This is a genomic window from Pseudomonas moraviensis subsp. stanleyae (assembly GCF_036283065.1).
Lineage (GTDB): Bacteria > Pseudomonadota > Gammaproteobacteria > Pseudomonadales > Pseudomonadaceae > Aquipseudomonas > Aquipseudomonas stanleyae.
In genome coordinates this window covers 1-230,686 of record NZ_JAADJI010000009.1, presented here as the reverse complement: position 1 = coordinate 230,686, position 230,686 = coordinate 1, and the positions used below count along the sequence as shown (strand labels likewise).

Annotated in this window: 194 protein-coding genes, 4 pseudogenes and 1 riboswitch (1 of these 199 cut by a window edge); of the genes and pseudogenes, 95 read left to right on the top strand and 103 right to left on the bottom strand. The window is 60.1% G+C overall.

All coding sequences use genetic code 11. The features are described from left to right. The 5 genes from GXB78_RS18040 to GXB78_RS18020 form a co-directional block, all read right to left on the bottom strand. On the bottom strand, window positions 1-239 hold the beginning of the coding sequence (locus GXB78_RS18040; protein WP_329516397.1) for a class I SAM-dependent methyltransferase. The gene continues 808 nt to the left of window position 1, outside the view; the window shows 239 of its 1,047 coding nt (coding positions 1-239); the start codon lies at window positions 237-239; its stop codon lies beyond the left edge, outside the window. A gap of 148 nt (window positions 240-387) precedes the next feature. Beyond that, on the bottom strand, window positions 388-1,434 hold the full coding sequence (locus tag GXB78_RS18035; RefSeq protein ID WP_329516396.1) for an NAD(P)/FAD-dependent oxidoreductase: 1,047 nt from the start codon (window positions 1,432-1,434) through the stop codon (window positions 388-390). Then, a complete protein-coding gene (locus GXB78_RS18030; protein WP_329516395.1) occupies window positions 1,421-3,604 on the bottom strand; it encodes a hypothetical protein in 2,184 nt (727 codons plus the stop codon). The genes GXB78_RS18035 and GXB78_RS18030 overlap by 14 nt, the downstream gene beginning before the upstream one ends. A 219-nt stretch (window positions 3,605-3,823) precedes the next feature. Beyond that, window positions 3,824-5,134 (bottom strand): ATP-binding protein, encoded by a 1,311-nt coding sequence (locus tag GXB78_RS18025; RefSeq protein WP_329516394.1) that lies wholly within the window; start codon window positions 5,132-5,134, stop codon window positions 3,824-3,826. Next, window positions 5,131-5,871, bottom strand: coding sequence for a response regulator (locus tag GXB78_RS18020; protein ID WP_253502908.1), 741 nt, complete (start codon window positions 5,869-5,871; stop codon window positions 5,131-5,133). The genes GXB78_RS18025 and GXB78_RS18020 overlap by 4 nt, the downstream gene beginning before the upstream one ends. Before the next feature lie 298 nt (window positions 5,872-6,169). On the opposite strand from GXB78_RS18020, the gene GXB78_RS18015 reads away from it, so the two are divergent. The 3 genes from GXB78_RS18015 to GXB78_RS18005 all read left to right on the top strand — a co-directional run bounded on the left by GXB78_RS18015 (window position 6,170) and on the right by GXB78_RS18005 (window position 8,105). Continuing rightward, entirely contained in the window at window positions 6,170-6,433 is a 264-nt protein-coding gene (locus tag GXB78_RS18015) for a DUF2790 domain-containing protein (protein WP_016775158.1), read from the top strand. A gap of 33 nt (window positions 6,434-6,466) precedes the next feature. Continuing rightward, a complete protein-coding gene (locus GXB78_RS18010) occupies window positions 6,467-6,805 on the top strand; it encodes a hypothetical protein (RefSeq protein ID WP_329516393.1) in 339 nt (112 codons plus the stop codon). A gap of 88 nt (window positions 6,806-6,893) precedes the next feature. Next, entirely contained in the window at window positions 6,894-8,105 is a 1,212-nt protein-coding gene (locus tag GXB78_RS18005) for a cytochrome c biogenesis protein DipZ (protein WP_329516392.1), read from the top strand. Window positions 8,106-8,123: 18 nt separating this feature from the next. On the opposite strand, the gene GXB78_RS18000 is transcribed toward GXB78_RS18005, so the two are convergent. Then, window positions 8,124-8,585 carry a GNAT family N-acetyltransferase gene (locus GXB78_RS18000; protein WP_329516391.1) on the bottom strand — a complete coding sequence of 154 codons (462 nt, stop codon included), beginning with the start codon at window positions 8,583-8,585 and terminating at the stop codon, window positions 8,124-8,126. A 231-nt stretch (window positions 8,586-8,816) separates the two neighbouring features. On the opposite strand from GXB78_RS18000, the gene GXB78_RS17995 reads away from it, so the two are divergent. Further along, window positions 8,817-9,629 carry a class I SAM-dependent methyltransferase gene (locus GXB78_RS17995; RefSeq protein ID WP_329516389.1) on the top strand — a complete coding sequence of 271 codons (813 nt, stop codon included), beginning with the start codon at window positions 8,817-8,819 and terminating at the stop codon, window positions 9,627-9,629. A 134-nt stretch (window positions 9,630-9,763) separates the two neighbouring features. On the opposite strand, the gene pcsA is transcribed toward GXB78_RS17995, so the two are convergent. Further along, window positions 9,764-10,486 carry a phosphatidylcholine synthase gene (gene pcsA, locus GXB78_RS17990; protein WP_039762346.1) on the bottom strand — a complete coding sequence of 241 codons (723 nt, stop codon included), beginning with the start codon at window positions 10,484-10,486 and terminating at the stop codon, window positions 9,764-9,766. A gap of 259 nt (window positions 10,487-10,745) precedes the next feature. On the opposite strand from pcsA, the gene GXB78_RS17985 reads away from it, so the two are divergent. Then, on the top strand, window positions 10,746-11,480 hold the full coding sequence (locus tag GXB78_RS17985) for a tellurite resistance TerB family protein (RefSeq protein WP_329516388.1): 735 nt from the start codon (window positions 10,746-10,748) through the stop codon (window positions 11,478-11,480). A gap of 1,137 nt (window positions 11,481-12,617) precedes the next feature. Here GXB78_RS17985 and GXB78_RS17980 read toward each other — a convergent pair. Beyond that, window positions 12,618-13,076: pseudogene (locus GXB78_RS17980) on the bottom strand (REP-associated tyrosine transposase). 194 nt (window positions 13,077-13,270) lie between these two features. Between GXB78_RS17980 and ligD the strand changes: the two are divergent. After that, window positions 13,271-15,892, top strand: coding sequence for a DNA ligase D (gene ligD, locus GXB78_RS17975; protein ID WP_329516387.1), 2,622 nt, complete (start codon window positions 13,271-13,273; stop codon window positions 15,890-15,892). Here the strand turns inward: ligD and GXB78_RS17970 are convergent, their stop codons facing one another. Both GXB78_RS17970 and GXB78_RS17965 read right to left on the bottom strand, forming a co-directional pair. Then, window positions 15,893-16,294, bottom strand: a complete 402-nt coding sequence (locus GXB78_RS17970; RefSeq protein ID WP_178083677.1) for a hypothetical protein — start codon at window positions 16,292-16,294, stop codon at window positions 15,893-15,895. An 80-nt stretch (window positions 16,295-16,374) separates the two neighbouring features. After that, a complete protein-coding gene (locus GXB78_RS17965) occupies window positions 16,375-16,689 on the bottom strand; it encodes a DUF2388 domain-containing protein (protein ID WP_039762352.1) in 315 nt (104 codons plus the stop codon). Between the two features lie 161 nt (window positions 16,690-16,850). Here GXB78_RS17965 and GXB78_RS17960 point away from each other — a divergent pair, with 161 nt between their 5' ends. After that, entirely contained in the window at window positions 16,851-17,504 is a 654-nt protein-coding gene (locus GXB78_RS17960; RefSeq protein ID WP_329516386.1) for a DUF2238 domain-containing protein, read from the top strand. A 4-nt stretch (window positions 17,505-17,508) separates the two neighbouring features. Here GXB78_RS17960 and sodC read toward each other — a convergent pair whose 3' ends face one another. Next, window positions 17,509-18,030, bottom strand: coding sequence for a superoxide dismutase [Cu-Zn] SodC (gene sodC / locus GXB78_RS17955; RefSeq protein WP_329516385.1), 522 nt, complete (start codon window positions 18,028-18,030; stop codon window positions 17,509-17,511). A gap of 180 nt (window positions 18,031-18,210) precedes the next feature. Here sodC and GXB78_RS28210 point away from each other — a divergent pair. Then, window positions 18,211-19,029: pseudogene (locus GXB78_RS28210) on the top strand (MCP four helix bundle domain-containing protein); the annotation flags it as partial. Then, window positions 19,024-19,887 carry a methyl-accepting chemotaxis protein gene (locus tag GXB78_RS28205; protein ID WP_408005137.1) on the top strand — a complete coding sequence of 288 codons (864 nt, stop codon included), beginning with the start codon at window positions 19,024-19,026 and terminating at the stop codon, window positions 19,885-19,887. The pseudogene GXB78_RS28210 and the gene GXB78_RS28205, both read left to right, overlap by 6 nt. Window positions 19,888-20,040: 153 nt before the next feature. On the opposite strand, the gene GXB78_RS17945 is transcribed toward GXB78_RS28205, so the two are convergent. Next, on the bottom strand, window positions 20,041-20,472 hold the full coding sequence (locus tag GXB78_RS17945) for a nuclear transport factor 2 family protein (protein ID WP_329516383.1): 432 nt from the start codon (window positions 20,470-20,472) through the stop codon (window positions 20,041-20,043). Between the two features lie 530 nt (window positions 20,473-21,002). Between GXB78_RS17945 and mqo the strand changes: the two genes are divergently transcribed. Then, a complete protein-coding gene (gene mqo / locus GXB78_RS17940; RefSeq protein ID WP_329516382.1) occupies window positions 21,003-22,649 on the top strand; it encodes a malate dehydrogenase (quinone) in 1,647 nt (548 codons plus the stop codon). Between the two features lie 230 nt (window positions 22,650-22,879). On the opposite strand, the gene GXB78_RS17935 is transcribed toward mqo, so the two are convergent. After that, window positions 22,880-23,308, bottom strand: a complete 429-nt coding sequence (locus GXB78_RS17935; protein ID WP_329516381.1) for a nuclear transport factor 2 family protein — start codon at window positions 23,306-23,308, stop codon at window positions 22,880-22,882. A 177-nt stretch (window positions 23,309-23,485) separates the two neighbouring features. Between GXB78_RS17935 and GXB78_RS17930 the strand changes: the two genes are divergently transcribed. Both GXB78_RS17930 and GXB78_RS17925 read left to right on the top strand, forming a co-directional pair. Further along, a complete protein-coding gene (locus tag GXB78_RS17930) occupies window positions 23,486-23,653 on the top strand; it encodes a hypothetical protein (protein ID WP_329516380.1) in 168 nt (55 codons plus the stop codon). Window positions 23,654-23,749: 96 nt separating this feature from the next. After that, window positions 23,750-24,559, top strand: coding sequence for an OBAP family protein (locus GXB78_RS17925; protein WP_408005135.1), 810 nt, complete (start codon window positions 23,750-23,752; stop codon window positions 24,557-24,559). Window positions 24,560-24,691: 132 nt separating this feature from the next. On the opposite strand, the gene GXB78_RS17920 is transcribed toward GXB78_RS17925, so the two are convergent. Then, on the bottom strand, window positions 24,692-25,462 hold the full coding sequence (locus tag GXB78_RS17920; protein ID WP_329516379.1) for an alpha/beta hydrolase: 771 nt from the start codon (window positions 25,460-25,462) through the stop codon (window positions 24,692-24,694). 111 nt (window positions 25,463-25,573) lie between these two features. Between GXB78_RS17920 and GXB78_RS17915 the strand changes: the two genes are divergently transcribed. Further along, window positions 25,574-26,533 (top strand): aldo/keto reductase, encoded by a 960-nt coding sequence (locus GXB78_RS17915; RefSeq protein WP_329516378.1) that lies wholly within the window; start codon window positions 25,574-25,576, stop codon window positions 26,531-26,533. Window positions 26,534-26,539: 6 nt separating this feature from the next. Here GXB78_RS17915 and GXB78_RS17910 read toward each other — a convergent pair whose 3' ends face one another. Next, window positions 26,540-27,433, bottom strand: a complete 894-nt coding sequence (locus GXB78_RS17910) for a LysR family transcriptional regulator (RefSeq protein WP_329516377.1) — start codon at window positions 27,431-27,433, stop codon at window positions 26,540-26,542. Between the two features lie 97 nt (window positions 27,434-27,530). On the opposite strand from GXB78_RS17910, the gene GXB78_RS17905 reads away from it, so the two are divergent. Then, window positions 27,531-28,007: a (R)-mandelonitrile lyase gene (locus GXB78_RS17905; RefSeq protein ID WP_329516376.1), complete on the top strand. Its 477-nt coding sequence runs from the start codon at window positions 27,531-27,533 to the stop codon at window positions 28,005-28,007. A 338-nt stretch (window positions 28,008-28,345) separates the two neighbouring features. On the opposite strand, the gene paoC is transcribed toward GXB78_RS17905, so the two are convergent. From paoC to GXB78_RS17885, 4 genes are all read right to left on the bottom strand, one after another. Then, window positions 28,346-30,544 carry an aldehyde oxidoreductase molybdenum-binding subunit PaoC gene (gene paoC, locus GXB78_RS17900; protein WP_329516375.1) on the bottom strand — a complete coding sequence of 733 codons (2,199 nt, stop codon included), beginning with the start codon at window positions 30,542-30,544 and terminating at the stop codon, window positions 28,346-28,348. After that, window positions 30,541-31,497: an FAD binding domain-containing protein gene (locus GXB78_RS17895; protein ID WP_329516374.1), complete on the bottom strand. Its 957-nt coding sequence runs from the start codon at window positions 31,495-31,497 to the stop codon at window positions 30,541-30,543. Before GXB78_RS17895 ends, paoC begins: the two co-directional genes overlap by 4 nt. Next, window positions 31,494-32,117: an aldehyde dehydrogenase iron-sulfur subunit PaoA gene (paoA, locus tag GXB78_RS17890; RefSeq protein WP_329516373.1), complete on the bottom strand. Its 624-nt coding sequence runs from the start codon at window positions 32,115-32,117 to the stop codon at window positions 31,494-31,496. The genes GXB78_RS17895 and paoA overlap by 4 nt, the downstream gene beginning before the upstream one ends. 270 nt (window positions 32,118-32,387) lie before the next feature. Beyond that, window positions 32,388-34,142, bottom strand: a complete 1,755-nt coding sequence (locus GXB78_RS17885; RefSeq protein WP_329516372.1) for an L-lactate permease — start codon at window positions 34,140-34,142, stop codon at window positions 32,388-32,390. Between the two features lie 244 nt (window positions 34,143-34,386). On the opposite strand from GXB78_RS17885, the gene GXB78_RS17880 reads away from it, so the two are divergent. Further along, window positions 34,387-34,593 (top strand): hypothetical protein, encoded by a 207-nt coding sequence (locus GXB78_RS17880; RefSeq protein WP_329516371.1) that lies wholly within the window; start codon window positions 34,387-34,389, stop codon window positions 34,591-34,593. A gap of 52 nt (window positions 34,594-34,645) precedes the next feature. Here the strand turns inward: GXB78_RS17880 and GXB78_RS17875 are convergent, their stop codons facing one another. After that, a complete protein-coding gene (locus tag GXB78_RS17875; protein WP_041480860.1) occupies window positions 34,646-34,927 on the bottom strand; it encodes a hypothetical protein in 282 nt (93 codons plus the stop codon). Window positions 34,928-35,016: 89 nt separating this feature from the next. On the opposite strand from GXB78_RS17875, the gene GXB78_RS17870 reads away from it, so the two are divergent. From GXB78_RS17870 to GXB78_RS17850, 5 genes are all read left to right on the top strand, one after another. Next, a complete protein-coding gene (locus GXB78_RS17870) occupies window positions 35,017-35,157 on the top strand; it encodes a hypothetical protein (RefSeq protein WP_329516369.1) in 141 nt (46 codons plus the stop codon). A gap of 49 nt (window positions 35,158-35,206) precedes the next feature. Continuing rightward, entirely contained in the window at window positions 35,207-36,289 is a 1,083-nt protein-coding gene (locus GXB78_RS17865) for a hypothetical protein (RefSeq protein WP_329516368.1), read from the top strand. Window positions 36,290-36,291: 2 nt separating this feature from the next. Beyond that, window positions 36,292-36,666, top strand: a complete 375-nt coding sequence (locus tag GXB78_RS17860; RefSeq protein ID WP_329516367.1) for a DUF1428 domain-containing protein — start codon at window positions 36,292-36,294, stop codon at window positions 36,664-36,666. 246 nt (window positions 36,667-36,912) lie between these two features. After that, complete coding sequence (locus tag GXB78_RS17855; RefSeq protein WP_329516366.1) at window positions 36,913-38,409, top strand: helix-turn-helix transcriptional regulator; 1,497 nt, start codon at window positions 36,913-36,915, stop codon at window positions 38,407-38,409. Window positions 38,410-38,548: 139 nt separating this feature from the next. After that, window positions 38,549-38,806, top strand: a complete 258-nt coding sequence (locus tag GXB78_RS17850) for a DUF1652 domain-containing protein (protein ID WP_329516365.1) — start codon at window positions 38,549-38,551, stop codon at window positions 38,804-38,806. Between the two features lie 1,116 nt (window positions 38,807-39,922). Here GXB78_RS17850 and GXB78_RS17845 read toward each other — a convergent pair. The 6 genes from GXB78_RS17845 to GXB78_RS17820 form a co-directional block, all read right to left on the bottom strand. Then, on the bottom strand, window positions 39,923-40,690 hold the full coding sequence (locus GXB78_RS17845) for an SDR family oxidoreductase (protein WP_024013283.1): 768 nt from the start codon (window positions 40,688-40,690) through the stop codon (window positions 39,923-39,925). Between the two features lie 37 nt (window positions 40,691-40,727). After that, complete coding sequence (locus tag GXB78_RS17840; protein WP_329516364.1) at window positions 40,728-41,795, bottom strand: phosphotransferase family protein; 1,068 nt, start codon at window positions 41,793-41,795, stop codon at window positions 40,728-40,730. Window positions 41,796-41,959: 164 nt separating this feature from the next. Further along, window positions 41,960-42,928, bottom strand: coding sequence for a 2-hydroxyacid dehydrogenase (locus tag GXB78_RS17835; protein WP_329516363.1), 969 nt, complete (start codon window positions 42,926-42,928; stop codon window positions 41,960-41,962). A 169-nt stretch (window positions 42,929-43,097) separates the two neighbouring features. After that, window positions 43,098-43,520 carry a hypothetical protein gene (locus tag GXB78_RS17830; protein WP_329516362.1) on the bottom strand — a complete coding sequence of 141 codons (423 nt, stop codon included), beginning with the start codon at window positions 43,518-43,520 and terminating at the stop codon, window positions 43,098-43,100. 14 nt (window positions 43,521-43,534) lie between these two features. Then, on the bottom strand, window positions 43,535-44,017 hold the full coding sequence (locus tag GXB78_RS17825) for a DUF4822 domain-containing protein (RefSeq protein WP_039763154.1): 483 nt from the start codon (window positions 44,015-44,017) through the stop codon (window positions 43,535-43,537). 276 nt (window positions 44,018-44,293) lie between these two features. Further along, window positions 44,294-44,677, bottom strand: a complete 384-nt coding sequence (locus GXB78_RS17820) for a tautomerase family protein (protein WP_329516361.1) — start codon at window positions 44,675-44,677, stop codon at window positions 44,294-44,296. Between the two features lie 248 nt (window positions 44,678-44,925). Here GXB78_RS17820 and GXB78_RS17815 point away from each other — a divergent pair, with 248 nt between their 5' ends. From GXB78_RS17815 to GXB78_RS17805, 3 genes are all read left to right on the top strand, one after another. Beyond that, a complete protein-coding gene (locus tag GXB78_RS17815; RefSeq protein ID WP_329516360.1) occupies window positions 44,926-45,120 on the top strand; it encodes an FtsB/FtsL family cell division protein in 195 nt (64 codons plus the stop codon). A 50-nt stretch (window positions 45,121-45,170) separates the two neighbouring features. Next, complete coding sequence (locus GXB78_RS17810) at window positions 45,171-45,341, top strand: hypothetical protein (RefSeq protein WP_178084490.1); 171 nt, start codon at window positions 45,171-45,173, stop codon at window positions 45,339-45,341. Window positions 45,342-45,597: 256 nt separating this feature from the next. Continuing rightward, window positions 45,598-46,878 (top strand): HAAAP family serine/threonine permease, encoded by a 1,281-nt coding sequence (locus GXB78_RS17805; RefSeq protein ID WP_329516491.1) that lies wholly within the window; start codon window positions 45,598-45,600, stop codon window positions 46,876-46,878. Window positions 46,879-46,997: 119 nt separating this feature from the next. Here GXB78_RS17805 and acnB read toward each other — a convergent pair whose 3' ends face one another. Beyond that, a complete protein-coding gene (gene acnB, locus GXB78_RS17800) occupies window positions 46,998-49,607 on the bottom strand; it encodes a bifunctional aconitate hydratase 2/2-methylisocitrate dehydratase (protein ID WP_329516489.1) in 2,610 nt (869 codons plus the stop codon). Window positions 49,608-50,074: 467 nt separating this feature from the next. Between acnB and GXB78_RS17795 the strand changes: the two genes are divergently transcribed. After that, window positions 50,075-50,545, top strand: a complete 471-nt coding sequence (locus GXB78_RS17795; protein WP_101155227.1) for a DUF1289 domain-containing protein — start codon at window positions 50,075-50,077, stop codon at window positions 50,543-50,545. 87 nt (window positions 50,546-50,632) lie between these two features. Here the strand turns inward: GXB78_RS17795 and GXB78_RS17790 are convergent, their stop codons facing one another. After that, complete coding sequence (locus tag GXB78_RS17790; RefSeq protein WP_329516359.1) at window positions 50,633-51,496, bottom strand: universal stress protein; 864 nt, start codon at window positions 51,494-51,496, stop codon at window positions 50,633-50,635. 159 nt (window positions 51,497-51,655) lie between these two features. Between GXB78_RS17790 and miaE the strand changes: the two genes are divergently transcribed. The 3 genes from miaE to GXB78_RS17775 all read left to right on the top strand — a co-directional run bounded on the left by miaE (window position 51,656) and on the right by GXB78_RS17775 (window position 54,526). Beyond that, the gene (miaE, locus tag GXB78_RS17785) at window positions 51,656-52,264 is read left to right on the top strand and encodes a tRNA-(ms[2]io[6]A)-hydroxylase (RefSeq protein ID WP_150741053.1); all 609 of its coding nucleotides are present in this window, start codon (window positions 51,656-51,658) and stop codon (window positions 52,262-52,264) included. Window positions 52,265-52,531: 267 nt separating this feature from the next. Beyond that, window positions 52,532-53,239, top strand: a complete 708-nt coding sequence (locus GXB78_RS17780) for a response regulator (protein ID WP_329516358.1) — start codon at window positions 52,532-52,534, stop codon at window positions 53,237-53,239. Further along, the gene (locus GXB78_RS17775; RefSeq protein WP_329516357.1) at window positions 53,240-54,526 is read left to right on the top strand and encodes an ATP-binding protein; all 1,287 of its coding nucleotides are present in this window, start codon (window positions 53,240-53,242) and stop codon (window positions 54,524-54,526) included. 94 nt (window positions 54,527-54,620) lie between these two features. On the opposite strand, the gene GXB78_RS17770 is transcribed toward GXB78_RS17775, so the two are convergent. After that, the gene (locus tag GXB78_RS17770; RefSeq protein WP_329516356.1) at window positions 54,621-55,109 is read right to left on the bottom strand and encodes a GFA family protein; all 489 of its coding nucleotides are present in this window, start codon (window positions 55,107-55,109) and stop codon (window positions 54,621-54,623) included. 139 nt (window positions 55,110-55,248) lie between these two features. Between GXB78_RS17770 and glsB the strand changes: the two genes are divergently transcribed. Together glsB and GXB78_RS17760 are read left to right on the top strand one after the other, a co-directional pair. Then, window positions 55,249-56,157 carry a glutaminase B gene (gene glsB / locus GXB78_RS17765; RefSeq protein WP_329516355.1) on the top strand — a complete coding sequence of 303 codons (909 nt, stop codon included), beginning with the start codon at window positions 55,249-55,251 and terminating at the stop codon, window positions 56,155-56,157. A 182-nt stretch (window positions 56,158-56,339) separates the two neighbouring features. Continuing rightward, a complete protein-coding gene (locus GXB78_RS17760; RefSeq protein WP_329516354.1) occupies window positions 56,340-57,842 on the top strand; it encodes an aldehyde dehydrogenase family protein in 1,503 nt (500 codons plus the stop codon). A 170-nt stretch (window positions 57,843-58,012) separates the two neighbouring features. Here the strand turns inward: GXB78_RS17760 and GXB78_RS17755 are convergent, their stop codons facing one another. Together GXB78_RS17755 and cynS are read right to left on the bottom strand one after the other, a co-directional pair. Further along, window positions 58,013-58,672, bottom strand: a complete 660-nt coding sequence (locus GXB78_RS17755) for a carbonic anhydrase (protein ID WP_329516353.1) — start codon at window positions 58,670-58,672, stop codon at window positions 58,013-58,015. A gap of 58 nt (window positions 58,673-58,730) precedes the next feature. Then, on the bottom strand, window positions 58,731-59,198 hold the full coding sequence (gene cynS / locus GXB78_RS17750) for a cyanase (protein ID WP_194934597.1): 468 nt from the start codon (window positions 59,196-59,198) through the stop codon (window positions 58,731-58,733). A 120-nt stretch (window positions 59,199-59,318) separates the two neighbouring features. On the opposite strand from cynS, the gene cynR reads away from it, so the two are divergent. Then, window positions 59,319-60,206 carry a transcriptional regulator CynR gene (cynR, locus tag GXB78_RS17745; protein ID WP_329516352.1) on the top strand — a complete coding sequence of 296 codons (888 nt, stop codon included), beginning with the start codon at window positions 59,319-59,321 and terminating at the stop codon, window positions 60,204-60,206. 248 nt (window positions 60,207-60,454) lie between these two features. Here the strand turns inward: cynR and GXB78_RS17740 are convergent, their stop codons facing one another. Further along, a complete protein-coding gene (locus GXB78_RS17740; protein ID WP_130900437.1) occupies window positions 60,455-60,784 on the bottom strand; it encodes a hypothetical protein in 330 nt (109 codons plus the stop codon). A gap of 543 nt (window positions 60,785-61,327) precedes the next feature. Further along, window positions 61,328-63,271, bottom strand: coding sequence for a DNA topoisomerase III (locus GXB78_RS17735; RefSeq protein WP_329516351.1), 1,944 nt, complete (start codon window positions 63,269-63,271; stop codon window positions 61,328-61,330). A gap of 192 nt (window positions 63,272-63,463) precedes the next feature. On the opposite strand from GXB78_RS17735, the gene GXB78_RS17730 reads away from it, so the two are divergent. Then, window positions 63,464-63,826 carry a DUF427 domain-containing protein gene (locus tag GXB78_RS17730; protein WP_329516350.1) on the top strand — a complete coding sequence of 121 codons (363 nt, stop codon included), beginning with the start codon at window positions 63,464-63,466 and terminating at the stop codon, window positions 63,824-63,826. 57 nt (window positions 63,827-63,883) lie between these two features. Here GXB78_RS17730 and GXB78_RS17725 read toward each other — a convergent pair whose 3' ends face one another. Both GXB78_RS17725 and GXB78_RS17720 read right to left on the bottom strand, forming a co-directional pair. Further along, entirely contained in the window at window positions 63,884-65,506 is a 1,623-nt protein-coding gene (locus tag GXB78_RS17725) for an MFS transporter (protein WP_329516349.1), read from the bottom strand. A 133-nt stretch (window positions 65,507-65,639) separates the two neighbouring features. Then, window positions 65,640-67,301 carry a GMC family oxidoreductase gene (locus GXB78_RS17720; RefSeq protein ID WP_329516348.1) on the bottom strand — a complete coding sequence of 554 codons (1,662 nt, stop codon included), beginning with the start codon at window positions 67,299-67,301 and terminating at the stop codon, window positions 65,640-65,642. Window positions 67,302-67,433: 132 nt separating this feature from the next. Between GXB78_RS17720 and GXB78_RS17715 the strand changes: the two genes are divergently transcribed. The 6 genes from GXB78_RS17715 (at window position 67,434) to GXB78_RS17690 (ending at window position 72,359) form a co-directional block, all read left to right on the top strand. Further along, on the top strand, window positions 67,434-68,321 hold the full coding sequence (locus GXB78_RS17715) for a LysR family transcriptional regulator (RefSeq protein ID WP_329516347.1): 888 nt from the start codon (window positions 67,434-67,436) through the stop codon (window positions 68,319-68,321). A 139-nt stretch (window positions 68,322-68,460) separates the two neighbouring features. Continuing rightward, window positions 68,461-68,808, top strand: coding sequence for a metalloregulator ArsR/SmtB family transcription factor (locus GXB78_RS17710; protein WP_329516346.1), 348 nt, complete (start codon window positions 68,461-68,463; stop codon window positions 68,806-68,808). A 27-nt stretch (window positions 68,809-68,835) separates the two neighbouring features. Then, window positions 68,836-69,306 (top strand): arsenate reductase ArsC, encoded by a 471-nt coding sequence (locus GXB78_RS17705; protein ID WP_329516345.1) that lies wholly within the window; start codon window positions 68,836-68,838, stop codon window positions 69,304-69,306. 9 nt (window positions 69,307-69,315) lie between these two features. Further along, the gene (gene arsH, locus GXB78_RS17700) at window positions 69,316-70,014 is read left to right on the top strand and encodes an arsenical resistance protein ArsH (RefSeq protein ID WP_329516344.1); all 699 of its coding nucleotides are present in this window, start codon (window positions 69,316-69,318) and stop codon (window positions 70,012-70,014) included. 147 nt (window positions 70,015-70,161) lie between these two features. Next, window positions 70,162-71,703, top strand: coding sequence for a phospholipase effector Tle1 domain-containing protein (locus GXB78_RS17695; protein WP_329516343.1), 1,542 nt, complete (start codon window positions 70,162-70,164; stop codon window positions 71,701-71,703). Next, window positions 71,703-72,359: a DUF2931 family protein gene (locus GXB78_RS17690; protein WP_329516342.1), complete on the top strand. Its 657-nt coding sequence runs from the start codon at window positions 71,703-71,705 to the stop codon at window positions 72,357-72,359. Before GXB78_RS17695 ends, GXB78_RS17690 begins: the two co-directional genes overlap by 1 nt. A gap of 108 nt (window positions 72,360-72,467) precedes the next feature. Here the strand turns inward: GXB78_RS17690 and GXB78_RS17685 are convergent, their stop codons facing one another. The 3 genes from GXB78_RS17685 to GXB78_RS17675 form a co-directional block, all read right to left on the bottom strand. After that, window positions 72,468-73,571, bottom strand: a complete 1,104-nt coding sequence (locus GXB78_RS17685; protein WP_329516341.1) for a DNA alkylation repair protein — start codon at window positions 73,569-73,571, stop codon at window positions 72,468-72,470. Window position 73,572: 1 nt separating this feature from the next. Continuing rightward, a complete protein-coding gene (locus GXB78_RS17680) occupies window positions 73,573-74,178 on the bottom strand; it encodes a glutathione S-transferase (RefSeq protein WP_329516340.1) in 606 nt (201 codons plus the stop codon). 61 nt (window positions 74,179-74,239) lie between these two features. Then, window positions 74,240-75,148 (bottom strand): MurR/RpiR family transcriptional regulator, encoded by a 909-nt coding sequence (locus tag GXB78_RS17675; protein WP_329516339.1) that lies wholly within the window; start codon window positions 75,146-75,148, stop codon window positions 74,240-74,242. A 403-nt stretch (window positions 75,149-75,551) separates the two neighbouring features. Between GXB78_RS17675 and GXB78_RS17670 the strand changes: the two genes are divergently transcribed. The 3 genes from GXB78_RS17670 to GXB78_RS17660 all read left to right on the top strand — a co-directional run bounded on the left by GXB78_RS17670 (window position 75,552) and on the right by GXB78_RS17660 (window position 78,098). Beyond that, entirely contained in the window at window positions 75,552-75,956 is a 405-nt protein-coding gene (locus tag GXB78_RS17670; RefSeq protein ID WP_016775095.1) for a TraR/DksA family transcriptional regulator, read from the top strand. A gap of 225 nt (window positions 75,957-76,181) precedes the next feature. After that, entirely contained in the window at window positions 76,182-77,786 is a 1,605-nt protein-coding gene (locus tag GXB78_RS17665; protein ID WP_329516338.1) for a methyl-accepting chemotaxis protein, read from the top strand. A gap of 108 nt (window positions 77,787-77,894) precedes the next feature. Next, a complete protein-coding gene (locus GXB78_RS17660) occupies window positions 77,895-78,098 on the top strand; it encodes a hypothetical protein (RefSeq protein ID WP_329516337.1) in 204 nt (67 codons plus the stop codon). Window positions 78,099-78,104: 6 nt separating this feature from the next. Here GXB78_RS17660 and GXB78_RS17655 read toward each other — a convergent pair whose 3' ends face one another. Both GXB78_RS17655 and GXB78_RS17650 read right to left on the bottom strand, forming a co-directional pair. Continuing rightward, window positions 78,105-78,344 (bottom strand): DUF2789 family protein, encoded by a 240-nt coding sequence (locus tag GXB78_RS17655; protein ID WP_329516336.1) that lies wholly within the window; start codon window positions 78,342-78,344, stop codon window positions 78,105-78,107. A gap of 49 nt (window positions 78,345-78,393) precedes the next feature. After that, on the bottom strand, window positions 78,394-78,606 hold the full coding sequence (locus tag GXB78_RS17650) for a hypothetical protein (RefSeq protein ID WP_329516487.1): 213 nt from the start codon (window positions 78,604-78,606) through the stop codon (window positions 78,394-78,396). A gap of 459 nt (window positions 78,607-79,065) precedes the next feature. Here GXB78_RS17650 and GXB78_RS17645 point away from each other — a divergent pair, with 459 nt between their 5' ends. The 4 genes from GXB78_RS17645 to GXB78_RS17630 all read left to right on the top strand — a co-directional run bounded on the left by GXB78_RS17645 (window position 79,066) and on the right by GXB78_RS17630 (window position 81,405). Further along, on the top strand, window positions 79,066-79,536 hold the full coding sequence (locus GXB78_RS17645; RefSeq protein WP_329516335.1) for a hypothetical protein: 471 nt from the start codon (window positions 79,066-79,068) through the stop codon (window positions 79,534-79,536). Beyond that, on the top strand, window positions 79,533-79,730 hold the full coding sequence (locus tag GXB78_RS17640; protein WP_329516334.1) for a hypothetical protein: 198 nt from the start codon (window positions 79,533-79,535) through the stop codon (window positions 79,728-79,730). The genes GXB78_RS17645 and GXB78_RS17640 overlap by 4 nt, the downstream gene beginning before the upstream one ends. A gap of 125 nt (window positions 79,731-79,855) precedes the next feature. Next, on the top strand, window positions 79,856-80,872 hold the full coding sequence (locus tag GXB78_RS17635) for an ABC transporter substrate-binding protein (protein ID WP_329516333.1): 1,017 nt from the start codon (window positions 79,856-79,858) through the stop codon (window positions 80,870-80,872). A 92-nt stretch (window positions 80,873-80,964) separates the two neighbouring features. Next, on the top strand, window positions 80,965-81,405 hold the full coding sequence (locus GXB78_RS17630) for a DUF3995 domain-containing protein (protein WP_329516332.1): 441 nt from the start codon (window positions 80,965-80,967) through the stop codon (window positions 81,403-81,405). A gap of 96 nt (window positions 81,406-81,501) precedes the next feature. Here GXB78_RS17630 and GXB78_RS17625 read toward each other — a convergent pair whose 3' ends face one another. The 7 genes from GXB78_RS17625 to GXB78_RS17595 all read right to left on the bottom strand — a co-directional run bounded on the left by GXB78_RS17625 (window position 81,502) and on the right by GXB78_RS17595 (window position 88,730). Continuing rightward, window positions 81,502-81,864 (bottom strand): Na+/H+ antiporter subunit G, encoded by a 363-nt coding sequence (locus GXB78_RS17625; protein WP_329516331.1) that lies wholly within the window; start codon window positions 81,862-81,864, stop codon window positions 81,502-81,504. Next, the gene (locus GXB78_RS17620) at window positions 81,861-82,139 is read right to left on the bottom strand and encodes a K+/H+ antiporter subunit F (protein ID WP_016775085.1); all 279 of its coding nucleotides are present in this window, start codon (window positions 82,137-82,139) and stop codon (window positions 81,861-81,863) included. Before GXB78_RS17620 ends, GXB78_RS17625 begins: the two co-directional genes overlap by 4 nt. Further along, window positions 82,136-82,624, bottom strand: a complete 489-nt coding sequence (locus tag GXB78_RS17615) for a Na+/H+ antiporter subunit E (protein ID WP_329516330.1) — start codon at window positions 82,622-82,624, stop codon at window positions 82,136-82,138. Before GXB78_RS17615 ends, GXB78_RS17620 begins: the two co-directional genes overlap by 4 nt. Continuing rightward, a complete protein-coding gene (locus tag GXB78_RS17610; protein WP_329516329.1) occupies window positions 82,621-84,300 on the bottom strand; it encodes a monovalent cation/H+ antiporter subunit D in 1,680 nt (559 codons plus the stop codon). The genes GXB78_RS17615 and GXB78_RS17610 overlap by 4 nt, the downstream gene beginning before the upstream one ends. Next, window positions 84,297-84,641 (bottom strand): Na+/H+ antiporter subunit C, encoded by a 345-nt coding sequence (locus GXB78_RS17605; protein WP_016775082.1) that lies wholly within the window; start codon window positions 84,639-84,641, stop codon window positions 84,297-84,299. Before GXB78_RS17605 ends, GXB78_RS17610 begins: the two co-directional genes overlap by 4 nt. Beyond that, window positions 84,641-87,559 (bottom strand): monovalent cation/H+ antiporter subunit A, encoded by a 2,919-nt coding sequence (locus GXB78_RS17600; protein ID WP_329516328.1) that lies wholly within the window; start codon window positions 87,557-87,559, stop codon window positions 84,641-84,643. Before GXB78_RS17600 ends, GXB78_RS17605 begins: the two co-directional genes overlap by 1 nt. Window positions 87,560-87,794: 235 nt before the next feature. Beyond that, the gene (locus GXB78_RS17595) at window positions 87,795-88,730 is read right to left on the bottom strand and encodes a DMT family transporter (RefSeq protein WP_329516327.1); all 936 of its coding nucleotides are present in this window, start codon (window positions 88,728-88,730) and stop codon (window positions 87,795-87,797) included. Between the two features lie 85 nt (window positions 88,731-88,815). On the opposite strand from GXB78_RS17595, the gene GXB78_RS17590 reads away from it, so the two are divergent. Together GXB78_RS17590 and GXB78_RS17585 are read left to right on the top strand one after the other, a co-directional pair. Further along, on the top strand, window positions 88,816-89,379 hold the full coding sequence (locus GXB78_RS17590) for a helix-turn-helix domain-containing protein (protein ID WP_329516326.1): 564 nt from the start codon (window positions 88,816-88,818) through the stop codon (window positions 89,377-89,379). Next, window positions 89,380-90,783 (top strand): FAD/NAD(P)-binding protein, encoded by a 1,404-nt coding sequence (locus GXB78_RS17585; protein ID WP_329516325.1) that lies wholly within the window; start codon window positions 89,380-89,382, stop codon window positions 90,781-90,783. It begins immediately after the preceding gene. 201 nt (window positions 90,784-90,984) lie between these two features. On the opposite strand, the gene ppnN is transcribed toward GXB78_RS17585, so the two are convergent. Further along, entirely contained in the window at window positions 90,985-92,358 is a 1,374-nt protein-coding gene (ppnN, locus tag GXB78_RS17580) for a nucleotide 5'-monophosphate nucleosidase PpnN (protein ID WP_133336521.1), read from the bottom strand. 223 nt (window positions 92,359-92,581) lie between these two features. Here ppnN and GXB78_RS17575 point away from each other — a divergent pair, with 223 nt between their 5' ends. Continuing rightward, complete coding sequence (locus tag GXB78_RS17575) at window positions 92,582-93,109, top strand: DUF3087 domain-containing protein (RefSeq protein WP_329516324.1); 528 nt, start codon at window positions 92,582-92,584, stop codon at window positions 93,107-93,109. Here the strand turns inward: GXB78_RS17575 and GXB78_RS17570 are convergent. Beyond that, window positions 93,106-93,492: a DUF2784 domain-containing protein gene (locus GXB78_RS17570; protein WP_039763115.1), complete on the bottom strand. Its 387-nt coding sequence runs from the start codon at window positions 93,490-93,492 to the stop codon at window positions 93,106-93,108. The genes GXB78_RS17575 and GXB78_RS17570 overlap by 4 nt on opposite strands. 129 nt (window positions 93,493-93,621) lie before the next feature. On the opposite strand from GXB78_RS17570, the gene GXB78_RS17565 reads away from it, so the two are divergent. Then, window positions 93,622-93,765, top strand: coding sequence for a hypothetical protein (locus GXB78_RS17565; protein WP_329516323.1), 144 nt, complete (start codon window positions 93,622-93,624; stop codon window positions 93,763-93,765). Window positions 93,766-93,809: 44 nt separating this feature from the next. On the opposite strand, the gene GXB78_RS17560 is transcribed toward GXB78_RS17565, so the two are convergent. Together GXB78_RS17560 and GXB78_RS17555 are read right to left on the bottom strand one after the other, a co-directional pair. Next, the gene (locus tag GXB78_RS17560; RefSeq protein WP_329516321.1) at window positions 93,810-94,082 is read right to left on the bottom strand and encodes a hypothetical protein; all 273 of its coding nucleotides are present in this window, start codon (window positions 94,080-94,082) and stop codon (window positions 93,810-93,812) included. A 263-nt stretch (window positions 94,083-94,345) separates the two neighbouring features. Continuing rightward, window positions 94,346-95,026 carry an SOS response-associated peptidase gene (locus tag GXB78_RS17555; RefSeq protein WP_329516320.1) on the bottom strand — a complete coding sequence of 227 codons (681 nt, stop codon included), beginning with the start codon at window positions 95,024-95,026 and terminating at the stop codon, window positions 94,346-94,348. 155 nt (window positions 95,027-95,181) lie between these two features. Between GXB78_RS17555 and GXB78_RS17550 the strand changes: the two genes are divergently transcribed. The 3 genes from GXB78_RS17550 to GXB78_RS17540 all read left to right on the top strand — a co-directional run bounded on the left by GXB78_RS17550 (window position 95,182) and on the right by GXB78_RS17540 (window position 97,509). Further along, entirely contained in the window at window positions 95,182-96,129 is a 948-nt protein-coding gene (locus GXB78_RS17550) for an ABC transporter substrate-binding protein (RefSeq protein WP_329516319.1), read from the top strand. A gap of 132 nt (window positions 96,130-96,261) precedes the next feature. Continuing rightward, window positions 96,262-97,161: a polysaccharide deacetylase family protein gene (locus GXB78_RS17545; protein ID WP_329516318.1), complete on the top strand. Its 900-nt coding sequence runs from the start codon at window positions 96,262-96,264 to the stop codon at window positions 97,159-97,161. A 105-nt stretch (window positions 97,162-97,266) separates the two neighbouring features. Beyond that, window positions 97,267-97,509: a DUF1652 domain-containing protein gene (locus tag GXB78_RS17540; protein WP_329516317.1), complete on the top strand. Its 243-nt coding sequence runs from the start codon at window positions 97,267-97,269 to the stop codon at window positions 97,507-97,509. 3 nt (window positions 97,510-97,512) lie between these two features. Here the strand turns inward: GXB78_RS17540 and GXB78_RS17535 are convergent, their stop codons facing one another. Continuing rightward, window positions 97,513-97,875: an NUDIX hydrolase gene (locus GXB78_RS17535; RefSeq protein ID WP_329516316.1), complete on the bottom strand. Its 363-nt coding sequence runs from the start codon at window positions 97,873-97,875 to the stop codon at window positions 97,513-97,515. A gap of 220 nt (window positions 97,876-98,095) precedes the next feature. On the opposite strand from GXB78_RS17535, the gene GXB78_RS17530 reads away from it, so the two are divergent. Then, window positions 98,096-98,293, top strand: a complete 198-nt coding sequence (locus GXB78_RS17530) for a DUF2188 domain-containing protein (protein WP_329516315.1) — start codon at window positions 98,096-98,098, stop codon at window positions 98,291-98,293. Between the two features lie 56 nt (window positions 98,294-98,349). Here the strand turns inward: GXB78_RS17530 and GXB78_RS17525 are convergent, their stop codons facing one another. Continuing rightward, a complete protein-coding gene (locus tag GXB78_RS17525) occupies window positions 98,350-98,589 on the bottom strand; it encodes a hypothetical protein (protein ID WP_329516486.1) in 240 nt (79 codons plus the stop codon). 184 nt (window positions 98,590-98,773) lie between these two features. Between GXB78_RS17525 and GXB78_RS17520 the strand changes: the two genes are divergently transcribed. Both GXB78_RS17520 and GXB78_RS17515 read left to right on the top strand, forming a co-directional pair. After that, window positions 98,774-99,109 (top strand): hypothetical protein, encoded by a 336-nt coding sequence (locus tag GXB78_RS17520; RefSeq protein ID WP_329516314.1) that lies wholly within the window; start codon window positions 98,774-98,776, stop codon window positions 99,107-99,109. Window positions 99,110-99,296: 187 nt separating this feature from the next. Further along, a complete protein-coding gene (locus GXB78_RS17515; protein WP_329516313.1) occupies window positions 99,297-99,902 on the top strand; it encodes a DUF6338 family protein in 606 nt (201 codons plus the stop codon). A 140-nt stretch (window positions 99,903-100,042) separates the two neighbouring features. Here GXB78_RS17515 and GXB78_RS17510 read toward each other — a convergent pair whose 3' ends face one another. Further along, a complete protein-coding gene (locus GXB78_RS17510) occupies window positions 100,043-100,942 on the bottom strand; it encodes a LysR family transcriptional regulator (protein WP_329516311.1) in 900 nt (299 codons plus the stop codon). A gap of 119 nt (window positions 100,943-101,061) precedes the next feature. On the opposite strand from GXB78_RS17510, the gene GXB78_RS17505 reads away from it, so the two are divergent. Beyond that, window positions 101,062-102,429 (top strand): MFS transporter, encoded by a 1,368-nt coding sequence (locus tag GXB78_RS17505; protein WP_329516310.1) that lies wholly within the window; start codon window positions 101,062-101,064, stop codon window positions 102,427-102,429. A 30-nt stretch (window positions 102,430-102,459) separates the two neighbouring features. After that, window positions 102,460-103,734: a glucarate dehydratase family protein gene (locus GXB78_RS17500; protein WP_329516309.1), complete on the top strand. Its 1,275-nt coding sequence runs from the start codon at window positions 102,460-102,462 to the stop codon at window positions 103,732-103,734. A gap of 102 nt (window positions 103,735-103,836) precedes the next feature. On the opposite strand, the gene GXB78_RS17495 is transcribed toward GXB78_RS17500, so the two are convergent. Further along, window positions 103,837-104,721 carry a LysR substrate-binding domain-containing protein gene (locus tag GXB78_RS17495; RefSeq protein ID WP_329516307.1) on the bottom strand — a complete coding sequence of 295 codons (885 nt, stop codon included), beginning with the start codon at window positions 104,719-104,721 and terminating at the stop codon, window positions 103,837-103,839. Window positions 104,722-104,878: 157 nt separating this feature from the next. Between GXB78_RS17495 and ydiJ the strand changes: the two genes are divergently transcribed. Then, window positions 104,879-107,905 (top strand): D-2-hydroxyglutarate dehydrogenase YdiJ, encoded by a 3,027-nt coding sequence (ydiJ, locus tag GXB78_RS17490; protein ID WP_329516306.1) that lies wholly within the window; start codon window positions 104,879-104,881, stop codon window positions 107,903-107,905. Here ydiJ and GXB78_RS17485 read toward each other — a convergent pair. Both GXB78_RS17485 and GXB78_RS17480 read right to left on the bottom strand, forming a co-directional pair. Beyond that, window positions 107,838-108,524 (bottom strand): paraquat-inducible protein A, encoded by a 687-nt coding sequence (locus GXB78_RS17485; protein WP_329516305.1) that lies wholly within the window; start codon window positions 108,522-108,524, stop codon window positions 107,838-107,840. The genes ydiJ and GXB78_RS17485 overlap by 68 nt on opposite strands. After that, complete coding sequence (locus GXB78_RS17480; protein ID WP_329516304.1) at window positions 108,521-109,117, bottom strand: paraquat-inducible protein A; 597 nt, start codon at window positions 109,115-109,117, stop codon at window positions 108,521-108,523. The genes GXB78_RS17485 and GXB78_RS17480 overlap by 4 nt, the downstream gene beginning before the upstream one ends. A gap of 171 nt (window positions 109,118-109,288) precedes the next feature. Between GXB78_RS17480 and GXB78_RS17475 the strand changes: the two genes are divergently transcribed. After that, window positions 109,289-110,458, top strand: coding sequence for a DUF1624 domain-containing protein (locus GXB78_RS17475; RefSeq protein WP_329516303.1), 1,170 nt, complete (start codon window positions 109,289-109,291; stop codon window positions 110,456-110,458). Window positions 110,459-110,577: 119 nt separating this feature from the next. On the opposite strand, the gene GXB78_RS17470 is transcribed toward GXB78_RS17475, so the two are convergent. Continuing rightward, window positions 110,578-111,969, bottom strand: a complete 1,392-nt coding sequence (locus tag GXB78_RS17470) for an aldehyde dehydrogenase family protein (protein ID WP_329516302.1) — start codon at window positions 111,967-111,969, stop codon at window positions 110,578-110,580. Between the two features lie 103 nt (window positions 111,970-112,072). On the opposite strand from GXB78_RS17470, the gene ptrR reads away from it, so the two are divergent. Continuing rightward, complete coding sequence (gene ptrR, locus GXB78_RS17465; protein ID WP_329516485.1) at window positions 112,073-112,951, top strand: putrescine utilization regulator PtrR; 879 nt, start codon at window positions 112,073-112,075, stop codon at window positions 112,949-112,951. Window positions 112,952-112,963: 12 nt separating this feature from the next. Here the strand turns inward: ptrR and GXB78_RS17460 are convergent, their stop codons facing one another. Then, window positions 112,964-113,587: a glutathione S-transferase family protein gene (locus tag GXB78_RS17460; RefSeq protein WP_329516301.1), complete on the bottom strand. Its 624-nt coding sequence runs from the start codon at window positions 113,585-113,587 to the stop codon at window positions 112,964-112,966. Between the two features lie 116 nt (window positions 113,588-113,703). After that, the gene (locus GXB78_RS17455; RefSeq protein WP_329516300.1) at window positions 113,704-114,522 is read right to left on the bottom strand and encodes an alpha/beta fold hydrolase; all 819 of its coding nucleotides are present in this window, start codon (window positions 114,520-114,522) and stop codon (window positions 113,704-113,706) included. Window positions 114,523-114,745: 223 nt separating this feature from the next. Between GXB78_RS17455 and GXB78_RS17450 the strand changes: the two genes are divergently transcribed. The 5 genes from GXB78_RS17450 to GXB78_RS17430 all read left to right on the top strand — a co-directional run bounded on the left by GXB78_RS17450 (window position 114,746) and on the right by GXB78_RS17430 (window position 132,209). Then, a complete protein-coding gene (locus GXB78_RS17450) occupies window positions 114,746-116,452 on the top strand; it encodes a ShlB/FhaC/HecB family hemolysin secretion/activation protein (RefSeq protein WP_329516299.1) in 1,707 nt (568 codons plus the stop codon). A gap of 24 nt (window positions 116,453-116,476) precedes the next feature. Continuing rightward, window positions 116,477-129,640: a two-partner secretion domain-containing protein gene (locus GXB78_RS17445; RefSeq protein ID WP_329516298.1), complete on the top strand. Its 13,164-nt coding sequence runs from the start codon at window positions 116,477-116,479 to the stop codon at window positions 129,638-129,640. Window positions 129,641-129,648: 8 nt separating this feature from the next. Continuing rightward, the gene (locus GXB78_RS17440) at window positions 129,649-129,960 is read left to right on the top strand and encodes a hypothetical protein (RefSeq protein WP_329516297.1); all 312 of its coding nucleotides are present in this window, start codon (window positions 129,649-129,651) and stop codon (window positions 129,958-129,960) included. A gap of 32 nt (window positions 129,961-129,992) precedes the next feature. Next, window positions 129,993-130,523, top strand: coding sequence for a hypothetical protein (locus GXB78_RS17435; RefSeq protein WP_329516484.1), 531 nt, complete (start codon window positions 129,993-129,995; stop codon window positions 130,521-130,523). Between the two features lie 678 nt (window positions 130,524-131,201). Next, the gene (locus GXB78_RS17430) at window positions 131,202-132,209 is read left to right on the top strand and encodes a glycosyltransferase family 2 protein (protein ID WP_329516296.1); all 1,008 of its coding nucleotides are present in this window, start codon (window positions 131,202-131,204) and stop codon (window positions 132,207-132,209) included. Window positions 132,210-132,294: 85 nt separating this feature from the next. On the opposite strand, the gene GXB78_RS17425 is transcribed toward GXB78_RS17430, so the two are convergent. Then, entirely contained in the window at window positions 132,295-133,338 is a 1,044-nt protein-coding gene (locus GXB78_RS17425) for an LLM class flavin-dependent oxidoreductase (protein ID WP_329516295.1), read from the bottom strand. 203 nt (window positions 133,339-133,541) lie between these two features. Between GXB78_RS17425 and GXB78_RS28200 the strand changes: the two are divergent. Both GXB78_RS28200 and GXB78_RS28195 read left to right on the top strand, forming a co-directional pair. Next, window positions 133,542-134,582: pseudogene (locus GXB78_RS28200) on the top strand (cache domain-containing protein); the annotation flags it as partial. 138 nt (window positions 134,583-134,720) lie between these two features. Continuing rightward, complete coding sequence (locus GXB78_RS28195; RefSeq protein WP_370593578.1) at window positions 134,721-135,488, top strand: methyl-accepting chemotaxis protein; 768 nt, start codon at window positions 134,721-134,723, stop codon at window positions 135,486-135,488. A 140-nt stretch (window positions 135,489-135,628) separates the two neighbouring features. Here GXB78_RS28195 and GXB78_RS17415 read toward each other — a convergent pair whose 3' ends face one another. Beyond that, window positions 135,629-136,114, bottom strand: coding sequence for a flavin reductase family protein (locus GXB78_RS17415; protein WP_329516292.1), 486 nt, complete (start codon window positions 136,112-136,114; stop codon window positions 135,629-135,631). 323 nt (window positions 136,115-136,437) lie between these two features. Here GXB78_RS17415 and GXB78_RS17410 point away from each other — a divergent pair, with 323 nt between their 5' ends. Beyond that, a complete protein-coding gene (locus GXB78_RS17410; protein ID WP_329516291.1) occupies window positions 136,438-137,844 on the top strand; it encodes a purine-cytosine permease family protein in 1,407 nt (468 codons plus the stop codon). 331 nt (window positions 137,845-138,175) lie between these two features. Continuing rightward, window positions 138,176-139,276: a polyamine ABC transporter substrate-binding protein gene (locus tag GXB78_RS17405; RefSeq protein WP_329516290.1), complete on the top strand. Its 1,101-nt coding sequence runs from the start codon at window positions 138,176-138,178 to the stop codon at window positions 139,274-139,276. Window positions 139,277-139,400: 124 nt separating this feature from the next. On the opposite strand, the gene GXB78_RS17400 is transcribed toward GXB78_RS17405, so the two are convergent. From GXB78_RS17400 to GXB78_RS17390, 3 genes are all read right to left on the bottom strand, one after another. Then, window positions 139,401-140,375 (bottom strand): TerC family protein, encoded by a 975-nt coding sequence (locus GXB78_RS17400; protein WP_329516289.1) that lies wholly within the window; start codon window positions 140,373-140,375, stop codon window positions 139,401-139,403. A gap of 403 nt (window positions 140,376-140,778) precedes the next feature. Beyond that, the gene (locus GXB78_RS17395) at window positions 140,779-141,240 is read right to left on the bottom strand and encodes a hypothetical protein (RefSeq protein WP_329516287.1); all 462 of its coding nucleotides are present in this window, start codon (window positions 141,238-141,240) and stop codon (window positions 140,779-140,781) included. 221 nt (window positions 141,241-141,461) lie between these two features. Further along, complete coding sequence (locus GXB78_RS17390; protein ID WP_329516285.1) at window positions 141,462-142,250, bottom strand: AraC family transcriptional regulator; 789 nt, start codon at window positions 142,248-142,250, stop codon at window positions 141,462-141,464. Window positions 142,251-142,332: 82 nt separating this feature from the next. Between GXB78_RS17390 and GXB78_RS17385 the strand changes: the two genes are divergently transcribed. After that, entirely contained in the window at window positions 142,333-143,331 is a 999-nt protein-coding gene (locus GXB78_RS17385) for a bile acid:sodium symporter family protein (protein WP_329516284.1), read from the top strand. Between the two features lie 7 nt (window positions 143,332-143,338). Here GXB78_RS17385 and GXB78_RS17380 read toward each other — a convergent pair whose 3' ends face one another. After that, the gene (locus tag GXB78_RS17380) at window positions 143,339-143,941 is read right to left on the bottom strand and encodes a response regulator transcription factor (RefSeq protein ID WP_329516283.1); all 603 of its coding nucleotides are present in this window, start codon (window positions 143,939-143,941) and stop codon (window positions 143,339-143,341) included. Window positions 143,942-144,055: 114 nt separating this feature from the next. Between GXB78_RS17380 and GXB78_RS17375 the strand changes: the two genes are divergently transcribed. Further along, the gene (locus GXB78_RS17375) at window positions 144,056-145,684 is read left to right on the top strand and encodes an ATP-binding response regulator (RefSeq protein ID WP_329516282.1); all 1,629 of its coding nucleotides are present in this window, start codon (window positions 144,056-144,058) and stop codon (window positions 145,682-145,684) included. Window positions 145,685-145,736: 52 nt separating this feature from the next. Here the strand turns inward: GXB78_RS17375 and GXB78_RS17370 are convergent, their stop codons facing one another. Further along, a complete protein-coding gene (locus GXB78_RS17370) occupies window positions 145,737-146,909 on the bottom strand; it encodes a cystathionine gamma-synthase (protein ID WP_329516281.1) in 1,173 nt (390 codons plus the stop codon). After that, window positions 146,906-148,282, bottom strand: a complete 1,377-nt coding sequence (locus GXB78_RS17365) for a pyridoxal-phosphate dependent enzyme (protein WP_329516280.1) — start codon at window positions 148,280-148,282, stop codon at window positions 146,906-146,908. Before GXB78_RS17365 ends, GXB78_RS17370 begins: the two co-directional genes overlap by 4 nt. A gap of 363 nt (window positions 148,283-148,645) precedes the next feature. On the opposite strand from GXB78_RS17365, the pseudogene GXB78_RS17360 reads away from it, so the two are divergent. Then, window positions 148,646-149,746: pseudogene (locus GXB78_RS17360) on the top strand (5-methyltetrahydropteroyltriglutamate--homocysteine S-methyltransferase); the annotation flags it as partial. Between the two features lie 186 nt (window positions 149,747-149,932). Continuing rightward, window positions 149,933-150,484, top strand: coding sequence for a GNAT family N-acetyltransferase (locus GXB78_RS17355; RefSeq protein ID WP_329516279.1), 552 nt, complete (start codon window positions 149,933-149,935; stop codon window positions 150,482-150,484). Here the strand turns inward: GXB78_RS17355 and GXB78_RS17350 are convergent. Genes GXB78_RS17350 through GXB78_RS17340 form a run of 3 tightly spaced genes read right to left on the bottom strand, consistent with a single transcriptional unit; the run spans window position 150,423 to window position 153,210 of the window. Then, the gene (locus tag GXB78_RS17350; RefSeq protein ID WP_329516278.1) at window positions 150,423-151,187 is read right to left on the bottom strand and encodes an ABC transporter ATP-binding protein; all 765 of its coding nucleotides are present in this window, start codon (window positions 151,185-151,187) and stop codon (window positions 150,423-150,425) included. The two genes, GXB78_RS17355 and GXB78_RS17350, sit on opposite strands and share 62 nt — an antisense overlap. Then, a complete protein-coding gene (locus GXB78_RS17345) occupies window positions 151,184-152,200 on the bottom strand; it encodes a FecCD family ABC transporter permease (protein WP_329516277.1) in 1,017 nt (338 codons plus the stop codon). Before GXB78_RS17345 ends, GXB78_RS17350 begins: the two co-directional genes overlap by 4 nt. Beyond that, a complete protein-coding gene (locus GXB78_RS17340) occupies window positions 152,197-153,210 on the bottom strand; it encodes an ABC transporter substrate-binding protein (RefSeq protein WP_329516276.1) in 1,014 nt (337 codons plus the stop codon). Before GXB78_RS17340 ends, GXB78_RS17345 begins: the two co-directional genes overlap by 4 nt. Window positions 153,211-153,350: 140 nt before the next feature. Continuing rightward, window positions 153,351-153,544, bottom strand: a riboswitch (cobalamin riboswitch). A 217-nt stretch (window positions 153,545-153,761) separates the two neighbouring features. On the opposite strand from GXB78_RS17340, the gene GXB78_RS17335 reads away from it, so the two are divergent. Both GXB78_RS17335 and map read left to right on the top strand, forming a co-directional pair. Next, a complete protein-coding gene (locus GXB78_RS17335; protein ID WP_007918027.1) occupies window positions 153,762-153,989 on the top strand; it encodes a ParD-like family protein in 228 nt (75 codons plus the stop codon). After that, a complete protein-coding gene (gene map / locus GXB78_RS17330) occupies window positions 153,986-154,777 on the top strand; it encodes a type I methionyl aminopeptidase (RefSeq protein ID WP_329516275.1) in 792 nt (263 codons plus the stop codon). The genes GXB78_RS17335 and map overlap by 4 nt, the downstream gene beginning before the upstream one ends. A 428-nt stretch (window positions 154,778-155,205) precedes the next feature. On the opposite strand, the gene GXB78_RS17325 is transcribed toward map, so the two are convergent. The 5 genes from GXB78_RS17325 to ribBA form a co-directional block, all read right to left on the bottom strand. Continuing rightward, the gene (locus GXB78_RS17325) at window positions 155,206-156,360 is read right to left on the bottom strand and encodes an ABC transporter ATP-binding protein (protein ID WP_064363446.1); all 1,155 of its coding nucleotides are present in this window, start codon (window positions 156,358-156,360) and stop codon (window positions 155,206-155,208) included. A gap of 17 nt (window positions 156,361-156,377) precedes the next feature. Continuing rightward, complete coding sequence (locus GXB78_RS17320) at window positions 156,378-157,187, bottom strand: ABC transporter permease (protein WP_007918021.1); 810 nt, start codon at window positions 157,185-157,187, stop codon at window positions 156,378-156,380. A 6-nt stretch (window positions 157,188-157,193) separates the two neighbouring features. Beyond that, complete coding sequence (locus GXB78_RS17315) at window positions 157,194-158,102, bottom strand: ABC transporter permease (RefSeq protein ID WP_064363445.1); 909 nt, start codon at window positions 158,100-158,102, stop codon at window positions 157,194-157,196. Beyond that, window positions 158,099-159,124, bottom strand: coding sequence for an ABC transporter substrate-binding protein (locus GXB78_RS17310; RefSeq protein ID WP_016775018.1), 1,026 nt, complete (start codon window positions 159,122-159,124; stop codon window positions 158,099-158,101). Before GXB78_RS17310 ends, GXB78_RS17315 begins: the two co-directional genes overlap by 4 nt. A 365-nt stretch (window positions 159,125-159,489) precedes the next feature. Further along, window positions 159,490-160,599: a bifunctional 3,4-dihydroxy-2-butanone-4-phosphate synthase/GTP cyclohydrolase II gene (gene ribBA, locus GXB78_RS17305; RefSeq protein ID WP_329516273.1), complete on the bottom strand. Its 1,110-nt coding sequence runs from the start codon at window positions 160,597-160,599 to the stop codon at window positions 159,490-159,492. A 68-nt stretch (window positions 160,600-160,667) separates the two neighbouring features. On the opposite strand from ribBA, the gene GXB78_RS17300 reads away from it, so the two are divergent. Continuing rightward, window positions 160,668-160,964, top strand: a complete 297-nt coding sequence (locus GXB78_RS17300) for a DUF1330 domain-containing protein (protein WP_329516271.1) — start codon at window positions 160,668-160,670, stop codon at window positions 160,962-160,964. A 122-nt stretch (window positions 160,965-161,086) separates the two neighbouring features. Here the strand turns inward: GXB78_RS17300 and GXB78_RS17295 are convergent, their stop codons facing one another. The 7 genes from GXB78_RS17295 to GXB78_RS17265 all read right to left on the bottom strand — a co-directional run bounded on the left by GXB78_RS17295 (window position 161,087) and on the right by GXB78_RS17265 (window position 166,430). Then, window positions 161,087-161,650 carry an NUDIX hydrolase gene (locus GXB78_RS17295; protein ID WP_329516270.1) on the bottom strand — a complete coding sequence of 188 codons (564 nt, stop codon included), beginning with the start codon at window positions 161,648-161,650 and terminating at the stop codon, window positions 161,087-161,089. Between the two features lies 1 nt (window position 161,651). After that, a complete protein-coding gene (locus tag GXB78_RS17290) occupies window positions 161,652-162,416 on the bottom strand; it encodes a GntR family transcriptional regulator (protein ID WP_042606770.1) in 765 nt (254 codons plus the stop codon). 42 nt (window positions 162,417-162,458) lie between these two features. Beyond that, on the bottom strand, window positions 162,459-162,863 hold the full coding sequence (locus GXB78_RS17285; RefSeq protein ID WP_329516269.1) for a carboxymuconolactone decarboxylase family protein: 405 nt from the start codon (window positions 162,861-162,863) through the stop codon (window positions 162,459-162,461). A gap of 134 nt (window positions 162,864-162,997) precedes the next feature. After that, window positions 162,998-163,483, bottom strand: a complete 486-nt coding sequence (locus tag GXB78_RS17280) for a flavin reductase family protein (protein WP_329516268.1) — start codon at window positions 163,481-163,483, stop codon at window positions 162,998-163,000. Window positions 163,484-163,495: 12 nt separating this feature from the next. Continuing rightward, complete coding sequence (locus GXB78_RS17275; RefSeq protein ID WP_125927343.1) at window positions 163,496-164,977, bottom strand: aldehyde dehydrogenase; 1,482 nt, start codon at window positions 164,975-164,977, stop codon at window positions 163,496-163,498. Further along, the gene (locus GXB78_RS17270) at window positions 164,974-165,807 is read right to left on the bottom strand and encodes an alpha/beta fold hydrolase (protein ID WP_329516267.1); all 834 of its coding nucleotides are present in this window, start codon (window positions 165,805-165,807) and stop codon (window positions 164,974-164,976) included. Before GXB78_RS17270 ends, GXB78_RS17275 begins: the two co-directional genes overlap by 4 nt. Before the next feature lie 32 nt (window positions 165,808-165,839). Then, the gene (locus GXB78_RS17265; RefSeq protein WP_007968626.1) at window positions 165,840-166,430 is read right to left on the bottom strand and encodes an amino acid synthesis family protein; all 591 of its coding nucleotides are present in this window, start codon (window positions 166,428-166,430) and stop codon (window positions 165,840-165,842) included. A gap of 462 nt (window positions 166,431-166,892) precedes the next feature. Here GXB78_RS17265 and GXB78_RS17260 point away from each other — a divergent pair, with 462 nt between their 5' ends. Next, entirely contained in the window at window positions 166,893-167,936 is a 1,044-nt protein-coding gene (locus GXB78_RS17260) for a WD40/YVTN/BNR-like repeat-containing protein (RefSeq protein WP_329516266.1), read from the top strand. After that, window positions 167,933-170,317 carry an efflux RND transporter permease subunit gene (locus tag GXB78_RS17255; RefSeq protein WP_137214977.1) on the top strand — a complete coding sequence of 795 codons (2,385 nt, stop codon included), beginning with the start codon at window positions 167,933-167,935 and terminating at the stop codon, window positions 170,315-170,317. Before GXB78_RS17260 ends, GXB78_RS17255 begins: the two co-directional genes overlap by 4 nt. Before the next feature lie 411 nt (window positions 170,318-170,728). Here the strand turns inward: GXB78_RS17255 and GXB78_RS17250 are convergent, their stop codons facing one another. Beyond that, window positions 170,729-171,448: a FadR/GntR family transcriptional regulator gene (locus GXB78_RS17250; RefSeq protein WP_024013185.1), complete on the bottom strand. Its 720-nt coding sequence runs from the start codon at window positions 171,446-171,448 to the stop codon at window positions 170,729-170,731. 224 nt (window positions 171,449-171,672) lie between these two features. Next, the gene (locus GXB78_RS17245) at window positions 171,673-173,409 is read right to left on the bottom strand and encodes an IlvD/Edd family dehydratase (protein WP_329516265.1); all 1,737 of its coding nucleotides are present in this window, start codon (window positions 173,407-173,409) and stop codon (window positions 171,673-171,675) included. 192 nt (window positions 173,410-173,601) lie between these two features. On the opposite strand from GXB78_RS17245, the gene GXB78_RS17240 reads away from it, so the two are divergent. The 8 genes from GXB78_RS17240 to GXB78_RS17205 all read left to right on the top strand — a co-directional run bounded on the left by GXB78_RS17240 (window position 173,602) and on the right by GXB78_RS17205 (window position 180,604). Further along, window positions 173,602-174,924 (top strand): MFS transporter, encoded by a 1,323-nt coding sequence (locus tag GXB78_RS17240; RefSeq protein ID WP_329516264.1) that lies wholly within the window; start codon window positions 173,602-173,604, stop codon window positions 174,922-174,924. A 143-nt stretch (window positions 174,925-175,067) separates the two neighbouring features. Continuing rightward, window positions 175,068-176,060: an AraD1 family protein gene (gene araD1, locus GXB78_RS17235; protein WP_329516263.1), complete on the top strand. Its 993-nt coding sequence runs from the start codon at window positions 175,068-175,070 to the stop codon at window positions 176,058-176,060. A 9-nt stretch (window positions 176,061-176,069) separates the two neighbouring features. Continuing rightward, window positions 176,070-177,650, top strand: a complete 1,581-nt coding sequence (locus GXB78_RS17230; RefSeq protein ID WP_329516262.1) for an aldehyde dehydrogenase (NADP(+)) — start codon at window positions 176,070-176,072, stop codon at window positions 177,648-177,650. A gap of 278 nt (window positions 177,651-177,928) precedes the next feature. Next, window positions 177,929-178,240 (top strand): DUF5629 family protein, encoded by a 312-nt coding sequence (locus tag GXB78_RS17225; protein WP_329516261.1) that lies wholly within the window; start codon window positions 177,929-177,931, stop codon window positions 178,238-178,240. Next, on the top strand, window positions 178,227-179,402 hold the full coding sequence (locus tag GXB78_RS17220) for a lactonase family protein (protein WP_329516260.1): 1,176 nt from the start codon (window positions 178,227-178,229) through the stop codon (window positions 179,400-179,402). The genes GXB78_RS17225 and GXB78_RS17220 overlap by 14 nt, the downstream gene beginning before the upstream one ends. Window positions 179,403-179,558: 156 nt before the next feature. Further along, window positions 179,559-179,738 (top strand): hypothetical protein, encoded by a 180-nt coding sequence (locus GXB78_RS17215; RefSeq protein ID WP_329516259.1) that lies wholly within the window; start codon window positions 179,559-179,561, stop codon window positions 179,736-179,738. 399 nt (window positions 179,739-180,137) lie between these two features. Then, window positions 180,138-180,350: a hypothetical protein gene (locus tag GXB78_RS17210; protein ID WP_129999502.1), complete on the top strand. Its 213-nt coding sequence runs from the start codon at window positions 180,138-180,140 to the stop codon at window positions 180,348-180,350. Then, window positions 180,347-180,604 (top strand): hypothetical protein, encoded by a 258-nt coding sequence (locus tag GXB78_RS17205; protein WP_039763921.1) that lies wholly within the window; start codon window positions 180,347-180,349, stop codon window positions 180,602-180,604. The genes GXB78_RS17210 and GXB78_RS17205 overlap by 4 nt, the downstream gene beginning before the upstream one ends. A 167-nt stretch (window positions 180,605-180,771) precedes the next feature. On the opposite strand, the gene GXB78_RS17200 is transcribed toward GXB78_RS17205, so the two are convergent. The 5 genes from GXB78_RS17200 to GXB78_RS17180 form a co-directional block, all read right to left on the bottom strand. After that, window positions 180,772-181,368, bottom strand: coding sequence for a glutathione S-transferase (locus tag GXB78_RS17200; RefSeq protein WP_329516258.1), 597 nt, complete (start codon window positions 181,366-181,368; stop codon window positions 180,772-180,774). After that, window positions 181,365-185,006 carry an AAA family ATPase gene (locus GXB78_RS17195; protein ID WP_329516257.1) on the bottom strand — a complete coding sequence of 1,214 codons (3,642 nt, stop codon included), beginning with the start codon at window positions 185,004-185,006 and terminating at the stop codon, window positions 181,365-181,367. Before GXB78_RS17195 ends, GXB78_RS17200 begins: the two co-directional genes overlap by 4 nt. After that, window positions 185,003-186,247, bottom strand: a complete 1,245-nt coding sequence (locus GXB78_RS17190) for an exonuclease SbcCD subunit D C-terminal domain-containing protein (RefSeq protein ID WP_329516256.1) — start codon at window positions 186,245-186,247, stop codon at window positions 185,003-185,005. The genes GXB78_RS17195 and GXB78_RS17190 overlap by 4 nt, the downstream gene beginning before the upstream one ends. Before the next feature lie 77 nt (window positions 186,248-186,324). After that, complete coding sequence (locus GXB78_RS17185) at window positions 186,325-187,440, bottom strand: hypothetical protein (RefSeq protein ID WP_329516255.1); 1,116 nt, start codon at window positions 187,438-187,440, stop codon at window positions 186,325-186,327. Continuing rightward, a complete protein-coding gene (locus tag GXB78_RS17180) occupies window positions 187,433-191,014 on the bottom strand; it encodes a toxin VasX (RefSeq protein ID WP_329516254.1) in 3,582 nt (1,193 codons plus the stop codon). The genes GXB78_RS17185 and GXB78_RS17180 overlap by 8 nt, the downstream gene beginning before the upstream one ends. A gap of 448 nt (window positions 191,015-191,462) precedes the next feature. Here GXB78_RS17180 and GXB78_RS17175 point away from each other — a divergent pair, with 448 nt between their 5' ends. The 4 genes from GXB78_RS17175 (at window position 191,463) to GXB78_RS17160 (ending at window position 205,886) form a co-directional block, all read left to right on the top strand. Beyond that, window positions 191,463-204,848, top strand: a complete 13,386-nt coding sequence (locus tag GXB78_RS17175; RefSeq protein WP_329516253.1) for a hemagglutinin repeat-containing protein — start codon at window positions 191,463-191,465, stop codon at window positions 204,846-204,848. Continuing rightward, window positions 204,845-205,147 carry a hypothetical protein gene (locus GXB78_RS17170; protein ID WP_329516252.1) on the top strand — a complete coding sequence of 101 codons (303 nt, stop codon included), beginning with the start codon at window positions 204,845-204,847 and terminating at the stop codon, window positions 205,145-205,147. Before GXB78_RS17175 ends, GXB78_RS17170 begins: the two co-directional genes overlap by 4 nt. Window positions 205,148-205,172: 25 nt before the next feature. Continuing rightward, window positions 205,173-205,475: a hypothetical protein gene (locus tag GXB78_RS17165; protein WP_329516251.1), complete on the top strand. Its 303-nt coding sequence runs from the start codon at window positions 205,173-205,175 to the stop codon at window positions 205,473-205,475. A 108-nt stretch (window positions 205,476-205,583) separates the two neighbouring features. After that, entirely contained in the window at window positions 205,584-205,886 is a 303-nt protein-coding gene (locus GXB78_RS17160) for a hypothetical protein (protein WP_329516250.1), read from the top strand. A gap of 100 nt (window positions 205,887-205,986) precedes the next feature. Here the strand turns inward: GXB78_RS17160 and GXB78_RS17155 are convergent, their stop codons facing one another. The 9 genes from GXB78_RS17155 to GXB78_RS17115 all read right to left on the bottom strand — a co-directional run bounded on the left by GXB78_RS17155 (window position 205,987) and on the right by GXB78_RS17115 (window position 216,784). After that, a complete protein-coding gene (locus GXB78_RS17155; RefSeq protein WP_329516249.1) occupies window positions 205,987-207,618 on the bottom strand; it encodes a BatD family protein in 1,632 nt (543 codons plus the stop codon). Further along, window positions 207,615-209,351: a tetratricopeptide repeat protein gene (locus GXB78_RS17150; RefSeq protein ID WP_329516248.1), complete on the bottom strand. Its 1,737-nt coding sequence runs from the start codon at window positions 209,349-209,351 to the stop codon at window positions 207,615-207,617. The genes GXB78_RS17155 and GXB78_RS17150 overlap by 4 nt, the downstream gene beginning before the upstream one ends. Continuing rightward, entirely contained in the window at window positions 209,348-210,427 is a 1,080-nt protein-coding gene (locus tag GXB78_RS17145) for a vWA domain-containing protein (protein ID WP_329516247.1), read from the bottom strand. Before GXB78_RS17145 ends, GXB78_RS17150 begins: the two co-directional genes overlap by 4 nt. Then, window positions 210,420-210,917, bottom strand: coding sequence for a DUF4381 domain-containing protein (locus GXB78_RS17140; protein WP_042606790.1), 498 nt, complete (start codon window positions 210,915-210,917; stop codon window positions 210,420-210,422). The genes GXB78_RS17145 and GXB78_RS17140 overlap by 8 nt, the downstream gene beginning before the upstream one ends. Then, the gene (locus GXB78_RS17135) at window positions 210,914-211,858 is read right to left on the bottom strand and encodes a DUF58 domain-containing protein (RefSeq protein WP_329516245.1); all 945 of its coding nucleotides are present in this window, start codon (window positions 211,856-211,858) and stop codon (window positions 210,914-210,916) included. Before GXB78_RS17135 ends, GXB78_RS17140 begins: the two co-directional genes overlap by 4 nt. Before the next feature lie 5 nt (window positions 211,859-211,863). Then, window positions 211,864-212,823, bottom strand: a complete 960-nt coding sequence (locus tag GXB78_RS17130) for an AAA family ATPase (RefSeq protein ID WP_007913915.1) — start codon at window positions 212,821-212,823, stop codon at window positions 211,864-211,866. Between the two features lie 167 nt (window positions 212,824-212,990). After that, window positions 212,991-214,697, bottom strand: a complete 1,707-nt coding sequence (locus tag GXB78_RS17125) for an ATP-binding cassette domain-containing protein (protein WP_329516243.1) — start codon at window positions 214,695-214,697, stop codon at window positions 212,991-212,993. 24 nt (window positions 214,698-214,721) lie between these two features. Then, the gene (locus GXB78_RS17120) at window positions 214,722-215,909 is read right to left on the bottom strand and encodes a YcaO-like family protein (protein ID WP_329516242.1); all 1,188 of its coding nucleotides are present in this window, start codon (window positions 215,907-215,909) and stop codon (window positions 214,722-214,724) included. Window positions 215,910-216,427: 518 nt separating this feature from the next. Continuing rightward, a complete protein-coding gene (locus GXB78_RS17115; RefSeq protein ID WP_110647060.1) occupies window positions 216,428-216,784 on the bottom strand; it encodes a hypothetical protein in 357 nt (118 codons plus the stop codon). Between the two features lie 294 nt (window positions 216,785-217,078). On the opposite strand from GXB78_RS17115, the gene GXB78_RS17110 reads away from it, so the two are divergent. Continuing rightward, complete coding sequence (locus tag GXB78_RS17110) at window positions 217,079-218,473, top strand: hypothetical protein (protein WP_329516241.1); 1,395 nt, start codon at window positions 217,079-217,081, stop codon at window positions 218,471-218,473. 479 nt (window positions 218,474-218,952) lie between these two features. Further along, window positions 218,953-223,848 (top strand): NAD-glutamate dehydrogenase, encoded by a 4,896-nt coding sequence (locus GXB78_RS17105; protein WP_329516240.1) that lies wholly within the window; start codon window positions 218,953-218,955, stop codon window positions 223,846-223,848. A gap of 222 nt (window positions 223,849-224,070) precedes the next feature. Here the strand turns inward: GXB78_RS17105 and GXB78_RS17100 are convergent, their stop codons facing one another. From GXB78_RS17100 to pdxR, 3 genes are all read right to left on the bottom strand, one after another. Then, a complete protein-coding gene (locus GXB78_RS17100; RefSeq protein WP_329516239.1) occupies window positions 224,071-224,472 on the bottom strand; it encodes a cupin domain-containing protein in 402 nt (133 codons plus the stop codon). Between the two features lie 252 nt (window positions 224,473-224,724). Continuing rightward, on the bottom strand, window positions 224,725-225,018 hold the full coding sequence (locus tag GXB78_RS17095) for a putative quinol monooxygenase (RefSeq protein ID WP_329516238.1): 294 nt from the start codon (window positions 225,016-225,018) through the stop codon (window positions 224,725-224,727). Window positions 225,019-225,141: 123 nt separating this feature from the next. Further along, window positions 225,142-226,575, bottom strand: coding sequence for a MocR-like pyridoxine biosynthesis transcription factor PdxR (gene pdxR / locus GXB78_RS17090; protein WP_329516237.1), 1,434 nt, complete (start codon window positions 226,573-226,575; stop codon window positions 225,142-225,144). Window positions 226,576-226,875: 300 nt separating this feature from the next. Between pdxR and GXB78_RS17085 the strand changes: the two genes are divergently transcribed. Continuing rightward, window positions 226,876-227,316 carry a carboxymuconolactone decarboxylase family protein gene (locus tag GXB78_RS17085; protein WP_329516236.1) on the top strand — a complete coding sequence of 147 codons (441 nt, stop codon included), beginning with the start codon at window positions 226,876-226,878 and terminating at the stop codon, window positions 227,314-227,316. Window positions 227,317-227,552: 236 nt separating this feature from the next. On the opposite strand, the gene GXB78_RS17080 is transcribed toward GXB78_RS17085, so the two are convergent. Continuing rightward, a complete protein-coding gene (locus tag GXB78_RS17080) occupies window positions 227,553-227,855 on the bottom strand; it encodes a hypothetical protein (RefSeq protein WP_408005134.1) in 303 nt (100 codons plus the stop codon). A 150-nt stretch (window positions 227,856-228,005) separates the two neighbouring features. Between GXB78_RS17080 and GXB78_RS17075 the strand changes: the two genes are divergently transcribed. Genes GXB78_RS17075 through GXB78_RS17065 form a run of 3 tightly spaced genes read left to right on the top strand, consistent with a single transcriptional unit; the run spans window position 228,006 to window position 230,247 of the window. Then, window positions 228,006-228,728, top strand: a complete 723-nt coding sequence (locus GXB78_RS17075; RefSeq protein WP_329516481.1) for a secretin and TonB N-terminal domain-containing protein — start codon at window positions 228,006-228,008, stop codon at window positions 228,726-228,728. After that, the gene (locus GXB78_RS17070) at window positions 228,725-229,276 is read left to right on the top strand and encodes an RNA polymerase sigma factor (protein ID WP_039763970.1); all 552 of its coding nucleotides are present in this window, start codon (window positions 228,725-228,727) and stop codon (window positions 229,274-229,276) included. Before GXB78_RS17075 ends, GXB78_RS17070 begins: the two co-directional genes overlap by 4 nt. 32 nt (window positions 229,277-229,308) lie before the next feature. Continuing rightward, entirely contained in the window at window positions 229,309-230,247 is a 939-nt protein-coding gene (locus tag GXB78_RS17065; RefSeq protein WP_329516235.1) for a FecR family protein, read from the top strand. The last annotated feature ends 439 nt before the right edge of the window (window positions 230,248-230,686 follow it).

The window sequence follows — 230,686 nt, the reverse complement described above, 5'->3', positions numbered from 1 at the left end:
AACTGACCGTCGAGGTGCTCCATGTAGCCGGACGCGGCGTGGGCGCTGAGCCACTCGCGCACCAGGCGCGGATTGCAGGTGGTTTTTGCTGCGAGGGCTTCGGGGCTGATCGGTTGGCTGTCGGCCATCGCCCGGTACAGGCCGAGCTCTTCGCCGACGATGACATTGGCCAGCATCGCCGCGCCGCCCATGTCACTGACCAGTTTGCCCATGAACTCGTTGAGCTTCGCCTCATTCATCACGTGTGCTCCTGAAACAGGATCACCGTCCGGCGGCGTTGAATGTCGAGGCAGGCGCCACCGGGCGGTGGTCACGGATAGGGGCAGGGCACAGCAGAAGTCCTGCGGCCCCCTCGACTGGGTAATGATTGAGTCTAGCCTTCTTTTGCTAATCGGTGCCCAGCCATCGGGGCGGTAACGGGTGTCGACCATAGAAACTGCGCAGCTGTGTCAGGTCGTGCTCATACCAGCAGCGCAGCCATTGCTGATACTGCGCCTGCGCGAGGGTTCGCAGTAACGGCCGGGCCAGGCTGTCGTGAATGGCTTGGGCGGCCTGCATGCCGCTCATCAACGCCTTGAGCACTCCATGCGACGACGCCGGATCGAGCCGGCTTGCAGCATCACCCACGAGAAAGTAGCCGCCACCGGCAACGGATGCGCTGATTCGCCAGCTTACCTCGGCACCGCGCATCGGCCCCACCTGCGGTAATGCCAGGAGGTCTTCGGGCAGCATTGGGGGGGACGGCTTTACGGCCTTCAGTGCGTCGATTTCAAACGCGAGATGCGTCCAGTGGATCAACTGCGCCCCGATCCGGGCGATCCAGGTCCAGCCATCTTCAGTGGCCAGCAGGTGCGGATTGCTCCCGTAAGGTTCGAGCTGACCCTGCAGATATCCATAGCGGGCCACTAACGCAGGAGAATCGATTTGCTCCGTCAGGTGCAATTGCCGCCCAAGCCAGCCGGTTGCACCACTGGCATCGATCAAGTACGAGGCGTAAAGGCAACCGGCGTCGGCTTCTACGCCGATTACTTGTTGTGCGAAGGTGAGGACCCTGCGTGCCCGACACGGCTGGTGCACATCTACGCCCGCCAACGCGGCTTGCTGCAACAAGGCGCCGTCAAGTTGCGCGCGGGTGATCTGAAAACCGTGCCAGGGTCCGTCTACGTCGGCGCCAAAAGGATTGAAGCGGGGCAGACCGTTCCAGTGCACCCATTGACCTTCAAAACGCAGTGTCGACGGGGCACGGAGCAGGTCGGCGGCGCCGAGTCGCCGCAATAACGGTTCGATCCCCGGGTGCAGGCTTTCGCCGGGGCGGAATCGGGGAAACGCTTGCCGTTCAAGCAAAGCCACGCTCAGCCCGTGGCGAGCACAGCTGATGGCACTGGCGCAGCCCGCAGGTCCAGCGCCAATCACCACAACATCAAAGTGTTTCATCAGCGATCTGCCAGGATCCTGCATCCTGTTTCATCAGGATGGCATCGGCGCTGACGAACAACAGGACCTGTCGCTCCACTTCGACGTGACGCAACTTGAAATCATCATCGGCAATGCTGACGGCCCCGCGTTTGTACATCGAAAAACGTTGTACCCACCCCTCAAGAGCAACGCCGGCTTCCAGCTGTGCCGTATCGAGTTCATTGTCCGGTTGCTGCACCTCGAGAAACGACATCAGCGGCCAGGCATTGCGCTGGGCGTTGTCATCGTCAGCGCCAAGCACCTGATAAACCCGATGCATTGAAACGACACGCCGCTCATACGCGGTTTGCGACGTATGGCCGGTCAGGCTCAGGGAAAAATGCCCGTTCAGGGCGACCTGCGTGTAATCGGCGTGGGCGTAGGCGTGGTACCGGGCGAACAGGCGGTTGCCTTCAACGATTACTTGCGGCCCGTGCTGATCGTCCCAGGCAATGGCACCGTTCTGACCGATTTCCTGATCGGTCAGGGGAATTATGGTGTGCAGGCTCGCGCGTGGTTCGAAGACTCGCGCCGAATCCGGCGCCACCCCCGGCCAGAAGGAGCCCAGAGCCGCGCAGATTTTCGCGTCTTCGGGAAACGGGCTTGCCATCTGATAGCCAGCCAGTACGTTGATCCATTGCGCATCGGGTGTTTTCTGCCGAACCCAGCCTACCTCCCAGCCCGGACCGAAAACCCCGGCAGCGCCGTCGGGCAGTGAGGAAGGTCTTGAATTCTGAGCGAGCGGTATTTGCGCCGGCGCGCGCAGGCGGGGCTCAGCCGAAGCGACAATCGCCGTCACCCCTCGATCCGTGTCGGAAAACAATTGATCCTTGAGATTCAGGTTGGCGCAGTACCGCACGTTGGAAAGTGCTTCGAGGCGGGCGTGCCAGATGTCGGGATCGGGGAAGAGCGGCTCTTCGCGGACCCAGTGCAGCAGTTTGCGCTGACTGCACAGTGGGTAAAAGTCCGGAGGGCCGATAATCGAATAGGCAGCCACCGTCGGCAGCAGGTCGCTGAGTGCCGCACAGTGTGGTCGGACCCAGCCGTCAGCGGTCGCGTCTTGATAGTGCAGGGCCTGATAGCCCCCTTGACGAACCAGTGCTTCGACATCGGCGCGATTGTTCAGATCCTCGATGTTGCCATCCGCGTCGACCTTGTGGCGTCCATGCACCATGCCGCCTGTGTTAGCCGGCATCTGGAACGCTAGCGGTCGCCCTTCGAATAGGGCGGGTGTGACCAGCCGCGCTTTCGGCTCTGGCAAAAGCAGGCCGGCACCGAACTCCTCGGCAGCAGCCCAGTCGGCCAGGTCATCGCTCACAACGAAGGGCGGCTGACTGATCTGCGGCTCCTCCCAGCCAGTGCCACTGTGACGTAAATGGATGTGCCGCAACTTCTCGTTGACCTGATGATTTTCCAGCGTCACCGACAATTCCATGCCCGCCAGACACTGATCGCCATCGAACAGCTTGTGCAGCGGCACCCAGAAATCCAGTCCGGGGTCGACCTCGACCTGAAAGTCCATCGGCCCGAAGCGTTGTGCATCACCGCGCAGTTGCATGGCAATGTACGCGCTGTAGCGCACTGGCATGACCGCAATGCCATGCACATCGCCGTCGACGAAGGGCAGGAAGCACCGCATTCTGGCGTCATACCGGGCAGGCGCAGTGCCGACGCGGGCAATGCCGGTGCGCGAAAAGCACAGATCGGCGTGCCGGCCGTGCACGGTGTCGGCCGCGCCGCGATATTCACTGGCAAAGGCCACCACCGCCAAAGGTGCGCCTGCAGCTGTCACGCGCAATTGTTCGAAGGTGGGAGGTGCGATGCTGTAGACGTAGTTCAGAACGCTTTCGATTTCGCCCGGTGTCGGAAACAGCAACAGATCCGCTCCGTTTGCATCGACAGTGACTCGGGGTGCGGCCAGCGCGTGATAGAGCAAACTGCGGGAGGGCATCGACGCTTCGATTGCGCAGACTCCCTCAGGGTCGAAATCTTCGAATCCGCTCACGCTGCGGTCAATCGTCAACGGTCGCGCAAGTTCGGCTGCCAGTGGCTCCGCAAGCAGATCAAGGCCATGGGCCAACATCAGCGAACGCCAGCCGCCGGGGGCCAGCCGACGACACACCTGTGTGACGGATTCGAGCAGAGTCATGGCTGATCCTCGTTACGGTTCGCGAGCCGTCATCAGACAGCAGAATGCTGAAGGCCCGCTACTGTCAGGTCTGACAGTGGCAGGGCATCTGGACATGCATAACCATAGGGGTCTTCGCCTGGGCGCAACAGTCGGGCAATTCCGACGCAGTTGTAGGCAGATGCCTGCTGTTCGAATGGAAACAGCAGGCAGTCAGGAGGGAAATTTAAACAGCGACTGTCAGCTGTGCAGTGGCAACTTCAGTTCAGCGCACAGGCCGCCACCTTCACGATTGCTCAACAGCAGCGAGCCGCCCAGCGCCATCGCCAGTTGCTGGGCGATCGCCAGCCCGAGCCCGGTGCCGCCGGTGTCGCGGTTGCGCGAGTTTTCTACGCGGTAGAACGGTTCCAGCACCTGCGCCAGTTCGGCCTCGGCGATGCCCGGGCCGCGATCGAGGACTTTCACCGACAGGCTGTTGCCGTGCGCTTCGACCTGCAGTTGCGCGGCGCCGGCGAATTTCAGGGCGTTGTCGGTCAGGTTCACCAGGACCCGGCGCAGCGCTTGCGGACGGGTTTCGATTACCGCTTTGCTCTTGCCGCCGAGCTGCACGTCCTTGCCCATGTCCTGATAGTCGAAGACCAGGCTGTCGAGGAACGAGTCGAGATCGGTGCGCCGGCTTTCTTCGGTGGCGCCATGAATGCTGCGGGCATACGCCACGCCTTCGCGCACCAGATGCTCGATCTCGCCGAGATCGCTGCTCAGTTTGTCTTTTTCGACCGAGTCGTCCATGAATTCCGCGCGCAACTTCATCCGGGTGATCGGCGTTTGCAGGTCGTGGGAAATCGCCGCCAGCAGTTGCATGCGTTCTTTCAGGTAGGCAGCGATGCGTGTCTGCATGGCGTTGAACGCCCGCGCCGCGTGGACCACTTCGGTCGGGCCTTGCTCGTCGAGCTTGATCGGATGCGCGTTGGGGTCGAGGGTTTCCACCGCATTGGCGAGGCGGGTGAGGGGCCGAATGGCAATGCGCACGGCGAGCCAGGTGCAAAGGATCAGCAACGCCAATTGGCCGAGCAGCACCACCGGCAACCACGGTGACAACGGCACCATCGCCGGACGGATATCAATGGTCACCGGGCTGCCGTCGCTCAGGCGCAGGTGGCCCTGGAAATGTCGTCTCGGCCCACCGGGGACCTCGGTAAACATGATTGGATAAGTGTCGCCGATGGCCGCAGTAATCGAGGCGATGGCGACGGACTCTTCCGCCGAAGTCACCGGCATGCCCGGTTCGCCCTCATTGAGCAGGTAGCCGTAATTACGCCGGGCCAGGCGCGGCAGCCATGCCTCGCGTTCCGCCGCGGGCAGGCGATCGAGGATTGCCATCGAGGTCGAGACGTCGGTTTCGAGGTTGCCGAGCATGGTGTTTTTCGCGCTCTGGTAACGCTCGTAATACTGCGCTCCGAACGACAGGCCCTGCGCCAGAATCAGCCCGATCAGGAAGATCAGCGACAGGCGCGAGGCGAGGGTGCGCGGCCATTGCAGCTTGAGCTTCATGCTGGCGCCCCGAGCAGTTCGACCGGCAGCGAAAACACATAACCTTCGCTGCGCACGGTCTTGATGTAGGCCGGCTCGCGGGCATCGTCGAGCAGGCGCTGACGCAAGCGGCTGACCAGCAAATCAATGGAACGGTCGAACAGATCGGCCTCGCGGCCCTGGGTCAGGTTGAGCAATTGATCACGACTGAGCACCCGTTGCGGATGGTCGAGAAATACCCGCAGCAAGCGATATTCGGCACCGCTGAGGGCAACCATGGTGCCGTCGCTGTCGAGCAGATGACGGGCCGAGGTGTCCAGTTGCCAACGACCGAAGGCCAGCAGGCGCCCAGCTTCGGTGACCACCAGGTTCGGCGGCAGCATGCGCGTGCGGCGCAACACCGCGTTGATCCGCGCCAGCAACTCACGTGCAGCGAAGGGTTTGCTCAGGTAATCGTCGGCACCCATTTCCAGGCCGATGATGCGGTCGGTTTCATCGTTGCGCGCGGTGAGCATCAGCACCGGCGTTGCTTTGTGTTTGCCTACGCGCAATTCGCGGCACAGCTGCAGGCCATCGTCGCCGGGCATCATGATGTCGAGCACGATCAGGTCGACGGTATTGGCATCAAGGAAGCTGCGCATCTGCCGGCCATCGGCGACCACTGTCGTGCGCAGGCCGTTCTTCTTCAGGTAGTTGCCTACCAGTTCACGGATCTCGCGGTCGTCGTCGACGATGAGAATGTGATCGACATGTTCCATCGGTTCAAGCCTCTGTCAAAAGGGGAATGCCGTGCAGTCTATAGCGCCGTGGACCGCACGCCTGCCTGCCTTTGTATTGCAGTGTATCTGCCCCGACGGCGGATACACGCCGACGCAAAAACGCGATTTTCTGCGGGTTTTGTATCGCTGTGTATCTACCCACCGCGTGGATACACAGCGAGTGATTCTCGTCCTTTCCTGACACAGACGCGATACCTCAAGCGCCTCAAATAGGCTCCATCGAGGCACACACAGATCGCCTCGGCTCAAAACCCACTGAAGCCTTGAGGACACCACCATGAACAACAAATCCGTATTCGCCGCCTGCCTGTTCGCCGCTCTGAACATCTGCACCCTGTCGGCCCACGCCGAAGCTGACGTCAGCCGGCAAACCTACACCTACGGCACCCATCTGGATATCCAGAAAGTGCTGTCGATGACCGAGGACACTTCGGTGACCTGCGGCATCACCGAGGCGCGCATGACCTACCTCGATTCCGCCGGCAAGACCCGCGAGCTGGATTACAGCAAATTCGCTGACGGCTGCAACAACCAGAACTGAGCCATCCCTACTTTTTCTGCAAGGAGTTTTGCCATGAACAACGTCTCGCGCTTTTTGACCGCCGCAGCCTTCGCTTTCACCGGTGCCGCCGCCCACGCCGACAGTGCTGTAGAGCAGAGCAGTTGCGCCAGCAGCACCTGCTTCCAGCTGACCACCGTGGCGAAGGAGGGCAGCGATGCACTGATCGCCGCTGACGGCTCCAGCCGCACGCCGCAGGGCCAGACGCTCGCCGCAGATGGATCAAGCCGTACACCGCAGGGCCAAATGGTTGCCGCTGATGGTTCCAGTCGTACGCCGCAGGGCCAACTGGTCGCGGAGAACGGTGCCAGTCGCACGCCACAAGGGCAATTGCTCGACGGCCAGAACGCATGAGCGACAGCGTAAATAAAGCAGGTTAGCGAGGGCGCGTACCCCTCGCTGCCCGGTTGCGTGCCCAGCCCCCATTCCAAGGTGACCCCGTATGTACCTCATCGCATTTCTCGGCGGTCTGCTGACCGTCCTCAGTCCGTGCATCCTGCCGGTGGTGCCGTTTCTGTTCGCTGGCGCCAACCGTACACGCTCCTCGATCTTGCTGACGCTTGGCGGCATGGCGCTGACCTTTGCGCTGATCTCCAGCCTCGCCGTGGTCAGCAGCGAGTGGGTGATCCAGGCCAGCAACACCGGTCGTCACGTGGCCCTGTTGGTCATGGCGCTGTTCGCCCTGTCGCTGATCTCGGCCCGGGTTGGCGACTGGCTGACCAAGCCCTTCGTCGCGCTGGGCAACCGCCTCGATCAGGACACCCGCAAACGCGCAGGACCCATGGGCTCGATCATGCTCGGTGTCGCTACTGGCCTGTTGTGGGCGCCCTGTGCCGGGCCGATCCTTGGCGTGATCCTCACCGGTGCGATGCTGCAGGGCGCCAATGCCCAGACCAGCCTGTTGCTGCTGGCTTACGGCGTCGGCAGTGCGTTATCGCTGGGGACGTTGATCTTCGCCGGGCGCGGTCTGGTCAATCGGCTGAAACCGTCGATTCCGTTCAGTGGCTGGTTGCGCCGTGGCGCCGGGGTTGCGGTGCTTGCTACGGTCGCGGTGATTGCGACGGGCGCCGACAAGACTTTGCTTGCCAGCACCTCCTCGGAAGGCGTGGCCAGCGTCGAGAAAAACGTTTTGGAAAACGTACCGAAAGTGGCCGATTACTTCGTCAGCAAGGTCCGCGCCGATTCAATGAGGGACGAGGCCCAAGGTACGATGCCGTCGCTGTCCGGCGCTGTGCAATGGCTCAATTCGCCGGAGCTGAACGCCGAATCCCTGCGCGGCAAAGTGGTGCTGGTGGACTTCTGGACCTACGACTGCATCAACTGCCAGCACACCCTGCCGTATGTCAAAGACTGGGCGCAGAAATATGAGAAGGACGGGCTGGTGGTGATCGGCGTACACACCCCCGAATACGGCTACGAACGCATCATCGACAACGTCAAGGATCAGGTGAAAAAACTCGGCATCACCTACCCGGTAGCGATCGACAACGACTACGCGATCTGGCGCCACTTCGACAACCAGTACTGGCCGGCGCATTACCTGATCGACGCCAAGGGCCAGGTGCGTTACAGCCACTTCGGTGAAGGTCGCTACGCGGAGCAGGAGCAGATGATCAAGCAGTTGCTGGAGGAGGCCAAGGCACCGGCCGCCTGATCAAAACAACGCAATGGCTCAGAGGTCGCGGACCATGAGCCATTGCGTGTTGTCCCAAGCTTGAAACTGCTGCAGAACCTGCCAGCCGCGTTTGTCGTAGTAATCGCGTTTGTCCTGCGTGTGCAGATACAGGCGCGCCACTCCTCGTTTTTTCGCCTCTTCGCATATGCCTTCGATCAACCGCTCGGCCAGGCCTTGACCACGCGCCTCGGGGTCGACGAATACACAGGCCAGCCAGGGACCGAGATCGGGTCGATCAGCGAGATCATCGCGCGCCAGTGCCGCACCCCCGAGCAGACGCTCGCCGTCCAGGGCAATCAGGCATGACCAATCGCCATTGCTTTGGCCTTCGGCAAATTCTCGCTGCCATCGAGCCAAAGGTTGATCGGCGTATTCGTAATGGAATTGTTGGTGAATCCACGCCGCAAAGCGATCGCTGTGCTGCATGTGTGCGGCGAGCCAATCCAGTTGCAATGACATCAGTCAGATCCGTTCCAGAGGCGAACCGGCATCAGAAACCAATCCCGCGACGCTGGCAATGCGCAAGGTGTATCAGGTGCTTGACAGATTTCCGCCGCTCATCGGCAAAGTGCCCGGTTTATGGCGTCGCCGGACGATTGACAGGGACGCCGGGCAGCCTCGGCGCGATAGTGAGCAAGCACGGTCCGCGTCGCAGCCTGTGCATTCTTCTCTGCCACGGAGCTCGCTGTCATGAGTACCCCGATTGATCTCACTGCCCTGAAGGAACGTCAGAAAGTCGCTTGGGCCAGTGGCGACTACGCCGTGATCGGCACCACTTTGCAGATCGTTGGCGAAAGCCTCGCCGAGGCCTGCGATCTGCGCTGCGATGAGGAAGTGCTGGATGTTGCCGCCGGTAACGGCAACGCCACCCTGGCGGCAGCGCGGCGCGGTTGTGTGGTGACCTCGACCGATTACGTGGCGGCGCTGCTGGAGCGTGGTCAGGATCGCGCCCGGGCCGAGCATCTGGAGGTGATTTTTCAGGTGGCCGATGCCGAGGCGCTGCCGTTTCCCGATGAAAGCTACGACGCCGTGCTGTCCACCTTCGGGGTGATGTTCGCGCCCGATCAGGTCACCGCCGCTGCTGAACTGGGGCGGGTCTGTCGGCGGGGCGGGCGGATCGGTATGGCGAACTGGACGCCGGAGGGCTTCGTCGGGCAGATGTTCAAGATTCTCGGCCAGCATCTGCCGCCGCCAGCGGTTGCTCAGCCGCCGTCGAACTGGGGCTCGGATGCGTGGCTGCACAAGCATTTCGATGATCGCGATTTCGTCGTGCGCGTGACGCGCAATCATTTCAACTTCCGCTATCGCTCGGCGGCGCATTTCATTGACATCTTTCGGCACTGGTACGGGCCGGTGCACAAGGCATTTGCGGTGTTGTCGCCGGAGGCTGGGCAGGCGCTGGAGGATGATCTGACCGAGTTGCTCAATCGCGCGAATCGGGCGGGAGACGAGTCGCTTGTGGTGCCGAGTGAGTATCTGGAGGTGGTGATTACCAAGCGCTAGTCCACATCGGATTTCCTGGTCGATGAAGATCTCTGGGGGAGCGAGCCTGCTCGCGAAAGCGGTGTGCCAGCCAACCTTGATGTTGATGGAACCACCGCATTCGCGAGCAGGCTCACTCCTACAGGGGGAGGTGTTTATTTCAAATGGCCGCGATCAAACCACTCCAGCGCCGTGCGCCAGATGCAGATCCCGAGAAAGTAAGCCGACATCAGCAGCCACAAGCCCATCACCAGCGGGTTGATTACCGGGTGATTGAGCACCAGCGACAGGCTGCACAACAGCCAGATCGCCGTCACCGCAATGTTGATCGGCATGAAGCGGCGAACGCGGAACGGGTGCAGGAACTTCATCCGCGTCACCGTCAGCAATGCCAGACCGATCACCGTGAGAAAGGTGATCCACGGCCCCGGGCCAATGATGTACAGGCACAGCGCAACCACGTTCCAGGCCGCCGGGAAACCGACAAAGTAGTTGTCCTTGCTCTTCATGTTGACGTTGCAGAAGCAGAACAGCGATGAGACTAGAATCACCGACACCGTCAGCAACAAGGTGTAGTCGGGCAGGGGAATGTAGCGGTAGATAAACAGCGCCGGGATGAATACATACGTCAGGTAATCGATCACCAGATCAAGAATGGAGCCGTCGAAACTCGGCAGCACCGATTGCACATTGACCTTGCGCGCCAGCGCGCCATCGAGGCCGTCGACGATCAGCGCCACGCCCAGCCACATCAGGCAATGGATCGGCTGGTTTTCCAGCAGGGCGAGGGTGGCAAGGAAGGCTGTGACCACGCCAGTCGCGGTGAAACCATGGGCGCCCCATGCTTTGAGCCTGGCGATGTGTACGGTGGATATCACGGGGGCGTTCTCCAGAAAGTGAAGCAAGCCGGGTATCGCCCATCTTCAGGAAGGGCGGCGGCAAACCGGGTCGGGTTGCAGCTATCGACCGGTTTCGCCGGGATAAGGTTCACCACCCATGAATCTTAGCTGGCCGGCGGAAAATTTCTCGGGTGGCGATTCATCGGTTATCGGGCGTCAGCCCAACGGTGCTGGCGCTACGGCCGCGTCGGTCTATTGTTGCCTGACGCAATCGGTCCGGGACCCTGAGGATGACATCATGAACACCAGCGATTTGCTCGAACAACTGCTGCGAGGCCAGGCCTCGGCGGGACAACAACGTGGGGCTGCGGCCGGCGACGGGCTGGGCGGGTTGCTCGGCGGACTGTTGGGCGGAGGAGGGCAGACCCGCGCGGGTGGTGCGGCTTCCGGCGGACTCGGTGGCCTGGGCGGTCTACTCGGTGGTTTGCTCGGCGGTGGCGGGTTGGGAAGCGCCCTCGGAGGCGGCAGCCGAAGCCGTTCCGGCGGTACCCATTACGCGGCCCTCGCTTCGCTGGGCATGATGGCCTACAAGGCGTATCAAGCCTGGCAACGCAGCCAGGCCAGCAAAGCGCCGCAAGAGCTGCCACAGACCGCCGACCTGCTCGCCGGCCCGCAAATCGAAACCCACAGCCACGCGGTACTGCGCGCCTTGATCGCCGCCGCCAAGGCTGACGGGCGTATCGACGACGCAGAAAAGCACCTCATCAGCAGCGAAATCGGCAAACACACCGCCGACCCGCAGTTGCAGCAATGGCTTGACGCTGAGGTCGCCAAACCGCTGGACCCTGGTGAAGTAGCGCAATCTGCCGATGGCGATCCCGCCGTAGCTGCCGAAATGTATCTGGCCAGCGTGATGTTGGTGGACGACCAACAGGATGCCGAACGCAGCTATCTCGACGAGCTGGCCGCGGCCTTACAGATCGATCCAGACCTGCAGGTGCATCTGGAAAAGCAGGCGAAAGGACAAGCCTGACGCAAACTCAAAAGATCGCAGCCTTCGGCAGCTCCTACCTTTGAAATACGGTGCGACCGTAGGAGCTGCCGAAGGCTGCGATCTTTTGATCTTCAAAGCGAGAAAGGGTAATCCCCCAAGCGCGCCACCAGACCGGCTCGCATGGTGTCCCTGCCTGCACCGAGTGCAGCGTTTTCGCATAAAAGATCGCAGCCTTCGGCAGCTCCTACATTTGAAATACGGTGCACCTGTAGGAGCTGCCGAAGGCCGCGATCTTTTGATCTTCAGAGCCAGATAGCGTCCCGCAAAGGGTAATCCCCCAAGCGCGCCACCCGACCGGCTCGCATGGTGTTCCTGCCTCCAAAGATTGCGGCCTTTTTGAAAATAAAAGATCGCAGCCTTCGGCAGCTCCTACATTTGAAATACGGTGCACCTGTAGGAGCTGCCGAAGGCTGCGATCTTTTGATCTTCAAACCAGAAAGGGTAATCCCCCAAGCGCGCCACCCGACCGGCTCGCATGGTGTTCCTGCCTGCACCGAGTGCAACGTTTTCGCACATAAAAGATCGCAGCCCTCGGCAGCTCCTACATTTGAAATACGGTGCACCTGTAGGAGCTGCCGAAGGCTGCGATCTTTTGATCTTCAAACCAGAAAGGGTAATCGCCCAAGCGCGCCACCAGACCGGCTCGCATGGTGTTCCTGCCTGCACCGAGTGCAACGTTTTCGCACATAAAAGATCGCAGCCTTCGGCAGCTCCTACATTTGAATACGGTGCACCTGTAGGAGCTGCCGAAGGCCGCGATCTTTTGATCTTCAAAGCGAGAAAGGGTAATCGCCCAAGCGGCGCCACCAGACCGGCTCGCATGGTGTTCCTGCCTGCACCGAGTGCAACGTTTTCGCACATAAAAGATCGCAGCCTTCGGCAGCTCCTACATTTGAAATACGGTGCACCTGTAGGAGCTGCCGAAGGCTGCGATCTTTTGATCTTCAAACCAGAAAGGATAATCCCCCAAGCGCGCCACCAGACCGGCTCGCATGGTGTTCCTGCCTGCACCGAGTGCAACGTTTTCGCACGTAAAAGATCGCAGCCTTCGGCAGCTCCTACATTTGAAATACGGTGCACCTGTAGGAGCTGCCGAAGGCCGCGATCTTTTGATCTTCAGAGCCAGATAGCATCCCACAGCGGATAATCCCCGAGGCGCGCCACCAGACCGGCTCGCACAGGATTCTTGACTACATAGAGCGCAGCGGCTCTGAGATCTTCATCACGCCGCAAAGCGCGATCGTAATAACCTCGCTGCCATAATTGTCCCTGGCGACCATGCCTTTGATTTTATGCCTGGCAACTTCGGGATTTAACGCGACACATCAAATCTGCAAGCGAGCCCTTATCAAGCTCAACGAGCCAATGCAGGTGGTCTGGCATCACAACCCAAGCCAGAGAAGTAGCTAAGCCGGCTTCACTGCAACGTCTCATCTCATTGACTACCAATCTCCCATCCTGCCAATTGTTGAAAACACGCTCGCGCCGGTTAACCACAGCTGTAAGCAGATAAATTCTTCCGCTTTCAGAGTACCGACCCTTTCTAAGACGACAGGCTTTTGCAGCAGCAGGCATTCCATTGCCTCCCTTTCGAGATCCTGAAAAAACCTTAGCGCCTGCACTCTGTTTAGCCAGCCCAGGCAATTACTCAATGTGTCGTTACAAGCCCCGGCCCCTCCATCCGTCCGGGGCTTTTTTACCTCGATTGAATTTTTCCGCCGCCGTGTCGCTCTTCTGCATAACAGAACCCGTCTGCCATCGGTGTGCTCATGAACAGGAACCTCGACGATTACAACCGCATGCGTGATTTTTCCGCGACTTCGGAACCGGCTGCGGTCAAGCGCCCGGGGCGTAAGTCTGCCAAGGATCATGCTTTGCAGTTCTGCATCCAGAAGCATGACGCTTCGCACCTGCACTACGACTTTCGCCTGGAACTCGATGGCGCGCTGAAGAGCTGGGCGGTGCCGAAGGGGCCGTCGCTGGATCCCAAGGTCAAGCGCCTGGCGATTCATGTCGAGGACCATCCGCTCGATTACGCGACGTTCGAAGGCAGCATTCCCGAGGGGCATTACGGTGCCGGTGATGTGATTGTCTGGGATCGCGGTGTGTGGATTCCGCTGGAGGATCCGCACAAGGCCTATGCCAAGGGGCGGCTCAAGTTCGAGTTGCAGGGCGAGAAGCTTGGCGGCGTGTGGAATCTGGTGCGCACGCACATGCCCGGCAAGAAGGAGCAATGGTTTCTGATCAAACATCAGGACAACGCTGCGCGCCCGCAGGATGACTTCGACGTGCTGGTCGCTGAGCCCGACAGCGTGCTCAGCGAGCGCACGATCGTCGGTAAATCTGCGCCCGCCGCCGACAAGGCCAAACCGGTAAAAAAAGCCCCGGCCAAGCCGCGCAAGCAAGCGTCCGGGCAGCTCACCGGCGCGCGCAAGGCCAAGCTGCCGGCGCTGATCAAACCGGAACTGGCCACATTGGTCGATAGCGCGCCCGAAGGGCAGTGGAGTTACGAGATCAAGTTCGACGGCTACCGGATCATGGCGCGGATCGACCACGCTGAGGTCCAGCTGTTCACCCGCAACGGCCACGATTGGACGCACAAACTGCCGCAACAGGCCAAGGCGCTGGCGGCGCTGGGGCTGGAGTCGGCGTGGCTCGACGGCGAGATGGTGGTGGCCAACGAACAAGGCGTACCGGATTTTCAGGCATTGCAGAATGCCTTCGATGCCGGGCGCAGCGGCAATATCGTTTATTACTTGTTCGACGTGCCGTATCTCAACGGCGTTGACCTGCGCGACGTACCGGTCGAAGAGCGTCGCGCCGCCCTGAGCACCATCCTCGGCGCACAGAAAGAGTCCTCAACACTGCGCTTCTCCGAAGCGTTCGAAGAAACCCCGGACGCACTGCTCAACAGCGCCTGCCAGATGCAGATGGAAGGCCTGATCGGCAAGCGGCTCGGCTCGCCTTATGTGTCGCGGCGCAGCGGCGACTGGATCAAGCTCAAGTGCAAACATCGCCAGGAATTCGTCATCGTCGGCTATACCGATCCGAAAGGTGCGCGCAGTGCCTTCGGTGCCTTGCTGCTCGGCCTGCACGACGCTGACAGTGGCGAGTTGCGCTACGCCGGCAAGGTCGGCACCGGGTTCAACGAAACCACATTGAAAAGCATCCTTGCCCAGCTCAAACCGTTACAGACCAAGAGCGCGGCGGTGGTCAATCCGCCGAGTGGTTTCGAGGCCAAAGGCGTGCATTGGCTGAAGCCGAAACTGCTGGCGGAAGTAGCATTCGCCGAGATGACCAAAGACGGCTCGGTGCGCCACGCCGTGTTCCATGGTCTGCGCGATGACAAACCGGCCAAGGACATTACAGAGGAGCGAGCGAAGCCTGTGAAAGCTGCCAAGTCCGAAAAATCCGAGAAGACCGAAAAAACCAAACCCGCTGCGAAGAAACCGGCGAAGAAGACTGCTGCGAGCAAAGCCGAAACCGCACCATCGCAAGCGGGGCTGGCCGGCGGCAAGGTGCGCATCACTCACCCTGATCGGGTGATCGACGCAGTCAGCGGCACGACCAAAATGCAGCTGGCGCAGTATTACGCCAGCGTCGCCGAATACATCCTGCCGCAACTCAAGGATCGCCCGGTCGCGCTGGTGCGTGCACCGGACGGCATCGCCGGTGAACTGTTCTTTCAGAAGAACGCCGATCGCCTGGCCATCCCCGGCATCACCGCACTGGACAAGGATGTCACCGGCCAGCCAGTGATGATGATCAACAATCCCGAAGCGCTGGTCGGCGCGGTGCAGATGAGCACCGTGGAGCTACACACCTGGAACGCGACGACGGTGGATCTGGACAAGCCCGATCGCTTTGTACTCGACCTCGACCCGGATCCGGCGCTGCCATGGAAAAGCATGGTAGAAGCCACCGCGCTGACCCTCACTGTGCTTGATGAGCTGGGCCTCAAAACCTTCCTGAAAACCAGCGGCGGCAAAGGTATTCACCTGGTGGTGCCATTGACACGCAAGCACGGCTGGGACGAAGTGAAGGACTTCAGCCACGCCATCGTCAGCCACATGGCCAAGTTGTTGCCGGATCGTATTTCGGCGGTGTCCGGGCCGAAAAACCGCGTCGGGCGGATATTCATCGATTACCTGCGCAACGGCCTCGGCGCCACCACCATCTGCGCCTACGCCGCACGGGCGCGGGAAGGCATGCCGGTTTCCGTGCCGCTGTACCGAGAGGAGGTGGCTGAAATCAAGGGCGGTAATCACTGGAACATCTATAACGTTCACGAGCGCTTGACCGAAGTCGGCGATGCCCCTTGGGCAGATATGAAGAAAACCCGTCAGACCATCACTGCCGAAATGCGCAAACGCGTCGGCATGAAAAAGTGATCAGGTGTCGCGCAGCAAGTCGTGGGCGTTGAGCAGTTCGAAGGCGATTTGCGGGTGGTTTTCCAGACCCTTGCGGATCGCCGCCGGGATCGCCGCACGTGTCTTGCGGCACAGCCCCGGCAACTCGTCGATCTGAATGGCGATGCCGCGCATGGTGCGCACTTCATTGAAACCAGGTGCGACATCGACGCGGATGCCCAGCTGCTCGTACATGCGCTGTTGCAGGCGTTTGAGGTCGTCGAGATCTTTGAGTTGTTCCAAGCGCGCCAGGAGGATTTTCTCCTCGGCACGGGTCAGGCGCAGGATGCGCAAGTCCGCGCCAGGCGTTTCCAGCAACGGATCGCGCCCGCAGATGCAGGCGCCAGGTGGGCAGGGTGAGCGCAAGGGCAGGGTCGTCGTCATGGCCTCCATCATAGAGGCCGTCGGACGGATTTGCCTATGCGCACTCAGCGGCCGTCCATCGGCCGCTGCTTCCCTCGTGACTACTGATGCACGCCTTCGTATTGCACCAGAATAGCGTTGGCCAGGTCCTCATCGCTGGCGTTCAAGCCAGGGTTGGCCTGGCGCACCTGCTGCAGTACCGACTCAAGATAAACCCCACGAATGGCCCCGCCGCTGGCGACAAAGGCAGACACGTCGTCACGGGCCGGAATTACCATTTTGTCGTCCTTGAAGGTCGAGTACAGCGACGCGGAGACACCTGCCGAAGTGGCGACGTCACCCGCATCAACGCGGGCCAGCGCCGAACCGACCGGCAGGCAAAGCATTAAAGAAGAAATCAGGACTAACTTGCGCATGACGTGTTCCTCCACAGGCGCTAAGCAAAAAGGGAAGGGACTACATAACGTCAGAGGTGAACGGCGCGCGGGAGTTCCGTGAGCGCTGAAAACGAAGCGGCGAGGAACCGGGTGAAACGGCAGAGTGTCTACCGCATGCCTGCATTGCCGAGAAGCGAACCATGCTCGTCAGAGTCAGCGACAACATTGCCCGCCCCGCAGACCCGCGCATCGAAGCCGCATTGCTCAGCGGATTTGTCCTGCTGGCCTTCGTCCTCGGCATCGACCCGCGCAGCCGCGTCGACTGGTTACTGGAGAATGTTCTAGCGCTGGCGCTGGTGATGACCCTGCTGCTGGCGCATCGGCGTTTTCGCCTGTCGACGCTGTCGCTGGGGATGATCTTCGCCTTCCTGTGCATCCATGAAGTCGGCGCGCATTACACCTATTCGCGGGTGCCCTACGATCAGTGGAGCACGCTGCTGACCGGGGTCAGCGTCAACAAAGTCCTTGGTCTTGAACGCAATCACTATGACCGGCTGGTGCACCTGAGCTACGGGTTGCTGCTGGTCTGGCCGATGCGCGAAGTGCTGCTGCGTCTGACGCCATTGCGCGGCGCTTGGCTGGCGCTGTTGACCTTGAATGTGGTGCTGGCGACGTCGGCGTTGTACGAGTTGATCGAATGGGTCGGCGGCGCTTATCTGGGCGACGACACCGCCCAAGCCTTTGTCGGTGCGCAGAACGACCCGTGGGATTCGCAGAAGGACATGGCCCTGGCGCTGCTGGGCGCCGGGCTGTCCTTGCTGGTGTTGACGCGCTGGCGTCGAGCGCCGCGCTGAGGGATCAGATCACCCCGCAGGCCACGCGATCGCCGCCACCGCCCAATGGCTTGGGCATGTCGGAATGGTTATCGCCGCCGGCGTGGATCATCAGGGCGTGGCCCTTGATCTCGGAAATTTTCTTCAGGCGTGGCGCCAGCACCGGATAGTTGGCGACACCGTCAGCCGTCACATACACCGCTGGCAGATCACCCAGGTGTCCGTCAGCGTACGGACCAAGATGCTTGTCGGTTTTCGCCGGATCGAAGTGTCCGCCAGCGGCCAGTGCCGCGCCTTTGACGCCATCCTTGGTGCCCGCTTCGCAGCTGCCGTTTTCATGGACATGGAAACCGTGAATGCCGGCCGGCAACGATTTCAGCTCGGGTGTGAACAGCAGGCCATAAGGCGTCTCGCTGACAGTGACCGAACCGATCGCCAGCGGCGCACCGTCGGCGCTGACCAGATTGATCGCGACTTTTTCCGTTGCTGCCTGCGCGGTGCCGATTGCCAGGGTGCCGAGCAGACCAAACCACAGTGCACGTTTCATAAGCGTTTCCTTCAGCTGCATGAATGTTCGAAGCGATGGATTTCCAGCCTGCCAGGGTTAACCGGCGATGAAGGCGTTATCCATCGGCGCTGCAACGTGTGACTGGGCCCGCGGTTGAAAAGTTTTGCCGGATTCAAGTCGCCGCTGACATCAGCCGATACGCTCTGTGTCGGCAGTTCCATGCAAATAGGCTTAACTGATATCCGACAAGCGCAATCCAGCGTGCCCACGGGAGATTCCACGGTGTCGATCAAACTGCGTTTGGTGTTGCTGATTGCGACAAGTCTGTTGACGGCGCTGATCGTGAGTCTGGTCAGTTACGTCGGCAATCTGCGGATGGCCACGGCGGTCGGCGATAACACGGTGAGCATGAGCGCGCTGCGCAATCACATGGAAGCCGACATGATGCACGACGCCCTGCGCGCCGATGTCTATTCGGCGATGCTGGTCGGCCTGGGCAAAAGCACCGGCACCGCGACCGAGGTGCGCGATTCGCTCGCCGAGCACGCCGGGCATTTTCGTGAAGTGCTGGATGACAACCTGAAACTGCCGATCAACCCGCAGCTGCGCACGGCGCTGGAGCAGATCAAGCCGAGCCTCGACACTTACATCAAGTCCGCCGAACAGATTGTCGGCGTAGCGCTGGACAATCCCGACGCTGCCCAGCAGCAACTCGGTCGATTCAGCACCGCGTTCAGCCAGCTCGAAGAGCAGATGGCGACGCTCAGCGAGCTGATTGAAAGCAACACCCGACAGACCAGCGAAGGCACCGGAGCAGCCATTCGCAATGCCAATCTCGCCCTCGGCGTGGTGCTGATCGCCAGTCTTTTGCTGCTGCTGATTCAGGGGCGCTGGGTGATGCGCAGTATTCTCGGGCCGCTGAAGACCGCCAGCCGCATCGCCGAAAGCATTGCCCATGGCAATCTCAGCGAGCCGATTGTCGAGCCTGCCGGCAAAGACGAGGCCAGCGTGTTGATACGCACCCTGGCGACCATGCAGCGCGATCTGCGCAACATGATCGACGTGGTGCGGCGCAACGCCCACGGTGTCAGCGGCATGAGCGAGCAGCTCAGCCACGGCTGCCATCAGGTCGCCGACAGCAGCCAGCAGCAGAGCGTCGCCGCCGGGACGATGGCGGCTGCCGCCAGCCAGATGACCGCCAGTATCGAAGAAATCACCCGTCACGCCGAACGCGCCCTGAGCATGGCCAATCAGGCGGAAACCCTGGCCAAGGAGGGCGGTGGAGTGATCCACCAGGTAGTCAGCGACATGGACGACATCGCCCGCTCGGCGCAGCAGTCGGCGCAGGTGATCCGCACGCTGGATCAGGAATCCGAGGCGATCTTCAACATCATTCAAGTGATCAAGAGCATCGCCGACCAGACCAATCTGCTGGCCCTCAACGCCGCGATCGAGGCGGCCCGCGCGGGTGAGCAGGGCCGGGGCTTTGCCGTGGTCGCCGATGAAGTGCGCAGTCTGGCCGCACGCACCAGCGCTTCGACCCAGGAAATCGCCGCGATGGTCGCGCGCATCCAGAACAGCACGCGTGAGGCGGTCAGCAGCATGGAGGCCGGTGTGGCGCAGGTCGACAAGGGCATGGCGGTGACGGCGGAAGTCGAGCGGGCGATTCGCGAAATCCTCGATGCCACACTGAACACCACGCAACTGGTCAATGACATTACTCGCACGATTGGCGAACAGAGTATGGCCAGCAACGAAATCGCCCATCAGGTGGAGATGATTGCCGGAATGAGCGAGGGCAATAGCCGGGTGATCGGACAGACCGCGACGACCACGGATGAATTGTCGAACCTGGCGGGGCAGTTGGCGCGGTCGGTGGATCGGTTTCGGTTGTGATATTCAGGTGAGGGTTTTTGGTTGTCTGGACTGGCGCTATCACGAGCAGGCTCGCTCCCACAAAGGACTCGACACCGCCGAACCCTGTGGGAGCGAGCCTGCTCGCGAAGAGGTCAGCTCGGGCAATACTGAATCAGGCGAATGTGCGCTCAATCAAAACCTGAACGCCTGGCGCCCCACCAACAACCACTTCCCGCCCTGCTTCTGCCAGATCTGGAAATTCTCGATCTCGGTCGGAATCACCTCGGTCCCCTTCAACGCCTGCGCGGAAAAGTGGTGGCGCACCAGCGCGGTATCGCCGGACAGGGTGATGGTCTGCTTCTGCATCTCGAGGGTCTTGAATGCGCTGCGACCGGTTTCGATATCGGCGATGAATTCCTGTTTGTCCTGGATCTTGCCGCTGGAATGGCCGTAGGTCAGGTTTGGTGCGGTGAGGGCGTTCAGTTCGGCGACGTCTTTGTGCAGCATCGCCTGGGTCAACTGATCGACCGCTTGGGCCACTTGTTTTTCCGCTGGGGCAGGGGCGGCCATGGCGCAGACGCTGAAGGCACAGAACAAGCCGATAAGGAGGCGGGACTTGGTCATGTTGTTTCCTTGTTGTTATTGGATGGAAATGACTGAAGTTGAATTCATCAGTCATCGTACAACGTAGCAGGTTATTTTCATGATGAGCAACGCGCCGTGTGCACTGATTCAATGAGTTGCGATATGTATCGCGGAAAAAATTTGCCACTACACGCCGAAGCAGCGTCATGTTCCGTGCGCTGTGGCCGATAATCCTCTTGGATGGAAAAAGACTTTCAAGTCGGGAACAGACGCGCGGGTTCGCCCTGACGTGATATTCTCCGCGCCAATTTGCTTTGACCTAATTCGGTTGGCTTGCCTTTCAGGGCGGGCCGACGGGATCCCTGTCGCTCAAGCAGCTGAAGCCAATAACGATAAGAAGTCAGTTCAGAAGGGACATTAACTGAGGTCGATGTTACATGTCGGCCTTGTGTGCCCACCCGTCAATATTGAAGTGTGACGATTGCGCGACGCCAGCCTGAGCGTCAACCAAGCGCAACGCAGACTGATAACAACGACGGGCGGAAGGCGTTTTATCATAGGTGCAACAGATGTTTAAGAAAGTGAACACAGCCTTGCTGGGCCTGGCTTTGGCGATGGGGATGTCGTCTGCCAATGCTGCCGAAGCGAAGAAAGTTGACGTCCTGCTGATCGGCGGCGGCATCATGAGCACCACCCTGGGTGTGTGGATCAATGAGCTGGAACCGAGCTGGTCGATGGAGATGGTCGAGCGCCTTGACGGCGTCGCCCTGGAAAGCTCCAACGGCTGGAACAACGCCGGTACCGGTCACTCGGCCCTCGCCGAGCTGAACTACACCCCGGAAGACGACAAGGGCAACGTAACGATCCCGAAAGCCGTCGAGATCAACGAAGCGTTCCAGGTTTCGCGTCAGTTCTGGGCCTGGCAGGTTCAGCAGGGCGTGCTGAAGAACCCTCGCTCGTTCATCAACACCACACCGCACATGAGCTTCGTGTGGGGCGATGACAACATCAAGTTCCTGAAAAAGCGCTACGAAGCGCTGCAGGCGAGCCCGCTGTTCGCCGGCATGCAGTACTCCGAAGATCCGGCCGTGATCAAGAAGTGGGTACCGCTGATGATGGAAGGGCGTGACCCGAACCAGAAAATCGCGGCCACCTGGAGCCCGCTGGGTACGGACATGAACTTCGGCGAAATCACCCGCCAGTTCGCCGCTCACCTGCAGACCAAGCCTAACTTCGATCTGAAACTGTCGAGCGAAGTCGAAGACATCACCAAGAACGCCGATGGCACCTGGCGTGTCAGCTACAAAAATCTGAAAGACGGCAGCAAAACCGAGACCGACGCCAAGTTCGTGTTCATCGGCGCTGGCGGCGGTGCCCTGCACCTGCTGCAGAAGTCGGGCATTCCTGAAGCCAAGGAATATGCAGGCTTCCCGGTTGGTGGCTCGTTCCTGGTGACCGAGAATCCGACTATTGCCGAGCAGCACCTGGCCAAGGCCTATGGCAAGGCTTCGGTTGGCGCGCCACCGATGTCGGTTCCGCACCTGGACACCCGTGTCCTGGACGGCAAGCGCGTCATTCTGTTTGGCCCGTTCGCGACCTTCAGCACCAAGTTCCTCAAGGAAGGTTCGTACTTCGACCTGCTGACCAGCACCACCACCCACAACATCTGGCCGATGACCAAGGTCGGCATCAAGGAATACCCGCTGGTCGAGTACCTTGCCGGTCAACTGATGCTGTCGGATGAAGACCGCCTGAACGCGCTGAAGGAATACTTCCCGAATGCCAAGGCCGAAGACTGGCGCCTGTGGCAAGCCGGCCAACGCGTGCAAATCATCAAGCGTGATGAAGCCGCTGGTGGCGTGCTGAAACTGGGCACCGAGATCGTTGCTTCGCAAGACGGCTCGATCGCCGGCCTGCTGGGCGCATCGCCAGGCGCGTCGACTGCTGCACCGATCATGCTGAGCGTGCTGCAGAAAGTCTTCAAGGACAAAGTCGCGACTCCTGAGTGGCAGACCAAGCTGCACCAGATCGTGCCGAGCTACGGCACCCAGCTGAACAGCGATCCGGCCAAAGTGGCAGCAGAGTGGGCTTACACCGCGAAGATCCTCGAACTGCCGACGCCTCCGGTGATCGGTCAGGTAGCTGCTCCAGCGGCACCTGCGGCTGACAAAGCGGTAGCGCCGAAGGAAAACGCTGCACGTGACATGGCTCTGTAACCAGAACCCTGACACACAAAACCCACTGAACCGGCGACGGTCAGTGGGTTTTTTTATACGCCGAACCGGTAGGAGCTGACGAGTGCAACGAGGCTGCGATCTTTTGACTTTGACTTTGACTTTGACGTTTGAAGGTCAAGATCAAGATCAAGATCAAAAGATCGCAGCCTCGTTGCACTCGTCAGCTCCTACGTTCCTACGCTCCTACGCTCCTACGGTCCGGTGGGGATTCAGGCTTTTGCAGAAGCCAGGTAGGCGCCCAGGCGACGACCCATTTCTTCGCCCAAAGCTTGCAATCCGCTCAGCGGCCGTACCATCACTTCGAATTCGACGATCTTGCCGCTGGCGTCGAAGCGGATCATGTCGATGCCTTTCAACTCCTTCGCACCAACCCTGGCGCTGAATTCCAGAATCACATTCAAGCCATCCGCCGTCGCCAACTCGCGGTGATAGGTGAAATCTTCAAACACTTCGAACACTGTATTGAGGATCATCGACACCACGGGCGCGCCGGGGTAGGGCGTGTGGGCCATGGGCGAGCGGAACACCGCTTGCGGATCGAGCAGTTCAGGCAGGGCTTTGAGATTGCCGCTGCGGATCATTTCGTGCCAGCGCTCGAGGGACGCGGCGACGTTGGGCTGCAAGGCGAGGTCGGGCATGGTCACTCCGGTTTTTATTGTTGTCGGTCGGCAATCACTGTAGATCAACCGGGGCGAAAGTGGATCCTCAAGTCTCAGGCTGAATACCGGTCCATGCCCGAAGCGGATCAGATGTGCATCTGATCCGTATTTTTCTGTGTCATCTGCCTCTGTATTCAGTACAGCGACGGGCTCAGAATGCCCCGGCAGTGCGGCCAGTCACCCTCCGACCTCATCCCGAAGCGTCCGGTGCACCGCACACTCAGCATCAAGGAGCGCAACATGTACAAGATGGCGATTTTCCTCGGCGGCTTTCTGACCTTGACCATCCTGATTGGCGTACTGGCAACGATCTCTCCAGTCTGATCCGCACGCAGCTTTTTCGAACTCTGCGGTTCTCCTGCTTTCAGTTGCAGAACAGGGCCAGCACGGGCCCGCCACTGAATGTTTGAGGAGAGAAACATGCGTAATACAACCTCGCAGGGACGTTGGGTTCCCGTCGGTTTGATGGTCGCCGCGCTGACCGGCTGTGCGATGAGCAACACCGAGTCACCGGTGCAGACGCCGGGCCAGGCCAAAGCTTCCGACACGGAAATGCTCGAAGTCGGCGCGCAATGGTTGCAGGACAAACCGCCGATCCGCGCGTTGAACATGTACCTTGATGGATTCCATTTCTACAACGGTCATCCCGGCGCGCAGATGGAAGCACACCACTACTGCTCGGCGCTCAACGAGGAAGTGTTCCAGTGCGTGATCTACGACGGCAACACCGCTGAAGCGAAGCTGATGGGCGTGGAATACATCATCAGCCAGCGCCTGTTCACCCAGTTGCCGGCGAAGGAAAAAGCCTTGTGGCATAGCCACGCTCACGAGGTCACTTCTGGCCAATTGGTCGCGCCGGGCATCCCGCAAGTGGCGGAAACGCGCTTGATGGAAAAGCTCGCCAATACCTACGGCAAGACCTGGCACACCTGGCACACCGATCAGGACAAGCAACTGCCGCTGGGCGTGCCGCAGTTGATGATGGGCTTTACCGCTGACGGTCAGGCCGATGCGCAAATGGTCCGCCAGCGCGATCAGCGCCTGGGCATCGACAGTACCGAGAAGAAAAAGGCCCGTGCCGAGATCAGACCGGCACCTGTCGCACCGGGGGCTGATGCGTGGCAGAAGGGTAATGTCATCCAGCTCAACGACCCGACCGGACATCAACACGTCATGCCGCGCCCAGCCACCGCTGGCGACGAAAATGCCCGGAGCGGCCATCAGCCTTAGCATTGGACAGTAGCTGTAAATGCTGATGTCGGTACCGACTTCATCGCGAGCAGGCTCACACCTGCATTTGAAATGCGTTACCCCGTGGGAGCGAGCCTGCTCGCGAAGGCGTCTGCATGATCGCTACACCTGTCAGCGATTCAACACATCACCCATCCACCGCAAATATTCCCCTCGCTCGGAAATCGAGTTATGCCCCGATTCCGGCACCACCTTGAGCGTCGCCACCCCCGCAGGAAAACTCTCCAACAACCGCTGTGTGCTATTGCGTCCAATCACCTCGTCATCACTCGCCGCCAACAACAAGGTCGGCACGCGAACATGCGCGGCGTACTTGCCCGATTCAAAACGATCCTTCAGCAACCATTTCACCGGCACCCACGGGTATTGCCGTTCGGCGATTTCCTCGAGGTTGTAGAACGGCGTCACCAGGATCAGATTCCGCACCGGCCGCTGACTGGCCAGGCGCGCCGCCACCCCCGAGCCGAGGCTGCGACCGACTACCGCGACTTGCGGATGAGAGGCGTAGACCTGATCGAACAACGCCAGCGCATCTTCGGCAATAGCCGCTTCCGATGGCGAGCCAGTGCTGCCACCAAAGCCCCGGTAGTGCAGGAAATACAGCGCGTAGTCCGGGAACGCCTCGGTGAACTCCGGCAGATTGCGCGAGACGTCCTCGGCATTGCCGCCGAAATAGATCAGCGCCCTTGTTCCGCTGCGTTCTCGAGTGGTCACCCAGACTTCAGCATCCGGCATTGACAGTCTCAATCGCGAATCCGCTGAAACCACGGCGGCGGGCTGGGGAAACCAGATCAGCGAGCGCTGAAATACGAACAGTGCGGCGCACAGGACCAGGTACACGGCAACGATGAAAACGACGAGTGACATCAGGGTTCGGGACATTCGGCTACTTTTAACGGGGTGAGAGGTTGACTGTGGCAGTGTAGTTCAGCGCCTGCGCCGGGCAGCCTGCGCACACACCATGCAACAGATCCGCGCAGCAGGAGGACTCGCATGCGCCAAACTGAGGGTTACTCCCGTCGCCGCTTGCTTACGCTGGCTGCTCAGGCAGCGGCGATGTTGACGATTGATCGGGCGTTGGCCAGCGGTATACCGCCGACCTCCAGTGCGCCGCACACGGCAGGAGACCAGACCATGCAGACCCGCGCCATCCCTTCAAGCTCCGAAGCGCTGCCCATGGTCGGCTTGGGCACCTATCGCGGTTTCGACGTCGGCCCGGGTGATCCGGTTTACCGGCAGTTGCCCGCCGTGCTCGATGCGCTGTTCAGGAAGGGCGGCACGCTGATCGACAGCTCACCGATGTACGGCCGCGCCGAGCAGACCACTGGTGAACTGCTGTCGATCCACGAACCGCGCTCGCCGGCCTTTCTCGCTACCAAGGTGTGGACACGCGGGCGCAAGGAAGGCATCGCGCAGATGGAGCAGTCGTTCAGCCTGCTGCAAACCGAGCGCATCGACCTGATGCAGATTCACAACCTGCTCGATTGGCAAACCCACTTGCCGACCCTGCGCGAATGGCAGGAGCAGGGGCGGATTCGCTACATCGGCATCACCCATTACACCTCGTCGGCCTATGACGAGGTCGAGGCGGTGCTGAAGGCCGAGAAGCTGGATTTCCTTCAAATCAACTACGCCCTCGATGACCGCGCTGTCGAGAAACGCATTCTGCCGTTGTGCCGGGAGCGTGGAGTGGCGGTGATTTGTAATCGACCGTTTGGCGGCGGCGATCTGCTCAACCGGCTCAAAGGCAAACCGCTGCCGGCGTGGGTTTCGGATGTGCAGGTCAGCAGTTGGCCGCAACTGGCGCTGAAGTTTCTGCTGGCGCACCCGGCTGTGACCTGCGTGATTCCGGGGACCAGCAATCCGCGCTACATGACTGACAACGCCGGAGCCGGTTTCGGGCCGATGCTCACCGATGCGCAGCGGCATCAGTTGATTGCGTTGCTGGGTTGAACCGGGTCAAACGCGATAGCGCAACGCTTCCAGCAACAAGGCAAACGCCGGCGCTGCCTGGCGTCGACTCGGGTAGTACAGGTGATAGCCGGAAAACGCCGGGCACCAGTCTCCCAGCACCTGGATCAAGCGGCCGTCGGCCAGAAACGGCGCGACGACGTTTTCCGGGATGTAGCTCAGACCGAAACCGTCCAACGCGGCGTCGAGCAACGGGTACACGCCATTCAGGGTGACCTGGCCGGAGACGCGAACTTTCAGGCTTTCGCCATCCTTTTCGAATTCCCAGGCGTACAGTCCGCCGTTGGTTGGCAGACGCAGGTTGTTGCAGGCGTGGGCGGTCAGGTCGCGCGGAGTTTGCGGCGCGGTGCGTTGTGCGAAGTAGGCGGGCGAGCCGACCACGGCCATGCGCATGTCCGGGCCAATGCGGGTGGCGATCATGCCTTGAGCAACGTCTTCGCCCAGGCGCACGCCGGCATCGAAGCCCTGGCCGGCGATGTCGACGAAACCGTAGTCACAGCAGACTTCGACGGCGACGTCCGGGTACTGCGGCAGGAACTCCTGCAACACCGGACGCAAAATCCAGTTCAGTGAGTGGTCGGTAGCGCTGATGCGGATCCTCCCGGCCGGGGTCTCGCGCAGATTGCTCAGGGCGGCCAGTTCCACCTCGATTTCTTCGAAGCGCGGGCCGATGGTCAGCAGCAGATGTTCTCCGGCTTCGGTTGGGGAAACGCTGCGCGTGGTGCGGGTCAGCAGGCGCAGGCCGAGACGCGCTTCGAGACTGCGGATGGTGTGGCTGAGCGCCGATTGCGACACGCCGAGTTTGGCCGCGGCCTTGGTGAAACTGCGTTCACGGGCGACGGCGAGAAAGGCGAGCAGGTCGGTGGCGTTTTCCCGGAGCATTGATGATTGTCCTGCATAAGTTTTTTCGGATTCTAGTCGATTATCCAAAGAGTGCGGATCGCTACAGTGGTTGCATTATCTATCCGGAGGACCCGCCATGAACCCGATCGCTGCTTCTGCGCTGACGCTCTCGCTGTTGGCGGGTGAGGTGCAGGCCACTGAAAACCCGCGTGTCACGGTCACGCCGAATGGTTCGCAACCGTCGGCCAAAGGACCGGCTGACTGGTTCACTGGCACGGTGCGGGTGGATGCGCCGTTCAAGGGTACCGACGAGGCGCGCGTCAGCGGCGCGACCGTAACGTTCGAGCCGGGCGCGAGAACTGCGTGGCACACCCATCCGTTAGGACAGACATTGATCGTCACCGCAGGAGCAGGGTTCGTCCAGGAATGGGGCCAGCCGGTTCGTGAAATCCGTCCGGGCGATACCGTCTGGATTGCGCCGGGTGCCAAACATTGGCACGGGGCGGCGCCGACGACGGCGATGAGTCATATCGCAATTGCGGAAGTGCTGGATGGCAAGGTGGTGGACTGGATGGAGCAGGTCAGTGATGCGCAATATCCAAAGACCGAGTGAAACCGCGCCCCTCACCCCAGCCCTCTCCCGAGGGAGAGGGAGCCGATTGGGGGATGCTCGAGAGGTTCGGCATTCTGAAAGCGTGGTGGTGAATCCCGTCGACCCCTAGCACCCCATGCTAGTGCGTTACCAGCATGCGACTCACCCCAGGCGTCTCCCGGGGGAGTGGGAGCCGACCGCGGTGTCTTGCGATGTGCATCGACCTGAACGGGCCGTTGCGATTATGGATACACAGAAAGACTTTCAAGTCGCTGCACATCCTGAATATACCCGGATCGGTCCCCTCTCCCTTTGGGAGAGGGCTAGGCGGGCGGCGTTCCGATGAGGGGCTTTTGACTTCAAATCATCTCCGGCAATGAATCCAGAATCTTGTCCAGCGTGATCGGGTACTCGCGCACCCTCGCGCCGGTGGCGTTGTAGATCGCGTTCGCCACTGCCGCACTTACGCCGCAAATCCCCAGTTCACCAACGCCCTTGGCCTTCATCGGCGAAGAAATCGGGTCGGTTTCTTCGAGGAAAATTACCTCCTGATGCGGAATGTCGGCGTGCACCGGCACCTCGTATCCGGCCAGGTCATGGTTGACGAAGAAGCCCAGGCGCTTGTCCACCGCCAGCTCTTCCATCAATGCCGCGCCGACGCCCATGGTCATCGCGCCGATCACCTGACTGCGCGCCGAGGTCGGGTTGAGAATCCGTCCCGCAGCGCAAACCGCCAACATGCGCCGTACACGAACTTCGCCAGTGGCGGCATGGACGGCGACTTCGACGAAATGCGCGCCGAAGGTCGATTGTTGATACTTCTCGGCCAGATCACCGAATTCGATGCTGTCCTCGCCCACTAGTGCGCCGCCTTCAGCCGCATTGCGCAGCGGCAGACTTTTGCTGCCGACGCGCACCTGACCATCGGCAAACTCGGCCTGATCCGCCGGCAGCCCCAGCTTCTGCGCCACCGCTTCGCGCAATTTCACGCACGCCGCGTAGACCCCGGCGGTCGAGCAGTTGCCGCCGAACTGGCCGCCGGAACCAGCCGAAACCGGGAAGTCCGAATCGCCCAGACGCACCACGACATCATTGAGACCAACGCCCATCATCTCGGCGGCGGTCTGCGCGATGATCGTGTAGCTGCCGGTGCCGATATCGGTCATGTCGGTTTCAACAACGACCTTGCCGTCACGCTCCAGGCGCACGCGGGCGCCGGACTTGACCAGCAGGTTATTGCGAAACGCCGCCGCCACGCCCATGCCAATCAGCCAACGGCCTTCACGGCGAGTGCCCGGTTGCCCTTTGCGCTGATCCCAGCCGAATTTCTCCGCGCCGATCTGCAGGCATTTGACCAGTTGACGCTGAGAAAACGGCCGCTCGGTCTTCACCGGATCGACCTGTGTGTCGTTAGCGATGCGGAACAGCACCGGGTCCATCTTCAGCTGTTCGGCCATTTCGTCCATGGCGATTTCCAGCACCATCAGCCCCGGCGCTTCACCCGGCGCGCGCATCGCATTGCCTTCGGGCAGGTCGAGCGGGGCGAGGCGCATGCTGACGCGGCGGTTTTCTGCGGCGTACAACAGTTGACTCGGCTGCGCGGCCAGTTCGACCTTGCCGTCGGCGAGGTTGCCCGACCAGCCTTCATGCGCGATGGCGGTCAGCTTGCCGTCGGCCGTGGCGCCCATGCGGATGCGCTGAATCGTGGCCGGGCGATGGGTGGTGTTGTTGGCCATTTGCGGGCGGGCGAGGGCGACTTTCACCGGCCGGCCAGCCATGCGTGCGCCGAGAGCGGCAAGGATCACGTCGGCGCGGATGAACAGCTTGCCGCCGAAACCGCCACCAATATAGGGCGAGACCAAGCGGACTTTATCCTTCGGCAGGCCGAGGGTTTTGGCGATGTCGCCGACACTCCAGGCGACCATCTGATTCGATGTCCACACGGTCAGCTGATCGCCTTTCCATGCCGCCAATGTCGCGTGGGGTTCCATCATCGCGTGGGACTGGTCTGGCGTGGTGTAGGTCTGATCGAACTGCACCGGGGCAGCGGCGAAGGCCTTGTCGAAATCGCCGTGATTGACGTCCGGCAGCTCGTCTTTCGGCTCGACGCCGAGGTCTTTGACGCTGGCCAGATCGAACTTGCCCTCTGCTGTCTCGTAATCAACCTTGACCAGTTGCGCGGCGGCGCGCGCCTGTTCGAACGTCTCGGCAACCACCAATGCAACGGCTTGCTGGTAATGCTGCACTTCAGGCCCGGCGAGCAGATGCGCGGCGTTGTAATCGCCTTTGTCGAGCTTGCCGGCATTCTCGGCAGTGACGATCGCCAGCACACCCGGTGCGGCTTTGGCCGCGTCGAGATGAATGGCTTTGATCCGACCTTTGGCAATCGCCGAGTCAACCATGAAGCCATAGGCCTGATTGGCCGCCGCTTCATGTTGCTCATAGGCGTAAGTGGCCTGGCCGCTGGTTTTCAACGGGCCTTCGATGCGCTCGGTGGGCTGGCCGACGACCTTCAGGCGGTCGATGGGATTGGTAGTGGCGGGCGTGTCGAATTTCATGCGGTTTCCCTCGCTTGCGCCAACACCGAAGCCAGCGTGCGCTCGACCAGTGTCAGTTTGAATTGGTTGTCATCGGTGGGGGTCGCGCCTTCGAGCAGGCGCTCGCTGACCGCTTTGGCGCCCTTGGGCAGCAGCGCTTCAGCGGCTTCGACCCGCCATGGTTTCGGCGCAATGCCGCCAACGGCTACGCGACCGGTGCCGTCCTTTTGCAAGATCAGACCGACCGAAACCAAGGCAAACGCGTAGGACGAACGATCGCGGACCTTGTGATAAATGTGCGTGCCGCCGACCGGCGCCGGCAGGGTCACGGCGGTGATGAATTCGCCGGGCGTGAGGCTGGTTTCAATGTTCGGCGTGTTGCCCGGCAACTGATGGAATTCGGCGATTGGGATGCTGCGGGTGCTGCCGTCAGGCTTGACCGTTTCGATCTGCGCATCGAGGGCGCGCATGGCGATAGCCATGTCGCTCGGATGGGTGGCGATGCACGCGTCACTGACGCCGATGATCCCCAGTTGCCGGGTGACCCCGCCGATCGCCGCGCAGCCGCTGCCCGGAGTGCGCTTGTTGCAGGCCTGGTGGGTGTCGTAAAAGTACGGGCATCGAGTGCGTTGCAGCAGGTTGCCGGCGGTGGTTGCCATGTTGCGCAACTGCCCGGAAGCCCCGGCGAGCAAGGCTCGGGAGAGCAGGGCGTAATCCTTGCGCACGCGGGCATCGGCGGCCAGATCGGTGTTGCGCACCAGCGCGCCGATGCGCAGTCCGCCCTCAGGCGTGGCTTCGATCTGATCGAGGCCCAGGTGGTTGACGTCGATCAGGTGCACTGGCGTTTCGATGTCGAGTTTCATCAGGTCGAGCAGGTTAGTGCCGCCGGCGATGAACTTGGCGCCCTCGACTTGCGCAGCTTGGGAAGCGGCTGCGGCAGGCGAGTCGGCGCGGCTGTAATTGAAGGCTCTCATGCCGGCACCTCCGCGACTTCAGTGATGGCTTCGATGATGTTCGAGTACGCGCCGCAGCGGCAGATATTGCCGCTCATGCGCTCCTGCAGTTCGGCGGCGATCAGTTTCGGCGGCTCGGTCAGGCTCGGGCTGACGTGGCTGGGAATACCGTCGCGGATTTCCTTGAGCACCGCGACTGCGGAGCAGATCTGCCCCGGCGTGCAGTAGCCGCACTGATAGCCGTCGTGCTTGATGAACGCGGCCTGCATCGGGTGCAGCTTGTCCGGCATGCCGAGGCCTTCGATGGTAGTGACTTCGCTGCCGTCGTGCATGACTGCCAGGGTCAGGCAGGAGTTGATCCGCCGCCCGTCGGCGATCACCGTGCAGGCGCCGCACTGGCCGTGGTCGCAGCCTTTCTTGGTGCCGGTCAGGTGCAGGTGTTCGCGCAGGGCGTCGAGCAGGGTGGTGCGGGTGTCGACTTCCAGGGATTGCGGTTTTCCGTTGACTTGCAGGGTGACTTTGCTCATGGCCGGTTGCTCCAGACTGGCCGCGTAGGCCTTGAGGCTGATAAAGGGGGGCATGGCGAACGCCGTCGCGGTTACGGCGCCGAGGATCATGAAGTTGCGTCGGGAAATCGGCATGGTTCGATTCCTTTTCTCTCATCGGGCGGCAGGATTGCAAAAGGCCCAAAAGGGCGCGCCGGCATGCATGCCAGTCTCGTAAAAGGAGTGACCGCACGAGGGAGGAAAAGGTTTTGTCGGATTTGAGCTATAGAGTTATGCGTTGAGCTCATCAATTGAACTGTGGGAGCGAGCCTGCTCGCGAAAGCGTCGGGTCAGACCCAGCCGCTGCTGGATGTACCGACCTCTTCGCGAGCAGGCTCGCTCCCACTGTGGAGATATGTTTCTCAGTTATGGCCCACCCACCACCATCGACGTAAACGGCGCGACATACGCCTGCAATGTCACCAGCCCGCCGACGAGGATCGCCAGCACGATCGAATGGAAGAACACGTAACGCAGAATCTCGCCCTCATGCCCGTACCAACGGGTCGCGGTGGACGCAACGACGATCGACTGCGCATCGACCATTTTGCCCATTACCCCACCGGAACTGTTCGCCGCGGCCATCAAAACCGGACTGATGCCCAGTTGTTCCGAGGTCACCCGTTGCAAGCCGCCAAACAGTACGTTCGAAGCGGTATCCGAGCCGGTCAGCGCCACTCCCAGCCAGCCGAGCAAAGTGCCGAACATCGGATAGAAAATCCCCGTCGCCGCGAACGCCAGGCCCATGGTCGCATCCAGCCCGGAATACCGGGTGAGGAACCCCAGCGCCAGCATCGCCGCAATGGTGATCAGGGAAAAGCGCACCACCCACAGCGTGCGCAGGTATTGCTTGATCAGTTGCGGGATCGAATAGCCCATCAGCAAGCCGCCGACAATCGCCGCCAGCAGAATCCCGCTGCCGGTCGCGGTCAGCCAGGTGAACTTGTACACCGCTTCCTCGGCTTTCGGCGCCGCAACAACTGGCGGGACTTTTTCGATCTGCAAGTGCAGGCTGGTGAAAGTCACTGCCGGGGCGAAGATCGGATTGGCCTCACGCACCGGTTTGCCTTGCGGGTCGAGCTTGGCCGATTGCGTGACCGGATCGATCACCGGGCGCGTGTCGAACATGTTCTTGAAGCCCTGCGTGCCCCAGGCAAACACGAACACCGTGAGAATGATCCACGGCATCCACGCACGCATCACTGCCGGGCGCGCCTGATCGCTGAACGCGGCGCTGGCGGTGACTGTTTCTTCATCGACCCTGGAGTTGTCGACGCGACCGGACAGCGCTGCCGAAGTATGGATGGACGCCGGTTTCCACACCTTGAGAAACAGCGTCAGACAGGCCATGGAAATCAGCGCGGCGATCACGTCAACCAGCATCGGCCCGTGGTAGTTCGAGACGAGAAATTGCGGGATGGCGAAACTCACCCCGGCCACCAGAATCGCCGGCCACACCTCAAGCATCTTGCGCCATCCGGCAAACGCCCAGATCAACCAGAACGGCACCAGCACCGAGAAGAACGGCAACTGCCGACCGACCATCATCGACAGCTCCATCTCATCCAGCCCGGTGACTTTGGCCAGGGTGATGATCGGCGTGCCCAGCGCGCCGAAAGCCACTGGTGCGGTGTTGGCGATCAGTGCCAGACCGGATGCGGCCAATGGCGAAAAGCCCAGGCCAATCAGGATCGCCCCGGTCACCGCCACCGGCGTGCCGAAGCCTGCCGCCCCTTCGAAGAACGCACCGAAGCAGAAGGCGATCAGTAGCAGTTGCAAACGCCGGTCATCAGTAATTCGTGCGAGGGAATCCTGCAGCACTTTGAACGAACCGTTTTCGGTGGTCAGGCGATGCAGGAAGATGATGTTGAGGACGATCCAGCCAATCGGCAGCAAGCCATTCGCCGCGCCGAACAGTGCTGCAGAACCGGCCATGCCCGCTGGCATGTCGAAGGCGAAGATCGAGATCAGCAGGGCGGACGCCAGTGCCAGCAATGCTGCCAGATGCGCCTTGACGTGAAAGAACGCCAGCGCCGCGAGCATCACCACCACCGGCACCGCGGCCATCAGCGTGGAAAGCACCGGGTTGCCGAACGGGTCGTAGATTTGCTGCCAGACCATGGTCCACCTCTGCTTGTTGTTATTGAGGGTGCAGATCCATTGCATGGGGGTTGGTTGCAAGCAGTATAGGTGGCATTACGCCGCTGTTCGGCCGTGGCGAACGGGCCGACCAACGGTCGATAGTGGCCAGTGAATCAACGCGCTTTTGCCCGGTCGTATTTGCGGCTGCGCGCACTGCGTCCTGAAGACGCGGGCAGCGTGGCGATTTCCGTCGTCAAGACCTTGGGTTTTAGGGAAGTGTTGAATGAAGCAAGCGACAACCATGCTGCTCACTGTGACCGCCGCGGTATTGCTCAGCGGCTGCATTGCGGATTTTGATGATGACCACCGGCATGGCCGGCATTACGACCGCGACCATGGCCGCTATTACGACCATGGCCGGCGCTGGGACGACCGCGATGACGACCGCCGCGATGGCCGTCGTTATTACCGTGATCGCGATGATGACTGACTGAATGAGCAGAGGGCGTTCCCGACAAGGAGCGCCCTCTGTGCATCAGCCCTCAGTTGAAAAAACGAGCGTTCGCCTGGACGCGGGATCGCGCAGGCACCGAGGCCTCGTGATCGAGCAAGTGGGTGGCGAGTATGTCGCTCAGAAAACGGAACTGATCGTTGAGGCCGACCACTTCATTGCTGAAATGATTGCTCGCGGCGGGCATCAGCAGATCGTCGAAGTCTTCGTTGAACACCAGTGTCTGCGCCTTGCGCGGCACGACATGCTGTTGGTAATAGTTGCTGCCGAACACCGGGAAACTCACGGAGAGGGTGACTTGGGTGTGGATCATGATGTGAACGCCTCGTTGTGTGTCGGATGTGCCAATCGTGCCTTTCATCAAGGGCGGGCGGAAGGCAATCGTGGCGATGGTGGATATCGATGCTGGTGATGGTTGAGGTTTGTGGTGCTGCTGATGGCGCCTTCGCGAGCAGGCTCGCTCCCACAGGTGCAACACATTTCAAATGTGGCAGCGAGCCTGCTCGCGAAGAGGCCGGAACCTTCAGCATCGAAATCGACTGACCCACCTATACTCAAACCTGCACCTCCCCAAGCCAAAGGAACCACCACCGTGAACCCGCGCGCGCTGGTCGTTGCCGCACTGTTTCTGCTGGCCGGCTGTGCCACCTCGGCGCGGGCGCCGGTAAGTGCGCCGCAAGCCGTGCCGGTATCGGCGCAGACCTGGCGGCAGATCGACCGCGAAATCCTCAGCGCCTCGCAGCAGGCCACCGAGCAGGTCAAGCTGTTCGCCCGTGGCTCGATGGAACATTGGCGCACGCGGATCTATCAGCAAACTGAAGAAAATTTCATCCCGTGGTTCAGCAGCTACTGGACCCAGGAATGGCTGTCGATGAAGGTCAGTTGGTACACGATCAGCGCCGGCGGCGAACAGGACGCTTCGGCGAAACGGTTGGCGGCGTATCTGCTTGAGCAATATCAGGAAAAAGTTCTCGCGCCGGTGGCAGTGGAGATCGATCCGGACGCGATCCTGGCGCAGGCCACGGCGTTCTACGCGCAGTTGATGGCGCAGCAGTTGCCGCTCATCGGCCAGCGTCACGGCGTGCCGATCGCGCAGCTCAACGGGCGCTTGCAGAAGATCCCGGCCATCGCCCTCGGCCCACCGCCGGCGCGGGATGCTTCGTTGTTCAAAGTCATCAACACCGAGCCGCTGAACACCCTGCCGGCGTACGCCGCGCTGATCGACAAGATCCACAGCGACGGCGGCGCCAAGGGCATTTCCTCCACCGACGCAGCGATGGCCCCGGTGGCCAAGCGCGCCAGCCAACGCATCGAAGCCGAGATGGCCCCGCGCGGCGCCGCCAGTGCGGTGGCGGCAGCGGCGGGCAAACTGGCGGGGGCGATGATTTCCGTCGGTGTGGCCGGCATTCGCGCGATCATCCAGGCCAACGACCGCCCCGACAGCGAAGCGCTGATTCGCAGCAGCCTGGGCAACACCTTCGACAAGGCGTGGCTGAAGCTGCTGCAGAATCCGACCACGGGCGTGATGGCGGGAACACTGCACATGGCCGGGCAGGTCGAGGGCAATTTGAGCGCGAATGAAGAGCCGCCGGTCGGGCTTGGGATAAATCGTGTCGAATGGCGCCCGCCGCAATCGACCAGTCAGCAGATCGAACCCGACCTGCAAGGAGAATGAACATGGCTTACATCGATATCTTCGTGGCGCCTGTGCCTGACGCCAATCGTGACCAGTACAAAAAGCACTGTGAGATCGCCGCCCGGCTGTTCAAGGAATATGGCGCCGTTGATGTCGTCCAGTGCTGGGGGGATGACGTGCCGCAGGGCAAGCTCACCTCATTCCCGCTGGCGGTCAAACTCAAGGAGGGCGAGACCGTGTCGTCCGGCTGGCTGATCTGGCCGGACAAGGCCACCCGCGACGCCGGTATGGCGAAAATGATGGAAGACCCGCGCATGCAAGCGGACGTCAACCCGATGGGATTTGACGGCCAGCGGATGATTTTCGGCGGTTTCAAAAACCTGCTCGACGATGCGGTCGGTGCACGGCGCAAGTGATCTGGCGCAGATGGGAGCCCACACTCGTCGTTTGAGGCGCAGGTTCTGCGCAAGGATGCATTTCAAGCGTGGGAGTGAGCCTGCTCGCGAATGCGGTGGGGCAGTCAACGGATGGTTTGAATGATCCGCCGCATCGCGAGCAGGCTCGCTCCCACAGGGGTTTTTTGGCGATTTTGAAGCTGTCGCACGATCCCGAGCCGCCGCGGTCGTACTCTTCACCTAGCCGCATCACAGTGTGGAGATCCAATGAGCCAGGAAGTCCTGACTACCGAAACCAACCGTCGCCAGTTGCAGCAGATCATCGCCGGGCTGTCGGACGGGGTGATTCTGCTGGAACTCGACAAAAGCATCCTTTGGGCCAACGAAGCGGCGTTGACCATGCACGGCGTCAGCACCATCGGTGATCTGGGCAGCAATGCCGACGAGTACGCCAAGCGCTTCACGCTGCGCTATCGCAATAATCATGTGTTGCCGCCGGAGAACTATCCGATCAGCCGCGTGGCACGCAGTGAGGCGTTCAATGATGTGTTGATCGAGATCTCGCCCGTGGACGATCCGGACCGTGTCTGGGTGCACAGTGTGCGCAGCATGGTGCTGACCGATCGCGTGGGGCAGCCCGAGTCGCTGGTGCTGATCATGAGCGATGTCACCGACTGGGCCAACGCCGAGCTGCGCTTTGAAAAAACCTTCAACGCCAACCCCGCGCCGGCGGTGATCTGCCGGCTCAGCGATTTGCGTTACATCAAGGTCAATCCGGGTTTTCTCGAGATGACCGGCTATACCCGTGATCAGGTGATCGGCACCTCGGCCTATGAAATCGACATCTTCGAACAGGCCGACCAACGCGATCTGGCGGTTCAGCGCTTGCGCGATGTCGCGACCATTCCGCAGATGCAGGCCGAACTGCGCCTGCCGGATGGGGGCAGCAAACAGGTGATCGTCGCCGGGCAACCGTTGCTGCTCAACGACGAGAACTGCATGCTGTTTTCCTTTGTCGACATGGAGCCGCGCCGTCGGGTTGAAGTAGCGCTGCGGCAGAGTGAGGAGCGCTTCGCCAAGGCTTTTCGTCTTACCCCGGTGCCGATTCTGATTTGCACGGCTGACAAGCAGGAGGTCATCGACGTCAATCAGGCGTTCCTCGATACCCTGGCTTACGACAGTGACGAGGTGCTCGGCAAGACTGTCACGCAGTTGAGCTTCATTCACGATGACGGCGCGCGCACGCGATTGTTGTCGGCGCTGGCAAAGAATGGTCGGGTCGATCGCGTCGACGTGCCGGTGCGCAAGAAGGACGAGGAGTTGCTGGAATGCGCGGTGTCGGCCGACACCGTGAACATTCACGACACGTCCTGCTATCTGCTGGTGCTGATGGACATGACCGAGCGCAAGCGCACCGAGCTTGAGTTGGTCGCGGCGATTGAAGAGGTGATGAAAGATGCTTCGTGGTTCAGCCGCACGCTGATCGAGAAGCTGGCCAATGTGAAGAAGATCAACTCACCGCAGCTGCCCAGCGCCTCGTTCACTGACCTGACGGCCCGTGAGCGGGATGTGCTGGGGTTGATCTGCGAAGGTCTGGCGGACAAGGAGATCGCGGCGCGGTTGAAGCTGGCGCCCAATACCGTGCGTAATCATGTCGCCACGGTATATTCGAAGCTTGATGTGCACAGCCGCAGTGAAGCGATTGTCTGGGCTCGGGAGCGTGGTTTGTTTTCGGGAGAGTGGGGTACCAAGGGACAGCGCTGAGGGTGCAAATGCACTAGTTACAAGGGTGCAAATTCATGTATTGGTCAAGGCGTTGTGTTCTTAGGCTGGTGGAGTGCGGTGTGGGCCATTTCGGACCTGCGATCGTGCCCCTTTTGAAGCAGTCATAGGAACAACGTCAATGATGAATCTTGCGCAGTTGCGCGCTCGGCTCGAGCACAGTTTTGCGCCGCTGGCTTGTGAGTGTTCGGTGGATGGTGATCATTCGCTGACGGTCAAGTTGTATCACCCGGATTCAGGGCAGGTGGATCTGGTGATCAGTGGGCTGGATCTGGCTTCGCTGCGTACGCCGGAGGCGGTTGAGGGGTTGGTGGGTGAGTTGCGGTATGAGCTTGAGAGCAATTCCTTGCGCTCGTCGCGGGATTCTGATCTGGCTTAGCGCGCTTTGATCTTGGCGGCCTTTGGGCCGGCCATGCTCTTGGGGTTTTGGGTGTATATCCGTTTTTTTGGGTGTTGCGGATGGCGGTTCCGCTCTTACAGCGGGTCACTTTTGCAGACGCCGGAATGCCGGCCCAGCCAAAAGTAACCAAAACGCTTTGCCCTGACGTTCGGCCCGCTCGCTGGGGCTCGGGGTTCCTTCGCTGCGGGATTGATCCGGGCGCAGCGTCTCCGGTTTGCTTCGCTGCACCTCCTCCCGCTGTGTACGACTGCGTCGTACGGTCGCTGCGCTCCCACGCCCGGATCAATCACTCCGCTCAGCCTGCCGACGGGCTCCGAGATCAAAAGCAGAACTCGAGCTAACGCTCATCGTGTGTAGGAGCTGCCGAAGGCTGCGATCTTTTGATCTTTGTGCGGGAGCGAGCCTGCTCGCGAAGGCGGCCTGCTGGTCAACGAATTACTATCGCATTCACGCGATCCAACTGTAGGAGCTGCCGAAGGCTGCGATCTTTTGCTTTTGCTTTTCTGTGGGAGCGAGCCTGCTCGCGATGAGGCCCTCGCTGATTACGATAATCTCAATCCAGACTCTTCTGGATAATCCGCGCAAAACCGACAGCCAATCCCGCCCAGTCACCCCCATCCACTGGCGCTAACAATGCGCTCAGCTATAAAGAATGAGTGGTCAGGTCTTCCGCGGCTGGTTGGTGTGCGGGAGTTTGTCTTCCATTACCGCGGGTCGTCCTATGAATAATCCTGGGAAACGCGTATTGCCTTTGGCTGTTCTTGCAGTGTTGTTGGCCGGTTGTGCCAGTCCTCCACCGCCTGCGCCTGTCGCGCCGCCGCCACCGCCGGAACGGCGCTGTGAGGTGCTGGAGAATACTGAGGTTGTCGGGGATATGTATCTGGACGGGCAAGTGACACGCCAAATCACCACTACCCGTTGCATAACCCAATAACACGGCCGATTTCTCGGGCGCCGGAAGCCTGGAGCCATGCACCGAACCTGTGGGAGCGAGCCTGCTCGCGAATGCGTGGTATCAGTCAAAACATGGCTGACTGACACAACGCCTTCGCGAGCAGGCTCGCTCCCACACGGGTCAGCAATCTGCCATGGATATCAGGACAGGAATCCGCCATCCACATTCAGTGCCACGCCGGTGGTGTAGCTCGACGCATCGCTGGCCAGGTACAGTACCGCGCCAGCCATTTCGCTTGGGTCGGCGACGCGCTTGAGCGGGATCTGGGTCAGCGCCTGTTTGAGAATCGCGTCGTTTTTCACCAGTGCCGAGGCGAATTTGGTGTCGGTCAGGCCGGGGAGCAGGGCGTTGCAGCGGATGCCGAATTGCGCGCATTCCTTGGCGAAGACCTTGGTCATGTTGATGACCGCTGCTTTGGTCACCGAATAGATGCCCTGGAAAATCCCCGGTGAGATGCCGTTGATCGAGGCGACGTTGATGATGCTGCCGCCACCGTTTTCGCGCATCAGCTTGCCGGCTTCCACCGACATGAAGAAATAGCCGCGAATGTTGACGTCGACGGTCTTCTGGAACGCACCCAGATCGGTGTCGAGCACGTTGCAGAATTGCGGGTTGGTCGCGGCGTTGTTGACCAGGATGTCGAGGCGGCCGAACTGTTCCTTGATCCCGGCGAAGACCTGGCTGATCTGTTCCATCTCACCGATGTGGCAGGCTACGGCTGTTGCCTTGCCGCCGGCGGCGGTAATTGCGTCGGCGACGTGTTGGCAGCCTTCGAGCTTGCGGCTCGAGACGATCACGTGGGCGCCTTGCTGGGCGAGCAGTTTGGCAATGGCTTCGCCGATGCCGCGGCTGGCGCCGGAGACGAAAGCGATTTTGCCGTCGAGGTCGAACAACTGAGTCTTGGACATGGGATTCCCTTGTGAAAAGTCTTGTTATCGGCCCGGATCAGAGGCTGGATTTCTGGATGACCTGCAGGCTCATCTGCTCCAGCAGTTTGTTCATGTGAATGAACTGCGCGAAGCGTTTGTCCTGGGTCTGGCCATGGTAGAAGCGGTAATAGATCTGCTGCACGATGCCGGCCAGGCGGAACAGGCCGTAGGTGTAGTAGAAATCGAAATTGTCGATGCGGATGCCTGAGCGCTCGGCGTAGTAGTCGACGAATTCGCGGCGGGTCAGCATGCCCGGTGCGTGGCTTGGCTGGCGGCGCATCAGTTGCACGGGTGCCGGGTCACCGGCTTCGATCCAGTAGGCGAGGGTGTTGCCCAGGTCCATCAGGGGGTCGCCGAGGGTGGTCAGTTCCCAGTCGAGCACGCCGATGATCTGCATCGGGTTGTCCGGGTCGAGGATGACGTTGTCGAAACGATAGTCGTTGTGCACGATGCTTGACGTCGGGTGGTCGGCCGGCATCTTGTCGTTGAGCCAGGCTTTCACCGCTTCCCAGTGCGGCGCATCCGGGGTCAGGGCTTTCTCGTAACGCTCGCTCCAGCCTTTGATCTGCCGCGCGACGTAGCCTTCGGGCTTGCCCAGGTCGCCGAGGCCGCAGGCGTTGTAATCGACCCGGTGCAGTTCAACGAAACGGTCGATGAAGCTTTTGCACAGCGCTTCGGTCTTCGCCGAATCGAGGCCCAGCTCCGGCGGCAGTTCGGCGCGCAGGATGATGCCCTTGACCCGTTCCATCACGTAGAACTCGGCACCGATGACGGCTTCGTCGGTGCAATGCACGTAGGCCTTCGGGCAATACGGAAAGCCGTCGCGCAGCTGGTTGAGAATGCGGAATTCCCGGCCCATGTCGTGGGCGGATTTGGCTTTGTGGCCGAACGGCGGGCGACGCAGGACGAACTCCTGTTCCGGATATTCCAGCAGGTAGGTCAGGTTCGACGCACCGCCGGGAAACTGGCTGATCTGCGGGCTGCCGGTCAGGCCGGGGATGTGCGCCTTGAGGTACGGATCGATCAGGCTGGCATCGAGTTCTTCGCCAGAGCGGATCCGGGTGGACTGGTCAGTAAGCGCCATGCTTATCCCTTCTGCTTATTTTGGAGGCCAGACATCATTGGCTAATCTAATGGCGCGCTCGGATGCTCACAAGCGCGGCTCGGTCTTATAGGTTAGCGTGTTGCCGGATAATCAACTTTGAGAATGGGGCGAGGGAGCGGCGCAGAACGAGGGCGCCGTGCAGATTAATGCACGCGCTGGTTACTCAGTTTCGGCGGCAGGGCGACGGGAGTCAGCACCGGTTGGCCGGAGAAAAACGCCATCAGATTCTTCCCCACCAGCTCAACCGTGCCTTGTGTGGCTTCGGGGGAGAGTCCGGCGACGTGTGGAGTCAGCACGACGTTGCTGAGGCTTTTCAGGGCGTCGGGCACTTCCGGTTCGTGATCGAACACATCCAGTGCGGCACCGGCGATGCGCCGCTGTTCCAGTGCGGTGATCAGATCCGCCGTAGCGATAACGCTGGCCCGGGCGATGTTGACGATGAATCCATTCGGTCCGAGCGCATCGAGTACCGCTCGCGTCACCAGATTATGCGTGCCGATCCCGCCGGGCGTGGCGACCACCAGAAAATCCGAGGCTCGAGCCAGATCGGTCGGTGTCGAGCAGAATGCATAGGAAACGTCGCTGCGCACCTGGCGGTTGTGGTAGCTGATCTGCATGTCGAAACCCAGTTCAGCGCGTTTGGCGACAGCCATGCCCACCGCGCCCAGCCCGAGGATGCCCAAGCGCTTGCCCGCCAGTGAAGGGCGCATGATTTTCGGCCATTCACCGCGGCGTACCGCAGCATCGCAGCGCGGGATATCACGGACCAGTGCCAGCAGCAGTGCCATCGCATGATCGGCCACCGACGAGGCGTTGACCCCGGCGCCATTGGTGACGGTGATGCCACGGTCACTGGCCGCTTGCAGGTCGACCTGTTCGTACCCGGCACCGATCACCGTGATGATCTTCAAGGCGGGCAGGGCGCTGATCTCGTCGGCGGTCAGCCCCAGCGGGCCGCGAGTGAGCACGGCATCGATGCGACTGCCATGGGTAACGATGGCTTGCGCCCGTTCGGCAGGCGTTGGTGCAAGGATCAGGTGGAATCCCTGATGTTCGAGAATCGGCAGATAGTCATTGATCGTTTCAACCAGTACCAGAACGGTTGCGGGCATTGCGCGGCTCCTGTGATTGGCGGCGGGTGGGTCGCGAAAGTCGACTCAGAGTGCTGAATCCGCAGCGGCTTGGCAATCGTTGCATTCGCGCAGTGGTACTTGGATTCTGGACGGCTTCGCGCAAGAAGCAAGAACGCCCGCACACCGGTGAACCGGTGTGCGGGCGATGTCATTGTGCTGCCCGCGCTTTGCTCTGTTCGGCAAGGGCGATCGGCTTGAAATCATAGGTGGGATAGAACTCGGTGCGGTAACTGCCCCACGCGGTATTTTCCAGCGCCAGATTCACTTCCGCGAGCCTGGACGCAGGAAAACGCACGGTGACGACCTGACCGATGCCCATCACGATGTTCCAGCTCACCACTTCGACCCCGGCAGGTGGGAAGGTTTTATAGAAACCTTGTTGGGCAAGCTGGGCCTTGAGCTCGCTGAGCGGTCGGGATTGGTCATGTTTAAGGAACACGGTCAGCATCATGGTGTTGTCCGTGACGGCATTCTTTGTCTCAGCCGTTGTCGCTTGCGCACTGCTGAAACCGAGCAAGCCTGCGGACATCAGGAATGCTGACATCAGCAGTGACTTCAATGTCTTTTTCATATCGAACTCCAGCTTTATTGTGGCACGGCAGACTTGGTTTTCACGGTACCGGTATAGGGCGCATGGACCACATGTATGCGTACGGGCGGATTGCCTTCAATCATGTCGCGCGGCACTTCGCGAGAATAAGTGAATTCGTTTTTATTCAGCGTCTCCAGGCGTCTCACGACTGTTTTGATCGGCCCCTTATCCGGTACCAGAACATGTTTTTGCTGGTTCCCGGTCACGAAGAAGTAACCGCCACCGCCGTTGTTGTATTTGGACTCACCCGTGTCGGTGTAGAAGAATTCATAACGATTGGTTTCAGGATCCCATGTCGATATTCCGACGACGCCGGGATATTTGGCCTTCACGTCAGTCTGCGAAGCGCCTTCGATGTAGACCTTGGTCGTCAGCCAGCGCGGTGAGGACGCCAGTTCGCGGATGTCGGCGTTGGCAGCTGCGATTGGCGACAGCAATATCGCAGACAGTAAATATTTCCTCGCTCGATTATGCATGCTCAATCCTCATTACCAAATCAGTAAGATTGCGTAGTTGATCCGTTGAAGTAAGGCGGGGGGAATATAGGCAGATAAATGAAGTGTTCTCAAGGCTGCGTAGTTGTTCGTAACAAAGTTGATTGCCAAGGCAGTCGAGCATCATTTGGAAAAGAACTTAATGTTTTAATTTCTTGTAGGAAGATTCTGAAAGTTAAGTGTAAAGGAGGTCGCGATCATGTTGATCGGAAATCAGTAATGTACGTCGCTGCCATACGCCGGACTGGCATTGACAAATCAAGTGACGTACTGCGCGACGCCATTACCGAATGACCAGTTCTCTTTTTTCACCTCCAGAAGATTGACGAACACATCCTCCAGGCGTATGCCGAATCGAGCGTGCAGGCCTTCGGCGATGGTTTTGAACAGCAATTGTTTCTTCTCCACGCTGCGGCCTTCGCTGATGGTGATCTGGATGAACACCACGCCGTCGCTGCGCTGGATGCCAAGGTATTGCGGGTCATACACGAAGTGCTGGCCGTCGTGCTCGTTGAGAATCTGAAAATTGTCGTGCTCGGGCACATCGATGCAGGTGCGCAGGGCGGCGTAGATCTGTTCGCCGATGCGCCTGGCGAAAGTGGGGTCGGGGTTTTGCTGGATATCGACGCGAACCAGTGGCATGGCAACCTCCTTGAATTGTGGCTCCTCTCACGTTAGATCAAAGGCAAAGTTCTGGCGGGTGATTGGTCTGGAATATCGCGGATTCCTTGTGTGAGAGGACTTACGTGACTCGAGGATTTTGCCTACGGGCATGGCAGATGCGTCTGCTGGTCAGTGTGAATGGAAAAGTTTGATGATAGGGGCATGACGAGAGCCGTCGGTGTGCATACGAGTGCCGGCCCCAATCCGCCAGCAGCCAAGGAGGGCAAATGTTTCATAACGATCGCGAAAATCTGGAACTCGACAGGCTCGAAAATGAATCACGGAAACTCGTGGCCGAATGGAAAAAGCTTCAGGCCGAGGAGAAGAAGCTATCAAGGGAGACGAGGCTCTATCCAATTGCGGTGTTTGGCGGAGTGTTGACTGCGATCACTGCAGTCGCAGGCGTGTTCTTCAAGTTTTGAGTATTCATGCTTGAGATCACTCAGGCGCATTATCCAAGGGATAAATCTGTATGAGCACATATGACCGCAAGGCAAGACTGGAACGAATTGAACGGGAGTTCGCGGAATACGAGGAAACGGTGCGCAACAGAGATAAAAGAGAGAATGGCAAGCTCTGGTTGCTCTTCGGTTTCGGGCTGTACTGCATTTTGTTGGGATTCATGCTCGGCATATCACTCTGAGCGCGATAGATGAAGCATGGCCTGATCGCAAAAACGTATCCGTATGCGGCATCTGACATACCTGATTGCGACCATGTTTTTCCTATAAACGACTACCCAGCAGTCTGCTCCGCACAACCATTCCTCAGCTAAGTCTTTGCTTGCGTTGATTTATCACGGAGAATCGCCCCCCTGTTTCGGCCGGAGCATGTCTGTCGGTTTTTTCCGACGCGTCCTGACCGAGTGGCAAGTGACCGGAATGCGGAGATCCGACCGGATGAATGATCAGGCCAATAGCCTCGAAAAGCGCTTCGATGCAGCAGCACCCGCTGAACTTTCGAGCTGGAATCGCCAGGACACCACCTGGATGCTGGGACTGTTTGGGACGGCCATTGGCGCCGGCACCCTGTTTTTACCGATCAACGCAGGGCTGGGTGGCTTCTGGCCGCTGGTGATTCTCGCGCTGCTGGCGTTCCCGATGACGTTCTACGCCCACCGTGGCCTGACCCGTTTTGTGCTGTCCGGCCGCGAAGGCGCCGATATCACCGAAGTGGTCGAGCAGCATTTCGGCATCAAGGCCGGTGCGGTGATCACGCTCCTGTACTTCTTCGCCATCTTCCCGATCCTGCTGATCTACAGCGTCGGCCTGACCAACACGGTATCCAGTTTCCTCGAACACCAAATGCACATCACGCCGCCGCCGCGCGCGCTGCTGTCGTTCGTCCTGATACTCGGCCTGCTGGCCGTGGTGCGATGCGGTGAACAGGCCATCGTCAAGGCCATGAGCCTGATGGTCTATCCATTCATCGTCGCGCTGCTGTTCCTCGCCGTGTACCTGATTCCGCACTGGAACGGCGGCATCCTCGCCACGGCCTCGCAAGTGCCGGCGCCGTCGGCGCTGCTGCACACGCTGTGGCTGGCGATTACGGTGATGGTGTTCTCGTTCAACCATTCGCCGATCATCTCGGCGTTCGCGGTTGATCAGAAGCGCCGTTATGGCGTACACGCTGAAGAGCGCAGCTCGCAGATTCTCGCGCGCGCTCATGCACTGATGGTATTGATGGTGCTGTTCTTCGTATTCAGTTGCGTACTGACCCTGTCGCCGGAGCAACTGGCTGAGGCGAAAGAACAGAATCTGTCGATCCTGTCGTACCTCGCGAACCACTTCAGCAACCCGACCATCGAGTTCGCTGCGCCGTTGATCGCATTTGTGGCGATTTCCAAGTCCTTCCTCGGCCACTACATCGGTGCGAGCGAAGGTCTCAAGGGTCTGATCGTCAAGAGCGGCAAGCGTCCGGGCGCCAAGGCGCTGGATCGCATCGTCGCAGCGTTGATGCTGGTGATCTGCTGGATTGTCGCTACCCTGAACCCGAGCATCCTCGGCATGATTGAAACCGTCGGTGGCCCGGTAATTGCGGCGATTCTGTTCCTGATGCCGATGTATGCGATTCGCAAGGTGCCGGCGATGGCGCGTTATCGCGGTCAGGCGTCGAACGTGTTTGTTACTGCGGTAGGGCTGGTAGCGATTTCGGCGCTGGTTTACAAGCTGGCTGTCTGACCGACCTGTGCGATTGCGAGCCTGCCATCGCGAGCAGGCTCGCTCCCACAAGGTTTCGGCAGGCATAAAAAAACGCCGCTCATCTCACGATGGGCGGCGTTTTTTATTGCCTTGCAGCGTTAGGCTTGAACGACCGGAATGTTGGCGTTCGCAGCGGCTTCACGGAACTCGGCGATCTGGTCGAAGGACAGGTAGCGGTAGACATCGGCCGCCATGCTGTCGATCTTGCCAGCGTATTCCATGTACTCCTCGACGGTCGGCAGGCGACCCAGGATCGAAGCAACGGCAGCCAGCTCGGCCGAGGCCAGGTAGACGTTCGCGCCGTCGCCCAGACGGTTCGGGAAGTTACGGGTCGAAGTCGAGACCACGGTGCTGTTCGGCTCAACGCGTGCCTGGTTACCCATGCACAGCGAGCAGCCTGGCATTTCCATGCGTGCGCCAGCCTTGCCGTAGATGCCGTAGTAGCCTTCTTCGGTCAGTTGGTGAGCGTCCATCTTGGTCGGCGGCGACAGCCACAGACGGGTTGGCAGCTGACCCTTGACCTGATCCAGCAGTTTACCGGCAGCGCGGAAGTGACCGATGTTGGTCATGCACGAACCGATGAACACTTCGTCGATCTTCTCGCCAGCAACGCTGGACAGCAGACGGGCGTCGTCCGGATCGTTCGGCGCGCACAGTACAGGCTCGTTGATCTCGGCCAGATCGATTTCGATGACTTCGGCGTATTCGGCGTCGGCATCGGCTTCCATCAGTTCCGGGTTGGCGATCCAGGCTTCCATCGCTTGAGCACGACGTTCCAGGGTACGCGCATCGCCGTAGCCTTCGCCGATCATCCAGCGCAGCAGGGTGATGTTGGACTGTAGGTACTCGGTGATCGACTCTTTCGACAGCTTGATGGTGCAACCGGCAGCCGAACGTTCGGCCGAGGCGTCGGACAGTTCGAACGCCTGCTCCAGGGTCAGACCTTCCAGGCCTTCGATTTCCAGGATGCGGCCGGAGAAGGCGTTTTTCTTGCCTTTCTTCTCGACGGTCAGCAGACCGTTCTGGATAGCGAAGTACGGAATGGCATGAACCAGGTCACGCAGGGTGATGCCAGGTTTCATCTTGCCTTTGAAGCGCACCAGGATAGATTCCGGCATGTCCAGCGGCATGACGCCAGTGGCTGCAGCGAACGCGACCAGACCGGAACCGGCCGGGAACGAGATGCCCATCGGGAAACGGGTGTGCGAGTCACCACCGGTACCGACGGTGTCCGGCAGCAGCATGCGGTTCAGCCACGAGTGGATGATGCCGTCGCCCGGACGCAGGGAAACGCCGCCGCGGGTCATGATGAAGTCAGGCAGGGTGTGGTGGGTGGTCACGTCGATCGGCTTCGGATAAGCCGCGGTGTGGCAGAACGACTGCATCACCAGATCAGCGGAGAAGCCCAGGCACGCCAGGTCTTTCAGTTCGTCACGGGTCATCGGACCGGTGGTGTCCTGGGAACCGACGGTGGTCATCTTCGGTTCGCAGTAGGTGCCGGGACGCACGCCCTGGCCTTCTGCCAGACCGCAAGCCTTGCCGACCATTTTCTGCGCCAGGGTGAAGCCCTTGGTGCTTTCAGCTGGTGCTTCCGGCTTCTTGAACAGGTCGAACGGTGGCAGACCCAGCTCGGCGCGAGCCTTCTCGGTCAGGCCACGGCCGATGATCAGCGGAATACGACCGCCGGCACGGACTTCGTCCAGCAGCACCGGGGTTTTCATTTCGAAAGTGGTGATGACTTCGTCGGTACCGTGCTTGCAGACCTTGCCAGCGTGCGGGTACAGGTCGATTACATCGCCCATGTTCATGTTCGATACGTCGAACTCGATTGGCAGTGCGCCGGCATCTTCCATGGTGTTGTAGAAGATTGGAGCGATCTTGCTGCCGAAGCAGAAACCGCCAGCGCGCTTGTTCGGCACGTAAGGGATGTCGTCGCCGAAGAACCACAGCACCGAGTTGGTCGCCGATTTACGCGAGGAACCGGTACCGACCACGTCACCGACGTAGGCGATCGGGAAACCCTGGCCGCGCATTTCTTCGATCTGCTTCATCGGGCCGGTCTTGCCTTGCTCGTCCGGAACGATGCCGTCACGAGCCATTTTCAGCATGGCCAGGGCGTGCAGCGGGATATCAGGACGCGACCAGGCGTCTGGTGCTGGCGACAGGTCGTCGGTGTTGGTTTCGCCGGTGACCTTGAACACGCGCAGGCTGATCTTGTCGGCCAGCACCGGACGCTTCTTGAACCACTCGCCGTCAGCCCAGGATTGCAGCACGGCCTTGGCGTGAACGTTGCCGTTCTTGGCTTTTTCCGCGACGTCGTGGAAGGCATCGAACATCAGCAGGGTGTGCTTGAGTTCTTCGGCGGCGACAGGCGCCAGCTCGGCGTCGTCCAGCAGCTCAACGAGGGTGACGATGTTGTAGCCGCCCTGCATGGTGCCGAGCAGTTCGACAGCGCGTTTCTTGTCCAGCAGAGGGGAGGTGGCTTCGCCCTTGGCCAGGGCAGACAGGAAACCGGCCTTGACGTAGGCGGCTTCGTCCACTCCAGGTGGTACGCGATTGGTGATCAGGTCAACGAGGAAAGCTTCTTCGCCAGCCGGAGGGTTCTTCAGCAGCTCGATCAGGCCTGCTGTTTGTTCGGCGTTAAGCGGCTGGGGAACGATACCCAGGGCTGCACGCTCTTCGATATGTTTGCGGTAGGCTTCAAGCACAGTTATTACCCTCATCAGTGGTCCCAAATGGGTGTCCGGGACGCTCGTCGCGAAATGCTCGTACTCATGCGCTGCGCGGCGTTGTGGGCCGCTTAGCCAGAATTACCGGGCATTCCTTACAGAAGCTGCTTTCAAAGTTTTACGCCTGCAGAACGGGGAGCTGATGAGGGTTGGCGTTGGGCTTTTCCCCGCTGGAAAAACCCTTCGCCAACACCGCTCTGAAGGAACGACTGTGCTCGTGACGCTTTGAAAACAGCTTCTAACGGACATTGGCGCCTTAAAAGGCTGGCTGATTCTACGGCAAAAAAAATTTAAAGGTAAGTCGCGTGCTATTGGACTTTCGTGGCAATCAGCCGGGCCGCGGCCAACCTGCAACGCTGGCGAGACCCTGCTGTTTGAGGGGTGATCAATGCCCGACAAAGGGCTAACATGCCGGCCTGTTCCGCGTTTCAGTGTTTTGCCAATTTATGCCCAATCAGACCATCAAGACCCCCTGCGTCGGCCTCTGCTCAACCGTTTACGGTGACCTGGTATGCCGTGGCTGCAAGCGTTTCCACCACGAAGTGATCCACTGGAATGGGTACAACGAGGAGGAAAAGCGCGCGGTCTGGCTGCGGCTGGAGCAATTGCTGTCACAAGTGATGGCGAGCAAGGTCGAGATCTTCGATCCGGCGCGTCTGCGCGAACAGCTGGAGCAGCGCAAGATCCGCTTCGTACCGCATCAGTCGGAATATTGCTGGGCCTATCAACTGATCGCCCGGGGCGCGCGGGTGATCGTTAATCTGGAAGCGTACGGGATGGTGTTGCTGCCGGAGTTCCGCGACTGGAACCTGCCGGAACTGCGCGATGCCATCGATCGGGAATTCTTCCTGCTGTCGGAAGCGCATTATCAGCGCTATATCGCCCCCGGATTTCTCAAGGATGCCTTTGGCGCCTGAACAGCAAAAAGATCGTAGCCTTCGGCAGCTCCTACATGGGAATGCGTTCCCATGCAGGAGCTGCCGAAGGCTGCGATCTTTTTGCTTTTAATGTTTCACCGCCAGTTCCACCAGATGATCCTCAACCTCCTGCGGCTTGAGCACCAGCACGTCGCTTTCCAGCGCATCCAGAATCACTTCCGCGGTATTGCCGATCAACGCCCCTGACAACCCGGTGCGCGCCACCGTGCCAATGACCGTCACCGCCGCTTGCAGCTTGTGCGCCATGAACGGGATCAACACATCTGCGGGGCCTTCTTCGATGTGCAGATGTTCATCATCGACATCGAATTCCGCCTGGAACGCCCGACATTGCTCGCGGTAACGCGCCGCGATGGTTTCGCTCAGTTGCAGCGTAGGATCCGCCGCCGATAGCATCGGCGACGGATGCGCGGCAATCACATGCAGATGCGCCTTGGCCAGGCTGGCGATGTCGTAGCCGTGATCGATGATGGTGCTGTGCAAATGCCGGTGCTCGCCGTCGGCATTGCCGACATCGACGGCGGCAAGAATCACTTTGTCCTTCCACGTTCCGGCGGTTTTCACCAGCAGCACCGGGGTAGGGCAGTGGCGCAGGAGTTTCCAGTCCGCCGGGGTCAGCAGGGCTTTTTTCAGCGAGCTGTCCGGGAAGTGCTGTTTGATCACCAGCCCGCAACCCTCGGCCTGCTGCACATCAATGATGGTTTCGTGCAGGCTTTCGTTCCACGCCTGTTCGGTGGTCACGCTGTAGCCGTCGGCCACTAGCGCGGCTTTGAGCACACTCAGCATGCCGGAGTGTTCGTGCTTCTTGTCACACACCAGCAGGTGCAGATGGGCCTGGGTCACGCCAGCGATCAACTTGGCACGCTTGAGCGCCAGGCTTTCCGAATGTTCGGGTTCGATGACCACCAGAATGCTGCGAATGGCTTGCATGAGCGGAGTCTCCAGCAAAGAAAAGGCACGGCGTTGCACAACTATAGTTGCTGCTCGATCGTGCGCGACTTGATGCATATCAACGCCAGCCGCTGGTGGTCTGCGGGCAGGCCGGTATAATCGGCGCCCTTCGCTCCAACACCTTTTACCGTGAGCCCCATGATCCTTCCCGAAATCCACGAATTCCTTGGCTGCCGCACCCCCGACGCCTGGGTTCAGGCTGCCCTGGCCGATCAGGAAACCCTGCTGATCGACCACAAGAACTGCGAGTTCAAGGCCGCCAGCACTGCGCTGAGCCTTATAGCCAAGTACCACGCCCACGTCGATCTGATCAACATGATGTCGCGTCTGGCCCGGGAAGAACTGGTGCACCACGAGCAGGTCATGCGCATCATGAAACGGCGCAAGATCGAGCTGCGTCAGCTGCACGCCGGCCGTTACGCCTCGGGCCTGCGCAAAGTGGTGCGCAGTCACGAACCGGTGAAACTGGTGGATACGCTGGTAGTTGGCGCGTTTATCGAAGCTCGCAGTTGCGAGCGCTTCGAAGCGCTGGTACCGCATCTGGACGAAGAGCTGGGCAAGTTCTATTTCGGTCTGCTGAAAAGCGAGGCGCGGCATTTTCAGGGTTATCTGAAACTGGCCTATCAGTATGGTGATGCCAAGGATGTCGCGCAGGTGATCGACCGTGTCCGTGCTGCCGAACAAGAGTTGATCGAGTCGCCGGACGAGGAATTCCGCTTTCACAGCGGTGTGCCGGTCGCCGCATGACTGGGTTGGAGCTGCCGCAGGCTGCGATCTTTTGATTTTGATCTTGAATGTTAAAAACAAGATCAAAAGATCGCAGCCTTCGGCAGCTCCTACAGGGGTCCGCAATCCAATCGGACATCATCGTCTGATTGTTAAAAACTCTTAAGAGTATGAAACATCACCAAAAACCGGCCCGCGTGGCCGGTTTTTGCTGTCTGGCGTCAGCGCCTGCCCAGCGATTGCCCGCATAATATCGGCCCTTCCACGTTTGGCTTGGCAACGGTCGTTATGGATAACCTGGGTTTTGGCAAAGTCCTGCTGGTCGAAGACGACGAACGTCTGGCCACGCTGATCGCACACTTTCTTGAGCAACACGGCTACGAGGTGCGCACGGTACATCGCGGCGATCTCGCCGTGGCCGCGTTTCTTGAATTCAAGCCGAAAGTGGTGGTGCTCGACTTGATGTTGCCGGGGCAGAGCGGTTTGCAGGTCTGCAGGGAAATTCGTAGCGTGTCGGACACCCCGATTGTGATACTCACTGCCAAGGAAGACGACCTCGATCACATTCTCGGCCTGGAATCCGGCGCTGACGATTACGTGATCAAACCGATCAAGCCGCCGGTACTCCTCGCCCGGTTGCGAGCCCTGCAACGGCGGCAGATGCCGGACACCAGCGTGGTCAGTTTCCTCGAGTTCGGCCAATTGAGCATCGACCGCAGTTGCCGCGAAGTGCGCTTGACTGGTGAGCTGATCGAGCTGACCACCATGGAGTTCGAACTGCTCTGGTTGCTCGCCAGCGCGGCGGGCAAGATTCTTTCCCGCGACGACATTCTCAACCGCATGCGCGGCATTGCTTTCGACGGCCTCAACCGCAGCGTCGACGTCTACATCAGCAAACTGCGCAACAAACTCAAGGACAATCCCCGGGAGCCGGTGTGCATCAAGACCGTGTGGGGCAAGGGCTATCTGTTCAATCCGTTCGCGTGGGAGTTGTAGATGCTGCGCTTGTTCCTCGGACTGTTTCTGGTAATGACGGTGGGGCTGGTGCTGGCCTTGCAGACGGTCGAGCACACTTTCAACGCATTGCTCGACAACCAGACGCAGGATTACAACCGTGAAGCCGTGCGCGGTCAGGCGTGGTCGCTGGTCGATCATCTGCAAGGCCGCCAGGGTGCCGAGCGTGAGCAGAAACTCGATTCGTTGCGCACGCACTACGGTCTGTCGCTGAGTCTGGTCGAGGCTGATCAACTGGCGCTCACACCGCAGGAAAAAGCCGAGCTGGCGCGGAACCTGTTGGTGATCCGCGACGACTACACGCAGTTCATCAGCAACATCGATGGCGGCTCGCAGTTACTCAGCATCAAGCTGCCGCCGGAGCCGAGCCTGATGCCGTTCTACATCACTGCGGCGTACATGATGCTCGCGGTGTTGATCGGCATCGTGCTGTTTTTCTGGGTGCGCCCGCACTGGCGCGATCTGGAAAAACTGCGGCTGGCCGCCGAGCGTTTCGGCGACAACGATCTGTCGGTGCGCATCCAGTTGTCGCGGCGCTCGAACATCCGCGATCTGGCCGAGCACTTCAATCTGATGGCGGCGCGCATCGAGGGGCTGATCGCCAATCAGCGCGAGCTGACCAATGCCGTGTCCCACGAATTGCGCACACCGATCGCGCGGCTGTCGTTCGAACTCGATCAGCTCAAACAGCTACCGGACGCCAGCGAGAATCGCGAGCTGATCGCCGACATGTATGCCGACCTTGGTGAGCTGGAGGAGATGGTCTCGGAGCTGCTGACCTACGCCAGCCTCGAACACGGTGCGACGGTGATCAAACGGGAGAATATCCACGCGGCCGACTGGCTCGACAGCGTTGTCGGCAGTGTGGCGCTGGAGGCCGAAGCGGCGGGGGTGCAGTTGTCGATCGGCGATTGCCGGGTCGACACCGTAAGCGTCGAACCGCGCTTCATGGCGCGGGCGGTGATCAATCTGCTGCGCAACGCCATCCGCTACGCCGAGCAGCGCGTTGAGGTATCGCTGCTGCGCAACGGCGATGACTATGAAGTGCGGGTCAGCGACGACGGGCCGGGTGTGCCGCTGGATGGGCGGGAGAAAATCTTCGAACCGTTTTCGCGACTGGATGCCAGCCGGGATCGACGCACCGGTGGTTTTGGGTTGGGTCTGGCGCTGGTGCGCAGGGTTTCGCAGTCCCATGGCGGGCAGGTTGAGGTGGGTGACTCGGTGTGGGGTGGGGCGTTGTTCAGGATGACCTGGGCGCATCTGGATTGAATGATGTGCCTGACCCCCTTCGCGAGCAGGCTCGCTCCCACAGGTGATTGCATTCCAAATGTGGGTGCGAGCCTGCTCGCGAAGGGGCCGGTCTTCAGCGAGTCAGACCGAGCCGCTCATGCCACTGGGCGATCGATTCTTCGGGATATTCATCAAACTGCTGATCCTTCGGCTTGGCCTCGACCTCAATCCACGGCGCTTTCGAACCTAGCATCAAGTGCGTGTGTTCCGGCGGAACCGGCAGTGGCGTGTCGATCGCCGAGGCGAATGGATGAATCAGCTCTGGCCACTCCGGGCTGAACAGCCACAAACCGCTGCCGCACAGCGAGCAGAAGTGACGCTCGGCGCTGCTGCGATGGGCGCGCTTATCGCCGTCGGCTTTCATATTTGCGTGATAGATGCTGATGTTTTTGCGTCCGCGAACCTTGAGAGTGGTCGCGTCGCCGCCCAGGTTGATCGCATAACCGCCACCGCCCTGGGTCTTGCGGCAGATCGAGCAATAGCAGCGTTGATAGGGATAAGGATGGGCGCTGTCGAGGCTGAACGTGACTTCGCCGCAATGGCAGGAGCCTTCGAGATGCATGATGCTCTCCTGTGTCTGAATGGTCCGCTTCAGCCTAGAACATTTTGCGTAGCGCTTGCCGGTGTGATGCGACCGGCGGGCGCAGCGTCTAGCCCCAGTGTCCCCGCGATCCCATGGGGCGAGACTTTCGGAACCCGGCATGCAAGCGCTGTTGAACGAGATCCTTGACGCAGTCCGGCCCCTGATCGGGCAGGGCAAGGTTGCTGACTACATTCCCGCCCTCGGCACGGTGCCGGCCAACCAGTTGGGCATCGCCGTGTATGGCAACGACGGTGAAATGTACTTTGCCGGCGACGCCGAAACGCCATTCTCGGTGCAGAGTATTTCCAAGGTATTCAGTCTGGTGCAGGCCATCGATCACTCCGGCGAAGCGATCTGGGAACGGCTCGGCCATGAGCCGTCCGGCCAGCCGTTCAACTCGCTGGTGCAACTGGAATTCGAGCGCGGCCGCCCGCGCAATCCGTTCATCAATGCCGGGGCGCTGGTGATCTGCGACATCAATCAGTCGCGCTTCGCCGCGCCGACGTTATCGATGCGTGACTTCGTCCGGCGTCTGTCGGGCAACCCGCAAATCATGATCGACGGCAAGGTCGCCGACTCCGAATACCAGCATCGCGCGCGCAATGCCGCGATGGCCTATCTGATGCAGTCGTTCGGCAATTTTCACAACGATGTCGAAGCGGTGCTGCGCAGCTATTTCAGCCATTGCGCGTTGCGGATGAACTGCATCGATCTGGCCCGGGCGTTCTGCTTTCTGGCCAATGATGGTTTCTGCAAACACAGTGGCGAGCAGATCCTCACGCGCCGCCAGACACAGCAGGTCAACTCGATCATGGCCACCAGCGGTTTGTATGACGAGGCGGGTAACTTCGCTTATCGCGTCGGCCTGCCGGGCAAGAGCGGGGTCGGCGGCGGGATCGTTGCGGTGGTGCCGGGGCAGTTCAGCGTGTGCGTGTGGTCGCCGGAGCTGAATGCGGCGGGTAATTCGCTGGCCGGGATGGCGGCGCTGGAGTTGCTCAGCTCGCGGATTGGCTGGTCCGTCTTCTGAACACACACCACGATTTCCACTGTGGGAGCGAGCCTGCTCGCGAAGAGGCCGGTACATCCAGCATCGATGTCGTCTGACCGGACGCTTTCGCGAGCAGGCTCGCTCCCACAGGGTGCAGTGTTGCTTTGCAGGATCGTGTTCTATACATTTTCCGGCCGCTCTCTGCATGGTGAATCCGCTTCATGTCTCTTGCGCTCGAACGTCTGGTTGCTGGCACGCCGATCCCTTTCGCTGGTAATCGCGTCACCGTGGTCAGCCCCGAACTGGCCGCGCGGTTTCAGCCCGGTGACCATTTGCTGGTCGAGCAGGTCACTGGCGAGCTGTTACTGATCCCCGTGGCCGATCAACAGGCTGCGTCGGTGGCGATCGAGCGTGCGGCCGCCGCATTCACTGCGTTGTCGGCGGTGTCCGATGAAGCCATCAGCCAGTTCTTCGACCTGTTCGCTCAACGCCTGGAAAATCCTGAGTGCTGGACGCAGATCGAAGCGGCCAACCGCGCCGACATCGAACGAGCCAAAGCCCGCGGTCGCTCGACCACGCGATTGCTCGCCGATGAGCGCATGCGCCGCGACATGATCGCCGGCCTGCGCGCATGGCGTGATGCGCCACCGACCCGGGGCAAAGTGATCAGCAGTGTCGAGCACGACGGCTGGAAGGTTGAGCAAGTGGTCTCGCCGCTGGGCATTGTCGCGTTTGTCTTCGAAGGCCGGCCCAATGTATTTGCTGACGCTGCCGGAGTGTTGCGCACCGGCAACACCGCAGTACTGCGCATCGGCAGCGATGCGTTGGGCACCGCGCAAGCCATCGTCACTCACGCGCTGAATCCAGCACTGGCCGCCGCCGGCTTGCCGGTTGGCGCGGTGTCGTTGGTGGAAAGCGTCAATCATGCTGCCGGTTGGGCGATGTTTGCCGATCGACGTCTGTCGCTGGCGGTGGCGCGCGGCTCGGGCCGTGCGGTCAGTCAGTTGGGCAGCATCGCCCAGCAGGCCGGCACTGCCGTCAGCCTGCACGGCACCGGTGGCGCGTGGCTGATTGCCGACCGTGACGCCGACGCCACCCGTTTCGCCGCGGTGGTGCGCAACTCGCTGGATCGCAAAGTCTGCAACACCTTGAACGTCTGCCTGATCCAACGCGAACGCGCCGCCGAACTGGTGCCGCTGTTTCTCGATGCGTTAAAAGCAGCCGGTACTGCGCGCGGTCAAGGCTGCAAATTGCACATCGTCGAAGGCAGTGAAAGTTGCCTGCCAAGCGAATGGCGAAACGCGACGGTGGAGGTGTATCGCGCGGAGGGTTACCGGACCGAAGCTCTGGCCGAATCCTTGCCCGAGTCAGATCTGGGCCGCGAGTGGGAATGGGAAGAAACCCCGGAAGTCAGCCTGATGATTGTCGACGATCTGGATCAGGCCATTACGCTGTTCAACCGCTACAGCCCGCAGTTCACCGTGTCGCTGATCAGTGAGGACGCGGCGGTTCAGGAACGCTTCTACAACGCGGTGAATGCGCCGTTTGTAGGCAATGGCATCACCCGTTGGGTCGACGGCCAGTACGCGCTGAACAAGCCGGAACTGGGCCTTTCGAACTGGGAGAGCGGCCGCCTGTTTGCGCGCAGTGCGATTCTTTCCGGGGATGGCGTGTTTACCGTGCGCAGCCGGATGACTCAGATTGATCTCACGGTGAAACGCTGACTGAAATCCGGACCGCACCTTGCAGGAGCTGCCGAAGGCTGCGATCTTTTGATCTGATCGTTCCCACGCTCCGCGTGGGAATGCCTCTAGGGACGCTCCGCGTCCAGTGACGCAGAGCGTCACGGCCTGCATTCCCACGCAGAGCGTGGGAACGATCACCGGCCGGGGCGTCAGGCTGCATTGGAAGTCTTAGCGCTGATCGCGCAAGTCTCAGGCCGCTCGGCCAGCGGCACAAAGGTGCGACGATCGGAAGAGAGCGCGTCAATCGAACCGGTCTCGATGTCGTACACCCAGCCATGCAGATTCAGCCGGCCTTGCTCCTGCGCCAGGCGCACACTCGGGTGGGTCTGGATATTCGCCAGTTGCGCGATGACGTTCTCGCGCACCATCGAACTCAACTTCGCCGCAGCGCTGCCATGCGTGCGCGCTTCGTTCATCACTTTCGCCGATTCGGCATGTTGCAGCCAACCGCTGACGGCGGGAAGGTGATCCATGCATTTGCACTGGGTAATCGCGGTCATCGCGCCGCAATCGGAGTGGCCGCAAATCACGATATCGGTCACCCCCAGTACCGCCACCGCATACTCCACCGTCGCCGAGACACCGCCCGGATGCGGGCTGTAGGAGGGCACGATGTTACCGGCGTTGCGGATGACGAACAGCTCGCCGGGTTCCTGCTGGGTCAGCAGCTCAGGCACCACACGGCTGTCGGAGCAGGTGATGAACAGCGTGCCGGGTTGCTGAGTAGTGGCCAGATGTTTGAACAGTTCACTGCGTTGCGGGAAGGCTTCGTTCTGGAATTTCAGGAAGCCGTCGATCAGGGCTTTCATGGGCGTGTCCTCTTGGCAGAAATCGGTTGGCCCGCACGCAAGGTGCGGGCCGGGCGCATCAGAACGGACGCAGCGGCAGGAACTTGCCGTCGAGGGTGACCACGGCGCGGGAGCCGCCTTCCGGGTCTTCGACTTTCTTGATATCCAGTTTGAAGTTGATCGCGCTGATGATGCCGTCGCCGAACTGTTCGTGAACCAGCGCTTTGAGGGTGGTGCCGTAGATCTGGATCATCTCGTGGAAGCGGTAGATGGTCGGGTCGGTCGGCACACCGCTGAGGCTGCCGCGCAGCGGGATGATCTGCATCGCCGCGACGTCGTCAGCGCTCAGCTCCAGCTTGTCACCGACCACTTGGGCGGCGTTTTCCGGCAGCGGGTGCTGGCCAAGCAGGGCAGCGGTGACGTAGGCCAGGCTCAGGCCGGTGTCGTCGGCGAGATCCTGCCACGACAGATCTTTGCGAGCCTTGGCGTCGAGAATACGAGTGGTCAGGGCCAGGCTGGTGTCGTTGTAGGCGTGGGACTGTTGCATGGTGTCACTCCTTTCAGGGGTTGGCTTGCTGTGTGGGAGTAATCTTCTGCCGATTGATCAATAGCGTCCAAGACCGATATACAATGCTTAGCATAAGTCCTGCCTATAGATGGTGTCCCCATGCTGTTGCGACATTTGCGTTATCTGCTGGCCGTTGCCGATCACGGCGGCTTCACCCGCGCCGCCGAAGCGCTGCATGTCTCGCAGCCGACGCTGTCGCAGCAGATACGGCAACTGGAAGAGACCCTCGGGGTGAGTCTGTTCGACCGCACCTCACGCACGGTGAAACCGACGGACGCCGGCGCGGCTTACATCGAATGCGCGCGGCGTGTGCTGGTGGAGCTGGAGGCCGGGCAGCGCGCGCTGCACGACGTGAAGGATTTGTCCCGCGGTACGCTGCGCCTGGCGATGACACCGACGTTCATGGCGTATCTGGTCGGGCCGTTGGTGCGGGACTATAGGGCGCGGTTTCCGGGCATTCATTTGCAGATTTTCGAGTTGTCGATGGACGACATCGAGGCAGGGCTGGCGGATGACTCGCTGGATGTCGCGATCGCGTTTACGCCGGTGCGCAATGCCGACATCGAATGCATTCCGGCGTTTACCGAAACGCTGGGGATCGTGGTCGGACGTGAGCATCCGCTGTATGACAGCTGCTCGGTGCTGGGCCTGGAGGAGCTCGCTTCACTGGATTTCGCCTTGCTGGCGCCGGGTTTCATTACGCGGTTATCGGTCGATGAGCATTTTCGTCAGAACGGGATTACGCCCAAGGTGCGGATCGAGGTGAATTCGGTGAGTACGTTGCTGGAGGTGGTGCGCCATTCGCCACTGGCAACAATGCTGCCTGAGGCGATTGCCAGCGAAGACCGGGCGCTGCGCCGCTTGCGTGTCGAAGGGGAGGCGCCACAGCGGGGCGCGGCGTTGTTGCGGCGCAGGAATAATTATCACAATGCGGCGGCGCTGGCGTTTGTGGAATTGGTGCTCGGCATGAAAAGCCCCTCACCCTAGCCCTCTCCCAGAGGGAGAGGGGACTGACCGAGGTGTTTGGCCAGTTACGCCGACCTGAACGAGCTTCGTTGAGCTCATGATCGCCGCGGTCATTCAGGTCGAAGGATGGCCTGAGACAACTCGGTCGGCTCCCTCTCCCTTTGGGAGAGGGCTGGGGTGAGGGGCTAAGGTTTCACTCACGCCGCATAAATCGAGCGAATAAAAAGGCCTGCTCCAAATGGGGCAGGCCTTTATCAACAATCATTAACTCAATACAACCGATCAATCACCCGAACTTCATTCTGATTCTGCATCGAATCCCACGCCTGTTTCAGCGTCTGCAGTACATTGCCAATGAAGTCCTTGTCGGCCGCGGCCTTCTTGCCGACATAACCGTGGCCGCGGCGGTACATCTTCAGGCGGGCCAGCAGGTTCTGGTGGTTGCGGTCGAATTCTTCTTCGCCAGCGTGGGGCGACAGGCAGTCTATATGCACCTGGCCCGACTTGCTGATCCAGAGAATATGGCTGTCGTGGCTGTCTTTTTGCGCCGCGAACATACGAGCCAGTTCTTCGATAGTGGGTTGATTGTTCAGATTCATTGTTATGCCCCTTGACCAGTCTGGTGATCTTTCAAAGTTGATTCGCTAATACAGGTAGCCCATCGGTTAGTTGATCCCTGGCACCGAAACCAGGACGTCAGCGCTCGCCCGTGTGGAGTACGGGGTCGTGCATCTGTTGCATGTAGTCGTGTTGAATAACTGCTACGCAATAGCGTCACAACGAGGAGAAGCAGCGAAAACCGGGAGGCTCCTTGACGACATATCCAGTGTCGGCCACAAGCGTCTTGAGAATTTTCGCCAGCGCTTCTCGTCCTTGTACTGGACGTTCAGGCCAGGTCAGCTTCTTCAATCTGCCTTGTGGGCAGCGTGTATCCGGAAAAAACAACTCGGCGGTCAGACGAGCTTGCTCAAGCGTGTTACCAGCGCTCCCGATCGGGGAACGTCTTCATCATGCAAAAGCAAAACGATGCCGTCAACGGTTTTGTAGTGATTATTTTCAAGCACTACATATTGTCGGACAAAGCTGTTTTGGAATGAGAAAAGGTCCGTTTCAGCAACGCAGAGAAGGGAGCCGCAAGGGATTCAGCGAGTCGCCGGACGCGCCGTGCGTTTGCGTGTAACGGCGGTTTTGCTGGCCGTCGACTTGCGTTTTTTCTTCCACGGCGCGGCAGCTTTGCCGGCGGGAGGCGGGCCGCTGATGGTCAGACTGAGGGCAGAGCAGCGGGTGACTTGCTTGCTCATCCACGCGGCCTGTTTGGTGACGAATTCTTCCAGACTCATCTCGCCGCTTTGCACCATGTCCAGCGCCTGCTCCCAGATCGCCGTGGTTCCCGGATCGGCAATTGCCCGCGGCACGGCATCGATCAGGCTGAACGCGGCAGGCGTCGCCGCCAGTGCCTTGCTGTTCTTCACCAGATACCCGCGATCAAGCAGGCCTTGGATGATCGACGCGCGGGTGGCTTCGGTGCCGATGCCGGTGGTGTCCTTGAGTTTTTGTTTGAGCAGCGGATCCTCGACCAGTTTGGCAACGTTCTTCATCGCCTTGATCAGATCGCCTTCGGTGTAGGGTTTGGGTGGCTGCGTCCAAAGATCCTTGAGATTCACTTTCGCCACAGCGCATTCGACGCCCTGGCTCAGGGCCGGCAAGGTTTGCGGCGCGGGCGCTTCGCGGCCTTTCGCTGGCGCCAATGCCTCGGGCAGTGCGCGCTTCCAGCCCGGTTCGATGATCTGCTTGCCCACTGCGCGTAGCGCCTGCCCGTTGCAATCGAAATCGGCCTGGGTGCGATCGTATTCGTGATTGGGCAGGAACTGCGCCAGATAGCGCGCGCGGATCAGCGTGTACACCGCGCGATGCTTGCCGGTCAGGCGTTCGAGGTTCTTCGCGGCGATGGTGGGGATGATGCCGTGGTGAGCGCTGACTTTGGCATCATTCCAGGCCCGCGAGCGCCGCTGCGGTTCGAGAAAACCCTGCAAGGCTTCAAGGCTCGGATCGGCTTGACGCAACGCTGCGAGAATCGCCGGTGCCTCGCTGTGCTGGCTCAAGGGCAGGAAGCCGCAATCACTGCGCGGGTAGGTGATGACTTTGTAGGTTTCGTAAAGGGCCTGGGCGATGTCGAGGGTTTCCTGAGCGCCGAGGCCGAGCTTCTTCGAGCAGACTTCCTGCAAGGTGCCGAGGTCGAAGGGCAGGGGCGCCACTTCGCGCATGCGCTCGGTTTTCAGCTTGATCACTCGGGCGCTGGCGGCACTGTTGATCGCCGCCGCTGCCTGTTGGGCCAACGCCTGATTCAGGCAGCGATCCTGATCATCGCAAACGTCCGATGGCGCGCGCCATTGCGCGGTAAACGCTGTGTCGTCGTGCAGCAGTTCCACGTCGATTGCCCAGAACGGCACCGGCACGAAGTCGGCGATGCTGCGGTCGCGGTCGACCACCAGTCGCAGAGTCGGCGTCTGTACTCGACCTACCGGCAACACGCCCTGATAACCGGATTGACGGCCGAGCAGGGTGAACAGTCGACTCATGTTCATGCCGATCAGCCAGTCCGCCCGCGAACGTCCCAGCGCCGAGTGATACAGGCTGAACGTTTCGGCTCCCGGCTTCAACGCTGCCAAGGCTTTGCGAATCGACGCCTCGTCGAGTGCCGACAGCCACAAGCGGCGGATCGGCCCGCGATAGCGACAGTGCTCGACCAGTTCCCGGGCGATCATTTCGCCCTCACGGTCGGCGTCGGTGGCGATGATCAGTTCGCTGGCTTCGCCGAGCAGGCGCTTCACCGCTTTGTACTGGCTGGCGGTGCGCGGCTTGACGGTCATTTTCCACTTGTCCGGAATGATCGGCAGATCCGCCAGCACCCAGCGTTTGTAGCGCGCGTCGTAAGCGTCCGGCGGCGCGGTTTCGAGCAAATGGCCGATGCACCAGGTCACTGTGACGTCCGTCCCCAACCAGCAGCCGTCGCCGCGACGCCTGGCGCCGAGCACGGCCGCAATGTCTTTGGCCTGGGAAGGTTTTTCACAGAGGTACAGCCGCATATCTGCCATCGCTGGTTGGTGTGTGGAGTGCGCACAGGATGGCCGGAGTTGGCGGCGGGGGCAACTTTTATATGTATGGATATACAGATAAAACGTTGCTGAAGGTTTGTACCGTTCGGCTGCACGGCCAGCCGGGCCCGGGCCCATCAGCTATACCTCAACCGGTCTCTTCGCTGTGTTCAGGAGAACCTCATGAAAAGCCCCAGCCCCGCCATCAGCCTCAATCAACTCAGCGGCTGCCTGCTGGTGAAATTCCACGGCATCCAGGTCGCCGCGTCCTCCCATGCGCTGATCCTCAACGAGGCCAACTACCCGCCGGTCTATTACATCCCCCGCGAAGACATCGACGAAAAGTATTTCGCCCGTACCGACCACACCAGCTATTGCCCGTACAAGGGCGACGCCAACTATTTCAGTCTGCAAGTACCGGGACATGAGGGCGCCAACGCCGTGTGGACGTACGAAAATCCAAAGGTCTCTGTCGCACCGATCCGCGACTACGTGGCGTTTTATCCGGATCAGGTGAAGTTCGAAGTGATCAAAGAAGATGTCTGAATATAACTGTGGCGAGGGAGCTTGCTCCCTCGCCACAGAAACAGCGTTGTCCAGGGTTCAGTTCTTGTCAAGATCGATATTCTTCGTCTCCCGCAAGCAGATCATCCCCACCACCAGGCTCACCCCGGTGATCAGCACCGGATACCACAGCCCATAGAAAATATCCCCGGTGTACACCACCAGCGCAAACGACACGGTCGGCAGGAATCCGCCGAACCAGCCGTTGCCGATGTGATAGGGCAGCGACATGGATGTGTAGCGAATGCGTGTCGGGAACAGTTCGACCATCAGCGCCGCCAGCGGGCCGTAGCACATGGCCGAGATGATGATCAGCGCCACGATCAGGGTGACGATCATCGGTTTGTTGATCTGCTGCATATCGGCTTGTTGCGGATAGCCGGCGAGGGTGATCGCGCCGCGCAGTGCCGCCTCATCGAAGCCGTCGAGTTTCACGTCGCCGACACTCACTTGCACAGCGCTACCGGCAGGCGCAGCGACGCTGGAATAGGGCAGACCTTGCTTGACCAGGAAGGTCTTGACCTTGTCGCACGGGCTGTCGAATTTGGCCTTGCCCACCGGATCGAACTGGAAGGTGCAAGTGGCGGGATCGGCGAGCACGGTGATCGGTGCCTGACGGCTGGCCTGATCGATCGCCGGGTTGGCGTAATGGGCCAGGGATTTGAAGATCGGGAAGTACAGCGCGGTGGCCAGCAGCAGGCCGAGCATCAGCACCGGTTTGCGTCCGACCTTGTCCGACAGCCAGCCGAAAAAGATGAAGAACGGCGCGCCGATCACCACGCTGATGATCAACAGACTGTTGGCCACCGCCGGGTCCATTTTCAGGAACTGGGTGAGGAAAAACAGCACGTAGAACTGCGCGGCGTAGAAGGTCACCGCTTGCCCGGCGTTGATGCTGAACAGCGCGATCAGCACGACTTTCAGGTTTTCCCATTTACCGAAGGATTCGCGGATCGGCGCCTTCGAGGTTTTGCCTTCTTCCTTCATTTTCAGATACGCCGGCGACTCGTGCAGGCTCAGGCGAATCCAGGTGGAAATGCCCAGCAGCACGATCGACAGCAGGAACGGAATGCGCCAGCCCCACACTTCAAACTGGTCGCCGGTGAAGTAGCGGCAGCCGAGCACCACCAGCAGCGACAGCAGCAGGCCGAGGGTCGCGGTGGATTGAATCCAGCTGGTGTGGAAACCGCGTTTGCCAATCGGCGCGTGCTCGGCCACATAGGTCGCAGCGCCGCCATATTCTCCGCCGAGGGCCAGGCCCTGCAGCATGCGCAGCACCACCAGAATGATCGGTGCGGCGATGCCGATGCTCGCGTAGGTCGGCAGCAGGCCCACGCAGAACGTCGCCACGCCCATCAGGATGATCGTCGCCAGAAAGGTGTATTTGCGCCCGATCATGTCGCCCAGGCGGCCGAATACCAGCGCGCCGAACGGCCGCACAATGAAGCCGGCGGCGAACGCCATCAGGGCGAAGATGAACGCCGTAGTGTCGTTGACCCCGGCGAAAAACTGCTTGCTGATCACCGCCGCGAGGGCGCCGTAGAGGAAGAAGTCATACCACTCGAACACCGTCCCGAGTGATGAGGCGAAGATAACTTTCTGCGTTGCGTTGCTGGTCTCGGCGCTGCCCGCAGCGTCCAGCGGCTGAGCGTGGTCTGACATATCGGTATCCCTCACAGTGATTGTTTTTGTTGTTCCACTGGTGTTGCGTGTCCGGGTGATGCGCGATGCTTGAGTCTGGTGATGATGCCTGTGGGAGCGAGCCTGCTCGCGAAGGCGTGGTGTCAGTCAACGTTTATGTTGAATGTGCTACCGCATTCGCGAGCAGGCTCGCTCCCACAGGGGAAATATTTGCAGATCTGGACAAAATCAGTTGTGCCGCCTTCTCGGCAATCATCAGCGTAGGCGAACAAGTGTTGCCCGAGGTGATTCTTGGCATGATCGACGCATCGGCGACACGCAACCCCGGCACGCCGTGCACGCGCAGTTGCGCATCGACTACCGCATCGCCGTCGTTGCCCATGCGGCACGTGCCGACCGGATGGAAAATCGTCGTGCCGATTTTCGCTGCCGCTTCGTGCAGTTGTTCTTCGCTTTGCAGGTTGGCGCCGGGCAGGTATTCCACCGGTTTGAAGGCCTGCAGGGCAGGGGCGCTGACGATGCGTCGGGTCAGGCGAATCGCATCGGCGGCGACACGCAGGTCTTGCGGATGGCTGAGGTAATTGGGCTGAATCAGCGGCGCCGCTTGCGGATCGGCCGAGCGAATCTCGATGCGCCCCCGGCTCTGCGGGCGCAGGTCGCACACCGAAGCGGTGAACGCCGGGAAGCTGTGCAGCGGCTCACCAAAACGCTCCAGCGATAACGGCTGCACGTGATATTGCAGGTTCGCCGAGGTCTGTTCCGGGCCGGATCGGGCGAATGCGCCCAACTGACTCGGCGCCATCGACAGCGGGCCGCTGCGGTCGTACAGATAACGCAGGCCCATGCCCATCTTGCCCCACACGCTGCCGGCGATCTGGTTCAGGGTGCGGGCGTTTTCCAGCTTGTAGATCAGCCGCAGTTGCAGGTGATCCTGCAGGTTGCCGCCAACCCCCGGCAGCTCATGAATCACGCCGATGCCCAAGCGTTCGAGCAGCGGCCGCGGACCGATCCCGGAACGCTGCAAGATGCTCGGCGAGCCGACCGAACCGGCGCACAGAACAATTTCCTTGCGCGCCTTGAACTGCTTGATCTGGCCTTCATGGCGTGCGCTGACTTTCGTCGCGCGGCCGTCCTCCAGCAAGACACGATCAACTTCCACGCCGGTCAGCACAGTCAGGTTCGCCCGGCCTCGGAGCGGTTTCAAAAACGCTTTCGCTGCGTTCCAGCGCACCCCGGCTTTCTGGTTGACCTGGAAGTAGCCGCAGCCTTCGTTGTCGCCGTGGTTGAAGTCGTCGATGCTGGCGATGCCGCTTTGCTCGGCAGCGCTGCGAAAGGCATCCAGAATCGGCCACGACAGGCGCTGTTGCTCGACCCGCCATTCACCCTGATCGCCATGAAATTCAGCACCGCCGGCAAAGTGGTTTTCGCTCTGTTTGAACAGCGGCAGCACATCTTTCCAGGCCCAGCCCGGATTGCCCGCTGCCGCCCAACCGTCGTAGTCGCCGGCCTGGCCGCGCATGTAGATCATGCCATTGATCGACGAACAGCCGCCCAGCACCTTACCGCGCGGATAGCTCAGCGCACGGCCATTGAGCCCCGGTTGTTCTTCGGTTTTGAAGCACCAGTCGGTGCGCGGGTTACCGATGCAGAACAGGTAACCGACAGGAATGTGAATCCACGCATAGTTGTCGCGCCCGCCGGCTTCGAGCAGCAACACCCGTTGCTGAGGGTCAGCCGAGAGCCGGTTGGCCAGCAGGCAACCGGCGGGGCCGGCGCCGACCACGATGTAGTCGAATTCATCCAGGGTCGTGTGCATGCCCTGACCTCGCTTTTGTTTTTATTGTCGGACACTCTAGTTGTTAGCTTTCGTTAAAAGAATGTTAGTTTTTGCGCAGCCGCTGTGCGTTTTCAAACAGCGCTTAGCGACGATAGCTGACAAGGACCCGCCATGTTCGACTGGAACGACCTGCGCTTTTTTCTCGAACTGCAACGCAGCGGCCGCCTGCTCACCGCCGCGCGCCGACTCAACACCACCCACGCGACGGTGGCGCGGCACATCGAGTCGATCGAGAAAAGCCTCGGCACTGCGCTGTTCGTTCAACATGCGCAAGGGTATGAAATGACCCCGGCGGGGGAGGCGCTGCTCAAGCACGCCGAAGCAATGGAAAACGTCGCGTTGCTGGCGCAGGAAGAAATCACCCAGTCCACCGCACCACTGGGCAAGATCCGCGTCGGCGTCACCGAAGGCCTCGGCATCAAATTTCTTGCCAGTCGCATGATCGGCTTGTTCGAGCGCTATCCCGGGTTGGAGGTGGAACTGGTCGCCGTGCCGCGCTTCGTCAGCATCCTCAACCGCGAAGCGGAAATCAGCATCCACCTCGAACGACCGTCCGCCGACATGCTGGTCACGCGCAAACTCACTGATTATCGGTTGGCGCTTTACGCCAGCCAAAGCTACCTCGACAAAGCGCCGCCACTGCACAGCCGCGAAGACCTCGGCCGACATGCGTGGATCGGTTACGTGGATGATCTGCTGTTCAGCCAGGAACTGATGTTCCTAAACAGCTTCTGCCGCAGCCCGCGTGTGGTGTTTCACAGCACCAGCGTTATCGCCCAACAGGAAGCGGCGCGCTCAGGCTTGGGCATTGCGGTTTTGCCTTGCTACATGGCTGAGTCGGATCCGCAACTGGTGCCGTTGCTGCCGGATGAAAGCATCGAACGTAGCTACTGGATCAGCACGCGGCGGGAGTTGCACAAGTCGGTACGGTTGCGGGTGGTTTGGGATTATGTAGTGGGATTGTGCGAAGCAGAGCAGGGGTTGTTGCTTAACCTTTGAGATCAAAAGATCGCAGCCTTCGGCAGCTCCCACACCGATTCCTGTAGGAGCTGCCGAAGGCTGCGATCTTTTGATCTTGTTTGACCGTATATATGGATATCCGTATATTCGTTTTCCCGCATATGGCGAGCCGATCACCATGATCACCCCCACTGAAGTCTTCAAAAGCCTCGCCGACGAAACCCGCGTCCGCGCCATCCTGCTCATCGCCGAGCAAGGTGAACTCTGCGTCTGCGAGCTGATGTGCGCGCTCGACGACAGCCAGCCGAAAGTCAGCCGCCACCTCGCGCAACTGCGCAGTAATGGTTTGCTGCTCGACCGTCGTCAGGGCCAGTGGGTGTATTACCGGCTCAACCCGGAGCTGCCGGCATGGATCGGCGAAATCCTCCAGGTGACCGCGAAGGCCAATACCGATTGGCTCCAAGACAACGCCGCGCGCCTGCAACACATGGATGGCCGTCCCGTGCGCGAACGCAACTGCTGCTGAATCTTCAACTTTCCACGGAGCGCATCGATGCGAGTCCTGTTCATGTGCACGGCCAATAGCTGCCGCAGCATTCTTTCCGAAGGCATGTTCAATCACCTGGCTCCCCCTGGTTTCCAGGCGGTGAGCGCCGGCAGTTTCCCCAAAGGTCAGGTGCTGCCGCGCAGCCTGTCGACTTTGCAAAAGCACGGCATCGCCACCGAGGGGTTGCACAGCAAAGGCAACGACGCTTTCGAAAACGATCCGCCGGATATTGTCATCACCGTCTGCGACAAAGCCGCCGGGGAAACCTGCCCGGTGTATTTCGGCCCGGCACTGAAAGCGCATTGGGGGCTGGAAGATCCGTCCGAAGTGCACGGCGACGAAGCGGCAATCGACGCGGCATTCCAGGCCACCCTGATGCGCATCGGCGAACGCTGTCAGGCCTTCCTCGATCTGCCGTTTCACTCGCTCAGCCGCGAGCAACTGAAAGCCGAACTCGACCGCATCGGCACGCTGTAAGGAGGCCCTATGTCAGACCATCTGCCCAACCTTGACCTGAGCCTGTTTGATGAAGTGCGCACGTCAATTACGGGCGAACACAAACCGCGCATCCTCCTACTCTACGGATCGACCCGTGAACGCTCCTTCAGCCGCTTGCTGGTCGAGGAGGCCGCACGCCTGCTTGAACACTTCGGCGCCGAAACGCGCATCTTCAATCCGTCCGGTCTGCCACTGCCCGATGACGTCCCCGTCGACCATCCCAAGGTCCAGGAACTGCGCGATCTGGTGTTGTGGTCGGAAGGCCAGGTCTGGTGCTCGCCAGAACGCCACGGCGCCATGTCCGCCGTGTTCAAAGCACAGATCGACTGGATCCCCCTCGAACTCGGCGCCGTCCGCCCGACTCAAGGCAAAACCCTGGCGGTGATGCAAGTCTGCGGCGGCTCGCAATCGTTCAACGTGGTCAACCAGTTGCGCGTGTTGGGGCGCTGGATGCGCATGTTCACCATCCCCAACCAATCCTCGGTGCCGAAGGCCTACATGGAGTTCGACGAAGCCGGGCGGATGAAACCCTCGCCGTTTTATGACCGTGTGGTGGATGTGATGGAAGAGCTGGTGAAGTTCACCGTACTGCTGCGCGGCCAGCAGGCGCATCTGGTTGATCGTTATTCCGAGCGCAAGGAAAGTGCTGAACAGTTGATGGCGCGGGTGAATCAGCGGTCGATCTGACCCGCCAGTGGCGATCCAGGCTCAATTCCTGTGGGAGCGAGCCTGCTCGCGAAGGCGCCATGGCTGGCACACGGCCACGGCTTGCGTCTCCCAGTCTCGGCTGTCACCCTTCGGGCCGTTCTCAAGGATCAGAACCAGGAATCACGGATGAGTGGCTACGTACCCAACCCCCCGAAAAATTATCGTTACGAACAAGCCAAACCCGTCGATATTCATGCCGAGCGTTGGGCGGAATATGAGAAGTACGGGAAAGAACCTGCGCGCGAGCCTGAGAAAATCGGGATCGCGTTGAGGATTGGGGTTTTCTTTGATGGCACGGGCAACAACGCAAACAACTCTGCTGCGGGGTTGTTGTGCGGTGCTCAGTATCCGATTGCGCCTGAGGATATCGATGCCAGTTGCGAGCCCTATATGCGCAATCCAGACAGTAGCTATGCCAATGAAACAACCAACGTTTACAAACTGAGCGAACTGTACTTCGCACCTCAGAAAGCCGAAGGAGACGGCTCGCGCAAGCGGGCGTTTCGCAGGGTGTACATAGAGGGGATTGGCACTCAATCGGGAGAAGAGGACAGTACGTTTGGATCAGGCACGGGCCGTGGAGACACTGGTATAGCGGGTCGTGTCCAACAATCATTTAGCGAGATCAAATCGCGTATTGAAGATGTAATTAACGAAAATCCAAACAGTGAAATTACCTCGCTGACTTTCGATACGTTCGGTTTTAGTCGAGGCGCAGCTGCCGCGAGGCATTTTGCCAATGCAGTCGTCCGTGGAAAACAAGGGCCACTTGGAGATGTATTGCGCAACAATGCGAGCGACTTTAGTCGCACCTTTATCGATCAGTACCAAGGCAGCATCAATATGGGGTTCATCGGGCTGTTTGACACGGTGCCGTCGGTTGCTGGCTGGTCGAATTTTGGCAACGTTAAAAGTCCTGTGGCCACGGGTATCAAGCTCTATCTCGACCGGCGGTTTTTTACTGACGTCGTTCAGCTGTCGGCGCGGGACGAATATCGCGCTAATTTCGCGTTGAGTCGCGTTAAAGCCGACCACTTGGAAGTCACTCTTCCGGGTGTGCATTCCGATATCGGCGGCGGTTACCGCGATGACATTGAAGAGTGTGTACTCGTCAGTCCAATGCAAACGCTTGAGGTCTCGAAGTTTACCGACGTATCTACTACGTCGATCTACCGCGATGCCATGGTTATTAAAAATGAGTGGATCTCAAGGGGATGGCCCGAAGATCTGCTGGAAATTGTTACGCCGGACGCGCTTCTCCTGCCCGTGGATCAACAGGACCGGCTCAGTCCCCGTAGAAAGCGCGTCTATGCAGCTCTGCAACTCAAACGTCCCGTAAGCGGCTTGCTGTCGAGGGTATATCTTCGGGTGATGCACAGCTTGGCAAAGGAGAAGGGGGTTCGCTTCGATGATATTCCAGTCACGGCTGCTTTGGCGGTCCCGTCAGAGCTTCAGGCGTTGTGCGATCGATTTGTCGCACGTGACTACACCACAACTCAGCAAGAGGAAAACCTGCTGAGGTTGAAATACATTCACATGTCCGCAAACTGGAATCATCCTCTTGGAAGAAGAGATGGCAGTGGAGTGCGCGCCGTCTATATCAATGCGCCCACCTCAGACGCGATTCGCGTGCAGCATCCCCACGTACCTGACTGGACTCTTTGGTAATGAAATTATTTGTCGCCCTGCTACTTGGCGTGTGCATAACGGGTTGCCAGTCTTCTGATCTGCTCTCAGCCAAGAGCGATCCAAAATCGAAATGGTGGGAGCTGGCTTTCACTGAGCCCGATTACATGAAGGTATGGGTGGAGGACAGTTCGGTGCAGGACATAACCGGCAGAGTTTTCTTTAGAACCGGTGGGGGGACTGCTGCTGGCGGAGAGCCTGAAGACGGTACTGACTCTGCCCGCGGCTGGACAGGGGTGGGGGGCAGCGGTAAAAGAGTGGTGGGGGCCGATCTACCCATTCGTATCTATGTTCGCTGGCAATCAATCGTTGAACAGAAAACGTGGCAAGCGTGGGTGGATATTCCAGAGAATGCCAGACAGATAATGGTGACTTCCACCAGTCAACGGTGCCCCGACAGACCTGACAGGACAGCACGCTTCATGGCCTCTGTTTACCTGGGACTTGCGCCGGGTGGTGTTGTTCAGGTGTGGGTGAGAGACTCATGTCATCGACCGATAAAGGTTGCTCGAACGCAAGGCGAGGTTGAGCCGCTAGGGCCGGAGCTTGGGAAAAACGGTGGTCGCTACGCATACCCCGTCAGCGAAAAGTCAAAGCGGTATATCGAGAAATATGGCATCCCATACGGAAGTTGGTAACCGCTGAAACCGTGAGTCGACCATTGTGCTGCCGCGCTCAATATCGATGTACGGCCGCCAGTGCACTGATCCGCTACCGGCTCTTTTGGTGAATACACAACTCACTCCTCAAATCAAAACCTCAAACGCCGCACTACCCAACACCTCTCCATTTACCATCACCTGCACCCCGTGCCGCCCGGCAAAATGCTTGCGCGTCGTAAAATCCTTGATTACTTGATTCCGTCGCACCACCTCAGTCCCGAATCCCACTAATCCCAACGTCTTTAACTTGAAAACCTTGCTCGAAACCCCGCCATTCGCCTTCACGTACTCAATCGCATAATCAATCACCAGCCTCTGCTCACCCGCCACCGTGGACTTCACCGTAAACGACAGAGTAATAGGCTCACCCAGCCTCACCACCGCCGGCTCAACTTTCACCTCAAGCAACTCAACCTCAGCCTTCGCGCCCGCGCCAATCACCGTCAACGCGCGCAAATCGCCCTGCTTGATCAAACTTCGCAACGCATGTTTGGCAATCCAGGCGGTGTGCTTGTTCTCCAGCGACCAACCTTCAATCGTGTCCAACACCCACTCCGGATGCACCTTCGTCACGTCATTCAAATGATTCGCCACGGACTTGCGCACGTACAAACTCTCGTCCGTCTTCAACCGATCCAATATCCCGGCGGCCAATTGCGGATTGGCTTGCACCGGTTCCAACCGAAACGACCACGGCAGGCGAGGGCGGCTGCCTTCGCTGGCTAGGCGTCGCACGTGGTGGTTTTCGTCTAGGGTCCAGTCATGCATCTGTTCCAGCGAGCGTTCGAGGTCGCTGCGCAGAAAGTGGCGGATGGCGAATTCGGAGGAGCCGAAGGTGGTGAAGTACTTCAGCGCGTCCATCGAGGTGTAGAACGCATGGGCGCCGTAGCTTGCCACGTAGTGCGGCAGGCACATGCTGACGAAGCCGCTGTTCAGGCGTGGTGCGAGTTCGCGCAAGACGTCGAGGGAATCTTCGTAATTCAGCGGCAGCACGGCATGCAGGCTTTCGGCGACCCGTGCCATGCGTTGCATCACCGACAACTCCGCCAGCCCATGGTTGGCATGCTTGAGAAAAGCCTTGGCCTTGAACGCCGGATACACCGCGCTCATTTCGCCAGCAATGTGCTGCAGGCGCTCGGCGTTGAAGATTTCCTTTAACGCCGGGGCGGCGCTGTCGGTGGTGCTCATGTCAGTTCATCGGTGTGCTGATGAAGGCGTCAGTGCCTTCTGCGTAGGCGGTGTATTCGGCAATTCGCGGATAGCGTATGGCGTCGATCTGATCCGGCACGACGAGGTCGGTAAAGCTCCAGGCAACCGCCAGGCTGATGCCATCCTGGGCGAGCGAGCCGTCGACGGGCAATTGGCGATGCTCGAGTTCCTTTTCCAGCGCGGTAAACGCAGCGGCGAGTTGGCCTTCAACGCGTTCAACCCAAGGTTGATATTGAATCTCGGCCGGGCGCAGGTTGCGTTCGTAATACAGCTGCACGGCTTTTTCGCAGGCGGCGAGGCTGAGGCCGATCAGGTGCAGGGCTTCAGCGCGCTGGGACAATTCTTTCGGCAGCAGGCTTTTGCCGGACGCGTTTTCGAGGTAGTCGAGAATCAGCGTCGAGTCCATCAACACCAGACCGTCGTCGAGGATCAGCGTGGGCGCCTTGACCACCGGGTTGATCTGCTGGAATCGTTCGAAATGGCGGAACACCGAGACCGACTCGTGTTCGAGGTCGATCCCCAGGCATTTGGCGCAGATCGCTACGCGGCGCACATAGGGAGAGTCGAGCATGCCGATCAGTTTCATGACGCGTTCCTTCAAGTCGAACCGGTGGGAACGCATAACCTAGCCGAGCCTGAGGCAATTGTCAGTCGTCGAACCCGGGCTGCTCGTGAATTTCATCAACGTTCAAGCCCAGCCGATAAGCCACCGCTACGAACAACGCCTGACATAGACACAGCGTCGCACTCAACGACCGAAAGGCCAGCGCGCTGCCTTCGTTGACCAGCAACACGCTGTCGGCAAGTTTCGCCAGTGGCGAGAGCGGGCTGTCGGTGATGATCAGCGTATTGGCCTTTTGCTGCCGGGCGAAGCGCAGGCAGTGCCGGGTTTCCTCGGCGTAGGGCACGAAGCTGATGGCGATCACCAGATCGTTGGCGCGCACGCTGCGCATTTGCTCGCGATAGCTGCCGCCGATGCCGGAGACGAGATGGATGCGCTTCTGCGTGTGTTGCAGGTTGTAAACCAGATAGTCGGCGACAGCGAACGAGCGGCGGACCCCGACCACATAGATGTCGTCGGCATTGACGATGAGATCGACGGCTGTATCGAACGCTGCGTCGTCCAGTTCGCGGCCCAAGCGTTCGAGGCCCAAGAGCGTTGCATCTATGCACTCGCGGGCGAGTTCGCCGTTGTTGGCGGTCTGCGAGTTGTTGGCGATCAGGCTGCGGATGCGTTGCTGATAGTTTTGCGCCGGCGTGGCTTTGTGCGTCCAGGCCTGGCGGAACAGCGCCTGCATTTCACTGAAACCGCTGAACCCGAAGCGCTGCGAGAAGCGCACGATGGCCGACGGATGCACCTCGCATTCACGGGCGATGTCGCTGATGCGGTCGACCATGATTCGTTCGCTCTGCTGGCTGATGTAACTGGCGATACGTTTGAGCTGGCGCGGCAGGGCGTCGTATTCCTCGGTAATCGTTTGCAGCAGGCGCTCGGCAGTGATCGGAGCGCTGCCTGGTGAATGCTCGTCGGTAGCCGGCAGAGCGTGGCGGGGCATAAGGCATCCTTGAGGCAGGTTGATCACGCGGTGGGCCTGATAATAGAAGGGCTGCGCGGACTTTGCCGGGCTGAAACGATGCACCTTGCGAGAATAATTTTGGCTGTCGGCGGGGTTATGGTTAGCCGTTTGTCTTCTATATACAGCCGCTCGACTGAATTTCTTGCTATAAACGCACTCCGATGGCCGTGTGAAGCCTGTGTCAGAGCAGTTTCCAGGTCCTGTCGGACAAATTCCCTGTATTTACAGTTGCTGAGGTCTTGATCGGGCCTTAGACTGCCGCCCCTCGTAAATTGAGTGCCGGGTGGCGTTTGCAATAAAACGATGCCTTTTCGACGGCCGACACGGTTCGCCGAAACGCTCCCTTATTCGCCTTAATGCACGTTTTTTTATAGAGATATCAATGACAAAGGACAAGTTGCTGGCCATGCCGGCAGATGACTACATGAATGCAGAGCAACACGCTTTCTTCACTGAGCTGTTGCAGAACATGAAAGTCGAAACCCACGAGCGCATTGAGCAAAATCGTATCGCCATCGAAAGCCTGGACACCCCGGCTGACCCGGCGGACGCGGCTTCGGTTGAAGAAGAGCGCACCTGGCTGGTCAACGCGATCGACCGCGACCAGCGCATGCTGCCGCAACTGGAACAAGCCCTTGAGCGCATCAAGGACGACAGCTTTGGCTGGTGCGACGACAGCGGCGAGGCCATTGGCCTGAAGCGCCTGCTGATCAGCCCGACCACCAAGTACTGCATCGAAGCTCAAGAGCGTCACGAGCAGATCGATAAGCACCAGCGTCAGGCCTGATTCCATGGTCGCCCCCTGAATGGGGGGCGCCTGCAAAAGATCGCAGCCTTCGGCAGCTCCAACAGGAGTTGCGGGAGGCTGCGATCTTTGCTTTTGCTCGTCTGCACTCTTGCCAAGCGTTGCATTGACCTGCCACAGACCCCACGACTAACGGACCATGGATAATGGCGTTGTAGTGGCGTTTAATGCGGGTACAACAATGACAACAAAAGTGGGGTGATCAAGATGACGAGAGATGGATCTCTGGTTGCGGCGCTGCCTGCACCAGTGCTTTTGCCGAAAAACCGCTGGATCGCGCCGACCCTGCAAAGCATCGCCCTGATGCTGTTGCTCGCCGGCATGGCCCTGGCCGAATGGTCGCTGTACCTCGGCATGCCGCTGGCGATGCTGATTGTCTGGCTGCCGCGCCTGCGCTCGCGCAGGGTTGCAGATGCGGCGCCGGTTGATACTGCCGGCGCATTGTCTGCACTGACTCGCGATCTTTCCTACACCACCAGTCACAACGCACTATCCGCAGCCGGCGTGGCGTTCTCGGTCAAGGCGCTGGCGGGCAAACTTGAATCGCAACTCGATGCGGCGGCGCAGATCGTCAGTAATGCCGAGGTGATGATCGCCACCGAACAGGCGACTTCACAGCTCAGCCGCGACGCACTGGATGCCGCCAGCGAAGCACATCACAGCAGCGCGGCGGGCCGTAGCGAACTGCTCGACTCGATCGCGCGGATGCAACAACTCAGTCAACGCGCCAATGCCAGCCGCGAATTGATCGAAGCCTTGAGTGCGCGCAGTGATGACATTCAGCGCGTGACCCTGGTGATCCAGTCGATTGCCAGCCAGACCAATCTGCTGGCCTTGAACGCCGCGATTGAAGCGGCGCGGGCCGGTGAGCATGGTCGCGGTTTCGCTGTGGTCGCCGATGAAGTGCGCGGATTGGCCGCGCGCACGGCGGCGGCCACGGGTGAGGTCGGTGAAATGGTCGCAGACATTCAGCTACGCACCGCGCAAGTGGTGGCGCAGATTCGCGAGTTATCGAGCGATCTGCACACTGGTGTCGAACAGGTCGAACACACCGGCCAGCATCTGGAGAACATCGCGCGACTGGCAGCCGGCGTCGAAACCCAAGTCAGCGAAATCGCCCGTGGCGCGCAAACCAATCGCGAGCAGCTTGATGCGCTGTTCAGTGCGATTGAGCAAATGCGCAGCGATCTGGCGATCAGCGATCAACAGACCCGCCGTCTCGCCGAGGCCGCGGTGCAGATGGAGGGGCAGGCGGAAACCATCAGCGAGCGCCTGGCCGAGGTCGGTCTGGACGACTATCACCAGCGCATTTATGACTTGGCCCGTGAATGCGCGAGCCAGATCGCCGCGCGCTTCGAGGCGGATGTCGAGCAGGGGCGGATCAGCCTGGATGATTTGTTCGATCGCAGCTACCAGCCGATCCCGGGCACCGAACCGGCGAAATTTCAGACCCGGTTTGATCGTTACACCGATCAGGTCTTGCCAGCGATTCAAGAGCCTTTGTTATCGCGCCACGAGGGCTTGGTGTTCGCGATTGCCTGCACGCAGCAGGGTTATGTGCCGACGCATAACCAGGCATTCAGTCAGCCGTTGACCGGTGATGTGCAGGTCGACACGGTGAACAACCGCACCAAGCGCAAATTCACTGACCGCACAGGCATCCGCTGCGGCAGCCATCAGCAACCGGTGCTGTTGCAGACATACACGCGCGACACGGGTGAGCTGATGCATGACTTGTCGGTGCCGATCATGATCAAGGGCCGGCATTGGGGCGGGTTGCGGCTGGGCTACAAACCGGAGAATAAACGCTGAGATTATTACCGTTGACGCAATGAATCTGTGCACGGCGGTTGCTGTTTCCTCCCGAAGGAAAGCTTTAACCTGCGACTTAGTTAGGTAGCTAATTATTTCGGAGGGCACATGCAGTGCAAGGTAGACGTGGCAGTGATGATCGGCAGCGGCGTTCCGGCCGGATTACGCGCGATGGGGCGCAGTGTGTGCTGGGTGGTTTTGCTCAACGGTGAGCGTCGCGGCACGGCCTTCGCCAGTCGCGATGAGGCGGAAGAGTGCAAGGCTGCCTGGCTCGAACAATTGAACATCGAGCCCGGCGACAGCCTGCACTGATCGCCCTTATTTGCCGCGATGCAAACGTACGTTCAGCTCATCGACAATCGGCGCTTCTTCGCCGTCAGCGCGCAGCCACTCTTTGAGTAACTCCGCCTGCTGGGGCGTCCAGAAATCGGCATCGATCAGTTTGGTTTCCGAGTCCAGCGGGTGGGCTTCGACGAAATCATTGATCGACGCTTCATCGGACGGCAGGCCCAACTGATCGAAAAGGGTGGTCAGGTTTAGCTCGGTTGGCAGTTCCATCATCTACTCCTGGGTCGGTGCCGGTACGGCTTGTTCATTCACTCACTTATCAGAGGCAGTGGTTGGCGCGGAGTTCGATTTTTGATTCGAGCGAGCGGGCGAGGGCGCACGCTTCGTTGTGATTGCCGCGGAAACCTCTGACACGGCCGGTGGATATTTCCCTGATATGAAAGAAGGCGATGCCCGCCGGTACCACCTGAAAGTGCGGGGTTTGCTGATTGTTAGAAGATGTCGGAAGGTTATCCATAGCGGCAACCTGCATTGTCAGAGATGGGTCGATTCGCGCGTCAGCCGACGTGGCAAAATGAGTCAAAGTGCACATATGAAGTCCTTTTCATCAGTCGGCCGGGATTTAACGGCCGTTGCGGGTAGTCGTAACGAGCATCGCTGCTCTAGAATCGCCAGAACCTGTTGACGACCGGGCTTATCTAAAGCAATTTTTCGCCGGCGATATGTCGGAAGAGTGCTTTTTTTCGTGAGAAATTTCCCTGAAGTTCGTAGTCAGATTTGCTCCACTCGCACTTGAGGCTTTTTCCTTCAAGGTTTGGCGATTTCAGAGCGGGTTTCACTAATGACAATCCAGTAGTCTACGGACCTCGCGATTGAAGAGCGCTTTGCTCGCCGCGGGTTATTGAGTGATTTTGCAGTTTTCATCGGCCTTGCCGTTTTTTTGCCGTGGGCGTTTTTCGCTGCGCGGTTTTTCAAATGTGGGGATGTTTCTTTGGCAGTCAGTAACCTCGATATGCATGCTTTGTTCGTGCTGGGTGATTTGCGTGCAAAGCTGGTCAAGCAATTCCAATCACGTTTTGTTTACATCACCGAGCAAAACGCCGAAGGCATCTACATCGCCGAAATCGACACCGAAAGTGCATTGGTGGTCGATGACAAACCGGGGCTCAAACTCAAGGTTGGCGACCATTTCATTGCGTCGGTCCTGCCCAGTCGTGAAGGCGGCAAGATGGACATCCGTTTTCGCGATATCAAACTGACGGTTTACGGCCTGGGCGACTACGCGTTTGTCAGCACGGCCGACGGTCACGCGATCCTGTTCAGGGAAGGCCACAGCGTCGTCACTGTGTTCGCCGCCAATGAGCAACTGCAGGAAGGCCTGGCCAAAACCTTGAAAGCGGTTACCGCCAAAGCCGCCAAATGGCGCAAGGGCGAATTGGTCACCTTCAAGGCCAGCGAGTGAAGCGCGCAGACTTTCATTCGCAAAATCTCGACAGCGCACGCGACGAAGCGCAGCGCTTGTTCGCCCGCAAGGCTGAACTGCAAGGTGCCTGGCTGGGTTGGGTGGCGTCGCAGATCTATGCATTGCAACCGGCGGCTTACGCCAGCATGGTCAGACGTGAGCTGCAAAGCCTGCAGGAAAAGTCTGAAACGTAACCTCGCACGCAGCGGCCCCCGGAAAAAGCAGGAACCTTGGCTAAAGTCAGTTGACTGAGTCATTCAGAGGCTTGCGTTTCTGTCAGGCCAACTGCCATTGCTGTGAACAGCACGAGGTGCGATGCATGAACGGATTTCGACGGTTACTGGCCGCCAGCGTGGCCACCTTTGGTTTGCTGATGTCAGCGCAATCGCTACAGGCGGCACAGACGCCGATCCACTTTGCCGACCTGAACTGGGAAAGCGGCAGCCTGATCACCGAGGTGCTGCGGGTAATCGTCGAGAAAGGCTACGGCTTGCCGACCGATACCTTGCCGGGTACCACCATTACCCTTGAGACCGCACTGGCGAATAATGACATTCAGGTGATTGGCGAGGAGTGGGCCGGGCGCAGTCCGGTCTGGGTCAAGGCAGAAGCCGAGGGCAAGGTCGTCGGCCTGGGCGATACGGTCAAAGGCGCCACCGAAGGCTGGTGGGTGCCGGAGTATGTGATCAAGGGCGACCCGGCCAAAGGCATCAAGCCACTGGCGCCGGACTTGCGCAGTGTCACTGATCTGAAGAAATACAAGGACGTGTTCAAGGACCCGGAAAGCCCGGGCAAAGGGCGTTTTCTCAACAGTCCGATCGGCTGGACCTCGGAAGTGGTCAACAAGCAGAAGCTGACAGCGTATGGTCTGCAGGATGACTACACCAACTTCCGCAGCGGCTCGGGCGCCGCGCTGGATGCCGAGATCGGCTCTTCGATTCGTCGCGGCAAACCGGTGTTGTTCTATTACTGGTCGCCGACGCCACTGCTTGGCAAGTTCAAGCTGGTGCAACTGGAAGAGCCACCGTTCGATGCCGAGGCGTGGAAGACCCTGACCGACGCCGATAATCCCAATCCGAAACCGACCCGCTCGCTGGCATCGAAGCTGTCGATTGGCGTGTCTACGCCATTTCAGAAGCAGAATCCGCAAATTGCCGAGTTCTTCAGCAAGGTCGATTTTCCGATCGAGCCGTTGAACAAGGCGCTGGCGGATATGAGTGACAAGCACACCGCGCCTCGTGACGCGGCAGTAGCGTTCATGAAAGCGCATCCGGATGTGTGGCAAGCGTGGCTGCCCAAGGATGTGGCCGACAAGGTGACGGCTGATCTGAAATAACCCGGTCAATGCAGCGCACCGCCGACCGGTCGTGCACCGGCAAAAAATCCGACTACGATGGTTTGTTCAAATCCCTTTGAAGGATTTCAACCATGACCTTTGTGTTGGCTCAATGGCTGGTGACTGTCTTCGCCGCAATCGGCCTGATGCACGTGTATTGGGCGCTGGGTGGGCAGTGGGCGGCAGCGGTGGTGGTGCCGCAAGTGCCGGTGTCGGGCTTTGTCGCGACGGTGCGCCCTGCGTTCAAGCCTTCAGGCTGGCTGACTTTGTCAGTGGCCGCTGCGCTGCTGGTGATCGCGGTGCTGGTTTGCATGCGGGTCGGTTGGGGCATGCCGGCGGTTCAGCACAAGGCGCTGCAATGGGTGATCAGCGCAATTGCGTTGTTGATGTTTGCCCGTGCGATCGGCGATTCGAATCTGGTCGGGTTTTTCAAGGAAGTGAAGGATTCGCGATTTGCGCGGCTGGACACCTGGGTGTATTCGCCGTTGTGTGCGCTGCTGGGAGCGGGGTTGTTGGCGGTGGCTTGGGTCTAGAAAAGCAAAGTCAAAAGATCGCAGCCTTCGGCAGCTCCTACAGGGAAATCCTATTCCAAATGTAGGGGCTGCCGAAGGCTGCGATCGTTAAATTCACTAGCTACCGCTCTCAGTCCGACGACTGCTCACCTCAGCCGGCACATCATCCCCAGCCATACGCTTGCGGAACAACGCCGCCCGCGCCAGCAGCAAGGTGGTGACCGGCACAGTGATCGCCAACAGAACCGGAATCAGCCAGGCATGCACCACCGGCCCGGATTTCAGCGCTGAAAAGCAGATGATCGACGCCAAGGCTACACACCATGCCCCGATTGTCGAGGCTAATGCTGGAGGGTGCATGCGCTGGAAGTAATCCTTCATGCGCAGCAATCCGGTTGCGCCCAGCAGGGTAAACACGCCGCTGAGCACCAGCAGGACCGCCACCGGGATCTCCACCCATAAAGACAATTCGGCATTCATTCGATCACCTCGCCACGCAGGAGGAATTTCGCCAGGGCAAACGAGCCGACGAAGCCGAACAGCGCAATCAGCAGCGCCGCTTCGAAGTAGGTATCACTGGCGTAACGAATGCCCAGGGTCAGCATCATCAGCATGGCGACGATGTACAGGTAATCCAGCGCCAGTACCCGATCCTGGGCTGACGGCCCCTTGAACAGGCGCACCAGGGTCAGCGCCATTGCCACGCAGTACAGAAACAGCGTCAGCAGAATCGCATTCGACAGCAATGGGCTCATTCGAAAATCTCCATCAACGGTCGCTCGTAAGTGCTTTTGAAGTGCTCGATGAACTGCGCTTCGTCGTCCAGATCCCAGACGTGCAATAACAGAACGCTGCGGTCCAGTGCCAGTTCCGACCATACGGTGCCGGGCACCACGGTGCAGATCATTGCCAAGGCTGCCAGACCGTGCGCATCGCGCAGGTCCAGCGGTACTTTGATAAAGCATGATCGCGGTGGGCGACGTCTTGCGTTGAGAACGCCCCAGGCGACGATCAGGTTGGACATGATCACGTCACGGCCGACCAGAAAGAACAGGCGCAGGATGGCCATGGGGTTGCGGATGCGCGCACGTTTTGGCCGCAGTTTGCGCATCATCAGCGGCGCGGCGAAACCCAGGGCGGCGCCGAGCAGCAGGTTGCCCGGGCTGACCGACAGGTTCAGGGTCAGCCACAGAATCCACAGGGCCAGCGATAGCCACGGAGCCGGAAACAGTCGGTTCATGGCTGCACCTCGAGCATGTCGGCTCGAGCCTGCGGGCTCGGCACCGCACGGGTGCCAAGCACGGCGAGCACATATTGCTGCGGATTGTTCAGCGCATCGGCGGTGGCCTGGGTGTAGCGCAACAGCGGTTCAGCCTTGAAAGTCAGGGCGATGCTCAACCCCAGCAGCAGGAAAATCGGTGCGCATTCCAGTTTGCGCAGTAGCGGCGACGGGCGCTCCTCTGGGGTCCAGAAACGCTGGATGCCGAGGCGCGAAAAGGCCATCAGCGAGGCCAGACCGGTCAGGATCAACAGCGCCAGCAATCCCCACGCGCCGGGAGTCAGCGGCGCCGCGGTGCCGAGCCCCAGCGGATTGAGCAACGCGCCGATCAGGCTGAGCTTGCCGATAAATCCGGACAGCGGTGGCATGCCGATGATCAACAGCGCGCAGGCAATGAAGCTCAAACCGAGAAAGGCCATGGTCCATGGGATGACCTGGCCGACCACGGCTTTCTGCTCGTCGTCCAGATTGATGCCCTTGGGCGGCTGCAGCGATTCCTGTGGACGCGGTAGCAGTTCGCTTTCGTCCTCAAGGGGAATCTCGTTGGCCGAGCGCGAGCGCTCGATCAGTTCGGCCAGCAGGAACAATGCACTCAGCGCCAGGGTCGAGCTGACCAGATAGAACAACGCCGCGCCGATCAGGTTCGGCTGGGCGAAGCCGATCGCCGAGAGCAGGATGCCTGCCGACACCAGAATGCTCAGGCTGGCCATGCGCTCCAGGCGCTGTGCGGCGAGGATCGCCAGCCCGGCGCAGGCCATGGTCGCCATGCCGCCGTAGATCAGCCAGTCGCCGCCGAAGAATGCCGAGGCGCCGGCCTGACCGGAAAACCACAGGGTCCACAAGCGCAGCAGGGTGTAGACGCCGACCTTGGTCATGATCGCGAACATCGCTGCCACCGGCGCGCTGGCCGAGGAATAGGCCGGCACCAGCCAGAAATTCAGCGGCCACATGCCAGCCTTGGCCAGAAACGCTACCGCTAGAATCCCCGCCCCCGCATGCAGCAAACCACGGTCGGCTTCCGGTACCAGCGGGATCTTCATCGCCAGATCGGCCATGTTCAGCGTGCCGGTCACCCCGTAGATCAACGCCGCGCCGATGAGGAACAGCGACGAGGCCAGGAGGTTGATGGAAATGTAATGCAGCCCCGACGACACCCGCGCTCGACCCGAGCCATGCAGCAACAAACCGTAGGATGCGGCGAGCAGTACCTCAAAGAACACGAACAGGTTGAACAGATCCGCCGTCAGGAACGCGCCATACAGGCCCATCAGCTGAATCTGAAACAGCGCGTGGAAACTCGAGCCGGCGCCGTCCCAGCGGGCCATGGCAAACAGCAGGGCGCTGACGCCGATGATCCCGGTCAGCACCAGCATCAGTGCCGACAGGCGATCAACCACGAGGACGATGCCGAACGGTGCCTGCCAGTTGCCCGGCAGGTACACGCCGATCGAGCCGGGCACCCCAGTGGTCTGGGTCCATTGCAGCAGCATGACCGAGATGAAGAGGCCGACGAGGCTGGAGAACAGATTGATTTTCGCCTTCAGCGGCCGGTGCTTTTCGCCGAGCATCAGCATGATCGCGGCGGTGAGCAGCGGCAGCAGGATCGGTGCGGCAATAAGGTGAGTCATCGCCATCATTCTTTAGGCTCCCGGCCGTCGACGTGGTCGGTGCCGGTCAAGCCGCGGGAGGCGAGCAATACGACGAGAAACAGCGCGGTCATGGCGAAGCTGATGACGATTGCCGTCAGTACCAGCGCCTGGGGCAGCGGGTCGGTGTAGTGCAGCAGATCCTGGGTCACGCCGTCCTTGATCACCGGCTCCTTGCCAATGAACAGGCTGCCCATGCTGAAAATGAACAGGTTGACTGCGTATGACAGCAGGCACAGGCCCATGACCACCTGAAAGGTTCGCGGGCGCAGGATCAGCCAGACCCCGGATGCGGCGAGAATGCCGATGGCGATTGCGATGACTTCTTCCATCAGACGGCTCCTTTGCTGGCGACGGACTTGGGCAGCGATGCAGTCTTGTGACCACGCACCGATTGGTGGGCGAGGGCGGTGAGGATCAACAACGTCGACCCGACCACCACGGCGTAGACGCCAACGTCGAAGAACAGCGCACTGGCAATATGGATATCGCCGAGCAACGGCACGCTGATGTGCCAGGTATGAGTGGTCAGGAACGGATAACCGGCCAGCAGCGCACCAAGACCGGTGGCAGTGGCGAACAACAGCCCGGTGCCCATCCAGCGCAATGGGCGCAGGCTCATTTGCGCCTCGACCCACTGCGTGCCGGCCACCATGTATTGCAGGATGAACGCCACCGACATCACCAGCCCGGCGACAAACCCGCCACCCGGTTGATTGTGGCCACGCATGAACAGGTAGAACGACACCACCAGCGCGACAGGCAGCAGCAGGCGCACCAGTACCGCCGGAACCATCATGAAGCCGAGCGCGGTGTCGCTGGCCGAACGCGGGTTGACCAGATCGGTGACCACGTCCGGCGCGAGCAGGCGTTGCTGGGCCGGCAATTGCAGGCTTTCTTTCGGCGGGCGGAAGCGCCGCAGCAGGGCGAACACGGTCAGCGCCACAGCGACCAGCACGGTGATTTCGCCAAGAGTGTCGAAGCCACGGAAATCCACCAGCATCACGTTGACCACGTTGCTGCCGCCGCCCTCAGGCAGGGCGCGACTGAGGTAGAACGAGGAAATGTGATTCGGCGTCTGCCGGGTGAGCATGGCGTAGGACAGCAGGGCCATGCCGGCGCCGACGGCAATCGACAGCAGCAAGTCGCGCAGACGCCGAATGCGCGCCTTGCGCAGGCTGCTTGGCAGTGGCGAGACTTCTTCGATGCGGCGCGGCAACCAGCGCAGGCCGAGGAGGATCAACACCGTGGTCACCACTTCGACCGCCAGTTGCGTCAGCGCCAGATCAGGCGCCGAGAACCAGACAAAGGTCACGCAGGTCATCAGGCCACAGACGCTGACCATGGTCAGGGCGGCGAGACGGTGATACTTGGCTTGCCATGCGGCGCCAAGGGCGCAGGCAATCGCCAGCAGCCACAGGGTCACGAAGACAATGGAACCGGGGATTTTAGGCCGGTCGCCCCAGGTCAGAGTGCTGTGCAGCATCGGGATCAGACCGGCGAGCACGGCGGCCGAAACCATCAGAAACAACTGCATCTGCAAGCGCTTGGTGCCCAGGCGCCGCTCGACGCGCCGGGCGATGCGCATCATCACGACCAGACTGCGCTCGAACAGTCGCTTGCCGTTGAAGCGGCCCACTAGCGGCGGGTACTTGAAACGTCCCAGCTTGAACTGCTTGCGCAGCAACAGATACAGGAGGATGCCGCCGGACATGGCAATCAGGCTCATGATCATCGGTGCGTTCAAGCCATGCCAGATGGCCAGGCTGTATTCCGGCAAATCACCACCGACGACCGGCAGTGCCGCAGCGGCAAGCAATGGCCCGACGATCTGCGCCGGGAAAATCCCCACCAGCAGACAAGTGAAGACCAGCAGTTCCACCGGTGCGCGCATCCAGCGCGGCGGTTCGTGCGGGGTGTGTGGCAAGTCAGTAGCGGTGGGGCCGAAGAACACGTCGACGGTGAAGCGCAGGGAGTAGGCGACGCTGAACATGCCGGCGATGGTCGCAACGATCGGCAGACTGGTTTCGACCCACGCGGTGGCGTTGATGAACACGGTTTCGGCGAAGAACATTTCCTTCGACAGGAAACCGTTGAGCAACGGCACGCCGGCCATTGAGGCGCTGGCGACCATGGCCAGCGTTGCCGTGTAGGGGATCAGTTTGATCAGGCCGCTGAGCTTGCGGATGTCACGAGTGCCGCTTTCGTGGTCGATGATGCCAGCGGCCATGAACAGCGAGGCTTTGAAAGTGGCGTGATTGAGAATGTGAAAAACCGCGGCGACCGCGGCCAATGAACTGTTCAAACCCAAGAGCAAAGTGATCAGGCCGAGATGGCTGATGGTCGAGTAGGCCAGCAAGCCTTTGAGATCGTTCTGGAACATCGCGCAGTACGCGCCGAGCAACAGCGTACAGGCGCCGGCTCCGCTGACGATGTAGAACCATTCTTCACTGCCGGACAGCGACGGCCACAAACGTGCAAGCAGAAAAACCCCGGCCTTGACCATGGTCGCCGAGTGCAGATAGGCCGAGACGGGAGTCGGTGCCGCCATCGCGTGGGGCAGCCAGAAATGAAACGGGAATTGCGCGCTTTTGCTCAGCGCACCGATCAGGATGAGGGGTAAAAGAACAGGGTAGAGGGCATGTGCGCGAATCAGATCGCCGGCGGCCAGGACCTTGTCGAGGTCGTAGCTGCCGACGACATGGCCGAGAATCATGACCCCCGCCAGCAGGCATAAGCCGCCGGCACCGGTGACCATCAGCGCCATGTAGGCACCGCGCCGTGCATCGGCACGGTGGTGCCAGTAGCCGATCAGCAGGAACGAGAAGAGGCTGGTCAGCTCCCAGAAAAATACGATCTGAATCAGGTTGCCAGAGATCACCAGGCCAAGCATGGCGCCCATGAACGCCAGAAAAAATGCGAAGAAGCGCGGCACCGGATCGTCCGGCGACATGTAATAACGAGCATATAAAGAGACAAGTGTGCCGATGCCCAGCACCAGCATCGAGAACAGCCAGGCGAAGCCGTCCATGCGCAAAATGAAGTTCAGCCCGAGGCTGGGCAACCACATGAATTCTTCGCGGATCACGCCGCCGTGGGCAATTTGCGGGTACAGCATCGCCACCTGAACGGTGCCGATCAAAGCGACCAGGCCCGCCAGCAAGGACTCGGCATTACGCGCATTGTGCGGCAGCACAGCTGCCAGACAGCTGCCAATGAATGGCAGAAGCAGTAGAACTATCAGGGACATAGGCTTCTAATCTGCGGAGGTTTGTGAAGCATCATACGTGCCAGCTCCCTGATCGCCAAACGCGAGGATGTCGCAGAATCCTACAAAGTAGTCTGGAATTTTGTGTTTGGCGTTGTTTCTCCGAGGGATATGTTGCCGCAGATGACCTCATCGCGAGCAGGCTCCCTCCTACAATTTGAAACGCTTCCACCTGCAAGAGTGAGCCTGCTCGCGATAGCTGGATGGCAGACGCAACCTAGCCAAGGGTCTCCCGCTCCAGCTCATCCTGTGGTTGAACAACCTTACCCTTGGTCTTCAACTCACTGACAATCACCGCCACAACAATCAACCCGGCCCCAACCAGCGCAATCGCCGGCAAGCGCTCCCCGGCAATCCGTCCGACAATCCCGGCCCACACCGGTTCACCGGCATAGATCAACGTCGCCCGAGTCGGCGAAACGCTCTTCTGTGCCCAGTTCATCGCCACCTGAATCGCGGCACTCGCCGCGCCCAGGCCTAAAGCTGTGGCCAGCAACAGCCAGGAAAAATCCGGTAGCGCCTCACCGGTCGGGACTACTAGCAGGAACGACAACATCGCCGTGACCGCCAGTTGCACCACCGTCACCCGCCGTACATCAACCTGCCCGGCGAATGTGCTGATCAGAATGATTTCGGCAGCGATCGCAACGGCGCTGATCAATGTCGCGATTTCTCCGGGACTGAAATTCAACGCCGCCCCCGAAGGGCCCGACAACAGCATCAATCCGGTAAACGCCAGCATGATCCCGATACTTGGCATCAGTCCCGGTCGACGGCCAAGTACCAGCCATTGCAGCAGCGGCACAAACGGCACATACAGCGCGGTAATGAACGCCGACTGGCTGCTTGGAATACTTTGCAGCCCGACTGTCTGCAGGCCGTAACCGAGCATGATCGCCACGCCGATGAACGATCCTGCCTTCACTTCGAACAAGGTCAATTCACGCAGGTGACGCCAGGAAAACATCGCGACGATCGCCGCCGCTGCGGCAAAGCGCAGGCCGACGAAAAACATCGGCCCACTGACCGTCATGGCGTGTTGCACCAGCAGGAACGTGCCGCCCCAGATCATGGTGATCAGCACCAGCACGCACTCGGCTTTGCTGAGGCGGGAGAAGCGGATTCGGGAAGGAGAATTGTTTGGCGACATCATGACCTTGCGCACTGTAAAAGAGAGGCCGCACAATGCCGCCAACGTTGCGCAGTATACTGCCCAACCCCACCGAGTGAGCAATATAGTGCACAAAGATTCGACTCAGCGAGCCTCCGTCCTGCAACACGTCAGCCAGAACGTCCGACGTCTGCGCCATGCGGCTGACATGAGCCAGACCGCGCTGGCGGAAAAATCCGGGGTCAGCCGACGGATGCTGGTGGCGATCGAGGCGGGGGAAAAGAATGTCAGCCTGACCACGCTCGATCGCGTCGCCGAAGCGCTCGACGTGGCCTTCAGCGATCTGATTCAGGCCCCCGATGCACGCGACCCGAGCCGGATCAATGAGATTGCCTGGGCGGGCACGATTCCGGGCAGCAGAGCCGTGCTTCTGTCCAAAGCGTCTGCGACCCGCGCAGTCGAGCAATGGGAATGGTGTCTGGAACCGGGCGAGATCTACCCGTCGCAACCGGACGCCGACGGCTGGAGTGAGCAGATTTATGTATTTGAGGGTTGCCTGACGCTGATGCTCGACGATCAGCCGCAGCACATCAATAAAGGAGAGTTTTTCATGTTCGCCAGCAATCAACCGCATTCATACCGCAACGATGGCGAAGTTGCGGTGTGGTTCGTACGTAATGTGGTGATCTGAATGGCGCAATCTGCGGACATACTGATCATCGGCGGCGGCCTCAGCGGCACCATGCTGGCGGTGCAATTGTTACGCCTGCCTGGGCAGCGAAGGATTGTGATCACCGAGCCACGTGCTGAACTCGGACGCGGTGAGGCTTACAGCGCGGTCGAGTTGGGCCATACGCTGAACGGCAATGCGGCGCGGATGAGCGTCGACCCGGATAATCCTGACGATCTGACGCAGTGGTTGAGCGAGCATATTGCTGCTGGCGGCTGGCCGGAGTCTGCTGAGCAGGATGTGCCGGTCAGCGAGCTGTTTCCGCCGCGTGGCTTGTTTGGCGTCTATGTGCAACAGCGCTTGGCCGAAGCGAGAGCGGTGGGCGCGCTGCAAGGTTCGAGCGTTGAACATATTTGTGCTGAAGCCGTCGACCTGCAAAGCGATTGCGCTTCAGTGCAGCTCACCTTGAGCGATGGCCAGATTCTGCGCGGATCCCAGGCGGTGCTGGCCACCGGCATGTTTCCCGCTGCTCGCACGCCGCAGACGCAATCCAGTGGCCTCAACGCCGCCGCGCTCGATCCCTGGGATGTTGCGGCCATGCGCGAGCTCGACCCGCAATCCACCGTGCTGATCATCGGCTCTGGGCTGACGATGGTAGATGCCGTGGTATCGCTGGAGCAGGCCGGGCATCGCGGGCCGATCGAGGTGTTTTCCCGGCATGGCCTGCTGCCGCATGTGCGCCGGCAACCGCCGGCCTGGATTGATTTTCTGGCGCAGGACCACAGCATCCGCACGCCCCGCCAGTTGTTGCGCGAACTGCGCCGGCACTGTCGCGACGCCGTAGCTCAAGGCGTTGATTGGCAGGCGCCACTCGATACCGTTCGCGCGCATATCGCTCGGTTGTGGAGTCAGGCGACTGACATGCAGCGTCGACAATTCGTACGCCATGTGCGTCCGTGGTGGGAGAGTCACCACCATCGCTCGCCACCGCTGAGCGCCGAGTTGATCGAGCGACTGCATAACGAAGGACGCTTGCGCATTCATGCCGCGTCGTTCAAGGGGCTCGAACCCGGTACGGGCGAGGCTGTGAGCATTCGCATACGTCCTCGCGGCGAGAGTGAAACATGCGTCGTGAGCGGTGTGGCGCTGATCAACTCCAGCGGCATCGAATACGACTGGCGGCGGGTCGCTCGGCCGTTGCCGCAGCAATTGCTGGCGCGGGGGCTGGTGCAGCGTGGGCCGTTGGCGCTGGGCATCGCAGCAGTGGACGGTGCAGTGGTGGATGCCGAAGGGCGCGTGAGTACCCAGCTGTTTGCCATGGGCCCGCCGTTGCGCGGGATGTGGTGGGAGAGTACGGCGGTGACGGATGTGGCAGCGCAGGCTAAAGCGTTGGCAGGGCGGTTGGTGAATAGCCTGAGAGATTGATTCGTTCTTTCGGGCCTCTTCGCGAGCAGGCTCGCTCCCACAGGGAGATTGAGGTTATGAATACAATTTGCGCCAGACTATAAATCCTGTGGGAGCGAGCTTGCTCGCGAAGGCGTCATCTGATTCAACGTCTCTGTTGAATGAAAGACCGCTATCGCTGGCAAGCCAGCTCCCACATTGGGTTTTTGTGACGGCTTGAGATTATGCAACCACGCGATAACACGGCACATACGCCGCGCCACCCGGCAACTTCATCCGGTGCTGGGCGACGAAGGCTTTCAGTAACGCATCAAGCGGTTGCATGATCGCCGCATCACCACGGATCTGATACGGCCCGTGTTCTTCGATCAGACGAATGCCCTTGTCCTTGACGTTACCGGCGACAATCCCGGAAAACGCCCGACGCAGATTGGCGGCCAGTTCATGCGGTGGCTGGTCGCGATGCAGTTTCAGGTTGGCCATGTTTTCGTGGGTCGGATCGAACGGACGCTGGAAACCCTCGTCGATCTTCAGCAGCCAGTTGAAGTGGAACGCGTCGTTGCGTTCGCGACGGAACTGCTTCACCGCTTTCAGGCCTTGAGTCATCTGCCGCGCCACTTCGGCCGGGTCGTCGATAATGATTTCGTAATGCTGCTTCGCCGCTTCGCCAAGGGTCGCGATGACGAATGCATCGAGCTGTTCGAGATATGGCGCAGCGTTCTTCGGCCCGGTGAGGATCACCGGGAACGGCAGACCTTCGTTGCCCGGGTGCATCAGGATGCCGAGCAGGTAGAGGAACTCTTCGGCCGTACCGGCGCCGCCCGGGAAAATGATGATGCCGTGGCCCACACGGACGAAGGCTTCCAGACGCTTTTCGATGTCCGGCAGGATCACCAGCTCATTGACGATCGGGTTTGGCGCTTCGGCAGCGATGATGCCTGGCTCGGTCAGGCCGAGGTAGCGACCGCCATGAATGCGCTGTTTGGCGTGGGCGATGGTCGCGCCCTTCATCGGGCCTTTCATTACGCCCGGGCCGCAACCGGTGCAGATGTCGAGGCTGCGCAGGCCCAGTTCGTGGCCGACTTTCTTGGTGTATTTGTATTCTTCGGTATTGATCGAGTGGCCGCCCCAGCACACCACGATTTTCGGCTCGACGCCTGGGCGCAGGGTGCGCGCGTTGCGCAGCAGGTGGAACACGTAGTCGCTGATGCCTTGGGAATTGCTCAGGTCGATGCGTTGGCTGTCGAGTTCGTTTTCGGTGTAGACGATATCGCGCAGGGCACTGAAGAGCATTTCGCGGGTGCTGGCGATCATCTCGCCGTCGACGAACGCGTCGGCCGGAGCATTCAGCAGCTCCAGGCGCACACCACGATCCTGTTGGTGAATGCGGATTTCGAAGTCCTTGTAGGCTTCGAGGATGGTCTTGGCATTGTCGACATGCGCGCCGGTGTTGAGGATGGCCAGGGCGCACTGGCGGAAGAGGGTGTAGGTGCTGCCGGATCCGGCTTCACTCAGTTGCTGGACTTCACGTTGAGAAAGGGTTTCCAGACTGCCTTTCGGGCTGACCGAGGCATTGATTACGTGTCGTTGGGTCATGCAGTGATCCTTAAAACGATGTCATCCACAACGCAGCGGATGGCATCCGAATAGTGTGTATCCATGAATGAAGATGGCACGATCTGCGCTGTACCGCCATGTCCCCGTTGGACGCTGAAAAGATGAAAAGGAGCCCCAGCATAGCTAAAACCCGCTGCGATGCGATAATGCGCCGGCGAGTTTTTTCCGTTGCGCCTTCTGTCATTCAGGGAAGTCATTTTCGATGTTCGAGATTCAGCCGATGGACCCCGCTACCTTTCGCCAGCAGACCCGCCGCAGCACGGTCATCATCGCCGTGCTGTTTCTACTCCTGGCCATGCTGTTTTCGTCTGTCGCGGTGGCAGTGTTCGGTGAGCCTGAGGGAGATAATCTGCGCTTCAATGTGGGCGGCGTATTCGTGGCATTTTTGCTGACGGCGGCGCTGTTGCGCGGACGTTTCTGGCACCAGACCTGGATGGCCCCGGCGGTGTACGGCTGGCGCCTCAAGCGCAACCTGATGAGCATCACCAACGTGATGCATCAGGTCACAGCGGCGGTGCAAAACAACGATGCGACGGCGATGAAGGTGTTGCGTTTCTATCACTTGGGATTGCTGCAGATGCACGAGCTGGATGGCAACTCCAGCGATCACGGGCAATTGCGTGACGAGGTCGAACAGCACAAGGCGCGGATGCACGCGCTGGGCCTTGACCCTGACCAGCCACGCTTCGATCCGCAATGGCTGGAGACGTTGAAACCGGCCTCGCGCTAAAACGGAATGCGCCGGGCACGGCGCAGTTTCCACGAGCGCAGCAGTCGCGCATAGACGATCAGGTTGATCGCCAGTACCACGCTGCCGAGCGCCAGCTGAATCTGCGGGGTCAGACCTGCCGGATAAATGATCGGCCAGATGTAGTGCTCGATGAAGCCGCCGGCGTATTCGGTCTGCCCGGCCGCGTGGCGCATCAGGTTTTCCCAGTAGGTCAGCGGACAGGTCAGGTGCAACACCTCGACCGCCACGCCCCAGGCTGCCGCTGGCAAATGCAGCCACATCAGCCGTGGCCAGCGCAGCACCAACAGCCCGCCGAACAGCACGAACAGGATAAAACACAAGTGAAACAGCACCAGCCCGTCGGCGGCGATTCGGTACAGCATGGCGTCTTCCTGACGTAAGGGTGGATGGCGCTATGGTACGCCGCGCCAGACAAAATTCGTTGATGAATTTGGGCGAGGAAATGTGTTCTACCCTTTGACAATGATCAACTGTTCCGAGAGGAGGTGGGCATGGCAACCGAGCAAACGCGTCCGGACGACGATGAACCAACAGAAGAAGAAATCGAGCGGCAAAAGAAACAGGAAAAAACCTGGAAGCACGATGACAGTCGAGAGCTGTCGGACCGCGATCAGGAGCGTCCTCTGAAGCCTTGAACAACACATGTGAAGAGCCCCGCATCAGCGGGGCTCTTCGCGTTTCAGAGGTCTTCCAGCTGCGTGAAGTCCGGGTATGTCGCGCGATACCCCAACGTTCTATCGATCCACGCATTGAGCTCATTGACCATCACCGGCGCATGGCCGGGGTAACCCTCGAGGGTGCTGCGCAGGGTGCGTTCGATGTCGGGCACGCTGTGCAGGTTTCGGGTCTTGATGTAATGGCCGATAAAACAGTCGAGTTCCAGGCGTTCTGTCTTGGACAGATGGACACACTTCAGGCCGCTGACCTGTTTGATTGCAAAATCGTCGCTCACTTATTTCTCTGCAAGGCTTGAAAGTTGTTGATGGATTCCTGATTTCTTTGACTCTTTGGTCAACTGGTATACCAATCGGAAAGGCGGCGCGCATGCTATCCGCAGTACGGAAAAATGTATGTATGACAGTCGAAATGTCAGACAGGCGGTTGATTCGCTCAAACGGCTGTTTTACGGAGGCTGTCTCGCGGCTGAAACACTTTCTGTAACGGCTGGGAAACAAGAAAAGTCATACTCGGATAACGCACCCATTCGGCAAATATTTAGTCGATCCTTTCGATCAAGTGTTCGCCCTGGTTGCGCGAGTTACCGACCGCTTTGCCGACTCTGTACCACTCAAAGGCTTCGCTGGGCTCGCCTTCGAACAGCAACATCTGCTCGGCGCGCTCCGGTGGCGTAACCGGGTCGAGCCATTCCCGAGCGCGTTTCGAATCGAAGACCACGGGGCGACGATCATGAATATCGAGCAGGCCGCCCAGGCTATCGGCGGTGATGATGACGAAGCCGTCGTCTTCTCTCGGTGAAGACCGTGGTGTGGGAAATTGCCCGATTCCAGCACAGAAAACGGGATCGCCGTCGGCGCGACGAATCAACCACGGCTGTCGGCTTTTATCTCCGCTATCGACCCATTCGAACCAATTGTCGACCGGCACAATCAGTCGCTGCCGCCAGATCGCCCGGAAGAACGCGCCATGGGCGACCTTTTCCACTCGCGCGTTAATAGGCGGGGCACGATCCTTCGCCCAGTGCGGGCGCCAGCCCCAGCGCAGATCGTCGGCATAAATGGCGTGTTCGTGCTGATGCACAACCGCCAACGAAGTGGTGGGCGCCGCGTTGTAGCGATCCAGCGGGGCATCGCCAACCTGATTGATCAACGCATCGGGGATGCTAAGCACCGCAACGAAATCGTGTATCCCACGGTACTGCGTGAGTCTTCCGCACATGGCTGAAATCTCCTCGAGGAAATCTCAGTCTAGTCGTGCCTGCCAGTGTGCTTCCAACGTGCGGAAATACCGTGCTTACGTTATGCAAAATTAGAATTTAAAAACTGAAATCAAGAGCGTTATGGTCTATGCACATCCCATCTGCAGGACTCGCCATGAAGTTGTCACGTTTCCTACGACGCGCCTTGACCGCTGCCTTGTTGATTTCGCCTTTTTCCTACGCTGCGGAGCCTTTGGTCCTGCATGTTGGCGATCAAAACTACTACAACGTCCGCGCTTCGATCGAGGCCTCGGGAGTGTTGAAAGGCGCACCTTACACCGTCGACTGGAAACACTTCCAGGCTGCCGCGCCGCTCGCCGAAGCGTTGCAGACGGGCTCGCTGGATCTGGGGTTTCTCGGTGACTCGGGCTTCCTGTTTCTCGCTGCCAAACAGGCACCAGTGAAACTGATCGGCGTATCGCGGCAGAACCCCGACACCATCGCCTTGCTGGTGCCCAAGGATTCGCCGGTGAAAACCATCGCCGATCTCAAGGGTAAAAAAGTCGCTTACTGGCCCGGTGCCTGGAGCCAGCAACTGACCTTGCGCGCGCTGGAGCAGGCCGGTCTGCCGGAAAACTATGTCGACTTCGTCAAGCTGATGCCGATCGACGCCGCCGCCGCGCTGCCACAGGGCAGCATCGACGCCTTTCCGGTGTGGGAGCCGTATATCTCGCAACAGATCGTATTCTCCGGTGCGCGGCCGATTCTGACGGCGAAAAAACTCATGCCAGGGCTGAGCGCAATCGCTGCGTCGACTCCTTCCATCGACAGCAAGCGTGCGGCGATTGCCGATTTTCTTGGCCGCCTGAAACAGGCGCGTGCCTGGGTTGATAACCACACCGACGAGTACGCTGACCTCTGGGCGAAAAAAGCCAACCTCGATCAGCAGGTCTCGCGGCATTGGTTGCGCCAGGCGCACATGACCGTCGGGCCGGTGGACCAGCAAGCGGCAGCGGATTTGCAGAGTACGGCGGACTTTCTGTTCAAAGTCAAAGCACTGCCGGCACCGCTGACCACCGCCGGGATCATCGACACTTCATTTCAACAAGCCTTGACGCACTGAAAACCAGCACCGGAACCAAACCCTGTGTACCTTATCCAACCTGCGCTCCAGATAGCAGCGCAGGGATGGACGAGGGCGAGGGAGTTTTGCCATTCGACAACACGACGGCCGCGGCCGGACTCAGGGCAAGACATGACATCCGGATGCAAGATTCTTTGTGCTGCGCTCATCGCGTTGGGTCTGGCCGGCTGCATCGCCGCGCCGATCGAAATGAGCGCGCAGACCGAAACGCGTCTACAGGCGCAGGCGCCCGTACGATTTTTGCTGACGTTCGACGATGGCCCAAGCGCTTCTGGATTGTGGAATCCCACGGCCACCGTACTCGACAGCCTGAAAAGCAATCCGGTGCAGGCAAATATCAAAGCCGTGTTTTTCGTGCAGACCCGCGCGCCGCGGGCAGGCGCCAGCGAGATCGGTCGCGACCTGATGCAGCGCGAGCACGCCGAGGGGCATATTCTCGCTTTTCACACCGCGACCCACTGGCACACCAACCATCGCTCGCTCGACCCGCAGGAACTGGAGCAGTCGCTGACCGATGGCAGCGCTGACATCGCCGCCATCACCGGTGCACCGCCCAAGCTGTTGCGCCCGCCGTTCTGGAACTATGACAAACGCACATTCGCGGCCTACCAGAAACACGGCTTGCACGTTCTGCTCACCGACCTGAGTGCCAATGACGGCAAGATCTGGGGCTTTAACGCCAGCCCGCGGCGCCGCGCAAACATGCTGCGACAGATATCCGAAGTGCGCGAACGCATCGCCGTTGGCCAATTGCCGACGGTGGACGGCGTGATACCGGTGGTGGTGACGTTCCATGATCTCAATCGCTACACGGCGCGCCACACCCGCGAATATCTGCAGATTCTGCTCGATAGCGCGGCGGCGACCGGCGTCAGACTGGCGGACAAGCCGTTCTACGACGATCAGGCCGCGCTGGAAAGGGCTGCGCTGGCGCGAACTGTCCAGCAAAGCGCTGAACCGGTGAATCTGCCCGGAATGTGGAACTGGATCTGGGATCACGACGCGCATTGAGTGGCGTAAGTAATCTGTGATCGGCTTGGCATTTGCGGGGCGGGCAATCAACACTTCCTGATCTATGCTCGATGGATCGATTCTCCGCCTGCGAGGCGTCCGTCCATGCTTGCCATTGCCGATATTTGCCGCATCGTCGAGTCAGGCTTCCCGAAATACAAATGTGATTGCGCGCCAACGGCGCGTGGGTTGTTGCGCATCAAAGTGTATGAGCCGCGCAGCGGGCGTGTTGAACTGTTGCTGGATGGCGTTTCTCCCGAGCATCTGGTGACCATCCGGGACATTTCCAATTTCATCGGTGAGTTGCGCACTGAAATGAACGCGGGACGCCGGGCTTTCGCCGGCTGACCTTTACAAGCGCCGTTGAAAGGCCTGCACGATGCGCCGCGTCGCGTCGTTGGTTTCGAGATTGTGCACGGCATCGAGCGGAAACCAGATGCAATCGACGATTTCGTTCTGTGGTCGGGCATCGTCGATGTTGACCACCGAAGCCTCGTAGACATGGTGCCGCGTACTACCCGACTGTAGATCCATCAAGTACAGCACTTCGTCAGCATTCAGCCCGGTTTCTTCCTGCAATTCGCGCACGGCCGCCGCCGCACGGGTTTCCCCGGGCTCGACCTTGCCACCGGGCAACGACCAGTGATGACGGGGTTTGCGCACCAGGAGAATGTGCCGATCCTGCTCGCAGATGACGGTGGCGCGTACTTTCATGAAGGCTCTGTCGCTCTGTGTCATAAAACTGTAATTGAACTGCAATATTCGAGCCGTGTGCGGGTTCAAAGGTTCCCATTGAATTGGGAGCCGTTCCGACACGCAAAAGTGCCAGCGTATTGACAGTCAACACGCGCGATATGCGGTTTACACCGCAGTGGGGAGCGGGTGTAAGGTGAGCACGTACACCGAAAACACCGTTGGCAAAAGGGAGGTGCTCATGAGCATTCCAGTGCTGAACAAGCTGCACATGAACGGCTACGACGTGCTTAGTGTGAACAACGGCCCATGGCGGGTTTGCACTCAGGGCGACCGATTGGCGTCATTCACCAGCAGGGAGGAGGCGATGGCCTATGCGGCGGCACTTCCCGGTTACAGACAACGTTCCAGGCAAGTGCAAAAGCAAAATGGCAGTTGACGCGTTGTAATGAAAGAGCCCCGGTTGCGACCGGGGCTTGCTGTTTGAATCAGGTGTCAATGGACCTTGGTTCGACTGATGGCTCGGGCTTTTACCTCCTTGGCATAACCTTGCAATCTTTCCTCGTCGCTTTGCAGGATTTCGCAAGAGCGCAATACAGTCTGGGCGTCTGCCTCATTACCGGATTTGCGCAGCTGTTCAGCGATGCGCTTGAGATCGACTGCCGACCACCTCAGATCGGACGCAACGCTTTGCAGATCCCGTTGAAGTTGGTGTTCGTATTCATTGAGCCGCATGATCACCTCCAGAACATTCTCGGTAAAACAGAGTAGTCGCATTTTTGCAGATGCAGCCAGGTCATCTGACGCCCGGCTGAACGGATGTGAAAAATTGTCCAATCGCCGGTAACGGCGGGGTGCCACGATGGATGTGCGAGCGGTTAAACGGTACATTCACGTCTTTTCATTACAGGTAAACAGCATGCGCGTATGGATCGGCACTTTGGCACTGGCCCTGTTGTCGGGTTGCTCGTTACCGGCGTCGTTGGTGCCGGGCGAGCCAAACCTCAGCAAGACCAGTGACAAGCCTCCCAGGGAATATGCCGCGTGTTTGTTACCGTTGTGGCAGAAGGACGTTGCCAGGACGTCGCAGATGTCGATTTCCAACGGCTACCGGATCACCGCGCCGAGCATCATCACTGCGGACGAGATTCTCGATATCGTGAAATACAAGGACGGCAGCAAGGTTTCGTTGTACCAGGGGCCGCCATGGGCCAAGTCCGGATCGCTGCGCCAGTCGGTGCGTGACTGCCTGTAACCAGGCGCCTGTATCGCAAAAAAGGCAGACATCGTGCAAAGGTGTCTGCCTTTTTTTATTGCATGGAGCTCCAGTCAGACGCTTGCAATGGGCTGTGACAGTTGCCCGGGAGGCGCCGCAGGATCCTCGACTAGGCTTTGAATGTCGGCCCGTGACGGATCGGCATGACGAAAAGGAGCCTCGGATCATGGATGATCTGGTCAAGGAAATCATTCCGCTGTTGCAGTACCTCATCCCCGGTTTTTTATCGACTTGGATCTTCTATTCACTCACCGTGTTCAAGCGTCCGGATACGTTCGGACAGATCGTGCAGGCGCTGATATTCACGTTTGTGATTCAGGGCGCGGTGCTGGCGCTGGGCAACCTCTGTCTGTGGATTGGCTCGAAGGGGGTTTCATTAGGGCGCTGGGATGATCGGGCGCAAACGCTCTGGGCATTTGTGTTTTCGCTGATGCTGGGTTTGTTTGCCTGTTACCTGGCTACGAATGACAAATTGCATGGCTGGTTACGCCGGCGAAACGTCACGAAACAATCTTCTTACCCGAGTGAATGGTTCTGCGCTTTCGCCCAGTTCGACCGGTTCATAACCCTGCATTTACATGACGAGAGGCGCGTGTTTGGCTGGCCTGTCGAGTGGCCGTCCGAATCCAGTTGCGGCCAGTTCGTGATGCAGGATCCACGTTGGGTTTATGACGATGGCAAGTCGACGCCTTTTGGTGCCGAAATTTTGCTGATAGATTCCGCGCAAGTTAAGTGGGTTGAATTCAGCCCGGCATCAGAGGGTTCATCATGACGACTGCAAGAGCACCGCGACCAATGCCAAAGCAATACGAACGCCTGTTCACAGGGCCTGACGGCAAGCCGCTGGAGGAGCCGTTGATCAACGCCCCGAGCGCTCCGCCTCCGCTCAAATACAGGTTGCCACAATAATTTTCAGCCCCAACCCTGCACCACCGCCCGGCGAATCGCCTCGAGCAACATCGCGAACGCCGGGTTGTCATTATTCTCTCGCCAGATCAGATGCAATTCGCTCTGCACCCCTTCGCCGAGGTCGATCTCGCGAAACACCACATTCCGGAACACCACGCTGGTTGCGCAACGTGGTACCAGCGCCAGCCCCATGCCGGCGTTGACCAGCGCCAGAATCGTCAGCGAAGAGCCCAGCCATTGCACATAATCCGGTGCAACCCGTGCTGAACGCAGCGTGCCGGTCAACAGTTCGTTGAACGGCGGATAGGCTTCATGGGAGTACATCAGGAACGGTTGTTTATCCAGATTCTCGACTGACACTTCAGCCGAGTCTGCCAACCGATGCCCGCTCGGCACTGCCAGCACAAACGGTTCGCGCACCAGGCATTCGGTGGCATAACCTGGTTCCTGCAATGGGGCGCGGGCAATGCCCAGGTCGATGCGGCGGGCACGCAAGGCCTCGTGCTGCTGATAGGTGTTCATCTCTGCCAGATCGATTTTCACCTGAGGCTGTTTCAGCCGCGCTTCGGCGATCACCTTGGGCAGGAACTCATACACCGCGCTGCCGACGAACGCGATGTTCACCGAGCCAATGTCGCCCTCGGCAAATCGCCGTGCGGTGATCGCCGCTTGCTGCGCTCGCTCCAGCAGATTCTGCGCTTCGACGAAAAACGCCCGGCCGGCCGCCGTCAGCGCAACGCTGCGGGTGCTGCGGGTGAACAGCTCGACGCCGAGGTGATGCTCCAGCAACTGAATCTGCCGACTCAGCGGCGGCTGGGTCATGTTCAGGCGCTCGGCGGCGCGGCGAAAGTTGAGTTCGGTAGCGACCGTGGTGAAGCAGCGCAGCTGGGTAAGCTCGAACATTGATCTAATCCAGGTATCAATCGAATGCCAGTTTAGATTAGACGGGATCAATAACTGGCGTCCATGATCGGCTCACCGCTTCAAGTCATCCCTAAAAAAACAACATCGGGAGTCGCCCCTTGAAAACCCTTCAGAGTCCGTCGGACATCACGGTGCTCGCCCGCGCCGCCGCCAAGGTCAAGCGCCACGTGCTACCGCTGTTCGTGGTGATGTTCATCGTCAACTATATCGATCGGGTCAATATCGGTTTCGTGCGCAGCCATCTGGAGACCGATCTGGGTATCGGCGCAGCGGCTTATGGGCTTGGCGCCGGGCTGTTTTTCATTGGCTACGCATTGTTTGAAGTGCCGTCGAACATGCTGTTGCAGCGCTACGGCGCACGGGTCTGGCTGACCCGGATCATGTTCACCTGGGGCGCTGCGGCCATGGCCATGGCGTTTGTGCAGGGTGAAACCAGTTTCTACGTGCTGCGCTTTATTCTTGGTGCGGCGGAGGCCGGGTTCTTCCCGGGCATCATTTACTACTTCACCCAGTGGCTGCCAGCGTCCGAGCGAGGCAAAACCATGGCGGTGTTTCTTAGCGGTTCGGCGATTGCCTCGGTGATTTCCGGCCCGGTGTCCGGTGCGCTGTTGCATATCAGCGGACTGGGCATGCACGGCTGGCAGTGGATGTTTCTGATCGAAGGCGCAGCTTCGGTGGTGTTGTGCGCATTCGTCTGGTTCTGGCTGCAATCGCATCCACGTCAAGCCAAATGGCTGAGCGAGGAAGAGCGAGACGCACTGGTCGCGGCGATTGCCGAGGAACAGCGCGCTCGCGAAGCGGTACAAGTCGCCAAGCCGTCGATGTTCAAGCTGTTGGCCGACCGGCAGATCGCGCTGTTCTGCTTCATCTATTTCTCCATTGCCCTGACCATCTATGGCGCGACTTTCTGGCTGCCGAGCATGATCAAGAAGATGGGCAACCTCGGCGACTTCCAGGTCGGGCTGCTCAATTCGATTCCGTGGATCATTTCGATTGTCGCCATGTACGGCTTCGCAGCGATGGCCGGCAAGTGGAAGTTCCAGCAGGCCTGGGTCGCGCTGACTCTGGTGATCGCCGCCATCGGCATGTTCATGTCGACCACCGGCGGGCCGGTGTTTGCCTTCGTCGCCATCTGTTTCGCGGCCATCGGTTTCAAAGCGGCATCGGCGTTGTTCTGGCCGATTCCGCAAAGCTATCTGGATGCGCGCATTGCTGCGGCGGTGATCGCACTGATCAATTCCATTGGCAACCTTGGCGGTTTCGTCGCACCGACTGCATTCGGCATTCTCGAGCAAACCACCGGCTCCATCGAGGGCGGCCTGTATGGCCTGGCGGCGACCTCGCTGATCGCTGCCGTGGTGATCTTCTTCGCCCGCACGGCGCCTGGCGCCAAAGGTAAAACCCCGGCAAAGCCAAGTGAGGAAGCCGCCGTTGTCGCGCCGGCTCGTCCGGCTGCGAGCCACTGAATCGATTGTTGATCTGTCAGGAGCGTTATCTTGAAAATCACCCGTGTCAGCGTCACCCCGATTGCCTTCCGCGATCCGCCACTGCTCAACGCCAGCGGCATCCACGAACCTTTCGCGCTGCGCTCGATCATCGAGATCGAGAGTGACAACGGCTACATCGGCCTTGGCGAAAGCTACGGCGATGCCCCGGCGCTGGCGATCCAGCAACAATTGCAGAGCCAGTTGATCGGCCTTGATCCGTTCAACCTCAATCAGCTTCGCGCGATCGTGCAAGCCACCGTCGCGGCGAATAAACCCGCGAGCATTGCCGGCGCCGAACTGGCGCCCGGTTCCCACGCCAGCAAAGCGGTGAGCAATGCCTACTCGGCATTCGAAGTGGCGTTTCTGGATTTTCAGGCGCACTACCTGAACGTGCCGCTGGTGGACCTGCTCGGCGGGGCGATCCGCGATGAAGTGCCGTTCAGCGCGTACCTGTTTTTCAAATACGCCGAGCATATCGACTCGCCCTACAAACCGGACAATTGGGGCGAGGCGCTGAACGAGCGGCAGATCGTCGCGCAGGCAGCGCGGATGATTGAGGCGTACGGGTTCAAGAGCATCAAGCTCAAGGCCGGCACCTTGCCGCCGGAGCATGAAGTGGCTTGCATCAAGGCGCTGAAAAAAGCCTTTCCGGGATTACCGCTGCGCATCGACCCGAACGGCAACTGGTCGCTGGAGACGGCGATTCGCATGGCCGAACTGCTCGGCGATGATCTGCAGTACTACGAAGACCCGACCCCGGGCCTTGATGGCATGGCCGAACTGCACAAGCGCAGCGGTCTGCCCCTGGCGACCAATATGGTGGTCACCGACTTCGACGAGTTCCGTCGCAGCGTTACGCAGAACAGCGTGCAGATCGTCCTCGCCGACCACCATTACTGGGGTGGCCTGCGTGATACGCAGACGCTGGCGAAAATGTGCGACGTGTTCGGCCTCGGCGTGTCGATGCATTCCAACTCGCACCTGGGCATCAGCCTGATGGCCATGGCCCACGTCGCGGCGGCGGTGCCGAATCTGGATTACGCCTGCGATACCCACTACCCGTGGCAAGAGCCGGATGAGGAAGTGATCAAGGGTGGCAAGCTGCCGATTGTCGATGGCTGCGTGAAGATCACTCGCGCGCCGGGGCTCGGGCTGGAACTGGATCATGAGCAACTGGGCAAGCTGCATGATCAGTACCTGACCTGCGGGATTCGCCAGCGCGATGATGTGCGGCAGATGCAGCGGTACAAGGCGGATTGGCGGGCGGTCAAGCCAAGGTTCTGAGGTCGTTGTGACTGGCCTCTTCGCGAGCAGGCTCGCTCCCACACTTGGCATGCATTTCCCTGTGGGAGCGAGCCTGCTCGCGAATGGCCGCGACTCGATCCTTCAGAGGGTATCCACGAGCCAATCCCTGAACGCCTTCAACGAAGGCAGATTCTCATTGCGCGGCGGATACACCAGGTAATAGCTGCGTCGGCTGGTAATCGGCTCGCCCAGTTGCAGCAACTCGCCCTTGAGTAATTCCTCCTCGACCAGAATTCGCGGCACCAGGCCCACGCCGATATTGGCGCGGACCGCCTGAATCAAGTGAGAGGTCATCTCAAAGCTCGGCCCGATCCTCATGCTGCGGTGCGGCAGTTGATGATGGCTGAACCATTCCGCCCAGGCCTGGGCATTGCTGCTGACGTTGAGCAGCAACTGCCCGGCCATGTGCCGCTCGGCCTCGTCGCGTTCAGTCGGCGATAGCTGCGCGCTGGCAATCGCCACCAGTTCTTCGGTGTGCAGGGGCAGGGCAGTCAGGCCTGGCCATTCACCGCCGCCGACGCAGATGGCGGCGTCGATTTCACTGGTGTCGAAGTCGATGGTTTCGATCCGCGAATGCAGGTGCACGGTCATGCCCGGATGCGCCGTGTAGAAATCCTTCAGCCGGGGCAGCAACCATTTCGAGCCGAAGGTCGGTAACGTTGCCAGGCGCAGACTATGAATGCCCGAACCAAACGCCATTGCCTGCAACGTCGCGCTGCGAATCTGCCCGAGGGCTTCGCTGAGTTCGCGCTGATACATGCGCCCGACATCCGTCAGCACCACCTGCCGGCCTTCGCGGCTGAACAGGCGCATGCCGAGCATCTTCTCGAGAATCTGTACCTGGCGGCTGACCGCGCTCTGCGTCAGTGACAGCTCATGGGCGGCGCGGGTGTAGCTCTCGTGGCGAGCGGCGGCCTCGAAAGCCAGCAGCAGCGACATGGACGGCGTGAGGGTGCGCGGATTCATTCGTAAAACTCATCGATAGCGGGTCGAAATTACGCTTGTTCCATGGCTGGCCAGCAATGAACATGGGCGCAATCAGATGGCGGAGCCTGACGTAATCATTCGTCGCATACAAGTGTTCACCGCCACGCAGCCCGATTTGCCCGAGATGACCTGATCGATGATTGCCCAACTGTCGCCCGCCAAAGCCCTGACCGGCGATTACCAACAATTCCTCGCTGCCCTGAAAGACAGCGGCTTTCGCGGGGAAATCAGCGCCGATTACGCCAGCCGGGTGGTGCTCGCGACCGACAACTCGATCTACCAGCGCCTGCCGCAAGCGGCGGTGTTTCCTCGGGATGCCGATGATGTGGCGCGGGTGGCACGGCTGATTGCCGAGCCGGCGTACGAGAACGTGGTGATCTCCCCGCGTGGCGGTGGCACCGGCACCAATGGCCAATCGCTGACGGATGGCATCGTCGTCGATCTGTCGCGGCACATGAATCGCATTCTGGAAATCAACGTCGAACAGCGCTGGGTGCGCGTGCAGGCCGGGGTGGTCAAGGATCAGCTCAACGCCGCGCTGAAGTCCGCCGGACTGTTTTTCGCCCCGGAACTGTCGACCTCCAATCGCGCCACGGTCGGCGGCATGATCAATACCGACGCCAGCGGCCAGGGCAGTTGCACCTACGGCAAAACCCGCGACCATGTGCTGGAACTTGAGATGATCCTGCGCGGCGGCGAGCGTTTGCACGGTCAGCCGCTGGAGGAAAGTGAGCTTGAAACGCAGTGTGCCCGCAATGATCGGGTCGGCGAAGTCTATCGTTGTGCGCGGCAGATCATTGATGAGCAGGGCGAGCTGATCAAGGCACGCTTCCCTGATCTCAACCGTTGCCTGACCGGTTATGACCTGGCGCACCTGCGTGAGGCCGACCAGCGCTTCAACCTCAACAGCGTGCTCTGTGGCGCTGAGGGCTCGCTGGGTTTCGTTGTCGAAGCGCGACTCAACGTACTGCCGATTCCCAAACATACGATGCTGGTCAATATCCGCTATGCCGGGTTCATGGATGCCTTGCGTGATGCGCGGGCGTTGATGGCGCTCAAGCCGTTGTCGATTGAAACCGTCGATTCGAAAGTCTTGCTGCTGGCGATGCAGGACATCGTCTGGCACGGCGTCGCCGAATACTTTCCCGAAAACGCTGAGCGGCAGACTCTGGGCATCAACCTGGTCGAGTTCTGCGGCGACGACCCCGAAGACTTGCAGCGCCGCGTCGAAGCGTTCCTCGAACACCTGCAAAACGACCGCACTGTGGAGCGCCTCGGGCATACGCTGGCGGTCGGTCAGGCAGCGGTGAGCAAGGTCTACGGCATGCGCAAACGAGCGGTGGGCCTGCTCGGCAACGTCGCCGGCGAAGCCCGCCCGCAACCTTTTGTCGAAGACACCGCCGTACCGCCGCAGCACTTGGCCGAATACATCGCCGAGCTGCGCGATCTGCTCGACAGCCACGGTTTGCAGTACGGCATGTTTGGCCATGTCGACGCCGGCGTACTGCACGTGCGGCCGATCCTCGACATGAAAGACCCGCAGCAAGCGGCGCTGGTACGTCCGGTGTCCGATGGCGTAGCGGCGCTGACCCAGCGCTACGGCGGCCTGCTCTGGGGTGAGCACGGCAAAGGCCTGCGTTCTGAGTACGCGCCGGCATTCTTTGGCGAACTGTATCCGGCGCTGCAAGCCTTGAAAGCGGCGTTCGACCCGTTCAACCAGTTCAACCCCGGCAAAATCGCCACGCCTGCCAACAGCGACGCGGCGTTGCTGAAGATCGACGAAGTGACTCTGCGCGGCGAGCTGGATCGGCAGATCGACGAGAAAGTCTGGCAGAGCTACGGCGCCGCCATGCACTGCAACGGCAACGGCGCCTGCTACAACTTCGACCCGGATGACGCCATGTGCCCGTCGTGGAAAGCCACCCGCGAACGCGCGCAATCGCCCAAAGGCCGGGCCTCGTTGATTCGCGAGTGGTTGCGGTTGCAGGGCGAGGCGGGTGTCGACGTGCTCTCGGATGCGATTCGCAAACCGGCGTTTTTCCGCTCGCTGTGGCAGCGCTGGCGCAACAGCCGCGATCCGTCGGCGGACTTTTCCCATGAAGTGTATGACGCCATGGCTGGTTGCCTGGCCTGTAAATCCTGCGCGGGGCAATGCCCGGTGAAGGTCAACGTGCCGGAATTTCGCTCGCGCTTTCTCGAGCTGTATCACAGTCGTTACCTGCGTCCGGCGCGGGATTACCTGATTGCTTCGCTGGAATACACCATTCCGTACATGGCGAGGATTCCGGCGCTGTACAACGGTGTGATGGGCGCTGGCTGGGTACGTGGCGCACTGGCGCGGATCGGCGGCATGGTCGATGTGCCGTTGCTCAGTCGTTTCGATTTCCATGCGGCAATGCGTCGTTGGCAGGTGCAGCCAGCGACGGTTGCGACGCTGTCGGCGCTGACCCAAGGGCAACGCGAACGCAGCGTGGTCATAGTGCAGGATGCCTTCACCCGCTACTTCGAAGCGCCGCTGCTGGCGGATCTGGTCAAGCTGATTTCGCGCTTGGGTTATCAGGTGTATCTGGCGCCGTTCAGCGCCAATGGCAAGCCGCTGCATGTGCAGGGCTTTCTCTCGGCGTTCAATCGGGCGGCGTTGCGCAACGCTGAGCAATTGCAGGCGCTGGCGCAGACCGGCGTGCCGCTGCTGGGACTGGATCCGGCGATGACCCTGGTCTATCGCCAGGAATACCTGAAAGTGCCGGGCTTGAATGAATGCCCGCAAGTGGCGCTGGTGCAGGAATGGTTACTTGAGGTCATGCCGGAGCAGGCGCCTCAGGGCCAAGGCAAAGCGTTCCGTCTGCTCGCCCATTGCACCGAAAAAACCAATGCGCCGGCCGCGACCCGCCAATGGGAACAGGTCTTCGAGCGTGCGGGTTTGCAACTGGCCACGCAAGCCACCGGTTGCTGTGGCATGTCCGGCACCTATGGCCACGAAGCACGTAATCGGCAGACGTCGGCGTTGATTTACGAGCAGTCATGGGCGCGTCAGGTACAGGCGCCGGCAGAGCAGGGCGAGGCGTTGGCAACCGGCTATTCCTGCCGCAGCCAGGTCAAGCGCCAGTCGGATCGGGCGCTGCGCCATCCGTTGCAGGTGCTGCTGGAGGCTCTGCGTCGCTGATCGTGTCGCTGGTGTCCTGGTCCCAGATCAGGCGCGGATCGAAACTCATCGCCGCGAGCATGGTGAACACCACGACCAGGCCGAAAAACAGGATGCCCGGTCGTGGCTCGATGTCGCCCAGCGCCTGGAATTTCACCAGCGCCGCGACCAGTGCGACCACCAGTACGTCGAGCATCGACCAGTAACCGATCAGCTCGACGAAACGGTACAGCTTCGAACGCTCCCTGCGCGCCCAATCGCTGTTGCGCTGTACGGTGACCAGCAGCAGGGTCAGAGCGACGAATTTGATTCCCGGCACCGCGATACTGGCGATGAAAATAATCAGGGCAATGTCCCACGCCCCGGCTTCCCAGAATTCCAGCACGCCGCTCATGATCGTGCTGTCGGCGCCGTTGCCGAGCATCACCGTGTTCATCACCGGCAGCAGATTGGCTGGAATGTAAAAGGCCAGCGCGGCGAGCATGTACGCCCAGGTGCGCGTCAGTGAATTGGTTTTGCGCCGATGCAACGGCGCATCGCAGCGCGGGCACTGGTGTGGCTCGTCGGTCATATCGCAGGCCAGGCCACAGCTGTGGCACAGGCACAGGTTGAGTTCGCTGGCGGTCGGTGGGCGCTTCATAAAATGTCCCACAGTTCACGGATGTCACGGCCGGCAATGCGGATCATCATCAGGCTCAGCACCGCCAGGGCGAACAGGCCGATCCCGGGCAGCACATCGAGCAGGCCGGCGAGTTTGAACACCGCGACCATCGCCCCCAGCAGACACACTTCCAGCATGCTCCACGGGCGCAGGGTTTCCAGCCAGCGCATGCACAGATTGAAACCCGGTGCCCGGCGCAGGCCGAGGGCAAAACTCAACACCCAGACCAGCAACACCAGTTGAAATGCCGGGGCGATGATGATCGCAATCGCCGCGACCATCGCGATAAACGTGATCGGTCCCTGGCTCAGCGCCAGCACCGAATCCCAAAGGGTTGCGCTGTTTTTCATGCCTTTGAGACTGATGCTCATCACCGGATAGAAATTGGCGAACAGCCACAGCATCGCCGCCGTGAACGTCAGCGCCAGACGCTGTTCGATGGTCAGGCCGTTGAAGCGCTGCAGCACGCCACCGCAGCGCGCGCACAGGGTTTTCTGATGTTTGCCGAGCACGACTTTTTCGTACACACAATCACAGTGCTCGCAGATGATCAGGTGTTCGGTGTTGACCATGGACAACGCTCAGGGGCGGGGCAGACCTGTTCACTATAGAAGGCTGGGGCTGATGGGCAACCTCGATGCTGACAAGTTTGGGTTTTGCTTTTTTGATGTTATAAGGTAACGCGAAATTTGCGGGCGGCGTTGTGGCTGCCCGGTGTTATCCCTCTCGATTGCGAACGATCCATGACCCCTGTGCTTTCCCGTTCTGCCCCATTGACGACTGGTCGGCTGCTCTCCATTGATGCGCTGCGAGGCCTGGTGATCTTGTTCATGCTGCTCGATCACGTACGCGAAACCTTTCTGCTACACCGTCAGGTCTCGGATCCGATGGACATCGCCAGCACCGAGCCGGCACTGTTTTTCAGCCGCACCCTGGCGCATTTGTGCGCGCCGGTATTCGTTTTGCTGACCGGATTGTCGGCCTGGCTGTACGGTGAAAAATACGCCGGCAAAGCCGATGTCAGCGCGTTTCTGTTCAAGCGCGGATTGTTCCTCGTGGCGCTGGAATTCACCTTGGTCAACTTCGCCTGGACGTTCCAGTTACCGCCGAGCGTTATCTATCTGCAAGTGATCTGGGCGATCGGTCTGAGCATGATCGCGCTGGCGCTGCTGGTCTGGTTGCCGCGCGCGGTGCTGCTGACGCTGAGCCTGGCGATCATTGCCGGGCACAACCTGCTCGATTCGCTGCATTTCCCGATCGAGTCGGCGCTGCATGTGCCTTGGGCGATTCTGCATGACCGAGGCTGGATCGAAATCAGCGAAACCCTGCGCCTGCGTACTTCATACCCGCTGCTGCCGTGGATCGGTGTAATTGGCCTGGGCTATGCGCTGGGGCCGTGGTTTGCTCGGGGCATGGACGCGGCGGTGCGTCAGCGTCGTTTGCTGATTGCCGGCGTCGGTGGATTGCTGGGATTTGTGGCGCTGCGCTTGATCAACGGCTACGGCGAAAAACCATGGGCGGTCAGCGATTCGCTGGTGCAGACAGTGATGAGTTTCTTCAACATCACCAAGTATCCGCCGTCGCTGCTGTTTATCGCGCTGACCGTGAGCACAGGCCTGTTGCTACTGCTCGCCTTCGAACGCGTGCAGAGTCGCCGCTGGATTGGCTGGCTGACAGTGTTCGGCTCGGCGCCGATGTTTTTCTATCTGCTGCACCTGTATGCGTTGAAAGTGCTGTACCTGATTGGCGTGGCGCTGTTCGGCCTGAATCAGAGCAGCTATTTCGGCTTTTCAACGGTGACGGCGGTGTGGCTGGCGGCAGTGGTTCTTGCCGTGGCGTTGTACCCGGCAGTGCGCTGGTTCTCGCAACTGAAAGCGCGGCGCCGGGACATCAGCTGGTTGAAATACCTGTAAATTGCGCGGACTTGTGGGAGTGAGCTTGCTCACGCAGGCGTCGGGCCAGTTGATCCATCTGTGACTGACAGGACGCTTTCGCGAGCAGGCTCGCTCCCACAGGTTTCAGGGCGTTTGGCTTATTTGCGATCCAGCCACACGGTCTGGGCGTTGCAGAACTCGCGTACGCCGAAGTGCGACAGCTCACGACCGAAGCCGCTCTTCTTCACGCCGCCGAAGGTCACGCGCGGGTCGCTGGCGGAGTAGCCGTTGATGAACACGCCACCGGTTTCCAGTTCGCTGGTCAGTTGCTCGGCCAGCGCGACGTTGGCGGTGTAGATCGTGGCGGTCAGGCCGAAATCGCTGTCGTTGGCCAGTGCCACGGCATGCGCGCAATCGCGGGCGGTAATGATCGACGCGACCGGGCCGAACAGCTCCTGCTTGAACGAGGTCATGCGGTCGGTCACGTCGGCGAGCACGGTCGGTTCGTAGTAGTTGCCAGCGCCCTCGACCTTGCCGCCACCGAGCAACAGGGTCGCACCTTCTTCAAGGGTGTCGCGCACTTGCTGATCGAGTTCATCGCGCAGATCGAAACGCGCCATCGGCCCGATGTAAGTATCGGCGTTCAGCGGATCGCCCATTTTCAACTGACGTGTCGCTTCAACGAACTTGCGGGTGAATTCCTCGACCACACCTTGTTCGATGATCAAGCGTTTCGCAGCAGCGCAGACCTGCCCGGAGTTCTGATAACGACCGACCACAGCCGCATGTACCGCTTCATCCAGATCAGCGTCATTGAGGACGATGAACGGATCGGAGCCGCCCAGTTCCAGCACGCATTTCTTCAGCGACGCACCGGCCTGAGCACCGATGGCCATGCCGGCGCGGACGCTGCCGGTCAGGGTCACAGCGGCAATGCGCGGATCGGCGATGGCGGTGGAAACGCCTTCCGGGGTGACATTGATTACTTCAAACACGCCGTCGGGGAAACCGGCGCGGACGAACGCATCGCGCAGCAGATAAGCGCTGCCCATGACATTTGGCGCGTGCTTGAGCACGTAAGTATTGCCAGCGATCAGCGTTGGCACCGCGCCGCGCAGCACTTGCCAGATCGGGAAGTTCCACGGCATCACCGCCAGAATCGGACCCAGCGGACGGTATTCGATGCGTGCCTTGCCGCCTTCAACCTGAGTGGCCTCAGCATCGAGCATCGCCGGGCCGTGTTCGGCGTACCACTCGCAGAGCTTGGCGCATTTTTCGATTTCGCCACGAGCCTGGGCGATCGGCTTGCCCATTTCCTGGGTGATCATGGTTGCCATGGCTTCGGCGGTTTCACGCAGCGCGCCGGCGAGGGCGGTCAACAAGCGCGAGCGATCCTGCAGCGGCTTGCGCTTCCACTTGCCGAAAGCGAAGGCAGCGCGAGTCAGTGCCGCATCAAGGGCAGCGGCGGATTCAAACGCGTAATGACCGATCTGCTCGCCGGTGGCGGGGTTGATCGAGATGGCGTGGGTCTGGCTGGAAATCTGGCTCATGACGTTGTCCTGTAGGTTCGTCGGATGGGCCTAGAGTAGGGTGGCATTAGTTTTCTGGAAACTGAATAATAAAGATCGTTTCTTTCACGATTGGAGAATGCCTGTGGATCTGGTGCAACTGGAAATCTTCAAGGCCGTGGCCGAGCACGGCAGCATCAGCGCCGCCGCGACGCAGATCCATCGCGTGCCGTCGAACCTGACCACGCGGATCAAACAGCTGGAGCAGGACCTCGGCGTCGACCTGTTCATCCGCGAGAAAAGCCGTCTGCGCCTGTCACCGGCCGGGTGGAGTTTTCTCGAGTACACGCGGCGCATTCTCGATCTGGTGCAGGAAGCCCGGGCTACGGTGGCAGGGGAGGAACCGCAGGGCGCGTTCCCTTTGGGTTCGCTGGAAAGTACCGCGGCAGTGCGCATTCCCGAACTGCTGGCGGCGTATAACCAGCAGCACCCGAAGGTCGATCTCGACCTCTCGACCGGGCCATCGGGGACGATGATCGACGGCGTGCTGTCCGGGCGTCTCGCCGCTGCATTTGTCGACGGCCCGGTGCTGCATCCGGCCCTGGAAGGCGTGCCGGCGTTCGAGGAGGAAATGGTCATCATCGCGCCGCTCAATCATTCACCGGTCGAACGTGCAGCGAACGTGAATGGCGAAAATATCTATGCCTTCCGTTCCAACTGCTCCTACCGTCACCATTTTGAAAAATGGTTCAGCACTGACGCCGCGGTGCCCGGCAAGATTTTCGAAATGGAGTCCTACCACGGCATGCTCGCCTGCGTCAGCGCCGGCGCCGGCCTGGCGCTGATGCCGCGCAAAATGCTGCAGAGCATGCCCGGCAGTGCGACGGTCAGTGTCTGGCCGCTGACCGCGGATTTTCGTTATCTGACTACCTGGCTGGTCTGGCGCCGGGGCACGGTGTCGCGCAGTCTGAGCATGTTCGTGCGGTTGCTTGAGGAGCGTGGCGTGGTGCGTGAACAGAGCTGAGCTCATTCGTTGTCATGGCGTGCCGTTGCGCCCGTACAAACGATAACCGTCGCGCTGATTCAAGCGATCGTAATAGGCGCGCACCGCAGCCAGGTCTCCGTGATCGAGCGGCGTTTCGAACCAGCGATTGACCGACAACCCGATCGGAATGTCCGCCAGGGAAAACTGCTCGCCACTCACGTAAGCGCCGGTCTTCTGCAGTTGGCGATCAAGGATTTCCATGTTCCGCGTCCAGTCCCGGCAACCGGCGGCCAGGGCGTCGCGATCCTGATAGTCCGGCGACTTGCGCACCAGCGCCATCAGCGGATACGACCACGAGCGATTCAGCTCCGAGGCTTGCCAATCAATCCACTGATCAACCCGCGCCCGGGCGATCGGCTGGGCCGGATACAAATGAGCGCCGCCGTAACGCGTCGCCAGATAACGGATGATCGTGTTGGATTCCCACAGGGTGAAATCGCCGTCCTGAATCACCGGCACCATGGCGCAGGGGTTGAGCGCGAGAAACTCCGGTGTGTTCGGCGACTTGAAACCCGAGCCCCAGTCTTCACGCTCGAACGGGATGTCCAGTTCGGAACAGGTCCACAGGACTTTGCGCACATTGATCGATGAGGCTTTGCCGAGAATTCGCAGCATGGGATTTCCTTCTCCGGATAGTGGACGCAGAAAAATACCATAGCGCAAAACACAAGGCCCGCATTGCGCGGGCCTTGGTGGATCAGCATTGACCGGCCGCTCGTGCCAAGCGCAAATCAGCGGTTGAGGAACGCCAGCAGATCCTCATTCAAGGCCTGTGCATGGGTCACGGCAAAACCGTGCGGCGCGCCTGCGTAAACCTTCAACTCGGCGCCTTTGATTTGCGCGGCCGCCTGCTTGCCAGTGGTCTCGAATGGCACGATCTGGTCGCCGTCGCCATGGATCACCAGAGTCGGCACATCAATTTTGGCCATGTCCGGACGGAAGTCGGTTTCCGAGAACGCGGTAACGCAATCGACGGTGCCTTTGAGCGACGCCAGCAGCGCGATGTTCAGGGTTTGCGTGAGCACGCCGTCGGAGACTTTCTGGCCCTGATTGATGCCGTAGAACGGCGTGTTGAAGTCGGCGATGAACTGCGCGCGGTCCTTCAGCAGGCCAGCCTTGATGCCGTCGAATACAGACTTGTCGACGCCGTCGGCGAAGTCGGCTTTCTTGCCGAACAGCGGCGTAACCGCGCCGAGCAATACCAGGCCGGCGACGCGTTCGCTGCCGTGGCGGGCGATGTAACGGCTGACGTCGCCGCCACCCATGGAGAAGCCGACCAGGGTCACGTCGCGCAGATCCAGATGGTTGATCAGGCCAGCGATGTCATCGGCGAAGGTGTCGTAGTCGTAGCCGGTCCATGGTTGATCGGAGCGACCGAAACCACGGCGATCGAAGGCAATGGTGCGGTAGCCGCGACTGCTCAGGTATTCCATCTGGTATTCCCACATGTCGGCATCCAGCGGCCAGCCGTGGCTCAACAGCACGGGCTTGCCGCTGCCCCAGTCCTTGTAATAGATCTCGGTGCCGTCTTGGGTCTTGAAGGTGCTCATGCAAACTCCTTGTGATCGTGTGTGGCAAGAATAGATGCCGAATGGGCAACGGCCACTATCCGCGCAAAACGCGCCGGCCACTTGTACGCAGGTGCTGGTTTCACCCGTATGAAGGTGCGGCAAACACCGATGAACGGTGTAAACATAAGTTTGACGTCAAAATGATGGCCATCTAATATCGCGCCACTATTTTGATGTCACTCTTTATTTCGAGGGATCGAACATGTTTTCACCCGCCTTCACGGCGCGGTTGTGCCTGGCTTTGCTCTGCCTTTCTCCGCTTGAATCTGCCTGGGCTGCGCCCACTCCCGGTGAAACCGACCTGATCCGCGAACGTCAGAACCGTTTGCTCGAAGAACAGCAACGGCGTCTCGAAGAACTCAAGGATCTGCCCGGTAAAGACGCCAAGCCTGCGCAACCGGCAGCACCCAGCGATACCCGCTGTTTCACCATCAAAGACATCGAGCTCAAGGGCGCCGACAGCCTGTCGGAGCGCGAAAAGGCGCGCCTGCTCAAGCCTTATATCGGCGAATGCCTCGGCGTGCCGCAGCTCAACGAGTTGCTGAAAGTCATCACCGACCACTACATCGAAAAAGGTCTGGTCACCAGTCGCGCTTATCTGCCGCAACAGGATCTGTCCGCCGGGCACCTGAAAGTATTGGTGGTCGAAGGCAAACTCGAAGGCATGAAAGGCGCGGAAAACAGCCGGCTCTCGGATCGTGAACTGGCCATGGCTTTTCCCGGCAAAAGCGGTGAGCTGGTCAACCTGCGCGAGATTGAGCAAATGGTCGACCAGCTCAATCGCCTGCCGTCCAACCAGGCCAAAATGGAGCTGGCGCCGGGACAGAATGTCGGCGGCAGTGAAGTGCGCGTCACCAACACCCCACAGAAGCCATGGCGCGCCGGCCTGTCGCGCAGCAACGACGGCCAGCGCAGCACCGGCGAGCAGCAGTGGGGCACCTCGTTCGACTGGGACAGCCCGCTGGGCCTCGCCGACCAGTTGAGCTTGCGCGGCGGTCACGATGCGATGACCGATCACCAGCACACCTCCAACAACGCCATGCTCAATTACAGCCTGCCGTGGGGCTGGTGGACGTTCAGTTACACCTACAGCCAGAGCGAGTACCGCTCGCAGATCGCCGCCAATGGCTACAACTTCAAGCAGACCGGCGACAGCGAAAACCATCAGCTGCGCGCCGAGCGCGTGATCCATCGCGACTCGGTGAGCAAAACCTCCCTGAGTGCCGGCCTGTCGTACCTGCGCACCAATAACTTCATCGAAGACAGCAAGCTCAAGCTGAGCAGTAATCGCATCAGCGAAGCGCAGTTTGGCTTCAACCATGGCCGCCGTGTCGGCAGCGCATTCGTCAACTTCGACGCTGGCATGCAGGAGGGCATCGGTGCCTTCGATGCGCAGGGCAGTCACGATCCCGGCCCCGGCGAACCGGACGCACGCTACCGCAAATACAGCGCAACCCTGAGCTATCTGCAGCCGTTCAAATTGCTCGGCGAGTCGTTCAGCTTCAGCAGCCTGATGACCGGCCAGCGCAGCGAAGACGTGCTGTTCAGCCCACAGCGCACCAGCCTCGGCGGCTCGGCGTCGATCCGTGGCTACAAGGACCAGTCGCTGTCCGGCGACAGCGGTGGTTACTGGCGCAACGACCTGCGCTGGAGCCGCCCGGTTTCCGCCGAATGGCTGCGACCGGTGTTCGCCGAATACGGCACCGGCCTCGGTTACGACCAGGGCGTGATTCGCGGCGATCGCTACAACGGCGATCAGCACGGGCGCATGTCGAGCAACTCGCTGGAGCTGTTCGCCCGCGGCCAGCACGTGGCCGCCAGCGTGACTTTCGCGCACTCCCTGGAGCGACCGGACGCGCTGACCGAGCGTGAAGCGCCGATCTATTTCCGCCTCGACTTTTTTATCTAAACAGCTGCTATTGAGATTATTGAAATGGACGTTCGTCAGTTTGCCATCCTCGCAGATCAGCCGAGTGCGGTCGAAAAAAACCGTGAGTTGTTCCTCGGCATGCCCAAGCGCGGACTCGCGTTCCTCCTGGCGAACGTCATGTTCTGGCAACCGATGTGGGCGCAGGCCGACGGCATCGTCGTTGCCAACCCGAATACCACGCTGGACCGTGCCGGCAACGGCGTGCCGATCGTCAACATCGCGACGCCCAACGCCAGTGGCCTGTCGCACAACCAGTTCCACGATTACAACGTCGGCGCGCAGGGTGTCATCCTCAACAACGGCGCAACGCAAACCGCGAATACCCAGTTGGCCGGGCACGTCATCGGCAACCCGAACCTGAAAAACAGCGGTTCGGCGCAGGCAATTCTCAACGAAGTCATCAGTGGCAACCCGAGCCAGTTGCGCGGTTACACCGAAGTGGCCGGGCAGTCGGCGCGGGTGATTGTCGCCAACCCGTATGGCATCACCTGCAACGGTTGCGGTTTCATCAACTCGCCTCGGGTGACGTTGACTACCGGCAAACCGGTGCTGGAAAACGGTCGGCTGGATCGCTTTCAGGTCGATCAGGGAACGGTGGCCATCGAAGGCGCGGGTATCAACGCGACCAATATCGACCGCTTTGAAATCATCACTCGCAGCGCGAAGATCAATGCGCAGATCCAAGCGCAGAACCTGACCATCGTCGCCGGGCGCAACGACGTCAACGCCGACACCCTCAATGCCACCGCCCGCGCCGACGACGGCAGCGCCAAACCGCAACTGGCCATCGACTCCTCGGCACTCGGCGGCATGTACGCCGGGGCGATCAAACTGGTCGGCACCGAGGCCGGGGTGGGGGTGAAACTCGACGGCAAACTGATCGCCAGCGGCGGCGATATTCAACTCGATGCCAATGGGCAACTGAGCCTGGCCGACACCTCGGCCACCGGCGCGGTCAACGTCAAAGCCGCCAGCCTCGACGCGCAGGCTCCCGTTTACGCCGGCACTTCGCTCAACGTGCAAACCCAAGGCAACCTGACCAACCGCCAAACCCTCGCCGCTCGCGACAGCGTGGTGCTCAGCGCCGGTGGGCAATTGACCAACGCCGGCGCCATCGAAGCCGGCGTCAACGCAGACGGCAGCCGTAACAACAGCGGTGATCTGAGCCTGAGCGCACAGGCCATCAACAACAGCGGCAAAGACCTCACCGCCAGCCGCAACCTGACGGTCAACGCAACGCAGATTCTGAACAATCAAAGCGGCACGCTCAGCGCGCAAAACATCAGCATCAGCGGCGGCATGCTCAACAACCGCAGCGGGCAGATGCTCGGTGATCTGGGCCTGAACATCGACCTGAGCGGGGCGCTGGACAACCGTGATGGGGTTCTTGGTTCGGGGCGCTTGGTCAATCTCAAAGCCGCGAGTCTGGACAACCGCGAGGCCGGCGCACTGGTCAGCGATGGCAGCGTGATGGCGCGCCTTGGTGGCACGCTCGACAACCGCAACAAGGGCGACATCTCGGCCAAAGGCGCCATTGATGTGCAGGCCGGTACGCTGCTCAACAGCAGCGGCAAAGTCATCGGTAAAAGCACGCTGGCCCTGCGCGGCGATGTGGTCGATAACCGCGGCGGTGTGATCCAGGCCGACCAGCAACTGAACCTGAACGTCGCGCAACTGGATAACCGCGAAAAAGGTTTGATCAGCGGCAAACGGGGCCTGACCTATGTGGGCACTCGTCTGGACAACAGCGGTGGTCTGGTCAGCGCGGCCGGCGTGGTCAACCTGACCGCCGCAGAAATCCAGAACGCTGCCGGCCGGATCGCCAGCCAGAGCGACTTGCTGGCAACCATCGGCCTGCTGCAACAACAGGGCGGTGAGCTGGTCGCGCAAGGCAATCTGAGCCTGAGCGGCAAGACCCTCGATAACCGTAACGGCGGACTGGTCGGCACCACCCAAGCGCTGACCCTGGCGGTGGATGACATCGACAACCGCAGCGGCGAAATCTCCAGCAGCCTATTGATGAACGTCAAAGGTCTGCGTCTGGACAACAGCAACGGCGGCAAGATTCTTTCCGGCAGCGACCTCGGGCTGAACGTCGGCAAACTGATCAACCAGAGCAAGGGCTTGATCGCCGCGACCAAAGGCGCGGCGACGATCACCGGCACCACCTTCGATAACAGCGGCGGCACGCTCAGCAGCCTCAACGGTTTGGTGATTACCCTCGATGATGCGCTGAGCAATTCTCTTGGCGTGATCAACAGCGACGGCACGCTGACCGTCAATGCCGCACGCATCGACAACAGCAACGGCAGTCTCGGCAGTGGCGGCGATCTGAAGCTGACCAGCACTGGCGCGCTGCTCAATCAGGCCGGTTCGATCAATACCGACCGCGCGCTGACCGTCAACAGCGGCAGTCTGGATAACAGTCGCAAAGGCGTGATTTACGGCCAAGGCAGTAGCCGGGTCGAGACCGGCGCGTTCAACAACAGCGATGGCGGCAAACTCACCAGCGGTGCGGCACTGACGCTCAAGGCCGGCCAGGTAAATAACGCCGCTGGCCGCATCGCCAGTCAGCAGGCGCTGGATGTCTCGCTCAGCGGGCTCGATCAGCAGGGCGGTGAACTGTTCAGCAAGGCCGACCTGACGCTCGATCTGAACCACGGCCAATTGAACAACCAGAACGGTTTGATCAATGCACCCGGTACGCTCCTGCTGAAAAACCTCAACGGCGTGAACAACCAGGGCGGGGAGATTTCCAGCCAGCAAGCCTTCGCGCTCGCTGCGCAAGAGCTGGACAACAGCAACGGCAAACTGCTCAGCCAGCAAGGCCTGACGTTGCGCATCGCTGCGGCATTGAACAACCTCAAAGGCGTGATCTCCGGCGCCTCGCTCGACAGCCACAGCGGCAATCTGGACAACCATGAAGGCTTGATCAGCAGTCGCGGCGAGTTGTTGCTGACTGTCGACAAGACCCTGGATAACCAGCTCGGTACGGTCATCGCTGACGGCCAACTGACCGTCAACGCTGATGAACTGGTCAACCGTGAAGGCAACATCGCCGGCAAGGCCGATGCCGGCGTGCAGGCAAAAACCGTCAACAATCAGAAGGGGCAGTTGATCGCCACCGGCGTGCTCAAACTGCAAGCCGATCAACTCGATAACCGGCAGAACGGTTTGCTCGGCTCGAGCAAGGACATGACCCTGACCGTCGCTGACCTGGACAACCGTGGCGGCGAAATCAGCAGCAACGGCGATTTGCTGGTCACTGGCACAAAACTCGACAACAGCGACGGCGGCAAGATTTACACCGGCAAAGGCCTGACCCTGACTGTCGACGAAGTGCTCAACCGCAGCAAAGGGCTGATCAATGCGGGCGCCCAGTTCACCCTGCAGGGCCGCTCGCTGACCAACGACGGCGGCGAATTGCTCAGCCAGCAAGGCATGTCGCTGAACCTCACCGGCGCCGTTGACAACAGCTCGGGCAAGGTCAGCAGCGAAGGCACGCTGACGGTCGACACCGCGAAATTGACCAACGTTGGCGGTAGCCTGTCCAGCGCGGCAGATCTGAAGCTGAACAGCGACGGCAGCATCGATAACCAGGCTGGCCAGATCGTCACCGATGGTGCGCTGCTGCTGACGGGCGCCAGCCTCGATAACCGCCAGAAGGGCACGCTGAGCGGTAAAGGCGCGGTCACCGTGATCACCGGCGCCTTCGATAACAGCAACGGTCGACTCAGCAGTGCCGACACCCTGAACCTCACGGCGGGTCAGGTCACCAACGGCGGCGACGGCAGTATTGGTAGTCAAAACGCGCTGACGGCTTCGGTCAGCGGCTTCGATCAACAGGGCGGCAAGCTGTTCAGTAACACGCAACTGAGCCTGGACTTGAACCATGGCCAGTTGAACAACATCGGCGGTTTGATCAACGCTCCGGGCGCGCTGCTGCTCAAGCAGCTCAACGGCGTCAACAACCAGGGCGGCACGATTTCCAGCGCCGAGGCGCTTACCCTCACTGCGCAAAATCTGGATAACAGCAACGGCAAGCTTTTGAGCAATCAGGGCCTGACCCTGCGCATCGCGGCAGCACTGGACAACGTCAAAGGCATGATCGGCGCCGCCGCCATCGACGCGCACGCGGCGAGCCTGAACAACAGCGGCGGCAACCTGGTCAGCCGTGGCGACCTCGACCTGACTGTGGACGGCTTGCTGCGCAATGACGGCAAAGGCTTGATCAGTGCGGCGCAGTCGCTCGAGATCAGCAGTGCCGAGTTGAACAACCGCGACAGTGGTTTGATCAACAGCCAGGGCAACCTGACCCTGACCGCCACCGGGCTGGACTCCAGCGAAGACGGCGAGGTTTCTGCCAGCGGTGACATGGACTTGAAACTGACGTCCCTGACCCAGAACGGCGGACGCCTGCTGGGCGACAAAGCCGTGACCCTCGACCTTGCCAATGGTGATCTCGACAACCAGCGCGGCTTGCTCACTGCCCAAGGACCACTGACGCTCAAACGTCTGCGTGAGGTGAACAACCAGAGCGGCGAGATCTCCAGCAATCTCGGTTTCGATCTCATCGTCCGAGCGCTCAACAACACTTCCGGCAAGATCATCAGCGGCGAAAAACTGCTGTTGCGTGGCACCGCACTGATCAACCAGAAAGGTCTGATCTCCGGCTGGCAAGGACTCACCGTCAACGCCGACAGCCTCGACAACCGCAACAGCGGCACGCTCTCCAGCAAGTTCGCCGATGTCTCGGTCGACCTCAAGGACGCGCTGCTCAACAGTAGCAGCGGTGCGCTGGTTGCTCAGGGAACCCTGAGCGTGAAAGCGGGCAGTCTCGACAACAGCAACAAGGGCAATCTCAGCAGTGGCGCAGGGCAGACCCTGACATTGGGTGGTGCGCTGAACAACAATCAGGGCCTGATTTCCAGCGGCGCGGCACTGGATGTTGTCAGCACGGCGTTCACCAATGCCAGCGGCTCAGTCAGTGCCGAACAGGCTTTCACCGCCACCGCCTCGCGTCTGGACAACAGTGGTGGACAGATCGCCAGCAACGACGCAATCACCCTCGGCCTGAGCGGCGAGCTGAACAACAACGCCGGCAAGCTGGCGAGCAGCGGCGCGATGTTGCTCAAGGGCGTCACCGACCTGCGCAACCAGAACGGCCAGATCGCCAGCCAGAAAACTCTCGAGGTGCGTACCGGTTCGCTGGACAACAGCAACAAGGGCACGGTCGCGGCCAACGATCAGTTGCAGATCAGCGCAACGGGCGCCGTCAATAACAGCGCCGACGGTCTCATCTATAGCCAGAAGGCCGGCGTCCAACTGACCGCCGCCAGCTTGCGCAACGGCAAAGGTTCGGTCCAGAGCGAAGGCGCAATGACGCTCGAAGTCAGCGGTGACTTCGACAACCAGAGCGGCAAGGTCATCGCGCAGAATGGCAATGTCTTCGTCAAAGCCGCCAACATCGACAACCGTGGCGGCATTCTTTCCAGCATCAAAGGCGCACTGGAAGCACGCACCGTCGGCGTGCTGCGCAACGGTTTTGACCTGAACAACAATCGCCAGGGCGGCATCATCCAGGCGCAGACTCTGACCCTGACCGCACTGGCTGGGCTGAACAACAACGGCGGGCGCATTTCTTCACAAACGGCCGATCTTGGCATCACCACAGCGGTGCTGGATAACAGCAGCGGCGTGCTGTACTCGAAAGGCTTGCTGGGCGTCACCGGCTCGAATCTGGAAAACGCCAGCGGCCAGATTGCCGCGAATCGCATTGACTTCGGCCTGACCGGCGCGTTGCGCAACGGCACGGGCGTCATCGAAAGCGAAACCCAACTGAACGTAAAAGCGGCCAGCGTCGACAACCAGGGCGGTCGTCTGCGTTCGCTGGGCAATACGGGCAAGACCCTGTTCCAGATCGGCGGTCTGCTCGACAACCGCAACGGCGTGCTGGAAACGGCCAATACCGACATGACCCTGGCCGTCGGCAGCTTCTTCAATGCCGGCGGGCAACTCAACCATGTCGGGCGCGGCAAATTCGACATCTCCACCGCCAATGTCATCGGCGCTGGCGGCAGCATCGTCACCGGCGGATTGCTGGAGCTCAACGCCGACAGCTGGAGCAACTCCAACGTTATTCAGGCCGGTCGCCTGAACGTCAATGTCGGGCAGTTCAGCCAGACCGCGAGCGGCAAGCTGCTGGCTTCGGATTCGCTGCAGATACGTGGCGGCAACTGGGCCAATGATGGTTTGATCGCCAGTGACGGCATCCTCGATCTGCAAATCGGCGGGACCTATTCCGGCACTGGCCGCTTGACCAGTCAGCGTGGTGCTTATGTTTCTGCCGCGCAGATGAACGTCGCGGCGGGTGGCAGCTTTGCGGTAGGCGCAACGTCGATCGTCAATATCGGCGGACAGCTCACCAATGCCGGGCGCATGACTTCCAGCGAAGACCTGACGATCAATGCGGGCGGTGTTGCCAACTACGGCACCCTCGGCGCGGCGCAGAACCTCATCATCAACACGCCTTCGCTGCTCAATGATCGTGGGCTGATTTTCAGCGGTAACAACATGACGCTTGGCGTCGCTACGCTGAACAACCAGCACGGTGATTTCTACGGTCTGGGCGATGTGGTGATGGGCGGCTATGGCGGCGCGGCACGGGCGGCGGGGATATACAACATCTCCGGCTCGATGGAGAGCGGGCGCGGTTTTACGATGAATGCGGATGTGTTTGAGAACCGTACGGAAGGTCCGACAGCGTCGGTTGAACGCAAGCTGATCTCGGGCTTGATCGCCGCCAGTTGCGGTGATTGCGTCGGGGGCACCTTCAACAACTTCCTCGCCACCCGTGAGACTTATCAATTCTTCGACACAGATAGCAGCGCCTCGGCGATGTTCAACGTCGGCAAGGATTTCACCTTCCAGGGCGGCACATTCCTCAACAGCAAAAGTACGGTCGCGGCGGGCGGCAACATCAACATCATCGCCGATAGTCTGAAGAACATCGGTGCGAAGAGCGGAACCGTTGAAGTCACGCGTCAGTACAACTTCGAGATGGGCACAGGCACCACGGCCCAATTCATGGCCAACGTGATCCTGCCGTACAACCAGCGCAATAACCCCGATTTCCCGTTTGTGTACTACGTTATCGCGCCGGAAGGCTTGATCCGGAAAGCGATCGCCAAAACCGTCGGCAATGGCATCGTCATCGTTGATGCCGAGACAGGCGAGAACGTCGGCAGTCGCAAATACGGCCGGGCGATGTCCGGATACAGCGCGGGCTTTGAGACTTCAACGCCGTCGTTGTACGACCCGAATAATCTGATGGCGATACCGAGTGAGCTGGCGCCTTACCAACAAGGCGTCGCTGTCGAGAAGCCCGTAAACAGTACCGGTGCTACCGACGTCACGAGCTCTCGCAATGCCGTGATTCAGGCCGGTGGAAACGTCTCGATAACCGCCACCCAGGAAATCGCCAACAGCGTCATTCATCAGGACTACAGCGCTAACGGTGGCACCAATAAAGTCGCCAATACCAATGTCGGCAACAGCGGCACTGTTGTCGTGCGCATCAACAGCCAACTGCCGCCGGATCTTGCCCAGCAACAGGTCAATCCGCTGAGCCTGCCTGGCTTCTCCCTGCCGACGGGTGAGAACGGTCTGTTCCGCCTGAGCGGGCAGGGCTCCAGCAGTACCGCAGCCAGCAATACCGGGCCAGCGCCAACGTGGACGGTCGGTAACGTTGCAGTAAATGCCCACGACCATCTGGTCGCAGCGACCAGTGGCGGGCCGCGCAACCTGTTCATCGATGCCCCGGCCCCGGTGTCCGACAGCACGCGCGCCGTTGACACTTTCCACCGCACCCCAAGCATGGTTCAGCCGGTTGCCAGTACGGTCGATGTCAAGGTGCCCGAGGGCAGCGCCGGATCGGGCATGCCGAGTCGCGGCAACGACATGAAGGAATCGATCGACACCCGTCCGGTCACGCGCGTCACTGGCCTGCCAGACACCACGGCACCGTCCAATCCGCACAAATACCTGATCGAAACCAACCCGGTGCTGACCGAGCTCAAGTCGTTCATGAGCTCCGATTACCTGTTGGAAAAACTCGGCTTCGACCCAGACCAAAGCGCCAAGCGCCTCGGCGACGGTCTCTACGAACAACGCCTGATCCAGCAAGCCGTCACCGCCCGCACCGGCCAGGCTTTCCTCGACGGCCAGACCTCCAACGAGGGCATGTTCAAGTACCTGATGAACAACGCCATCGCCAGCAAGGACGCGCTCAACCTGTCGGTCGGCGTCGGCCTTACCTCGCAGCAAGTCGCCGCGCTGACGCACGACATCGTCTGGCTCGAAGAGCATGAAGTTAATGGCGAAAAAGTGCTGGTGCCAGTGGTTTATCTGGCGCAAGCCAATGGCCGTTTGGGCCCGACCGGGGCGTTGATTGCCGGTAATGATGTGACGCTGATCGCCGGTGAAAACCTCGATAACGTCGGCACGCTGAAGGCTACCAACAACCTGTCCGCCACAGCCGGCAAAGACTTGGTCAACAGCGGCTCGATCGAGGCGGGCAATCGCCTGGATCTGCTGGCAACCAACAACATCGTCAACAAGGCGGGCGGGATTATCGCCGGCAAGGACGTCAGCCTGACCACGCGCACCGGCGATGTGATCAACGAACGAACCATCACCTCGATGGACGACAAGTACGGCACCGTCACCCGGCATCAGGACTTTGCCGACAACGCAGCGCGGATCGAGGCGGCCAACGACCTGACCGTCAAAGCGGCGAAGGACATCAACGTCATCGGTGGCGTCCTGAAAAGCGGCCAGGACATGGCGTTGAACGCCGGTCGCGACGTCAACGTGGCCTCCGTGCAGATCAACGACAGTGCCTCGCTGGGTTGGAGGGGAGCTGTCAGCAGCGTTACGCAACTGGGCGCCGATATTGATGCCGGGCGTGATTTCAAGGCTGATGCCAAGCGTGACATCAGTGTGATTGCCAGTGAGATTGATGCCAAGCGTGATGTGTCGATGTCGGCGACTGAGAATCTGGTGATCAGTTCGGCGGCGGATGAAGAGCACTCGCGTTCTGCCAACAAGAAGATGTCTCGTCAGGATGATGAGGTGAGGCAGGTTTCTGCAACGGTGACTGCAGGTAGCACCGTAATGCTCAATTCCGGTAAGGACTTGGAGCTGATTGCCAGTCGGGTTAGCGCCGGAAACGAAGCCTATTTGACAGCGGGTGCAAATCTGACGCTTCAGTCAGCGGAAGACAGCGACTACAGCTTCTACACCAAGACCAAGAAAAGTTCTTCGGGTAAGAAAAGTCAGCTTGATGAGACGGCCAGCACCACCAATATTGCCAGTTCGGTAACTGCAGGTGGTGACGTCAGCCTGGTAGCGAACAATGACGTCCTTATCAAAGGCAGCGAAGTTGCTTCTGAAAAAGGTGGAGTGAAGTTGGTGGCGGGCAATGATGTGCAAATCGTTGCTGTCACAGATTCGCAAAGTGTTCGCCATGAAAGCAGTTCGAGCAAAAAAAGCCTGGGTGGTCTGAAATCCAGCAAGGTGAAGGATCGAGTGTCCGAGACGCAAACCACTGCGATCGGCAGCATGATCTCCGGCAATACCGTGGATGTTGTAGCTAACCGTGACGTCATGATCAGTGGTTCTGCCTTGGTGAGTACAGAAGATTTGGCTGTGCAGGCCGGTCGCGATCTGACCATCAAAGCGGCGGAAAACACCTTTACTCGAAACGAGTATCACAAAGAGAAAAAAAGCGATCTGAGCGGTGTCCTGACGGCCAATAAACTGGGTGTAGATGACATCACCGGTAACCAGCATTTGTCCGTTGGTAGCCAGAGTCACAACGGTCAGTCTTCTCAGACGACGTTGACCGGCAGCACCATTGGCTCCAGCGGAGGCAATGTGAAGCTTTCCAGCGGTCGCGAGCTAAGCGTGATTGCCAGTGATCTGGTCAGCACCAAAGACATGAGCCTCATTGGCTCAAAGGTAACGATTGCCGCCGGCATGGAAAGCTCGAGTCAAAGCAGTACCGACAAATCGAGCAGCCTTGGGGTGGGTCGGGTCATTGGCGGCATGATCGTTGATACGGTCAATACCATTCACAATTCCGTCGAAGCGGCGAAAAACGCCGATGATCCGCGCCTTAAGGCAGTCAAGTACGCTCAAGCCGCCATGGCGCTGAATGACTTTGGTGGTATGGCGGGAGGCGCCGAAGGTGCGGGTTCGGACTATGGCAAAAAACAGGGCTCTGCCAGCAATGGTTCGTTGATAAAGATCGGCACTGAACTGGCAAATACGCACAGCAAGAGTACGAGCGAGTACAACAGTCAGACCGCCAGGCAGAGCACGATCAATGCGGGCAAGAACCTGTTGATCATCGCTGATGGCGGTGCGCCGGGGACTGCCGGTGATATTCATATTGTCGGTAGCAGCGTGAAAGCCGCAGACACCGCTTTGATCGCCAAAAACGACATTATCCTGGAGAGCGCACAGAACACGGCTGACTGGGCCAACAACGGCAGTAATAACAAAACCGCCATTGGCGCTAGCTTCAACCTGGGCGAGCAGAACGGGTTTACCCTTGATCTCGGAGCGTCTGTAGCCAAAAACAAAGGCACCGGCAGCTCGGTCACCCAGGTCAATACCACCCTGGATACCGGCTCTCTCTCCTTGCACAGCGGCAATGACACCACACTGGCAGGTGCACAAGTCCGAGCCGACAGTATCAAGGCTGTGATCGACGGCAACCTCAACATCACCTCGCGTCAGGACACCGAGACCCAGAGCAGCAAGCAGGGCAGTGCCGGTATCGGCGCGAGCATCTGTATCCCGCCATTCTGCTATGGCGCAACGGTGACCGGGTCTGCAAGCCTTGCCGCCGGTAACATGAACAGCGACTACAAGGCCGTGACCGATCAGAGCGGTCTGTTCGCCGGCCAAGGTGGTTACGACATCACCGTTGGCAAAAATACGACCCTGCAGGGCGCGGTCATTGCCAGTGAAGCGACACCGGACAAGAACCTGCTCAGCACTGATCGCCTGTTCGTCAGTGACATCAAAAACACGAGCGATATCAGTGCCCAGTCGGCCGGCATTTCGCTGTCTTATGGCGGCAAGTCCGGCACCAGTGTCGGCGGCAGCATTCCGCTGGCGCTTGAAGACTCGGATCAGAGCAAGACCCGCAGTGCCGTCAGCGAAGGCACCATCATCGTGCGCAACGCTGCAGGCGTGAATGATCTGGTGGGTCTGAATCGTGATACGGCGCATGCGAATGAGGCACTGGACAAACCTGATCAAAAAGCCATTCAAGAGCGGATTGATCTGATCCAGAGCACGGTCTCGCTGTCGAGAAACATCATCGGCAAAGTGGCCAACGCCCAGCAGCAAGCGGCTGCTGACAAAATGAAGTCAGCCACCACCGACGAAGAGCGCCTGGCGGCGCTTATTGAGTACAAAAGTTGGGATGTGGGCGGCGACAAACGCATCATGGCAGATGTCGCGGCAGGTTTGATCGCTGTGGGGCTGGGGGGCGTGGGCGGGACGACTGCAATCGGAGTGGTCGCCAATACCACGGCCAACGATGCGTTCAAAAAAATCGGCGATTACGCCGACAAGCAGGCTAGCGACGCTACTGATGACGTGACGCGAGCGGCGTGGGGCGAAGGCGGAGCCGCACGCGTCATGCTGCACTCGCTGGTTGGTGCGGTGATGGGGTTGTCGGGCAGCAGCGTTGCAGCCGGTGCACTGGGTGCAGGTGTTTCTGCTGCTCTGATGCCAATGATTGCCAAGGCACTGAAAGATAGCGGTCTGAATGACAAGCAGCAGGATGCATTGGCCACCTTGATTGCTTCGGGTCTTGGCGCGGCAGCGGGGTCTGGTGGCGGAGCAACGGGCGCAACGACTGCGGTTACCAGTTCAACTGGTGTTGAGATGTTCAATCGCCAGTTGCACAAGCAGCAAGAGATCCCGTTGCTGAAGAAAAAAGCCGATGAGTTGCAAGCAAAAAGTGCATCTCGCTCGGGTGCTCGCTGGGAAGATTTGCTACTGCTCGCCGCCGGTGCTGAAGTAGATGCGGCCGGTCTGGAGCATCTGAAAAGCGTCATGCAAAACGCTGTCGGCAATGATCCGGAGTCGAGGAATTTCGCCGAAGATATGGGCGATGCGTATGCAGCAATCACCCAGTTGTCCAATCAGGAAATCCCGCTGACCTGGAGCGATGGTCGACCGATCATTGCCAACGGTGCACCGGTGTATGCGTTCAATGCGACAGATGCACAATTCAACGACTCTACCTTGTTCAACGCTGTAGGGATTTATGGCCCGGGAGCGGTTTACCAGCACTGGAGCCAGTTTGGTAAAGATCAGACGGCGCAGTATGAAAATGAGCTGACCAAGATCTCCTCCTACGCATCTGATGTGGCAGATGCCGCCGAGCGTTTGTCGGCAATAGCAGGTAAAGGAATACTGTCAGTAAGCGCGATTGATGATGCGATCCTCTCAATGACCGGGCTTCGAGGTGGTAAAGCTGTTGTCGATGCAGTGTTGGAGGTGCTGGCGAAGTCGCAGTCAGCGAAAAAGCTGGCAACACTTCGTACAACCTATGCGGCGGAAATCGATAGTGTAAGCACGTTCAAGACGTCGGGTATAGATCGAGCAACAGCTGACGACTACTTGGAAACCGCTGAAGGACGAGAGCTCCTAAGTCAACTCATTGCCGCTGACCCATCTGCCGATTTGAGTAACATAGTCATGCGAGCCGTTGGGCAGTTAACTTCCGGATCAGGCACGCCAAAGATGTTAATTACAAATTCGCCTCTCGTTAAAATCGTCCCTAAAGGCGACGGGGTTTCTCCCTATTCTCCATTTTTCACAACCGAAGCCGACCTGAAAGCAGCCTCAAAATCTGGATATAGCCTCGCTGATTATTTCGGCTTACCGATAAAAAGTGATTCTCCGGTCTATGATATCTATAAGATCTCCCCGAGCGTGCCATCGCCGGTCTTCGTGAGTAAAGTGGCGCCGACCGCTGAATTGGGAGGGTTGATGACCAGACCAGGTGGCGCTACACAATATATCGTGCCGAATCGCGGGCCATGGTCGGCTCCGGAACTCGTTGGAACAATTAGAAATTGAGGTTGGATATGGACCAGATGATGTTGAGGGAAAGTGCGGAGTATCTGGAGGAAGTTATCTCTAAATATGCATCTGATGCGAAGGTTAGTTGTTTGCATAAAGCATTGTCGACTTTGATAGCAGATGCTCGTGCGGGGACAATTGTAATTCCCGTTCAATGGAATGACATTCCAGGCACCTACGCCTTTATTGAAGGAGGGCTACGACAATACCGCGACCTTGAAACAGCGTACGCCAAGTTTAAAATCGAGATTACTGGCGGCGAGAGTCCTCTTATGAAAAGCCTACGTTTGAATCAGCGGATGAGAGGTGAGGAGTGAGAGGTAACTGCAAATTAATTCTCTTGCAATTAATGCTAGCTCTCCTATTGCTGGGCTGCCATGCAAACGTCAGAGACTCTTCCCCCAGTCTTTTAAAGGATGGTGTCCAAATTCAGCAAAGAACGGCAACGCCAGATGCAAAACACGCCAAAGTCATCATGAAATCGACAGGTTACACATACCCTGTCGAGTTCTCGGTTCGCCGGGCTTCAGATCCCGATCAACGAATGGAAGTGCTGGGTACTGTGGTGGATTCCGGGCGGGGCAAAGTATTCGGCTGGATCGCCAAACTCAGCGAAGCGGCCAATAGCGCCACGTTCAAGCACTTCCCTCAGTTGGAAACGCCAGCCAATGCCGACGAACCCTTCGAGGTGTCGGGGCGTTCCAACGGCATGGGCACCGGCAATACTTATAGCTGCGGGCCGCTGAACAGCACTTTTACGCCGGAGCGAAGCAAGGTCTACCTGGTGGAGTTTCAGTTTGTCGGGCCGGGTTGCGAGCAGCATGTTTACGATGTCACCCAGCCGGGTCAACGTAGCCTCATCGGAGCCTTAGCCATTTGAAATTACACATTCATTTCCCTGACAACCTCATCTTCGATGACTTGCTCAGGCAGTAACGGATTCCCTGTCTTTGCAAGGTTTCAACGCAATTCGAAATTTCCTTCTCGGATACAGTCCCTGAATCATCCGGGATCGTATCTGGCTGGAGTCGTGACGAATTGGAGCGACGTGCGATCGCCGGGGCGGGGGGTCAATACACCCACTATGCGAACAGTTTGATTACCTTAAGCAACATTAGCGAAGGCCTTTACCAGATCATCGATCTTGAAATGTTCTATCGAAGCTTTGGTTGGTGCGCTGTTTTCCGAAATGGACAATACGCACCCGCCGGAAATTTCTGGGACGACGAGCCCACGTAAGAGGATAAATGGGGGCGGACCCTGAGGGATCCCCACAAATCTACTCTAGGCTCTGCGCTTGATGGTGCATCTCATCACGCAGAGCTTTTGCCAGACTTCCCGGTAATGCTGTTCCTCGTAGATGACGATTAAGTCATGGCTGCAATACAACTGGCCTCGTTCTTTGACGCCCCAACCGTTGGCCATTTATCATGCGAAAGCATAACGGCATCACTGTGTCGTGAATCATTCGAGTACGTGCCTTCCTGCGGCCGCGCACGTCAACCCTGCCTCACCAATCCCGTAACGGCCTAGGCCGTCATCTCAGGTGCTCAACAACGTGTCTGTCCCGAAAATTTCCGTCGTCATCCCCACGTACAACGTTGAGTCCTACATCGCTGAAACCCTCGATTCGCTGCTCAATCAACCCGTGCCGTTGCATGAAATCATCTTGATCAACGACGGCTCGACCGATGGCACGCTCGCGGTGATTGAGGCTGGTTTTGGCCATCGCCCGGAAGTCAAAGTGGTCACCCAGATCAATCAGGGCGTGGGCGCTGCCCGGCGCAATGGTCTGGCGTTGGCGAGCGGCGAGTATGTGTTCTTCTGCGATCCGGACGATGTGGTCAGCCCGGAGCTGTTTTCGACGCTGGTGGAGCAGGTGCAGGCCAACGCGGCGCTTGAGTTGTTTTATTTTTCCAAGCGTTCGTACACCGAAGTGGACGGTGCGAAGCAGTTGCTGCGACGTAACACCGCCGCGAGCCGCAATGGCTGGTTCGATGCGGGGCGCGACTTGCTGCAGGATCTGATTTTGTCCGGCAAGTATCACGCGGCGACGTGGCAATACATTTTCAAGCGTTCGGTGTGCGAGCGTTTTGTGGTCCGGCTGGAAGGTCGGGCGCATGAAGATCATGTGTTCAGCATGAATATCTACCTGCACAGCCAGGCCACTTTTTCCACGGCATCGGACTATTACTTTCAACGGGTCAGGAGTGGTTCGCTGACGCAGAGCCATAAGGATGTCGAGTACGTGATGGGCAGTTATGCCGCGTATCGCGACACTCTGGCAGCGTTGAAAAGGCACATTGCTGCGTTCAGTGCCGGGCGCGAAGTCGCGCTGAATTTCATGGAGCGCAATGTCGACGCACTGATCACCAAGTGCATCAAGTATGGTGTGCCGTTGCCACAGCAGATTACCTCGACGACGCGGCAAGACAGCCGTGATTGCGGGGTGCTGTTGCACACTCGCTGGACGCTGTGGTTTCCGCGCATCGTTCACGGGGTGCGCAAGCTGCGTTTCAATCTGAAGCAATCGCGCCGGAGTCGAAAAGCCGCCGCTCAGGGGTAGCGTTCACTTGCCGACAAGCGCAAAAAAGGGGTGAATTCATATCGATGAATTCGCCCCTTTTTGTTGCTGTTCAGTTACGAGGTTCTCAGCGAAACGCCGGCACCACATGCTTGATAAACAACTCCAGCGACTTCTTCTTCTCTTCATGCGGCAAGCTGTTGTCACACCAGAAACTGAACTCATCCACCCCCAGTTCCTGGTAGTACTTGATCCGCGGAATAATCTCTTCCGGCGTGCCGATCATCGCGGTCTTGTGCAGGCTCTCCAGCTCAAACTCCGGACGCCCTGCAAACTTCTCTTCAGGACTCGGCGCAAGAAAGCCGTTGACCGGGGTTTCCTTGTTGCCAAACCACGCATCAAAAGTGCGATAGAAACGTGAGATGGCTTTCGCCCCGACCTTCCAGCCATCCGGGTTATCAGCGGTGTGCACGTGGGTGTGGCGCAGCACCATCAATTGCGGGCGCGGTACGTCTGGGTTGTTGTCGAGTGCGGTCTGGAATTTGTTCTTCAGGTCGAGGACTTCTTCGTCGCCTTTCATCAAAGGCGTGACCATGACGTTGCAGCCGTTGGCCACGGCGAAGTTGTGCGAGTCGGGGTCGCGGGCGGCGATCCACATCGGCGGGTTCGGTTTCTGGATCGGTTTCGGCACGCTGGTCGAGGTGGGGAATTTCCAGATGTCGCCGTCGTGGGCGTAGTCGCCTTGCCACAGGGAGCGGACCACCGGGACCATTTCGCGCAGGGCCTGGCCGCCGCTGGAGGCGGGCATGCCGCCGGCCATGCGGTCGAATTCAACCTGATAGGCGCCGCGTGCGAGGCCGACTTCCATGCGGCCGTTGCTGATCACGTCGAGCAGGGCGCATTCGCCGGCGACGCGCAGCGGGTGCCAGAACGGCGCGATGATGGTGCCGGCGCCGAGGTGAATGGTCGTGGTTTTCGCTGCGAGGTAGGCCAGCAGCGGCATCGGGCTTGGGGAGATGGTGTATTCCATGGCGTGATGTTCGCCGATCCACACGGTGCTGAAGCCGCCGGCCTCGGCCATCAGGGTCAGTTCGGTCAGGTCTTCGAACAGTTGGCGGTGGCTGACGCTTTCGTCCCAGCGTTCCATGTGTACGAACAGGGAAAATTTCATGACGCTACCTCGAGTCTTTTGTAATTGGCCGGTCGTGTGCGGGCCTGTCGAACTGACGTGAACGCGTTGCGCTCGCGAGTCTTCTCACCATTCAAGCACGCCTTCGAGGACGGCTGTTCGGTTGATTGAATATTGGTATACCATAATACGGAATATCCGCAAAATATTTCTGACCGACACTTCGAACAAGGAAGGCGCAAGCAATGAACATAAAACAAAAACTGACTCTGGCGTTTGCGGTAATCGCCAGCCTGCCGGTGTTACTGGTGGCAGCGCTGATCATCCTCAATGTCCGTGAGGGCGCGCGCGACACCTTTACCGACAGCACCGGGCGCGAAGTGCGTCAGGTGGAAAACGCCATGCAGCTGTTTTTCGAGGGCATCAGCCAGAACGTTGCTTACCTGGCCGAGCACCCGCAGTTGCAAAGCATCGACACCAGCCTCAAACGCTACCTGAGCAGCGACGCCGCGCACGTGCCGATGGGGCCGCAGGATCAACAGTTGTTCAAGCTGTTCGACGGTCTGGCCAAGGCCCACCCGGCCTATACCTATCTGTCCGTCGGCATCGAGCAGGGCGGTTATCTGTTCTGGCCGGGCGATGCGCAACTGGCGAACTACGATCCGCGCACCCGGCCCTGGTACAAAACGGCGATGGCAAATCCCGGCAAGACCCTGCGCACCGAGGCCTATTACTGGGCGGCGGATGACGTGGTGCTGGTGAGCACCGTGCGCAGCTTCAACAACCAGTTGGGCAGCAATGCCGGTGTGGTCAACATCGATGTGTCGCTCAAGCAGTTGACCGATCTGGTCAAGCAGATCCGCCTCGGCGAAAGCGGTTATCTGATGTTGATGGAAGCCAACAACACCGTGCTGGTGGACCCAAGCGATCCGGCCCACAACTTCAAGAAACTCAGCGATCTCGGCGACGGTTATCAGCAACTGGCCGAGGCGGGCAAAGGCCTGGTCGAGGTGCAATTGGCCGGCGAGGATTACATGGCGCTGGTCTGGCCGTCGCAGGCGTTGGGCTGGCGGTTTGTCGGCTTGGTCAAGGCGAGCGAAGTGATGGCAGAGGCGACTCGTTTGACTTGGCTGATCGGCGCTATCGCTGTGGTTTGCGCACTGTTGTTTGCAATGGCCGGCGCGTGGTTTGCCGGTTTGATGGTCAAGCCGATTCGCGGTGTCGCCAGCGGTCTCGAAGGCATTGCTCAAGGCGAGGGTGATCTGACTGCGCGACTGGAAGTACGCGGGCAGGATGAAACCGCGCAACTGGCCGGCTGGTTCAATCAGTTTCTCGAAGCGATCCGCACGCTGATTCAGCGTATCGGCCAGGCGGCCGGGCAGATTCACAGCAGCTCCGGCAGCGCCACCGAAGTCTCGGCGGAAATGGCCGACGTCGCTTCGCGTCAGCGTGAGGCGGTGGACATGGTGTCGACCGCGTTCCACGAAATGGTCGCCACCTCCAACGAGGTCGCGCGTTCGTGCAGTCAAGCGGCCGACTCGGCAGACAACGGTCAGCGTCAGGCACACACCGGGCAGCAGCAGATCGACGCGGCGGTGAGCAACGTCGGGCGCTTGAGTCAGGAGATCGGCCACAGTGCCGAGTCGATGCAGCAACTGGAGCAGGACAGCAACGACATCCAGTCGATCCTCGGCACCATCCGCTCGATTGCCGAGCAGACCAATCTGCTCGCGCTCAACGCCGCCATCGAAGCCGCGCGCGCCGGTGAACAGGGCAGGGGCTTTGCCGTGGTCGCCGATGAAGTTCGTGCGCTGGCCAAACGCACCTCGGATTCCACTGGTGAGATTGACGCACTGCTGGGCAATCTGGCGCGGCGCACCCACCAGATGGGCAAGCAGATGCACGCCAGCCTTGAGGTTTCGCAGGAAACCGTGGTGTCGATCAACGAGGCGCGGGCGAGCTTTGAATTGATCCGTGAATCGGTCGACGTGATCCGCGACATGAACACCCAGATCGCCACGGCGGCGGAGGAACAGCATCAAGTGGCGGAGGACATCAATCGGCACATCAGCCAGATTCATGGCGATGCGCAGTTGGTGGCGAGCCTGGCGGATTCGACTCGCCAGGATGCGCAGAACCTGACGGCGTTGTCGCAGACGTTGAATCAGTTAGTGAGCCGGTTCCGTACCTGACACGGCCGTCCAGGCAACACCAAAATCTGTGGGAGCGAGCCTGCTCGCGAAGGCGTCGGGTCAGTCAAAAATGTAACAACTGACCCATTGCATTCGCGAGCAGGCTCGCTCCCACATGGCTTTTCGGCGGATTTGAGAAATCAAGCCACAACCGGCAACGCACCCATCTTGCCGTGGCAATACACCAGCGGCCCGGCGACTTGCTCGGGGACGATCAGGTTCTTCACCGCGCCGACCATGATCGCGTGGTCGCCACCTTCGTATTCACGCCACAACTCGCACTCGATCACCGCCGTCGCATTGGCGAGGATCGGGTTGCCCAGTTCGCTCAACGTCCACTCGATGCCCTGCGCCTTGTCCTTGCCTTTGCGGGCGAAGGCATAGGCCTCGCTTTGCTGCACGCTGGACAACAGGTGAATCGCAAAGCGTTTGCTCTTGATCAGCACGGGATAGGAGTCGGAGCTGTAGTTGGGGCAGAACAGCACCAGCGCCGGGTCCATCGACAGCGAGCTGAACGCGCTGGCGGTCAGGCCGACGATCTGGCCGTCGTCGTCCAGCGTGGTGATGACGGTGACGCCGGACGGGAACGAGCCCATGACTTGTTTGTAAATGGCAGCATCGATCATTGGGTGGTCCTCGGGTGGTGTGACGCGGTTTTTATGGTTTGTAGGTCTGATGGTATACCGTAATACATATCTTGCAAGGGGTTTTCGGGTGAACCGATAAACGTGGCACTTTCGTCGGAAACTCAGCGTTTACGGGGCTTTCAGCTAGCCGGTCAGGGGAGGGATCAGCGAGGATAGCGGATCAGAGAGCGACAGAATCAGCGGATCAGGCTTGTGCAAAGTTTGGAATACCATAATATGGTCTGCATCTGAGGGGCGACCCAAAAGTCCTCCCGGTTTGGCTTCATACAAAGATAAAAACAGACAAACTCGAGTTCATGCATATGTCCCAGATGTCCCGGCAAGATCCGTTGATCGAGAATCATACGGTCGATTACGTCCCACTCGCGGAACGCCACGGGAAGGCCCGCGACCTGTTCACTCTGTGGTTCAGCACCAACATCGCGCCACTGCCCATCGTCACCGGCGCCATGGTGGTTCAGGTGTTCCATCTCAATCTGTTCTGGGGGCTGCTGGCGATTGCGCTGGGGCACATGATCGGCGGCGTGGTAATTGCGCTGGCCTCGGCGCAGGGCCCGCGCATGGGCATTCCGCAAATGGTCCAGAGCCGCGGTCAGTTCGGGCGTTATGGCGCGCTGCTGATCGTGTTCTTCGCAGCGCTCATCTACATCGGTTTCTTCATTTCCAACATCGTGCTGGCGGGCAAATCCATCGTCGGCATTGCGCCGTCTGTGCCAGCGCCGCTGAGCATTCTGATCGGCGCGCTGGCTGCTACGGCGATCGGTGTGATCGGCTACAACTTCATCCACACCCTCAACCGCATCGGCACCTGGGTGATGGGCGGCGCGTTGCTCGCCGGGTTCATCTACATCTTCGCCCATGACTTGCCGGCGGACTTCCTCACGCGCGGGAGTTTCAATCTCTCCGGCTGGCTGGCGACGGTGTCGCTGGGGATCATCTGGCAGATCAGCTTCTCGCCATACGTCTCCGACTATTCGCGATATCTGCCGGCGGACATCGGCATTGCCAAACCGTTCTGGGCGACGTATCTGGGCGCGACGCTGGGCACGATTCTGTCGTTCAGTTTTGGCGCGGTGGCGGTACTGGCGACGCCGGAGAGCACTGAGGCAATGGCAGCGGTCAAGCAGTCCACCGGCTGGCTGGGGCCGATTCTGATGGTGCTGTTTCTGCTCAACATCATCAGCCACAACGCGCTGAATCTGTATGGCGCGGTGTTGTCGATCATCACCTCGATTCAGACCTTTGCCAGCCAGTGGACGCCGAGTATCAAGGTGCGCGTGGTGCTGTCGAGCGTGATCCTGGCCGGCTGCTGCGTGGTCGCCCTCGGCGCTTCGGCGGATTTCATTTCCCAGTTCATCGGGCTGATTCTGGCGTTGTTGCTGGTGCTGGTGCCGTGGGCGTCGATCAACCTGATCGACTTCTACCTGATCAAGCGCGGCAATTACGACATCACCTCGATCTTCCGCGCCGACGGCGGCATCTACGGCCGCTTCAACCTGCACGCGATCATTGCCTACTTCATCGGCATCATCGTGCAACTGCCGTTTGCCAACACCTCTCTGTACGTCGGGCCGTACGCCAATCTCGTCGAAGGTGCCGACCTGTCGTGGCTGGTTGGCCTGGTGGTCACCGTGCCGCTGTATTACTGCCTGGCGACCCGTGGGCAGGCGCAGCAGAGCAGGGCGGCAAAACTGAGCTATCGCTCGTAAGCAATTCTGTGGCGAGGGAGCTTGCTCCCGCTGGACTGCGCAGCAGGCCCCGCATTTCTGCAGCGCAGGCGGGGCCGATACACGCACCAGCGGGAGCAAGCTCCCTCGCCACAACTGGTTTTCGGCCGTCCCGAGTATTTCAGCGGTCACGCAAATTGGCCATATCGATCCCCTTTTGGCCTGCCGCCTACTGTCACCGCGCTACGCTGTCAGCAAGAATCGAAACCATAACAACAGGCTCGACCTTTTTTGCCCTTGGCTATCGTTACAGCCACTGCCGTGTACAGAACATAAAAACCATCGATCTCACGTCGCATTCGGGGAAACAACCATGGTCACGATCAAACGCATTCTGGGCGCCACCGTGTGTGGCCTGACGCTGCTGGCCAGCGCCGTCCAGGCCGAGCAGCGCGAACTGCGGGTGTACAACTGGGCGGATTACATCCTGCCGTCGGTGCCCAAGGATTTCGCCGAGCAAAGCAAGATCAAAGTGACCTGGGACACCTTCGACACCAACGAATCCCTGGAAGCCAAACTGCTCACCGGCAACTCCGGTTACGACCTGGTGGTGCCGTCCAATCAGTTCATCGAAACCCAGATCAAGGCCGGCGTGTTCCAGAAACTCGACAAATCGAAACTGCCGAACTGGCAGCATCAGGATCCGGCTTTGCTCAAGTTGCTCGACGCCAACGACCCCGGCAACCAGTACGGCGTGCCGTACATGTATGGCACCGTGCTGATCGGCTTCAACCCGGCCAAGGTCAAGGCTGCGCTGGGCGAGAATGCGCCGGTCGACAGCTGGGATCTGGTGTTCAAGCCCGAGAACATGGAAAAGCTCAAGGCCTGTGGCGTGGCGATGCTCGATTCGCCGTCGGAGATCCTGCCCCTGGCCCTGCATTACCTCGGCCTCGATCCGAACAGCCAGAACCCGGCGGACTACGAAAAGGCCAAGGCCTTGATGATGAAGATTCGCCCGTACGTGACCTACTTCAACTCGGCCAAGTACATGACCGACATCGCCAACGGCGACATCTGCGTGGCGATCGGTTACTCCGGCAGCTTCTACCAGTTCGGCAATCGTGCCAAAGAGGCGGGCAACGGCGTGGTGGTCGATTGGCGCTTGCCCAAGGAGGGCGCGCCGATCTGGTTCGATACGTTCGCCATTCCGAAGAGCGCGAAGAACGTCGCTGAGGCGCACGAATTCCTCAACCACTTGCTCGACCCGAAAGTGATCGCCCCGATCAGCGATTTCCTCGGCTACCCGAATGCCAACAAGGACTCGATGCCGCTGGTCAACAAGGACATCACCGACAACCCCAACCTGACCCCGACCAGCGAAGCGCTGAAAACCCTGTATGTGGTGCAACCGTTGCCGCAGAAAATGGAGCGGGTGCGGACGCGGGCTTGGACCAGCATCAAGTCCGATAAATAACACCACCGCACTTCAAATGTGGGAGCGAGCCTGCTCGCGAAAGCGGTGGGTCATTCAACTCAAATGTTGACTGATTTGGCGTATTCGCGAGCAGGCTCGCTCCCACAGGTGGGGTTGGGTGGTGTCATTCAGGGCTGCGCTCAGCCTCGCGGCTGGTCGCCAGACTCAACAGCACCGACCCGAGAATCACCGAGCCAACCACCGCCAGCGACCACTCCACTGGCATGTGGAACCATGGCATCAGCACCATCTTGCCGCCGATGAACACCAGCACGATCGCCAGCCCGTATTTGAGCAGGTGAAAACGGTCAGCCATGTCCGCCAGCAGGAAGTACAGCGCGCGCAGGCCCATGATCGCGAAGATGTTCGAGGTGAAGACAATGAACGGGTCGGTAGTGACGGCGAAGATCGCCGGGATGCTGTCGACGGCGAACATCAAATCGCTGGCCTCGATCAGCACCAGTACCAGAAACATCGGAGTCGCCCAGCGCACGCCGTTTTGCAGAATGAAAAACTTCTCGCCGTGAAAGCCGCTGGTGATGCGCATATGCCCGCGCACCCAGCGCAACAGCGGGTTGTTATCGAGATCCGGTTGATGATCAGCGAAGACCAGCATCTTGATCCCGGTGATGATCAGGAATACACCGAACGCATACAACAGCCATTCGAACTGCGACACCAGCCACACGCCGGCGAAGATCATCACCGCGCGCATCACGATCGCGCCGAGCACGCCGTACAGCAGCACGCGCCGTTGCAATTCCGGCGGCACGGCGAAGTAGCTGAAGATCATCACGAAGACGAACATGTTGTCGATCGACAGCGATTGTTCAATGAGATAGCCGGTGAGGAATTCCAGGGTTTTCTGCCGGGCAATCTCACCGCCGAATTCACCGTGCAGATACCACCAGAGCAACCCGGCAAAGCTCAGCGCCAACAAGGACCAGGCAACCACCCAGGCCGACGCTTCACGCACCGACACCCGGTGCGCCTTGCGCCCGCCAAAGACAAACAGGTCCAGGGCCAGCATGGCCAGAACGAAGACGATGAAGGCGCCCCACATCCAGGGTTCGCCGATATTGATGTTCGTGGCAGGCATGGCACGCTCCCTGTCTCTTGTTTGAGTTGAGTCAGACGGGGCCATACTAGCGACGGATTTGTGGCAAAGAAAAATCGTATATTTTTTATGGATAGTTCGAGAAAAACGAAATATGTGAGTGGGCATTCGATTTTGGATTTGCTAATGATTTGACGAAAGGTTCTGTAGGAAAGAGAAATTGCTATGAAACCGTGCGGCACGTTTATCAGGAAGCGGGTGTTCTCCCTTGGTTCTTTACGGCGCTCGGAGGCTGGGGTTGTACTACAACCTAGCAGGTTGGCGGTGCACTGAAATAAGCGCACGGCGTCAGGAAGGGAGCTATTGGCTTTCTGAAGCTAACGCTAGCGGCTTGGCGCTTAAAAAAAACTTCCCGAATGTGAGTCGGGAAGTGGTGTCATCGCCGTCAATTGGAAGCTACATTGAACTTCCCTTTTACGGTATGCGTTTCCAGTACGTACTTTATGTGAAAAGTGAAACCTCCTGTCGCGGTTTTTATGCCTGTAGCTGCATCAACTGTTTGCTTGATCGTTAGCTCACCTTTTATCCCGTCATAGATCAGCCCGCTAGCCGCTACAAAGGCGGTAACGCCTGTTTGTTCCGGACCAACAATCGGATGCGGCCCATTTGCCAGTTCAAGAGGCAAAATTATGGCCACAAATTCTAAACTTTCACCGGTAACGTACTGCCCGATCAGGCTGATCGAGTCATCAGTCAAGGATTTATAGATAAAGCGGTTAGCTACAAACCCCCTGTCCATGGGGGGGAAAGCAGGTGAGAAGTCTGCTGTGAACAGATCCGAGGTCCGGCTGGTTTTATCAAATAATTCAGGCGTTAATCCAAGCTTTACGTAGTTAATATTCAGCATCTCTTAGAGCTCCGTTGAGGGTCCTCAGTTCGTATAGAACGGCCTGGGGTGGCTAATGCCGATTTCAAAGTACGCGCTATAAGGAGGAGGCAACACTGTCAGGGTTGACAGTTGCCTTGTAATGGTTGTCGTGTTAGTGCGGATGCATGTTACCGAACCGTATTTTTGCTCGCAGATAAAGAGCCTGATTAACTGGCCCTGATACGAAAATCGGAACATCCTCAACGAAAAAATTCCCCCGGTGTCTGCCCAAACTGCTGACGAAACGCGGCGATAAACGCCGAGGTCGAGTCGTATCCGCAGGCCAGCGCAACATCCGTCACACGCTCACCTTTTTCCAGCGGCGTCAGAGCGCCAAGCAGGCGCAGGCGCTGGCGCCAGGCGCGGAAAGTCAGGCCGGTGTCGCGCAGGAACAGGCGCGTCAGGGTCTTTTCGGTGACGCCGAACTTGTCGCTCCAGTGGCTCAGGGTGGTCTGCTGTTCCGGGTGTTGTTCGAGGCTCTGATAGATCTGCTTCAGGCGCGGGTCTTGTGGCAGCGGCAGCATCAGGTCGATGGTTGGCGCATCGGCTAGCTGATCGAGGATGACTTGGGCGAGGCGTCCGTCAGGGCCGTTCTCGTCATACTCCACCGGGACCTGACTGAAGGCGCGGATCAATTCCCTGAGCAGATCGCTGACGCCGAGCACATGGCAATGTTCAGCCGCCCAACCGGTGACGCTGCTGTCGATATACAGGCTGCGCATTTCCGTGTGTGGCGCGCTGAACACCCGGTGCGGCACACCCGCCGGAATCCACACCGCACGCTCCGGCGGCGCGACGAAACGGCCGGCGCTGGTCTGCACTTCGAGCACGCCCTGAATCGCATAGGACAACTGCACCCACGGATGACTGTGACGGCGGGTGAGGGCGCGGTTGGGCAGTGATTCGGTGCGTCCGTACACGGGGCGCGGCAGGCTCGGTAGCCCGGGAACACTGCGGCGAACGCTTTTGGCTTGTCCTTTAGGCGGCATCTGGCGGCTCTTCGGCGTTAGTCGGTAATTGCCAGTCACGTTAGAGTCGTTCGCACGCACTGGCAACCTCCGGATGAACCGCATGACTCGCCCACGTTTTCTGCCCGATAACTTCACCCTGACCTTGATCGGCGTCGTCTTGCTGGCGAGCTTCCTGCCCGCCAGCGGCCAGGTCGCGGTCGGCTTCGGCTGGCTGACCAACATCGCTATTGCCCTGCTGTTTTTCCTGCACGGCGCCAAGCTGTCACGCGAATCGATCATTGCCGGCGCCGGCCACTGGCGTCTGCATCTGCTGGTATTCGGCCTGACTTTCGTGCTGTTCCCGATACTGGGACTGGCGCTCAAACCGCTGTTGTCACCGCTGATCGGCGATCAGCTGTACATGGGCATGCTCTATCTCTGCGCATTGCCAGCGACGGTGCAGTCGGCCATCGCGTTCACTTCGCTGGCGCGAGGCAATATTCCGGCGGCGATCTGCAGTGCGGCGGCGTCCAGCCTGTTCGGGATTTTCCTGACGCCGCTGCTGGTGACGCTGCTGCTCAACGTGCACGGCGACGGCGGTTCGACCCTCGATGCTATCGTCAAAATCAGTGTGCAATTGCTCCTGCCATTTATTGCCGGGCAGGTCGCTCGGCGCTGGATCGGCGCGTGGGTAGGGCGCAACAAGAACTGGCTGAAATTTGTTGATCAGGGTTCGATTCTGCTGGTGGTTTATGGCGCGTTCAGCGAGGCGGTCAACGAAGGCATCTGGCAGCAGATTCCGTTGCTCGAATTGCTCGGCCTGGTGGTGGTCTGCTGCATCCTGCTGGCGCTGGTTCTACTGGCCTCGACCTTGTTGGGCAAAGCCTTCGGCTTCAATCAGGAAGACCGCATCACCATTCTGTTCTGCGGCTCGAAAAAGAGCCTGGCCACCGGCGTGCCGATGGCGCAGGTACTGTTTGCCGGGAGCACCATCGGCGTGCTGATTTTGCCGCTGATGCTGTTCCACCAGATTCAGTTGATGGTCTGCGCGGTATTGGCCCAGCGCTATGCGAAACGGCCGGAGTCGGTGCCGGACCTGATGGCGCAGGTTGACCCGTAAAAGCGGTTCAAAAACCCGAATACTTGACCGCCGCTGCGGCCCGCGTCGGCACATCCAGCGTGCGCAACAACGAAGACACATGGATGCGCACCGTGAACGGCGAAATATCCAGTTCACGGGCGATTTCCTTGTTGGTCTTGCCTTGCGCGATCAACCGCAGCACTTCCTGCTGGCGCGGCGTCAGGGTCGTCGCGGTTTCCAGCGGCAACAAGCCGGACGGCGCCGACTTCACCAGCACCTCGCCTTCACGGATTGCCAGAATCGCCTGACCGATTTCATCTGGCGCAATGTTCTTGCCGATGAAGCCGTCAATGCCCGCCGCCATGACTTCACTGATCAGCGCTTGATCGTCGACCATCGACACGACGATCAGCGTGGTGCGCGGCAATCGTTGGCGCAGGTCGGCGAGCTGAGTGATGCAGGTCAGCCCGGGAAAACGCAGATCGAGCATCAGAGTATCGGGTTCGGTGCCCACTGCCAGCAGCGCGAGCACGGCGTCGAAGTCGCCGGCCTCTTCGACAATTGCGTCGGGCAGCAGACGCAGGACCGTGCGTAACATCGCCTCGCGAAATAGTGGGTGATCGTCGGCTATGATGATCCGGCATGTCATGACGTGACCCTCCCTGGGTCAGGCGTGATTCAAGGCCTGCACCTTAGCATCGGACGCGAAGGTTGCCTGTAGGCTGCTTCCGAAACTGACGATCGCTGCACAAGGACGTTTCCCATGAAGTTTGAGAAAAACACCGAACTCGACCAGGCCAATCTACGCATCATCATCGCCGCCATTGCGGTGGTGTACATGGTGGTGCTGGGTTTTCTGCCGGGCCATCGCTTCGATACCTACCTGCCGGTCATCACTTACATTGTCCTGTTTCTGCTCGCCTCGATCGTGTTCCGCCAAGCCATTGCGCGCTGGCCGGGGCATTATCCGGCGCGACGGATTTTCGCCATGGTTCACGATTACACCGGCACCTGTTTTGGTCTGGTGATTGGCGGCGAGGCGGCGCTGCCGCTGTACGCAGTGATGGTTTGGGTCAACCTCGGCAACGGCATGCGCTACGGCTCGCGCTATCTGGCGGTTGCCACCGGCCTGGCGCTCGTAGCGCTGCTGGTGGTCTATCGCTTGACGCCGTACTGGCAGGCGCAACCGTTCATGGTGCTGATGCTGCTGATCACCAGCACGGTGATTCCGTTTTACGCGCACTTGCTGCTTGAGCGTACGCGCAAGGCGTCTGAAGAAGCGGTCGCGGCGAATCTGGAGAAATCGCGCTTCCTCGCGCAGGCCAGTCACGATTTGCGTCAGCCGATTCATTCCATCGGCTTGTTCACTGCCTGTCTTCGCGAGTCGCATTTGGGCGACGACGAGCGACAGCTGGTCGATAACATCGACCGCTCGCTGCTTAACGTCTCGCAGTTGTTCCGTTCGATTCTCGACCTTTACACCCTCGATAACGGTCGGGTCGAGGCAAAATGGCAAACGCTGAACCTCGGTGAGTGGCTCGCGGACATTGTCCGCCAACATCAGGAAGCGGCGCGTTGGGCGGGTGTCGAACTGCGGCTGCGACCGTGCAAATACTGGGTCAGAACCGACCCGGCGCTACTGGCGACCATGGTGCAGAACGTGCTCTCCAACAGCTTCAAATACGGCGCGCAGCGGCCAGTGCTGATCGGTGTGCGTAAACGCGGGGCAGGGCTGGCCATCGTCATTTATGACTGCGGTAACGGCATTGCCGAAGAGCATCTGGCCAAGGTCTTCGAGGAGTTTTATCGGGTACGGCAAGTGCGGGATAAAGACGTCGAAGGCGTAGGCCTGGGTCTGTCGATCATCAAGCGTCTCGGTGAGTTGATCGATGTACAAGTTGCGCTGCGTTCGCAGTTGGGAAGCGGCACAGCGGTAACGCTTGCCGGTTTGCCAATCGTCACCGCGCCGCAGTCACTGGTCGTGCACGATGAGGCGCGGCAGGCGGGTCTGTTGACGGAGCTGAAGGTGTGCCTGGTGGAGGATGACCGCAACGTGCTGCTGGCAACTTCGGCTTTGCTGGAGCGCTGGGGCTGTGTGGTGCAGGCCGAATGGTCAGCTGAGGATCTGGTCACCGACTGCGACATCATCGTCGCCGACTATGACCTCGGCACCCACGCCACAGGCATCGAGTGCATCGATGAGGTGCGCAGGCAACGCGGCTGGGCCGTGCCGGCGATGATCATCACCGGCCACGACGTCGAAAGGATCCAGGCAGCCTTGCACGACCGCCAGATCGCCATCCTGTCGAAACCGGTGCGCCCGGCCGAGCTGCGCGCGACATTACGCGCCCTGCGTGATCGACAAGGCGAAGCGGTCGAGAATGCCCTGTAACCCTCTCTAACCTCCAAGCCCGCGTCATGCGGGTCTGGTGGTTTTTGGCGTTCTAGATTTTCGCCAGCGCCTGCGCCAGGTCAGCGCGCAAATCTTCGACGTCTTCAACCCCGACCGACAGCCGCACCAATCCATCGCCAATCCCCAGCTTCTCGCGGGTCTCCGGCGGAATCGTCGCATGCGTCATGATCGCCGGATGCTCGATCAGGCTTTCCACGCCACCGAGGCTTTCCGCCAGCGCGAAGATCTGCACGTTTTCCAGAAACCGCCGTGCGCCGGCCAAGTCGCTGTTCAGGTCGACGGAAATCATCCCGCCAAACCCGCGCATCTGCCGCTTGGCCAATTCATGTTGCGGGTGCGATTCAAGGCCCGGATAGTAGACGCGCTTGACCTGCGGTTGCTGCTCGAGCCACTGCGCCAGATCCAGGGCGTTGCTGCAATGGCGCTCCATGCGCAGCGCCAGGGTTTTCACCCCGCGCAAGGTCAGGAACGCATCGAACGGCCCGGAAATCGCGCCGACGGCGTTCTGCAGAAAACCGAGTTTTTCCGCCAGTTCGGCGTTCTGCCCGACCACGGCAATGCCGCCGATCACGTCGGAGTGGCCGTTGAGGTATTTGGTGGTCGAGTGCAGGACGATGTCGAAACCCAACTCCAGCGGACGCTGGATGTACGGGCTGGCGAAGGTGTTGTCGGCGACGCAGATGATCCCGCGCGCGCGGCAGATGCGCGCAATCGCGGCCAGATCCGACAGGCTCAGCAGCGGGTTGGTCGGGGTTTCGACCATGACCATGCGCGTGTCGTCCTGCAGCGAGGCTTCGAACGCCGAGAGGTCGGTCAGGTCGACGAAGCTGAAGCGATGCCCGGCGCTGCGCTGACGAACCTTGTCGAACAGGCGGAACGTGCCACCGTAAAGGTCATTGCCGGAAACGATATGCGAGCCGGCGTCGAGCAATTCCAGCACCGTGGAAATCGCCGCAAGCCCTGAAGCGAAGGCGAACGCGCGGGTGCCGCCTTCGAGATCCGCAACGCAGCGCTCCAAAGCGAAACGCGTCGGGTTGTGCGAGCGGCCGTAGTCGAAACCCTTGTGCACGCCGGGGCTGTCTTGCAGGTAGGTGGAGTTGGCGTAGATCGGCGGCATCAGCGCGCCGGTGGTCGGGTCCGGTTCTTGCCCCGCGTGGATCACCCGGGTCGCGAAGCCTTGGGATTTATCGTCGTGCTGACTCATGCAAGGGATCTCCGTAATTGGTTGAGCATGTCGGTGCGGGTGATCAGGCCATGGAAGCCGGAGGCGTCGGCGATGATCGCGACGAGGCCACGGCTGAGCACCGCTTCCAGCTCGGCCAGGGTCGCAGCCGGGGCGAGGGTCTGCAGTTTGTCGGTCATCACGCTGGACACCGACTGGCTGAAGCGCGCGGCGTCTTCGTGCACGCCGAGAAGGATATCGGACTCATCGATCACGCCCACCAGTTGCTTGCCTTCGACCAGCACCGGCAGTTGCGAAACATCCGCCAGACGCATGCGCTGGAACGCCGTGAGCAGTGTGTCGTCAGGGCCGACACTGATTACCCGGCCGTCCTCGAAGCGCCGGGCGATCAAGTCGCGCAAATCGCCGTAGCCCTTGCGTTGCAACAGGCCCTGATCGGTCATCCACTGGTCGTTGTAGACCTTCGACAGATAGCGCGTGCCGGTGTCGCAGACAAAACTCACCACGCGTTTCGGCGCGGTCTGTTCGCGGCAATAACGCAGCGCGGCAGCGAACAGGGTGCCGGTCGATGAGCCGCCGAGAATGCCCTCGGCCTTGAGCAACTGGCGGGCGTGATCGAAGCTTTCTGCGTCGCTGATCGAGTAGGCGTGACGCACGCTGGACAAATCGGTGATCGACGGAATGAAGTCTTCGCCAATGCCCTCGACCGCCCACGATCCGGGCGTCGGCAATGTGCCGTCGCGGCTGTATTGCGCCATCACCGAGCCGATCGGGTCGGCGAGGACCATTTCCAGATCTGGCTGCACACGTTTGAAGAAGCGACTCAGCCCGGTCAGCGTGCCGGCCGAACCGACGCCAACGACGATCGCGTCCAGATCATGTTCGGTCTGCGCCCAGATTTCCGGCGCGGTGCTGCATTCATGGGCCAGCGGGTTGGCCGGGTTGTTGAACTGGTCGGCGAAAAATGCCCCGGGAATATCCTTGGCCAAACGGGCGGCGACGTCCTGGTAATACTCGGGATGGCCCTTGCCGACATCGGAGCGGGTGATGTGCACTTCAGCACCCATGGCCTTCAAGTGCAGGACTTTCTCGGTGGACATCTTGTCCGGCACCACCAGCACCACGCGATAGCCTTTGGCGCGGCCGACCAGCGCCAGACCCAGGCCGGTGTTGCCAGCGGTGGCCTCGACAATCGTGCCGCCCGGTTGCAGGCGACCGTCACGCTCGGCGGCATCGATCATCGCCAGACCGATACGGTCCTTGATCGAACCGCCGGGGTTCTGCGATTCGAGTTTGAGAAACAGCGTGCAGGGTCCGGTATCGAAGCGGGTGACCTGAACCAGCGGAGTATTGCCTATCAGCCCAAGCACGGCAGGGCGTGATTCCTTCGACATTTCTTCACCTCTTTATGGTGTTGATCGCGTTCCGATCGCGGGGAAAAGACTCGCGTGCAACTTAGGCGCAGACATCTTCCCTCGCAACCTTTAATCCATGGAAAATCCAGCGATTTGGATCTAACGATAGAACGAAATCGGCATGCTGCCTTGAGGCATTCTGATCGTTCCCACGCTCCGCGTGGGAAAGCAGCCCGGGACGCTCTGCGTCCCTACGGTCCAAAGATCGCAGCCTTCGGCAGCACCTACACGGCTATTTGTACATGAGCGGAACTTGTGATGATCTTCAATATATTGAGTTTGTTTCATCCATCCCCGTTCCCGACAATGGCCGCCATCGAATAAGCACCTGGAGTTGTTCTCATGGCACTGGCCCATTCCCTTGGATTTCCGCGCATCGGTCGCGACCGCGAACTGAACAAAGCGCAAGAGGCGTTCTGCAAAGGAGAACTGAACGAGGCGGGCCTGCGTGACGTCGGGCGTAAGCTGCGCAAGGCCCATTGGGACTTGCAGAAAAACGCCGGTCTCGACTTGCTGCCAGTTGGCGATTTCGCCTGGTACGACCAGGTGCTGACCCACTCGCTGATGTTCGGCGTGATCCCCGAACGTTTCCGTCCGCACGACGGCAAAGCCACGCTGCAAACCCTGTTCAGCATGGCTCGAGGCGTCAGCGGCGCCGGCCACGCCCAAGAGATGGCCAAGTGGTTCGATACCGACTATGACTACCGCGTACCGGAATTCAGCGTCGATCAGCAATTCCAGCTGGGATGGGAGCAACTGTTTGAAGAAACCGCAGAGGCCCGTACGCTGGGGCACAGCGTCAAACCGGTGATCATTGGCCCGTTGACCTATCTGTGGCTGGGCCAGACCAAAGGTGCCGACTTCGACAAGCTCGAGCTGCTCGATCGCCTGCTGCCGCTGTACGGGCAGATTTTTGCGCGGCTGGCGACACTGGGCGTGGAATGGGTGCAGATCGATGAGCCGATTCTGGCGCTGGACCTGCCGCAGGACTGGAAGAATGCCTTCGAACGTGCCTACAACCAGATCCAGCGCGATCCGCTGAAAAAACTGCTCGCCACCTATTTCGGTGGCCTCGGAGAAAATCTTGGCCTGGCGGCGAACCTGCCGGTCGATGGCCTGCACATCGATCTGGTGCGCGCGCCGGATCAGTACCCGACCATTCTGGATCGTCTGCCGGCCTACAAAGTGCTGTCGCTGGGTGTGGTCAACGGTCGTAACGTCTGGCGCTGCGATCGGCGAAACGCACTGGCGACGCTGCGTCATGCCCATGAGCGTTTGGGTGATCGCTTGTGGGTGGCGCCGTCCTGCTCGTTGCTGCACAGCCCGGAGGAGCTGAGCCGGCAAGACCACCTCGATGCCGAACTGAAAAGCTGGCTGGCGTTCGCCGTACAGAAATGCGAGGAGGTCGCCGTGCTCGCCCGAGCGGTCAGCGAGCCGCAGGCGCTGCGTGCGTAGCGCTTTGCAGAGGTGAGTGGGCTTGCGGTTGCGGTGTGTCAGTCGCTTATTTGGTGAATGACACACCGCTATCGCGAGCAGGCTCACTCCTACAGGGGTGTGTGATTTGGGATGGCCGGGCAGGGCACGTAATTGTTACTGTGGCCCACCGCAACTCAGGTGATTCCCGCACCCATGGACCCGCAGCCAGTCATTCAAGCCGCCTCTGAAGCCGACATTCCGGCGATCCTCGATTTCACTCTCAAGGCTCGCGCCGAGCTGTTTCCCAAACTCAGCGCCACCGGCACGCCGGACGATCTCGCGCGTTTCGCCGAGGTGTACCTGGACGGCGGAGGTTGCTTCCTCATCGCTCGTCATGCAGGACAGATCGTCGCTTCAATCGGCTATCTGCCGTATGACCGACGCTTCCCGCAACTGGCGTATCCCGGCCTGAAAGTAGTTGAAGTGGTGCGCCTGTTCGTCCTGCCTTCGCAGCGGCGCTCGGGTCTTGCAGGCACGCTGTATCGCGCGTTGAAGGAACACGCGCTAGTCAACGGCGTGGAGCTGATCTACCTGCATACGCATCCGTTTCTGCCGGGTGCGATCGAGTTCTGGCAGCGTCAGGGTTTCGCCATCGTTCAGGTCGACGCAGACCCGCTCTGGCAGACCACGCACATGCAATCGCTCATGAATGAAAACGCAGGATCTGCGCGCCATCGAACGGGTCCGTCAGGTAATGCGCCCTGACCCCGAACGTCGTCTGTAAACGCTCCGGCGTCAGCACATGCAGCGGCTCGCCAAGCGCGACCAGACGCCCGCGCTCCAGCACCGCCAGGCGATCGCACTTGAGCGCCTGATTGAGGTCGTGCAGGGCGATCAGCGTAGTCACCGGCAGAGCTCGCACCACTTGCAGAATGCTCAGTTGATGCTGGATATCGAGATGGTTGGCCGGCTCGTCGAGCAGCAGGATCTGCGGGCGCTGCGCCAGTGCACGGGCGATGTGCACGCGCTGGCGTTCACCGCCGGAAAGGCTGCGCCAGAGGCGGTTGCGCAGGTGCACGGCGTCGACGTCGACCAGCGCTTGCTCGACGATGGCGTCATCGGCCGGCGACCACGGTTGCAGCGCCGACAACCACGGCGTGCGCCCGAGCGCCACGGCGTCGAACACGCGGATGCCATCGTCAGTGTCAGCCTGTTGCTCAACCACTGCCAGCGTCTGGGCGATGTTGCGCCGGGACATTTTGCCCAGTGCCTGACCGCCGATTTGCACCTGACCCGCGCTCGGTTCGCGCAGGCCGGCGAGCAGTTTCAGCAAAGTGGATTTCCCCGAACCGTTTGGCCCGACAATGCCCAGGGTCTCGCCGCGCTGAACGTCGAGACTGACACCGTTAAGCAACTCGGCACCCCGCACCTTGAAGCCCACACCAGCACAGCTCAGAACAGTGTTCATCGCGCCGATCTCCGGCCCACCAGAATCAGCGCGAACACTGGCGCGCCGACCAGCGCAGTGATCACGCCGACCGGAATCACCTGACCCTTGATCAGGGTGCGCGACAGCACATCGGCGGCGATCAGAAACACCGCGCCGCCCAGCGCACTGGCGGGCAACAGACGCGCATGCCCCGTGCCGAGCAACAACCGCGCGGCATGGGGAATCACCAGACCGACAAAGCCGATCGAGCCCACAATCGACACCATCACCGCCGTCACCAGCGCGGCGCAGCCGATCAATAGAATCTGCACGCGTCGCACGGGAATGCCGAGAGACGCCGCCGAGTCCGCGCCAAAGGTGAATGCATCCAGCGCCCGGCGATGCCACAGACAAACAACCAACCCCAACACAGCCACCGGCACCGCCAGCCACACCGACGGCCAGCGCACACCACCGAGATTGCCCAGTAGCCAGAACATGATCCCGCGCGCCTGCTCCGAGCTCGCTGAGCGGGTAATCAGAAACGCAGTGAGGGCGTTGAACAGTTGCGAGCCGGCGATACCGGCGAGAATGATCTGCCCGGTGCCGCTGGCCGAGCCGCTGACCCGCGCCAACAGAATCACCAGCACGAACGCGGTTACCGCACCGGCAAAGGCGCCGACCGACAACGAGATTGCCCCGGCACCGACGCCGAGCAGGGCGACCATCACCGCGCCGGTCGAGGCACCAGCGGAAATTCCCAGCAGATAGGGATCGGCCAACGGATTGCGCAGCAGCGACTGCAGGATTACCCCACAAGTCGCCAGACCGGCACCGCAGGCCGCCGCGACCAGCGCGCGAGTCAGGCGATAGTTCCAGACGATGCCTTCGTCGATCGGGTCGAGCACGTAACCGCCACCCCAGAGTTTGTTGGCCAGCACCTGCAACACCACGCTCGGCTCGATCGAAGTCTCACCGATGGCCACGCCGCCGATCAGCGCGACCGACAGCGTCAATAGAACCAGCAGTGCACGGATCAGGCGTGTGCTCATTGCGACAGGTCGTAGGCGTTGATGGCTGTGGCCAGTTGTGCGAGGCCATCGAAGGTGCGCAGGCTGGCCTGCATGGCCATGGCGTCGAGGATGATGATGCGGTTGTGCTTGACCGCGTCCATGTTGCGCGTCACCGGATCACTGCGCAGGAACGCGAGTTTCTTCTGATAGTCGTCCGCCGGGAAACGCCTGCGATCCATGCGCGCAATGACCAGGAACGTCGGGTTGGCCTTGGCGATGGTTTCCCAGCCGACGGTCGGCCATTCTTCATCCGACTCAACGACGTTGCGCACGCCGAGGGTGCTGAGCATGAAATCGGGGACGCCTTTGTGCCCGGCCACGAACGGCTCGATGTCCATCTCGGCGCTGGAGAACCACACCAGAGCGCTGACGTCTTTGCGCTGCTGGTTTTTCGCCGTGGCGATCGATTGCGCGAGGCTGGCTTTGAGCTGTTCATTGAGCTGTTCGCCACGCGCCTGCACGTTGAAAATCGCCGCCAGTTGGCTCACGCCCTTGTAGATGCTGTCGATGCGAAAGGGCGCCAGCCGCGTGCCGTCCGCACCGACGAGGTTGTCCTTGGCTTCGCAATCGGAGGGCAGCAGGTAGGTCGGAATCTTCAGCTCATGAAACTGCTCGCGGGTGCCGACTGCGCCTTGTGGACCGACCATCCATTCCAGCTCGACGGCGACCAGTTCCGGGCGCTTGCCGATCACCGCTTCGAAGCTCGGTTCGTTATCGGCGAGGCGCTCGATCCTGTCGTTCTGCGCTTTGTAGGGGCCTAGCACATCGTTGAACCACAGCGAAGTGCCGACGACCTTGTCGCCCAGGCCCAACGCGTAGAGCATTTCGGTGCCGGCCTGGCCGATGGTCACCGTGCGCGTGGGTGCGTGTTGAAAGGTCAGGCTGCTGCCGCAGTTTTCCACGGTGAGCGGATACGCGGTCGGCGCCGCTTGCGCGAGGGCGCAAACGCTCAGCGAGGTGAGCAGGGTGGCAATGCGGGGCAGCAGCATGGGGCAGTCTCCAGAGGAACCGTACGGGAGCGGGCGGGTACGGTTTGGAAACACACCTCGGGCGCGGTCGTGGAAACAGCGCAAGGCCGGCATGGTGAAAATACGCGCGGCACGATGTCCTTCCCGGACACCCCGCCGGTTGGTCAGTCACTGTGCCGGCAGGTCTCCTGACTGATGCGTCATCGCCATGCTCCGGCCTTCCCGGGGATTACCCAGTGGCAGTCGAGGAGCAGGCTCGGCACCTACAGTTGCGGGGGCAGTTCCGATTGATGCTGTGCAAGCATTTCGGATTCCCTATTAATTCCGAGTGGAAACCGGCGCGCGCATGGTAGTCGATCAGGCCGCCGAAGGGGAGCCGAATCTGCCTCTGTAGGAGCTGACGAAGGCTCGGGCCGCGATCGGACGATCTTTTGATTCTTTGACGATCAAGATCAAAAGATCGCAGCCTTCGGCAGCTCCTACACGGGCGCGTTCCCATGCCGGAGCGTTTGCAATCCTGTTGAAAGCTTGGCTAGTATACGATCCATATACACTTCGTATTGGATTCAGATATGGGCATCGTAAAGATTTCAGAAGACATGCACGAGAATTTGCGCATCTCCAGCAACGCACTCAGCCGCTCGATCAACGCGCAGGCCGAGCACTGGATGCGCATCGGCATGCTCGCCGAGCTGCATCCCAACCTTGACCACAGCGCCATTTGCCGCCTGCTGATCCGCGCCGAACAGAACGGCGGACTGGATCTGCAACAACTGACTCAGGAAGCCGTCAGCGCATGAGAAACCAGATCAAGATCAACACGCCCGCCGACATCGCTAAATCCCGCGCCGCCGGCAAACTCGCTGCCGAAGTGCTGGCGATGCTGGTACCCCATGTGAGGGCCGGGGTGACCACCGATGAGCTGGACCGACTGTGCAACGACTACATCGTCAACGTGCAGAAAGCCGTGCCGGCCAACGTCGGTTATCACGGTTTTCCGAAAACCGTCTGTGCCTCGGTCAACGATGTGGTCTGCCACGGCATTCCATCGGGCACGCCGTTGAAGGACGGCGACATCGTCAACCTCGACATCGCCGTGATCAAGGACGGCTGGTTTGGCGACACCAGCCGCATGTACGTGGTCGGCGAAGCGACACCCGAAGCGCAGCACCTGATCAAGACTACCTACGACGCGATGTGCGCGGGCATTCGCGCGGTGAAACCGGGCGCAACCTTGGGCGATATCGGTTATGCGATCCAGAGCCTGGCGGAGGCGGAAGGCTTCAGTGTGGTCCGCGAGTACTGCGGCCACGGCATCGGCAAGGTCTATCACGATGAGCCGCAGATCCTGCATTACGGCTTTCCCAATCAGGGTCTGAAGCTCAAGGCCGGGATGATCTTCACCGTGGAACCGATGCTCAATGCCGGCAAGCGCCATGTGAAGAATATGCCGGATGGCTGGACCGTGCTGACCAAGGACGGCTCGTTGTCGGCACAGTGGGAGCATATGGTCGCAGTGACGGAGACCGGGTTTGAAGTGCTGACGGCGTGGCCGGATGAGGTTGAGGGCTACGGCGCTATTGTCTGAGACCGCGTCGGCTGCTGGCCCTCACCCTAACCCTCTCCCAGGGGGAGAGGGGACTGACCGAGGTGTTCTTGAGTACTACGCCGACGTGCGATACCGAGTCGAACTTACATTTGAACAGCATGAAGATCGGCTCCCTTTCCCCCTCGCCCCCCTGGGGGGGAGGGGACTGACCGAGGTGTTGTTGCGAGATACGCCGACGTGCGATACCGAGTCGAACTTACATTTTGAACATCATGAAAATCGGCTCCCTTCCCCCCTCGCCCCCTTGGGGGAGAGGGGACTGACCGAGGTGTTGTTGCGAGATACGCCGAGGTGCGATACCGAGTCGAACTTACATTTGAACAGCATGAAGATCGGCTCCCTTTCCCCCTCGCCCCCCTGGGGGAGAGGGCTGGGGTGAGGGGGTAGATCCAACTGACTCAGCGCAATCAGTGAGCACCTGCAGCCTTGTTCAAATCGCTCTCGGTCCACTCGGTATAGACGCAAGCATCCGCCGTCGCCCAGCGCACCCGCACCGGGTCGCCAGCCTTGAGTGGCATACCTGCTGCCGACAGCGCTTTCACCGTCATCGACGTCCCGCCCGCAGTCACTACGCTGCAGGTCTGGCTCTCACCGAGAAACAACACCTCCACAACGTTCGCCGACACCTCATTCCAGCCCGCCGCCAACGGCTCATCCAGCGCCTGCTGCGTGCTCAGCGCCAAGGCCTTTTCCGGGCGCACCATCAGCAACACATCCTGATCAGTGTGCAATCCAGCGGTGAGCCGAATCGACAACGACTGCCCCTCGAAACTCGCCGCCGCATTGCCTTGCGCCTTGAGCTTGAGAAAGTTCGAATTGCCCAGAAACGACGCAACGAACGCATTCGGCGGATTCTGGTAAAGGTCATAACCACTGCCCAGCCCGACGATCTTGCCGTGGCTGAAAATCGCGATGCGTTGCGACAGACGCATGGCTTCTTCCTGGTCGTGGGTCACGTACACGATGGTGATGCCCAGCCGCCGGTGCAGCTGGCGCAGTTCATCCTGCAAGTCCTCGCGCAGCTTCTTGTCCAGTGCACCCAGCGGTTCATCCATCAGCAGGATGCGCGGCTCGTACACCAGCGCCCGGGCGATGGCGACACGTTGCTGCTGCCCCCCGGAAAGTTGCGAAGGGCGGCGATGGGCGAACTGTTCCAACTGCACCAATTTCAACATCGCGTCGACGCGCTTTTCGCGTTCGGCCGCGGCCAGTTTGCGAATCGCCAGAGGGAAGGCGATGTTGTCGCGCACTGACAGATGCGGGAACAGCGAATAGCGCTGGAAGACCATGCCGATGTCGCGCTTGTGCGGCGGCACGTTGACCAGCGACTGGCCATTGACGAGGATCTCGCCGCTGCTCGGCGTCTCGAACCCGGCGAGCATCGACAGCGTCGTACTCTTGCCCGAGCCGCTGGAGCCGAGGAAGGTGAGGAATTCACCGTCCTTGATGTCCAGTGAGATATTGTCCACGGCTGCAAAATCGCCGTAGTGCTTGTTCAGGTTGCGCAGGCTGACCAGGGGTTTGTCGTTCTGCTGGGATGCGTCTTTGATCACGGCACTCATGTCGTACTCCTGGGCGCTCAGGCGCTGATTTCGTTGCGCCGGCGCAGGGCGGCGGCGATCACCATGACCAATACCGACAGGCCGATCAGCAGCGTCGAAGCGACGGCGATCACCGGGGTCAGGTCCTGGCGCAGGGTGGTCCACATTTTCACGGGAAGGGTTTGCAGGGTCGGGCTGGCCATCATCACGCTGAGCACCACTTCGTCCCACGAAACCAGAAAGGCGAAGAGGGCGCCGGCGACCATGCCCGGACGGATCGCCGGGAACGTCACCTTGAACACCGCCTGCAAGCGCGAGGCACCGCAGATCACCGCCGCGTCTTCAATCGACTGATCGAACAGCTTCAGCGAGTTGATGATCGAGATGATGGTGAACGGCAGCGCAACGATCACATGGCTGACGACGAAGGCGAACATGGTCCCGGTATAGCCGAGCTTGAGAAACAGCGCGTACACCGCCACGGCAATGATCACCAGCGGCACGATCATCGGCAGGGTGAACAGGCCGTAGAGCATCTCGCGTCCGGGAAAGCGTCCGCGCACCAGCGCAAACGCGGTCGGCAGACCGAGGGCCACGGCGCAGATCGTGGTCAGCACGGCAACCTTTAGGCTGGCCGCTGCGGCGTTCATCCAGTCGGGGTTGGAGAAGAACTGGCCGTACCATTTCAGTGTCCAGCCCGGCGGCGGGAACACCAGCCACTGCGAGGAACCGAACGACAACAGCACGATGAACACGATCGGCAACAGCAGGAACAAACCGATCAGCCCGGTGGTTGCATACAAGCCGAAACGCATGCGCCGGCTCATGGCATTGGGAGTCAGGAGCATTTCGGCTTACCTCGCGTTACTGGCGCCAACCGGGGATTCCGGCTGAAGCTTCAGGTAGAAGTAGAACAGCACCAGGGTGATCGCAATCAGCAACGCAGCGCCGGCACTGGCCAGGCCCCAGTTGAGGAACGATTGCACCTGCTGAATGATGAACTCCGGCAGCATCATGTTCTGCGCACCGCCGAGCAGCGCCGGGGTGACGTAGTAACCGAGCGACATCACGAACACCATCAAACCGCCCGAGGCCAGACCCGGCCGGCACAGCGGCAGGAACACCCGGAAGAAGTTGGTCCACGGACTGGCACCGCAGATCGAGCCGGCCTGCAAAATCATCGGGTCGATGGCCTGCATGGTCGCCTGCAACGGCAGCACGATGAACGGGATCATGATGTAGCTCATGCCGATCACCACGCCGGTGAGGTTGTGCACCATCTCCAGCGGCTGATCGATGATGCCCATGGCCATCAACGCCTTGTTGATCACCCCCGAGGCTTGCAGCAACACCAGCCACGAATAGGTGCGGGCGAGCAGGCTGGTCCACATCGACAGCAGCACGATGTTGAGGATCCAGCGCCCCCAGCCGCGCGGCACCAGGGTGATCGCCCAGGCCAGCGGAAAGCCCAGCAGCAGGCTGAACAGCGTCACCAGACCGGCCACCGAAAAGGTGTTGAGCAATACTCGCGCATAGGCCGAGTTGGCGAACAATTGCTCATAGTTGCCAAGGCCGGGCACAGGTTCCAACACGCCGCGCAACAGCAGGCCAATCAGCGGCGCGAGGAAGAACAGGCCGAGGAACAGCAGCGCCGGGACGAGGTTGCCGGCGCCGCGCCAGCGTTGCTTGAAGGCCGAGCCGGTAGCGCCCGCGGCGCTCCCGGTGGCAGTGGATGGACGCGGCGCAGTGGCGGCGATTTTCATTTGACCAGCCATTCGTTCCACCGTGTCGCGATAGCCGGACCGTTCTTGGCCCAGTAAGCGAAATCAAGGGTGATCTGATCCTTGGCGTAAGCCGTCGGCAGGTTGGGGGCCAGCGTCGAATCCAGACGCTCCACACTGTCGAGGTTGACCGGCGCGTAGGCGGTCAGGTTGGAGAAGTCGGCCTGGCCTTTGGCGCTGCTGGCATTGGCGAGGAACTTCATCGCCGCGTCCTTGTTTTTCGAGCCTTTGGGGATGACCAGAATGTCGGCCATGACCAGGTTCTGTTTCCAGCTCACGCCGACCGGCGCGCCGTCTTCCTGCAAGGCGTGCACACGACCGTTCCAGAACTGGCCCATGCTCGCTTCGCCGGACGCCAGCAGCTGCTGCGACTGCGCGCCGCCGCCCCACCAGACGATGTCTTTCTTGATGGTGTCGAGTTTCTTGAAGGCGCGATCCAAGTCCAGCGGGTAGAGCTTGTCAGCCGCAACGCCGTCGGCCAGCAGCGCCAGTTCGAGCACGCCGGGGCTTGGCCATTTATAGAGGGCGCGTTTGCCCGGGTAGGTCTTGGTATCGAACAGCGCGCTCCAGTCCTGCGGCTTGTTGGCGCCGAGCTTGCCTTCGTTGTAGCCGAGGACAAAGGAGAAGAAGAACGAACCGACGCCGTGATCGCTGACGAAACGCGGGTCGATCCTGTCGCGCTGGATAACCTTGAAATCGAGGGGTTCGAGCAGGCCTTCGGCAGCGGCGCGCAGGGCGAAATCGGCTTCGACATCGACCACGTCCCACTGCACGTTGCCGCTCTCGACCATGGCCTTGAGTTTGCCGTAGTCGGTCGGGCCGTCCTGGACGACGGTGATGCCGCTGGCCTTGCTGAACGGATCGGCCCAGGCCTGTTTCTGCGCATCCTGGGTGCTACCGCCCCAGCTGACAAAATTCACGCTTTCGGCAGCCATCGCAGCCTGGCCGGTAACGCTGAGCAGTCCCGCGAAAAAGATCGCGGTTGCAGCTTTGTTCAACACCATGTTCACGCCCTCATTGTTGTGTTTTTGAGCGGGCCTTGCGTTGTTGCCCGCCTGTCGGGAGCAGTAGCTGGACGGTTTTTCAGGTCGACCGGTCTATGGAGTATCATATTATGGTATTCCAAACTTTGTGCAAGCACTTTGCCTTACCGGTTATCTGGCCGGGCGGTTTTTTCAATGGGTTCGGCTCGGGATTTTTGTGGATGTCAGATCCCAGCCCCTCACCCCAGCCCTCTCCCGAGGGAGAGGGGGCCGATTGGGGGCTGTGCAAAATTGAGTTCGACTCGGTACCTCAGGTCGATGTATGGCGGGCAGACAACTCGGTCGGCTCCCTCTCCCTCCGGGAGAGGGCTGGGGTGAGGGTGGCGTCATTCAGTGAACGGAATACTCTCAACCACCTCAAGGTCATACCCGGTCAACCCCGCATATTTCAGCGGTGGCCCGAGGTGGCGCAGCTTGCCAACCCCCAGATTCTGCAGAATCTGCGCCCCGGTCCCCACTTCGGAATAGATCCGCGACTGCGAACGGCTGAACTGCCTCGGCGGCTGTGTCAGTTGCGGTACGCGCTCGAGCAACGCCTGCGACGATTCATGGTTGGCCAGCACCACCACAACCCCATGACCTTGCGCCGCGACCCGTTGCAGCGCCGCCCACAGCGTCCAGTTTGTCGGCCCGCTGTACTCGGCACCGACCAGATCGCGCAGCGGATCGATCACATGCACGCGCACCAGCGTCGGCTCTTCACGGCGCAGGTCGCCCATGACCATCGCCATGTGCACGCCGCCCTCGATGCGATCCTCAAAGGTGATCAAACGGAAAGTGCCATGCACCGTCGGCAGCTCACGTTCACCGATGCGTTCGATGGTGTGCTCGGTACTCAGGCGATAGTGGATCAGGTCAGCGATGGTGCCGATCTTGATCCCGTGTTTGCGCGCGAACTGCTCCAGATCCGGGCGGCGCGCCATGGTGCCGTCGTCGTTCATCACTTCGACGATCACCGAGGCCGGGGTGAAACCAGCCAGCCGCGCTAGGTCGCAACCCGCCTCAGTGTGCCCGGCGCGGGTCAGCACGCCACCTTCCTTGGCGCGCAGCGGGAAGATGTGGCCGGGTTGCACCAGATCTTCAGCGCGGGCATTCGGCGCGACGGCGGCGGCCACGGTGCAGGCCCGATCTGCCGCAGAGATGCCGGTGGTCACGCCAACCGCTGCTTCGATCGACACGGTAAACGCAGTGCTGAACACGCTGCCGTTGGCAGGTACCATTTGCTCCAGGCCCAAACGCTGGCAATGTTCGTCGGTGAGGGTCAGGCAGATCAGCCCGCGCGCTTCGCGGGCCATGAAGCTGATCGCCTCCGGCGTGCAACGGTCGGCAGCCAGCAGCAGGTCGCCTTCGTTCTCGCGGTCTTCGTCATCGACCAGCAGGACCATTTTGCCGAGGCGATAATCTTCGATGATTTCTTCGATGCTGTTGAAGGCCATGCTGGACTCTCAGGGTTCGTTGGAAATATATTGGTATACCATAATACAAAATCAACAAAGAGGTCACTATGAAGGCGTACTGGATTGCACACGTGGATATAGCTGATGCCGAGCACTACAGCCAATACACCCAGCGCACCCCGCAGGCGATTGCCGCGTTCGGCGGCAAGTTTCTCGCCAGAGGCGGGCGCAGCGAGGCGCTGGAAGGACGGCAGACGCCGCAGCGCACCGTGATCATCGAATTCGAGAGTTATGAAACGGCCGTGGCCTGCTACCGCTCGGCGGCGTACCAGGAAGCGAAAACTTATCGCGAGAAATGGGCGAGGGCGGAGATCATCATCGTCGAAGGCATCGCCCCGAACTGAGCCACACCACCAAGCCCCTGTAGGAGCTGCCGAAGGCTGCGATCTTTTGATTTTGCTTTTAAAGTCAAAGTCAAAAGATCGCAGCCTTCGGCAGCTCCTACAAGGTTGTGCGACGATGGAAATCAGCGCATGAAATGGATTTTGCCGCTGTCATCATTGCCCATGTAAATCCCGTAAACCCCGGCCTGGCGCTCTTCGATATAGCGCTCGAGTATCTGTCGGATCGCCGGGTAGTAGATCTGCTCCCACGGAATGTCTTCAGGGGCGAAGAACTTGTAATCCATGGTTTCCGGCCCGTACTGCCCGGTGATTTCCAGGGCGATGGCGCGGAAGATGATGTACACCTCGCTGATCTTCGGCACGCTGAAGATCGAGTACGGCGAGACGATTTCCGCCCGCACGCCGCTTTCTTCCCAGACTTCACGCAGCGCCGCCTGCTCGGTGGTCTCAAAGCTTTCCATGAAGCCGGCCGGCAGCGTCCAGGTGCCCGGGCGCGGAGGGATCGCCCGTTGGCACAAGAGGTATTTGCCGTCCTGCTCGATGATGCAGCCGGCAATGATCTTTGGATTTACGTAGTGGATATAGCCGCAGCCGCGGCACATCATGCGCTCGTGCGTATCGCCCGGCGGCGTCTGCTGACCGAGGTCAGGGCCACCGCATTTCGGGCAAAAGCTCGGGCTGAACATATCATTGACCTATGCGCGGTTCTTTCAGCGCGATCGGCAAGGTGATCGCCGGGGTGCCCTTGACGGCGACGCCGGTTTCTTCCTGCTTGCGCTTGAGGTAATCGAGGGCCACGGCAGCCGCCGCGCGGACATGATCGACACAGGCCTGATGCGCCGCCAGCGGATCACCGCTCTTGATCGCCTCGACCATTTTTTCCATCTCGTGATTACTCGCGCCGCGGCGGTTTTCTTGCGACACCGAGGTCGCGCGCAGATAGCTGATGCGCGCCTGCAACTGGCGCAATTGAGTGGCGGCGACATGGTTGCCCGAGCCTTCGAGCAGCACGTCGTAGAAACCCTGCACCGAGTCGATCACCTGTTGCAGCTCGCCATCCTTGAGCGCCTTGCGATTGTCGTCGAGGGCTTTTTCCAGGGCCTTGATGTCCTTGGCTTTGGCACGCAGGGTGAACAACTGCACGATCAAGCCTTCGAGCACGCAACGCAATTCGTAGATATCGACGGCGTCGGCGAGGGTGATGATGGCCACGCGCGGGCCCTTGGCGTCGGCGAATTCCACCAGACCTTCGGATTCGAGGTGACGCAAGGCCTCGCGCACCGAAGTGCGGCTGACGCCGAGGCGATCGCAGAGGTCGCGTTCGACCAGGCGATCACCTGGCATGAGCTGGAAATTCATGATCGCGCTACGCAGTTTGTCCAGCACGATTTCGCGCAGGGTAACGGGGTTGCGATTGACCTTGAAGCTGTCGTCGAGTGGCTGGCGTTTCATGGGGTCCGCTCTTTAAGTTGGCTGTCCATGCCAGACGGGCATCTAAACAGCCGAGGGGTTAACTGAGGCTTCGGCGTCGGCTTCGGCAAAGGCTTCACGGGCCAGCCGGAAACTGTCCACGGCCGCCGGAACGCCGCAATAAATGCCGACCTGAAGCAGAATTTCGCGTATTTGCTCACGACTCAGGCCGTTACGCAAGGCGCCACGCACATGCAGCTTGAGTTCGTGCGGACGGTTGAGCGCCGAGATCATTGCCAGGTTGATCATGCTGCGCTCCTTGAGCGACAGACCCTCACGTCCCCAGACATGGCCCCAGCAGTACTCGGTGACCATTTCCTGCAGCGGACGGGTGAAGTCATCGGCATTGTCTATCGAGCGTTGCACGTAGGCTTCGCCGAGCACCTGAGTGCGGATCTGCAGGCCTTTTTCGTATTTTTCGTTACTCATTATTCCTCCTCAAACCACAGATCCCTTGTGTAGGAGCTGCCGAAGGCTGCGATCTTTTGACTTTGACTTTTAAAAACAAGATCAAAAGATCGCAGCCTTCGGCAGCTCCTACACAGGGGATTTGTGCGAATCCTTCAGGAAAAGGTGGGCAACGGCCCAAGCTTGCCCTTGTGATAAATCATCGGCGTCACCGGTTGCGCGGGCAGGATCAGGTTCTTCACCGCGCCGACAATGATCGCGTGATCGCCGCCGTCGTATTCACGCCACAACTCGCACTCGATGATCGCCGTGGCCTTGGCCAGAATCGGGTTGCCCAAATCGCTCAAATGCCACTCGATGCCCTTGGCCTTTTCCTTGCCCTTGCCGGCGAACGCGTAGGCTTCGGCGGTCTGCTCGGCGGAGAGCAAGTGGATGGCGAATTTCTTGCTGTCGCGCAGCACCGGGTAAGTGTCGGAAGCATAGTTGGGGCAGAACAGCACCAGCGCCGGGTCGATCGACAGCGCGCTGAAGGCGCTGGCGGTGATGCCGACGATGCCGCCGTCCGGATCAAGGGTGGTGACCACCGTGACGCCGGACGGAAACGAGCTCATGACGTCTTTGTAAATGCCGGGTTCGATCATTTCGCAGGACTCCTAGCGCATCACAAACGGATCAGGCATTGGCGCCTGGGAAAGGTTGATCCACACCGTTTTCAGTTCGGTGTAGGCCAGCACCGAGTCGATGCCGCTTTCGCGTCCATAGCCACTGTTCTTGAAGCCGCCGATCGGCGCCATCGCCGACACTGCGCGGTAGGTGTTGACCCAGATGATCCCCGAGCGCACATCGCGCGCCAGACGATGGGCGCGGCCCAGATCGCGGGTCCAGATGCCGGCGGCGAGGCCGAACTGCGAGTCGTTGGCGATCGCCAGCGCTTCGGCTTCATCCTTGAAACGAATCACCGAGGCCACCGGGCCGAAGACTTCTTCCTGCATGATCTTCATCGAATTGCGGTCGCACTCGAACAGCGTCGGCTCGTAGAACCAGCCTTCGCCGAGATCTGCCGGGCGCTTGCCGCCGGTGCGCAAACGCGCGCCTTCGGCGATGGCATCGGCGACCAGACCTTCAACCACCGCCAGTTGCTGCGCGGTGGCCATCGGACCCATTTCACTGTTGTCTTCCTGCGGGTTGCCGATGCGAATGCGCTGGGCGCGCTCGACCAGACGATTGACGAACTCGTCGTAGATTTCGTCCTGCACCAGCAGACGCGAACCGGACACGCAACTCTGCCCGGATGCCGCGTAGATCCCGGCAATCGCGCCGTTGATCGCACTGTCGAGATCGGCGTCGGCAAAAATGATATTCGGCGACTTGCCGCCCAGTTCCAGTGACAGCTTGGCGAAATTCTCGGCGCTGCTGCGCACCACATGCCGCGCCGTGGCCGCGCCGCCAGTGAAGGCAATCTTGCGGATCAGCGGATGGCGGGTGAGGGCGGCGCCGGTGCTCGGGCCGTAACCGGTGACGACGTTGACCACGCCCGGCGGAATCCCGGCTTCGAGGGCCAGGCGCGCCAGCTCGAGAATGGTTGCCGAAGCGTGTTCGGACGGCTTGATCACGATGGTGTTGCCGGCGGCGAGGGCCGGGGCCAGTTTGATCGCCGTCAGGTACAGCGGGCTGTTCCAAGGAATGATCGCCGCGACCACACCCATGGCTTCGTGCACGGTGTAGGCAAACAGGTCGGGCTTGTCCAGCGGCAGCGTGCCGCCTTCAAGCTTGTCGGCGAGGCCTGCGGTGTAGTGGAAAAACTCCGGCAGATAGCTGACCTGACCACGGGTTTCGCGGATCAGCTTGCCGTTGTCACGGCTTTCCAGCTGTGCCAGGTGTTCCTTGTTTTCCGCGATCAGATCACCGAGGCGGCGCAACAATTTGCCTCGTGCAGTGGCGGTGAGGCCACGCCACGCCGGGCTGTCGAAGGCCGTTTGCGCCGCTTGCACGGCGCGTTCGACATCCGCTTCATCGGCGTCAGGCAATTCGGCCCAGGCCTGCGCGGAGGCCGGGTTGAGGCTTTCGAAGGTCTTGCCGGAGAGGGCGTCGACCCAGTCTCCGCCGATGCACATCTGGAAGCGTGCGAGTGTCATGCAACGATCCCCTTTATATGGTTTTGTCGGGAGTGTGCGAATTCGAGAAACTGCAGCAGCATCTGGTTGACCAGACGCGGCGACTCTACCGGCATCATATGCCGTTGCTCGGGCAGCACGGCAACCTTCGCACCGGGGATGCGCCGGGCCAGTTGCTCGGCCATTTCCGGGGTCGAGCCGGGGTCGAGTTCGCCGGTAGCGATCAGCGTCGGCGCCTGAATGCTGCTCAGGTCGTCGGCGCGGTACATGTCCTGGGTGGCGAACAGTTCGTAGGTGGTCAGGTAACCTTGCGGATCGTTGTTGGCCAATGTCTGGCGCAACGCGTCGATCTGCGCCGGGTTGGCCGCCTGATATTCACGGCTGAACCAGCGTGAAAGGGCGGCTTCGGCGTTGGCGTCCGGGCCATGCTCGGCGGCCTGCGCGGTGCGGGCGATGACGCCGGCACGCTGTTCTTCGCTGCGGTTGAACACACTGTTCAACACCACCAGGCTTTGCAGGCGCTCCGGGTAGTGCAGGGCGAAGGCCCGCGCGACCAGACCGCCCATGGAGAAACCGATCACCACTGCCTGGGGCAGATTCAAGTGATCGAGCAGCTCGAGCAACTGATCAGCGTAACCGAGCAGGTCGGTGCCGCTGGCCGGGCGCGGGCTGGCGCCGTGACCGAGCATGTCGTAGGCGATCACCTGATACTGGCTGGCGAGGCCGACAATCTGCCCGCCCCACATTTCTTTGTTCAGGCCCACGCCGTGGATCAAGACCACGGGCTGGCCTTGGCCGGTCGCCAGGTAACTGGTGCCAGCCGGGGTGAGTTCAGCGGTGAGCCGAATCATGGAGCGCTCCTGCAATGCCTTTCTTGTTGTGATTACTGGGCTTTTTCTGCGGCCAGTTCTTCCAGATCGATGTAGCGGTTACCGATGCGCGGGTGCAGGCGGCCACCGTCGGCGCAACCCAGCACGACAACGATTTCGTCGGCACGCGGCGCGTCTTCGATCTGCATTTCCAGGGTGATGTAGTGCGAGCGCAGGCCTTCGTCATCCTTGTGCATCATCGGGATCTGAATCGAAGTGCCCGGGCCGCCGCGCTTGTTGGTGAAGCTCAGGTAACTCTTGGCTTTCACCGCTTCGCGATAGTGGTTGCCGAAGCGCAGGGTGTGGATCACCGCCGACGCGTGCTCGATCTCGCCGTCGGCGCCGACCACTGCCGCTTTGCCGTAGGCCTCGATCTTCTCGGCACCGCCGATGATGCCGACCAGACGCTCGACCATCATGGCGCCGAGGTCGGAGCAGTTGGCGCGGATCTGCGGCTTGAGGTCTTCGACAAAACCGTTGCCCACCCACGGGTTCTTCATCACCACGGCGAGACCGACCATGGTCACCGGTTTGTCAGTGGCCTTGCCGCCTTCGATGAAGGTTTCTTCGACATAGCTGACGATCTTGCGAATTTCGAAACTCATGAGCTGCTCCGTTGGGGGATTGAGAGTGTCTGTGCGTCTGATGGTATACCATAATACCAATCCTGCAAGTCCCCTCCGCAACAATTGCCTCATCCATCCGGCGAATGGCGGCGCATTCAGCCTTTGCCGCGAACCCACCCATCACGGCAAACCCTGTGGGAGCGAGCCTGCTCGCGAAAGCGGTGGGTCAGCCAATAAACAGGGTGACTGATATACCGCATTCGCGAGCAGGCTCGCTCCCACAGGGGAAAATGATTGGTTACAGAGAGCCGCTTTCGGTTAACAAAAGATAACGTGGCGCCGATTGTCAGACATTTGCAAAGCCCGATAGGATGAGTCAGCTTCCGAAGGGGCTCTGGATTGCGGGTTTCAGGACTATGCTTCTGAAACGCCAGTAGCTAAGCACCCTTGCGGCGCCCTTGAAGGCCCGATGGCCCAACAATAATAAATAGGGGAAGGTCTATGAGTCGTTGCCGCCCGCCGGCGTTACGCAACACCGCGTTGCTGGCCACAGCACTCTCGCTGCTGGGCTTTGCCACGTTATCGGCACCTGTGATTGCCGCCGAGGCCCCGGCTGACGTGGTCTATGCCACCGAATCGGCCAAAGCCGCAAAGAGCCTGATTCTCGATGTCGTCCACGCCGGCGCGCGTCTGGTCGCGGTCGGTGATCGCGGGCACATCGTCTATTCCGATGACCAGGGCAAGACCTGGACTCAGGCCAAGGTGCCGACCCGGCAACTGCTCACCGCCGTATATTTCGTCGATGACAAAAACGGCTGGGCGGTCGGCCACGATGCACAGATCCTCGCCAGCACAGACGGCGGTCTGACCTGGACCAAGCAATTCGAAGACCTCGCCCGGGAATCGCCGCTGCTCGACGTCTGGTTCAAGGACGCCAACAGCGGCTTTGCCGTGGGCGCCTACGGCACGCTGCTGGAAACCACCGACGGCGGCAAGCACTGGGAAGACGTCAGCGATCGCCTCGACAACGAAGACCAGTTCCACCTCAACGCCATCGCCGCGGTGAAAGACGCCGGGCTGTTCATCGTCGGCGAGTCCGGCAGCATGTTCCGCTCCGCTGATGACGGCCAGACCTGGGAAAAGCTCGAAGGCCCGTACGAAGGTTCGCTGTTCGGCGTGATCGGCACAGCGCAGCCGCAGACCCTGCTGGCGTACGGTTTGCGCGGCAACCTCTATCGCTCCACCGATTTCGGCAGCAACTGGGAGCAGGTCGAACTCAAAGCCGCACGCGGTGCGCTGGAGTTCGGACTGTCCGGCGGCACGCTGCTGGAAGACGGCTCGATCGTCATCGTCGGCAACGGCGGCTCGGTGATCAGCAGCAGCGACAATGGCGAGAGCTTCAGCGTGTTCAACCGCCCGGATCGCATCTCGCTGTCGTCGGTCACCGCCGCCGGCAATGGCAACCTGATTCTGACCGGGCAGGGTGGTTTGCACGTCACCCAGCCAAACGGTGCCGAGACCAATAACAAGAAGGCGGGGCTATGACTTCCTTGATCACTCCTCAGCAGGAAAAGGCGACGGTTCTCGAGCGCCTGATCTTCAACAACCGCCCGGCCGTGATCCTGATCTGCCTGGTGGTGAGCATTTTCCTGTTCTGGCAGGCCACGCTGATCCGGCCGTCGACCAGTTTCGAAAAAATGATCCCGCTGCAGCATCCCTTCATCGAGAAGATGATGGAGCACCGCAACGATCTGGCGAACCTCGGCAACACCGTGCGCATTTCGGTGGAAGCCACCGACGGCGACATCTTCTCCAAGGAGTACATGGAGACCCTGCGCCAGATCAACGACGAAGTGTTCTACATTTCCGGCGTCGATCGTTCCGGCCTCAAATCGCTGTGGAGCCCGAGCGTACGCTGGACCGAAGTGACCGAAGAGGGTTTCGCCGGCGGTGAAGTGATCCCGCAGAGCTACAACGGCTCCCAGGACAGCCTCGACCTGCTGCGCAACAACGTGCTCAAGTCCGGCCAGGTCGGGCGTTTGGTGGCCAACGATTTCAAATCGAGCATCGTCGACATCCCGCTGCTGGAGGCCTACCCGGACCCGCAGGATCAGGGCAAGTTGCTGGCGCTGGACTATCGCCAGTTCTCCCATGAGCTCGAAGACAAGATCCGCAACAAGTTCGAAGCGCAGAACCCCAACATCAAGATCCATATCGTCGGTTTCGCCAAGAAGGTCGGCGACCTGATCGACGGTCTGGTGATGGTGGTGCTGTTCTTCGGTGTCGCCTTTGTCATCACCCTGATCCTGCTGCTGTGGTTCACCAACTGCCTGCGCAGCACCATCGCCGTGTTGAGCACGACGCTGGTGGCGGTGGTCTGGCAACTGGGACTCATGCACTTCTTCGGCTTCGGCCTCGACCCGTATTCGATGCTGGTGCCGTTCCTGATTTTTGCCATCGGCATTTCCCACGGTGTGCAGAAGATCAACGGTATCGCCCTGCAATCCAGCGAGGCCGATAACGCCCTGACCGCTGCACGGCGCACCTTCCGGCAGTTGTTCCTGCCGGGGATGATCGCGATTCTGGCCGATGCGGTGGGCTTCATCACTCTGCTGATCATCGATATTGGCGTGATCCGTGAATTGGCCATCGGCGCGTCTATCGGCGTTGCGGTGATCGTGTTCACCAACCTGATCCTGCTGCCGGTGGCGATTTCCTATGTCGGCATCAGCAAGCGCGCAATTGCCAAGAGCAAGAAGGACGCCAACCGCGAACACCCGTTCTGGCGCCTGCTGTCGAACTTCGCCAGCCCGAAAGTCGCACCGATCTCGGTAGCGCTGGCGCTGATCGCCTTCGGCGGCGGCCTCTGGTACAGCCAGAACCTGAAGATCGGCGACCTCGACCAGGGTGCGCCGGAACTGCGTCCGGACTCGCGCTACAACAAGGACAACAACTTCATCATCAGCAATTACTCGACCAGCTCCGACGTGCTGGTGGTGATGGTCAAGACCAAGGCTGAAGGCTGTTCGCGCTACGAAGCCATGGCGCCGATCGATCAGCTGATGTGGAAGATGCAGAACACCGAGGGCGTGCAGTCGGCGATCTCGCTGGTGACCGTGTCCAAGCAGATGATCAAGGGCATGAACGAGGGCAACCTGAAATGGGAAACCCTGTCGCGCAACCCGGACGTACTGAACAACTCGATCGCCCGCGCCGACGGCCTGTACAACAACAGTTGCTCGCTGGCACCGGTGCTGGTGTTCCTCAACGACCACAAGGCCGAAACCCTTGACCGTGCGGTGAGTGCGGTGCAGGAATTCGCCAAGGAGAACAACAAGGACGGCCTGGAATTCATCCTCGCCGCCGGTAACGCCGGGATCGAAGCCGCCACCAACGAAGTGATCAAACAGGCTGAGCTGACCATCCTGATCCTGGTGTACATCTGCGTGGCGGTGATGTGCATGATTACCTTCCGTTCGTGGGCGGCGACCCTGTGCATCGTCCTGCCGCTGGTGCTGACCTCGGTACTTGGTAACGCGCTGATGGCATTCATGGGCATCGGCGTGAAAGTCGCGACGCTGCCGGTGGTGGCGCTGGGTGTGGGGATTGGCGTGGATTACGGCATCTACATCTACAGCCGCCTCGAGAGTTTCCTGCGTGCCGGGCTGCCGTTGCAGGAAGCCTATTACCAGACGCTGAAGTCCACCGGTAAAGCGGTGCTGTTCACCGGCCTGTGCCTGGCGATCGGCGTATGCACCTGGATCTTCTCGGCGATCAAGTTCCAGGCCGACATGGGCCTGATGCTGACCTTCATGCTGCTGTGGAACATGTTCGGTGCGCTGTGGCTGCTGCCAGCGCTGGCGAAGTTCCTGATCAAACCTGAGAAGCTGGCGGGGCAGAAGGGCAATTCGCTGTTTGCTCACTGATCTGAAAGGCTGAAACGACAAAGCCGCAACCTTGAGGGGTTGCGGCTTTTTTTTGGATGAAGATCAAGGTCAAGATCAAGAGCCCCTCACCCTAGCCCTCTCCCGGAGGGAGAGGGGACTGACCGTGGTGTCTGTCGCCATACACCGACCTGAAAGACCGAGTCGATTATGGATTCAAAGCAAATCGTTCGATTTGAGATGCCGAGTCGATTATGGATTCAAAGCAAATCCTTCGACCTGGGAGATACCAAGTCGATTATGGATTCAAAGCAAAGCGTTCGACCTGGGAGATACCGAGTCGATTATGGATTCAAAGCAAATCCTTCAAGTCGGTGTAGATCTCGAATATCCCCCAATCGGTCCCCTCTACCTCTGGGAGAGGGCTAGGGTGAGGGCAAGCGGTCTCAAGCGTTAAGACAGTTCAGCACCCAGCACCACACTCAACGCACTGCGCGCATCATCCAGCTGCACCAGCGTCGCATGCCGGGCCCCGAGGGCATCGCGGTTCTCGATGGCGGTCAGAATCGCCTTATGCCTGGGCAACGCCAGTTCATGCAGATTCGGCCGCTGATTGGAGTGCTTCAACGCCTCGGCGATCGCTACTGCCAACATATTGCACAGATTGGCCAGCAGGTCGTTGTGCGTCGCATCGGCGATGCGGCTGTGGAAGTCCAGGTCCGGCTGCAACAGCGCTTCCGGGGTCGGAGCGGCTTCCATGCGTTGGTAGGCTTCGTTGATCGCGGCGATGTCGGCATCCGTCGCGTGCTGGGCGGCGAGGGCGGCGGCGGCCGGTTCGATAATGCTGCGCACGCTGGTCAGCACATTGAAGAATTCATTCTGCGGGCTGCTTTGCATCAACCAGTGGAGCACGTCCGGGTCGAGCATGTGCCACTCGCGGCGGGCCTTGACCACTGTGCCCACGCGCGGTTTGGAATACACCAGCCCCTTGGCCACCAGCACCCGCGTGGCTTCGCGCAACACCGGCCGACTGACCGCGTACTCCTCGCAGAGCAGGGCTTCGGCGGGCAGTTTGTCGTCGGGCAAAAAGCGTCCGGAGACGATCTGCATGCCCAGTTCCTGGACGATGCGCGAGTGCATGCTTTTACGGTCGGAAGGTTTGCGGTAATCCATGGGGAGTGGCGCGATCCTGAGCGATGGAGATGCCGCGCATCATAGCAGGCACGGCACAGATTTGAGGCGATACGCAAAACCAACTGTGGGAGCGAGCCTGCTCGCGAAAGCGGTGGGGCAAACAACATCACTGTTGAATGTGCCGCCGTCTTCGCGAGCAGGCTCGCTCCCACAGGGATTCGCATTCCAATGTAGGAGCTGCCGCAGGCTGCGATCTTTTGCTCTTAATGAGAGTGACGCGGAACCTCGGCCCCTCGGCAACCAACGAGGAAGTCAAAGTCGCAACCCTGATCCGCCTGCAACACATGATCGATGTACAGCTGACGATAACCGCCCACCAGCAATTGCTGCGGTGCTTGCAGATCGGCCATGCGCGCGGCCAGTTCAGCGTCGGGGATGTCCAGATGCAAACGGCCGCTGGCGCAATCGAGCTCGATCCAGTCGCCTTCCTTTACTGCCGCCAAAGGCCCGCCCGCTGCCGCTTCCGGGGCGACGTGCAGAACCACCGTGCCGTACGCGGTGCCGCTCATCCGTGCATCGGAAATGCGCACCATGTCAGTCACGCCTTGCGCCAACAGCTTGGCCGGCAAGCCCATGTTGCCGACTTCTGCCATGCCCGGATAACCCTTCGGCCCGCAGTTCTTCATGACCAGAATCGAATCTTTATCGACGTCCAGCTCCGGATCGTTGATCCGCGCCTTGTACATGTCGAAGTTCTCGAACACCACCGCGCGGCCGCGATGCTGCATCAGTTCAGCGCTAGCGGCGGACGGCTTGAGCACCGCACCCAGCGGCGCCAGATTGCCGCGCAACACGCAGATGCCACCGTCAGCGCGAATCGGGTTGTCGAGGGTGCGGATGACTTCGTCTTCGCCATAGATCGGCGCGTCCTTGGTGTTCTCGCCGATCGACTTGCCGTTGACCGTCAGAGCATTCGGGTTGGGGATCAGATTGGCTTCACCGAGGCGACGCAGCACCGCTGGCAAGCCACCGGCGTAGTAGAACTCTTCCATCAGGAAACGCCCGGACGGTTGCAGGTCGACGATGGTTGGCATGCCGCGACCGATGCGCGTCCAGTCATCCAGATCCAGTTCGACACCGATGCGCCCGGCGATGGCTTTCAAGTGAATCACCGCGTTGGTCGAGCCGCCGATCGCAGCGTTCACCCGGATAGCATTCTCGAAGGCTTCCTTGGTCAGGATCTTCGACAGCTTCAGGTCTTCGCGAACCATCTCCACCGCCCGCATGCCGGACATGTGCGCCAGCACGTAACGCCGTGCATCGACGGCCGGAATCGCCGCGTTGTGCGGCAGCGAAGTGCCCAGTGCTTCAGCCATGCAGGCCATGGTCGACGCAGTGCCCATGGTGTTGCAGGTGCCCGCCGAACGCGACATGCCGCCCTCGGCCGCGAGGAAGTCGTCGATGGTGATGGTGCCGGCCTTGACCTGTTCGCTGAGCTGCCAGACCACGGTGCCGGAACCGATGTCCTTGCCCTTGTGCTTGCCGTTGAGCATTGGCCCGCCGGTGACGACGATGGCCGGCACGTCGCAACTGGCCGCGCCCATCAGCAGCGCCGGAGTGGTTTTGTCGCATCCGGTCAGCAACACCACGCCATCAATCGGGTTGCCGCGAATCGCTTCTTCAACATCCATGCTCGCCAGGTTGCGGGTGAGCATGGCGGTCGGGCGCAGGTTCGATTCGCCGTTGGAGAACACCGGAAATTCCACCGGAAAGCCACCGGCCTCGATCACCCCGCGTTTGACGTGCTCCGCGATCTGGCGGAAGTGCGCGTTGCACGGAGTCAGTTCCGACCAGGTGTTGCAGATGCCGATGATCGGCTTGCCGTGGAACTGATGGTCGGCGATGCCCTGATTCTTCATCCAGCTGCGGTACATGAAGCCGTTCTTGTCGGCCGTGCCAAACCATTGGGCGGAGCGCAGGGTGGGTTTCTTATCAGACATGATCGATTCTCTTATTGTAAGACTATTGTTTGCGAGCTGACGCTTAATCTAAGCGCAAAATCCGCGCTTTGGAAGTGTTGTTGGGTAATTAGTATTACTATATAGTCGTTTTTGACGGAGGGATGGCCCTGGCAGTTTTGGCGAGAGGCGTCCCCCGAGGTTCTATAAAAACAACAATCGGAGACCGATCTCATGAGCCAGGAATTGCGGCTTGTCCGGCGCATCACACTGAAACTGATTCCCTTCCTGATCCTGCTGTACCTGATCGCCTATGTGGATCGCTCCGCCGTCGGCTTCGCCAAGCTGCACATGGGCGCTGACATCGGCATCGGCGATGCGGCCTATGGCCTCGGTGCCGGGCTGTTCTTCATTGGTTACTTCCTTCTCGAGATTCCCAGCAACCTGATGCTCGAACGCTTCGGCGCGCGGCGCTGGTTTGCGCGGATCATGATCACCTGGGGCGCGATCACCATCGGCATGGCCTTCGTCCAGGGCCCGCACAGTTTCTACGTGATGCGCTTTCTGCTCGGCGCGGCCGAAGCGGGCTTCTTCCCCGGCGTGCTGTACTACATCACCCAATGGTTCCCGGTGCGCCATCGCGGCAAGATCCTCGGCCTGTTCATCCTGTCGCAACCGATCGCGATGATGATTACCGGCCCGGTGTCCGGCGGTTTGCTGGGCATGGATGGCATCCTTGGCCTGCACGGCTGGCAATGGCTGTTCATCGTCATCGGCACCCCGGCGATCCTGCTGACCTGGCCGGTACTGCGCTGGCTGCCGGACGGCCCGCAGCAAGTGAAATGGATGGATCAGGCTGAAAAAGACTGGCTGACCGGCGAACTGAAAAAGGACTTGCAGGAGTACGGCCAGACCCGTCACGGCAATCCGCTGCATGCGCTGAAAGACAAACGCGTGTTGCTGCTGGCGCTGTTCTATCTGCCCGTGACCCTGAGTATTTATGGCCTCGGCCTGTGGCTGCCGACGCTGATCAAACAGTTTGGCGGCAGCGACCTGGTGACCGGTTTCGTCTCTTCGGTGCCGTACATTTTCGGGATCATTGGCCTGCTGATCATTCCGCGCAGCTCCGACCGCTTGAATGATCGCTACGGCCACCTGGCGGTGCTCTATGTACTCGGTGCGCTGGGCCTGTTCCTCAGTGCCTGGCTGTCGCTGCCGGTGGCGCAACTGGCGGCGCTGTGTCTGGTGGCGTTTGCGTTGTTCTCGTGCACAGCCGTTTTCTGGACTCTGCCCGGGCGCTTCTTCGCCGGTGCCAGCGCAGCGGCGGGGATTGCCCTGATCAACTCGGTCGGCAACCTCGGCGGTTACATCGGGCCGTTCGTGATTGGCGCGTTGAAGGAATACACCGGCCATCTGGCTTCGGGGCTGTACTTCCTCTCGGGCGTGATGGTATTCGGGCTGATTCTGACCGGCATCGTCTACCGCGTGCTGGAACGCAAGCATGTGCTGCCCGTCGACCAGTTCGCCGCCAGTGCCCGTGGCGCCACCCGAACCTGACTGACCAACACTGGCCCTGTGGGAGCGAGCCTGCTCGCGAAGAGGCCATCACATCCAGCATTGTGGGTGACTGACACACCGCTTTCGCGAGCAGGCTCGCTCCTACAGGGGATCGGCGGTGTTATTGAGAAAAGGAGAAAATCATGCATCTGGTTCAATTCGAATTATCCAACGGCGAGCGCCGGGTCGGCGTGGTCGACAACGGTCAGGTCCGCGAAGTCGAGGACGCCCGCAGTGTCCGTGATCTGGCCCTGGCCGCGATCGAGGCTGGCAGCTCGCTTGAGCAGCAAGTACAGCGCCTCGGTCTCGGCGCCAGCCATGACTACGTGCAATTGCTCAAAGACCTGCGCATCCTGCCGCCACTCGATCACCCGGACCCGGCGCACATGCTGGTCAGCGGTACTGGTCTGACGCACTTGGGCAGCGCTTCGGCCCGAGACAAGATGCACCAGCAGGCCGGCGATGAAGCGGCGATGACCGACACCATGCGCATTTTCAAATGGGGCGTGGAAGGCGGTAAACCTGCGGCGGGGCAGGCCGGTGTGCAACCGGAGTGGTTCTACAAGGGCGACGGCAGCATCGTCGTGCGTCCGGGGCAGCCGTTCCCGCTGCCGCCGTTTGCCGAAGACGCTGGTGAAGAGCCGGAGATGGCCGGCCTGTACATCATCGGCAACGACGGCAAGCCGTATCGCCTCGGTTTCGCCGTCGGCAATGAGTTCTCCGACCACGTCATGGAACGCAAGAATTACCTGTACCTGGCGCATTCGAAATTGCGCAGTTGCAGTTATGGCCCGGAACTTCGCACTGGTGAATTGCCTCAACACCTTGCCGGCACCAGCCGAATCCTGCGTGACGGCGAAGTGCTCTGGCAAAACGAGTTCCTCAGCGGCGAGGCCAACATGTGCCACAGCCTGGCGAACCTCGAGTACCACCACTTCAAATACATTCAGTTCCTGCGTCCGGGCGACGTGCACATTCACTTCTTCGGCACTGCGACCCTGTCGTTTGCCGACGGTATCCGCACCCAGCCGGGCGACACGTTCGAGATCAGCCAGGCCGACTTCGGCGCACCGCTGGTCAACGGTATCGCACCGGTCAAAGCGGCTTTTGAACCGGACAGCATCGGCACCCTTTAAGGAGATCCCATGACTCAGATTCTCGGTCACAACTACATCGGCGGTCAGCGCAGCGCCGCCGGCACCGTCAAACTGCACTCGGTCGACGCCAGCACTGGCGAGGCCCTGCCGCACGATTTCATTCAGGCCACGGCGGACGAAGTCGACGCCGCCGCCAAAGCCGCCGCTGCGGCTTACCCGACCTACCGCAGCCTCAGCGCCGAACGCCGCGCGCAGTTCCTCGACGCGGTCGCCGATGAGCTCGATGCGCTTGGCGATGATTTCGTCGCCGTGGTCTGCCGCGAAACCGCGCTGCCGGCCGGGCGCATTCAGGGCGAGCGCGGTCGCACCAGCGGCCAGATGCGCCTGTTCGCCAAAGTCCTGCGTCGCGGTGATTTCTACGGCGCACGCATCGATCAGGCATTGCCGGATCGCCAGCCGCTGCCACGTCCGGATCTGCGTCAGTACCGCATCGGCCTCGGCCCGGTCGCGGTGTTTGGCGCGAGCAACTTTCCGCTGGCGTTCTCCACCGCCGGTGGCGATACCGCCGCAGCGCTGGCCGCCGGTTGCCCGGTGGTGTTCAAGGCCCACAGCGGCCACATGGCCACCGCTGAGCTGGTCGCCGACGCGATCCTTCGCGCCGCAGAAAAAACCGGCATGCCCGCCGGCGTGTTCAACATGATCTACGGTGGCGGCGTCGGCGAATGGCTGGTCAAGCATCCGGCGATTCAGGCGGTTGGTTTCACCGGTTCGCTGAAGGGCGGTCGCGCCTTGTGCGATATGGCTGCCGCACGTCCGCAACCGATCCCGGTGTTCGCCGAGATGTCGAGCATCAACCCGGTGATCGTGCTGCCGCAGGCGCTGGCCACGCGTGCGGAAACCGTCGCCCGCGATCTGACCGCTTCGGTGGTGCAGGGTTGCGGTCAGTTCTGCACCAATCCAGGTTTGGTCATCGGTATCCGCTCGCCGCAGTTCAGCGCGTTTGTCCAACAGGTCGCTGCTGCGATCGGCGATCAACCGGCGCAAACCATGCTCAATGCCGGCACCCTCGGCAGCTATGGCAAAGGCCTGGAAAAGCTTCTGGCGCACAGCGACATCGAGCATCTGGCCGGTAATCCGCAGCAGGGCAATCAGGCGCAGCCGCAGTTGTTCAAGGCCGATGTCAGCCTGTTGATCAACGGTGACGAAGTGCTGCAGGAAGAAGTGTTCGGCCCGACCACAGTGGTTGTTGAAGTGGCCGATCAGGCCCAACTCAGCGCGGCGCTGCACGGCCTGCACGGTCAATTGACCGCGACGATCATCGGCGAGCCGTCTGACTTCGAGCAATTCGCCGAACTGACGCCGCTGCTGGAACAGAAAGTCGGGCGCATCCTGCTCAACGGTTATCCGACCGGTGTCGAAGTGTGCGATTCGATGGTGCATGGCGGGCCGTACCCGGCGACGTCCGATGCGCGCGGCACTTCGGTGGGCACGCTGGCAATCGATCGTTTCCTGCGTCCGGTGTGCTTCCAGAACTACCCGGACAGCTTGCTGCCCGAACCGCTGAAAAACGCCAACCCGCTGCGTATCCAGCGCCTGGTGGATGGCAAGCCATCGCGTGAGGCGATCTAAAGCCAAGCCGATGCCCCCTGTGGGAGCGAGCCTGCTCGCGAAAACGGACTATCAGCCTGTTGATCGTTCCCACGCTCCGCGTGGGAATGCAGCCCGGGACGCTCTGCGTCCCATTGGAACGCGGAGCGTCCCTAGAGGCATTCCCACGCAGAGCGTGGGAACGATCAGCTGGCACACCGCCTTCGCGAGCAGGCTCGCTCCCACAGAGGTTCCAGCAGGGGCCTCTGGATCACATTGGGCTATCATTGGCCCTTTCCCCCCTAGAAAGACTGTTTGCCATGACTGCCCAAACCCTTCTCAACGCCCTCGAACACTGCGGTATGGTCGAAATCGATGGCCTGCACGCCTTCGAATTTGCCCTAGACGAGGACGATAACCTGCACATCGAATGCATCGATGGCCGTGAAGCCAAGCACTGGGAATTCACCCCGGCGCAGGTCGCGGCGGCGAAATTTGATGAAGACCTGCAGAGCTGGCTGATCATCGGTTACGCCAGCGACACCAAGACCACAGGCGAGCATCGTCTGGTGTGTCTAGGCGACGTAGTCAGCAGCAGCGACGACGAGGATGACAATAATGAAAATGCGTAACTTCTGGCCCTTGCTGATGGCCGGCAGCGTCGGCGCGATGGGGCTTTCCAGCGCCTCTGCCGAAACCTATCAGTTGCTGGTCGGCTCCTACACCGCCGGTTCCAGCCAGGGCATTTACCGCATGCAGTTCGACAGCGCCACCGGCCAGATCGACGCCAAGCCGCTGCAAGTGGTCAAGACTGAAAACCCATCGTGGCTGACCCTGTCGAAAGACCAGAAACGCCTGTTCGTGGTCAACGAAAACGGCCCGGGCCAGACCGATCCGGTCGGCCGCGTCAGCAGCTTCGCCATCGACCCGAAGACCCACGCGCTGAGCCTGATCAATCAGGTGCAGAGCTTGGGCAACGAGCCGACGCATTCCAGCCTCAGCGCTGATGCCAAACATTTGTTCGTCAGCAACTATTCGGTGATGGAAGATCCGGGCGGCACCCTGGCGGTGTTGCCGGTCGATGCCGACGGTCAACTGAAACCGGTGGTGCAGATGAGCGGGCACCCGGCCAGTCGGGTCAATCCTGAGCGCCAGGCTTCCAACCACGTGCACTCGACGGTGTCCTCGCCGGACGGTCGCTACGTGTTCTCCAATGACCTGGGCGCGGACAAGGTTTTTATCTATCAGTACGACCCGCAGGCCAACCCGCACCTGCCGCTGACCCCGGCGAAAACCGCTTCGGTGACGATGCCGGCCGGCAGTGGCCCGCGTCATCTGCTGTTCAGCGCCGACGGCAAACACGCCTGGCTGACCATGGAGATGAGCGCTCAGGTCGCGGTGTTCGACTACAAAGATGGCGTGCTGACCCAGACGCAACTGGTCGATCTCGCAGCGGGCCAGCCAACTTCGGACAAGGCGGGCGCGGCGCTGCATGCTTCGGCTGATGGCAAGTTTCTCTACGTGAGCAATCGCGGCACGGCCAATCAACTGGTGGTGTTTAGCATTGATCCGGCGAGTGGCCAGTTGAAAGAGCTGCAGAAGCGCTCGGTCGAAGGTGATCACCCGCGCGAATTTGCCCTCGATCCAAGCGGCAAATTTGTCTTGATCGCCAACCAGAAGAGCAACCAGATCGTCGTCGTCGAGCGCGATGCCAAGACCGGTTTGCTGGGTAAAACCGTGCAAAATCTGCCGATCGACGCGCCAAGCGATCTGAAGTTTCTAGTGCGACAATAAGCCACAGGTCCCGGCGCACGGGGCCTGCATCGTTGTATTAATTGCACTGATAACGGCTAATGCTACAAAAGATTTCAAGCGAGCAACCCTCGAGCGTTACGTTTGTTTCACAGCCCGACCGGGCAAACCAAGCAAACGAACACGAGGGTTACCGCCATGAACTTCAATCTCTTCTCCGTTATCGCCGCCTCCGCCATTTCTGCCACCGTGGTATTGCCAGCCGGTGCCAACGTCGAAATCAACAGCAAAAAATCCCACACCCAGAGCTACACTCAGAAATACCTGCAACAAAGCGCCAACTTCTACGCCGCGCTGGATCACAAAACCCAAGCCTGAAATTCCCGTCTCCCTGTAGGAGCTGCCGAAGGCTGCGATCTCTTGATCTTCAACGTCAAAAGATCGCAGCCTTCGGCAGCTCCTACGCGCGCGCGTGTAACCTGATCGTTCCCACGCTCTGCGTGGGAATGCAGCCCGGGACGCTCTGCGTCCCATTGGAACGTGGAGCGTCCCTGAGGCATTCCCACGCGGAGCGTGGGAACGATCGAACAAGAGATCGCAGCCTTCGGCAGCTCCTACGCGTGTGCGCGTTCTGCGCTAATAGGTTTTTTCTCGCCGGCAAATAGAGCGCCTAAATAATCAACGAAGCTGATGTTTACCATTGCAAACCCTGAGTGGTTGCCCCGGCTTTTTTGATTGATTCTGTGGCCATCGAAACCTTTGCCCACGGAGAACACCATGGCCAGCGCAATCCTCACTTCCGCCAAACGCGGCGCCTACCTGGCCATCGGTCTTTACCTGGCCGTGGTGCTGTTCGTCAGCATCAGTGCGCAGATGGAACACAGCTTCGACGCCCCGATCGACGTCGCCCACCCCGGTATCCAATTCGAACTGCGCTCGCAAAGCGCAATGGTCGACAGAGCCGAACTGGCAGGAGTCGGCGGCGCATGAAAGGCTACAGACTCTGGGTCATCGCCAGTCTGGCACTGATGACCAACGGCGCCTCACTCTTGGGGTTTGGCCAGGGCTCGGTGGGCGGCTTGGCCCGGGCCATAGAAGCCAACCACAACATCGCGCACAACATTGAACGAGCCAACACGCTGGGGCTGATGGCCGGCAATCCACCGGTCAAGGTTGCGGTGGATTTTCTCGGGCCATTTGAAGTGGATTGCATGGCACTGGGCATGTGCAACGCACTGGCCTAGGAAACGCGGACCATTGTGGCGAGGGAGCTTGCTCCCGCTGGGTTGCGAAGCGACCCGAATCCTGCAGACACAGTATTTCTGATGCCCTGGATAGACTGCGACTGCTGCGCAGCCGAGCGGGAGCAAGCTCCCTCGCCACAGGTGTGGTGTGAGGCTGAGATTCAGGGTTACTTCTTCATGATCGAGGTGAACAGCTCGGATTTGAGCAGTCGCTGCAACCAGGTCTGCAAGCGAACATAAGGCGTCTGCGCAAACCACTCGCGATCAACATGAGCGAACTGCCGGACGAAGGGCAGCAGGGCGATGTCGGCGAGGCTCGGGTGATCGGCCAGCAAGTAGTCCCGACCTTCAAGCAGCTCATCCAGCTTCTGCAGAAACAACGCACCTTCAGCCCGATAAGCTTCCATCGGCTGCTCAGGGTAGCGCTCGGCGTACTTGTAGCGATTCAGAGCTGTTTTGAAAATCTGATCATTGCCCTCAATCAGCTTCTCCGTCCACAGCGCCGCGAATGACTCCCCGGCCAGTAACCAGTCATCCGGATCATTCTGCGCCAACGCCCAGCGCATGATCTGCAGGCTCTCATCAATAACCACGCCATCGGCATCCAACACCGGCACTGTGCCCTTGGGCGAGAGCGCGAGCATCTGCGCCGGTTTGTCCTTGAGACTGACTTCGACAATCTCCACCGGCACGCCCGCATAGCGCAGCGCCATTCGCGCACGCATGGCATAGGGGCAGCGGCGGAAGGAATACAGCGTGTTCATTTCACCTCCAGCGTACTCAAACCATTGCCCTGACGCCGCACTTGAATCTGCACCGGGATGCGTTCGTGCATTTCCTGCACATGGGAAATCACCGCCACCTTGCGCCCTTGCGCCTGCAGTCCATCCAGTGCATCCATGGCCAGTTGCAGCGATTCCGGATCGAGGCTGCCGAAACCTTCGTCGATGAACAGCGATTCGATTTTCAGCGTGCTCGACGCCATTGAGGCCAGACCCAGCGCAAGGGCGAGTGACACGAGGAACGTCTCACCGCCCGACAACGAATGCACCGAGCGCAGTTCGTCGCCCATTTCCGTGTCCATCACCAGCAGGCCGAGCATGCTGCCGCCGCGTTTGAGCCGATAGCGTTTGACCAGTTGGCGCAATTGCGCATTGGCGTGATGTACCAGCAGGTCGAGGTTGTAGGCCTGGGCGATCTTGCGGAAGGTGTCGCCGGTGGCCGAGCCGATCAAGGCACTGAGCCGCGCCCAGCGTTGATACTCGGCGTAGGCGTCAGCGATCTGCTGGGCCAGCGCCTGATTGGCGTTCTGCCGGCGTTGGTCTTCCACCTGTTCGGCGCGCAGTTCGGCGCATTGTTGCTCGCTGACGGCGAACTGGTTTTGCAGCTCGGTGAGGGCGCTGTCGAGCTGTTCGGCGTCAAGATTGCTGTCCTGCCGGGCCTGATGATCGAGCAGGCGCTGATCACGCTCCTGCAACAAGACCTGGGCCTGTTCGATGGCTTTTTCATTGTGCTGAAGGGTCTGGCGCAGTTGGGCGACTTGCGCGTCATCGAAACGCAGCAAATCTTCGAGCCCGCCGTCGTCCAGCTCCGGATGACTGGCGCGCCAATCGGCGATCTTCTCGGTCAGCGCTTTGTCTTCACTTTCCAGTGCCTGCAAGCGTTCCTGCTGTGCCTTGAGTTCTGCAGCGATTTGCACCAGTTGCGTGCGTACGCTTTGCAGCTCTTCAGCGGTGCTGGTTTCGGCGCTGCGCGCCTGTTCCACCGCGTGTTCCAGTTGCTGCTGCCAGTGTTCGGCGCTGCTGTGTTCGCCGATCAGTTGCGCCAGTTTTTCCTGACAGCTTTGCTGCTGCTCGGTCAGCGCCGCGAATTGCTGCTCGGCACTTTGCAACTGCTGAGTGCGCAGCTGCTGGCGATCCTGTTCTTTCTCCAGGGTTTGCTGGCGTTGCTGCTGTTCGCTCAGTTCTTCCTTTTGCTGCTCGAGCTGGGCCAGACGCTCGGCGATCTGCCGATCCAGTTGCAGAAACGTCGCGGCCGGCTCAAGGCGCAGTGCTTCGAGGGTGTCAGCCGGAAGCAGCGGGCCGAACGCGTTGAGTTCTTCTTCAAGGCGCTGACGGTCGCTGTTGAGTTCATGCTGCTGATGGCTCAGCTGTTGCGCCGCTTGCTGATGAGCCACTTCGGCCTGACGCAATTGCTGGGACAGGCGCGCTGCGTCCTGCTGCAAGGTGAGCAGGGCGCTCTGGCGTTGTTCGTCTTGCGTGATGCTCTGGTTCAACTGTTCGTTCTGGCGGCTGAGCCAGGCGTCGCGTTTGTCAGCGTCCTGGTCGAGCAGTTGCGCGGCCAGCGGATGCGCGTCAAGGCTTGGGGCGAGGGCTTGTTGCTGCGCTGCGAGTTGTTCCTGTTGTTGCAGCAGCTCTTTCTGTTGCGCGATCACGCCACCGACTTCGCCGCGCAGTTCGATCAGTTTTTCCTTGAGCTGATCGACCACTCGCTGCGCGTTGGCCTGTTCGCTTTCATCGTGACGGCCGAGGCTTTGCAGCAGCGCTTCGGGCTGATGATACGGATGCTCGTTGCTGCCGCAGACCGGGCAGGGCTGATCGTCCTGCAACTGCGCACGCAACTCTTCGACACTGGCACTGCGCGCCAGCCGCTGACGTTCGAGCAGTTCGCGAGTGACATTGAGGGTCTGCTCGGCGACGGTCAGTTCGGCTTTGGTTTTCACTCCGTCCTGGGTCAGGCGCTCGCGTTGCTGCTGCGCGTCGAGCTGACGTTGTTGCAACTCGGCGCTGCGCTTGTCGAGATCCTGTCGAGAGGCCCACAGGCGCGACAGGTCTTCGATCGCGCGCAGCTGTTTGCGGTTGTCCTGCAGCAAGGTGCCGAGCAGGCCGATCTGTTCGGCGACTGCGTCCGGTTCGGCGCCGGCCTCTTTGAACAGGACTTCCAGTTGTTGCTTGTGCGAGGCCAGTTGTTCAGCGCTGCGGGTGGCGTTCTGTTCGAGGGACGCCAGTTCGGTCTGGCCCTTGTTCAAGCGGTTGCCGACCAGCATCAGCTGTTGCAGACGATCGCGATAGGCGCTCCAGGCATCGCTTAATGGCGCCAGATGCGCACTCTGCTCAAGCTCGCTGGCGATGCGTTGCAAACGCTCGGCGACTTCAGTCTGTTTTTCCTGCAAAGCCTGAATGTTGCTCTGGCCATCTTTGAACGCTTGCTCGGCCGCTTGCCGGGCTTCGGCGCTGCTGGCGGTGTCCTTGATCAGGCGGGCGAGGGTGCTTTGCTCTTCGAACGCCTGACGCAACAGCGGCGCGTTTTCGCTCTGCCGTTGCTGCGCTGCGCTGAGGGCGAGTTTCGCTGTGTCGAGGTTCTGCTCCAGTTGCGTCTGGCGTTCGCCCAACGCGGCGTGTTGCTGGGTGTGCGCGGCAATCTGCGCCGCCAGTGGCGTCAGCAGCGCATCGAGCTCGGCCTTGCGCACGAACTGATGACGCTGCGGGCCGAGCTGTTCCAGGCGAGTCAGTTTCATCCGCTCGCCGGCCAGTGCCTGCCATTGCTGTTGCGCGGTTTGCAGTTGTTCACTGGCGGCTTTTTGCGCGTCTTGCAACAGACGCAAATCTTTCAGCCAACTGTGTTGTTGCTCAAGCTGTTTGAGTTGCGCCTGTTGCGCTTTCATCTGTTGCTGCGCGGCGTTGAAGCGCTCGTCGAGTTCGGCGCGGGCTTCCGGTGCCAGTGGCGTTACTCCGGTGGCCTGATCCTGCAGCAGCTTGTGCGCCTCGCGGGCTTCTTTGGTCTTGTCGAAGGCGCGGCGCCCGAGGCGGGTGTAGAGCGCGGTGTCGGTGAGTTTTTCCAGCAGTTCACTGCGGTCGTTGTCGTCAGCCTTGAGAAACGCACTGAATTCACTCTGCGCCAGCAGCACAGCGCGGGTGAACTGTTCGAAGTTCAGGCCCAGCGCGGCTTCCAGCTGGGTTTTGTATTCGCCTTTCTGGCTGGCGAGCAGTTGATCCTGATCGATGTCGCGCAGGCTCTGCCGGCTCGCTTGCAACTTGCCGCCAGCCTTCTCGCGGGCGCGATTGGCTTCCCAGCGCGCGCGATAGCGGCGGCCATCGACGCCGACAAAATCCACTTCGGCATAGCCTTCGCCAGTGCCGCGACGGAGCAGGGTGCGCGGATCGCCAGTGGCGATCTCGCCGTCGGCGTCAGGGACTTTCGCATCACGACCAGTGTTATTCAGGCGCGGTACAGCGCCGAACAGCGCCAGACACAACGCATCGAGCAGGGTACTTTTGCCGGCGCCCGTCGGGCCGGTGATAGCGAACAGACCGGCGCTGGCCAGCGGCTCAGCGGTGAAATCGATCTCGAACGGCCCGGCCAGCGAGGCGAGGTTCTTCAAACGAATGGCGAGGATCTTCATGGCTGCTCGCCCTCCAGTTGCACGTCCTGCAGCAGCTCGGCGAAGTCCTTGAGCGTCTGCTCATCGACCTCGCTGCCGTAGTTGTCGAGCCAGGCGCGGCTGAACAGTTCCTGCGGCGTGAGTTGGTCGAGTTCGATCAGTGTGCTGCCGTCATCGCTGCCATCGGCGCCGCGACTGCCGGCGTATTCAGCGGCGATGCGCACCAGACGCACGGCTTTGCCTTGCAGCGCAGTTTCCACCTGATGGCGCAGATCCGGCTGCGGCTCGTCGAGGCGCACCCGCACTTCGAGCCATGGCTGGCGCTGGGTTTCGGCGAGCAGATCGACGTTCGGCAGGTCGGCCAATTGCAGCAGAATCTCGGCCAGCGGCGCCGGGCCGATGCGCTGCAGATTGACCGAGCGCGGGATCAGTTTCGGCTCGACGCTGACCAGGGTTTCACCGTCGAGGACCACATCGAGAATCTGGTGTTGATAACCGATTTCGGAGAACGACAGCGGAATCGGCGAGCCGCTGTAGCGAATGCGCTCCTCGCCGTTGACCTTCTGCGGCTTGTGCAAATGGCCGAGGGCGACATAACTGATGCTTTCGCCGAACAGGCTGGCGGGCAGGGCTTCGGCATTGCCGATGATCAGGCTGCGCTCGGAATCCTCCGACACCGAACCGCCAGCCATGTGCGCGTGGCTGATAGCGATCAATGCCTGCCCAGGTTGACGCTTGGCATTCGCCGCCGCGATCAGCCATTCATGCACCTGCCCGATGCCGCGCAAATAGTTGTCGCCCAGATGCGCACCAGTGACTTCCGCCGGGCGCAAAAACGGCAGCGCCAGACACCACGCGGCGATTTCTCCGGTTTTATCCGGCAACGGCAGCAGCAGACGCTCGGCATCCAGTTGCCCGTCATCCAGCCACAGCACCCGACCCAGCGCATGGGTGCGCAAGCGGCGCATCAACGGCGCGGGCAGTTCGATCCGCGAGCCGGAATCATGGTTGCCGGCGATCATCACGATGGTCAGCAACGGTTGCTGTTCGTGAGCGCTGACGATGAAATCGTAGAGGCGTTCCTGAGCTTTGACCGGTGGGTTGACCGTATCGAAGATGTCCCCGGCAATCAGCAGCACATCCGGCTGCGCCAGTTGCAACTGGCGCAGCAGCCATTCGAGAAAACACGCGTGCTCGAAATCGCGCTCCTGGCCGTGCAGGTTTTGCCCAAGGTGCCAGTCGGAGGTGTGGAACAGACGCAAGGTGGACTCCGCATTTTGATCAAGAGGGTGGCCGCAAAGAAGAACGGGCGGCGAGAGGAGGGGAGTTTACTGGCAAATCACGCCCCTTGCCTTGTCGTGTGTCTGCTTGCACCGGCAGCGGCGAATATTTCGGTAATCGGCCGATGCGGGTAGCGCTTGTGCATCTGCCGCACCAGCTCGCTCAGCCGCAACAACTCTTCGCTCGGCTTGGCCCATTGCTCTTTGGGCAATGGTTCGGACCATGCGCGCATAACTTCCGGCAACGCCTGCTTGCCGATTCTTTCCAGCCGACGAATTTCCCATTCGAGCAGACGGTTGGGAATCGTCCATAAGGTCATCACGTGATACAGGTACCAAAAGAACCCCGACAACCGCGAGCGCCGGCCTTCACGGATCTGCTGGTGCATCCGCGCGCGGGCGTTACGAAAAGTGTGCAGGCCTTCGTGGGGCGGGTCGTCCGGGCCTTGCAGATCCTGCAAATCCTGAATCGATTTGAGGTCGTTGACTTCGTACTCCATGTAACCGCGAATCGCTTCCCAATGGCTGATCGCGAGCTCCAGGCCGGCGCATTGGAATTCGAGGCTGGTGAGGGTTTCGCCGTGATGAAAACCGATGCCCATGCCGTATTGGCGATGGATGCCGAATTGGGTGGCGCCCTTGGCTTCGATGATCCAGGCGCTGAGCGATTCCCACGGGACGAAAACTGGTTCGGTGGCCCCTTCGGGCATAAAGCAGACTTCGCGGCGTTGACGGTTGAAGCGGGTTGGGATGAGGGAGAGGCGTTTTTTGTGGACGTGGTGCCAGACGCCCAGGTTAATACACAAACAACAAAAAATGGTCAAAGAGCCCGTACCAATCAAAGCATCGAAAACTCCTTCGATGGCGCCGCATATGTCATTCCACCCCGAACCTGCCAGAAAAAACATAAACCCAGCAATTGCGGGAAAAAGGCATGTGATCATGAAGGTTGCACTAAAAGGAAAACCTACTGTTACCTGCCACATGAACACTTGCGGCGGTCCTATCCCGAATTCCATGAAGACGTGATTCAGTTCACCGATTTGCGGTCCAAAGGGTTGCTGTACGGTAGGCAATGGCAACGGTGCCAAATAAGTAATTTTTCCGCTTGGAAATGGTTCGATGTCTCCCGCCTGCCTGGCCTGATTGCTTGCGTTGTCCCGGTCATTAGGCATGGTCGGCTGGGTCCAGAAACTGTGTTTCGATGAACAGTACAGGTGGTTTGTCTCTTACACGCTCAGGTGAAACCACCGGAAAATGACCTTTCCCGCGAGGCTCAACATGTATCACGCGAGTTCGTGATACCCATTGACCAGTCTCATCCAGAGCCTGAACGCGGATGGCCAACTCGAGTGTTTCTTTTGCTGGGGTAAATTCCGAGTCGGGCGCTACCGGGTACTGAAGACAGAGCACCAGGCCCTCCGGCATGGACTTGACGATGCGCAGACTCTTTACGATTTCGTCGCTGATGACGTCCCGCTGTTCTCGTGGCGTTCCTCGGCTGTGTAATGGAACTGAAATGCGGTGCGCGCCGATACCTAAGTAATGCGTCGGTTTCCCACCGAAGGGGGGTGTCAGATCCTTCAAGGTCAATCGAGGCAGGACCAGATGGATATCGCTGGGCTTGGCTTTCAGCAGCAAGCTTTTAAGTCGAGAGTCATACGATTGCACGCCAAGTTGCGCATAGGGCGCGTGAATCAGAAAGGCCAGATAACTTTGATAATCCTTGAGCGAATGATCACCGCGCAAATCCGGATCCCGGCTCCACGGCGTTATTTTCAGCCATTTATCGTGCGCGCTGATATTGTAACGGCTGAACAGCCAGACCCCCGATAGCTCAAGCACAGTGAATAAAGCGCCGGCCAGGTTAAAGCGAAAGAACACCGTAGACAGGCGTGTACCAGCAGCGGCCCAGGCTGCAGCTCTTGCAGCTGCGTTTTCGGCGATCAAAACTCTGTGCCCGGCGTGAATGGTATGGCTCAAGGCATACCCGTTAGTGGCAGTTGAACCCAACGCGCCAATCGCGGCCAACGCAGTGCTTTTCTCGGCGTGAAAGCTTCCGCCGCGAACGGCCTGTTGCCAGTTTGCATAATGGCTTTTCACGCTTTGCAGCGAAGACAGGAAACCCAAGGCATAGGTGAAACTGCCCAGACCAATATGCAGTTTCCCCAACTGCACATGCACGTTTTTCAGCGCCGCCTGCTGAAGATTCGTCGCCAGCAATGAACTGCGGTTTTTCAAGGCTGTATCCCCAAGACTTTGCGCAGCAGTAAATCCCGCAGCCCCAGTAGCGATAATCGCATTGGCGAATGGCTGCCAAACCCGTTTATTCGCTGTTTGCCTGCGCAGTTCACGCAAAGCCCCCACCAAATTCACCACCTGCACCAACACCACCAACAACCCCATCCCCTCCGTCCGCACCAGACTCGCCTTCGAAACCCCCGCCACCCCTGCACGAATGTTCTCCAACAACCCACGCAATTCCCCCTGCTGCGCGGGCGGAAACACCACCGTCAATCCCGCTTTCGCCGGGGTGGCGCCATACAGTCGGGCCGAGCGATCCGGCAGTTCGTCAATCGGGCTCAACGCCGCCGCCAGCCTTCCTTCGAACAAGGCCAGTTGCGTGCGCACGCGAACGATTTCTTCCTGCAATTCCACCGCCCGGGCGGTTTTGTGGCCTTGGCGATTTTTGTTGTGGGTGAGCTGGTTGCGTTCGCGGTTGAGGGTTTTCAGGTAGTCGCGTTCGCGCAGCACTTCCTTGATCGTGGCTTGCAGCGCCGCTTGTTCCGCCGGGGTGGACACGGTGAAGGTCACGCCGCTGGTTCGTGCGGCGTCGAAGACGCGCAGGCGCAGGGCCTTGGGCAAGCGCTGGAACAGTTCGTCGAGGTCGGGGATTTTCTCGCCGCCAAGGTCGAAGCCTTCCAGCGCCCGGCTAAGGCCCAGGTTCAGCGCCGGGCTGTAGGTGTCTTGCACGGCATCGGCGAGGACGCGGCTGTGTGCGGGCAGATCGTCCAGCCCGGGCAGCTGCGGCTGCTCGATGCTCTGCAATTTGGCCAGCCAGTCCGGCAGGTTGTTGAACATCGCCATGCCGGCGTTGAACAGCGTTGAATATTGCCCGGCCTGCTCGGTCTGCAAGCGCAGCGGCAAGGTGTAGAACAGCGGGCGGGTCAGTTGCGGGTGTTGCTCGAGGTAACCGAGCATTTGTTCGTTGGCCGCGTCGCTGCGGCCGATGTCCTTGAGGCAGGCGTATTCGCTGGCGAGCGCCTGATCGATCTGCACTTGGCCGTCGAAATACCACGCCGAGCGATGGAAACGCCCGGCGCACAGCAGTTGCGCGCGATCGGCGGTGATGCGTTCGAGCAGGCGATTCCAGCGACCCAGGTTGTCGCGATGACTGTTGAGCACCTCGTCCATGGCCGGGCGGTCGATCAGGTCATTGATGCCGCGCTTGCCGCTGAGCAATGGGCCATCGAGCACGTCTTTCATGCGTCGACTCTGATCCTTGCCGAGGTCGACCAGTGTGCTCAGGTGGCGCTCGACGAAATCTTCTGGGGCTACTTCGAGAAAATATTCGCGGGTGTAAAAGCGTCGATCCGCCTCGGCGGTGACGCGAGCGTGTGCAGTGAAATCCGGGGCGACGCCGTCGAAGCGGTTCAGCGCCAGTGACTCGTCCAATGCCTTTTCGCGCTGTTGCTGCAGTTCAGGTCGAGCCTGAGTATCCGTCGGGACAATCTCACCACCCTTGTTCAAATACTCGAGCAGCGCCTGCCGGGTATTTTCCCGATCCGGCTCGGGCAATTGCTCCAGTTCAGCAAACAATGCCTGAGCGCGCGGATCCTCGCTGGCCTTGGCCAACGTGTCGAAATCCTGAGCGCCGAGCTGGCTCAGCGACTCGATGTAACTGGCCAGCAGATAGTCGCGCTCGTTGTTGTCGGTGTTGCTCCACTGCTCGATCCAGCCGACCACCAGGTCCTGATAATCGGCCAGGTCGCGCATCACACCGAGGTCGTCGTTGACCAGCAGAAACAGCGTGTCGTCCTGATAAGGCCCGCGCACCCGACCAAGAAATTCGCCGATATGTGCCTCGCGAAAACGTCGCGGGTTTTCCCACAAATAAGGTTCACGCTCATGCTCCGGCGCATCGCTAACCTGCACCGTCGGCATCCGCGTGGCGTCCGCCTCGGCCAGCGGTTTCGCTGTGCAGGCCACTTCCGCCAGCCACTGTTTGGCCTGGGCCACGGTGAGCAAATGCTCGCCGCCGATCAGACAATGCACCGGGCCGAGATCGACCGCCTGCATGAAGTGCTCGCGTTCCTGCGCACTGTCCAGCACCTGTCGGCACTTCGCCGCGCTCAACTGCACGTCGGCGAAGGTCACGTACAGGGTGCTTTTGCGCGAGAAAATGAACGCCGGACGTTCTTCGATGGCGCTGCGCTGATCCTCGCTGACGCTTTTGCCGCGATGCAGCAACGCGCTGATGACGCCGTCGAGCACGCGGTATTCGAAGAGCTCGCCGCTGAGACTGTCGACGATGTACAGCCAGCCATCGCGCAGGCGGCGGATGCCCATGGGGCGCGTGGTCAGGGTGTACGGCAGTGCGAGTTCGGTGCTGGGGTCGAAGGGTTTTTCGACAAGGCCGTAAGCGAGCGGCAGCAGTTGCACGTGGGTGTTGCGCAAGGGGCAGGCGGCTGGCGCACCAATAGGTGCTTTCGAGGCGGCAGCTGCCGCGAGGTTGGCGGGGTGCATCATTGAGCACATTTCCCTGTGTCTGTTTGTGACAGAGAAATGTGCGTGTATCTGGAAAACGACAGCAGTCAGATCTTTCTGTGTTTTGCGTAGGAATCGAACACTCGGGATGAAACCTACGAGGGATCGTCCAAAATCTTACAGAGGTTACTTCGGATGAATCGTGAGTGACCCTGAATGTGTCCCCGCGCTCGCAAACCGACGCTGATAAATAGATCCGTTAACAAGCTTATTGCCTACGGATTTGAGCTGTACCGCTCATCGAAATCGATTTTTCAACGCATGCATTAATTGACGCCAAAATAGTGGCCATCTAATATCGCGCCACTATTTTGATACTAGTGCGCTATTGCAGGGATGCCAGCGACTCTTTGCGCTCATCCGCGCCGCTGCCCGGCCGAGCATGGCACCGGTAATCAAGCCGATTATTGCCCGTTGCAGGATCTTCTACATGGACGTTCGCCAGTACGTATTCCTCGCTCGCCAGCCTTCTGCCGTCGTGGCCAAGCGCGAGCGATTCCTCGGCATGCCCAAGCGCGGACTGGCCTTCCTGCTGGCCAACGTCATGTTCTGGCAACCGATGTGGGCGCAGGCGGACGGCATCGTCGTCGCCAACCCAAACACCACGCTGGATCGCGCTGGCAATGGTGTGCCGATCATCAATATCGCCACGCCCAATGGCAGCGGGCTGTCGCACAACCAGTTCCACGATTACAACGTCGGTGCGCAGGGCGTCATCCTCAACAACGGCGCAACGCAAACCGCGAATACCCAGTTGGCCGGGCACGTCATCGGCAACCCGAACCTGAAAAACAGCGGTTCGGCGCAGGCAATTCTTAACGAAGTCATCAGTGGCAACCCGAGCCAGTTGCGCGGTTACACCGAAGTGGCCGGGCAGTCGGCGCGGGTTATTGTCGCCAACCCCTACGGCATCACCTGCAATGGCTGCGGTTTCATCAACTCGCCTCGGGTGACGTTGACTACCGGTAAACCAGTGCTGGAAAACGGTCGGCTGGATCGCTTTCAGGTCGATCAGGGAACGGTGGCCATCGAAGGCGCGGGTATCAACGCGACCAATATCGACCGTTTCGAAATCATCACCCGCAGCGCGAAGATCAATGCGCAGATTCAGGCGCAGAACCTGTCCATCGTCGCCGGGCGCAACGACGTCAACGCCGACACCCTCAACGCTACCGCTCGCGCCGACGACGGTAGCGCCAAACCACAACTGGCCATCGACTCCTCGGCACTCGGCGGCATGTACGCAGGCGCAATCAAACTGGTCGGCACCGAGGCCGGGGTCGGGGTGAAACTCGACGGCAAACTGATCGCCAGCGGCGGCGATATTCAGCTCGATGCCAACGGGCAACTGAGCCTGGCCGACACCTCGGCCACCGGCGCGGTCAACGTCAAAGCCGCCAGCCTCGACGCGCAGGCTCCGGTTTACGCCGGCACTTCGCTCAACGTGCAAACCCAAGGCAACCTGACCAACCGCCAAACCCTCGCCGCTCGCGACAGCGTGGTGCTCAGCGCCGGTGGGCAACTCACCAACGCCGGCGCCATCGAAGCCGGCGTCAATGCCGACGGCAGCCGTAACAGCAACGGTGATCTGAGCCTCAGCGCACAGAACCTCAACAACAGTGGCAAGAGCCTCAGCGCCAGCCGCAACCTGACCGTCAACGCCGCGCAAACACTCAACAACCAGAACGGCCTGCTCAATGGCCAGACCACGAGCATCACTGCCGGCACGCTGGACAACCGCAACGCAGGCAAAGTGCTGGGCAACAACAGCCTGACCCTCACCGCCAATCAGGTTCTGAACAATCAAGGCACGATCACCGGCAATGGCAAACTCAGCGGCAACATCGCTCAGTTGATCAACAGCAACGGTGAACTTGGCAGCCAGAGCGACGTAGTGCTCACGGTCACCTCGCTGGACAACGTCGCCGGCCTGATCAACGCTGGCCGTCTGCTCGACATTACCGCCCTCGGCGCCATCAACAACCGCACCGGGCGCATCGGCGCAAAACAGTCCGTGGCGATAAAAGCCCAGCAACTGGACAACAGCCAGCAAGGCCAGTTGACCAGCGAAGGCACGCTGACCACGCGCATCAGCGACCAGTTGAACAACCAGAACAAGGGTCTGATCCAGGCCAATGGCGCGATGGATGTACAGGCAACGCGCCTGGATAACCGCGGCGGCAAGATTTCCGGTCTCGACACCCTGACCGTCAGCAGCGCCACCACCGACAACCGCACCGGTATCTTGCGCGCCGACAAAGCGGCGACGCTGTTGATCAATAACCTCGACAACCGCGACAAAGGCCGCGTCGAGAGCAAGGCAGCGCTGACTTTTGCAGGCAACACGCTGAACAACAGCAATGGCGGCTTGCTGACCTCGACCGGGCTGCTGAGCCTCAAAGCCAAGGATGTGACCAACGATGGCGGACGGATTTCCGGCAAGGGCGATATCGACGCCAGCATCGACAACCTGACTCAGCAAACGGGCGAGCTGGTTGCCGAAGGCAATCTGAAACTCACTGGCAAAAATCTGGCTAGTCACCAGGACAGTCTGGTCGGCTCGCTGAAATCCTTAACGGTGGATGTCGACCAGATCGATAACCGCGGCAGTACGCTTTCCAGCCAACTCGACCTGCACATCAACGGCACGCGTCTGGACAACAGCGAGGGCGGCAAGGTGCTGTCCGACACCACGCTGGGCCTGAAAGTCGCGCAGATCATCAACGCCACCAATGGCCTGATCTTCAGCAAAGGCGCGGCGACGCTCAGCGGCATTGGTTTGAGCAACGTTGGCGGGCGGATCGTCAGCCAGAACACACTGAACCTGACCCTCGACAATGCCCTCGACAACCAGCAAGGCCTGATCAGCAGTGAAGGGCAGATGACCCTGAATCTCGGCAGCCTCGACAATCGCCTGGGCAAACTGTCGAGCCTGGAAGCGATGGCACTGACCAGCGTCGCTGGCGTGCAGAATCAGAGCGGTCTGATCGCCTCGCAAAAGGGCCTGACCTTCACCAGCGGCAGTCTCGATAACAGCGACAACGGCATCCTCAGTGCCAAGGCCGATTCGACCCTGACCACCGGTGAGTTCAAGAACCAGCAGGGCGGCAGCCTCGCCACGGACGGCACGCTGATGCTGACCACCGCGCACTTGGATAACTCCGGCGGCATCATTGGCAGCCAGAAAACACTGCAGGCTTCCGTCACTTCGCTGCAGCAGGACGGCGGCGAGCTGTTCAGCAACGGCGACCTGACCCTGGACCTCAATAATGGCCTGCTCGATAACCAGCGCGGCAACATTCATACGCCGGGCCAACTGCTGCTGAAAAACCTCAAGGACGTGAACAACAGCGCCGGTGAAATTTCCGCTGCCAAAGCCTGGAACCTCAATGCGCAAAGCCTGAATAACGACGGCGGCAAACTGCTCAGCAATGAAAAACTCACCTTGGTCATCGACCTTGCCCTGAGCAACGTCAAAGGCCTGATCGCCTCCGCTGGCCTTGAAGCGCGCAGTGCCAGCCTCGACAACAGCGGCGGTGAGATTCGTGGGCGTGGCGAGGTCGATTTCACCGTCACCGATCTGTTCGACAACCAGGCTGGCGTGGTCATCGCGGACGAGGGCCTGACGCTCACGGCCGCGCGTCTGGATAACCGTCGGGAGGGCCTGGTCGGTTCGACCCAAGCGCTGCAACTGGTCGTCGACCGTGTCGACAACCGCAGCGGTGAACTGTCGAGCAAGGCCGGTGTGAGCCTGATCGGCGCCTGGCTCGACAACAGCGACAGCGGCTACATGCTGGCGGGCGGCAATCTGGCGTTGACCGTCAACGAGGTGATCAACCGCAACAGCGGCGTGCTGTCCGGCGCTACCGGCCTGACGCTGGTCGGCAAGAGTCTGGAAAACAGCGCTCGCCTGACCACGCAACAAGACCTCGCGATTACCCTCTCTGGCGAGCTGAACAACGCGCAGGGCAGTCTGCTCAGCGAAGGCGCGCTGGCGATCGATGCGCAAAGCCTCAATAACGATGGCGGTACGCTGTCCAGCGCCAAAGCGCTCAGCGTCGAAACCCGCGGTGCGGTCAGCAACCGTGGCGGCCGGATGCTGACCGATGCCGAGTTGACGCTCACCAGCAGCGCGCTGGACAACCAGCAGAAAGGCGTGATCAGCAGCAAAAGCAATCTGCACATCAGCACCGGCGAACTCAATAACAGTCAGGCGAGCATTTACGCTGCCGATCAGCTTGAGTTGAGCGCCGGCAAAGTGACCAACACGGCTGGCAGCCTCGGCGCTGGCAATGCGTTGACTGCCGATATTCAGGGCCTCGATCAGCAGGGCGGCAAGCTGTTCAGCAGCCACGCCGGCGTCAGCGTCGACCTGCATGGCGGTGCGCTGAACAACCAGGGCGGGGTGATCAATGCACCGGGGCAGTTGCTGCTGAAAAATCTCGCTGAAGTGAACAACCGTGGCGGCGAGATTTCCAGCGAGCAGGCCTTTGAACTGATCGCCAAATCGTTGGACAACAGCGGCGGGCAACTGCTGAGCAATCAGAAGCTGAGCCTGACCCTCGACAAGGCTCTGACCTCGATCAAGGGCACGATCGCGGCAGCAGCGTTGCAGGTTCGCGCGGCCAGTCTGGACAACAGCGATGGCGGCGTATTGCTCAGCGACAGCGATATTTCGGTGACCGTCGATGGCCTGCTCGACAACCACAACAAGGGCAGCATCCGCGCCGCAGAACAACTGACCCTCAACAGCACCGGCCTGAACAACGAGAAGGGCACGCTGGTCGGTGCTAAAGGTCTGGCCATCGATCTGGGCGCCACGGCGCAGGATCTCAACAACCAGGGCGGGGTGATCAGCAGCAAAGGCGCGCTGAGCTTTGCGCACCTGCGCGACCTCAACAACCAGGACGGCGTGATCAACAGCAAAGGCGTGCTTAGCATCGCCACCCTGCGCGATCTGAACAACCAGAAAGGTGAGATTTCCAGCGTCAACAGCTTCAGCCTCAACGCCAACAGTCTGGACAATCGCGGCGGCAATCTGATCAGTAACGAGCAACTGACCCTCACGGCGGCCGAGCTGAAAAACAACGGCGGTCTGATCTCAGGCTGGACCGGCGTGACCCTGGCCGGCGGCTCTATCGATAACAGCCTGGGGGGCGCGATCTCCAGCCAGCTCGGCAATGTCAGCATTGATCTCAGCGGCGCGCTGATCAACCACACCCAGGGTGGCGTGGGCAGCAAAGGTGAGCTTTACATCAAGGCCGCCAGCCTCAACAACAGCGCCGGCACGCTGACCAGCGACGGCAAGCAGACCCTGACCGTGTTCGGCGGTGAAATCAGCAACGCTTCCGGCGGCTTGATCAAAAGCGCCGACACCCTCGATATCCGTGCGGCGAGCCTGAACAACGCCTCGGGCAACCTGAGCGCGAAAAAAGCCCTGACGTTCACCGGCGGCGAGGTGAACAACAGCGGCGGCAGCTTGGTCGGCGATGACCGCGTCACACTCGACCTGCTCGGCGCGCTGACCAATGTCAACGGCGCGCTCGGCAGCAGCGGTCCGCTGGTGCTGACGCGTTCGACCAGTATCGACAACCGTGGCGGCCAGATGATCAGCCAGAGCCTGCTGAGCCTGCTCACCAGCGGCGATCTGAATAACAGCCAGCGCGGCACAATCGCCGCCAGCGGCCAACTGAACCTCACCGCAGGCGGCCTGCTGCGCAACGACGGTGATGGCCTGATTTCCAGCGGCGCCGCTGACGCTACTCTCACCGCGTCCACACTGAACAACGCCGGCGGCGCGGTGCAAAGCATGACCGCGCTGACCGTCAACACCGGCAACGGCGCAATCGACAACCAGGGCGGCAAGATCATCGCGCAGAACGGCGACCTGAACCTCACCGCCGCCAGCCTCGACGGCCGAGGCGGCGTGCTGTCGAGCCTCAAAGGTCTGCTGCAAACCCGTCTGACCGGTGTCCTGCGCAACGGCCAGTCAGGCAAGATCGAAGGCAGCCGCCTCGACCTGCGCGCACTGGGCGGCATCTACAGCGACGGCGGGCGCATCGCCGCCAACAGCGGCGACATCCTGCTCAATGCCGGCGGCAACGCCCTCGACAACAGCGGCGGCGGCATCTATGCCCGCGGCCAAGTGAATGTCATCGCCGGCTCGATGAACAACACGGCCGGCCAAGTCAGCGGCAGCCTCATCGACCTTGGCCTTGGCGGCGATCTCAGCAACAACGGCGGCCTGATCGAAAGCGCCAGCACCCTGGCGATTCGCGCAGCCAACCTCAACAACCAGAGCGGCAAACTGCGCGCCCTCGGCGGCAGCGGCAAAACCGATTTCCAGATCGGCAGCCAGTTCGACAACCGCAACGGCCTGGTAGAAACCGCCAACAGCGACTTCACCCTCGCCGCACCGAGCTTGCTCAACGCTGGCGGCACGGTAACCCATGTCGGCCTGGGCGAGTTCGGCATCTCCACCACCAACGTAATGAACGCCGGCGGCTCACTCGTGACCCGTGGCGGCCTGACTCTGAACGCGGACAGCTGGACCAACAGCAGCGTGATTCAGGCCGGACGCTTGACGGTGAATGTCGGCAATTTCGTGCAGACGGCCAGCGGGCAGTTGCTGGCCTCGAATCAGTTGGTGGGACGTGGCGGGAACTGGACGAACGAGGGGTTGATTGCCAGTGATGGCTTGCTCGATATTCAGCTGAGCGGCAATTACGGCGGCAATGGGCGAGTGAGCAGCGTCGGCGATCTGGGGCTGCTGGCTTCGCGCATCGATTTGAGCAGTGTGGCGAGCATTACCGGTGCCTCCACTGCAACCATCACCAGCCGTGGCACCCTGTCCAATCTGGGCCGGCTCACTTCCGCCGACAGCCTGACCGTCAATACTGCGTCGCTGGTCAACAGCGGGACGTTGGGCAGCGCTGGCAATCTGCGAATCAACAGTGATTCATTGCTCAACGAGAACGGTCTGATCTTCAGCGGCCGTGACATGAACCTGCGCGTCGGGTCGCTCACCAACCGTTACGCCGACATCTATGGCATGGGCAATATCAGTATTGCCCGCGATGACAGCAACGGCTGGAGTTCTTCGATCGATAACATCTCGGCGACCATCGAAAGTGTGGGGGATCTGAGTCTGGCGGCTGATCACATCGAGAACCGCAAGGATGTGTTTGAAGTTGCTGCCGGTGGCGGGCTTGTCTCGGGAACCATCGGTGTTCGATGCACGACGTGCACCTCGTTCAGCGGCCTTAACTTTGAGAGCCGCTTGCCTAGCCACTTGGTCTGGGTTGAAAAATACCACTCGACCATTGTCAAGGACTCGGCATCAGGCACCTTGACCGCTGGGCGCGACCTTACGGGGAACGGGCGCGAATTTATTAACAACGCCTCGGTAGTCAGCGCGGGCCGCAATTTAACTTTCAACGTACAGAACTTCACTAACCAGGGGGCGACGGTTGGGGATTACACGGTCACGCGCTGGATTGATACGCCTAAGGCAGCCAGAGGCTGGAACTTCTGGCAGGACGTTTTGAATTACAACGCCGCTAACGATCCGGATTACGACTCAGGTTTCACCGGAGTGCTGAACGGCAAAAGAACGATGGTGCCCAATATTCATACCTGGGACATGAATGAAGTCGAATCACTTACCAGAATAGGCGGGCGTCAAGGGGGCGGCGAAGCGATCAGATACCTCATGTTCGGCTCGATCGCTGTCGAGTACGATTCCGGAAAGCTCCACTATGCTGCACCCAGTTATGACACCGGCGTACGTGCAGAGGCCCCGGACTTTATCAAGAACGCGGCATTCACCAGAAATACCATCACTGAAAGCTCCCCGACGGCCAACGCCAACGCGGTCGTTCAGGCAGGTGGCACTGTCTACATAAACGCTACCAACAAACTGGACAACGGCGTGGTTCGTAACGGTAACGCCGCTGCTGCGGGCGCTTCTCGCCTTGGCTCGACTCAGTTGGCGGGCCAGGTCACGCCGACCGTCATTCGCATCAACGCGCAGCTACCTCCAGACCTGGCCCAACTACAGGTCAATCCACTGGCCTTGCCGGGCTTCACCCTGCCGAGTGGCGACAACGGCCTGTTCCGTCTGAGCAAAAAGGACGGTAGCGAGCCGACGATGGTGGCCGCCGAAGCCTGGAAGATCAGCTCCATCAGCGCCGCACCCTCGACACATGCGGGCGGGATGCCGGTCCGGCATGCGACCGATTTCAAGATCGACGACAACGCCCCGGTCTCGGTGAAAAAACGCGAACTGGCACTGGCTGATCGTCCGTCGCTGAATCTCAACGACAAGACCGCAATGATCAGCGTCAATGCCGCCGAGAGCGGCGGACTTGTCCGGGTTTCAGCGCCTGATCGTGGCAACGTTTCCTTTGACGTACCACGTGTACAGGGTCTGCCTGACACCAGCGTGCGCTCCAACCCACACAAATACCTGATCGAAACCAATCCGGCGCTGACCGACATCAAGCGGTTCATGAGCTCGGACTATCTGCTGGACAAGCTCGGCTACGACCCCGACACCAGCGCCAAGCGTTTGGGCGACGGCCTGTTTGAACAACGCTTGGTGCAGCAGGCCGTGGTCGCCCGCACCGGCCAACGCTTCATCGACGGCCAGACCTCCGACGAAGCAATGTTCAAGTACCTGATGAACAACGCCATCGCCAGCAAGGATCAGCTCAACCTGTCGATGGGCGTCACCTTGACCGCGCAGCAAGTGGCAGCACTGACCCATGACATCGTCTGGCTCGAAGAGCACGAAGTGAATGGCGAGAAAGTATTGGTTCCCGTGCTGTATCTGGCGCAGGCGAATAACCGACTGGCGCCAAATGGCGCGTTGATTCAGGGCAACGATGTAACCCTCATTGCCGGCGGCAACCTCGATAATGCTGGCACGCTGCGCGCCTCGAACAACCTATCGGCAGAAGCAGGCAACAACCTCATCAACAGCGGTTTGATCGAAGCGGGCGAGCGCCTGACGCTCAAGGCCGGCAACGACATCATCAACAAGTCCGGCGGCATCATTTCCGGCAAGAATGTCAGCCTGACAGCCACCAACGGCAGCGTGATCAACCAGCGCGACGTCAACAGCGTAGATGTCAGCCGCGGTGGCAACGTGTTCCATCGTGACTACTTGGACAACGCCGCGCGAATCGAAGCAGCCAACGATCTGACGATCAAAGCCGGCCTCGATATCAATAACATCGGCGGTGTGCTCAAAAGCGGTCAAGACATGACGCTTGATGCGGATCGCGACGTCAATATCACTTCGGTTCAGAACCGCAGCACGAATGCGCGCGGTAGCAGTTTCCTCAATCAGAGCATCACGCAGCACGGCGCCGAAGTAACGTCCGGGCGGGATCTGACGATCAGTGCCGATCGTGACGTGGCAGTGGTCGCCAGTCGGCTGGATGCCAAGCGCGATCTCAGCGTCGACTCAGGTAACGACATCATCATCACCTCGGCCGCCGATGAGAGCGACTACGTTTCGCGCAGCAAGAAACGCGCGAACGAAAACCATAGCATCACGCAGCAGTCTTCGGTGTTGAACGCCGGTCGCGACATCGCGCTGAACGCCGGCAACGACCTGGGCATCATTGCCAGCCGCATCAAAGCGACCGAGGACATCAGCCTCGATGCCGAGCAGGACATCACCGTAGCTTCGGCGAAGGATGAGAGTTCGTCTTATTACTACAAGAAGAAAAATGGTTCATTCGGTAAAAGTAAAACCACAGAGCGAGGAAGCTACGACAGCACCAACGTGGCTTCTGTGATTGAGGCTGGCCATGATTTGACGGTCAACACCACCCAGTCGGCCGAAGGCGGCGTTTCTTTGAATGGAGGCCACGACGTTACTGTCATTGGTAGCCAAATGAAGGCTGGTAATAACCTTGTCCTGGGGGCGTTGAACGATATCTCGGTGCTCTCCAGTGTTGACGAGCACAGTGACTACAGCAAAACCACCAAGAATGGATCTTTCGGTCTCTCCAAAAGCGGCAAAAGCGCAGTCAATACGAGCACCAGTCAGATCGCCAGCGAGTTCCAGGCTGGCAATGACGTAGTCGTTGCTTCAGGCAAGGATTTCCTGTTGCAGGCCAGCACCGTTTCCGCGGCCAACGACGTCGAGTTCCGCGCCGGTCTGGTCGATGACAGCGGTGACATAAACCTGATTTCGGCCGACGAAACCGACTACAGCCGAAGTGAAGCCTACAAAAAGAAAACCGGGCTTTCTGTTTCCGGCGGTTTCCTTTCCCTTTCTTCAGCCAAAGAGGCGGGACGGCTGGGTGAAGGCAGCACGAGCGTTGGCAGCATGGTCAGCGCCGGGCGGGACACGATCCTGAGCGCCGAGCGCGATATCAACGTTCTGGGCAGCGGAATCGATGCCGGACGCCACGTCAGCATGGACGCGGGTCGAGACGTCAGCATCGTCGCCGCTTCCGACGAAAGTGCCGAGCAGGCCTGGTCGAAATCGAAAAAAGCCGGCATCGGAGTTTCCAGTGACGCTAATGGCGTGAGTTTCTTTGCCGGTGCCGATGGGCTCAAGGAAAAGGACCGGCGCGAACAGCAGACCGGTGCCGCCAGCCAGATCAGTGCCGGCCAGGATCTGAGCATCAACGCCAAACGCGATATCAACCAGACCGGCTCGGATCTGGTGGCGAATAACGACATCAACCTGACCGCCGGGCGCAATATCAACATTGACGCGGCTCGCGAAACGCTTTTGGTCGAACAGCAGCGCGAGGCCGAACGCAATGGCTTGGGCGTGAGCCTGAACCATAACTACGGCCAGACCAAAGACGCTGTAAATGGCGCCGGAAAAGGTGAGGACAACGTCAGCAAAGGCTCGAGCACCCTCAAGGCGGTGGATGCAGTCGGCCAGTTTGTTTCGGGCCCGACTGCGGACGTCAAGTTCGGCAATAGCAAGCAAAGCAGCAGTCAGCAGAGCATCGAGCAGAGCAATCGTTCGTCAACCTTGAATGCCGGCCACGACCTGAACCTGAATGCCAAAAATGATGTGACGGTAAAGGGTGCGAAGTTCCAGGCGGGGCGCGACATCAATGTAGTCGGACGCGATGTCACCTTCGACGTCGCCAAAGGCAATGTCAGCCAAGACAGTACCCAACGCGAAAGCTGGGGCGGCATCCATGGCGGAACCAGTGGAGGCTTCAAGATCGGTGTCGGCGGCAGCTACGGGATCGCCACTGAAGACGGTTCACATGGCACTTCCACGCCGACTCAACTGGGTGCTGGCCGGGACGTCAATCTGCAAGCCGAACACGATCTCAACCTGATCGGTACTCAGGTCACTGCTCGCCGTGACATCGAGCTCAACGCTTTCAATGACCTAAATATCCGCTCGACACAGAACGACAGCAGCAGTGACCGCAACCGCCACAACGGCGGCGGGGAGCTGGGGCTGGTCTTTGGTTCCGAGGGTGTTGGCGTGTACGCCAGCGTCAACCTGGGCAAGGGCAATCTGGAGCGTGAGGGCGAGCGTCAGCAGGAGGCTTACCTCTATGCGGGCGACCGACTGGGCTTCACCAGCGGCAAGGACACCAATATCGCTGGCGCTACGTTGCGTGGTGATGAGGTCAATGGGCGCGTGGGCGGCGATCTGAATGTCTCTTCGGTCCCTGACACCGGGAAAGTGAAGGGTAAAGAGTTCGATATCAGTGTAACCGCCACATTTGGTCCGGGCGCTGGTGTCAGCGGTTCAGTCGGTTACGGCCAGACCACCGGCAAGACGAACTGGATCGAACAGCAAACCAGCATCACCGGTAAAAACAAAGTCGATATTCGTACCGAAAATCACACCCAACTGGACGGTGCACTGATCGCCGCCGACAACGGCAATTTGAAACTGGATACCGGCACGCTGGGCTTCAGTGATATCGCCGGTACAGACAAAGAGCACGGTTATTACCTGAACGTCGGTGGCAGTTACACCGCTGGCAAAGGCAGCGGTGCTCAGGACGGCAGTCAGGTTGGTAAAGGCAAGGAAGGCGAAACTGGCTGGAGCGTCAACGGCTGGAAGTACGACAAAGACCGTGAACAGATCGTGCGCGGCACCGTCGGCGCCGGTGAGATCGTGGTACGCCAGGACGCCGAAACGGGCAAGGATTCGACTGTCGGTTTGAATCGCGACGTAGACAAAGGTTACGAAATCACCAAGGACAAGGAGTCTCGCACCGATCTGTACGTGAGCAAATCGTCACTTGAGGCCGTCGCCGATCCTTCGGGCACATTGAAGGACTGGGCGGAAAAAATAGAGAACTACGGTGACGCCACTCAGGGCTCTATCGAAGCTGCGCTGTCCCTCGTCACAGGGCCTGTCAACCTGGTTGGTCAGGCCTGGAACAATCTTCAGGCACAGCGAGTATCGCTGGATGAAGTGCCAGCCTCGGCGCGTCAGGATCTGGGGGACGAACTAGCACTTAGCATTGCCAAAAATCTGGTGCGCAATGGAGGGAAGCCGGGGGATATAAATGATCTGAAGCCTGAAGACGTAATAGTCATTCGCAAATTCGCGCAGGTATTCGTCACATTCGCACAGCAGCAACAGGGCTGCAGTGATTCAACCGGATGTGGTGCTGATAGAAGTCAGGCATCGGATTCGGTTTATACCCACTTCCGTGATACTGATGGCGAAAATCGCGCCATTGGAGTCACAGCGCTGATTCCCGATTCTCCGGGCGACAAGCTCCTGATAGAGGCTGAAAGGCTGCAAAGCTACATGGATGCGCTACCCAAGGAGCAAGTTCAGCTACTTGGCCTTGCCATCCAGGCAGCGATGGGGCCAGCAAAAGCTGCTGTTGGTCTGGCGGGAAATGTCCTGATCGCCAAGCTATTCGGCGACAAGATTGATGCCGCCAAGGATGCAATTGCCAAGGGCATCGCCAGCGAGCTCAGCGGTGAAGACAAGAAACGCCTGGAAGCCAGCGATAACGCCTTCAAGAAGATGTTTGGGCTCGGTGTAAGCGATCAAAAGGGCGACGTTTATGTGCGCGGGGCCACTACGCTGCTGAACATCGCGCTAGGCACCGCAACCAACATGGCAGGTAGCATCACTGGCAAGGTTTTCAGTATCGCCGGAAATAAGGGAACCGGCGGCGGGAAGCTGACAGATCCTATAGATCCCAAGCATCCGGGTTGGGCAGATGAACTTGGCGACTCCCCAGGCAAAGGCTGGGTTGACGGACCAAAGACCAATCCACCTGTTTCCCCGTTCCATGGCGATGCGCCCAAGACTCACGTCGAGACGGTTGTTAAAGTCGATACCACCAAGTCCGTCAAGGGTAGCCATGAATATGAACTGCTCAACAATCCTGCTGCCAGAAGCCCGAACACCCGTTATGAGCTTGATAACGGCACAAGCTTCACCACCAACAGCAAAGGCATGGTCGAGGAATTGACATTTACACCGACCAAAGAGAAGGTTCCTCGGGATCCGAGACAAACTGAGGCAGGCAAGGAAGGCAGAGACACGGATGTGGGCGGGCATGCGCAAGCGTGTAGCCAGGGCGGCACGTGCGATGGGTACAATCTGTTTCCACAGGATAAGAATTTCAACAATTCGGCCTACAAGGTTTTCTATGAAAATAGAATCAAGGAGGCGCTCAATGATCCTTCTAAAACTGTAGGGCAGACGACAATCAAGTTCGAGAGAGCAGATCCGGGCAATCCGAGACCCGATTCACTAATATTGACGTACACCATAGATGGCAAGCCAAAAACCGTGACGTTTAAAAACGAAGCCAAACATGTTCCAGAGGTAAAAGCGTGATTACTCAGGATTTTGAAATCGTCAACCAGATTTTTCAATTGGTTGAAGCCGGGATTGTCGAGGGCTACGACGCGTTCAGCTACAGCGTTGAATGGGGCGGTAACTATATGGAAGCTGAACTTGCCGTTGAGAAAGATGGTGTTGAGAGATGGGATGCCGAAACGGATTTCAATAATTCAAAAATCTACATGCTCGTGGAGAAGCTTCACGAAAATGCAGCTGTAAGGGGCGAACCATGGAAATCCTTTGTGCTCTCGTATCGTGATGGCGAACAAGTGCGAACGAAATTTGGTTATTGAACCACGGTGCGTCGAACGGACAGGCATGGTCATCGAGGATCTAGAAGTCATTAAAAGCATTTTCCGAATCGTTCATGGCGGCATCGTCCACGGCTACGACTCTCTTCGTTACGAGATCGAGATGGGAGAGGGGTTTATGGAGGCCGAGTTGACAGTCGAAAAGAACGGCATTGAAGTGACGGATGCCGAGATCGATTTTGATATTTCTGATGTGTATTTTCTGGCAAAAGAACTCAAAGCCAGCGCCGTGCAACGTGGAGAGCCTTGGAAGTCTCTCGTCATGTCATACCGCGAGGGCGAACAGGTGAAAACGCATTTCAGCTATTGACCTCTCAACAGGCTCATACAGCGGATCAAACTGCGCAACCCACGATCTCTGCATCTGTGCCGCCACTCTGAGAGAACTCTGCATCCGACGCATTCTGGAGGTTTTACAGTGATTACCGAAGACATAAAGATCGTCCAAGAGATCTTTCAGTTGGTCGAAGCCGGCATCGTCCATGGCTATGACGCGTTCCGTTATGGCGTGGAGTTGGGGGAGGGCTACATCGAGACGGAGCTGTGCGTTGAGATAGATGGCGTCGAGGACTGGAACGTCGAGGAAGACATCAACGGAGCGATAATTCTACGTCTGGTCCGCGAATTACAGGACAGCGCAGTCATGCGTGGCGAGCCATGGAAATCATTCGTCTTGTCATACCGCGAAGGCGAACAAGTCAAAACCAAATTCGAGTATTGATTCCGGACTTTCAGATCAAAAGATCGCAGCCTTCGGCAGCTCCTACAGAGTGGGTACGTATCCCCTGTAGGAGCTGCCGAAGGCTGCGATCTTGTGCTTTTCACTTCGGATAAAGCGGCGGCAACCCGCTCTCATTTACCGGATCCTGCACGCGCTCGGCGGCGGGAATAGTACGAATCGCCCGCCACAAATCCTCGCCCTGCCAGTGCTGCCCCGTCTCGCTGTACAGCGCGCCGTTCAACCCGTCCAGCGCATCCGACAACGGCACAAACCGTGCGGCCATGTCTGCCAGTGTCTCCGGCTGTTGCCGCGCCCAGGCGTCCAGTGCCTGGCGGGTGGCGTGGGGGTCGTTGGCCTGGCTGGCGCGTTTGATGTCGTCGAGCAGGGTGCGTGGGCTCGGGCCGGTCTGGGCGGCGCGGTGGATTGCCGGTTGCCAGCGGGCGCGCCACCAGAGGCCAAAGCCGAGCAGGGTGGTGCAGGCGAGGATCAGGGTGCTGAGTTTCCACCACCACAGGGTGTCGTTGTCGGCCGTGCTCGGTTGCAGGGTGCCGGCTGGGGTGTCGATTTGCAGGCTGGGGTTGTTCGCCACTTGCAGGGTGCGCGCGGGCAGGCTGCTGTGTTCGAGGTGGTCTTCGAAGGTGTTCCACCAGACTACGTCGACGGTGGGCAGGTCGATTGCGCCGCTGCGGCTCGGCACCAGGGCTTCGCGTTCTTCGCGGCTGCCGATGATGCCGCGGTCGCTGCTCTGGTTGCTCAGCACCGGTTGATCGGGGTAGCGGCGCAGGCCGTTGACGTCGGTGGCGGGCAAGGCTGGCAGTTGTGAACTGGCGAGGCCTTCGACTTTCAGGGTCAGGCTGCGGGTCAGGGAGTCGCCGACCTGGGTGTGATCCGGTTCCGAGCTCCAGCTTTCGCTGAGGCTGAGGCTGCGCGCGGGCAACCATGGCGCATCAACCGGGTAGGTCAGCGGTTTCGGTTTGACCGTCAGCGGAATCGTCGCCGAGCTCACGCGCATCAGTTTGCCGGGTTTCGGCCCCGACGCTTCTTGTGATGGCGCCGTATCGACCAGCGTGGCGCTGAAGGTCTGCGGAGCAATTGTCAGCAGGCCGCTGTGTTGCGGATAGATCGCGTAGCGCATCTCGATCACGCCGTGGCGCAGGCCGTTGATGTCTTTTTCGTAGGTCCGGGTGTCGCCAAGTTGTTCGATGCGCGCATCGGCGATTTGCAGCGGGCTCAGGCTGCTGTCGTCGTAGAGCGAAACCGAGTGATAGATGCGCAGGGTCAGGATGGCCTGGGCCTGGACGTAGACGCTGGTCTGATCGAGGCTGGCTTCGATGAACACCGGATCAAGGCTGGTTTTGTCTTCGCGCGTATCGCTGGCAAACACTTGGACGGTGATCGGCTCGCTTCGCGCTTCGCCCAGTTGCAACGACGGGATAACCACGCTGCCGTTCTGTTTCGGCAGCAGGGTGATGATCCAGCGCGTGGTCGCACGGGTGTCGCCATTGAGGGTGTTGAGCTGGTTGACCTGACGCGTGCCGCGCACTTCGAACAGCGCTTCCAGCGCCGACAGGTCAGGCTTGCCGAACTGGGTGACGTCGTCAGTTTCAAGGGTGAGCTCGACCGTCTCGCCGGAGTTCAGGCGACTGCGATCCACGCTGGCGGTCAGCTCGGCCGCCTGAGCGGTGGCCATGCAGATCAGCAGGGGCAGCAAGAGAGCGGTGAAGCGGGTCATCGAATGTTTTCCTGATCCTGATGTTGTTGCTGTTCGTACCAGAATTTGCGCCTGAGCAGTTCGCCCGGGTCGTCCGGGATCTTGCCCAGCCACTGCTCGAGCGCCTGACGCTGCTCGCCTTCGAGATTGTTCTCGCTCGGGCGCAGGGTCGGCACCGTGTCGGTTTCCTCCTCCTCGTTGCTGCCGGGTATTTCGTTGGGGCCTGGCAGCGGCGGGGCGGTCGGCGGCGGTTCGCTGGCCGACTCGGCCGGTTGCGCCTCGCTCTGGGTTTCGCTGCTCACCGCCGGAGGGGGCGCGGTGGTGGGCGAGGGCTCATCGCCGGGCAGACTTTGTTCGTTCGGCTGGTTCTCCGGTTCGTCCGGCGGCGGGGTGTTTTTTAGCTTCAGCAGGTTCTCCACCAGCGCCTTGTTGGTCTGCGCCGGACGCAGATCCGGCTGCAGCTCCAGCGCCTGTTCGTAGGCGTCGATCGCCGCTTCCAGCTCACCGCTTTTCGCCAGGGCGTTGCCACGATTGTAGTGGGCGCGGGCATCGCTGCCCTCGGCGAAACGCTGAGCGGCGCCACTGTAGTCGCCGGCCTCGTACAACGCCACCCCTTGCCACTGATGATCTTCAAAATGCTGCGCGGCTTCGGCCGGGCGTTTCTGCTTGAGCAAATGCAGACCCTGCTGATCGGGGCGCAACCACAAGTCTTCGAAGTCGAAAGCGTAGCTCGGTTGCGGCAGGCACCACAGCAGCGGCAGGCAGAACAGCCAGCCACGGCGCCCGGCACAGGCGGCGAGCAACAGCAGTGGCAACAGCAGCCAATAGCCCTGATCGGCCCAAGTATCGAGGCGCACGGTCTGGCCGTCGTCGCGCAGGCTGCGCGGGCCGTTGAGCAGGCCAAGGGCGCCGAGATCAGCCTCGTCGAGTCGCGCCGGGTGATACTCGCCGCCGACGCTGTTGAGGAAGGTCGCCAGGCCCGGACTGTCGAGTTGCGGCACGCGGATCGCGCCTTGTTCGTCCTTGAGGAAACTGCCGTCCTCCTGGGCAATCGGCGCACCTTCAGCGGTGCCGATGCCGAGCATGAGTAGCTGCGTCGACTCGCCATTCAGCACGCGACGAATACCGCGCCGTTCCTCTTCATTGAGCGACGAACCGATCAACAGAATCCGTCCCTGACCCAGCGCCCCTTGCTTGAGCAATGCCAGTGCCTTGCCCACGGCCAGATCGGCGCGGTGACCGCTTTGCGGCATCAGCGACGGTTTGAGTGCATCGAGCAGATTGCGACTGGTGGCCAGATCATCCGATAGCGGCACCAGCGTGTGGGCGCTGCCGGCATAAACGACGATGGCGGTCTGCGCGTCGCTGCGCGCCTGCAACAGGTCGAACAGCTTGCGCCGCGCCTGTTCCAGACGTGTTGGCGGCGAGTCGGTGGCCAGCATCTCCGGTGTCAGTTCCAGCACCACCACCAGCGGATCGGCGGGTTTCTGGCTGGTCTGTTCGACGCGCTCCCAGCTTGGCCCGAGCAAGGCCAGAATGGTCAGCAGCCAAGCCACGCCAAGGGCGATCCACGGCAGTTTGCTCTGGCGCCCGCTGCCGCCACTGAGCAGCGCAGCATGGAATGCTGGCGGCAGAATCATCTGCCAGCGACCGGCGCGTTTCTGCCGGTGCCAGAGTTGCCAGAGCAGCCAGCCGAGCGGCGGCAACAGCAACAGCCACCAAGGGCGGAACCAGTGCGGCCAGAGCGCGATCATCGCCGCCTCCGCAGGCGCAAACGCTGCAAGCGCTCACGCCAGTCCGGCAGCGGACTTTGCAAATACAGTTGCTTGCTGAACAGGCGTTGCAGCGGGTTGTCCGGCCACAATTCGCGGGCGACCAGCAACAGGCTCAACCATAGCGCCAGCGCCAGAGGCCAGTGATACAAGGCCTGCGCCGGGCGTGCCTGAGTCGGTTGCTGAGTCACCGGTTCGAGTTGATCGAGAGTGTCCTTGATCGCTTGCAGCTCCAGGCCGTCATGGGCGCGGAAATACTGGCCACCGGTGATTTCAGCGATGGCCTTGAGTGCCGGCTCATCCAGATCGAGGCTCGGATTGACCCCGAGCAGACCGGTCGAGCCGCTGTCCTCGGGATTGGCGCCGATGCCGATCGGATAGATTCTGACGCCTTCACTGGCGGCCAGTTTCGCCGCAGTCAGCGGATTGATTTCACCCCCATTGTTGGCGCCGTCGGTGACCAGAATCAGCACGCGACTTTGCGCCGGGCGCAGACGCAAGCGTTTCAGGGCGAGGCCGATGGCGTCGCCAATCGCCGTGTTTTTGCCAGCGATACCGATCCGCGCCTCGTCGAGCCACACACGCACGGTGCGCCGGTCAAAGGTCAGCGGTGCTTGCAGATAGGCCTGACTGCCGAACAGGATCAAACCGACGCGGTCGCCGTCGCGGCTTTCAAGAAAATCGCCGAGCAAGTGCTGTACCAGCGACAGACGACTGACCTCTTCGTCTTGCCATTGCATATCGGGGAAATCCATCGAACCGGAAACGTCCACCGCCACTAGCAGATCACGGCCACTGGCGGCGATCGGCAGCGGTTCGCCAAGCCATTGCGGGCGGGCGGCGGCGATCAGCAGAATCAGCCACAACAGGATGAACGGCGCCTGCTGACGCCAGGCCGGCAAGTTGGCGCGGGCGCGGCGGCGGGCGAGGCCTTCGAGGTCGGCGAGGAAACTGACCTTCAGCGCCGGCTCGCCGCTGTCGGCCACCGGCAGGACCAGACGCATCAACCACGGCAGCGGCAACAGCACGAAGATCCACGGCCAGGCGAACTCAAACATGTTTGCGAATCCACGTATCGACCGCTTGGGTCAGGCCGGCGATGGCTTTGTCGTCTAGTTTGCACTCCGGCTTGTACGCGCCTTCGACCAGCACCATCCAGCGCGTCAGGCCGGCGGCGGGGCAGCGGTTATCGAGGAAGGCCAGCCATTTACGGCCGTTGAGAGTGTGGCTCTGGCTGTACGGATAGTGGTTGCGGCACAGGCGTTTGAGCAGGCCGTTGAGTTGTTGCAGCCAGGCGCCGGCCGGGGCGCCGTCGTAGGGCTTGGGCATTTGCGCCAGTTCGGCGAGCGCGGCGATGCGCACTGGGTCCAGCGGTTGCTCGGCGCGCACCACCGGGCGTTTCTTCATCGGAATGAAGCGGCGCAGCTTCCATACGGCGAAACCCAGCAGCGGCAACAACAGAAGCAGTAGCCACCAGCCCGGCGCCGGTGGCCAGAAGGCGATCGGCGGCGGTGAGATCAGCGGTTGCAGCTGCTCGAGGCCGTTCATCGACCTTTCCCCGGACGCTGCGGATTCAAGAACTCGCGCATCTGCTCGACCATTTCGCTCTGCGTACTCAGCGGCATCAGCAACACCCGCAGCTTTTGCGCGAGCAATTCCCAACGAGCGATGCGCGCTTCGGCCTGGGCGCGGTAGGTCTGGCGCAGGTCGAAGTTCAGCGTGTCGATTTCCAGCTGCGCGCCACGCTCGGCGAACCTCAGCAGGCCGGCGGCGGGCAGGGCGTGATCGAGAGGATCGGACAGCGGCAACATCAGCAGATCGCAATGCCGCGCCAGCAGGCTCAGTTGCTGCTCGGCGCTGTCGGACAGCGCACGTTCATCGCAAATGACGATGGTCAGACTGCCCGGCCGCAACACTTCCCGCGCGCGGCGCAGGGCCACGCCGAAGGCATCGCGATCCGGCTCGCGCTCGCTGTGCAGCGACTGATTGACCTTGACCAGGCGATTGAGCAATTGCAGCAGGCTCTGCTTGCTGCGCCGCGGCTTGATTTCGTAGTGCTCGTTGTCGCCGAACACCAGCCCGCCGACGCGATCGTTGTGCCCCAGCGCGGCCCAGCCAATCAACGCCGCGACCTGCGCCGCCAGCACCGACTTGAACATCAGCCCCGAACCGAAAAACAGCCGCGTGCTTTGTTCGACCATGATGAAAATCGGCCGCTCGCGTTCTTCATGGAACAGTTTGGTGTGCGGCTCCTGGGTGCGCGCGGTGACGCGCCAGTCGATTGTGCGCACGTCGTCGCCGGCCTGATACACCCGCACCTGATCGAAGTCGACGCCACGGCCACGGAATTTCGAGTGATGCAGACCGATCAGCGGGCTGCGCTGACTCGGCGTAGAAAACAGTTGCACCTCGCGCACGCGGTGACGCATCTCGATCAGCTCGGCGAGGCTGATGCGGATACCGGGTTCGGAGGGCAGGGAGGCATTCATGGGGGTCAAGCGACGGCGACGACGTCGAGAATCCGCTGCACCACGCGATCCTGATCGATGCCAGCGGCTTCGGCTTCGAACGACAGAATGATGCGGTGGCGCAACACGTCGAACAGCACGGCCTGAATGTCTTCCGGGCTGACGAAATCGCGACCGGCCAGCCAGGCGTGAGCGCGAGCGCAGCGATCCAGCGCGATCGAGCCGCGCGGACTGGCGCCATAGGCGATCCACTCGGCCATTTCCGGGTCGAACTTGGCCGGGTTGCGCGTGGCCATGACCAGTTGCACCAGGTATTCCTCCACGGCGTCGGCCATGTACAAACCGAGGATTTCCTTGCGCGCGGCGAAGATCGCCTGTTGGCTGACCCGACGCTCGGGCTTGGTCTCGCCGTTCAACGCCTCGCCACGGGCCTGCTGGAGGATTCGGCGTTCGACGGCGGCGTCGGGGAAGCCGATCTTGACGTGCATGAGGAAACGATCGAGCTGGGCTTCCGGCAGCGGATAGGTACCTTCCTGTTCGATCGGGTTCTGCGTGGCCATCACCAGAAACAGCGGCGACAGTTCATACGTGCTGCGGCCGACACTGACCTGACGCTCGGCCATCGCTTCGAGCAGGGCCGATTGCACCTTGGCCGGCGCACGGTTGATTTCGTCGGCCAGCACCAGGTTGTGGAAGATCGGGCCTTGCTGGAACACGAAACTGCCGGTTTCCGGACGGTAGATCTCGGTGCCGGTGATGTCGGCCGGCAGCAGGTCGGGGGTGAACTGAATACGATGGAACTGGGCTTCGATGCCCTCGGCGAGTTCTTTGATCGCTTTGGTCTTGGCCAGACCGGGAGCGCCCTCGACCAGCATGTGGCCGTCGGCGAGCAGGGCGATGAGCAAGCGCTCGATGAGTTTTTCCTGGCCGAGAATCTGCGTTGAAAGAAAGGTTCGCAGCGCCAGCAGCGCTTCACGATGTTCCATCGGTGACTGTTCCTGGAAAGGGATTAGCCGGGGCGTTCGGATAACGCCGGGGCTGGGGGCGTTACTTTAATCCATCGCGGGGGGCGGCGACTAACGGCATTTGCGCGATTTGTCAGTATCGGCCCTCGTTTGCACTGTGTGGGGCCGTTTCTGGACGTTTTTGCGATTCAGGTCTGCGTGTGCAAGCTGTGCAATATGACCTTGATGGCGGGGCGCTCAAGCAGTTCGAACCATTTGCCTTCATCAACGATGGCGCCTTGCTGCATGACGAGCACGCGGTCAAAACGATGGAGATGTTCAACATCATGGGTGACACATATAAAGCCCTGTCCAGCGAATGTCTTGAATAGCAAATCCCACACTGGTGTGGCGAGTTTCGGTTCAATCGAAGCACTCGGCTCATCAAACAGATTGAATTTGCCCGGTCGATTCAGGAGTCGCAGCAACGAAAGCCGCTTCGCTTCACCTCCGGAGATATTGGTGGCGTTTTCAGCGATGTGACCTCGGCCAATGATTTCATCAAGCTGGAGGCATTGAATTGCCTCGTTCAACGTCTTCGACTGCTCAACACCGAAAAGTACGGACTGTTCAAAACTTCCTTCCAGGAACTGCGGAGACTGGGGGCTGTAACGCACCGTTTCCAGATGAGCGCGAGCATTTAAGCGATCTATGCACAGCTCGTCGATGAACAGCCGAGGCCGCACCGAAAAATCCAGTCCTGCCAGCGCTTCGAGTAACGTGGATTTGCCAGCGCCGCTGGGCCCGATGATCGCGACGGATTGGCCCTGTCGGAAGCTGATCTGGCTGGCAATTGATAGCCGCGCAACACCGTTATGGGTGATCTCGCAGGGCTCGAGCCGTAATGTTGATAGGTTATGCAACGCATCAGAGTAATTGCGGCGATCGTTATCGAAGTCACCAGTTGCAAGTAATTCTTTGAGTCGCCGTTGATCAGCCGAGAATTGATCCAGCACCCGATAGCCTTCGGTCAGCGCCGATACATTCAACAGGAACGTACCAGCAATAGAGAAAATGGCCACCAACTGACCGACGCTGATACTTGCTTGTCCGGACGTCTGATCCATGACTCCCCAAGCCAACAAACCGCCGGTGGACAGGCTGATAAACAAAATCTTCGCCGCGCTCAACAGTCCGCCCGAGCCTGCTACGGTCACCGCAGCATTGGCGTAGCGCTCAAACGCTCGGTTCAAGGGTTGCAGGGCCGTGCGTTCGGCGCGTTCCAGTTTTATCGATTTACCAGCCCTCAAAGTATTGACCAAGGTTGCACTCAGCTCATCCTCCTGGTCATTAACAGCATCGATGTGTTTTCTGCGCCATCGAATGATCCGGTGAGCTGCATAGAGATAACAGCCACCGAGGCCTGCTAGCGCGCAGAAAACCCAGGCTCCGCCCATATACCAGAATGCGCCGGCCACAATAAGAAATTCCAGACACAGGGGAAAACCCGTAGTGACGAAGAACATGAGCAACTGTTCGTGGGCAGTGATTCCGCGCTCGACCGACTTGATGAACTGTCCTATTCGCCACGTGCCGAACTGGGAAAAGTCCTTGCCCATCAACCGCGCCATCCAATTGATGGAAGCATCCATGACAATTCGCTGGACGAGCTTTGAGAGCAGCAGCGTTTGCAGGGGGGTGGTCATCGACTGAATGCAACCGGCCAGCGTAAAAGCTGCGGTGAAAAAAAGCAGCGTACGCAGCGTTGTGTGATCGGCATCGTTTAGTGAATCGACGATCTTGCCCAACAACAAAGGAGGGGCCAGGGCCAGGATTTTCAGGATGATGGTTGCGCCTATTGTCATCACCAGCAGGAGTCGATGTTTCTCGCAGGCTGTTCTTATAAATGTATGCATGAGTGTGCCTGTGGTCGTTTTGAATCACGCCGTTGGCGAACTCCTGGTGCCGAGCAAAATGTGCTGAGGAGCTACGGGTTGGCCATTTCTGATTATGTTGAATCGTTCGAGACCCGGGATATAAGTCTGGGTAACTACGTTGGTCCCGGGATACTCCATGACTGTTCTGAAAAATAGGACTTTGTACATGCCGCTCAGGTTTTTTCGGAGCAAGGCAAGTTGTTCAGGAACAGAGAGTGCAGGTAGGTTTTTTGAGGGTGCCAGGGTATTGAGTTTCAAGTTTTTAACAGGTGCGAAGTCTATCAGCTGTTTCAGTTTCTCGGATTGACAAAGCACATCAAGTACCTTTCGGTCCGCGATTCCATCGTTGGCGTCGTATAAGGCGTTTGATTGGAACTGCTCCGTTACCGCTCTTTGGATGGCGATAAATATGTCCAAAGAACAGCCGGAGCCGATTGCGGATATATGTCGGTCGCCGGGGCCGGTTCGTGGGAATGCAACTGCCAGATAAACTTCTGACTCGTCTTTGATAATGATGATCTGCAAAGCTTCGGCAGCCCGTAGCGCGTATGAGTTGTTGAACAGGGCTTGCGCAAGCAGGGGCGCCGATGGTGAGTAGAGATCGATCGGAGGTATCAGTCTGCAGACGGCCATGAAAAACCGGGACAACAGGTGTCGCTCAATCAGTTCCAGGGTACCGTGCAGCAGTGCTTCTGATTTCGTGCAGCCGAAAGCAGTTCCTGAGTTAGAGGCGTAGCGATTTAAAAAGCGCGTCGGTTGACTCGTTGTTTTACGTTCATCTTTGACCGGATACAGCAGGGCGCATGGCACAAAAAGCCCGGCGCAGCCGTCGAGTGCTGCAAGCTGCAGACACTGTAGAGGCTCGATGTTTTTTTGCAGACTTGTGAAAATGCCGTCCGACTCGACCCCGTTCTGCGAAGCGATGTCACTGCAACCAAGCGTTGTGCAAAATGGCGGCTCGGCGTGAAACATCGCGTAGTGCTCAAGGCTTTCAGCAAGTGCACCTACAAGCGCGTCGGGACCTTTGCCTGCGCCTGATTCAATCAGCGTGTCGTATTCGTTATAAAGTTCGGCAGTAGCGACCAGATTACCGTCATCGACATAACGCACTCGCGCTCTCAAACCCAGTGTCTGGATAACATTGTTTATTCGGACAAACGCTTCGCTGGATGAAATCTCACGCTCTGACATGGTGAGCCTCGTGGGCTTGAATGCCGAAAGATCGACTTTCGGCATTTTCAGGATTGGCTGATCGGGAGGCCGAGTCAGCGGGTCAGTGAGGCGAAGAAGCCCAGTTCCGTCGCCAGGAAACCTTCAAAGTGGCCCGAGCCATAAGGCAAATCATCGAAGGTGTTTATTTCAGAACGTTTTCTACCCATTACATATGACTCCATTGAATATCACGTGGTTGGCACTTTTTTGTGCGCCGCGCTTGCATGTTTTTTTGCAAGCGCAACGAGTAATAACAAGGGAGGGTTGGGCACGCAATCAGACGGCTTCCGATGATTGCGTAGGGCGCTTCTTGAGGAGTAGTAGGATCGAACTTCGTGCTGTTAAAACAGCGGCGTTCTATGCGGAAAATTAGCGCGAATTATGGTTTGCAGGTGTTTAGAGCTTGTAGAGGTATCGATCAGCGTGTAATCAATGACGATGGCATAAGGGGCGATCAAATGCCGTCGTCATTTATCTTGCCATGTGAGCCGGACTGGTTATTCCAGATTAATTACAAAAGTTCCTGTCCCATCGAGAATATTCTTCAAAGTCTCGACAACCTCATCCATATCCACCATATCCGGGTTAAAGCTGATCTCCAGCACGTCGTCCCCATTCAACGCATCGGCATCCGCCGCAGCGATCTCGATCTTCAGCAGTTTCGATGTCAGCGTGACCTTGACCCCGTCCAGCGTCGAAGGCTCTCCGTCCAGGGTGATCTCCAGCTCATCCTCATCCGGATAACGGCTCATCAGGAACATCTCGCCCTTGTCGCTGTGGCAGCAGAGCATGGCCATGTTGTCTTCTTCGTCGTCGCACGGGTTGACGATCAGTAGGGCGGTGGTCATTTGCATGGGGGAAATCCTGGGCAGTGGCGGCGGTGAATCTGTTCAAAGGCGCGATTTTGCCAGTCTCTGCTCATTCGCGCTGCCTGCATCGGCAAAAAGTGGCAAAGCAGGACATTTCCGTCGCCCACTTCCGAATAGCGAGAAGGGGAAATCCGACGCCAGCGTAAGGCAATTACCGAGTGTGCAAAATCCACCTGAAATTGCGATTTTTCGCTTGTGATAGCGACCTTTTTGCCGTTAGTTTCGCCGCTCTTGCGCAATGGAGTGCGTTACGACAACCACCAAAAAGGGAACTTTGCCATGACCCAATATTTCGAACGCGCCGAAGAAATCCGCCACCTGTCCGATGAACAGGTCGAGGAGATCTACAAGCGCTATCTCGAGGGCGAAAAAACTACCGCGCTGATGGCGGAATTTAAGATCCCCGCCCCGGTGCGCAGTCTGCTCAAGGTTCTGCCACCGATCGTCAGTGCAGACCTCAGCTGTCCCTATTGCAAATTGCCGATGTGGGTACGCCGACACGCCCGAGGCACGCCGCTTTCGCTGCGCAGTACCTTCAAATGCGTACGCTGTGAACACCAGCACAGTGTTACCGGCGCAAACAGCCGCCACACCACGTGCAACTGCAAAGAGTGTTTCAAGGTTCGCCAGCAACAACTGGCCGCCCGGGCAGCTCGGGATCGTCTGGAACTGGAGGCCAGATATGGCGCGCAAACTCCCGCAGTGCCTTACGCAAATCTGGGGTTTGTGCAGAAGCTGACATTGCTCGCCTTGCTGGATGACGGCTATGGCGCGAACGTTGAATGGATTGCGCCGTTGACTGCGCCATCCAGAGATGAGCTGCTCGCCCTTACTTTCGATGCCCGTGAAGAGTTGCTCAAAAGCCTGCATGAAGCCGGGGTGCTGGCGGTTTCCACCGATTCCGACATCAACGCGTTCGATCGCAGTGAGGGCTGCAGCATTCGCGAGTACAGCGCGGTGCGTTGGCTGCCCAATGTCACGCTCGACGGCGCCGCGCGCAGTACTCGAGAGAATCTGTACCTGATGCTGTATCAGGAGTTGTCAGGCAGCGTACAAGCTGCCTGGAAAAGCGAAATCTATTCGCTGGTTTTCAGTCTGGCCCGCGAAGAGTCCATTCAATACATCCGTGTGTTGGCCCATGAAGTGGACTTCGCCTTCACGGCCGAAGCCCGCGCCGAGGAGGTGGTCGGGCAGTTGCTGCAGGACTTTTCGGTCAGTCAGCTCTATTACTTCGCCCGGCTGGCAGTGAGAAACGCCGCGCATTTCTATGCCACCGGTAATTCCAAAGGGCGCAGTCACGCCTCCAACACCATTCCACGCAACATGCTGGGCACGGCGCAGGATGCGCTAGCGCGCAACTGGCGCAAGAACGCCCATCGCGATGCGCGGGTGCCGCAAACGGCCTTGCAGCGGTTGCTCTACGACGTCGTGCTCAAGGACAGTGGCGCCGGGTTTTCCAAATCGCCGGGCATGTACTGGCGCGACGAACTGGTCCCGCAATTCTTCAGCGCCGTAGCGTTCGACAGCGACTTGCTCAGCCATCTGCGCCTGTTCTGCCGCGAATGCGATTCGAGCAACATCGACGCCAGCATGGACAAGCAGATCCTGCAGACGATGTGCTACGACTGCGCCACGGTGAGCAAATTCAGAGCCTTTGAGGAACTGCCGGACTGATCCGCGTCAACCGCTGGCGCTGAACCGGATGCAACGCTCAGGGTCGATAAAAGGGGCCTGGGCGTTTTCGTTTCCGGATATGTAACGTTCTTGGCGACCGTCCTGGCACGAAAGTCCCGTGAAACCGGGGTTACGAACCTGCATTTCAGCTCACGCCTGCTAGTGTTGAAGCAGGCCAGACCCTGCATTTACGTGCCAATGACCGAATATGTCGCAGCACCGCAAGCAGACACATTGTCGCACCCATTAAGCTGCGCAACGGATGAGCACCCGTAAAGGCATTGCTGGCGGCGCTGGCAGTCGCTTTTGCAGATGCTCATTCATGGAAGGTGAATGTGACCTGAGTGTCCCGTCCAGCTTCACCCACCTGTCTCCCTGTTTCCTCTGCCCGAGAATCAGGAACAGGGCGACACGAGGCCCGAAAGGGCTGTTGCACGCGACGCTTTCCATCAATAACAAGCTTAAGCGGAGTACCACAGATGGCGTTCTTCACCGCAGCCAGCAAAGCCGACTTCCAGCACCAACTGCAAGCGGCACTGGCGCAGCACATCAGTGAACAGGCACTGCCACAAGTGGCGCTGTTCGCTGAACAATTCTTCGGCATCATTTCCCTGGACGAGCTGACTCAACGTCGCCTCTCCGACCTCGCTGGCTGTACTCTCTCTGCGTGGCGCCTGCTTGAGCGCTTCGATCACGCGCAACCGCAAGTGCGTGTCTACAACCCCGATTACGAACGCCACGGCTGGCAGTCGACCCACACCGCGGTCGAAGTGCTGCACCACGACCTGCCATTTCTGGTCGATTCGGTGCGCACCGAGCTGAACCGTCGCGGCTACAGCATTCACACCCTGCAGACCACCGTGCTCAGCGTGCGTCGCGGCAGCAAGGGCGAACTGCTGGAAATCCTGCCAAAAGGCAGCACCGGCGAAGGCGTGCTGCACGAATCGCTGATGTACCTGGAAATCGACCGTTGCGCCAACGCGGCCGAGCTGAATGTGCTGAGCAAAGAGCTTGAGCAGGTGCTCGGTGAAGTGCGCGTCGCCGTTGCTGACTTCGAGCCGATGAAAGCCAAGGTGCAGGACATCCTCACCCGTCTCGACAACAGTGCTTACCCGGTCGATGCGGACGAGAAGAACGAAGTCAAAAGCTTCCTGGAATGGCTGGTGGGCAACCACTTCACCTTCCTCGGCTACGAGGAGTTCGTGGTCACCGATCAGGCCGACGGCGGCCACATCGAGTACGACCAGAGCTCCTTCCTCGGCCTGACCAAACTGCTGCGCACCGGCCTGACCTACGAAGACCTGCGCATCGAAGACTACGCCGTCGCCTACCTGCGTGAACCGACCCTGCTGTCGTTCGCCAAGGCCGCGCACCCGAGCCGTGTGCACCGTCCGGCCTACCCGGACTACGTGTCGATCCGTGAAATCGACGCCGACGGCAAAGTCATCAAGGAACACCGCTTCATGGGCCTGTACACCTCGTCGGTGTATGGCGAGAGTGTGCGGGTCATCCCGTTCATCCGCCGCAAGGTCGAAGAAATCGAGCGCCGCTCCGGCTTCCAGTCCAAGGCCCACCTGGGCAAGGAACTGGCGCAGGTCCTCGAAGTGCTGCCGCGTGACGACCTGTTCCAGACCCCGGTCGACGAACTGTTCACCACCGTGATGTCGATCGTGCAGATCCAGGAACGCAACAAGATCCGCGTGTTCCTGCGCAAAGACCCGTACGGTCGTTTCTGCTACTGCCTGGCCTATGTGCCGCGCGACATCTATTCCACCGAAGTCCGCCAGAAGATCCAGCAAGTGCTGATGGAGCGCCTGAAAGCCTCCGACTGCGAGTTCTGGACCTTCTTCTCGGAATCCGTGCTGGCCCGCGTGCAGTTGATTCTGCGCGTCGATCCGAAGAACCGTCTCGACATCGACCCGGTACTGCTGGAAAAAGAAGTGGTCCAGGCCTGCCGCAGCTGGCAGGACGACTACGCCGCACTGACTGTCGAAAGCTTCGGCGAAGCCCACGGCACCAACGTGCTGGCCGACTTCCCGAAAGGCTTCCCGGCCGGTTACCGCGAGCGTTTCGCCGCGCATTCGGCCGTGGTCGACATGCAGCACCTGCTGAGCCTCAACGAAAAAAATCCGCTGGTGATGAGCTTCTATCAGCCGCTCGGTCAGGTCTCCGGCCAGCGCGAGCTGCATTGCAAGCTGTATCACGCCGACACGCCGCTGGCGCTGTCCGACGTCCTGCCGATTCTGGAAAATCTCGGCCTGCGCGTACTGGGTGAATTCCCGTATCGCCTGCGCCACACCAACGGCCGCGAGTTCTGGATTCACGACTTCGCGTTCACTGCTGCCGAAGGTCTGGACCTCGACATCCAGCAACTCAATGACACCCTGCAGGACGCGTTCGTGCACATCGTGCGTGGCGATGCGGAAAACGATGCGTTCAACCGTCTGGTGCTGACCGCCGGTCTGCCATGGCGCGACGTTGCACTGCTGCGGGCCTACGCCCGTTATCTGAAGCAGATTCGTCTGGGCTTCGATCTGGGTTATATCGCCAGCACCCTGAACAACCACACCGACATCGCTCGCGAACTGACCCGGTTGTTCAAGACTCGCTTCTACCTGGCGCGCAAGCTCGGCAGCGATGATCTGGAAGACAAACAACTGCGTCTGGAACAAGCGATTCTGACCGCACTGGACGATGTTCAGGTGCTCAACGAAGACCGCATCCTGCGTCGTTACCTCGACCTGATCAAAGCCACCCTGCGTACCAACTTCTATCAGACGGATGCCAACGGCCAGAACAAGTCGTACTTCAGCTTCAAGTTCAACCCGCATGCCATCCCTGAGCTGCCGAAGCCAGTGCCGAAGTTTGAAATCTTCGTCTACTCGCCACGCGTCGAAGGCGTGCACCTGCGCTTCGGCAACGTCGCTCGCGGCGGTCTGCGCTGGTCTGATCGTGAAGAAGACTTCCGTACCGAAGTGCTCGGCCTGGTAAAAGCCCAGCAAGTGAAGAACTCGGTCATCGTGCCGGTGGGCGCGAAGGGCGGCTTCCTGCCGCGTCGTCTGCCACTGGGCGGCAGCCGTGACGAGATCGCGGCCGAGGGCATCGCCTGCTACCGCATCTTCATTTCCGGTCTGCTGGACATCACCGACAACCTGAAGGACGGCGCCCTGGTACCGCCGGTCAATGTCGTGCGTCATGACGACGATGACCCGTACCTGGTGGTCGCGGCGGACAAGGGCACTGCAACCTTCTCCGACATCGCCAACGGCATCGCCATCGACTACGGCTTCTGGCTGGGTGACGCGTTTGCGTCCGGTGGTTCGGCCGGTTACGACCACAAGAAAATGGGCATCACCGCCAAGGGCGCGTGGGTCGGCGTACAGCGCCACTTCCGCGAGCGCGGCATCAATGTCCAGGAAGACAGCATCACCGTGGTTGGCGTCGGCGACATGGCCGGCGACGTGTTCGGTAACGGCCTGTTGATGTCCGACAAGCTGCAACTGGTGGCCGCGTTCAACCACATGCACATCTTCATCGATCCGAACCCGAACCCGGCGACCAGCTTCGTCGAGCGTCAGCGTCTGTTCGACCTGCCGCGTTCGGCCTGGACCGACTACGACACCAGCATCATGTCCGAGGGTGGCGGTATCTTCTCGCGCAGCGCGAAGAGCATCGCGATCTCGCCGCAGATGAAAGAACGCTTCGACATCCAGGCCGACAAGCTGACCCCGACCGAACTGCTCAACGCCTTGCTCAAGGCACCGGTGGATCTGTTGTGGAACGGCGGTATCGGCACTTACGTCAAGGCCAGCACCGAAAGCCACGCCGATGTCGGTGACAAGGCCAACGATGCGCTGCGCGTGAACGGCAACGAGCTGCGCTGCAAAGTCGTGGGCGAGGGCGGTAACCTCGGCATGACCCAACTGGGCCGTGTCGAATTCGGCCTGAATGGCGGCGGTTCCAACACCGACTTCATCGACAACGCCGGTGGCGTGGACTGCTCCGACCATGAAGTGAACATCAAGATCCTGCTGAACGAAGTGGTTCAGGCCGGTGACATGACCGACAAGCAACGCAACCAGTTGCTGGCGAGCATGACCGACGAAGTCGGCAATCTGGTGCTGGGCAACAACTACAAGCAGACTCAGGCCCTGTCCCTGGCGGCGCGTCGTGCCTATGCGCGCATCGCTGAGTACAAGCGTCTGATGAGTGATCTCGAAGGCCGGGGCAAGCTGGATCGCGCCATCGAGTTCCTGCCGACCGAAGAGCAACTGGCCGAGCGCATCGCGGAAGGCCATGGCCTGACCCGCCCTGAACTGTCGGTGCTGATCTCCTACAGCAAGATCGACCTGAAAGAGCAGCTGCTGGGCTCGCTGGTGCCGGACGACGATTACCTGACCCGCGACATGGAAACGGCGTTCCCGCCGACTCTGGTCAGCAAGTTCTCCGAAGCCATGCGTCGTCACCGTCTGAAGCGCGAGATCGTCAGCACCCAGATCGCCAACGATCTGGTCAACCACATGGGCATCACTTTCGTGCAACGACTCAAAGAGTCGACCGGCATGAGCCCAGCGAACGTGGCGGGCGCTTACGTGATCGTGCGCGACATCTTCCACCTCCCGCACTGGTTCCGTCAGATCGAAGCGCTGGACTACCAGGTTTCCGCTGACGTGCAGCTGGAGCTGATGGACGAGTTGATGCGTCTGGGACGCCGCGCCACTCGCTGGTTCCTGCGTGCCCGCCGCAACGAGCAGAACGCTGCCCGCGACGTCGCGCACTTCGGTCCGCACCTGAAAGAACTGGGTCTGAAACTCGACGAACTGCTCAGCGGCGAAATCCGCGAGAACTGGCAGTCGCGTTATCAGGCCTACGTCGAAGCCGGTGTGCCGGAGTTGCTGGCGCGTATGGTTGCGGGTACTTCGCACCTGTACACGCTGCTGCCGATCATCGAAGCCGCCGACGTCACCGGGCAGAACCCGGCCGAAGTGGCCAAGGCCTACTTCGCCGTGGGCTCTGCGCTGGACATCACCTGGTACCTGCAACAGATCAGCGCCTTGCCGGTGGAAAACAACTGGCAGGCCCTGGCCCGTGAAGCGTTCCGTGATGACGTCGACTGGCAGCAACGGGCGATCACCATTTCCGTCCTGCAACAGGGCGACGGCTCCCAGGACGTGGAAGCACGCCTGGCACTGTGGATGGCCCAGCACGAAAGCATGATCGAGCGCTGGCGCGCCATGCTGGTGGAAATCCGTGCTGCGAGCGGTACGGACTACGCCATGTACGCGGTGGCCAACCGCGAACTGCTGGATCTGGCGCTGAGCGGGCAGGCGGTTGTGCCTGCGGTTACTGCGAATGCCGAGCTTGAACTGGCCTGAGTAGTAGTTGAATGAAAAAGCCCCTGCATTGAGAGATGCAGGGGCTTTTTTATGCCTGAGGGTTTTGTGGTGTCTGGTCTGCTCGCGATAGCGTACTTGCATTCAATACAACTTCCGACCTTGTTCACGATCGGGCATCGACGCTTCACCCGCCAGTCTCGTCAGCGGAGTGCCTAGCGAGCGATCAAACTCCCGCAACGCCAACACCTGATCATCCGGCTATCAGTTTTCCAACGGGATCAGCACCTGCTCATCCGGGGCCAGCACCATGAACACCAGCAACTTGGCAGGCTTGGTCTGGCTGGCATTCTTCGATACCAAATGCTCGGAGCCGGCCGGCTCGTACCAGAACTGGCCCTTCTTGTAGGTGATCGCCTGTTCACCTTTGACTTGGGAAATCACTTCGCCGTCGAGCACATAAGCCATCGCGGTGCCTTCGTGTTTATGGGCGATCGAGGACTGGCCGGGTTTGTAGTCGACCTCGATCATCATGGCTTTCTTGCCGGGGGCGTTTTTCAGCAGTTGTTCCTGCAGGACGGTGATTTTCTCGGACGGATCGTGAGCCATTGCCGAAGCGGAAAGAGTGAAGGCGAGGGCGGCAGCGAAGAAGGGCAGAGCTTTCATGGCGGGTTACCTGTGATAGTTGGGGTGTGATCACAGTAGGCCGCAATGTGGCCGGTTCAAACGGCCAATATTCGCCAAGATCAGGTGACCAATTTAGGCAAGGCAAGAAACTGTGGCGAGGGAGCTTGCTCCCGCTGGGGTGCGCAGCGCCCCCAAAACCTGCAATCCGATTTCTTCAGGAGAATCACATTGGCCGGTTTGACGACTGCTGCGCAGCCGAGCGGGAGCAAGCTCCCTCGCCACAGGTGTGTGCTAGGCGATGGGAAAGCTGTTGAAATCGACGCTATTGGCCAGGCGGCTATCGATCAGGTCGATAAACCCCTGCGCTTCGGGCCGGTTGAAATGCGCCTGCATCGCCGCTTCCGACTGCCAGCGCGCACTGACCGTCCAGCGGTGGCTGTCCTCGGGGCAGCGGTCGACCAGGTAGGAATCGCAGCCCGGGGTTTCGCGCAGGGTGTCGACGATCTTTTGCAATTGCTTACCGAGCTCTTCCGAGCGGCCCGCAGCAGCCTTTACCTGAACCGTGTTGATCACTTCGCTGGACATTTCTCACACTCCTGAATCAGGCCGGACGAATCCTGCTCATTGAGGGATAACGCCTGTGCAGAATAGGCCTGCCGCCATGAATCACCAATAACCAATCGGCAGTAAAAGCCTTATACCAACGGCTCATGACAGCTGTTCGAGGATGTCACGCAGGCGATCCAGAGCAATGTCGATGTCGAGGGTTTCGATGGCGCCGAAGCCGAAGTACAGGCCTTCTTTCGCCGGCTGCTGATAGTAGAAACCACTGATCGCATACAGGCCGACTTCGACCTTTTTTGCCAGCTCAATGACCAGCGGCAAATCGATCGGCACCTTGCAGAACACCGCCATGTGAAACCCGGCACTGGCCGGTACGGCTTGCAGCCACGGTGCGAGGTCGGTGGCCATGCGCTCCAGAATGCGTTCGCGGCGTTGCGCGTAGATCGTGTGGCAGCGGCGAATGTGCTTGAGCAGGCAGCCCTCGGCGATGAACTTGGCCAGCGCCCATTGCGGCAGGGTCGAGGCGTGCAGATCGGTCAGCTGTTTGGCGCGGATCACCGCCTCGATGAGCGACGGCGGCAGGATCGCGTAGCCCAGGCGCAGCTCTGGCAGCAGGGTTTTCGAGAAGGTGCCGACGTAGGCGACGATGCCGCGCTGATCGAGGTTGTACAGCGAATCGGTGGGCCGGCCTTCGTAGCGGAATTCGCTGTCGTAATCGTCTTCGATGATGATCGCGCCCAGTTCGTAAGCACGGGCGAGCAGGGCCTCACGGCGCGCCTGACTCATGGCCATGCCCAGCGGAAACTGGTGCGACGGCGTTACGTAAATGAGCCGGGTGCCATCGGGAATCTGCTCGACCTGAATGCCCTCGGCATCCACCGGCACGCCGACCACCTCAGCGCCATGAGTGCCGAACAGCAAGCGCGCCGGCGGATAGCCGGGATCTTCCATCGCCACCAGACTGCCGGGGCGGATCAGCACGCGAGTAATCAGATCCAGCGCCTGCTGCGCGCCGTTGCATACGACGATGTCTTCGTCCTGACAATTGATGCCGCGAGTAAACGCGATGTGCCGGGCGATCGCATTGCGCAGCGCCGGCAAGCCTTCGGCGACGCTGTAGAAACCCTTCGACTGCGCCATCTGCCGCATCGCATGGGCGACGCAGCGGCGCCAGTCATCCTGTGGGAACTGGCCCTTGCTGGTGGCGCCGCCGATAAAGTCGTAACGCAGCGAACCTTCCAGCGTCGGGTGGCGGAGGAACACCGGCAGATTGCGCCAGCTCTCGATTACCTCGGCACTGGCCAGTTCGGTGTGGCTCTGCTTGCGCTGCGCCTGCGCCGGGCGGGCGTTGACGTAGGTGCCTTTGCCGATCACCCCGGTGAGGAAATTTTCGTAGGTCAGCTGCGCGTAAGTGTCGGAAATGGTCTTGCGCGAGATGCCCAATTGTTCGGCGAGCAAGCGGCTCGGCGGCAACTGCGTACCCGCCGCCAACCGCCCGGATTCAATCGCCGCGCGCAGCTGCTGATACAACTGACCGGCAAGATCCTTGCGGCCGTTGATCACGACATGAAGTTCCATACCGACGAGGCTCCCGAGGCTGTTTGGCGTGCTCGCCAGATTACCGTTGTTGTTTGACTGGCAATAGTTGTCTACCCGAAAAACCCAAAATTGGCCCCAATCCCCTGTAGGAGCTGCCGAAGGCTGCGATCTTTTGATCTGGCTTTTGTTTGAAAAAAATCCAAGTCAAAAGATCGCAGCCTTCGGCAGCTCCTACAGGGGGATTGTGTGGTGTAGCGGTTTTCCGTGGAATTGGGGCTGTAACGCAGCCCGCACAGCCCGTACCGTGAACTCATCATTCCGCCTGCCGAGAGCCGCGCCATGTCCCTGCGTCTGGATTACTACAACGCGTCGCCCAAGGCGATGAAAGCGATGCTTGCCATGGAGGCGCTGACCAGCAACCTGAGTATCGAAGCGCCGCTGCTGCAACTGATCAGAATCCGCGCCTCGCAGCTTAACGGCTGTGCGTTCTGCACCGACATGCACTCGGTGGACGCACGCCGAGCCGGGGAGAGCGATCGGCGCCTGTATGCGGTCGCCGTGTGGCGCGACAGCAACTTCTTCACCCCCCGCGAACGTGCGGCGCTGGCCTGGGCCGAGGCGGTGACGCTGTTGTCCGAAAGCCACGTGCCGGATGACGTCTACCAACAGGCGCGCGAGCAATTCGACGAAGGCGAACTAGTGGACCTGACGGTTGCGGTCAGCACCATCAACAGCTGGAATCGTTTGGCAGTGAGCTTTCGCCAGACCCCGAGTGACTGATCACCACACACCGGCAATGTCAGCCCACACAGAGATTGATCACCAAACAACCCTGTGGCGAGGGAGCTTGCTCCCGCTCGGCTGCGCAGCAGTCGCAAAGCCTGAGCATGCGGTGTGTCAGGCAAAACCGGTTCGGCAGGTTTGGGGGAGCTACGCACCCCAGCGGGAGCAAGCTCCCTCGCCACAAAATGGCAATCTCAGCCCACACGGAGACTGATCACCACACTGCATGGTTTTCAGTTGGGCGGCCGCTGCGGTTTCACCGATGTACCAAACGTGTTGCCCATCCGCGTACTGGTCGCCGCCGGTGTCGCCAGCCCGACCTGATTCGGCGGTCGCTTGTGCACCGGCACATTCAACGCTTCCATGTTCTTCTGCGCCGCCGCCGCGCCTTCAGGATTGTTGCCCATCTGCTGGCTCAGGCAATCGTAATTCGGCGCCTTGTAACCGCCGACCGTGACCTCGACACAGCCCAGCGGTTCTTCCGCCTGCGCTGCGCCCACCGTCATCAGCAAGACCCACATCCACCGCGTTTTCATGTCCGCCTCCTGGCCCGCCCGAATGGGCCGCTCTGGGATTTGAGTCTAGTGCAAGCGCGGCGTAAAACCCGTGATGGTTTTTTTGCACCGCCCGTCATACCAGAGTCATAAATGCCCCGCAGGATAGCGATTTTCAGGGGTGCGCCAGTCGTGCAGCGAGGCAGTTCGCGGATCAGTCTTCAGCGCTCGGCGACGCTTGTGCGCCGCGCGGGCCTGGGGTGGCTGCTCGGTCTGCTGGCCAACGCAGCCAACGCTGACCCGGCAGCGGCGGATATGCGACTGACCTTGCACATCCCCGCGCAGGAACTGGCCCGGGCGTTGGATCAATACAGCCGCGCCACCGGCGTTGCAGTGCTGGTCGACAGCCAGTTGAGCCGGGGCCGTCGTTCCCTTGCCGTGGATGGCGAATTCACTGCCGCCGACGCCTTGCGCCATCTGCTCGGCGGCACCGGATTGATGGCGCGCTACGCCCGGGCCGACGCGTTCACCCTGCAAGCGGCGCAGGTGGAAGATCTGCCAGTGCCGACGGACAAACCCACGCCGGCCGCTGTCGCGGTCAATCGCAGTTACGCGACGGCGGTGCAAGCAGCGATCGAGCGCAAACTGTGTCGTTCGCCGCTGACCCGGCCGGGCAGTTATCGCGCGGTATTGCAGGTTTGGGTCGGGCGTGACGGTGTGGTGCAGCACAACCGGTTGGTGACCTCGACCGGCGATATACGGCGCGATAACGCGCTGGTGGAAAGTTTTCGCAACCTCACAATCGACCGACCGACGCCCAGCGCCTTGCGCCAACCGGTCACCTTGCTGTTGTTACCGGAGTCGTCAGGGAAACGCATGGAATGCACGAGATGGGAAGGAGTTTCCGGGGGATGAAAGACGCCGGACAAAGCGTGATGGGCCAGCTGTTCCTCAGCTCCTACGAGGATTTTCGCGTGCGCCTGCGCCGCCGCCTCGGCTCCGAGGACCTGGCCAACGACGTGCTGCACGAAACCTGGCTGCGGGTCGATCGCATGGAGACTCCGCCAAACCTGCTCAAGCCCAACGCCTATCTGTATCGCATGGCTCTCAACATTGCCGCCGACCGTCGACAGGCCGATGCGCGCCTGCTCACCGGCACTGAGGTCGAGGAATTGCTGCAACTGAGCGACGAAGCCCTCGATCCGGCGCGGGTTGTGGGTGGGCAAAAAGAGATGCAGGCACTGCTCAGCGCCTTGTATGAACTGCCGGCGCGGCGTCGACGGATCTTCATCGCCGCGCGGCTGGAGGAGGCGCCGCACCTGGAAATTTCCCAGCGTTTCGGCATTTCCACGCGCATGGTCGAGAAGGAAATCAAAGCCGCGTTGAGCTTCTGCGCGGCGAAACTGGAAAGAAAAGTGTTTCAGCGGTTCGGTCGCGGGGCCGGAAAACCGTCTAGCGAATAGTGACCCGATTAATCCGTTGAGAATTTGCGCGTTTGAACATCTTTCGACTGAAACCCGCCGAGCCCTCGGCCACCGAGTCCCTGCACAGCGAAGCCCGTGACTGGCTGATCCTGCTGACCTCGGGCCGCGCCACCGTCGCCGACGCCCGCGCCTTGCGCGAATGGTGCGCGCAAAGCGGCGAACATGCCCGGGCGTTCGAAGAAACCAAGCGCCTGTGGCATCGCCTGCAACCGGCCGCCGAAGCCGTGCAGGGCCGCCGCAGCTTCGGTCGACGGGCATTTCTCGGCGGCGCCATTGCAGCGTCAGCCGCGTTCTTGCTGGTGCGCGGCACGATTCCCGGTGGCTTCGAAGGGCTGGGCGCCGACTACATCACCGAAGTCGGTCAGCAGCGACGGGTCGAACCGGCGCAAGGCGTCAGCCTTGAACTGAACACCCAGACCCGCATCAACCAGCGCAGCGTCGAAAACGGCGTGCAGGGCTTCGAACTGGTCAGCGGCGAAGTCGAAGTGCAAACCGCTCGCCTGCCGCTGGCGATGCAGGCCGGAGCAGGGTGGTTGCGTGCCAGTCAGGCCCGCTTCAACCTGCGCAACACCGACCAGCAAGTCTGCGTGACCTGCCTCGACGGCGCGGTCGACGTCGCCATCGAAGGGCGCAACCTGCGCCTGGAAGCGGGCCAGCAAGTCACCTACGACGCACGGCAAATCGGCAACGTGCAAACCGTCGACACGGCCGCCGTGATGAACTGGCGCCAGCAGGTATTGGTGTTCAACGGCGCGACCCTCAGCCAGATGATCGACGAAATCAACCGCTACCGCCCCGGCATGCTCCTGCTGCTCAACCGCGAACTCGGCCAACGCCGCGTCCAGGCCCGCTTCAACCTCGACCAACTGGCGGGCGTCGCATTGCTGATACGCGACGCCTACGGCGTCAAATGCACCGAACTGCCGGGCGGCGTGGTCGTTCTCAGCTAGCGCTTTTTTGGGGGATGTACCGAGTACATATCCATTGCTGCGGCAACGCCACTTAGGGTTCCGCCCTTACGGCGGGTCACCTTTTTCAAACGCCAAAAAGGTAACCCAAAACGCTCGCTCCTACGTTCGGCCCACTCGCTAAAGCTCGGGGTTCCTTCGCTCCGGGATCCATCCGGGCGCAGCGGCTCCGGTTTGCTTCGCTGCACCTCCTTCCGCTGTGTCTGGCTGCGCCAAACGGTCGCTGCGCTCCCACCCCGAATGAATCCCTCCACTCAGCCTTCCGACGTCGCCCGTGAGTCAAGATCAAAAGCGGTACGCGAGCTAACGCTCATTGTTGAGTGGGGCGGCTTCGCCGCGGGCGGCTGCACTGCTTTGCTTTTCTGTGGGAGCGAGCCTGCTGCCATCCCACCACACTTCAGCTGCCTAAACCCAATCCCAA

What these genes read in the sequence shown, in the direction of transcription:
- GXB78_RS17780 (WP_329516358.1), top strand. Translation starts at nt 52,532, where the DNA reads ATGGATAACCTGGGTTTTGGCAAAGTCCTGCTGGTCGAAGACGACGAA.
- GXB78_RS17735 (WP_329516351.1), bottom strand. Translation starts at nt 63,271, where the DNA reads ATGCGGCTGTACCTCTGTGAAAAACCTTCCCAGGCCAAAGACATTGCG.
- sodC (WP_329516385.1), bottom strand. Translation starts at nt 18,030, where the DNA reads ATGAAACGTGCACTGTGGTTTGGTCTGCTCGGCACCCTGGCAATCGGC.
- GXB78_RS17415 (WP_329516292.1), bottom strand. Translation starts at nt 136,114, where the DNA reads ATGATCGATGCTGCCATTTACAAACAAGTCATGGGCTCGTTCCCGTCC.
- GXB78_RS17730 (WP_329516350.1), top strand. Translation starts at nt 63,464, where the DNA reads ATGAAAAGCCCCAGCCCCGCCATCAGCCTCAATCAACTCAGCGGCTGC.
- GXB78_RS17525 (WP_329516486.1), bottom strand. Translation starts at nt 98,589, where the DNA reads ATGCGGCTCAATGAATACGAACACCAACTTCAACGGGATCTGCAAAGC.
- GXB78_RS17180 (WP_329516254.1), bottom strand. Translation starts at nt 191,014, where the DNA reads ATGATGCACCCCGCCAACCTCGCGGCAGCTGCCGCCTCGAAAGCACCT.
- GXB78_RS17820 (WP_329516361.1), bottom strand. Translation starts at nt 44,677, where the DNA reads ATGCCACTGGTTCGCGTCGATATCCAGCAAAACCCCGACCCCACTTTC.
- GXB78_RS17100 (WP_329516239.1), bottom strand. Translation starts at nt 224,472, where the DNA reads ATGAAAGCTCTGCCCTTCTTCGCTGCCGCCCTCGCCTTCACTCTTTCC.
- GXB78_RS17740 (WP_130900437.1), bottom strand. Translation starts at nt 60,784, where the DNA reads ATGAATCTGAACAATCAACCCACTATCGAAGAACTGGCTCGTATGTTC.
- GXB78_RS17920 (WP_329516379.1), bottom strand. Translation starts at nt 25,462, where the DNA reads ATGTCCCGAACCCTGATGTCACTCGTCGTTTTCATCGTTGCCGTGTAC.
- GXB78_RS17930 (WP_329516380.1), top strand. Translation starts at nt 23,486, where the DNA reads ATGCCCCGGCAGTGCGGCCAGTCACCCTCCGACCTCATCCCGAAGCGT.
- GXB78_RS17340 (WP_329516276.1), bottom strand. Translation starts at nt 153,210, where the DNA reads ATGCTGCTGCCCCGCATTGCCACCCTGCTCACCTCGCTGAGCGTTTGC.
- ppnN (WP_133336521.1), bottom strand. Translation starts at nt 92,358, where the DNA reads ATGACCCAACGACACGTAATCAATGCCTCGGTCAGCCCGAAAGGCAGT.
- GXB78_RS17260 (WP_329516266.1), top strand. Translation starts at nt 166,893, where the DNA reads ATGAGTCGTTGCCGCCCGCCGGCGTTACGCAACACCGCGTTGCTGGCC.
- GXB78_RS17310 (WP_016775018.1), bottom strand. Translation starts at nt 159,124, where the DNA reads ATGGTGTTGAACAAAGCTGCAACCGCGATCTTTTTCGCGGGACTGCTC.
- GXB78_RS17725 (WP_329516349.1), bottom strand. Translation starts at nt 65,506, where the DNA reads ATGTCAGACCACGCTCAGCCGCTGGACGCTGCGGGCAGCGCCGAGACC.
- GXB78_RS17445 (WP_329516298.1), top strand. Translation starts at nt 116,477, where the DNA reads ATGGACGTTCGTCAGTTTGCCATCCTCGCAGATCAGCCGAGTGCGGTC.
- GXB78_RS17880 (WP_329516371.1), top strand. Translation starts at nt 34,387, where the DNA reads ATGAAGCAAGCGACAACCATGCTGCTCACTGTGACCGCCGCGGTATTG.
- GXB78_RS17680 (WP_329516340.1), bottom strand. Translation starts at nt 74,178, where the DNA reads ATGAAACTGATCGGCATGCTCGACTCTCCCTATGTGCGCCGCGTAGCG.
- GXB78_RS17845 (WP_024013283.1), bottom strand. Translation starts at nt 40,690, where the DNA reads ATGTCCAAGACTCAGTTGTTCGACCTCGACGGCAAAATCGCTTTCGTC.
- GXB78_RS17395 (WP_329516287.1), bottom strand. Translation starts at nt 141,240, where the DNA reads ATGCTGAATATTAACTACGTAAAGCTTGGATTAACGCCTGAATTATTT.
- GXB78_RS17450 (WP_329516299.1), top strand. Translation starts at nt 114,746, where the DNA reads ATGTTTTCACCCGCCTTCACGGCGCGGTTGTGCCTGGCTTTGCTCTGC.
- GXB78_RS17905 (WP_329516376.1), top strand. Translation starts at nt 27,531, where the DNA reads ATGAACCCGATCGCTGCTTCTGCGCTGACGCTCTCGCTGTTGGCGGGT.
- GXB78_RS17895 (WP_329516374.1), bottom strand. Translation starts at nt 31,497, where the DNA reads ATGAGAGCCTTCAATTACAGCCGCGCCGACTCGCCTGCCGCAGCCGCT.
- GXB78_RS17245 (WP_329516265.1), bottom strand. Translation starts at nt 173,409, where the DNA reads ATGTCTGATAAGAAACCCACCCTGCGCTCCGCCCAATGGTTTGGCACG.
- GXB78_RS17515 (WP_329516313.1), top strand. Translation starts at nt 99,297, where the DNA reads ATGGATGATCTGGTCAAGGAAATCATTCCGCTGTTGCAGTACCTCATC.
- GXB78_RS17705 (WP_329516345.1), top strand. Translation starts at nt 68,836, where the DNA reads ATGCGAGTCCTGTTCATGTGCACGGCCAATAGCTGCCGCAGCATTCTT.
- GXB78_RS17910 (WP_329516377.1), bottom strand. Translation starts at nt 27,433, where the DNA reads ATGCTCCGGGAAAACGCCACCGACCTGCTCGCCTTTCTCGCCGTCGCC.
- GXB78_RS17390 (WP_329516285.1), bottom strand. Translation starts at nt 142,250, where the DNA reads ATGCCGCCTAAAGGACAAGCCAAAAGCGTTCGCCGCAGTGTTCCCGGG.
- GXB78_RS17670 (WP_016775095.1), top strand. Translation starts at nt 75,552, where the DNA reads ATGACAAAGGACAAGTTGCTGGCCATGCCGGCAGATGACTACATGAAT.
- GXB78_RS17545 (WP_329516318.1), top strand. Translation starts at nt 96,262, where the DNA reads ATGACATCCGGATGCAAGATTCTTTGTGCTGCGCTCATCGCGTTGGGT.
- GXB78_RS17320 (WP_007918021.1), bottom strand. Translation starts at nt 157,187, where the DNA reads ATGCTCCTGACTCCCAATGCCATGAGCCGGCGCATGCGTTTCGGCTTG.
- GXB78_RS17230 (WP_329516262.1), top strand. Translation starts at nt 176,070, where the DNA reads ATGACTCAGATTCTCGGTCACAACTACATCGGCGGTCAGCGCAGCGCC.
- GXB78_RS28205 (WP_408005137.1), top strand. Translation starts at nt 19,024, where the DNA reads ATGCAGCGCGATCTGCGCAACATGATCGACGTGGTGCGGCGCAACGCC.
- GXB78_RS17770 (WP_329516356.1), bottom strand. Translation starts at nt 55,109, where the DNA reads ATGCATCTCGAAGGCTCCTGCCATTGCGGCGAAGTCACGTTCAGCCTC.
- GXB78_RS17555 (WP_329516320.1), bottom strand. Translation starts at nt 95,026, where the DNA reads ATGTGCGGAAGACTCACGCAGTACCGTGGGATACACGATTTCGTTGCG.
- GXB78_RS17295 (WP_329516270.1), bottom strand. Translation starts at nt 161,650, where the DNA reads ATGTTCAGCCCGAGCTTTTGCCCGAAATGCGGTGGCCCTGACCTCGGT.
- GXB78_RS17840 (WP_329516364.1), bottom strand. Translation starts at nt 41,795, where the DNA reads ATGGCGCTTACTGACCAGTCCACCCGGATCCGCTCTGGCGAAGAACTC.
- GXB78_RS17855 (WP_329516366.1), top strand. Translation starts at nt 36,913, where the DNA reads ATGAGCCAGGAAGTCCTGACTACCGAAACCAACCGTCGCCAGTTGCAG.
- GXB78_RS17070 (WP_039763970.1), top strand. Translation starts at nt 228,725, where the DNA reads ATGAAAGACGCCGGACAAAGCGTGATGGGCCAGCTGTTCCTCAGCTCC.
- GXB78_RS18030 (WP_329516395.1), bottom strand. Translation starts at nt 3,604, where the DNA reads ATGACTCTGCTCGAATCCGTCACACAGGTGTGTCGTCGGCTGGCCCCC.
- paoC (WP_329516375.1), bottom strand. Translation starts at nt 30,544, where the DNA reads ATGAAATTCGACACGCCCGCCACTACCAATCCCATCGACCGCCTGAAG.
- GXB78_RS17965 (WP_039762352.1), bottom strand. Translation starts at nt 16,689, where the DNA reads ATGCGCAAGTTAGTCCTGATTTCTTCTTTAATGCTTTGCCTGCCGGTC.
- GXB78_RS17425 (WP_329516295.1), bottom strand. Translation starts at nt 133,338, where the DNA reads ATGAAATTTTCCCTGTTCGTACACATGGAACGCTGGGACGAAAGCGTC.
- GXB78_RS17285 (WP_329516269.1), bottom strand. Translation starts at nt 162,863, where the DNA reads ATGAGTAACGAAAAATACGAAAAAGGCCTGCAGATCCGCACTCAGGTG.
- GXB78_RS17925 (WP_408005135.1), top strand. Translation starts at nt 23,750, where the DNA reads ATGCGTAATACAACCTCGCAGGGACGTTGGGTTCCCGTCGGTTTGATG.
- GXB78_RS17805 (WP_329516491.1), top strand. Translation starts at nt 45,598, where the DNA reads ATGAATGATCAGGCCAATAGCCTCGAAAAGCGCTTCGATGCAGCAGCA.
- GXB78_RS17150 (WP_329516248.1), bottom strand. Translation starts at nt 209,351, where the DNA reads ATGATCGCGCTCTGGCCGCACTGGTTCCGCCCTTGGTGGCTGTTGCTG.
- GXB78_RS17130 (WP_007913915.1), bottom strand. Translation starts at nt 212,823, where the DNA reads ATGGAACATCGTGAAGCGCTGCTGGCGCTGCGAACCTTTCTTTCAACG.
- GXB78_RS17755 (WP_329516353.1), bottom strand. Translation starts at nt 58,672, where the DNA reads ATGAAAGCCCTGATCGACGGCTTCCTGAAATTCCAGAACGAAGCCTTC.
- GXB78_RS17540 (WP_329516317.1), top strand. Translation starts at nt 97,267, where the DNA reads ATGCTTGCCATTGCCGATATTTGCCGCATCGTCGAGTCAGGCTTCCCG.
- GXB78_RS17375 (WP_329516282.1), top strand. Translation starts at nt 144,056, where the DNA reads ATGAAGTTTGAGAAAAACACCGAACTCGACCAGGCCAATCTACGCATC.
- GXB78_RS17475 (WP_329516303.1), top strand. Translation starts at nt 109,289, where the DNA reads ATGACCCCTGTGCTTTCCCGTTCTGCCCCATTGACGACTGGTCGGCTG.
- GXB78_RS17270 (WP_329516267.1), bottom strand. Translation starts at nt 165,807, where the DNA reads ATGATTCGGCTCACCGCTGAACTCACCCCGGCTGGCACCAGTTACCTG.
- GXB78_RS17695 (WP_329516343.1), top strand. Translation starts at nt 70,162, where the DNA reads ATGAGTGGCTACGTACCCAACCCCCCGAAAAATTATCGTTACGAACAA.
- GXB78_RS17655 (WP_329516336.1), bottom strand. Translation starts at nt 78,344, where the DNA reads ATGGAACTGCCAACCGAGCTAAACCTGACCACCCTTTTCGATCAGTTG.
- GXB78_RS17255 (WP_137214977.1), top strand. Translation starts at nt 167,933, where the DNA reads ATGACTTCCTTGATCACTCCTCAGCAGGAAAAGGCGACGGTTCTCGAG.
- GXB78_RS17595 (WP_329516327.1), bottom strand. Translation starts at nt 88,730, where the DNA reads ATGATGTCGCCAAACAATTCTCCTTCCCGAATCCGCTTCTCCCGCCTC.
- GXB78_RS17240 (WP_329516264.1), top strand. Translation starts at nt 173,602, where the DNA reads ATGAGCCAGGAATTGCGGCTTGTCCGGCGCATCACACTGAAACTGATT.
- GXB78_RS18015 (WP_016775158.1), top strand. Translation starts at nt 6,170, where the DNA reads ATGAACAACAAATCCGTATTCGCCGCCTGCCTGTTCGCCGCTCTGAAC.
- ribBA (WP_329516273.1), bottom strand. Translation starts at nt 160,599, where the DNA reads ATGGCCTTCAACAGCATCGAAGAAATCATCGAAGATTATCGCCTCGGC.
- GXB78_RS17195 (WP_329516257.1), bottom strand. Translation starts at nt 185,006, where the DNA reads ATGAAGATCCTCGCCATTCGTTTGAAGAACCTCGCCTCGCTGGCCGGG.
- GXB78_RS17915 (WP_329516378.1), top strand. Translation starts at nt 25,574, where the DNA reads ATGCGCCAAACTGAGGGTTACTCCCGTCGCCGCTTGCTTACGCTGGCT.
- GXB78_RS17335 (WP_007918027.1), top strand. Translation starts at nt 153,762, where the DNA reads ATGGGCATCGTAAAGATTTCAGAAGACATGCACGAGAATTTGCGCATC.
- GXB78_RS17995 (WP_329516389.1), top strand. Translation starts at nt 8,817, where the DNA reads ATGAGTACCCCGATTGATCTCACTGCCCTGAAGGAACGTCAGAAAGTC.
- ligD (WP_329516387.1), top strand. Translation starts at nt 13,271, where the DNA reads ATGAACAGGAACCTCGACGATTACAACCGCATGCGTGATTTTTCCGCG.
- GXB78_RS17385 (WP_329516284.1), top strand. Translation starts at nt 142,333, where the DNA reads ATGACTCGCCCACGTTTTCTGCCCGATAACTTCACCCTGACCTTGATC.
- GXB78_RS17315 (WP_064363445.1), bottom strand. Translation starts at nt 158,102, where the DNA reads ATGAAAATCGCCGCCACTGCGCCGCGTCCATCCACTGCCACCGGGAGC.
- GXB78_RS17850 (WP_329516365.1), top strand. Translation starts at nt 38,549, where the DNA reads ATGATGAATCTTGCGCAGTTGCGCGCTCGGCTCGAGCACAGTTTTGCG.
- GXB78_RS17830 (WP_329516362.1), bottom strand. Translation starts at nt 43,520, where the DNA reads ATGAAAAAGACATTGAAGTCACTGCTGATGTCAGCATTCCTGATGTCC.
- GXB78_RS18025 (WP_329516394.1), bottom strand. Translation starts at nt 5,134, where the DNA reads ATGAAGCTCAAGCTGCAATGGCCGCGCACCCTCGCCTCGCGCCTGTCG.
- GXB78_RS17605 (WP_016775082.1), bottom strand. Translation starts at nt 84,641, where the DNA reads ATGGAAGAAGTCATCGCAATCGCCATCGGCATTCTCGCCGCATCCGGG.
- GXB78_RS17635 (WP_329516333.1), top strand. Translation starts at nt 79,856, where the DNA reads ATGAACGGATTTCGACGGTTACTGGCCGCCAGCGTGGCCACCTTTGGT.
- GXB78_RS17470 (WP_329516302.1), bottom strand. Translation starts at nt 111,969, where the DNA reads ATGAGCCAGATTTCCAGCCAGACCCACGCCATCTCGATCAACCCCGCC.
- GXB78_RS17080 (WP_408005134.1), bottom strand. Translation starts at nt 227,855, where the DNA reads ATGAAAACGCGGTGGATGTGGGTCTTGCTGATGACGGTGGGCGCAGCG.
- GXB78_RS17660 (WP_329516337.1), top strand. Translation starts at nt 77,895, where the DNA reads ATGCAGTGCAAGGTAGACGTGGCAGTGATGATCGGCAGCGGCGTTCCG.
- GXB78_RS17410 (WP_329516291.1), top strand. Translation starts at nt 136,438, where the DNA reads ATGTCCCAGATGTCCCGGCAAGATCCGTTGATCGAGAATCATACGGTC.
- GXB78_RS17625 (WP_329516331.1), bottom strand. Translation starts at nt 81,864, where the DNA reads ATGAATGCCGAATTGTCTTTATGGGTGGAGATCCCGGTGGCGGTCCTG.
- GXB78_RS18010 (WP_329516393.1), top strand. Translation starts at nt 6,467, where the DNA reads ATGAACAACGTCTCGCGCTTTTTGACCGCCGCAGCCTTCGCTTTCACC.
- GXB78_RS17985 (WP_329516388.1), top strand. Translation starts at nt 10,746, where the DNA reads ATGAACACCAGCGATTTGCTCGAACAACTGCTGCGAGGCCAGGCCTCG.
- GXB78_RS17325 (WP_064363446.1), bottom strand. Translation starts at nt 156,360, where the DNA reads ATGAGTGCCGTGATCAAAGACGCATCCCAGCAGAACGACAAACCCCTG.
- GXB78_RS17775 (WP_329516357.1), top strand. Translation starts at nt 53,240, where the DNA reads ATGCTGCGCTTGTTCCTCGGACTGTTTCTGGTAATGACGGTGGGGCTG.
- GXB78_RS18035 (WP_329516396.1), bottom strand. Translation starts at nt 1,434, where the DNA reads ATGAAACACTTTGATGTTGTGGTGATTGGCGCTGGACCTGCGGGCTGC.
- GXB78_RS17400 (WP_329516289.1), bottom strand. Translation starts at nt 140,375, where the DNA reads ATGCCTGCCACGAACATCAATATCGGCGAACCCTGGATGTGGGGCGCC.
- GXB78_RS17200 (WP_329516258.1), bottom strand. Translation starts at nt 181,368, where the DNA reads ATGAACACGCTGTATTCCTTCCGCCGCTGCCCCTATGCCATGCGTGCG.
- GXB78_RS17535 (WP_329516316.1), bottom strand. Translation starts at nt 97,875, where the DNA reads ATGAAAGTACGCGCCACCGTCATCTGCGAGCAGGATCGGCACATTCTC.
- GXB78_RS17520 (WP_329516314.1), top strand. Translation starts at nt 98,774, where the DNA reads ATGCGCGTATGGATCGGCACTTTGGCACTGGCCCTGTTGTCGGGTTGC.
- GXB78_RS17345 (WP_329516277.1), bottom strand. Translation starts at nt 152,200, where the DNA reads ATGAGCACACGCCTGATCCGTGCACTGCTGGTTCTATTGACGCTGTCG.
- GXB78_RS17610 (WP_329516329.1), bottom strand. Translation starts at nt 84,300, where the DNA reads ATGATGGCGATGACTCACCTTATTGCCGCACCGATCCTGCTGCCGCTG.
- cynS (WP_194934597.1), bottom strand. Translation starts at nt 59,198, where the DNA reads ATGCAACAGTCCCACGCCTACAACGACACCAGCCTGGCCCTGACCACT.
- GXB78_RS17115 (WP_110647060.1), bottom strand. Translation starts at nt 216,784, where the DNA reads ATGCAAATGACCACCGCCCTACTGATCGTCAACCCGTGCGACGACGAA.
- GXB78_RS17960 (WP_329516386.1), top strand. Translation starts at nt 16,851, where the DNA reads ATGCTCGTCAGAGTCAGCGACAACATTGCCCGCCCCGCAGACCCGCGC.
- GXB78_RS17110 (WP_329516241.1), top strand. Translation starts at nt 217,079, where the DNA reads ATGACCCAATATTTCGAACGCGCCGAAGAAATCCGCCACCTGTCCGAT.
- GXB78_RS17935 (WP_329516381.1), bottom strand. Translation starts at nt 23,308, where the DNA reads ATGCCCGACCTCGCCTTGCAGCCCAACGTCGCCGCGTCCCTCGAGCGC.
- GXB78_RS17225 (WP_329516261.1), top strand. Translation starts at nt 177,929, where the DNA reads ATGACTGCCCAAACCCTTCTCAACGCCCTCGAACACTGCGGTATGGTC.
- GXB78_RS17825 (WP_039763154.1), bottom strand. Translation starts at nt 44,017, where the DNA reads ATGCATAATCGAGCGAGGAAATATTTACTGTCTGCGATATTGCTGTCG.
- GXB78_RS17205 (WP_039763921.1), top strand. Translation starts at nt 180,347, where the DNA reads ATGAAAGGCTACAGACTCTGGGTCATCGCCAGTCTGGCACTGATGACC.
- GXB78_RS17165 (WP_329516251.1), top strand. Translation starts at nt 205,173, where the DNA reads ATGGTCATCGAGGATCTAGAAGTCATTAAAAGCATTTTCCGAATCGTT.
- araD1 (WP_329516263.1), top strand. Translation starts at nt 175,068, where the DNA reads ATGCATCTGGTTCAATTCGAATTATCCAACGGCGAGCGCCGGGTCGGC.
- GXB78_RS17620 (WP_016775085.1), bottom strand. Translation starts at nt 82,139, where the DNA reads ATGAGCCCATTGCTGTCGAATGCGATTCTGCTGACGCTGTTTCTGTAC.
- GXB78_RS17220 (WP_329516260.1), top strand. Translation starts at nt 178,227, where the DNA reads ATGAAAATGCGTAACTTCTGGCCCTTGCTGATGGCCGGCAGCGTCGGC.
- paoA (WP_329516373.1), bottom strand. Translation starts at nt 32,117, where the DNA reads ATGCCGATTTCCCGACGCAACTTCATGATCCTCGGCGCCGTAACCGCG.
- GXB78_RS17250 (WP_024013185.1), bottom strand. Translation starts at nt 171,448, where the DNA reads ATGGATTACCGCAAACCTTCCGACCGTAAAAGCATGCACTCGCGCATC.
- GXB78_RS17175 (WP_329516253.1), top strand. Translation starts at nt 191,463, where the DNA reads ATGGACGTTCGCCAGTACGTATTCCTCGCTCGCCAGCCTTCTGCCGTC.
- arsH (WP_329516344.1), top strand. Translation starts at nt 69,316, where the DNA reads ATGTCAGACCATCTGCCCAACCTTGACCTGAGCCTGTTTGATGAAGTG.
- GXB78_RS17265 (WP_007968626.1), bottom strand. Translation starts at nt 166,430, where the DNA reads ATGAGTTTCGAAATTCGCAAGATCGTCAGCTATGTCGAAGAAACCTTC.
- GXB78_RS17810 (WP_178084490.1), top strand. Translation starts at nt 45,171, where the DNA reads ATGAGCACATATGACCGCAAGGCAAGACTGGAACGAATTGAACGGGAG.
- cynR (WP_329516352.1), top strand. Translation starts at nt 59,319, where the DNA reads ATGCTGTTGCGACATTTGCGTTATCTGCTGGCCGTTGCCGATCACGGC.
- GXB78_RS17690 (WP_329516342.1), top strand. Translation starts at nt 71,703, where the DNA reads ATGAAATTATTTGTCGCCCTGCTACTTGGCGTGTGCATAACGGGTTGC.
- GXB78_RS17630 (WP_329516332.1), top strand. Translation starts at nt 80,965, where the DNA reads ATGACCTTTGTGTTGGCTCAATGGCTGGTGACTGTCTTCGCCGCAATC.
- GXB78_RS17370 (WP_329516281.1), bottom strand. Translation starts at nt 146,909, where the DNA reads ATGAGTCAGCACGACGATAAATCCCAAGGCTTCGCGACCCGGGTGATC.
- GXB78_RS17480 (WP_329516304.1), bottom strand. Translation starts at nt 109,117, where the DNA reads ATGGTCAACACCGAACACCTGATCATCTGCGAGCACTGTGATTGTGTG.
- GXB78_RS17795 (WP_101155227.1), top strand. Translation starts at nt 50,075, where the DNA reads ATGCCCAATCAGACCATCAAGACCCCCTGCGTCGGCCTCTGCTCAACC.
- GXB78_RS18000 (WP_329516391.1), bottom strand. Translation starts at nt 8,585, where the DNA reads ATGTCATTGCAACTGGATTGGCTCGCCGCACACATGCAGCACAGCGAT.
- GXB78_RS17715 (WP_329516347.1), top strand. Translation starts at nt 67,434, where the DNA reads ATGTTCGACTGGAACGACCTGCGCTTTTTTCTCGAACTGCAACGCAGC.
- GXB78_RS17575 (WP_329516324.1), top strand. Translation starts at nt 92,582, where the DNA reads ATGTTCGAGATTCAGCCGATGGACCCCGCTACCTTTCGCCAGCAGACC.
- GXB78_RS17650 (WP_329516487.1), bottom strand. Translation starts at nt 78,606, where the DNA reads ATGCAGGTTGCCGCTATGGATAACCTTCCGACATCTTCTAACAATCAG.
- GXB78_RS17440 (WP_329516297.1), top strand. Translation starts at nt 129,649, where the DNA reads ATGGACCAGATGATGTTGAGGGAAAGTGCGGAGTATCTGGAGGAAGTT.
- GXB78_RS17485 (WP_329516305.1), bottom strand. Translation starts at nt 108,524, where the DNA reads ATGAAGCGCCCACCGACCGCCAGCGAACTCAACCTGTGCCTGTGCCAC.
- GXB78_RS17145 (WP_329516247.1), bottom strand. Translation starts at nt 210,427, where the DNA reads ATGTTTGAGTTCGCCTGGCCGTGGATCTTCGTGCTGTTGCCGCTGCCG.
- GXB78_RS17280 (WP_329516268.1), bottom strand. Translation starts at nt 163,483, where the DNA reads ATGATCGAACCCGGCATTTACAAAGACGTCATGAGCTCGTTTCCGTCC.
- GXB78_RS17210 (WP_129999502.1), top strand. Translation starts at nt 180,138, where the DNA reads ATGGCCAGCGCAATCCTCACTTCCGCCAAACGCGGCGCCTACCTGGCC.
- GXB78_RS17290 (WP_042606770.1), bottom strand. Translation starts at nt 162,416, where the DNA reads ATGAAACGCCAGCCACTCGACGACAGCTTCAAGGTCAATCGCAACCCC.
- GXB78_RS17675 (WP_329516339.1), bottom strand. Translation starts at nt 75,148, where the DNA reads ATGCCCCGCCACGCTCTGCCGGCTACCGACGAGCATTCACCAGGCAGC.
- GXB78_RS17790 (WP_329516359.1), bottom strand. Translation starts at nt 51,496, where the DNA reads ATGCAAGCCATTCGCAGCATTCTGGTGGTCATCGAACCCGAACATTCG.
- GXB78_RS17095 (WP_329516238.1), bottom strand. Translation starts at nt 225,018, where the DNA reads ATGTCCAGCGAAGTGATCAACACGGTTCAGGTAAAGGCTGCTGCGGGC.
- GXB78_RS17860 (WP_329516367.1), top strand. Translation starts at nt 36,292, where the DNA reads ATGGCTTACATCGATATCTTCGTGGCGCCTGTGCCTGACGCCAATCGT.
- GXB78_RS17760 (WP_329516354.1), top strand. Translation starts at nt 56,340, where the DNA reads ATGTCTCTTGCGCTCGAACGTCTGGTTGCTGGCACGCCGATCCCTTTC.
- GXB78_RS17140 (WP_042606790.1), bottom strand. Translation starts at nt 210,917, where the DNA reads ATGAACGGCCTCGAGCAGCTGCAACCGCTGATCTCACCGCCGCCGATC.
- glsB (WP_329516355.1), top strand. Translation starts at nt 55,249, where the DNA reads ATGCAAGCGCTGTTGAACGAGATCCTTGACGCAGTCCGGCCCCTGATC.
- GXB78_RS17835 (WP_329516363.1), bottom strand. Translation starts at nt 42,928, where the DNA reads ATGCCCGCAACCGTTCTGGTACTGGTTGAAACGATCAATGACTATCTG.
- GXB78_RS17870 (WP_329516369.1), top strand. Translation starts at nt 35,017, where the DNA reads ATGCTGGTGATGGTTGAGGTTTGTGGTGCTGCTGATGGCGCCTTCGCG.
- GXB78_RS17550 (WP_329516319.1), top strand. Translation starts at nt 95,182, where the DNA reads ATGAAGTTGTCACGTTTCCTACGACGCGCCTTGACCGCTGCCTTGTTG.
- GXB78_RS17120 (WP_329516242.1), bottom strand. Translation starts at nt 215,909, where the DNA reads ATGTCAGAGCGTGAGATTTCATCCAGCGAAGCGTTTGTCCGAATAAAC.
- GXB78_RS17105 (WP_329516240.1), top strand. Translation starts at nt 218,953, where the DNA reads ATGGCGTTCTTCACCGCAGCCAGCAAAGCCGACTTCCAGCACCAACTG.
- GXB78_RS17495 (WP_329516307.1), bottom strand. Translation starts at nt 104,721, where the DNA reads ATGAATCCGCGCACCCTCACGCCGTCCATGTCGCTGCTGCTGGCTTTC.
- GXB78_RS17665 (WP_329516338.1), top strand. Translation starts at nt 76,182, where the DNA reads ATGACGAGAGATGGATCTCTGGTTGCGGCGCTGCCTGCACCAGTGCTT.
- GXB78_RS17615 (WP_329516330.1), bottom strand. Translation starts at nt 82,624, where the DNA reads ATGAACCGACTGTTTCCGGCTCCGTGGCTATCGCTGGCCCTGTGGATT.
- GXB78_RS17135 (WP_329516245.1), bottom strand. Translation starts at nt 211,858, where the DNA reads ATGAATGCCTCCCTGCCCTCCGAACCCGGTATCCGCATCAGCCTCGCC.
- GXB78_RS17365 (WP_329516280.1), bottom strand. Translation starts at nt 148,282, where the DNA reads ATGTCGAAGGAATCACGCCCTGCCGTGCTTGGGCTGATAGGCAATACT.
- GXB78_RS17720 (WP_329516348.1), bottom strand. Translation starts at nt 67,301, where the DNA reads ATGCACACGACCCTGGATGAATTCGACTACATCGTGGTCGGCGCCGGC.
- GXB78_RS17510 (WP_329516311.1), bottom strand. Translation starts at nt 100,942, where the DNA reads ATGTTCGAGCTTACCCAGCTGCGCTGCTTCACCACGGTCGCTACCGAA.
- GXB78_RS17300 (WP_329516271.1), top strand. Translation starts at nt 160,668, where the DNA reads ATGAAGGCGTACTGGATTGCACACGTGGATATAGCTGATGCCGAGCAC.
- GXB78_RS17215 (WP_329516259.1), top strand. Translation starts at nt 179,559, where the DNA reads ATGAACTTCAATCTCTTCTCCGTTATCGCCGCCTCCGCCATTTCTGCC.
- GXB78_RS17585 (WP_329516325.1), top strand. Translation starts at nt 89,380, where the DNA reads ATGGCGCAATCTGCGGACATACTGATCATCGGCGGCGGCCTCAGCGGC.
- GXB78_RS17875 (WP_041480860.1), bottom strand. Translation starts at nt 34,927, where the DNA reads ATGATCCACACCCAAGTCACCCTCTCCGTGAGTTTCCCGGTGTTCGGC.
- GXB78_RS17815 (WP_329516360.1), top strand. Translation starts at nt 44,926, where the DNA reads ATGTTTCATAACGATCGCGAAAATCTGGAACTCGACAGGCTCGAAAAT.
- GXB78_RS17350 (WP_329516278.1), bottom strand. Translation starts at nt 151,187, where the DNA reads ATGAACACTGTTCTGAGCTGTGCTGGTGTGGGCTTCAAGGTGCGGGGT.
- GXB78_RS17405 (WP_329516290.1), top strand. Translation starts at nt 138,176, where the DNA reads ATGGTCACGATCAAACGCATTCTGGGCGCCACCGTGTGTGGCCTGACG.
- GXB78_RS28195 (WP_370593578.1), top strand. Translation starts at nt 134,721, where the DNA reads ATGGCCGACGTCGCTTCGCGTCAGCGTGAGGCGGTGGACATGGTGTCG.
- pdxR (WP_329516237.1), bottom strand. Translation starts at nt 226,575, where the DNA reads ATGGAACTTCATGTCGTGATCAACGGCCGCAAGGATCTTGCCGGTCAG.
- ydiJ (WP_329516306.1), top strand. Translation starts at nt 104,879, where the DNA reads ATGATTGCCCAACTGTCGCCCGCCAAAGCCCTGACCGGCGATTACCAA.
- GXB78_RS17380 (WP_329516283.1), bottom strand. Translation starts at nt 143,941, where the DNA reads ATGACATGCCGGATCATCATAGCCGACGATCACCCACTATTTCGCGAG.
- GXB78_RS17460 (WP_329516301.1), bottom strand. Translation starts at nt 113,587, where the DNA reads ATGCTGCGAATTCTCGGCAAAGCCTCATCGATCAATGTGCGCAAAGTC.
- mqo (WP_329516382.1), top strand. Translation starts at nt 21,003, where the DNA reads ATGTTTAAGAAAGTGAACACAGCCTTGCTGGGCCTGGCTTTGGCGATG.
- GXB78_RS17600 (WP_329516328.1), bottom strand. Translation starts at nt 87,559, where the DNA reads ATGTCCCTGATAGTTCTACTGCTTCTGCCATTCATTGGCAGCTGTCTG.
- GXB78_RS17275 (WP_125927343.1), bottom strand. Translation starts at nt 164,977, where the DNA reads ATGACACTCGCACGCTTCCAGATGTGCATCGGCGGAGACTGGGTCGAC.
- miaE (WP_150741053.1), top strand. Translation starts at nt 51,656, where the DNA reads ATGATCCTTCCCGAAATCCACGAATTCCTTGGCTGCCGCACCCCCGAC.
- map (WP_329516275.1), top strand. Translation starts at nt 153,986, where the DNA reads ATGAGAAACCAGATCAAGATCAACACGCCCGCCGACATCGCTAAATCC.
- GXB78_RS17885 (WP_329516372.1), bottom strand. Translation starts at nt 34,142, where the DNA reads ATGGTCTGGCAGCAAATCTACGACCCGTTCGGCAACCCGGTGCTTTCC.
- GXB78_RS17710 (WP_329516346.1), top strand. Translation starts at nt 68,461, where the DNA reads ATGATCACCCCCACTGAAGTCTTCAAAAGCCTCGCCGACGAAACCCGC.
- GXB78_RS17435 (WP_329516484.1), top strand. Translation starts at nt 129,993, where the DNA reads ATGCTAGCTCTCCTATTGCTGGGCTGCCATGCAAACGTCAGAGACTCT.
- GXB78_RS17355 (WP_329516279.1), top strand. Translation starts at nt 149,933, where the DNA reads ATGGACCCGCAGCCAGTCATTCAAGCCGCCTCTGAAGCCGACATTCCG.
- GXB78_RS17085 (WP_329516236.1), top strand. Translation starts at nt 226,876, where the DNA reads ATGTCCCTGCGTCTGGATTACTACAACGCGTCGCCCAAGGCGATGAAA.
- GXB78_RS17185 (WP_329516255.1), bottom strand. Translation starts at nt 187,440, where the DNA reads ATGCCTAATGACCGGGACAACGCAAGCAATCAGGCCAGGCAGGCGGGA.
- GXB78_RS17970 (WP_178083677.1), bottom strand. Translation starts at nt 16,294, where the DNA reads ATGACGACGACCCTGCCCTTGCGCTCACCCTGCCCACCTGGCGCCTGC.
- GXB78_RS17570 (WP_039763115.1), bottom strand. Translation starts at nt 93,492, where the DNA reads ATGCTGTACCGAATCGCCGCCGACGGGCTGGTGCTGTTTCACTTGTGT.
- GXB78_RS17530 (WP_329516315.1), top strand. Translation starts at nt 98,096, where the DNA reads ATGAGCATTCCAGTGCTGAACAAGCTGCACATGAACGGCTACGACGTG.
- GXB78_RS17945 (WP_329516383.1), bottom strand. Translation starts at nt 20,472, where the DNA reads ATGACCAAGTCCCGCCTCCTTATCGGCTTGTTCTGTGCCTTCAGCGTC.
- GXB78_RS17565 (WP_329516323.1), top strand. Translation starts at nt 93,622, where the DNA reads ATGGCAACCGAGCAAACGCGTCCGGACGACGATGAACCAACAGAAGAA.
- GXB78_RS17455 (WP_329516300.1), bottom strand. Translation starts at nt 114,522, where the DNA reads ATGAGCACCTTCAAGACCCAAGACGGCACCGAGATCTATTACAAGGAC.
- GXB78_RS17125 (WP_329516243.1), bottom strand. Translation starts at nt 214,697, where the DNA reads ATGCATACATTTATAAGAACAGCCTGCGAGAAACATCGACTCCTGCTG.
- GXB78_RS18020 (WP_253502908.1), bottom strand. Translation starts at nt 5,871, where the DNA reads ATGGAACATGTCGATCACATTCTCATCGTCGACGACGACCGCGAGATC.
- GXB78_RS18005 (WP_329516392.1), top strand. Translation starts at nt 6,894, where the DNA reads ATGTACCTCATCGCATTTCTCGGCGGTCTGCTGACCGTCCTCAGTCCG.
- GXB78_RS17685 (WP_329516341.1), bottom strand. Translation starts at nt 73,571, where the DNA reads ATGAGCACCACCGACAGCGCCGCCCCGGCGTTAAAGGAAATCTTCAAC.
- GXB78_RS17155 (WP_329516249.1), bottom strand. Translation starts at nt 207,618, where the DNA reads ATGACCCGCTTCACCGCTCTCTTGCTGCCCCTGCTGATCTGCATGGCC.